The sequence below is a fragment of the Janthinobacterium aquaticum genome, from assembly GCF_009208565.1.
Classification (GTDB): domain Bacteria; phylum Pseudomonadota; class Gammaproteobacteria; order Burkholderiales; family Burkholderiaceae_D; genus Janthinobacterium.
This window is the reverse complement of sequence record NZ_WFLK01000002.1, coordinates 286,646-517,331: the sequence shown is the minus strand read 5'-3', so window position 1 is coordinate 517,331 and position 230,686 is coordinate 286,646. Positions and strand designations below refer to the sequence as shown.

At 60.9% G+C, this 230,686-nt stretch carries 195 protein-coding genes, 1 tRNA gene, 1 pseudogene and 2 riboswitches (1 of these 199 only partly in view); of the genes and pseudogenes, 92 read left to right on the top strand and 105 right to left on the bottom strand.

Annotated features, from left to right (window positions below):
- Window positions 1-151: 151 nt before the first annotated feature.
- The 5 genes from GCM43_RS05125 to GCM43_RS05105 are packed head-to-tail and all read right to left on the bottom strand — an operon-like array spanning window position 152 to window position 6,369.
- Window positions 152-2,134, bottom strand: a complete 1,983-nt coding sequence (locus GCM43_RS05125) for a beta-galactosidase (protein WP_152242426.1) — start codon at window positions 2,132-2,134, stop codon at window positions 152-154.
- A 28-nt stretch (window positions 2,135-2,162) separates the two neighbouring features.
- Window positions 2,163-3,014, bottom strand: coding sequence for a carbohydrate ABC transporter permease (locus GCM43_RS05120; RefSeq protein ID WP_152242425.1), 852 nt, complete (start codon window positions 3,012-3,014; stop codon window positions 2,163-2,165).
- A gap of 13 nt (window positions 3,015-3,027) precedes the next feature.
- Window positions 3,028-3,903: a carbohydrate ABC transporter permease gene (locus GCM43_RS05115; RefSeq protein ID WP_152242424.1), complete on the bottom strand. Its 876-nt coding sequence runs from the start codon at window positions 3,901-3,903 to the stop codon at window positions 3,028-3,030.
- Window positions 3,904-3,950: 47 nt separating this feature from the next.
- Window positions 3,951-5,195 carry an ABC transporter substrate-binding protein gene (locus GCM43_RS05110; RefSeq protein ID WP_413770925.1) on the bottom strand — a complete coding sequence of 415 codons (1,245 nt, stop codon included), beginning with the start codon at window positions 5,193-5,195 and terminating at the stop codon, window positions 3,951-3,953.
- Between the two features lie 25 nt (window positions 5,196-5,220).
- Complete coding sequence (locus GCM43_RS05105) at window positions 5,221-6,369, bottom strand: ABC transporter ATP-binding protein (RefSeq protein ID WP_152242537.1); 1,149 nt, start codon at window positions 6,367-6,369, stop codon at window positions 5,221-5,223.
- A gap of 183 nt (window positions 6,370-6,552) precedes the next feature.
- Here GCM43_RS05105 and GCM43_RS05100 point away from each other — a divergent pair, with 183 nt between their 5' ends.
- Window positions 6,553-7,650 (top strand): LacI family DNA-binding transcriptional regulator, encoded by a 1,098-nt coding sequence (locus GCM43_RS05100; RefSeq protein ID WP_319636935.1) that lies wholly within the window; start codon window positions 6,553-6,555, stop codon window positions 7,648-7,650.
- On the opposite strand, the gene GCM43_RS05095 is transcribed toward GCM43_RS05100, so the two are convergent.
- The 3 genes from GCM43_RS05095 to GCM43_RS05085 form a co-directional block, all read right to left on the bottom strand.
- Window positions 7,634-9,061 carry an alginate export family protein gene (locus GCM43_RS05095; RefSeq protein WP_152242423.1) on the bottom strand — a complete coding sequence of 476 codons (1,428 nt, stop codon included), beginning with the start codon at window positions 9,059-9,061 and terminating at the stop codon, window positions 7,634-7,636. The two genes, GCM43_RS05100 and GCM43_RS05095, sit on opposite strands and share 17 nt — an antisense overlap.
- Complete coding sequence (locus GCM43_RS05090; protein WP_413770926.1) at window positions 9,045-9,971, bottom strand: glyoxalase; 927 nt, start codon at window positions 9,969-9,971, stop codon at window positions 9,045-9,047. The genes GCM43_RS05095 and GCM43_RS05090 overlap by 17 nt, the downstream gene beginning before the upstream one ends.
- Window positions 9,972-10,157: 186 nt before the next feature.
- Entirely contained in the window at window positions 10,158-10,544 is a 387-nt protein-coding gene (locus tag GCM43_RS05085) for a VOC family protein (RefSeq protein WP_152242422.1), read from the bottom strand.
- A gap of 367 nt (window positions 10,545-10,911) precedes the next feature.
- Here GCM43_RS05085 and mntP point away from each other — a divergent pair, with 367 nt between their 5' ends.
- A complete protein-coding gene (mntP, locus tag GCM43_RS05080; RefSeq protein ID WP_152242421.1) occupies window positions 10,912-11,478 on the top strand; it encodes a manganese efflux pump MntP in 567 nt (188 codons plus the stop codon).
- Between the two features lie 72 nt (window positions 11,479-11,550).
- Here the strand turns inward: mntP and GCM43_RS05075 are convergent, their stop codons facing one another.
- Window positions 11,551-14,142 (bottom strand): bifunctional aconitate hydratase 2/2-methylisocitrate dehydratase, encoded by a 2,592-nt coding sequence (locus tag GCM43_RS05075; protein WP_152242420.1) that lies wholly within the window; start codon window positions 14,140-14,142, stop codon window positions 11,551-11,553.
- Between the two features lie 237 nt (window positions 14,143-14,379).
- On the opposite strand from GCM43_RS05075, the gene GCM43_RS05070 reads away from it, so the two are divergent.
- The gene (locus GCM43_RS05070; RefSeq protein WP_152242419.1) at window positions 14,380-15,249 is read left to right on the top strand and encodes a transposase; all 870 of its coding nucleotides are present in this window, start codon (window positions 14,380-14,382) and stop codon (window positions 15,247-15,249) included.
- A gap of 159 nt (window positions 15,250-15,408) precedes the next feature.
- Here the strand turns inward: GCM43_RS05070 and yddG are convergent, their stop codons facing one another.
- From yddG to GCM43_RS05035, 7 genes are all read right to left on the bottom strand, one after another.
- Window positions 15,409-16,314 carry an aromatic amino acid DMT transporter YddG gene (gene yddG, locus GCM43_RS05065; RefSeq protein WP_152242418.1) on the bottom strand — a complete coding sequence of 302 codons (906 nt, stop codon included), beginning with the start codon at window positions 16,312-16,314 and terminating at the stop codon, window positions 15,409-15,411.
- 11 nt (window positions 16,315-16,325) lie between these two features.
- Window positions 16,326-16,508: a hypothetical protein gene (locus GCM43_RS05060; protein ID WP_152242417.1), complete on the bottom strand. Its 183-nt coding sequence runs from the start codon at window positions 16,506-16,508 to the stop codon at window positions 16,326-16,328.
- A 156-nt stretch (window positions 16,509-16,664) separates the two neighbouring features.
- A complete protein-coding gene (locus GCM43_RS05055; protein ID WP_152242416.1) occupies window positions 16,665-19,832 on the bottom strand; it encodes a CusA/CzcA family heavy metal efflux RND transporter in 3,168 nt (1,055 codons plus the stop codon).
- A gap of 14 nt (window positions 19,833-19,846) precedes the next feature.
- On the bottom strand, window positions 19,847-21,085 hold the full coding sequence (locus tag GCM43_RS05050) for an efflux RND transporter periplasmic adaptor subunit (protein WP_152242415.1): 1,239 nt from the start codon (window positions 21,083-21,085) through the stop codon (window positions 19,847-19,849).
- Window positions 21,082-22,230 (bottom strand): TolC family protein, encoded by a 1,149-nt coding sequence (locus GCM43_RS05045; RefSeq protein ID WP_193315543.1) that lies wholly within the window; start codon window positions 22,228-22,230, stop codon window positions 21,082-21,084. The genes GCM43_RS05050 and GCM43_RS05045 overlap by 4 nt, the downstream gene beginning before the upstream one ends.
- A 279-nt stretch (window positions 22,231-22,509) precedes the next feature.
- Complete coding sequence (locus GCM43_RS05040) at window positions 22,510-23,040, bottom strand: hypothetical protein (RefSeq protein ID WP_152242413.1); 531 nt, start codon at window positions 23,038-23,040, stop codon at window positions 22,510-22,512.
- A gap of 5 nt (window positions 23,041-23,045) precedes the next feature.
- Window positions 23,046-25,091: a multicopper oxidase family protein gene (locus GCM43_RS05035; RefSeq protein ID WP_152242412.1), complete on the bottom strand. Its 2,046-nt coding sequence runs from the start codon at window positions 25,089-25,091 to the stop codon at window positions 23,046-23,048.
- Between the two features lie 277 nt (window positions 25,092-25,368).
- Here GCM43_RS05035 and GCM43_RS05030 point away from each other — a divergent pair, with 277 nt between their 5' ends.
- Together GCM43_RS05030 and GCM43_RS05025 are read left to right on the top strand one after the other, a co-directional pair.
- Window positions 25,369-30,531, top strand: a complete 5,163-nt coding sequence (locus GCM43_RS05030; RefSeq protein WP_152242411.1) for a RecQ family ATP-dependent DNA helicase — start codon at window positions 25,369-25,371, stop codon at window positions 30,529-30,531.
- A 482-nt stretch (window positions 30,532-31,013) separates the two neighbouring features.
- Complete coding sequence (locus GCM43_RS05025) at window positions 31,014-32,744, top strand: ABC transporter ATP-binding protein/permease (protein ID WP_152242410.1); 1,731 nt, start codon at window positions 31,014-31,016, stop codon at window positions 32,742-32,744.
- 387 nt (window positions 32,745-33,131) lie between these two features.
- Here the strand turns inward: GCM43_RS05025 and GCM43_RS05020 are convergent.
- Window positions 33,132-33,203 (bottom strand) — tRNA-Arg (locus tag GCM43_RS05020).
- 338 nt (window positions 33,204-33,541) lie between these two features.
- On the opposite strand from GCM43_RS05020, the gene GCM43_RS05015 reads away from it, so the two are divergent.
- Both GCM43_RS05015 and GCM43_RS25775 read left to right on the top strand, forming a co-directional pair.
- Window positions 33,542-33,973, top strand: a complete 432-nt coding sequence (locus tag GCM43_RS05015) for a helix-turn-helix domain-containing protein (protein ID WP_152242409.1) — start codon at window positions 33,542-33,544, stop codon at window positions 33,971-33,973.
- Window positions 33,974-34,458: 485 nt separating this feature from the next.
- A pseudogene (locus GCM43_RS25775) lies at window positions 34,459-34,614 on the top strand (IS110 family transposase); the annotation flags it as partial.
- A gap of 113 nt (window positions 34,615-34,727) precedes the next feature.
- On the opposite strand, the gene GCM43_RS25770 reads toward GCM43_RS25775, so the two are convergent.
- From GCM43_RS25770 to GCM43_RS04970, 10 genes are all read right to left on the bottom strand, one after another.
- Window positions 34,728-34,904, bottom strand: coding sequence for a hypothetical protein (locus GCM43_RS25770; protein WP_193315541.1), 177 nt, complete (start codon window positions 34,902-34,904; stop codon window positions 34,728-34,730).
- Between the two features lie 64 nt (window positions 34,905-34,968).
- On the bottom strand, window positions 34,969-35,409 hold the full coding sequence (locus GCM43_RS05010; protein ID WP_152242408.1) for a hypothetical protein: 441 nt from the start codon (window positions 35,407-35,409) through the stop codon (window positions 34,969-34,971).
- A 308-nt stretch (window positions 35,410-35,717) separates the two neighbouring features.
- Entirely contained in the window at window positions 35,718-36,299 is a 582-nt protein-coding gene (locus tag GCM43_RS26470; protein WP_152242407.1) for an RHS repeat-associated core domain-containing protein, read from the bottom strand.
- Between the two features lie 94 nt (window positions 36,300-36,393).
- Window positions 36,394-37,938 (bottom strand): IS66 family transposase, encoded by a 1,545-nt coding sequence (tnpC, locus tag GCM43_RS05000; protein ID WP_152242406.1) that lies wholly within the window; start codon window positions 37,936-37,938, stop codon window positions 36,394-36,396.
- A gap of 50 nt (window positions 37,939-37,988) precedes the next feature.
- Complete coding sequence (gene tnpB, locus GCM43_RS04995) at window positions 37,989-38,315, bottom strand: IS66 family insertion sequence element accessory protein TnpB (protein WP_152242405.1); 327 nt, start codon at window positions 38,313-38,315, stop codon at window positions 37,989-37,991.
- A gap of 115 nt (window positions 38,316-38,430) precedes the next feature.
- Complete coding sequence (locus GCM43_RS04990; RefSeq protein ID WP_264372637.1) at window positions 38,431-38,580, bottom strand: transposase; 150 nt, start codon at window positions 38,578-38,580, stop codon at window positions 38,431-38,433.
- A gap of 331 nt (window positions 38,581-38,911) precedes the next feature.
- Window positions 38,912-40,522: a glutamine-hydrolyzing GMP synthase gene (guaA, locus tag GCM43_RS04985; RefSeq protein ID WP_152242403.1), complete on the bottom strand. Its 1,611-nt coding sequence runs from the start codon at window positions 40,520-40,522 to the stop codon at window positions 38,912-38,914.
- Window positions 40,523-40,599: 77 nt separating this feature from the next.
- Window positions 40,600-42,060 carry an IMP dehydrogenase gene (gene guaB / locus GCM43_RS04980; RefSeq protein WP_152242402.1) on the bottom strand — a complete coding sequence of 487 codons (1,461 nt, stop codon included), beginning with the start codon at window positions 42,058-42,060 and terminating at the stop codon, window positions 40,600-40,602.
- A gap of 93 nt (window positions 42,061-42,153) precedes the next feature.
- Window positions 42,154-42,447 (bottom strand): RnfH family protein, encoded by a 294-nt coding sequence (locus tag GCM43_RS04975; protein ID WP_152242401.1) that lies wholly within the window; start codon window positions 42,445-42,447, stop codon window positions 42,154-42,156.
- Window positions 42,434-42,871, bottom strand: a complete 438-nt coding sequence (locus GCM43_RS04970; RefSeq protein ID WP_152242400.1) for a type II toxin-antitoxin system RatA family toxin — start codon at window positions 42,869-42,871, stop codon at window positions 42,434-42,436. The genes GCM43_RS04975 and GCM43_RS04970 overlap by 14 nt, the downstream gene beginning before the upstream one ends.
- A gap of 95 nt (window positions 42,872-42,966) precedes the next feature.
- On the opposite strand from GCM43_RS04970, the gene smpB reads away from it, so the two are divergent.
- Window positions 42,967-43,416, top strand: coding sequence for an SsrA-binding protein SmpB (gene smpB / locus GCM43_RS04965; protein ID WP_152242399.1), 450 nt, complete (start codon window positions 42,967-42,969; stop codon window positions 43,414-43,416).
- A 275-nt stretch (window positions 43,417-43,691) separates the two neighbouring features.
- Here the strand turns inward: smpB and GCM43_RS04960 are convergent, their stop codons facing one another.
- The 5 genes from GCM43_RS04960 to ppsA form a co-directional block, all read right to left on the bottom strand.
- Window positions 43,692-44,000: an H-NS histone family protein gene (locus GCM43_RS04960; RefSeq protein WP_152242398.1), complete on the bottom strand. Its 309-nt coding sequence runs from the start codon at window positions 43,998-44,000 to the stop codon at window positions 43,692-43,694.
- Window positions 44,001-44,590: 590 nt separating this feature from the next.
- Window positions 44,591-45,535, bottom strand: a complete 945-nt coding sequence (locus tag GCM43_RS04955) for an SPFH domain-containing protein (RefSeq protein ID WP_152242397.1) — start codon at window positions 45,533-45,535, stop codon at window positions 44,591-44,593.
- A gap of 13 nt (window positions 45,536-45,548) precedes the next feature.
- Complete coding sequence (locus tag GCM43_RS04950; RefSeq protein WP_152242396.1) at window positions 45,549-45,965, bottom strand: NfeD family protein; 417 nt, start codon at window positions 45,963-45,965, stop codon at window positions 45,549-45,551.
- A 174-nt stretch (window positions 45,966-46,139) separates the two neighbouring features.
- Window positions 46,140-46,670, bottom strand: coding sequence for a Dps family protein (locus tag GCM43_RS04945; protein ID WP_193315540.1), 531 nt, complete (start codon window positions 46,668-46,670; stop codon window positions 46,140-46,142).
- A 132-nt stretch (window positions 46,671-46,802) separates the two neighbouring features.
- Window positions 46,803-49,238 (bottom strand): phosphoenolpyruvate synthase, encoded by a 2,436-nt coding sequence (gene ppsA, locus GCM43_RS04940; RefSeq protein WP_152242395.1) that lies wholly within the window; start codon window positions 49,236-49,238, stop codon window positions 46,803-46,805.
- A 159-nt stretch (window positions 49,239-49,397) separates the two neighbouring features.
- Here ppsA and ppsR point away from each other — a divergent pair, with 159 nt between their 5' ends.
- Window positions 49,398-50,246 carry a posphoenolpyruvate synthetase regulatory kinase/phosphorylase PpsR gene (gene ppsR, locus GCM43_RS04935; protein ID WP_152242394.1) on the top strand — a complete coding sequence of 283 codons (849 nt, stop codon included), beginning with the start codon at window positions 49,398-49,400 and terminating at the stop codon, window positions 50,244-50,246.
- A gap of 176 nt (window positions 50,247-50,422) precedes the next feature.
- Here ppsR and GCM43_RS04930 read toward each other — a convergent pair whose 3' ends face one another.
- From GCM43_RS04930 to GCM43_RS04850, 17 genes are all read right to left on the bottom strand, one after another.
- The gene (locus tag GCM43_RS04930; RefSeq protein WP_152242393.1) at window positions 50,423-51,214 is read right to left on the bottom strand and encodes a TrmH family RNA methyltransferase; all 792 of its coding nucleotides are present in this window, start codon (window positions 51,212-51,214) and stop codon (window positions 50,423-50,425) included.
- Window positions 51,211-51,849 (bottom strand): ribonuclease HII, encoded by a 639-nt coding sequence (gene rnhB / locus GCM43_RS04925; RefSeq protein ID WP_152242392.1) that lies wholly within the window; start codon window positions 51,847-51,849, stop codon window positions 51,211-51,213. The genes GCM43_RS04930 and rnhB overlap by 4 nt, the downstream gene beginning before the upstream one ends.
- Window positions 51,850-51,864: 15 nt before the next feature.
- The gene (gene lpxB, locus GCM43_RS04920; protein WP_152242533.1) at window positions 51,865-52,995 is read right to left on the bottom strand and encodes a lipid-A-disaccharide synthase; all 1,131 of its coding nucleotides are present in this window, start codon (window positions 52,993-52,995) and stop codon (window positions 51,865-51,867) included.
- 34 nt (window positions 52,996-53,029) lie between these two features.
- Window positions 53,030-53,818, bottom strand: coding sequence for an acyl-ACP--UDP-N-acetylglucosamine O-acyltransferase (gene lpxA, locus GCM43_RS04915; RefSeq protein ID WP_152242391.1), 789 nt, complete (start codon window positions 53,816-53,818; stop codon window positions 53,030-53,032).
- A gap of 1 nt (window position 53,819) precedes the next feature.
- Window positions 53,820-54,302 (bottom strand): 3-hydroxyacyl-ACP dehydratase FabZ, encoded by a 483-nt coding sequence (gene fabZ, locus GCM43_RS04910; protein WP_152242390.1) that lies wholly within the window; start codon window positions 54,300-54,302, stop codon window positions 53,820-53,822.
- Window positions 54,299-55,351 (bottom strand): UDP-3-O-(3-hydroxymyristoyl)glucosamine N-acyltransferase, encoded by a 1,053-nt coding sequence (gene lpxD / locus GCM43_RS04905; RefSeq protein WP_152242389.1) that lies wholly within the window; start codon window positions 55,349-55,351, stop codon window positions 54,299-54,301. Before lpxD ends, fabZ begins: the two co-directional genes overlap by 4 nt.
- A 25-nt stretch (window positions 55,352-55,376) precedes the next feature.
- On the bottom strand, window positions 55,377-55,895 hold the full coding sequence (locus tag GCM43_RS04900) for an OmpH/Skp family outer membrane protein (protein ID WP_152242388.1): 519 nt from the start codon (window positions 55,893-55,895) through the stop codon (window positions 55,377-55,379).
- Between the two features lie 49 nt (window positions 55,896-55,944).
- A complete protein-coding gene (gene bamA, locus GCM43_RS04895; protein WP_152242387.1) occupies window positions 55,945-58,281 on the bottom strand; it encodes an outer membrane protein assembly factor BamA in 2,337 nt (778 codons plus the stop codon).
- A gap of 82 nt (window positions 58,282-58,363) precedes the next feature.
- The gene (gene rseP, locus GCM43_RS04890; RefSeq protein WP_152242386.1) at window positions 58,364-59,725 is read right to left on the bottom strand and encodes an RIP metalloprotease RseP; all 1,362 of its coding nucleotides are present in this window, start codon (window positions 59,723-59,725) and stop codon (window positions 58,364-58,366) included.
- Window positions 59,722-60,906 carry a 1-deoxy-D-xylulose-5-phosphate reductoisomerase gene (gene ispC, locus GCM43_RS04885; protein WP_152242385.1) on the bottom strand — a complete coding sequence of 395 codons (1,185 nt, stop codon included), beginning with the start codon at window positions 60,904-60,906 and terminating at the stop codon, window positions 59,722-59,724. The genes rseP and ispC overlap by 4 nt, the downstream gene beginning before the upstream one ends.
- A gap of 12 nt (window positions 60,907-60,918) precedes the next feature.
- A complete protein-coding gene (locus GCM43_RS04880) occupies window positions 60,919-61,752 on the bottom strand; it encodes a phosphatidate cytidylyltransferase (RefSeq protein WP_152242384.1) in 834 nt (277 codons plus the stop codon).
- Window positions 61,752-62,510, bottom strand: coding sequence for a polyprenyl diphosphate synthase (gene uppS, locus GCM43_RS04875; RefSeq protein WP_152242383.1), 759 nt, complete (start codon window positions 62,508-62,510; stop codon window positions 61,752-61,754). The genes GCM43_RS04880 and uppS overlap by 1 nt, the downstream gene beginning before the upstream one ends.
- A gap of 98 nt (window positions 62,511-62,608) precedes the next feature.
- Window positions 62,609-63,169, bottom strand: a complete 561-nt coding sequence (frr, locus tag GCM43_RS04870) for a ribosome recycling factor (protein ID WP_152242382.1) — start codon at window positions 63,167-63,169, stop codon at window positions 62,609-62,611.
- A gap of 222 nt (window positions 63,170-63,391) precedes the next feature.
- On the bottom strand, window positions 63,392-64,108 hold the full coding sequence (gene pyrH / locus GCM43_RS04865; protein ID WP_152242381.1) for a UMP kinase: 717 nt from the start codon (window positions 64,106-64,108) through the stop codon (window positions 63,392-63,394).
- Window positions 64,109-64,256: 148 nt separating this feature from the next.
- A complete protein-coding gene (tsf, locus tag GCM43_RS04860) occupies window positions 64,257-65,168 on the bottom strand; it encodes a translation elongation factor Ts (RefSeq protein WP_152242380.1) in 912 nt (303 codons plus the stop codon).
- A gap of 165 nt (window positions 65,169-65,333) precedes the next feature.
- Entirely contained in the window at window positions 65,334-66,086 is a 753-nt protein-coding gene (gene rpsB, locus GCM43_RS04855; protein WP_152242379.1) for a 30S ribosomal protein S2, read from the bottom strand.
- A 278-nt stretch (window positions 66,087-66,364) separates the two neighbouring features.
- Window positions 66,365-69,190: a TonB-dependent receptor domain-containing protein gene (locus tag GCM43_RS04850; RefSeq protein ID WP_226929331.1), complete on the bottom strand. Its 2,826-nt coding sequence runs from the start codon at window positions 69,188-69,190 to the stop codon at window positions 66,365-66,367.
- Window positions 69,191-69,851: 661 nt separating this feature from the next.
- Between GCM43_RS04850 and map the strand changes: the two genes are divergently transcribed.
- From map to GCM43_RS04830, 4 genes are all read left to right on the top strand, one after another.
- On the top strand, window positions 69,852-70,661 hold the full coding sequence (map, locus tag GCM43_RS04845) for a type I methionyl aminopeptidase (RefSeq protein WP_152242377.1): 810 nt from the start codon (window positions 69,852-69,854) through the stop codon (window positions 70,659-70,661).
- 41 nt (window positions 70,662-70,702) lie between these two features.
- Complete coding sequence (locus GCM43_RS04840; RefSeq protein WP_152242376.1) at window positions 70,703-73,270, top strand: [protein-PII] uridylyltransferase; 2,568 nt, start codon at window positions 70,703-70,705, stop codon at window positions 73,268-73,270.
- A gap of 42 nt (window positions 73,271-73,312) precedes the next feature.
- Window positions 73,313-74,062 carry a pseudouridine synthase gene (locus GCM43_RS04835; protein ID WP_152242375.1) on the top strand — a complete coding sequence of 250 codons (750 nt, stop codon included), beginning with the start codon at window positions 73,313-73,315 and terminating at the stop codon, window positions 74,060-74,062.
- 106 nt (window positions 74,063-74,168) lie between these two features.
- Window positions 74,169-74,933, top strand: coding sequence for a flagellar brake protein (locus GCM43_RS04830; protein ID WP_152242374.1), 765 nt, complete (start codon window positions 74,169-74,171; stop codon window positions 74,931-74,933).
- Window positions 74,934-75,143: 210 nt separating this feature from the next.
- Here the strand turns inward: GCM43_RS04830 and def are convergent, their stop codons facing one another.
- The 6 genes from def to GCM43_RS04800 all read right to left on the bottom strand — a co-directional run bounded on the left by def (window position 75,144) and on the right by GCM43_RS04800 (window position 84,458).
- Window positions 75,144-75,680 (bottom strand): peptide deformylase, encoded by a 537-nt coding sequence (gene def, locus GCM43_RS04825; RefSeq protein ID WP_152242373.1) that lies wholly within the window; start codon window positions 75,678-75,680, stop codon window positions 75,144-75,146.
- The gene (galU, locus tag GCM43_RS04820; RefSeq protein WP_152242372.1) at window positions 75,677-76,570 is read right to left on the bottom strand and encodes a UTP--glucose-1-phosphate uridylyltransferase GalU; all 894 of its coding nucleotides are present in this window, start codon (window positions 76,568-76,570) and stop codon (window positions 75,677-75,679) included. Before galU ends, def begins: the two co-directional genes overlap by 4 nt.
- A gap of 63 nt (window positions 76,571-76,633) precedes the next feature.
- Window positions 76,634-78,991 carry an NAD-dependent DNA ligase LigA gene (gene ligA, locus GCM43_RS04815; protein ID WP_152242371.1) on the bottom strand — a complete coding sequence of 786 codons (2,358 nt, stop codon included), beginning with the start codon at window positions 78,989-78,991 and terminating at the stop codon, window positions 76,634-76,636.
- A gap of 14 nt (window positions 78,992-79,005) precedes the next feature.
- On the bottom strand, window positions 79,006-80,160 hold the full coding sequence (locus tag GCM43_RS04810) for a cell division protein ZipA C-terminal FtsZ-binding domain-containing protein (RefSeq protein WP_152242370.1): 1,155 nt from the start codon (window positions 80,158-80,160) through the stop codon (window positions 79,006-79,008).
- On the bottom strand, window positions 80,157-83,684 hold the full coding sequence (gene smc, locus GCM43_RS04805) for a chromosome segregation protein SMC (RefSeq protein WP_152242369.1): 3,528 nt from the start codon (window positions 83,682-83,684) through the stop codon (window positions 80,157-80,159). Before smc ends, GCM43_RS04810 begins: the two co-directional genes overlap by 4 nt.
- Before the next feature lie 162 nt (window positions 83,685-83,846).
- Window positions 83,847-84,458, bottom strand: coding sequence for a phosphatase PAP2 family protein (locus GCM43_RS04800; RefSeq protein WP_152242368.1), 612 nt, complete (start codon window positions 84,456-84,458; stop codon window positions 83,847-83,849).
- A gap of 372 nt (window positions 84,459-84,830) precedes the next feature.
- Between GCM43_RS04800 and GCM43_RS04795 the strand changes: the two genes are divergently transcribed.
- Window positions 84,831-85,052: a hypothetical protein gene (locus tag GCM43_RS04795; RefSeq protein WP_152242367.1), complete on the top strand. Its 222-nt coding sequence runs from the start codon at window positions 84,831-84,833 to the stop codon at window positions 85,050-85,052.
- 93 nt (window positions 85,053-85,145) lie between these two features.
- Here the strand turns inward: GCM43_RS04795 and GCM43_RS04790 are convergent, their stop codons facing one another.
- On the bottom strand, window positions 85,146-85,706 hold the full coding sequence (locus tag GCM43_RS04790; protein WP_152242366.1) for an ATP-dependent Clp protease proteolytic subunit: 561 nt from the start codon (window positions 85,704-85,706) through the stop codon (window positions 85,146-85,148).
- Window positions 85,707-85,905: 199 nt separating this feature from the next.
- Window positions 85,906-85,992: riboswitch (glycine riboswitch) on the top strand.
- Between the two features lie 27 nt (window positions 85,993-86,019).
- Window positions 86,020-86,130: riboswitch (glycine riboswitch) on the top strand.
- An 86-nt stretch (window positions 86,131-86,216) separates the two neighbouring features.
- On the opposite strand from GCM43_RS04790, the gene gcvT reads away from it, so the two are divergent.
- From gcvT to gcvP, 3 genes are all read left to right on the top strand, one after another.
- Window positions 86,217-87,338 carry a glycine cleavage system aminomethyltransferase GcvT gene (gcvT, locus tag GCM43_RS04785; RefSeq protein ID WP_152242365.1) on the top strand — a complete coding sequence of 374 codons (1,122 nt, stop codon included), beginning with the start codon at window positions 86,217-86,219 and terminating at the stop codon, window positions 87,336-87,338.
- 46 nt (window positions 87,339-87,384) lie between these two features.
- Window positions 87,385-87,765 (top strand): glycine cleavage system protein GcvH, encoded by a 381-nt coding sequence (gene gcvH / locus GCM43_RS04780; RefSeq protein WP_152242364.1) that lies wholly within the window; start codon window positions 87,385-87,387, stop codon window positions 87,763-87,765.
- Between the two features lie 90 nt (window positions 87,766-87,855).
- The gene (gene gcvP, locus GCM43_RS04775) at window positions 87,856-90,753 is read left to right on the top strand and encodes an aminomethyl-transferring glycine dehydrogenase (protein ID WP_152242363.1); all 2,898 of its coding nucleotides are present in this window, start codon (window positions 87,856-87,858) and stop codon (window positions 90,751-90,753) included.
- Window positions 90,754-90,886: 133 nt separating this feature from the next.
- On the opposite strand, the gene GCM43_RS04770 is transcribed toward gcvP, so the two are convergent.
- The 3 genes from GCM43_RS04770 to GCM43_RS04765 form a co-directional block, all read right to left on the bottom strand.
- Complete coding sequence (locus tag GCM43_RS04770; RefSeq protein WP_152242362.1) at window positions 90,887-92,773, bottom strand: AI-2E family transporter; 1,887 nt, start codon at window positions 92,771-92,773, stop codon at window positions 90,887-90,889.
- Window positions 92,774-92,910: 137 nt separating this feature from the next.
- Complete coding sequence (locus GCM43_RS25765; RefSeq protein WP_193315539.1) at window positions 92,911-93,069, bottom strand: hypothetical protein; 159 nt, start codon at window positions 93,067-93,069, stop codon at window positions 92,911-92,913.
- Window positions 93,070-93,263: 194 nt separating this feature from the next.
- Entirely contained in the window at window positions 93,264-94,292 is a 1,029-nt protein-coding gene (locus GCM43_RS04765) for a LacI family DNA-binding transcriptional regulator (protein WP_152242361.1), read from the bottom strand.
- A gap of 98 nt (window positions 94,293-94,390) precedes the next feature.
- Between GCM43_RS04765 and GCM43_RS04760 the strand changes: the two genes are divergently transcribed.
- From GCM43_RS04760 to GCM43_RS04740, 5 genes are all read left to right on the top strand, one after another.
- A complete protein-coding gene (locus GCM43_RS04760) occupies window positions 94,391-95,587 on the top strand; it encodes a phytanoyl-CoA dioxygenase family protein (protein WP_226929321.1) in 1,197 nt (398 codons plus the stop codon).
- 13 nt (window positions 95,588-95,600) lie between these two features.
- A complete protein-coding gene (locus GCM43_RS04755; RefSeq protein ID WP_152242360.1) occupies window positions 95,601-96,731 on the top strand; it encodes a Gfo/Idh/MocA family protein in 1,131 nt (376 codons plus the stop codon).
- A 470-nt stretch (window positions 96,732-97,201) separates the two neighbouring features.
- Entirely contained in the window at window positions 97,202-99,892 is a 2,691-nt protein-coding gene (gene mgtA, locus GCM43_RS04750) for a magnesium-translocating P-type ATPase (protein ID WP_152242359.1), read from the top strand.
- A 30-nt stretch (window positions 99,893-99,922) separates the two neighbouring features.
- On the top strand, window positions 99,923-100,294 hold the full coding sequence (locus GCM43_RS04745; protein ID WP_226929320.1) for a hypothetical protein: 372 nt from the start codon (window positions 99,923-99,925) through the stop codon (window positions 100,292-100,294).
- The gene (locus GCM43_RS04740; protein WP_226929319.1) at window positions 100,294-100,809 is read left to right on the top strand and encodes a ribonuclease HI family protein; all 516 of its coding nucleotides are present in this window, start codon (window positions 100,294-100,296) and stop codon (window positions 100,807-100,809) included. The genes GCM43_RS04745 and GCM43_RS04740 overlap by 1 nt, the downstream gene beginning before the upstream one ends.
- Window positions 100,810-100,907: 98 nt before the next feature.
- Here the strand turns inward: GCM43_RS04740 and GCM43_RS04735 are convergent, their stop codons facing one another.
- The 4 genes from GCM43_RS04735 to GCM43_RS04720 form a co-directional block, all read right to left on the bottom strand.
- Entirely contained in the window at window positions 100,908-102,536 is a 1,629-nt protein-coding gene (locus GCM43_RS04735) for a methyl-accepting chemotaxis protein (RefSeq protein WP_152242357.1), read from the bottom strand.
- 50 nt (window positions 102,537-102,586) lie between these two features.
- Window positions 102,587-104,215, bottom strand: coding sequence for a methyl-accepting chemotaxis protein (locus GCM43_RS04730; RefSeq protein WP_152242356.1), 1,629 nt, complete (start codon window positions 104,213-104,215; stop codon window positions 102,587-102,589).
- A 169-nt stretch (window positions 104,216-104,384) separates the two neighbouring features.
- A complete protein-coding gene (locus GCM43_RS04725) occupies window positions 104,385-104,876 on the bottom strand; it encodes a chemotaxis protein CheW (RefSeq protein ID WP_152242355.1) in 492 nt (163 codons plus the stop codon).
- Window positions 104,877-105,205: 329 nt separating this feature from the next.
- Window positions 105,206-105,742: a hypothetical protein gene (locus GCM43_RS04720; RefSeq protein WP_152242354.1), complete on the bottom strand. Its 537-nt coding sequence runs from the start codon at window positions 105,740-105,742 to the stop codon at window positions 105,206-105,208.
- Window positions 105,743-105,924: 182 nt separating this feature from the next.
- Between GCM43_RS04720 and GCM43_RS04715 the strand changes: the two genes are divergently transcribed.
- The 3 genes from GCM43_RS04715 to GCM43_RS04705 all read left to right on the top strand — a co-directional run bounded on the left by GCM43_RS04715 (window position 105,925) and on the right by GCM43_RS04705 (window position 108,894).
- The gene (locus GCM43_RS04715; RefSeq protein ID WP_152242353.1) at window positions 105,925-106,626 is read left to right on the top strand and encodes an HD domain-containing protein; all 702 of its coding nucleotides are present in this window, start codon (window positions 105,925-105,927) and stop codon (window positions 106,624-106,626) included.
- Between the two features lie 101 nt (window positions 106,627-106,727).
- Window positions 106,728-108,002, top strand: coding sequence for a TCR/Tet family MFS transporter (locus GCM43_RS04710; protein ID WP_152242352.1), 1,275 nt, complete (start codon window positions 106,728-106,730; stop codon window positions 108,000-108,002).
- A 70-nt stretch (window positions 108,003-108,072) separates the two neighbouring features.
- Window positions 108,073-108,894: a substrate-binding periplasmic protein gene (locus GCM43_RS04705; protein ID WP_152242351.1), complete on the top strand. Its 822-nt coding sequence runs from the start codon at window positions 108,073-108,075 to the stop codon at window positions 108,892-108,894.
- A gap of 14 nt (window positions 108,895-108,908) precedes the next feature.
- Here GCM43_RS04705 and GCM43_RS04700 read toward each other — a convergent pair whose 3' ends face one another.
- Window positions 108,909-110,840: a CocE/NonD family hydrolase gene (locus GCM43_RS04700; protein ID WP_152242350.1), complete on the bottom strand. Its 1,932-nt coding sequence runs from the start codon at window positions 110,838-110,840 to the stop codon at window positions 108,909-108,911.
- Between the two features lie 293 nt (window positions 110,841-111,133).
- Between GCM43_RS04700 and trpS the strand changes: the two genes are divergently transcribed.
- From trpS to GCM43_RS04685, 3 genes are all read left to right on the top strand, one after another.
- Window positions 111,134-112,213 carry a tryptophan--tRNA ligase gene (gene trpS / locus GCM43_RS04695; protein WP_226929318.1) on the top strand — a complete coding sequence of 360 codons (1,080 nt, stop codon included), beginning with the start codon at window positions 111,134-111,136 and terminating at the stop codon, window positions 112,211-112,213.
- A gap of 160 nt (window positions 112,214-112,373) precedes the next feature.
- Window positions 112,374-113,969: a pyridoxal-dependent decarboxylase gene (locus GCM43_RS04690; protein WP_152242349.1), complete on the top strand. Its 1,596-nt coding sequence runs from the start codon at window positions 112,374-112,376 to the stop codon at window positions 113,967-113,969.
- Window positions 113,970-113,984: 15 nt separating this feature from the next.
- Entirely contained in the window at window positions 113,985-115,241 is a 1,257-nt protein-coding gene (locus GCM43_RS04685) for a voltage-gated chloride channel family protein (RefSeq protein ID WP_152242348.1), read from the top strand.
- Here the strand turns inward: GCM43_RS04685 and GCM43_RS04680 are convergent.
- Window positions 115,238-119,209 (bottom strand): NAD(P)-binding protein, encoded by a 3,972-nt coding sequence (locus GCM43_RS04680; protein WP_152242347.1) that lies wholly within the window; start codon window positions 119,207-119,209, stop codon window positions 115,238-115,240. The two genes, GCM43_RS04685 and GCM43_RS04680, sit on opposite strands and share 4 nt — an antisense overlap.
- Window positions 119,210-119,642: 433 nt before the next feature.
- Window positions 119,643-120,632, bottom strand: coding sequence for a chemotaxis protein CheB (locus tag GCM43_RS04675; protein WP_152242346.1), 990 nt, complete (start codon window positions 120,630-120,632; stop codon window positions 119,643-119,645).
- Between the two features lie 153 nt (window positions 120,633-120,785).
- On the opposite strand from GCM43_RS04675, the gene GCM43_RS04670 reads away from it, so the two are divergent.
- Window positions 120,786-121,130 carry a DUF1294 domain-containing protein gene (locus GCM43_RS04670; protein ID WP_152242345.1) on the top strand — a complete coding sequence of 115 codons (345 nt, stop codon included), beginning with the start codon at window positions 120,786-120,788 and terminating at the stop codon, window positions 121,128-121,130.
- 7 nt (window positions 121,131-121,137) lie between these two features.
- Here the strand turns inward: GCM43_RS04670 and GCM43_RS04665 are convergent, their stop codons facing one another.
- The 4 genes from GCM43_RS04665 to GCM43_RS04650 form a co-directional block, all read right to left on the bottom strand.
- Complete coding sequence (locus GCM43_RS04665) at window positions 121,138-121,884, bottom strand: coiled-coil domain-containing protein (protein ID WP_152242344.1); 747 nt, start codon at window positions 121,882-121,884, stop codon at window positions 121,138-121,140.
- Window positions 121,885-122,019: 135 nt separating this feature from the next.
- Window positions 122,020-122,637: an LON peptidase substrate-binding domain-containing protein gene (locus GCM43_RS04660; RefSeq protein WP_152242343.1), complete on the bottom strand. Its 618-nt coding sequence runs from the start codon at window positions 122,635-122,637 to the stop codon at window positions 122,020-122,022.
- Between the two features lie 52 nt (window positions 122,638-122,689).
- A complete protein-coding gene (locus GCM43_RS04655) occupies window positions 122,690-123,931 on the bottom strand; it encodes a DEAD/DEAH box helicase (RefSeq protein ID WP_152242342.1) in 1,242 nt (413 codons plus the stop codon).
- Between the two features lie 62 nt (window positions 123,932-123,993).
- Window positions 123,994-126,210, bottom strand: coding sequence for a TonB-dependent receptor plug domain-containing protein (locus GCM43_RS04650; RefSeq protein ID WP_226929317.1), 2,217 nt, complete (start codon window positions 126,208-126,210; stop codon window positions 123,994-123,996).
- A gap of 210 nt (window positions 126,211-126,420) precedes the next feature.
- Between GCM43_RS04650 and asd the strand changes: the two genes are divergently transcribed.
- Window positions 126,421-127,266, top strand: coding sequence for an archaetidylserine decarboxylase (asd, locus tag GCM43_RS04645; protein WP_152242341.1), 846 nt, complete (start codon window positions 126,421-126,423; stop codon window positions 127,264-127,266).
- 21 nt (window positions 127,267-127,287) lie between these two features.
- Here asd and GCM43_RS04640 read toward each other — a convergent pair whose 3' ends face one another.
- Window positions 127,288-128,193: a LysR family transcriptional regulator gene (locus GCM43_RS04640; protein ID WP_152242340.1), complete on the bottom strand. Its 906-nt coding sequence runs from the start codon at window positions 128,191-128,193 to the stop codon at window positions 127,288-127,290.
- A gap of 125 nt (window positions 128,194-128,318) precedes the next feature.
- Between GCM43_RS04640 and GCM43_RS04635 the strand changes: the two genes are divergently transcribed.
- Window positions 128,319-128,918, top strand: coding sequence for an FMN-dependent NADH-azoreductase (locus GCM43_RS04635; protein ID WP_152242339.1), 600 nt, complete (start codon window positions 128,319-128,321; stop codon window positions 128,916-128,918).
- A 30-nt stretch (window positions 128,919-128,948) separates the two neighbouring features.
- A complete protein-coding gene (locus GCM43_RS04630; protein ID WP_152242338.1) occupies window positions 128,949-129,836 on the top strand; it encodes a pirin family protein in 888 nt (295 codons plus the stop codon).
- Window positions 129,837-129,879: 43 nt separating this feature from the next.
- Here the strand turns inward: GCM43_RS04630 and GCM43_RS04625 are convergent, their stop codons facing one another.
- Entirely contained in the window at window positions 129,880-131,211 is a 1,332-nt protein-coding gene (locus tag GCM43_RS04625; protein WP_152242337.1) for a vWA domain-containing protein, read from the bottom strand.
- Between the two features lie 95 nt (window positions 131,212-131,306).
- Between GCM43_RS04625 and GCM43_RS04620 the strand changes: the two genes are divergently transcribed.
- Complete coding sequence (locus GCM43_RS04620) at window positions 131,307-132,266, top strand: cation diffusion facilitator family transporter (protein WP_152242336.1); 960 nt, start codon at window positions 131,307-131,309, stop codon at window positions 132,264-132,266.
- Window positions 132,267-132,332: 66 nt separating this feature from the next.
- Here the strand turns inward: GCM43_RS04620 and GCM43_RS04615 are convergent, their stop codons facing one another.
- Genes GCM43_RS04615 through GCM43_RS04605 form a run of 3 tightly spaced genes read right to left on the bottom strand, consistent with a single transcriptional unit; the run spans window position 132,333 to window position 135,883 of the window.
- Entirely contained in the window at window positions 132,333-134,588 is a 2,256-nt protein-coding gene (locus GCM43_RS04615) for a RelA/SpoT family protein (protein WP_152242335.1), read from the bottom strand.
- 8 nt (window positions 134,589-134,596) lie between these two features.
- The gene (locus GCM43_RS04610; RefSeq protein ID WP_152242334.1) at window positions 134,597-134,947 is read right to left on the bottom strand and encodes a RidA family protein; all 351 of its coding nucleotides are present in this window, start codon (window positions 134,945-134,947) and stop codon (window positions 134,597-134,599) included.
- A gap of 51 nt (window positions 134,948-134,998) precedes the next feature.
- The gene (locus tag GCM43_RS04605; protein WP_152242333.1) at window positions 134,999-135,883 is read right to left on the bottom strand and encodes an alpha/beta fold hydrolase; all 885 of its coding nucleotides are present in this window, start codon (window positions 135,881-135,883) and stop codon (window positions 134,999-135,001) included.
- A 265-nt stretch (window positions 135,884-136,148) separates the two neighbouring features.
- Here GCM43_RS04605 and GCM43_RS04600 point away from each other — a divergent pair, with 265 nt between their 5' ends.
- Both GCM43_RS04600 and GCM43_RS04595 read left to right on the top strand, forming a co-directional pair.
- Window positions 136,149-137,459, top strand: a complete 1,311-nt coding sequence (locus GCM43_RS04600; protein WP_226929316.1) for a dicarboxylate/amino acid:cation symporter — start codon at window positions 136,149-136,151, stop codon at window positions 137,457-137,459.
- A 208-nt stretch (window positions 137,460-137,667) separates the two neighbouring features.
- Window positions 137,668-138,081: a DoxX family protein gene (locus GCM43_RS04595; RefSeq protein WP_152242331.1), complete on the top strand. Its 414-nt coding sequence runs from the start codon at window positions 137,668-137,670 to the stop codon at window positions 138,079-138,081.
- A gap of 71 nt (window positions 138,082-138,152) precedes the next feature.
- On the opposite strand, the gene GCM43_RS04590 is transcribed toward GCM43_RS04595, so the two are convergent.
- Complete coding sequence (locus GCM43_RS04590; RefSeq protein WP_152242330.1) at window positions 138,153-138,803, bottom strand: CoA transferase subunit B; 651 nt, start codon at window positions 138,801-138,803, stop codon at window positions 138,153-138,155.
- 20 nt (window positions 138,804-138,823) lie between these two features.
- Window positions 138,824-139,525 carry a CoA transferase subunit A gene (locus GCM43_RS04585; protein WP_152242329.1) on the bottom strand — a complete coding sequence of 234 codons (702 nt, stop codon included), beginning with the start codon at window positions 139,523-139,525 and terminating at the stop codon, window positions 138,824-138,826.
- A 192-nt stretch (window positions 139,526-139,717) separates the two neighbouring features.
- On the opposite strand from GCM43_RS04585, the gene GCM43_RS04580 reads away from it, so the two are divergent.
- The gene (locus GCM43_RS04580) at window positions 139,718-140,278 is read left to right on the top strand and encodes a LuxR C-terminal-related transcriptional regulator (RefSeq protein WP_152242328.1); all 561 of its coding nucleotides are present in this window, start codon (window positions 139,718-139,720) and stop codon (window positions 140,276-140,278) included.
- On the opposite strand, the gene GCM43_RS04575 is transcribed toward GCM43_RS04580, so the two are convergent.
- Window positions 140,275-141,051: an SDR family oxidoreductase gene (locus GCM43_RS04575; protein WP_152242327.1), complete on the bottom strand. Its 777-nt coding sequence runs from the start codon at window positions 141,049-141,051 to the stop codon at window positions 140,275-140,277. The genes GCM43_RS04580 and GCM43_RS04575 overlap by 4 nt on opposite strands.
- A 272-nt stretch (window positions 141,052-141,323) precedes the next feature.
- Here GCM43_RS04575 and GCM43_RS04570 point away from each other — a divergent pair, with 272 nt between their 5' ends.
- From GCM43_RS04570 to GCM43_RS04500, 15 genes are all read left to right on the top strand, one after another.
- Window positions 141,324-143,000: an electron transfer flavoprotein-ubiquinone oxidoreductase gene (locus tag GCM43_RS04570; protein WP_193315537.1), complete on the top strand. Its 1,677-nt coding sequence runs from the start codon at window positions 141,324-141,326 to the stop codon at window positions 142,998-143,000.
- Between the two features lie 330 nt (window positions 143,001-143,330).
- Entirely contained in the window at window positions 143,331-145,808 is a 2,478-nt protein-coding gene (locus GCM43_RS04565) for a tetratricopeptide repeat protein (protein ID WP_193315536.1), read from the top strand.
- Between the two features lie 62 nt (window positions 145,809-145,870).
- Complete coding sequence (locus tag GCM43_RS04560; RefSeq protein WP_152242325.1) at window positions 145,871-147,481, top strand: hypothetical protein; 1,611 nt, start codon at window positions 145,871-145,873, stop codon at window positions 147,479-147,481.
- A gap of 166 nt (window positions 147,482-147,647) precedes the next feature.
- Complete coding sequence (locus tag GCM43_RS04555; protein ID WP_152242324.1) at window positions 147,648-148,820, top strand: DegT/DnrJ/EryC1/StrS family aminotransferase; 1,173 nt, start codon at window positions 147,648-147,650, stop codon at window positions 148,818-148,820.
- Complete coding sequence (locus GCM43_RS04550) at window positions 148,817-149,515, top strand: WbqC family protein (protein WP_152242323.1); 699 nt, start codon at window positions 148,817-148,819, stop codon at window positions 149,513-149,515. The genes GCM43_RS04555 and GCM43_RS04550 overlap by 4 nt, the downstream gene beginning before the upstream one ends.
- Window positions 149,516-149,574: 59 nt before the next feature.
- Window positions 149,575-150,708 (top strand): class I SAM-dependent methyltransferase, encoded by a 1,134-nt coding sequence (locus GCM43_RS04545; RefSeq protein ID WP_152242322.1) that lies wholly within the window; start codon window positions 149,575-149,577, stop codon window positions 150,706-150,708.
- Between the two features lie 33 nt (window positions 150,709-150,741).
- Window positions 150,742-151,593, top strand: coding sequence for an NAD-dependent epimerase/dehydratase family protein (locus GCM43_RS04540; RefSeq protein ID WP_193315535.1), 852 nt, complete (start codon window positions 150,742-150,744; stop codon window positions 151,591-151,593).
- Window positions 151,590-152,567, top strand: coding sequence for an ATP-grasp domain-containing protein (locus GCM43_RS04535; protein WP_152242320.1), 978 nt, complete (start codon window positions 151,590-151,592; stop codon window positions 152,565-152,567). Before GCM43_RS04540 ends, GCM43_RS04535 begins: the two co-directional genes overlap by 4 nt.
- Window positions 152,545-153,222 (top strand): metallophosphoesterase family protein, encoded by a 678-nt coding sequence (locus tag GCM43_RS04530; protein WP_152242319.1) that lies wholly within the window; start codon window positions 152,545-152,547, stop codon window positions 153,220-153,222. Before GCM43_RS04535 ends, GCM43_RS04530 begins: the two co-directional genes overlap by 23 nt.
- A 43-nt stretch (window positions 153,223-153,265) precedes the next feature.
- Complete coding sequence (locus tag GCM43_RS04525) at window positions 153,266-154,237, top strand: glycoside hydrolase family protein (RefSeq protein ID WP_152242318.1); 972 nt, start codon at window positions 153,266-153,268, stop codon at window positions 154,235-154,237.
- Window positions 154,234-155,241: a glycoside hydrolase family protein gene (locus GCM43_RS04520; RefSeq protein ID WP_152242317.1), complete on the top strand. Its 1,008-nt coding sequence runs from the start codon at window positions 154,234-154,236 to the stop codon at window positions 155,239-155,241. Before GCM43_RS04525 ends, GCM43_RS04520 begins: the two co-directional genes overlap by 4 nt.
- Window positions 155,238-156,020: a class I SAM-dependent methyltransferase gene (locus tag GCM43_RS04515; protein ID WP_152242316.1), complete on the top strand. Its 783-nt coding sequence runs from the start codon at window positions 155,238-155,240 to the stop codon at window positions 156,018-156,020. Before GCM43_RS04520 ends, GCM43_RS04515 begins: the two co-directional genes overlap by 4 nt.
- Before the next feature lie 345 nt (window positions 156,021-156,365).
- Window positions 156,366-159,167, top strand: a complete 2,802-nt coding sequence (locus GCM43_RS04510; protein ID WP_152242315.1) for a tetratricopeptide repeat protein — start codon at window positions 156,366-156,368, stop codon at window positions 159,165-159,167.
- A gap of 293 nt (window positions 159,168-159,460) precedes the next feature.
- Window positions 159,461-160,597, top strand: coding sequence for a flagellin N-terminal helical domain-containing protein (locus tag GCM43_RS04505; RefSeq protein WP_413770924.1), 1,137 nt, complete (start codon window positions 159,461-159,463; stop codon window positions 160,595-160,597).
- A gap of 98 nt (window positions 160,598-160,695) precedes the next feature.
- The gene (locus tag GCM43_RS04500) at window positions 160,696-161,784 is read left to right on the top strand and encodes a hypothetical protein (protein ID WP_152242313.1); all 1,089 of its coding nucleotides are present in this window, start codon (window positions 160,696-160,698) and stop codon (window positions 161,782-161,784) included.
- Between the two features lie 142 nt (window positions 161,785-161,926).
- Here the strand turns inward: GCM43_RS04500 and GCM43_RS04495 are convergent, their stop codons facing one another.
- From GCM43_RS04495 to GCM43_RS04465, 7 genes are read right to left on the bottom strand one after another with little or no spacing between them, the layout of a single operon-like run.
- On the bottom strand, window positions 161,927-164,014 hold the full coding sequence (locus tag GCM43_RS04495) for a flagellar biosynthesis protein FlhA (protein WP_152242312.1): 2,088 nt from the start codon (window positions 164,012-164,014) through the stop codon (window positions 161,927-161,929).
- The gene (locus tag GCM43_RS04490) at window positions 164,011-165,150 is read right to left on the bottom strand and encodes an EscU/YscU/HrcU family type III secretion system export apparatus switch protein (RefSeq protein ID WP_152242311.1); all 1,140 of its coding nucleotides are present in this window, start codon (window positions 165,148-165,150) and stop codon (window positions 164,011-164,013) included. Before GCM43_RS04490 ends, GCM43_RS04495 begins: the two co-directional genes overlap by 4 nt.
- A complete protein-coding gene (locus GCM43_RS04485) occupies window positions 165,140-165,940 on the bottom strand; it encodes a flagellar biosynthetic protein FliR (RefSeq protein ID WP_152242310.1) in 801 nt (266 codons plus the stop codon). The genes GCM43_RS04490 and GCM43_RS04485 overlap by 11 nt, the downstream gene beginning before the upstream one ends.
- Before the next feature lie 12 nt (window positions 165,941-165,952).
- Complete coding sequence (gene fliQ, locus GCM43_RS04480; protein WP_152242309.1) at window positions 165,953-166,225, bottom strand: flagellar biosynthesis protein FliQ; 273 nt, start codon at window positions 166,223-166,225, stop codon at window positions 165,953-165,955.
- On the bottom strand, window positions 166,225-166,995 hold the full coding sequence (gene fliP, locus GCM43_RS04475) for a flagellar type III secretion system pore protein FliP (RefSeq protein WP_152242308.1): 771 nt from the start codon (window positions 166,993-166,995) through the stop codon (window positions 166,225-166,227). The genes fliQ and fliP overlap by 1 nt, the downstream gene beginning before the upstream one ends.
- Window positions 166,992-167,366, bottom strand: a complete 375-nt coding sequence (locus GCM43_RS04470) for a FliM/FliN family flagellar motor switch protein (RefSeq protein WP_152242307.1) — start codon at window positions 167,364-167,366, stop codon at window positions 166,992-166,994. Before GCM43_RS04470 ends, fliP begins: the two co-directional genes overlap by 4 nt.
- A gap of 1 nt (window position 167,367) precedes the next feature.
- Window positions 167,368-168,213: a FliM/FliN family flagellar motor switch protein gene (locus GCM43_RS04465; protein ID WP_226929315.1), complete on the bottom strand. Its 846-nt coding sequence runs from the start codon at window positions 168,211-168,213 to the stop codon at window positions 167,368-167,370.
- Window positions 168,214-168,783: 570 nt separating this feature from the next.
- On the opposite strand from GCM43_RS04465, the gene GCM43_RS04460 reads away from it, so the two are divergent.
- From GCM43_RS04460 to GCM43_RS04380, 17 genes are all read left to right on the top strand, one after another.
- Window positions 168,784-169,122 (top strand): flagellar hook-basal body complex protein FliE, encoded by a 339-nt coding sequence (locus GCM43_RS04460; protein WP_152242305.1) that lies wholly within the window; start codon window positions 168,784-168,786, stop codon window positions 169,120-169,122.
- Window positions 169,123-169,190: 68 nt separating this feature from the next.
- Entirely contained in the window at window positions 169,191-170,927 is a 1,737-nt protein-coding gene (gene fliF / locus GCM43_RS04455; RefSeq protein WP_152242304.1) for a flagellar basal-body MS-ring/collar protein FliF, read from the top strand.
- Window positions 170,905-171,945: a flagellar motor switch protein FliG gene (locus tag GCM43_RS04450; protein ID WP_152242303.1), complete on the top strand. Its 1,041-nt coding sequence runs from the start codon at window positions 170,905-170,907 to the stop codon at window positions 171,943-171,945. The genes fliF and GCM43_RS04450 overlap by 23 nt, the downstream gene beginning before the upstream one ends.
- Window positions 171,942-172,631 (top strand): flagellar assembly protein FliH, encoded by a 690-nt coding sequence (gene fliH / locus GCM43_RS04445; protein WP_152242302.1) that lies wholly within the window; start codon window positions 171,942-171,944, stop codon window positions 172,629-172,631. Before GCM43_RS04450 ends, fliH begins: the two co-directional genes overlap by 4 nt.
- The gene (fliI, locus tag GCM43_RS04440) at window positions 172,628-173,938 is read left to right on the top strand and encodes a flagellar protein export ATPase FliI (RefSeq protein WP_152242301.1); all 1,311 of its coding nucleotides are present in this window, start codon (window positions 172,628-172,630) and stop codon (window positions 173,936-173,938) included. Before fliH ends, fliI begins: the two co-directional genes overlap by 4 nt.
- A gap of 5 nt (window positions 173,939-173,943) precedes the next feature.
- On the top strand, window positions 173,944-174,381 hold the full coding sequence (locus GCM43_RS04435) for a flagellar export protein FliJ (RefSeq protein ID WP_152242300.1): 438 nt from the start codon (window positions 173,944-173,946) through the stop codon (window positions 174,379-174,381).
- Window positions 174,382-174,467: 86 nt separating this feature from the next.
- On the top strand, window positions 174,468-175,886 hold the full coding sequence (fliD, locus tag GCM43_RS04430) for a flagellar filament capping protein FliD (RefSeq protein ID WP_152242299.1): 1,419 nt from the start codon (window positions 174,468-174,470) through the stop codon (window positions 175,884-175,886).
- Between the two features lie 71 nt (window positions 175,887-175,957).
- Window positions 175,958-176,344: a flagellar export chaperone FliS gene (fliS, locus tag GCM43_RS04425; RefSeq protein WP_152242298.1), complete on the top strand. Its 387-nt coding sequence runs from the start codon at window positions 175,958-175,960 to the stop codon at window positions 176,342-176,344.
- On the top strand, window positions 176,337-176,654 hold the full coding sequence (locus GCM43_RS04420) for a hypothetical protein (RefSeq protein WP_152242297.1): 318 nt from the start codon (window positions 176,337-176,339) through the stop codon (window positions 176,652-176,654). Before fliS ends, GCM43_RS04420 begins: the two co-directional genes overlap by 8 nt.
- Window positions 176,651-178,444 carry a flagellar hook-length control protein FliK gene (locus GCM43_RS04415; RefSeq protein ID WP_152242296.1) on the top strand — a complete coding sequence of 598 codons (1,794 nt, stop codon included), beginning with the start codon at window positions 176,651-176,653 and terminating at the stop codon, window positions 178,442-178,444. Before GCM43_RS04420 ends, GCM43_RS04415 begins: the two co-directional genes overlap by 4 nt.
- A complete protein-coding gene (locus GCM43_RS04410) occupies window positions 178,444-178,920 on the top strand; it encodes a flagellar basal body-associated FliL family protein (RefSeq protein WP_152242295.1) in 477 nt (158 codons plus the stop codon). The genes GCM43_RS04415 and GCM43_RS04410 overlap by 1 nt, the downstream gene beginning before the upstream one ends.
- Window positions 178,921-178,959: 39 nt before the next feature.
- The gene (locus tag GCM43_RS04405; RefSeq protein WP_152242294.1) at window positions 178,960-179,694 is read left to right on the top strand and encodes a FliA/WhiG family RNA polymerase sigma factor; all 735 of its coding nucleotides are present in this window, start codon (window positions 178,960-178,962) and stop codon (window positions 179,692-179,694) included.
- Between the two features lie 54 nt (window positions 179,695-179,748).
- Window positions 179,749-180,660, top strand: coding sequence for a flagellar motor stator protein MotA (gene motA / locus GCM43_RS04400; protein WP_152242293.1), 912 nt, complete (start codon window positions 179,749-179,751; stop codon window positions 180,658-180,660).
- The gene (locus GCM43_RS04395) at window positions 180,644-181,657 is read left to right on the top strand and encodes a flagellar motor protein MotB (RefSeq protein ID WP_152242292.1); all 1,014 of its coding nucleotides are present in this window, start codon (window positions 180,644-180,646) and stop codon (window positions 181,655-181,657) included. Before motA ends, GCM43_RS04395 begins: the two co-directional genes overlap by 17 nt.
- Window positions 181,658-181,673: 16 nt before the next feature.
- Window positions 181,674-181,976, top strand: a complete 303-nt coding sequence (locus tag GCM43_RS04390; protein ID WP_152242291.1) for a flagellar biosynthesis anti-sigma factor FlgM — start codon at window positions 181,674-181,676, stop codon at window positions 181,974-181,976.
- The gene (flgN, locus tag GCM43_RS04385; protein WP_152242290.1) at window positions 181,973-182,413 is read left to right on the top strand and encodes a flagellar export chaperone FlgN; all 441 of its coding nucleotides are present in this window, start codon (window positions 181,973-181,975) and stop codon (window positions 182,411-182,413) included. The genes GCM43_RS04390 and flgN overlap by 4 nt, the downstream gene beginning before the upstream one ends.
- The gene (locus GCM43_RS04380) at window positions 182,400-183,167 is read left to right on the top strand and encodes a glycoside hydrolase family 73 protein (protein ID WP_152242289.1); all 768 of its coding nucleotides are present in this window, start codon (window positions 182,400-182,402) and stop codon (window positions 183,165-183,167) included. The genes flgN and GCM43_RS04380 overlap by 14 nt, the downstream gene beginning before the upstream one ends.
- A 134-nt stretch (window positions 183,168-183,301) precedes the next feature.
- On the opposite strand, the gene flgA is transcribed toward GCM43_RS04380, so the two are convergent.
- Window positions 183,302-184,054, bottom strand: coding sequence for a flagellar basal body P-ring formation chaperone FlgA (gene flgA / locus GCM43_RS04375; RefSeq protein ID WP_193315534.1), 753 nt, complete (start codon window positions 184,052-184,054; stop codon window positions 183,302-183,304).
- A gap of 149 nt (window positions 184,055-184,203) precedes the next feature.
- Here flgA and flgB point away from each other — a divergent pair, with 149 nt between their 5' ends.
- From flgB to GCM43_RS04310, 13 genes are all read left to right on the top strand, one after another.
- Complete coding sequence (gene flgB / locus GCM43_RS04370) at window positions 184,204-184,566, top strand: flagellar basal body rod protein FlgB (protein WP_152242288.1); 363 nt, start codon at window positions 184,204-184,206, stop codon at window positions 184,564-184,566.
- Window positions 184,567-184,574: 8 nt separating this feature from the next.
- A complete protein-coding gene (flgC, locus tag GCM43_RS04365) occupies window positions 184,575-184,991 on the top strand; it encodes a flagellar basal body rod protein FlgC (RefSeq protein ID WP_152242287.1) in 417 nt (138 codons plus the stop codon).
- 3 nt (window positions 184,992-184,994) lie between these two features.
- The gene (locus GCM43_RS04360; RefSeq protein ID WP_152242286.1) at window positions 184,995-185,648 is read left to right on the top strand and encodes a flagellar hook capping FlgD N-terminal domain-containing protein; all 654 of its coding nucleotides are present in this window, start codon (window positions 184,995-184,997) and stop codon (window positions 185,646-185,648) included.
- A gap of 64 nt (window positions 185,649-185,712) precedes the next feature.
- Complete coding sequence (locus tag GCM43_RS04355; protein WP_152242285.1) at window positions 185,713-186,981, top strand: flagellar hook protein FlgE; 1,269 nt, start codon at window positions 185,713-185,715, stop codon at window positions 186,979-186,981.
- Between the two features lie 28 nt (window positions 186,982-187,009).
- The gene (flgF, locus tag GCM43_RS04350; RefSeq protein WP_152242284.1) at window positions 187,010-187,738 is read left to right on the top strand and encodes a flagellar basal-body rod protein FlgF; all 729 of its coding nucleotides are present in this window, start codon (window positions 187,010-187,012) and stop codon (window positions 187,736-187,738) included.
- 31 nt (window positions 187,739-187,769) lie between these two features.
- Window positions 187,770-188,558 carry a flagellar basal-body rod protein FlgG gene (flgG, locus tag GCM43_RS04345; RefSeq protein WP_193315533.1) on the top strand — a complete coding sequence of 263 codons (789 nt, stop codon included), beginning with the start codon at window positions 187,770-187,772 and terminating at the stop codon, window positions 188,556-188,558.
- Window positions 188,558-189,229 (top strand): flagellar basal body L-ring protein FlgH, encoded by a 672-nt coding sequence (gene flgH / locus GCM43_RS04340; RefSeq protein WP_152242283.1) that lies wholly within the window; start codon window positions 188,558-188,560, stop codon window positions 189,227-189,229. The genes flgG and flgH overlap by 1 nt, the downstream gene beginning before the upstream one ends.
- Before the next feature lie 9 nt (window positions 189,230-189,238).
- Window positions 189,239-190,351, top strand: coding sequence for a flagellar basal body P-ring protein FlgI (locus GCM43_RS04335; RefSeq protein WP_152242282.1), 1,113 nt, complete (start codon window positions 189,239-189,241; stop codon window positions 190,349-190,351).
- Between the two features lie 9 nt (window positions 190,352-190,360).
- Entirely contained in the window at window positions 190,361-190,747 is a 387-nt protein-coding gene (locus GCM43_RS04330) for a flagellar biosynthesis protein FlgJ (protein WP_152242281.1), read from the top strand.
- Between the two features lie 82 nt (window positions 190,748-190,829).
- Window positions 190,830-192,194 carry a flagellar hook-associated protein FlgK gene (flgK, locus tag GCM43_RS04325; protein ID WP_152242280.1) on the top strand — a complete coding sequence of 455 codons (1,365 nt, stop codon included), beginning with the start codon at window positions 190,830-190,832 and terminating at the stop codon, window positions 192,192-192,194.
- An 11-nt stretch (window positions 192,195-192,205) separates the two neighbouring features.
- A complete protein-coding gene (flgL, locus tag GCM43_RS04320; RefSeq protein WP_152242279.1) occupies window positions 192,206-193,123 on the top strand; it encodes a flagellar hook-associated protein FlgL in 918 nt (305 codons plus the stop codon).
- Window positions 193,124-193,128: 5 nt separating this feature from the next.
- The gene (locus GCM43_RS04315; protein ID WP_226929314.1) at window positions 193,129-194,157 is read left to right on the top strand and encodes a hypothetical protein; all 1,029 of its coding nucleotides are present in this window, start codon (window positions 193,129-193,131) and stop codon (window positions 194,155-194,157) included.
- 106 nt (window positions 194,158-194,263) lie between these two features.
- Window positions 194,264-195,385 carry a glycosyltransferase family 2 protein gene (locus GCM43_RS04310; RefSeq protein ID WP_152242278.1) on the top strand — a complete coding sequence of 374 codons (1,122 nt, stop codon included), beginning with the start codon at window positions 194,264-194,266 and terminating at the stop codon, window positions 195,383-195,385.
- 25 nt (window positions 195,386-195,410) lie between these two features.
- Here GCM43_RS04310 and GCM43_RS04305 read toward each other — a convergent pair whose 3' ends face one another.
- Window positions 195,411-195,869, bottom strand: coding sequence for a hypothetical protein (locus GCM43_RS04305; RefSeq protein WP_226929313.1), 459 nt, complete (start codon window positions 195,867-195,869; stop codon window positions 195,411-195,413).
- 183 nt (window positions 195,870-196,052) lie between these two features.
- On the opposite strand from GCM43_RS04305, the gene GCM43_RS04300 reads away from it, so the two are divergent.
- The gene (locus GCM43_RS04300; protein WP_152242277.1) at window positions 196,053-196,529 is read left to right on the top strand and encodes a PACE efflux transporter; all 477 of its coding nucleotides are present in this window, start codon (window positions 196,053-196,055) and stop codon (window positions 196,527-196,529) included.
- On the opposite strand, the gene GCM43_RS04295 is transcribed toward GCM43_RS04300, so the two are convergent.
- From GCM43_RS04295 to GCM43_RS04285, 3 genes are all read right to left on the bottom strand, one after another.
- The gene (locus tag GCM43_RS04295; protein WP_152242276.1) at window positions 196,502-197,389 is read right to left on the bottom strand and encodes a LysR family transcriptional regulator; all 888 of its coding nucleotides are present in this window, start codon (window positions 197,387-197,389) and stop codon (window positions 196,502-196,504) included. The two genes, GCM43_RS04300 and GCM43_RS04295, sit on opposite strands and share 28 nt — an antisense overlap.
- A 17-nt stretch (window positions 197,390-197,406) precedes the next feature.
- Window positions 197,407-198,177, bottom strand: coding sequence for a YcbK family protein (locus GCM43_RS04290; protein WP_226929312.1), 771 nt, complete (start codon window positions 198,175-198,177; stop codon window positions 197,407-197,409).
- An 87-nt stretch (window positions 198,178-198,264) separates the two neighbouring features.
- The gene (locus GCM43_RS04285; protein ID WP_152242275.1) at window positions 198,265-199,134 is read right to left on the bottom strand and encodes an EAL domain-containing protein; all 870 of its coding nucleotides are present in this window, start codon (window positions 199,132-199,134) and stop codon (window positions 198,265-198,267) included.
- 230 nt (window positions 199,135-199,364) lie between these two features.
- Here GCM43_RS04285 and GCM43_RS04280 point away from each other — a divergent pair, with 230 nt between their 5' ends.
- Window positions 199,365-200,174: a class II glutamine amidotransferase gene (locus GCM43_RS04280; RefSeq protein WP_152242274.1), complete on the top strand. Its 810-nt coding sequence runs from the start codon at window positions 199,365-199,367 to the stop codon at window positions 200,172-200,174.
- Between the two features lie 31 nt (window positions 200,175-200,205).
- Here GCM43_RS04280 and GCM43_RS04275 read toward each other — a convergent pair whose 3' ends face one another.
- Window positions 200,206-200,739 (bottom strand): GNAT family N-acetyltransferase, encoded by a 534-nt coding sequence (locus GCM43_RS04275; protein WP_152242273.1) that lies wholly within the window; start codon window positions 200,737-200,739, stop codon window positions 200,206-200,208.
- Between the two features lie 299 nt (window positions 200,740-201,038).
- Here GCM43_RS04275 and GCM43_RS04270 point away from each other — a divergent pair, with 299 nt between their 5' ends.
- The 4 genes from GCM43_RS04270 to GCM43_RS04255 all read left to right on the top strand — a co-directional run bounded on the left by GCM43_RS04270 (window position 201,039) and on the right by GCM43_RS04255 (window position 204,565).
- Window positions 201,039-202,070 (top strand): sulfate ABC transporter substrate-binding protein, encoded by a 1,032-nt coding sequence (locus tag GCM43_RS04270; protein ID WP_152242272.1) that lies wholly within the window; start codon window positions 201,039-201,041, stop codon window positions 202,068-202,070.
- A 154-nt stretch (window positions 202,071-202,224) separates the two neighbouring features.
- Window positions 202,225-202,443: a TOBE domain-containing protein gene (locus tag GCM43_RS04265; protein WP_065306463.1), complete on the top strand. Its 219-nt coding sequence runs from the start codon at window positions 202,225-202,227 to the stop codon at window positions 202,441-202,443.
- A 164-nt stretch (window positions 202,444-202,607) separates the two neighbouring features.
- The gene (locus GCM43_RS04260) at window positions 202,608-203,828 is read left to right on the top strand and encodes an AAA family ATPase (RefSeq protein ID WP_152242271.1); all 1,221 of its coding nucleotides are present in this window, start codon (window positions 202,608-202,610) and stop codon (window positions 203,826-203,828) included.
- The gene (locus tag GCM43_RS04255) at window positions 203,825-204,565 is read left to right on the top strand and encodes a hypothetical protein (RefSeq protein ID WP_152242270.1); all 741 of its coding nucleotides are present in this window, start codon (window positions 203,825-203,827) and stop codon (window positions 204,563-204,565) included. The genes GCM43_RS04260 and GCM43_RS04255 overlap by 4 nt, the downstream gene beginning before the upstream one ends.
- Here GCM43_RS04255 and GCM43_RS04250 read toward each other — a convergent pair.
- Window positions 204,562-205,311 carry a LytR/AlgR family response regulator transcription factor gene (locus GCM43_RS04250; protein WP_152242269.1) on the bottom strand — a complete coding sequence of 250 codons (750 nt, stop codon included), beginning with the start codon at window positions 205,309-205,311 and terminating at the stop codon, window positions 204,562-204,564. The genes GCM43_RS04255 and GCM43_RS04250 overlap by 4 nt on opposite strands.
- Complete coding sequence (locus tag GCM43_RS04245; RefSeq protein WP_152242268.1) at window positions 205,308-206,552, bottom strand: sensor histidine kinase; 1,245 nt, start codon at window positions 206,550-206,552, stop codon at window positions 205,308-205,310. Before GCM43_RS04245 ends, GCM43_RS04250 begins: the two co-directional genes overlap by 4 nt.
- Before the next feature lie 420 nt (window positions 206,553-206,972).
- Between GCM43_RS04245 and GCM43_RS04240 the strand changes: the two genes are divergently transcribed.
- Complete coding sequence (locus GCM43_RS04240) at window positions 206,973-207,875, top strand: serine hydrolase (protein ID WP_152242267.1); 903 nt, start codon at window positions 206,973-206,975, stop codon at window positions 207,873-207,875.
- Here the strand turns inward: GCM43_RS04240 and GCM43_RS04235 are convergent, their stop codons facing one another.
- Entirely contained in the window at window positions 207,876-208,814 is a 939-nt protein-coding gene (locus tag GCM43_RS04235) for a DMT family transporter (protein WP_152242266.1), read from the bottom strand. It abuts the gene before it with no gap.
- Between the two features lie 116 nt (window positions 208,815-208,930).
- On the opposite strand from GCM43_RS04235, the gene GCM43_RS04230 reads away from it, so the two are divergent.
- The gene (locus GCM43_RS04230) at window positions 208,931-209,833 is read left to right on the top strand and encodes a LysR family transcriptional regulator (protein WP_152242265.1); all 903 of its coding nucleotides are present in this window, start codon (window positions 208,931-208,933) and stop codon (window positions 209,831-209,833) included.
- 7 nt (window positions 209,834-209,840) lie between these two features.
- On the opposite strand, the gene recD is transcribed toward GCM43_RS04230, so the two are convergent.
- From recD to GCM43_RS04185, 9 genes are all read right to left on the bottom strand, one after another.
- Entirely contained in the window at window positions 209,841-211,820 is a 1,980-nt protein-coding gene (gene recD, locus GCM43_RS04225) for an exodeoxyribonuclease V subunit alpha (protein ID WP_152242264.1), read from the bottom strand.
- On the bottom strand, window positions 211,813-215,517 hold the full coding sequence (gene recB / locus GCM43_RS04220; protein WP_152242263.1) for an exodeoxyribonuclease V subunit beta: 3,705 nt from the start codon (window positions 215,515-215,517) through the stop codon (window positions 211,813-211,815). Before recB ends, recD begins: the two co-directional genes overlap by 8 nt.
- A complete protein-coding gene (recC, locus tag GCM43_RS04215) occupies window positions 215,514-218,942 on the bottom strand; it encodes an exodeoxyribonuclease V subunit gamma (protein ID WP_152242262.1) in 3,429 nt (1,142 codons plus the stop codon). The genes recB and recC overlap by 4 nt, the downstream gene beginning before the upstream one ends.
- Before the next feature lie 76 nt (window positions 218,943-219,018).
- The gene (locus tag GCM43_RS04210; protein ID WP_152242261.1) at window positions 219,019-222,027 is read right to left on the bottom strand and encodes a CHASE domain-containing protein; all 3,009 of its coding nucleotides are present in this window, start codon (window positions 222,025-222,027) and stop codon (window positions 219,019-219,021) included.
- Between the two features lie 145 nt (window positions 222,028-222,172).
- Complete coding sequence (gene cobA, locus GCM43_RS04205; RefSeq protein ID WP_152242260.1) at window positions 222,173-222,970, bottom strand: uroporphyrinogen-III C-methyltransferase; 798 nt, start codon at window positions 222,968-222,970, stop codon at window positions 222,173-222,175.
- Window positions 222,971-222,981: 11 nt separating this feature from the next.
- Window positions 222,982-224,139, bottom strand: a complete 1,158-nt coding sequence (locus GCM43_RS04200; protein ID WP_152242259.1) for a CmpA/NrtA family ABC transporter substrate-binding protein — start codon at window positions 224,137-224,139, stop codon at window positions 222,982-222,984.
- Window positions 224,140-224,272: 133 nt separating this feature from the next.
- A complete protein-coding gene (locus GCM43_RS04195) occupies window positions 224,273-224,929 on the bottom strand; it encodes an ANTAR domain-containing response regulator (RefSeq protein WP_193315532.1) in 657 nt (218 codons plus the stop codon).
- 125 nt (window positions 224,930-225,054) lie between these two features.
- Entirely contained in the window at window positions 225,055-225,516 is a 462-nt protein-coding gene (locus GCM43_RS04190; protein ID WP_152242258.1) for a GNAT family N-acetyltransferase, read from the bottom strand.
- 88 nt (window positions 225,517-225,604) lie between these two features.
- On the bottom strand, window positions 225,605-226,324 hold the full coding sequence (locus GCM43_RS04185; protein ID WP_264372636.1) for a LuxR family transcriptional regulator: 720 nt from the start codon (window positions 226,322-226,324) through the stop codon (window positions 225,605-225,607).
- 231 nt (window positions 226,325-226,555) lie between these two features.
- Between GCM43_RS04185 and GCM43_RS04180 the strand changes: the two genes are divergently transcribed.
- Entirely contained in the window at window positions 226,556-227,620 is a 1,065-nt protein-coding gene (locus tag GCM43_RS04180; protein ID WP_152242256.1) for an alpha/beta hydrolase, read from the top strand.
- 48 nt (window positions 227,621-227,668) lie between these two features.
- Here the strand turns inward: GCM43_RS04180 and GCM43_RS04175 are convergent, their stop codons facing one another.
- Window positions 227,669-228,571 carry a LysR family transcriptional regulator gene (locus GCM43_RS04175; protein ID WP_152242255.1) on the bottom strand — a complete coding sequence of 301 codons (903 nt, stop codon included), beginning with the start codon at window positions 228,569-228,571 and terminating at the stop codon, window positions 227,669-227,671.
- A gap of 168 nt (window positions 228,572-228,739) precedes the next feature.
- On the opposite strand from GCM43_RS04175, the gene GCM43_RS04170 reads away from it, so the two are divergent.
- Window positions 228,740-229,693, top strand: coding sequence for an aromatic alcohol reductase (locus tag GCM43_RS04170; RefSeq protein WP_152242521.1), 954 nt, complete (start codon window positions 228,740-228,742; stop codon window positions 229,691-229,693).
- Window positions 229,694-229,975: 282 nt separating this feature from the next.
- Window positions 229,976-230,605: a M23 family metallopeptidase gene (locus GCM43_RS04165; protein WP_152242254.1), complete on the top strand. Its 630-nt coding sequence runs from the start codon at window positions 229,976-229,978 to the stop codon at window positions 230,603-230,605.
- A gap of 19 nt (window positions 230,606-230,624) precedes the next feature.
- On the opposite strand, the gene GCM43_RS26065 is transcribed toward GCM43_RS04165, so the two are convergent.
- A protein-coding gene (locus GCM43_RS26065) for a DUF6434 domain-containing protein (RefSeq protein WP_152242253.1) crosses the window boundary here: on the bottom strand, window positions 230,625-230,686 show its end. 154 nt of this gene lie beyond the right edge of the window; the window shows 62 of its 216 coding nt (coding positions 155-216); its start codon lies off the right edge, out of view — the gene reads right to left on this strand; its stop codon occupies window positions 230,625-230,627.

Sequence of the window (230,686 nt, the reverse complement as noted above, 5' to 3'; positions counted from 1 at the left end):
AATGATCGCTAAAAATATCAGCAGGGTGGCCCCGTGACAAGCTGGACGGCGATACACGCGCAAGTAACCTTGCAAGTGAGCGCCCTGCCAGCCTGGCCACTATACCTGCTTTGGCGAAACGCATTATTTTCCCTGCAAGCCTGCCTGGCCATTACGCCAGCCGCAACACCTCCACGCCCATCGCCGGCAGCGCGATGGTCTGCGCGTACTGCCTGCCGTCAAGCGCGCTGGTGTACTGCTGCTGCGTCAGCGTCACCTGCTGCGCTTCCTTGTTGAGGTTGATGACAAACAGCAGCTTGCCGGCCGGGCCGCTGCGTACCGACAATTCCACTCCGGGCGGCAGGTCCGGCACATGGGCGATGCCCAGCTCGCGCACGATGCGCCCAAGCAGCATGGCGTAAGCCTCGTCTTCCAGCACCGTGCCCAGGTAGTAGGCCGTACCCTGGCCAAAACTGTTGCGCGTAACTGCTGCGCGGCCGGCAAAGTAGTCGCTGGCATAGCTGGCCACCACGCTGGCCGTGGTAGGCGTGAGCACATCGCACCACTGGTCGCACAGGTACTGGCCCGCCTGGCCGAAATCGAGCTGCTGCAGATCGCGCCCGACCGGGTCATATTCATCGACCTCGACGCCAGCCAGTTCCGCCAGCAGGCCCGGCAGGCGCGCCGGCTGGCAGACGTTGCGCATGTCTTTTACGCCGCTGCGGGTAGTCAGCAGCACGGTGCCGCCGGCCGCCACATACTGTTCCAGCTTGTCGGCCACATCCTGGTCGAGCAGGAACAGGTAAGGCGCCACCACCAGGCGATAGTGCTGGAAGTCGGCACGCCAGTTGATCACATCGGTACCGATGCCCTTCTCGACAAAGCCGCGGTGCAGCCGCTTGAAGTTGGCCAGGTAGTCGAAGCCATCCGACTGCGGCTGGATGCGCAGGGCGTTCAGTTGCTCGTGCGAGAACAGCAGCGCCACCTCGTTGTGCACGGTCGAGCCGTCGATCAGCGGCGCCAGGCGCTGCACTTCGGCGCTGAAGCCGCAGAACTCCTCGAAGCGGCGACCCGGTTCGCCATGGTGATCGAGCAGGCCGTGCCAGAACTGTTCGGCGCCGATGCGCGCCGAGCGCCAGCGGAAATGCACGATGGTGTCGGCGCCGCGGGCGATGCTTTGCCAGGCGCGCGCGCGGATCATGCCAGGCTGCGGCGTGCGCGACATCGCATGCCAGCAGCCTGGCGTGCCGCTCAATTGCTCCATCACCCAGAAATTGGCGCGCTTGACGCCGCGCGTCAGGTCCAGCGTCAGCGCGCCATGGTAGATATTGGCCTTGGCGTCGCTGTTCAGGTCGGTGCTTGGATAATAGTCGACCGAAACAAAATCCATGCTGTCGAACAGGTCATAGTAGTCATTGATGACCGGATAGCCCCACAGATTATGGGTAATGAACTGGTGCGGACAGTTGGCGCGGATCAGGCCAGCCTGGAAACGGTTGAAGTCCGCCGTCGAGTCCGAGCAGAAGCGCTGGAAGTCGAGCAGGAACGACGGATTCTGGTGCGGCGAGCCGCCCAGCGGCGTTTTCACCTGCGACCAGGCGCTGTATTCGCCGCTCCACACCACCGTGCCCCAGGCGGCGTTGAGCGTGGCCAGGTCGCCGTAGCGCTGCTTGAGCCAGGCGCGGAAGTCTTCGGTCGCGCCATCGCTATGGCTTTCGTGGCCGATCATTTCATTGTCGGTCTGCCAGCCGATCACATGCGGATTCTGGCCGAAATGGCGCGTCAACCTCTCGACGATCAGCTCGGTATAGCGCCGCAGCGACGGGCTGTTGTAGCAGCGGTGCAGGCGCACCCCCGGATACATCGGCTGGCGCTGGTGATTCAGGGGAAGCACGTCCGGGCACTTTTCCACCAGCCAGTTCGGTGGCGTGGCCGTCGGCGTGCCGATCACCACCTTGTGGCCGTAACGGGCCAGTGTCTCGATGGCCCGGTCCAGCCAGGCAAAATCGAACTGGCCTTCGGTCGGCTCCAGGCGCGACCAGGCGAATTCGGCCAGGCGCACGATGGTAATGCCGGCCGCCTGCATCTGCTGCGCATCCTGTTCCCAGATGGCCGGGTCCCAGTGTTCCGGATAGTAGTCAACACCAATTTTCATGATTTTCCTTGTCGTTGTAAAGGTGGCGTCAGCCTTTGGTGGCACCAAAGGTCAGGCCGGCCACGAAGTGTTTTTGCATGGCGAAAAAGATCAGTACCGATGGCAGCGCCGCCAGCAGGGAGCCGGCCGAGACCAGGTTCCAGGCCGTGGTCCACTGCCCTTTCAGTCCTGCCACGCCCACCGTCAGCGGTGCGGCGCTATCGCCCTGGGTCAGGCACAAGGCCCAGAAGTAGTCGTTCCAGACAAAGGTAAACACCAGCACCGCCAGCGCAGCGAGCGCCGGGCGAATCAGCGGCAGCACCACCTTGTAGAACAGCTGCCATTCGCTGGCGCCTTCGACCCGCGCCGCCTCGATCAGCTCGTAGGGGAGCTCCTTGATGAAGTTGCGCAGGAACAGCGTGCAAAAGCCGGTCTGGAACGACAGATGAAACAGGATCAGGCCGCTGACGCTGTTGAACAGCCCCAGCTGCAAGGTCAGTTCGCGCACCGGGATCATCAGGATCTGGATCGGCACGAAGTTGCCCGCCACAAACGTGGCCAGCACCAGCGCATTGCCGCGAAACGGATAGGTCGCCAGCGCAAAGCCGGCCATGGCCGACAGCACGATGGCGCCCAGCACCGAGGGTATCGTGATCAGGCAGCTGTTCCAGGCGTAATGGAGCATGGGCGAGTCCATCAGCACGGTGCGGTAGTTTTCCAGCGCGGCAAAGTCGCGCGGCCAGCCCCAGTAATTGCCCTGCACCAGTTCGGCCGACGAGCGCACCGACGTCAGCATCACCGCCAGCAAGGGCAGTAGCCACACCAGCAGCGCCAGCGGCAGCGAGCAGCGATAGATCCAGCGAAAGCCGGGGCGCCATTTTTCTACAGGCATTGGATACATGATTACTCCCCGATCATTTCTCTGAGCGCAACAGGCGCCGCAGTTGGTAAGCGATAAACACCAGCATGCACAGGAACAGCACGACGGCAATGGCGGCCGAATAGCCGAAACGGAAGTACTTGATGGCCTGGTCGTACATGAAGTAAGCCAGCACGGTCGAGCTGTCGAACGGGCCGCCGCCGGTCATCACGGCAATCAGGTCGAAGCTGCGCAAGGCCCCCACCACCGTCAGCGTGACGGCCATAAAGGACACCGAGTTCAGCTGCGGCAGGACAACATGGCGCAGCAACTGCCAGCCTTTGGCCCCTTCCAGGCGCCCTGCCTCGATGATTTCAGGATTGAGGCTGGTCAGTCCGGTCAGGAACAAAATCATGCAAAACGGAATCTGTGGCCACAGCGCGGCGGCAATAATGCCGAAGGTCGCCATGTTTTCATCACCGAGCACGGGAATGCCGTGCCCGACCATCAGCTTGAGCAGGCCGAAAGACGGATCGTAGAACCAGCTGAAGACCAGGCCGATCACCACGCCCGAGACCACAAAGGGCGCAAAGAACAGCGACTTGACGAGGCGAATACCACGCACGCTCTGGTTCAGGTACAGCGCAAAGAGCAGCCCCAGCGGCGGCGCCAGCATGAACAGGAACAGCCACAGCAGATTGTTTTTCAGCGCCGTGTAGAACGTCTCGGAGTCGAGCAGTTCGCGGTAGTTGGCCAGGCCGACAAAAGTTCTGGCGCCGACGCCGTCCCAGTCGTAAAAACTGAGCCAGATGCTGCTGAAGATCGGGTAGATGACGTACACGCCAAACATGGTGCATGCTGGCAGCAAAAACCACAGCGCAGCGCGCCGGCGCCGATGCGCGAGCGGATCGGAAATCGTATGGACAGACATATAAAGACTCAAGAAAGGCGCGCAAGCGCGCCGTTGCAAAGAACAGCTCAGGACTTGCGGTAGATGCGCTTGCGTGCCGCTTCCATGCGCGCCAGGATATCGTCGAGCTTGGCCGGGTCACTCATGAAGCGCTGCATGCCCTTCATGCCCTCGTCGGCCATTTCCTTGTTCATGTCGCGGTCATAGAACTGCGCAATGCCGCCAGGGCTGTTGGTCAGGATGGCCAGGCCGGCCTTGGCATACGGGTCCTCGGGGATGGCGGCCTGGTTGTTGGCCGGCAACGAGCCGAAGGTTTGCGCCAGGCGCGCATTGACTTCGGCGCTGCTGACAAAAGCCAGGAAACGGCGCGCATCCGGCTTGTTTTTTGCCCGTGCAGGAATATTGAGGCAGTCGGTCGAGCCGTCTTCGGCCAGCGCCACTTTCGGGTCGACCACCGGGAAACGGAAGTAGCCGGTCTGCGCACGCGCCGCTTCCGGCAGGCCGCCCGAGATGAAGGTTCCCATCAGCATCATGGCGGCCTTGCCCTGCGTCATCAAAGGCTGGGCTGAATCGAGGCTGTACGACAGCGGCGCTTCAATAAAGTACTTGTTGTCGATCAGCGTTTGCCAGGCCTGGTAGACCTTTTTCACGCGCGCATCGGTATAGGCGGCTTCGCCGTTCATCAGCTGCATATGGAAGGCGTGGCCGTTGATGCGCAGGTTCAGGTAGTCAAACCAGACTGCCAGGGTCCACGAATCGCGTCCGCCCACGGTGATGGGGGCAATGCCGGCGGCCTTGAGTTTCTTGCAGGCCTCGAGGAATTCTTCCCAGGTGGCCGGTTCACCCTTGATGCCGGCCTTGGCAAACAGATCCTTGCGGTAGAACATGCCCCACGAAAAATAGTCCGTAGGCAGCGAGTATTTCTTGCCGTTGAACGAAGACGCCTCGGCCAGCGCCGCATAGCTCTTGTCCCAGCCATTTTTCTGCCAGTCGGTCGACAGGTCTTCGAGCAGGCCGCGCTGCGCGTAGTAGCGGATACGCTCGCCTTCATGCCATTTGATGACGTCCGGCGCTTCGCTGGTCAGCCAGCCCGGCAGCTGCACCTTGTAGGCTTCCTCTTCGATAAAGGCAGCCTTGACCTTGACGTCGGGATTGGCTTTCTGGAAGGCGGCAATGGTGGTTTCCCAGAAGGCGCGCTGATTGGCGCCCTTGAAGGCGAGGTTGACGCTGATATCGCCGGCGTGCGCGATCCCGCTGAGCAGCAGTGCGGCAGTAACGGACAGCAGGCGCAACTTGGGCATGTTTTTGGTCATGAGGGTCTCCGTATTTGTGAGGTTTTTATTGTTGAATGGACTGCAGGTGGGGCAAGGCCATGCCGTCGGCGCCAAACAGATGGCAACTGGCGTCATCGACTTGCAATCGCACGCTGGCGCCGCGCTGCAAGGCGGTATCGCCTTGCAGCTTGGCCATCAGTGGCTGGCCGTCGCCGGTCGCCATGTGCAAATAGCTTTGTTCTCCCAGTCGCTCGGTCAGGCTGACCGAACGGCTCAGAACGTTCTCGGTACAGCTACCATCGACCAGCAGCAGATGCTCGGGCCGCACGCCCAGCGTGACCGGCTGGCCCGGCGAGAGCGCCGCGCCATCGATGCGTGCGCGCACCAGTTCGGGCGCACCATCGCTGCCTGCCAGCTGCACGACGACGCCAGCGGCGTCGCTCGATACCACCTGTGCCGCCAGGAAATTCATGCGCGGAGAGCCGATAAAGCCCGCCACGAACAGGCTGTTGGGGCGGTGATACAGCTCCAGCGGTGCGCCGACCTGGGCAATGCTGCCGGCAGCACCACCGTCGCGGTCGGCGCGCAGCAGCACGATCTTGTCGGCCAGCGTCATGGCCTCGATCTGGTCATGCGTGACATAAACGGTGCTCGACGCGGCAAAGCGCTGGTGCACCTGGGCGATCTCGACGCGGGTCTGGCCGCGCAAGGTGGCGTCCAGGTTCGACAGCGGTTCATCGAACAGGAACACGCCCGGCTCGCGCACGATGGCGCGGCCGATGGCCACGCGCTGGCGCTGGCCGCCGGACAGCGCGCGCGGCTTGCGCTCGAGCAGCGCTTCGAGCTGCAACGTTTTGGCGGCGCTCTGCACGCGGCGCGCAATCTCGTCTTTCGGCACCTTGGCCAAGCCCAGCCCAAAGCCGATATTTTCGGCCACCGTCATGTGCGGGAACAGCGCATAGCTCTGGAACACCATGGCCACGCCGCGCTCGGCCGGCGGCACCGCATTGACCACGCGCGCGCCGATGCGAATTTCGCCGCCGCTGGGGTCTTCCAGGCCCGCAATAATGCGCAGCAGGGTCGACTTGCCGCAGCCGGACGGGCCGAGAAAGACGCAGAATTCATGTTCGCCGATATCGAGGTCGACATCGCGCAGTACCGGCGCGTGACCGCCGTAAGATTTGGAAATGCCACGCAGGGTGATGGCTGCCATCATGTCTCCTTCTGATCAGGTTTGTTTTGATTTAACGTTAAATCAATTTGTGAAAAAAAATCGGCACTGGGCCGCACAAACTGTTGAACTTTTATTTTTGTACGTAAACCTTAACACCATGCGGTACTATTCGCAACAGATTTATGCAGCACCATTTTCAGAGAAATTTACGCAAAGGAAGCAATGCAGGGCAAGCAGAAAGACACCACAGCGAAACGGCGCGGCCAGATGCTGACCATCAAGGATGTGGCCGAACTGGCCGGTGTGACGCCGATGACGGTCTCGAACGTGCTGCGCGAACGCGGCCGCGTGGGCGAAGCGACCCGGCAGAAAGTGCTGCGGGCCGTCGAAGCGAGCGGCTACCGCCCCAACCTGACGGCGCGCGCGCTGGTCGAGCGGCGCGCGCCCACGCTGGCGCTGCTGCTGGGCTGCATTACCAACCCGTTTTATCCGCAATTTACGCTCAAGGCCACGCATGCGGCGCGGCGCCATGAGCGTCATCTGCTGGTGTGCAATACCGACTACGAAGGCGACGGCGGCATCGGTTTCCTGGCCGAAGTGGCCGGTTCGCTGTCCGACGGCATCCTGGTGGCCAATAACGGCGCGCTCAGTATCGAAGACCTGCAGACGGTGCAGCAAGGCGGCACGCCGGTGGTCATTTCTGTGTGGGAGTTTCCCGACGCGCCGCCGCCCGGCATCGCCTGCGTGACGTTCGATTCGACCGCTGCCGGACGCATCGCCACCGAGCATCTGACGGCGCTGGGCCACCAGCGTATCGGCGCGGTGGTCGCCAGCGAGAAAGGCGGCATCCACAACGGCCGCTACGATGGCTACCGCAGCGCCATGCGCGCCGCCCACCTGCGAGCGCTGCAGGCCGATGTGCGCTTTTGCAGCGACGACTACCAGAGTGGTTACGACGCCGCCACGGCCCTGCTGACGGCGCGCCCCGACCTGACAGCGCTGTTCGTGTCGAACGACCTGCCGGCGCTCGGCGTGCTCAATGCCGTCTGGGCGCTGGGACTGCGCGTGCCGGAAGACGTGTCGGTGGTCAGCATTACCGACATCGAACAGGCCAGCCAGTCGCGCCCTGCCCTGACCACGGTGTCCATCCCCACTACCGAGATGGCCGAACAGGGCGTTAACCTGCTGCTGCAACTGATCGAAGAGCGCGCCGGTGAGCAGGCAGGCGCCGCACCCGTGGTGCACACATCGGCGCCCACGCTGGTCACGCGCGCATCGACGGCGCCGCCGCGCCGGCAAGAACCTACCAGCCGAACTTGAGTTCCACGCCCAGGTAGTCGGCATTCCTGCCACCGGCCGTGCGCAGGCTGTCGCCGGCCTGGAAGTGTACCGCTTCGATCGCCGCCGCCAGGTTGGGGTTGATGCTCCAGTCGGTGCGCAGCTGGGCGTAGGCACCGGTCCAGCGGCTGCCCTGCCCGGCCGTGCGCGGCACGCCCATCATGTTTTGCGCATACACGGCGTCGGCGGTAGTCTGGCGCCACTGCAGTCCCAGCGAACCGGTCACGCTCACGCCCTTGACCGGCTTGATATTGAGCGACGGCTTCAGGTGAATCAGGTTGCTGTAGCCGGTCAGCCCGGCCAGCGAAAAGTAGTAGCCGTTGGCAAACAGCGGATTGAAGGTGCCCAGCTTGCCATCGCCCGCATGGCGGTCGCCGGAGGCCATGTCGAACTGCAGTCCCAGGCGCGGCGTCCAGGGTTTGGTGGCAAAGGTGTAGCCGACGATGGAGCCGAGCGCCCAGGCCGACGCATCCTTGCTGCCCACTTTCCCGTCCTGCAGCATGGCTTCGATATCGAAGTCGATGCTGCCGCTTTTTCCACTGTAGCGCAGGTCATAAACATCGCGCTCCTCGTTGCCAGTGGCGTCGAGAAAGCGTGCATCGTCGCGCCGGTAGCGCGACCAGTAGCCCGACACATCGCCTGGCCCCACGCCCAGGCGCTCCAGGCGCACGCCGCTAAAGGCCATATGCCGGCTCGAGGTGTCGTCAAAACTGCGTATGTCACGGTTCTGCACCGGCCGCGTGGCATAGCCGATCAGGCGCCACGGCCCGCTTTCCCAGTCGGCCCACACGCCGTCAAATGCCTGGCGCACATTCGGCCCGTCGCGCGCGGCCACAAAGCGCTGCAGATCGAACGCCATTTCCTGGCGCCCTACGCGCGCCTTGACGGCGCCGTCTGCCGTCGGCACGGCCACCGCCACGAACAGCTGCTCGATATCGAGCTTGTCACTGTCTGGCGGCGCCAAGGTGGCCTTGTCAAAGGCGCGCGCGTCGACCAGCTGGCCGAACACCTGGGTATATTGGCCCAGGCGCAGGTCGGCATGCAGGTTCAATCGCTGGATCACATAGCCGTCCGAGCGCGCGCTGCCGGCGCCAAACAGCGGCGTGGCAATATGCTCGTAGCGCTCGCGCAGCCCGCCGCCGAGCGACAGATAGGAGCCGCCATCGCCCAGGGCGATATATTTCAGGTCGTCAAACGGCTGGCGCGGCACGCACGGGTCGGCCAGTGCACTCCAGTTCTCATTCCAGCGGTTGAAATTGATGGCCGGACGCTGCACCGTGCAGGCTGGCGCCGCGCTGGCGGGCGCCTCTTGCGCGCCGGCAGTGCCAGGCTGAAGCGCCAGCAGCGCCAGCGCGCTGGCGCCCAATAGCGTGACTTTACAACGCCGCGCCATCGTGGACCTCGCTGATATAACCGCCCGGGAACTCGATCATGGCGCTGCTGTTGCCGGCGCTGGTCTTGTACGGCGGCGTGAGGATGGTGGCGCCGTTGTCCGTTGCTTTTTTCAGCGTGGCGGCCATGTCGTCGACCTGGTAGCCGGTCGTTTCGCGGCCATACGGGAACGTCAGCTTGCCGTCGGTGACAAACACGGTCATCTTGCCGAAGTTCGAGGTCAGGTGCACGCGGCGCACCGACTCACCGTTGCGGCCGATTTCACCGCCATCGACCTTGGCGTCCGACACCACGGTGGCGTGGGCAAACTGGGTAAATTGCTTGAGGAACTTGTCTGCCGATACGTGCGACACATACACACGGTTGTCCGGCACCGAATGGAGCGGCGCATACGATGGCGCCTTGGTATGCCAGTACAGCTGCATGTTGACGCCGCCGGCCCACTGCACCAGCACGTCCTTGCCGATCGGATCGTCAAACGGCTCGACCGTCACATCGGCGCCCGCCTCGACTGCCGCATTGCGCGCCTGATTGATATCGGTCACCAGGTAGCCGGTGCGTTCAGTCCCAAAACCGTAAGGGATCGGCGTCTGGAACGCAAATACCGACAGCATGCCGACGGGCGTCTGCACATACTGCGAAGCGGTCTTGCTGGGCGTGGGCGTAACGGTAAACACGGCGCGCGGCGAAGCCTGGCCACCGAACGTATTGACAAAGCTGGTCACAAAGGCATCGATCTTGTCGTTGCTGACATACACGTGGGTGGTGTCGTACTGCGGCGCCACGGCCACGTTGGCGGCGGCGCTGGCCAGCAGCGGCAGCGACAAGGCCAGTGCGACGGCGCACGATGCGAGGCGAAGTTGAAAGAAGGTACGTGCCATGCTGAGCTCCTGGAAGGTGGCGGCAAGCATGCCTGCGCGCCCGATATGAGAGTCGCCCGACGCATCGTTCAATCGCTCGGGCGTGCCACCATGGAGCATGACAGCTGGCGCCACGCCGCAGACACTGCCAGATGGCAGGGTGCGGGCCATGACGAAAGACCAGGCAAGCGCAATGTACCGGCACTCATACCGGCACTCAGCCAGCAGCCGCCCTGCTTATTGCCCTTCCGGCGGCTGCCACAATTCGACCTTGTTGCCTTCCGGGTCCAGCACCCAGCCGAACAGGCCATACTCGGTCGGGCCGCTCTCGCCGAGCACATTGCAGCCTTCGGCGCGCAGCGCAGCGAGCAAACCGGCCAGGTCGGGTACGCGGTAGTTGATCATGAACGGTGCGCTGCCGGGCGCGAAGTTCTCGTCGTCCTGGCCGGAGATGCTCCAGATGGTGCCGCCGCTAGACGGCTGGCCGTCCTGGCCAGTCCAGCTGAAAGCCGCCCCGCCCCAGGCCTGCACATCGATGCCCAGGTGCACCTGGTACCACGCGCGCAGGGCGGCCGGATCGCCGGCCTTGAAAAAGATACCGCCGATGCCAGTGACGCGCTGCATGCTGCCTCCTGTAAGGTGGGGTCAATAGGCACAGCATGCGCGCATTTGCCTCAGTTGGCCAGTCCTGCGTGCAGCTGCAGGTACTGCGCCAATCAGCCGAAGCCGCAACAACCATGGCTGCCACCGATCACTGAAGCTGCAGACAGTTTTTCCGGCCCGGTGCATCGCAACCAAGCCACCTTGCGCTATAATTATGGTCCCTCTGGGGAGTAGCCTGCTTCCATCTGGAAGTTTTCGTATCAACATACTCGGCAAAACAGCGCCGTGGTACGAACAGCCGCAAGGTTGGCGAGACCATAGGCACGCTGACGCGCCTGGTCGGGCCGCGACGGTGTGCCTTTGCGTCGCCCGACCTTGAAAGCACGGCATGAATGTCATCTCTACCCTAGCCTTATCCCTCGCCATGTCCACCGACGCCTTTGCTGCCGCTATCGGCAAGGGTGCTGCACTACAAAAACCACAATGGAAAGAAGCGCTGCGCACCGGCGTGATCTTTGGCGTGATTGAAACCATCACGCCGCTGATCGGCTGGTCGCTGGGCCGCGTCGCCGCACCGTACGTCACCGCATGGGACCACTGGATCGCCTTTACGCTGCTGCTGGCATTGGGCGCGCACATGATATTCAAGAGCTTTTCGGCGGACGAAGAAGAGCAGGAAAAACCCAGCAGCCACGCCTTTTTGACCCTGGCCCTGACCGGCCTGGCCACCAGCATCGACGCCATGGCCGTCGGCGCCAGCCTGGCCTTTATCGGCGCCGACATCCTGGTGACCGCACTGGCCATCGGCTGTTCGACCATGATCATGGTCACGCTGGGCGTGATGGTCGGCCGCGGCCTGGGCGCGATTGCCGGCAAGCGCGCCGAACTGGTCGGTGGCGTAGTGCTGATCGCCATCGGCTCGCTGATCCTGTACGAGCACCTGTCGGTCGGCTGAGCCTGAAACTGGCCATAAAAAAAACCGGCCAGTCGTTGCCGACTGGCCGGTTTTTTCGATGACGGCAGACTATCAGGCCGGCACTTGCACCGCGTCGGCCACGCTACGGAATTCTTCGATCTTGTCGAAGTTCATATAGCGGTAGATCTGGTCAGCATTGTCGGCGATCACGCCGATATGCGACATGTACTCTTCCTTGGTCGGAATACGACCCAGCGCCGAGCACACGGCGGCCAGTTCGGCCGAACCCAGATAGACGTTGGTCTCGATACCGAGGCGGTTCGGGAAGTTACGCGTCGAGGTCGACATCACGGTGGCGCCCTTGCGGATCTGCGCCTGGTTACCCATGCACAGCGAGCAGCCCGGCATTTCCATGCGCGCACCGGTGCGACCCAGGGTGCCGTAATGGCCTTCGGCCGTCAGCACTTGCGCGTCCATCTTGGTTGGCGGCGCGATCCACAGGCGTACCGGGATATCGGTCTTGTTTTCCAACACTTTCGAAGCCGCGCGGAAGTGACCGATATTGGTCATGCACGAACCGACAAACACATCGTCGATCTTGGCGCCAGCCACCTCGGCCAGGGTTTTGACGTCGTCCGGGTCGTTCGGGCAGGCCACGATAGGCTCGTGGATATCGGCCAGATCGATCTCGATCACGGCAGCGTATTCCGCGTCCGCGTCCGGCGACAGCAGGTCCGGCTTGGCCAGCCATGCTTCCATGGCCTTTATGCGGCGCTCCAGGGTGCGCTTGTCGAGGTAGTTATTGGCGATCATCCACTTCATCAGCGTGATGTTCGAAGTCATGTATTCGATGATCGGCTCTTTGTCCAGATGCACCGTGCAACCGGCAGCCGAACGCTCTGCCGACGCGTCCGAAAGCTCGAACGCCTGTTCCACTTTCAGCTGTGGCAGGCCTTCGATTTCCAGGATGCGGCCGGAGAAGATGTTCTTCTTGCCTTTCTTGTCGACCGTCAGCATGCCCTGGCGAATCGCGTACAGCGGAATCGCGTTGACCAGGTCGCGCAGCGTGACGCCAGGCTGCATTTCACCCTTGAAGCGCACCAGCACCGATTCCGGCATATCGAGCGGCATGACGCCGGTGGCGGCAGCAAAGGCCACCAGGCCCGAGCCGGCCGGGAACGAGATACCGATCGGGAAACGGGTGTGCGAGTCGCCACCGGTACCGACCGTGTCCGGCATCAAGAGACGGTTCAGCCACGAGTGGATCACGCCGTCGCCCGGACGCAGTGCCACGCCGCCACGGTTTTCAATAAAGGTCGGCAGTTCGCGGTGCATCTTGACGTCCACCACTTTCGGGTAGGCGGCGGTATGGCAGAACGACTGCATGACCAGGTCGGCCGAGAAGCCCAGGCAGGCCAGGTCTTTCAGTTCGTCGCGCGTCATCGGACCGGTGGTGTCTTGCGAACCCACGGTGGTCATTTTCGGCTCGCAGTAGGTGCCTGGGCGGATGCCCTTGCCTTCTGGCAGGCCACAGGCGCGGCCTACCATTTTTTGCGCCAGCGAGTAGCCACGGCCGGTGTCGACCGGCTCTTGCGGCAGGCGGAACAGGGTCGATGCAGCCAGGCCCAGCGATTCACGCGCCTTGGCGGTCAGGCCACGGCCGATAATCAGAGGAATACGGCCACCGGCGCGCACTTCGTCAAACAGCACCTCGGACTTGACCTTGAATTCGGCGATGACCTGGCCGTTTTTCAGAGCCTTGCCGTCGTAGGGACGCAGTTCGATCACGTCGCCCATGTCCATTTGCGTGACATCGAGTTCGATCGGCAGTGCGCCGGCGTCTTCCATGGTGTTGTAGAAGATCGGCGCGATCTTGGTGCCCAGGCAGACGCCGCCGAAACGCTTGTTCGGGATGAACGGAATATCTTCGCCGGTAAACCACAGCACCGAGTTAGTGGCCGATTTACGCGAGGAACCAGTACCGACCACGTCACCGACGTAGGCGACCAGGTTGCCCTTGGCTTTCAGCGCTTCGAGCTGCTTGAGCGGGCCGACCTTGCCCGGCTCTTCCGGGTTGATGCCCGGACGCGGGTTTTTCAGCATGGCCAGCGCGTGCAGCGGAATGTCCGGGCGCGTGGTGGCGTCAGGCGCCGGCGACAGATCATCGGTATTGGTTTCGCCCGAAACCTTGAACACGGTCAGGGTCAGGCTTTCCGGCACTTCAGGGCGCGAAGTGAACCATTCGGCATCGGCCCACGATTGCACCACTTCCTTGGCGCGCGCACTGCCCTTGTCGGCCAGTTCCTTGACGTCGTGGAAGTAGTCGAACATCAGCAGGGTTTTCTTCAGGCCTTCGGCTGCTACCGAGCCGACCACCTCGTCGTCGAGCAGGTCGATCATCGGCTTGATATTGAAGCCGCCCAGCATGGTGCCCAGCAGGCGGGTCGCCAGCTCGCGCGAAACCAGCGGCGACGTTTCGGTGCCCTTGGCAACGCTGGCCAGGAACGCACATTTGACCTTGGCCGCATCATCGACGCCGGCCGGCACGCGGTTGGTGATCAGGTCGACCAGGAACGCTTCTTCGCCAGCAGGCGGGTTCAACAGAAGTTCAACCAGTTCCGTGGTCTGGGCCGCCGACAGCGGCAGCGGAGGAATACCAAGGGCGGCACGTTCGGCGACGTGCTGGCGATAAGCAGCTAGCATGGAAAATACTCTCAGTCAGGGTTGTTTGCAGGGACCAGCGGCCATCCGGCCAGCCATCTTGGACGTTATTGTACCTCAACTTAGTCTTATATAAGACATATAACACAAGACAGCAACATTTTTTACCCCAAACTCGGGGTCAGTTCCGCCAATTCGACACGACCTCAGCCAAAACTTTACCTGACAACCTCAGCGAAATCTCAATACCCGGGCAAATCGTTCAGCTACTGTGGCAGCATGACACGACCATTGAGAATCGAGTTTCCAGGCGCGCTGTACCACGTTACAAGTCGCGGCGACCGGCGCTGCCCGATCTACCTTGACGACACCGACCGGCTTGCCTGGCAGACCGTGCTGGCGATGGTATGCGAACGTCACCACTTTGTCATCCATAGCTTTTGCCAGATGGACAACCACTATCATTTACTTCTCGAAACAGTCGAAGGCAATCTGTCGCAAGGCATGCGCCAGTTGAACGGCATCTACACTCAACGCTTCAACCAGCGGCACCAGCTTGTCGGCCATCTGCTGCAAGGGCGATTCAAGGCCATTCTGGTGCAAAAAGGCAGCTATCTGCTGGAACTGCACCGCTATATCACCTTGAATCCCGTCCGCGCCCAACTGGTAGCGCTGCCCGATGACTGGCGCTGGGGCAGCCATCACTTTCTGCTTGCCAATGCAAAGCCGCCGGACTGGCTGGCGTGCAACGAGGTCATGGGCCAGTTCGGGCGGAATCGCCTGGCAGCCATCGAGCATTATCGCGCATTTATTGGCGCCGGGATGGGCTTGAGCAGTCCGCTGACCAACACAGTGCACCAGATCCTCTTGGGAGACGAGGCCTTCGTAGCAACGCATCAGCAATCACAGCAATCGGCCAGCTGCAAATACGCCTCCCGTGCGCAGCGCAGAGCGGTGGCACTGGTGCTGGAGGACTATCAGCTGCGCTATCCCGACAGGGACGAGGCGATGGCGCGCGCCTATCTGTCGACCGCCTACAATACATCCCAAATCGCCGCGGCCTTCGGCGTATCGGGTCGGACGGTAAGCCGGGCAATCCAGAGCTTTGAGGCCAGGCAAAAGGCAGGCGGCAAGGTGGATAAAGGATGAGGTCGTGTCCAAATGGCGGAACTGACCCCGAGCTTCGAGCTTACGAGCTTACGCTCGATGGTGCCGACCTGACTGGTGCCGGCGGTCGCATGATAGATCTCCTGCAATGTTTCAAGTAGATCGTGACGCGCTGCGGCATCCTTCATGATGCCCGCACCGTCAATCGACCACGACAACGGCGCTTTTGGCGCGGGTGGCCAGCCAGCACAGAATCGCGCCGCCACAGACCATGGCGGCGCCCTGCCAGAAGGCCAGCGACAGCGACGCGCGCAGCAGCAGTGTCGACAGCGCGGCCGACAGCACGGGAATAAAGTAGGAGGCGCCGGCCAGGACGGTCACGTTGCCGTGCAAAATGCCCACATTCCAGGCCGCATAGCCAAAGCCCATGGCGCCGGCTGCCAGCAGCAGGTAGACGATGACTTCCAGGCTGAAGTGCATCGGGCCGTCGCCAATCAGCGCGTATTTGATCCACAGGCTGATCGAGACCAGGATAAAAAACAGCGTCACGCCGTTCTTGCCGTTGGCCAGGCGCGCCGTCACGGTACAGTAGCCGGCCCAGATCAGCGCGCCGGCAAAGGCCAGGCCATAGCAGAGCGGATTGTCGAGCACGTTATGGGCCAGGCTGGCCGCGCTGAAACCCTGTGCGCCGCCCAGCACCCAGCCGATGCCGACAATCGACAGCACGAAGCCGGGCACGATCAGCCAGTTGGTTTTCTGGCGGTTGAACACGATGGCCGAGACGATGGTCAGCGTCGGCCACAGATAATTGACCATGCTCACCTCGATCGCCTGCTGCGCCGTATTGGCGTAACCGATCGACAGCGCCAGGCACAGTTCATACGTCACGAACAGCAGGCTGCCCCACAGCAGATAACGGCGCGGAAACTCGCTGAGCTTGACGAAACCAACCGACAGCAGCAGGAACACCGACGCCACGCTATATATCATCGCAGCGCCGCCGGTGGCGCCCAGGTGTTCGCTGACGCTGCGCATCAGGCCGACAATCGCGCTCCACAGCACGATGGCGGTCAAGCCGATCATGGTGGCCTTGCTGGTGTTTTTCATGGTCTTTTCTTTTATTTGAAGCGGTAACCGGGCACGCTGCGCTCCAGATAGCTGGCCAGGCCGGCCCAGTCGGCCAGCGCCGCGCGCTCGCCCTGGTAGGCAAATACGCCCAGTGTGACTTCCTGCTGCTGCGCGGCAGCGACGCCGGAGCACAGCAGCAGCGCCAGCATCCGGTGCAAATGCCTTGTGATCATGGGGCCTGGCTTTCCTTGAAAATGCGTGACATGGGCGGGCGGCGCCATCATGCCACAAGCAGCCATGATTTTTGATCGCTTAAAGCAAGAGATCTTGATCCTTCGGTTCAATATGGATGATGGCGCCGGCCGGGCCGGGCCATCGACCAGATCACTTCAGTGAACCGGGTTAGCCCCTTCATCGTGATCGTGCTGCAGCACATCGTCATCGCGGTGCAACAGACGGTACAGCAACGGCAGCACCAGCAAGGTCAGCGCAGTGGATGAGAGGATGCCGCCGATCACCACGGTGGCCAGCGGGCGCTGTACTTCGGCGCCGGTGCCGGTGGCCAGCGCCATCGGCACGAACCCGAGCGAGGCCACCAGTGCGGTCATCAGCACCGGACGCAGGCGGGTCAGTGCACCGATCGTCACTGCCTGATCCAGTTGCATGCCTTCCTCACGCAGGCTGCGGATGTACGAGATCATCACCAGGCCGTTGAGCACCGCGACTCCGGACAGCGCGATAAAGCCGACCGCCGCTGAAATCGACATGGGGATACCGCGCAGGGACAGCGCAATAATGCCGCCAGTCAAAGCGAATGGAATGCCGGTAAACACCAGCAGGCCGTCTTTCACGTTGCGAAACATCACAAACAGCAGCGTAAAGACCAGCAACAGCGCCAGCGGCACCACGATCTGCAGGCGTTGGGTAGCCGACTGCAACTGCTCGAAGGTGCCGCCCCAGGTGGTCCAGTAGCCGGCCGGGATTGTCACGTTCGCGGCAATCGCCTGCTCGGCCTCAGGCACGAAGCTGCCGATATCGCGGCCGGCCACGTTGGCGCTGACGACGAGGCGCCGCTTGCCGTTCTCGCGGCTGATCTGGTTGGGGCCAGGCGCAAACTCCAGCGTTGCCACCTCGCTCAAGGGAATGAACGAGGTTGCCGCGCCAGCCGGTACCGGCAGGGAAATCGGCAGCCGGCGCAAGGCATCGAGATCGCTGCGCAGGCTTTCGGGCATGCGCACCAGAATACCAAAACGGCGGTCGCCTTCGAACATGATGCCCGCTTCGCGCCCGCCGGTGGCAATCGCCAGCGCTTCCTGGACATCGCCGATATTGAGGCCGTAGCGCGCCGTTTTCTCGCGGTCGATATTGACCGTCAGCATCGGCAAACCATCGGTCTGCTCGACCTTCACTTCAGTGGCACCCGGCACGCGCTGCAGTACCTGCGCGATCTGCTTGCCGGTGTCGGCCAGCACGTCCATGTCATCGCCATAGACTTTGACGGCAACATCGCTGCGCACGCCGGAGATCAGCTCATTGAAACGCAATTGGATCGGCTGCGAGAACTCATAGGCATTGCCCACATGCTTTTCGGCTTCGTCCTTGATGTCGGCAATTAACTGGTCGCGCGTTTTCTTCGGTTTGGGCCAGTCCGCTTCCGGCCTGAACATGATGTAGCCGTCGGAGATATTGGGCGGCATCGGATCGGAAGCAATTTCAGCGGTGCCGGTACGCGCAAATACGCGATCGATCTCGCGGAACCTGGCCTTCAGGCCCGCTTCGAGCTTCTTTTGCATTGCCACTGATTGCGTGAGGCTGGTGCCTGGAATGCGCAGTGCCTGCACTGCCACATCGCCTTCGTTCAGGTTGGGAATGAATTCGCTGCCCAGGCGCGTCGCGAGCAGGCCGCACAGCACGATCAAAACCACCGCGCTGGTCAACACCGGCGTGGCATTGCGCATGACCTTTTCCAGCAACGGCGCATAGGCATGCCTGGCCAGTACCATCAGGCGGCTTTCTTTTTCCGCCACGCGCTTGCCGATAAACAGCGCGACGGCTGCCGGAATAAAGGTGATCGACAGGATCATCGCGCCCAGCAAGGCGGCCACCACGGCAAACGCCATCGGGTGGAACATCTTGCCTTCCACGCCGCTCAAGGCAAAGATCGGCAGGTAGACCACCATAATGATCAACTGGCCGAACAGCAGCGGACGGCGCGCTTCCCTGGCCGCCGCAAACACTTCATCGTAGCGCTCGCGCAAGGTCAGCTGGCGTTTCAATTGCTCCTGTGCATGCGCCAGGCGCCGGACGCAGTTTTCAACGATTACCACCGCACCGTCGATAATAATGCCGAAATCGAGCGCACCAAGGCTCATCAGATTGGCGCTGACCTTGTACTGCACCATGCCGGTAAAGGTAAACAGCATCGCCAGGGGAATCACCATCGCGGTGATCATGGCGGCACGGATATTGCCGAGGAACAGGAACAGGATCACGATCACCAGCACCGCTCCTTCCAGCAGGTTCTTCTTGACGGTATTGATGGCTTTATCGACCAGCACAGTGCGGTCATATACCGGCACCGCATGCACGCCGGCCGGCAGCGTGCGGTTGACCTCCACCATTTTCCTGGCCACCGCCTGCGACACCACACGGCTGTTTTCACCGATCAGCATGAACACCGTGCCCAGCACCACTTCACGGCCATTCTCCGTGGCCGCGCCGGTGCGCAGTTCGCGGCCCACGCCGACCTCGGCAACGTCGCGCACGCGGATGGGCACGCCCTGCACGTTGTTGAGGATGGTATTGCGGATATCGTCCAGCGTGCTGACCTGTCCCGGTGCACGGATCAGGAACTGTTCGCCGCGGCGCTCGATATAGCCGGCGCCGACGTTATTGTTGTTGCGGTCGATTGCCGCCACCACATCCTTCAGCGACAAGCCGTAGGAACTGAGCTTCACCGGGTCTGGCGTAATGTGGTACTCCTTGGCATAACCGCCGATTGAATTGATCTCGGTCACACCGGGCACCTGGCGCAGTTGCGGCTTGATGATCCAGTCCTGGATCTCGCGCAGGTCGGTCGGGGTATAAGGGCTACCGTCGGGCTTTTTCGCCCCAGGTTCGCTTTCAACCGTCCACAGGTAGATTTCACCGAGGCCGGTCGAAATCGGCCCCATCATCGGCACCACGCCCTGCGGCAGACTGTCTTTGGCCTCCTCGATGCGCTGGTTGACCAGTTGGCGCGCGAAATAGATATCGGTGCCGTCCTTGAAAATCACCGTGACCTGCGACAGGCCATAGCGCGACAGCGAGCGTGTCTGCTCCAGGTTGGGCAGGCCCGCCATCACCGTTTCGATCGGAAACGTCACGCGCTGCTCGACTTCCAGTGGCGAATAGGCACTGGCACTGGTGTTGATCTGGACCTGGACGTTGGTAATATCAGGCACTGCGTCGATCGGCAGTTTCTGATAACTGTAAAGGCCCATGGCGGCCATCGCGATCACGGCCAGCATGATCAGCCATCGCTGGGCGATGGAAAATTTGATAATCCGTTCAAACATGTCTTGCTCCCTGGTCAGTGCTCATGGCTGGCGCTGCCCTTGCCCTGCTCGGCTTTGAGCACATAGCTGCCGGCAGCAGCGTATGGCGCGCCGGCCGCCAGGCCTTCGACAATCTCAACGAGCTTGCCGTCGCTGTCTCCGGTCTTGACCGGCTGTGCCTTGAAGCCCTTGTCCACCTGAATAAACACTACCGATTTGCCATCGATGGTCTGCACGGCGTCGGCCGCCACGGCGACCGGCACCTGCCGCTCGCCGCGCAGCACAGCGGCATTGACGAACAGGCCCGGACGCCATGCCAGATTCGGGTTGGCGATCGCCACACGCGCCTTGGCGGTGCGGGTCTGCTCGCCTAACAGATTGCCCACATAGCTGACCTTGCCCGTGGCAGTGGTGTCGTTGGCGGCCGAGGTAATCCGGACGGTTTCGCCCACCCGCACCTTTTCCAGATCCCTGGGCGTGACCACGATCTCGACCCAGACGCTCGACAGGTCCGACAGCAGGAAGACGTTGGCATCCTCCTTGACCGCTTCGCCCAGCGCGATATGCTTTTCCACGATCACGCCGTTAAACGGCGCACGCAGGACATACCGGCTCAGCGCACCATCGGCGCCGACGTCGGCCGCGCCGAGCGCAGACAATTTCGATTTCGCACTCTGGGCGGCGATTTCGGCCTCACGCAAGGCGATCTGCGCCTGCAGATAATCCTGCTCGGCCGAGATTTTGTCTTCCCACAATTTCTTCTCGCGCTGGAAGGTCACTTGCGCCAGTGCCAGCCGCTTCTGCGCAGCGAGCGAGGCGCTGCGCAGGTCGGCCAGCACCGGGCTGGAAATGACAGCCAGTACCTGGCCTTTCCTGACTGCCTGGCCCAGGTCGGCCGAGACCGAATCGGCCACGCCGGGCGTGCGGGGCACGATATGTGCGGTCAAGTCTTCGTTGAAGCGTACTTCGCCCGGCAGTTGCACCACGTTGCCCATGCTGGCCGGGGCGGCTTTTGCCACGCTGATGCCGGCGCTCTGCATCTGCTGCGCACTCAGGCCGATCACGCCGTCCTGGTCGACATGGTCCTCTGCCTTGGCGCCCTTCTCCTCAGCATGCCCGCCTTCTTTACCGCTTTCTTCGGCGTGCGGGGAGGGCACATTGGCGGGAGCACCGCTGTCTTTTTTCCAGACCACGATGACCGCGGCCAGCAGTGCGCCGATCAAAATAATCAGCCATGTGGCGTTGCGCGATTTTTTATCGATATTGAAATTCATTGTTCATTCCTGTCAGTGGGCAAGTTGCCGGCGGTATCATCTGGTGCAAGGTAGCGCTGCAGATCGGCCAGCGCGCGATAGCGGGCAGCCAGGGCGCCAAGGTACTGGGCGCGGCTCTGAAACAGCGTGCGCTGCGCATCGAGCACGTCGATAAAGCCGAACCTGCCCAGTTCAAAACCGGTTACGGCAGCGTCAAACGCGCTTTGCGCAGCTGGCAGGATGTCCTGGCGCATGCTGTCCATCTGCTCCTGTGCAAGCGAGGCGCGCTGATGCGCGTCGGCCAGTGCGTCACTCTCGCGCAGGAAAGCCACTTCGGCATCGCTTTTTGCCTTGTCAACGCTGCGTAGCGCCGTCAGCACCTCGCCCTGGTTGCGATTGAACAGCGGTAGCGGCATGGAGAGCCCCACCACGGTTTGTGTCACGTCGCTCACGCGATCCTTCTTTTGCCCCAGGCTGAGCGTCAGGTCGGGCATTCGCTCCGCTTTGGCCAGCTCCACTTGCGCCTGCTGGCGCGCGATCTGCCGGCGCGCCCTGGCCATCTGCGGCGAGGCCTCGAGACGCGCCTGCAGTTGCGACAACGCAGGAATGGCGGCCAGATCGAGATCCGGCGTGATGAGCTCACGTTGTAACGGCTCGGTGCTGCCCCAACATGCGGCCAGGCGACGCCTGGCCAGGGCAGCATCGGCCACAGCCTGCGACAGCTCGAGTCGCGCGCCCGCCTCGGCGACCCTGGAGCGGGTTTGCTCCAGCGGCGAAATCTTGCCGGCTGCCACACGGCGCCCGGCAGCATTGCTCGCCCTGGCGGACAGCTCCAGCGATTGCCTGGCGAGGGCGGCGTGCTCCTGGGCCGTCAGCGCGGCCAGGTAGGCCGCCGTCACCGATGCGCGCAGGTCCGCCCTGGCGACATGAACATCACCGAGCGCCAGGGCACGATCCTGCTCTGCCAGCCGGATGCGCGCGCCGCGCTTGCCGCCCAGTTCGAGCGCCTGGCTCAGTTGGTAAGTGTCGGTACGGCCACTGTTCGACGACATGCCCTCGCGCAGCAGCGACAGTTCAGGATTGGGCCGCAAGCCCGCCTGCAGGCGGGCGCCATCGCTGATCGCCAGGGAGAGTGTGACCGAACGCAATGCGGGATTAGCGGACATGGCCATCGAGATGGCCTGCTCCAGCGTAAGAACGGCGCCGCTCGCCTGAACTGCCGGCGGTGGCGCTGCCAGGGCAAACGATGGCGCTTGCTGCCCGTTTGCACGGCAGTGAGAGGGGCCAGCTGCGTCAACAAGACAGCCGCCCCCATGACTAAAAGTCTGGACTGCATGGATCACTCCGAAAATTGAAAACGAAGAAATCCGGCGGCCTGCAGCAGCCATCGCCTGTCTTCAGGCGTCAGCTACTCACAATCAGGAAAATGGACACAACCGCCGGCGTCAAGCGGCGGCGATCCACTGAGGGCGCTCGGGCGGAGCGCTGTAGGATGAGGAGAGATAGACTTCGGTGGAAACAGGCGCTACTTCGGCTACTTGCGGATGAGGCATGCCATCGAGGCTGTTGACCGACAGGGCGCCATGTGCGCAAGACCAGCAATGCGCGTGTGCGGTCGTCTTTTTGGCATCTGCGGGCTTGTCATCGGAAGCCGCAGTAATATTGTTTGCAGCATCGCTGTCGGCATGATGGCCAAAGTGCTGCGCTGCGATACCGGTCTCATGCATGCAATAGGCTGACACCGCGCTCCAGCTGAACTGCAGCGCGAGTAAGGTAATGAGCATAATAAGTGTGCGGCGGGCCATGGCGGCGAGTATAGCACGCTGCCCTGGTGAGGCAATACCGATAAAACATGGCGAAAGAGTCAACAGATCGTTACCTGGCATCGGCGTAATAACGTGCTTAACATGGGTAACATCGGCTGCTCCAGCGACAGGTTGGGAAAGGCGCAGGCGCGGCCAGCGCGCTTGCGCCAAAACGATCAGTGGCCGTGGCCGTGTCCGCCGGCGTCGCCGCCGCCCTTGCCGTCCGGGAGTACAACCTTGACGTTTTGCATCATGCCCTGGTCTTCATGCTCGAGAATATGGCAATGCAGCACGTATTCGCCGATATAGCGCTGATAACGCGTAGCAATCTCGATCTTGTGGTTCGGCATCACCAGCAAGGTGTCCTTCCAGGCGCCGATCAGGTCCTGGTATTGCTGATCGACCTTGCCGCCGTCGGTTCGCACAACGCTGATGACCTGAAACGGATTGACGTGGATATGGAAGGGATGGCTGCCCAACTTTGACGCCAGTTCCCACATCTGCTCGGTGCCCAGCACCAGCGTGCGGTCGATACGGTGCGGATCATAGAGATATTTTTCCTGCGGCGCTGCGTTGTCCAGCGGCTTGCTTTCCACCATGAATTTGAACTTGCCATCGATTTTGCCGATATTGAAGGTGGCATATTCCTTCGTCTTGTTGCGTAGAACTTCCTGCTCCGTCACGGTAAATGCCTTGTGCGGCACAAACTTGCTGAGCTTGAGGCCGTTGTCCAGATCGTTCAGGATGGTAGCCCTGACACTATTGGACAACTGCGTGCCGGGCAGGCGCTTGACGGCACTGCGCAGTTCGGCCAGCAGGAACTCGCGCGGCGACTCGCCCACCCTGGCGCGCACAGCCGCCCTGGCGTTGCTCTTGGCGGCGATCACACCGATCAGGCGCGTGTTGTTGATGTCATGCATCGTCGTCAGGTTATTGACATTGGTTTCGGCATACACGCAGTACGCGCCGGCCTTCGGCAGCGAAAACAGAATATCGCTGCGGTAGCCCGGCTGCAGATAGTTCAATGTCTTGGGAATGATACGGTCGTGCGTCAAGCCGTCGGCAGCCACTTCGAATTGCGTGACATCCTCGCCATTGCACATGTCCATCACGTCGGTATCCTGGTTCGCCACGCTGAGCGCCTTGAACAGCTTTTGCGGATCGTTGGCGCGCCGGATACGCATTACCACGGAGGCCTGGAAGCCCGTATCGATCAGGCGCCAGCGGTACAGGCGCTGCGTGGCCATGTTCAGCACCGGCTGCACCTTGCCGTTGACAGAGGTATACCGGCCCGACATCAGCCAGGCGTTCGGGTCCTCGACCTGATCGAAATCCTCGAGCACGCCCACCGCATCTTTTTCGCAATGCTTGGCCGATACCAGATTGTTGCTGGGGCAGTCATACGGTATCTGCTGCAGCAACATCACCTCGCCGGCGCTGCCATCGCTCGGCTGGAACTGCTTGAGCACGACGTCGAGGTCGCCATTTGCCGTATCGGTCGGGTAGCGCTCCCCTTCGACCACCAGTGCACCGGCCATGCCGCTGGCGACCTGCATGGCCGTTGCGCCATGCTGGTGCGGGTGATACCAGAACGTGCCAGCCGGATGGTCGATGGGAATATTGTATTCATACTCGAAATCGACGCCCGGCTTGATCGAAATGAGCACGTTGTCGCTATTGCCCGAGGGCGAAACCCACAGCCCATGCGAATGCAGATTGGTGTCATTGAAGCAGCCGCGCGGACGCGCCGCGTTGATATCGGTCGTTGCGCACTCTTCGGCCGACAACTGCGGCAACTGGTTATGCAACTTGAAGCGCACGGTCTGCCCCGGCGCCATCACCACGGTGGGCGCCATGAAGGTGGCCGCGTTTTCATCACGGCCATCGAGCGCCAGGCCACTCGTCTGCTGGTACGAGCGCAGGCGCACCTTGTCGTATTTGGCCGTGGTCGGGTTATAGATGGTGCCGTTGGCGTAGCGGATATATAAATCGTACGACTTCTCGTACTCATCGCGCTTGCTGGCCGCGCGCGTGGCGGGCCTGCTGCGCGCCTTCAGTTTCGGCGGCTCCTGCAACAGCCGCAGCTCGACGTTGGGGACGGCTTTCAGACTCAGGTCAAGATTCAGATTGACTGCATCTTCCGCAGCAAAGGCGGCCGCGCAGGCGAACGGCATGGTGGCCAGGCACAGCGACACATAGCCGCAGGAAAGGCGATAAGACATGACAACTCCTCGATTGGACTCGGCAATGGAAGCATGGCTGGGCCATGCATTTTTTTAATTATCAACATTGCTATTATCCACAATGACAAAGAGTCAATAGTCACACTAAATCACTTATCAGATATTTAAGGGGGCGCGGCAGGAGGCAATACAAGCTGCGTGAGAAGATCGCCAAAGCTGGATCGGTTATCAGGCACATATACTGCGGGCAAAACCACACTCATGTTACAATAAAGCAATATTACTTTTTCTGTGGTTCGCCTGGTCTTCATTGGAAATGCCCACCCTCGACTCCTTGCACGCACGTGCTCGGCGCATCGCCGCCGAGGGTCGAATTGTTTCCGTCGACGTCGAAGCCCATCCTGAAAAAGGCAATCAGATCTTTGCCGTAGGCGCCGTCCGATCAGACGGTACGAACACTTATGGCAGCACCTGTTCACCTGCCAAAGCAGTATCGGTAGCGATCTCGCTTAATGGTTTTACCCAGGATGGCCAGGTTCTGCTGGGCCACAACATCAAGCGCCACGATATACCGCTGATGCGCCAACAGTTGCCCCAACTGAAGTGCCTGAATTGGCCGGTGCTGGATACGCTGGAATTGTCCTCCCTGGCCTTCCCCAGCAATCCCTACCACCGACTGGTGAAGGGCTACAAACTGCTCTCCGACGAGCGCAACAACCCGACCAAAGACGCCCAGGTCGCGCTCAACGTATTTGAGGAGGCGGTAGAAGCTCTGCTGGAGACGAACGCACAGGAGCCTTGGTGGCTTGCTCTGCTGCACTTCCTGCTGCGCAGAGACGAAAGCATGAAGAGACTGTTGGCCAAGGTGCGCGAGGAAACTGTGCCCGCTGGCGAGTTGGTGGGACCGATTGTTGCCAACCGTTTTGCAAGTCGCTGCTGCGCCACCCGTCTGCAAGCGCTGGTTGCCGACATCGTGACGTCCTCCAATGGGCATGACGCCTGGTCGGTTGCGTTTGCCTTGGGCTGGATCCGCGTCGCGGGAGGAAACTCGGTTCTACCCCACTGGGTCTTCCACGAGCTGCCCGCTGTGAGGCAATTGATTGCAGAGCTACGAGAGATCGACTGCGCTCAGAGCACCTGCCGCTATTGCCGCCAAAACCACAATCCTGAAGCGCTGCTGTCCTCCTTTTTCGGCAAACCAAGCTTCCGGCCGCACCCGGCAGCTGCCGATGGTTCATCGCTTCAACGTGCGATCGTCAGTGCCGGGCTGGCACGCGAGAGTCTGTTGGCCGTGCTCCCCACAGGTGGCGGCAAATCCATTTGCTACCAACTCCCGGCTCTTGTCCACTATCGCCGCTCAGGACGGCTGACCGTCGTCATCTCGCCACTGCAATCGCTGATGCGCGACCAGGTGGACAATCTGATGAAAGCCGACATCCAGTGCGCGGCAACCGTCAACGGCATGCTCACCCCGCTGGAACGCCGCGATGTTCTGGAGCGCATACGCCTGGGCGACATCGGCATCGTGCTGGTCTCACCCGAGCAGTTCCGAAGCAAGACTTTCGTCGAGGCAATCCGCCTGCGGGAGATCGCGGCCTGGGTCTTCGACGAGGCCCACTGTCTTTCCAAATGGGGCCATGACTTCCGCACCGACTACCTGTACGTCTCGCGCTTCATCCGGGAACAGTTTCCCGGTCAGGCTCCGATCGCCTGCTTCACGGCCACAGCCAAACCGGATGTCATTGAGGATTTGTGTGAGCACTTCCAGGAAGGTCTGCAGGTCAAGCTGAAGACCTTCCTCGGCGGTCATGAGCGCTCCAACCTTTCCTATGCCGTCGTACCCACTACGGGTGGCGAAAAACCACAGCGTATCGTGGAACTACTGCGCGATGGCCTGCGGCAAGAAGATGCAGCTGTGGTCTTCTGCGCTACACGCAAAAGCGCTGAGACCATCGCGCAGATCGTGGCGCAACAAGGCGTTGCATGCGGCTGCTACCACGGCGGCCTGTCCGCCGATGTACGCAAGGAAACCCAGCGTCGTTTCCTCGACGGCGAACTGCAGGTGATCGCCGCCACCAATGCCTTTGGCATGGGCGTGGACAAACCCAACGTCCGGCTGGTGATCCATGCCGAAATTCCTGGCTCGCTGGAGAACTATCTCCAGGAAGCAGGAAGAGCGGGGCGTGATGGAAGCGAAGCCAAATGTGTCCTGCTGTTCGACCCGAAAGACGTGGAGACCCAGTTCCGCCTGTCGTCCACTTCACAACTGTCGCAGCGAGATTTCGTCGGGCTGCTGCGTGCCCTGCGCTTCCAGGCCAGGAAGCTGAACAAAGATGAGATCGTCATCTCGGCAAAAGAGCTGCTCGCTCAAAGCATTGGAACAGGCATCGAGATCGATGCCCCCGATGCATCCACCAAAGTCACCACCGCGCTGTCATGGCTGGAGCGCCATGGCTTCTTGAAGCGCAACGAGAACGCCACGAAAGTCTTCGCAGCGAGTCTTCGGGTAGCCTCACTGCAAGAAGCCAAAGAGCGTATCGACAAGGCAAATTTCACGGCCAGCGTGCAGCAAAAATTCCTTGCCGTCGCGACCGCCCTGTTCCGTTCAGACACTCCCGAGGGACTAAGCACCGACGAACTGATGCTCGACGCAGGCATCAGGCCGGAGGAATGCTTCCGCATCGTCCACCAGTTGACCAAGCTGGGCATCCTGGTCAATGACCTCGGACTGACGGTGCGCCTGATGCGAGGCGTCAGGGGTGCGTCAATTTCCCGCCTGGAGTATCTGAGCGCCATGGAAAAAGAACTTGTCGAGTTCATGGCGGAGAACGCGCCGGACGCTGATCAGAGCGACGCGCAACAACACCTCAATCTCCGGGCCGTTTGCACTGAACTGCGCAATCGTCTGCATCTCAACGATGAGAAGGGGCAACTCGACCCCACGCAGGTCCGCGCCTGCTTGCGATCCATGGCCGACGGATTCGGCTCCGGCAACGACAAGCGCAGCATGATCGAGCTGCAATCGCTGGGCGATGACACGCTGCGCGTGACCTTGCGGCGCCCCTGGTCCCAGATTCGCAGGATCTGCGAACTGCGCCGCCAGGTGGCCCAGGTCACGCTCACGCGCCTACTTGCAGAGGTCCCGGACGGCGTCAAAGGCGCATGCATGGTGGAATGCAAGGCCCAGGCACTGATTGATGCGCTGGACGACGACCTGTTCCTGAAGACCCAGCTGCGCGAACCCGACGTGGCGCTGGAAAATGCGCTGCTCTATCTTCATCAGACCCGGGTCCTCGAGCTCGATAAAGGCCGGTCGGTCTTCCGCTCTGCGATGACGATTCAGATGGAAGAAGACACATCGAGGCGATTCAACCAAGCCTCGTTCGCACCGTTGGAGGAGTTCTACAAGGAACGGACGCTGCAGACGCACGTCATGCACGAGTACGCAAAGCTGGGCATGGAAGATCTGGGCAAGGCGTCTGTCCTGGTCAAAGCGTACTTCACATTGCCCCACAAGCAATTCATCAAAGAATTCTTCCGCGGCCGCACGGATTTGCTGGAGCGAAAAACCACCGACGAGTCGTACCAGCGTATTGTTGATGACTTGCAGCACCCGGTGCAGCAGGCGCTTGTCACACAACCGCGTACGGGCAATCATTTGGTGCTGGCCGGCCCTGGTTCCGGCAAGACACGGGTAATCGTGCACCGCATTGCCTACCTGTTACGGGTACAGCGCGTGAGTCCCGGACGCATCATCGCCCTGGCCTACAACCGGGGGGCTGCCATCGAGCTGCGCCGCCGGCTGCTGACGCTGGCCGGAGACGATGCGCGCGGTGTGCTGGTCATGACCTACCATGCCATGGCGCTGCGCTTGACCGGAACCAGTCTGGCAGGTGCCGACCGCACATCCAGCAAGGTCGACTTCAAACAGATGCTCCAGGACGCCGTCGACCTGCTCGAAGGCAAGAGCTCGGCACTCATCGATGCGGACGAGGTCCGTGATCGCCTTCTGCAGGGCTACGAATACATCTTCGTTGACGAGTACCAGGACATTGACGAGCAACAATACGCCTTGGTCAGCGCCCTCGCCGGCCGGCGACGTTCGGAGTCCGATACCAAGCTGAGCATCATGGCCGTAGGCGATGATGACCAAAACATCTACTCCTTCAAAGGCGCGAACATCGAATTCATTCGACGTTTCCAGGCCGACTACGAGGGAGAACTCACCTACCTTGTCGAGAACTTCCGTTCAACCCAGAACATCATCTCTGCAGCCAACCATGTGATCCAGCGTGGCGTTGAGCGCATGAAAGTTGACCATCCGATTCGGATCAACGCCCAACGCAAGGATGCCCCGCGAGGCGGACACTGGGCTGCGCTCGACAAGGAAAGTCGCGGTGCGGTACGGTTGATCACCTGCCCTCCCGGCGCAAACCTCCAGGTCCAGCTGGTTTACGCGGAAATCGAGCGTATCCGACGCATCGATCCGACGGTCAGGCTGTCAGAAATCGCAGTGCTCTGCCGTACGCATGCGCCCCTGGAAAAGATGCGGGCCATCTGCGATATCGAAGGCTTGCCATGTGAGATCACCGGACCGGAGGCGGCCAAGGGACAGATCGCGCTGATGAGCACGCGCGAAGGCTGGGCCTTGTCCAATGCACTGAGGCGGCGGCAATTGCGTATGGTCCGCTTGGGCGCCCTTCGCAGATCGCTGGCTTATCTGCAGCGCGCACAACCCAGAAACACCGCGCTGCACGACCTCATGGATATCGTCGATGAGGTCGCTTCCATGCTCCAGGCTGATATTGTTCCTGCCGCTGAAGCATTGGAGCTGTTCTACGAAGCTGCGAGCGAGATGCGCCGGAATGGTCGTAACAGTGCCATCAAGCTTATGACTGCGCACGCCGCCAAGGGCCTGGAGTTCGACCATATCATCGTGATGGACTGCGCCGACTGGCGTTGGGACGAGGAAGATGAACAGCGACTCTTTTACGTGGCGATGACGCGCGCCCGGCTATCGTTAACCTTGATGCGCGCAGAAGGCGGGCGCAACCCCTATCTTGTGGATCTCGGTACCGTCGACGGCGTCCTCGACCAGTTGCCAGACGTGCGACCGCAGTATCGACCGGATCTCGAACGCCGCTACATCATGCTGGGACCCAGCAATATGGACATTGGATTTGCCGGACGCAAGGCACGATCCCAACCCATTCACAATGCCATCGCCGCCCTCAGCACCGGCGATGCCATTGAAATAAGAGGCCGTTTTTTTCATTCAGATTCCGGTGAGATCGTTGCGAAATTAGCTACAAAAATGGAAGAAAGCCACCTTCAACAAGGAACGGCTTCGGTAGTGGCCATCATGGTGCGAACGCGATCCCAGACGTCTTCAGAATATTTGACTTCCCTTCAGGTCGATCACTGGGAAGCACCACTCATCGAAGTTGTCGCCGAAGTAAACAAGAAACCATCCACCTGAGGAAGTGCTGGTCAATTGAGTTTTCTGACAAGGTTGGCGTGCCACATGATCAACGGCAAGCCGTTCAAGCATGTCATCGTGCTGCTGGCAGTCGAGGCGCCAAGAGTGGGCTTGCCAATTCTGCCTTGGTTTGTCGAACGGCATGCCCCAGATCTCGATCACTAGAGAATATCGCATTGCCATAACATAAACAAGCCGATGCTGCACCGCTTAGCCGCATCGTTGCGTTGGGAACGCTGATACCACCTGGGCACTGTGTCGCCGCGCACCGTGGTACTGTTGCTTTACAAACATTTCCACATTGACGCTATGATGCAGTGCAGCAGCCCATCATTCATGCACCCAGATCACTTTTTACAGGCGCATCTTATGGCATCCTTATTCCTTTTCAACTTGCTGCACGCACTGGCATGCCGCATCGAACTTGACCGTGGAGCGGCACGCCAACCGATGCCGTGCGGCACCTGTCAAACACGCCGATCATGAGAGACGCGACTGGTCCTGCCCCGATCCACGCAGCTGGCCGCCCTGGCCTGCTGCATCTATTCGCGCCTTACTGGTGCACGCGCCGGCGCTGGCGCGCCTGGCTGCTGGTGCTGCTGTGGCTGGCCATCACGCTCGGCTCCGCCTGGCTGTATGTTCGGGCCAATGAGCTGACCGGCGAGCTGACCGACGCACTACTGGCTCGCAATTGGGAGGTGCTGAAAAAAGTGGTCTGGATGACCATCGGCGTCGGTCTGCTGGTCGGCGCGCTCGGCGTGGTTCGCACCGCCATCATTGACCTGATCGACCTGGACTGGCGCACATGGCTGAGCAACCACTACCTGGAACAGTGGTTCAGCTCGCATGCCTATTACGACCTGGATCCCGATGGTGCGCTCTCGAATGCCGACCAGCATATCGCCGAAGACGTCAGACTGTTTGCCAACAGCAGCGTGGTCAACATTTCCAACATGATTAACGTGATGGTCAATATTGTGGCCTTCACGGCCGTCCTGTGGTCGCTGTCCGGCACCCTGACCATCCCCATCGGGGACGCGAGTTTGCACATCGCCGGCTATATGGTCTACGTCGCGCTGATCTACAATCTGGCGTATCTGCTGCTGGTCCATTGGGTCGGCAAGCACCTGATCGGGCTGGGCATGAAAAGGCAGACGGTGGAGGCCGACTACCGGTATGGTGCCATGCAGGTGCGAGAAAACGCCGTGCAGATCGCGTTTTATGGCGGCGCCGCCAACGAATTGCAGCGCTTGCGCCGCCGCTTCGCGAAAATCCGCGACAACGTCCTGACCACGGTGGTGCGCAACGCAAAGCTCGAGATGACCAGAACGGTCTACGGCCATCTGTTTGCCGTGCTGCCGACGCTGACCGCCCTGCCGCGCTATTTCGCCGGCGAAATTACCATGGGCGGCGTGACGCAGGCGGTCGGCGCCTTCGGCCAGCTCAGTGCATCGCTGGGGTACTTCCAGGAGTCGTACAAGAGCTTTGCGATGTGGCTGGCACTGGCAAACCGGCTGCGCGATTTTTCCTGGGCCATCAACAAGGCGCATGCCCGGCCAAACGGCTTTAGCGTGAAGCGCGCCAGCCAAAACGCCATCCACAGCAGCGTGCTTGCCCTGCGCACCCCGGAGGGCGACTTGCTGGCCGATGTGCCGCCACTGCAACTGGCGGCAGGCAGCCGGACACTGGTGCGCGGTCCGTCGGGTACCGGCAAGAGCACCCTGCTGCGTACGCTGGCCGGCTTGTGGCTGCATGGCGCTGGTACCGTGACGCTGCCGGCCAAGGCGCGCATCATGTTTTTGCCGCAGCGCAGCTACCTGCCAAGCGGCACCTTCAAGGCCGCCATGTGCTACCCGCTTATGCCCGACCAGTTCGACGACGCCACCTGCCGGCGCGTGCTTGAGGTCTGCGGCCTGGGAAGCCGGATCACGTCGCTCACTACCCGCGACAACTGGCAGCAACTGCTGTCCGGCGGCGAACAGCAGCGCGTTGCCTTCGCCAGGGTGCTGCTGCAACGCCCCGACTTCGTGTTCCTCGACGAAGCGACGAGCGCGCTCGACCCGGCCACCGAAGCCAGACTGTACCAGGCGTTGATTGAAGAACTGCCCGACAGCGCCATTATCAGCGTGGCGCACCGCACGGCCGTGGCCGACTACCACGACGACATTATCGAGCTGGTGCCTGGCACTGCGCCGGTAGCGCAACCTTCCTGACCTTTACAACACAAACAAGCCCGCGAGAAGCGGGCTGGGGATACTGTAATTCATGTCGCCATGAAAATACCATACTTGGAATTTTACAGGCACTCCATGCCTGAACTCCCTGTTGATGCGACACAATTGTAAGTGCCAGCCTTACCCCAAAAGCCAGTGTGATTTATCAGACCAGCCAAGGAACGGCCCGCCTCGCTCATGCGGTTGGAGGTTTTGAGGCGTTCCCTGCGCGCAGGCTTTAAGCCCATCAAATACAGCACGGAAGCGTAATTAGAATGGCGCCGGTTGCTTTTCAAAATACTGCTCCATCCAGTCCAACGTTGATGCCATCTCCGCTTCTGGCCGCATGGACAAATAAAACACCATTTGACGCGATGCTTCACTAGGGTTCGGGGGCTGGAATCGAACCAGCGCCATCTAGGTCCGGAGCCGAGAGTTCTCCCACTGAACTACCCCGAAGCAGTCTTGCGCAGATTACAGAGAAATAGCAGAACCAGCAACCTTAATACCTTGGCTTCGACAAGCTGTGACTATGCGAACTGCGGCAGAGCTCACTCAGACCACGCAGCGGATTCAGACGACGCGGTATTGACCAGTATTGGCCAGTTTAGAATTTGCCTGCTCAACCTTGGCTTCAACCAAAAAATCGTGCAAGATGATCGGCGCCCAACGTCAATCATCCCCAAGCATCAAAGCAGGCTTACCGAGAGTAAGGCGCACCGGCAGCTATTAGACGGATTCAAATGGGATTGCAAAATAGCGCATTGATCAACGTTATATATTGAAAGGCGATATGTATGTCCGGCAACACCCATGTTTCTGAGCGGCTTAAAAGCTGCCGCGAGGATCTTCGGCTCTCACAGGTCATGCTGGCCGAACTGGCGGGCATCAATCCCACGCAGCTGTATCGTTATGAATCAGGCAAAGCCAAGCTTCCCATGGAAGCGGCAAACAAGATTGCCGCCGCCCTCGGCGTCGGCACCGCCTGGCTTGTACACGGCACCCTGCCCATGGCCAGAGAGAGGCAAATCGTCCTGCCAGTGCCTGTCTTGGGAGGACTGATCGTGAATGGTCTGGAACTTTCCCCAACACTTGCCGACGCAGTGAAACGCCTGGCGACGAAAAATGGCAGCAGCGTCGACATAGCGCTGCTGGATCTTGTGCAACTAGGCCTCGACGCCATGCACACACCAACCCGGGCTTGCGCCGAATCTGGAAGCGAGAAATAAGCGGACCACTACCCTGTTGATGAAGATCCTCGCGGCAGCCAGGCTAACGCAATCCACCACGACAACAGGCGGCGCACGATGCAGGCGCCAGTGCAAGAATTTTCCGCGCGCCTATCAAACGCAGGCGTTAAAAAAGCGCCGTTGATCATTCTTTTGGAATAATCAACGGCGATGTGTTTTTACTTTAAAATCAATTAGCCAAAGCGAGCTCATCATTCCCACTCGATTATCAATGAGAACGGCAAGTGACTGATTTTTATTGGATTTTCTGTGCTATCAATCGTCAATACCATCGAAAATACCATCATTAAGACGCAGACTTTAGGGAATGAAATGGACGCCTCCTACCTGTGCCAGCGGCATACTCAATAACAAAGCACGTGTGAAGGGGTGAGCGGAAGGTGTGCCCTCACGGGCCAAGGGCGTAAAAATCGCCTAAAGTGAAAGTCTCAAGAACTTTCGAGGCTAACCGGAGGGTCCATATCATGAATGCTACTCGCAAAACCGTGGTCGGTGTCGATACGGCCAAAAGCGTATTCCAAGTGTATACCGTGGAGCAGGAGACTGGCGAAGTGATCAGTAGGCAGCTCAAGCGCGCCCAGTTTCTGGACTGGTTTGCCAATCGTGCATCCTGTCTGGTATGAATGGAGGCGTGCGGCGGCTCGCAGCACTGGGCACGCAGGGCTGAGGAACTTGGACACGGTTCGTCAGAGAGGTTAAACAGCTGCTGGATCAACAGGATCCGTACCATCACTTAGGTCGGGAACGGCGGACGGCCGCCGCGTTCCCGACCTAGCCGTGGTACCGCGGTATCGACCGCATCGGCCAGCGCCACGAAGTCGACATGCCGCTCCAGCACTTGCAGCGCATCGCCCAGCTTCGTCAGCTTGACTTCGCGCTCCTGAGCAGCGAAAAGGTTGGGTTTCATCATGGCAGAGTCGTCAAGGTTGGCGCGCTGCCATAATGTCACGGCCGGACCGGTTTTTCGAGGTCCCCTAATGAAGCGTAGGCTGGTCAAACTCTTTCTGAAATCCTTTGCTCGGAGTGTACCGAATTTCATACTGACCCTGCACATAAATTGTTATTAGCTCATCATCTTTTTCATATTGCTCCAAATTTTCATTCAGAACAAATGATTTTCCTGCGTCAAAAATTAGTTCCAAGCATTCTCCTTCATGCTTAACAATATTAATTAGACACCCCCCAACAAGTGAATGAAAATCCTGCTTGAATTTCCCGACCTCGTCGCCGGAAGATGCTAGTACTTTATTGTTTTTTTTCAATTTCCAATCACACATTAATGCACGAATATTTATATTCTGCCCATCCGACATCACAACCTTAATTAATACAAAGGTTCCAAAATATGGCGACACCTCCACCACCTTCAAAGGTAGAATTCTTAAAAAATTTTCCCATAAATCTGGAAGTGTCATAATTTTTACCATGTCCCATTTGCAATTTAACGAGCGATTTCATTAAGCTCTTGATTACCGTAATTCTGTCCGGATATCGCATGATGAAATACATCCCTTTGAGAGGATGTAAGCTTTGCACTATTTGCTGCGTCCCTCGCCTGCTTATTTTGTTTCTGATGATCGCTAAGCATGTTCTCGCTGCCCCCCATTTTTTGATTTTTCATCCGTCCCTTGCCACCACATGCATCCTCGTATCCATCCTGACGTCTAGATTCAATAATTGCTTTTGATACATTTACCAATGCACTCGCAGTACTATATGCACGCTAGGCCGTCCAACCTATTTCAGCACCTTCAATAATGTAAGGAACAGCTACAATACATATAGGACAAAGATCAAGTACATCAGTTTTAGAAAGCGGATTTCCACCGACGTATGCATAAGTATTCATCCCTCCCGTCAGCCCAATCGGATCACTCTGCACATACCGTCTCAGCGACGCATCATAATAGCGATGCCAGTTATACCACAGCCCCGACTCGAAGTCATGGTACTGCCCCGGGAAACCGATATTCAAGCCACCGATATTGTCGATAATGACGGTGCGGTCAAAAGCAGCTTTGTTGGCGCGCCAGACAATATTGGCCGCCGCATCGGTCAGCACTTCCGGGCGACCCACTTGGTCATTGTGGCTGGCGTAAAACTGCCCCGCCCGCGCGATACCCATCAACTGACCAGCCAGCCAGACATAGCTCGTGGTTTGATCGCCGATTTCCGCCAGCAGTTCACCACCAGGGCCGTAGATGTTGTGCGTGATAATGCCGCGACCATTTTTGTGCACGCGCTGGTTCAGGCCATTATTGCGGTAATCGCCATGATGGATATTGTCGATATAGAAGCCCGTCATGCGGTTGAACGGTAAGCGTTAAGCCAGCGCCGTCTTGAGTCCGGCAATGAATTAGCAGATGATGGCATCACACCGCTGGGAAGCGGCGTGTTGTTTAAGCCGAAGGGAGCTGCGCGGCGCAGTTCCAGGGCAGGAAGTCGTCGACTTGGTTGACCGGATGATCGGCGATATTGGCCAGCACATGGCGCAGCCACGCTTCGGGGTCAACACCGTTGAGCTTGGCCGTGCCGATCAGCGAGTAGACGGCGGCGGCACGCTCGCCACCGCTGTCGGCACCGGCAAACAGGTAATTGCGCCGGCCGATGGCAACGCCACGCAGGGCGCGCTCGGCGGCCGAGTTGTCGATCTCAATGATGCCGTCGTCGCAGTAACGCAGCAGCGCCGGCCACAGATTGAGCGCGTACTGAATCGCGGCCGCCGTGTCCGACTTGCGCGAGAGCTTTTCAAGCGTGGCGCGTAGCCAGTTGCCGAAGTCGTCGAGCAATGCTTGTGATCGTTGCTGGCGTACCTGCTGTCGTTCATGCGGCGGTTTGCCGCGTATCTCGGCCTCGATCACATACAGTTCGGCAATCCGGCGCAGGGCCTCGGTCGTGATGGCCGATGGCTTGGCTGCATGCAGATCGTGGAACTTGCGGCGCGCATGCGCCCAGCATGCCGCTTCCTCGATGGTCCCATCGACGTAAAGTGCATTGAAACCGGCATACGCATCGGCCTGCAGCACGCCTTTGAAGGTGACCAGGTGAGTTTGCGGATGGATGCCTTTGCGGTCCGGCGTGTAGGCAAACCAGACCGCTGCCGGGGTGGTGTCGCCGCAAGCGCTATCGTCGCGCACGTAGGTCCACAGCCGTGCTGTTTTCGTTTTGCCATTGCCCGGTGCCAAGACTGGAATGGGGGTGTCGTCGGCGTGCAGCTTGGTGCCAGCGAGCACATGGCGCCGGATCGCTTCCACCAGCGGGCGCAACAAGGCACTGGCGGCGCCGACCCAGTTTGCCAGCAGTGCTCGCTCCAGTTCAACGCCTTCGCGGGCATAGATCACCGACTGCCGGTACAGCGGGAGATGGTCGGCAAACTTGGCTACCAGCACATGTGCCAGCAAGCCCGGCCCGGCGATGCCACGTGCAATCGGTCGGCTTGGCGCAGGCGCTTGCACGATGGTGTCGCAGCACTTGCAGGCCAGTTTCGGACGCACATGACGGATCACGCGGAAGCTGCCTGGTATCCATTCGAGTTGCTCTGCAGCGTCCTCGCCCAAATGGTGCAGACCACCGCCGCAAGCGGGGCAAGCTTCGCCTGGTGGCGCATACATCTTTTCGTCTCGCGGCAAGTGGTCCGGCAACGGACGGCGCACCGATTTCTTGCGTGGCGCCTGGTCGGCCGCTGGCATCTCGCGCGCCGCTTCGCTCTCGTCAGCCTGCAGGTCTTCCAATTGCAACTCCAGTTGCTCAATCTGGTGGTCGAGCTTTTCCGACTTGCGGCCGAACTGCATGCGCCGCAATTTGGCAATCTGCAGCTTGAGATGCTCGATCTCGACGGCGCGCGTGTTGAGCTGCTCAGTCAAGCCGGCGACGACCTGCTGCTGCGCGAGCAGCAATGCCTTCAGTGCATCGATATCGTTGGGCAGGTCGGCGAGGTTGAGCATGGGCCGAGTTTACGCGAGGGCGCCGACGTTTATAAGGCCGATGATGGATGTCAGGTGCGCTCCGGTCGCCGCCAGTCAATGCCTTCGAGCAGCATCGACAGCTGTGCCTGAGATAGCGATACCGTGCCGCCGGTAGCCTGCGGCCAGACGAAGCGGCCGCGTTCAAGCCGCTTGGCCAGCAAACACAGCCCATCACCACTCCACCACAGCACTTTGATCATGTCGCCACGCCGCCCACAGAACACGAACACATGGCCGCTGAACGGGTCTTCGTCCAGGGCCGTTTGCACCCTGGCCGCCAGACCATTGAAACCAGAGCGCATGTCGGTCACACCGGCTGCGATCCAGATGCGTGTGCCCACCGGCAAGCCAATCACGGCCGCACGCTTTGCAAGACGAGTTGGAGCAGCGCGGCGTCAATGCTGGTATGCAGACGCACCACAGCATCGCCAATGATGATTTCAATCATGCTGCCAGACTCAACTGGAGGCGTTACTGGTGGCCGTTCATAATCGGCTTGACCAGTACGGGCAGCAGCGCGGACGTGGTCGGTTCAAACAAGCCGGCACGCAACTCGCGACGCCATTTGAACAGCATATTGGCGTTGATGCCGTTCTGCTGTGCAAGCTTCGACACCGAGATACCAGATGCGCAAGCCTCGACGGCGAGACGCCGTTTGAAGTCAGCAGGATAGTTTGGGCGGCCGGTACGATTGCCGACTTTTTATCTGTATCCAAAGTGATTCCCATCAAAAAAGTAGCGGGAACTACTTTGGAGCATGTGGACTTTTAAAGGTAGACGGCGCTGGGAAGACGCTTACAGATCATACCATTAAGGATGCCATGAAAAAATATTGCTTAACCGTGCTAATCGTTGCCAGACAATTCCAGATAAATTAACAAAAAAGCCCGTGAAATCACGGGCTTAGGTGTGTTTTACTGCCTATCAGTGCCAGCAGTTGCTAGACATAAAATCATTCCCACTCAATCGTCGCCGGCGGCTTGCCCGATATATCGTACACCACGCGATTAATCCCACGCACTTCATTAATGATGCGGTTCGAGACTTTGCCCAGCAGCGCGTGCGGCAGGTGGGCCCAGTGGGCGGTCATGAAGTCCTGGGTTTGCACTGCGCGCAAGGCCACTACCCATTCGTAGGTGCGGCCGTCGCCCATCACGCCGACCGATTTGACCGGCAGGAATACCGCAAAGGCCTGGCTGGTGCCGTCGTACCAGTTTTGCGGAGCCTGGTCCGGATCGAGGCTTTCGCCACCGACGAAGTCGAACTTGGCGTTGCGCAGTTCTTCGATGAAGATGGCATCGGCGCGGCGCAGCAGGTCGGCGTATTCCTTCTTGACTTCACCGAGGATGCGTACGCCCAGGCCCGGGCCCGGGAATGGGTGGCGGTACACCATGCTGTGCGGCAGGCCCAGGGCTACGCCGAGCTTGCGCACTTCGTCCTTGAACAGTTCGCGCAGCGGCTCGAGCAGCTGCAGCTTCATGGTCTCTGGCAGGCCGCCCACGTTGTGGTGGCTCTTGATGGTCTGGCCCTTCTTGCCCTTGCCGGCCGACTCGATCACGTCCGGGTAGATGGTGCCCTGCGCCAGCCACTTGGCGTTGGTCAGCTTGGCCGACTCGACCTGGAATACTTCGACAAACTCGCGGCCGATGATCTTGCGTTTCTGCTCGGGATCGGTGACGCCGGCCAGGTGGCCCATGAACTGCTCTTCAGCGTCGACGCGGATGACTTTCACGCCGAGGTTTTTGGCGAACATGTCCATTACCATCTTGCCTTCGTCCAGGCGCAACAGGCCGTGGTCGACAAAGACGCAGGTCAGCTGGTCGCCGATGGCGCGATGGATCAGCGCGGCAGCGACCGACGAATCGACGCCGCCCGACAGGCCCAGGATCACTTCATCGGTGCCCACTTGCGCGCGGATTTTTTCCACGGCTTCGGTAATGTAGTCAGGCATGTTCCAGTCCGACTTGCAACCGCAGATTTCATGCACGAAGCGGCCCAGCATGGCCTTGCCCTGCACCGTGTGCGTCACTTCCGGATGCCACTGCACGCCGTAGAACTGCTTCTCTTCATTGGCCATGGCGGCGATCGGGCACGATGGCGTGTCGCCCATCAGCACGAAGCCTGGCGGCATGTCGAGTACCTTGTCGCCATGGCTCATCCAGACCTTCTGCATGCCGTGACCTTCGTCGGTGACGAAGTCGGCAATGCCGTTTAGCAGCTTGGTGTGATTGCGCGCGCGCACTTCGGCATAGCCGAATTCACGCACCAGGCCGTTCTCGACCTTGCCGCCCAATTGGGCTGCCATGGTCTGCATGCCGTAGCAGATGCCCAGTACCGGTACGCCCAGCTCGAACACGGCCTGCGGCGCGCGTGGCGAGTCGCCTTCCAGTGTGGAATTGTGGCTGCCCGACAGGATCACGCCGGCCGCGCCATAGTTGCGCACGAATTCTTCGCTGACATCGTACGGGTAGACTTCGGAAAACACGCCGGAATCGCGCACGCGGCGGGCGATCAGCTGGGTGACTTGGGAACCGAAATCGAGAATAAGGATTTTTGAGTGCATGGTGGAGGCTTTATCTGAAGGCTGATGCAAAACCGGCGCCGGGGTCGTAACCCTTGCGCCGGTTCGTTTGTCGCTATTTACTCGGAACGGTAATTCGGCGCTTCTTTCGTGATCTGCACATCATGAACATGCGACTCGCGCATGCCAGCCGAGGTGATTTCCACGAATTCGGCTTTCTCGCGCAGCTCGTCGATGGTGGCGCAACCGCAGTAGCCCATCGACTGGCGCACGCCGCCCACCAGTTGGAACAGGATGGCCAGCACGCTGCCCTTGTAGGCCACGCGGCCTTCGATACCTTCCGGCACGAACTTGTCGGCCTTCATGGTGGCGTCCTGGAAGTAGCGGTCGGCCGAGCCGTCCGACATCGCGCCCAGCGAACCCATGCCGCGGTACGATTTGTAGCTGCGACCCTGGTACAGGATCACTTCGCCTGGTGCTTCTTCGGTACCGGCAAACATCGAACCCATCATCACGGTCGAGGCGCCAGCTGCCAGCGCTTTCGAGATATCGCCCGAGAAGCGGATACCGCCGTCGGCGATACATGGCACGCCCGTGCCTTCCAGCGCTTCAGCGACGTTCGAGATGGCGGTGATTTGCGGCACGCCGACACCGGCAACGATACGCGTGGTGCAGATCGAGCCAGGGCCGATGCCGACCTTGACCGCGTCAGCGCCGTATTCGACCAGCGCCTTGGCGGCAGCGGCAGTAGCGATATTGCCGCCGATAACTTCCACTTGCGGGTATTTGGTCTTGATCCACTTCACGCGGTCCAGGATGCCTTGCGAGTGGCCGTGGGCGGTGTCAACCACCAGCACGTCCACACCGGCAGCGACCAGCAGGTCGATGCGCTCTTCATCCTTGGCGCCGACGCCGACAGCGGCGCCGACCAGCAGCTTGCCCTGGCTGTCTTTCGAGGCAAACGGATGCGAGGTCGACTTCTGGATATCCTTGACGGTAATCAGGCCGCGCAGCTCGAACGCGTCGTTGACCACCAGCACGCGCTCGAGGCGGTGCTTGTTCATCAGGCGCTTGGCTTCGTCGCGGTCGGCGCCTTCGGTGACGTACACCAGCTTTTCACGCGGGGTCATCTTGGCGCGCGCTTCGGCGTCCAGTTCCTGTTCAAAGCGTAGGTCGCGGTTGGTGATAATGCCTACCACCGTCTTGCCTTCGACGACAGGGAAACCGCTGATGCCGTATTGTTCGGTCAGGGCGATCACGTCGCGGATTTTCATTTCCGGCGGAATGGTGATCGGGTCGCGCAGCACGCCGGCTTCAAAACGCTTGACGCGTGCCACTTCGCGCGCCTGGTCCTTCGGATTCAGATTCTTGTGAATGATACCGATACCGCCTTCCTGTGCCATCGCAATGGCTAGGCGCGCTTCAGTCACCGTGTCCATGGCTGCCGACAGCAGCGGAATGTTCAGGGTAATGTTACGCGTCAGTCGTGTTTTCAACGACGTGTCGGCAGGCAGGATGTTGGAGTAAGCTGGGACGAGCAGCACGTCATCGAATGTGAGTGCTTTTTGAAGTAGACGCATAGCATTTCCTATTGGCGCAAAAGCAGATTATACAGGACAAAGTGCAACTTGTCGTGACAGCCTGCAAATGCCCGCAGCTGCTTACAATGGCAGTTATGCCGCCTTGCCGCCTGCCCTGCGCCGCCGCGCGTCCTTGGGATCGGCCTGCAGCGGGCGGTACACTTCCACCCGGTCATACGCCCTCAGTACGGTATCGAGTTTTTTCTTCTTGCCGTAGATGCCCACCTGATTGACCGCCAGATCGATCGCTGCGTGGACTTGCAGCAGGCCGCTGGCGCGAATCGCCTGCTCAACCGTGGCGCCGGCAGGCAGCACCACGCTCTGCAGGAAGGCGCTGTCGGGCAGCGCGTGGCAGACCTGGACGGTGATGGCCTCAGGCTGCGCCATACACCGTCTCGGCACGCTTGCAGAAGGAATCGACCATGCTGTTGGCGATCATGCCGAAGACCGGCCCGATGATCTGCTCGAGCACGCGGCTGGAAAATTCGTAGCGCAGGTCGAGCTCGATCTTGCAGGCATCTTCGCGCAGGGCCTTGAAGGTCCATACGCCATCGAGGGTCTTGAAAGGACCGTCCACCAGCTTCATCTTGATGGAGCTGAACGGCTCGTTCTCGTTAGCGGTAGTAAAGCTCTGGCGCACGCCGTGATACTGGATGCCGACATTGGCCACCACCGTGTTGTCACCGCGTTCGCGGATTTCAACCGCGCCGCACCAGGGCAGGAATTTGGGATAATCTTCCACCGCTGCTACCAGCGCGAACATCTGTTCGGCGCTGTAGCCGAGAAAAACTGATTTATGTACTACTGCCATTGAAGAACCATTTGCTATGATGTTGGATACATTTGGATTTTATCGCGCTAGCGCGAGACAATAGTTTAACCGACCCGCGCACATTTACCATTCTCATGACCATAGCAGACAATAGAAAAGCATTCCACGACTACTTTATCGAGGATCGCTACGAAGCCGGCATCGTGCTCGAAGGCTGGGAAGTCAAGGCCATCCGCGACGCCCGCGTTCAGATCAAGGAAGCCTACGTGGTGGTCCGCGGCGACGAGCTGTTCCTGTTCGGCGCCCATATCAGCGCCCTGCCGACCGCCTCGACCCATATCCACCCTGAAGCCGTGCGCACGCGCAAGCTGCTGCTGCACCGCGCGGAAATGGACAAGCTGATCGGCAAGGTCGAACGTTCCGGCTACACGCTGGTGCCGCTCAACCTGCATTACAAGGGCGGTCGCGTGAAATGCGAAATTGGCCTGGCCAAGGGCAAGAAGCAGCACGACAAGCGCGCCGCCGAACGTGATCGCGATGGCGCACGCGAAGTGCAGGCCGCCATGAAAACGCACCGCCGTTAATATCACCTGCAACAACCCACCACCAGACCCGGCCATGTGCCGGGTTTTTTATCGCCGGCAAAATACGAAAATCCGGCCAGACATCGGCAGGAAAAAACAAAGCAAGAGGAATTTAAAAAACGCCGAAGACACAACAACAATAATTGTGCCGGCTTTCAGGCTGATGCGAACGCATCCATCACCCGATAAAGTTCCGGATGCTTGCACACTAGCTCAGAAATAACCGCATTTCTCGCAGGTCAAGCATCCGAATGAACGAAGTCACACGTTCAGAATTACACCTTCAGCAGTTCACGATCCTTGCCTGCATCGGTCCATTCCTTGACCCATTTAGGCTGACGGCCACGGCCAGTCCATTGTTGCGATGCATCGTCAGGATTGCGATAACGCACTGCCACCGTGCCGGTCTTGGCGCGAATACCGGTACCGACCAGGTCCTTGACCGAAACGCCAACGCTTTGCGCAATTGCCAGGATTTGCTCACGCGCCTTGGACAGATCGTCCTGCTCGCGCTTTTTCATTTGTTTCTTGATGTCGTCTTGCAGCGTGCGCAGTTCGGACAGTGACATACCGGACAGATCCATGATGTTTCCTTTTTTTGAGTTGAACAAGATCACCTAAAAGCGAATTCTATCCAATTGTAACGCTCTTGCGGTAATTTTTTTCATTTCTTAATGTATTTTTACAATATTTTTTACTATGGGACGCATGCCAGGTCGATCTGTCGCAAACATAAAACAAATCAGGATGCGCATCAACGCGGTGCTGGACAAAACGACGGCGTTATCCGGATCACCAATTATGACAGGCTAACCATCATGCCAATAATTTTGAACTATTTTTTGATTCATTGCAATTTTTAGTAATTAAAAATGGCAATTTCAAATTTGACAAAGGAATAGCACCAAAATCGTGCAAAAGAAAACTATTGCATGAATGAACAAATGGCCGATGCCAATCCAATCTCTTAACAACAGGGACTTTAACCTAAAATCATCATGGCGGGTGCACGTTTGAAACAGGCTGTCGTATTGAAGGGCGGACACCGCCATATTATCGCTGCGGGCATGTATTTCGCCACATCGCCAAACTGATCGGCGCCAATAAGGCAGCCGACCAAATAAAAACCGCCCGCAATTGCGGGCGGCACAGGCTTGCAGATAACAAGTGAGGCTTATGGCAAGGCTACTCCGCCTTTTGTCTTCTGCGTCTTCACCACTTGCATGGCAGTGGCAATCAAACTGCTCATGTCTCCGAGATTGGCTGGCACGATAATCGAGTTATTGGTTTTCGCCAATTGCCCGAATGCCGCCACATACTGCTCGGCCACTTTCAGGTTGACAGCATCCTCGCCGCCTGGCTCGCGGATGGCCGCGCCCACCTGGCGCAGCGCCTCGGCACTGGCTTGCGCAAGGGCCACAATGGCAGTGGCCTGACCTTCCGCCCGGTTGATCGAAGCCTGCTTTTCGCCTTCGGAGCGGGCAATGGCCGCTTCACGCTCGCCACTGGCAATATTGATCTGCTCCTGCTTGCGCCCTTCCGATGCCGCAATCAGCGCACGCTTTTCACGCTCGGCGGTAATTTGCGCCTGCATCGCGTGCAGGATTTCTTTCGGCGGCGTCAGATCCTTGATTTCATAGCGCAGCACCTTGACGCCCCAATTGGCGGCCGATTCGTCAATCGCATTGACGATGGCGGTATTGATATGGTCGCGTTCTTCAAATGTCTTGTCGAGTTCCATCTTGCCGATCACGGAGCGCAGCGTGGTCTGCGCCAATTGGGTAATGGCGGCAATATAATTGGACGAACCATATGAGGCGCGCATGGCGTCGGTAATCTGAAAATACAGAATACCGTCGACCTGCAGCTGCGTATTGTCGCGCGTAATACAGACCTGCGGCGGCACATCGAGCGGGATCTCCTTGAGCACATGCTTGTAGGCGATACGGTCGACAAACGGCACCACAATATTGAGACCCGGTCCCAATACAGCGTGAAACTTGCCGAGCCGCTCAACCACCCAGGCGTGCTGCTGCGGCACCACATTGACGGTCTTGAATACAAATACCAGCGCCAGCAATAACAGGATCAGCGATACGCTTCCAAAGCTTACTTCCATAATGACTCCCAGGTTATCCAACGATCAAACGACTGCCGCGCACCGCGCGGATAATATAATGGCCGGCTTGCGCGTCGCCGCCCGGCCCCAGCTCCACATCCCACAGCGCGCCGCGATACATCACGCGCGCCACGCCATCGACCCAATGCGCAACGGCCACGCTCTGGCCGATATCGAGATTGATATTCGGGTCCTGCGCCGCATCTCTGCGCGCCGCCTTGCCATAACGACTGCGCCGAAGCAGCAGGGTCGCAGCCACGCCGACAATGGCCGCCGTTAATGCCTGCCACTCGCCATTGGCGCCTGTCAGCGCCACCAGGCCACCGGCACTGATGCCGATGGCAATCATCAGCAGATAAAACGTACCGGTAAAGAGTTCCAGTATCAACAGCGCGCCAGCCGCCAGAAACCAGCCTACCCATTCAGCCATGATGCCCTCCTTTCGCTTGCTCCAAAAACAAAAACCCCGCAGCCAATATAGGCGACGGGGTTTTACAGATACAACATCCTGATATTATTTTTGCCAGACTCCTATAACACGCAGTCTAAAGCAATTGAACGCTGCGTCAATAGCAGTGCACCAGATCAGTACCAATCAGGCCAATTATTCCTCCAGCAGGCTGCGCAGCATCCATGCCGTCTTCTCGTGCAGATCGAGGCGCTGCGTGATCAGGTCGGCAGTCGGCTGGTCATTGGCCTTTTCCAGCAACGGGAACAGGCGGCGCGCCGTGCGTGCAGTCGCTTCCTGGGCAGCGACCAGATGGCGCACCATGTCCAGCGCCGGCGGCACGCCGTCGATTTCCTTGATCGAAGCGAGCTTGACGAACTGGTTGTAGGTGCCTGGCGCCGGGTAGCCTAGGGCGCGGATACGCTCGGCGATCAGGTCCAGCGCGCCCCATTGCTCGGTGTACTGCGTCATGAACATCAGGTGCAGGGTGTTGAACATCGGGCCTTTGACGTTCCAGTGGAAATTGTGCGTCATCAGGTACAGCGTGTAGCTGTCTGCGAGCAGGCCAGACAGCCCTTCGGCGATCTTGGCGCGATCCGCTTCGGAAATGCCGATATCGATGCGGGTGGCGCCACTTGGGGCCGCCTTGACAGCAACGCTTTTGCTTGTTGGTTTCTTGCTTGCCATATGAACTCCTGTCTATGTTGGTAAACTATTTTAGCCGATCCATCGCTGTTGCATCAGCACCAGCGCTCCGCAAGAAAAAAGCCCGCTGCCTACGATGTGGCAGCGGGCTTCTCATTTACATGCGGACGAAACTCAGGCCTTCAAGGCGGCCAGTTTTTGCCAGGTGTCGATCACCGAATCGGGATTGAGCGACATCGACTCGATGCCCTGCTCCATCAGCCAGACGGCGAAGTCCGGATGGTCCGATGGACCCTGGCCGCAGATGCCGATGTACTTGCCGCGCGCCAGGCAGGCCTTGATGGCCAGCGCCAGCAAGGCTTTCACGGCCGGATCGCGCTCGTCGAAGTCGGCAGCCAGCAGTTCCATGCCCGAATCGCGATCCAGGCCCAGGGTCAGCTGGGTCAGGTCGTTCGAACCGATCGAGAAACCGTCGAAATGATCGAGGAACTGGTCGGCCAGGATGGCGTTCGACGGCACTTCGCACATCATGATCACGCGCAGGTCGTTTTCACCGCGACGCAGGCCGTTCTTGGCCAGCAGGTCGATCACTTTCTCGGCCTGGCCCAGGGTACGCACGAACGGCACCATGATCTCGACGTTGGTCAGGCCCATGTCGTTGCGCACGCGTTTCATCGCTTCGCATTCCATGTTGAACGCCTCGGCAAAATCGGCAGACAGATAGCGCGCCGCGCCGCGGAAGCCCAGCATCGGGTTTTCCTCGTCCGGCTCGTAGCGCGAACCGCCGATCAGCTTTTTGTACTCGTTCGACTTGAAGTCGGACAGGCGCACGATGACCTTTTTCGGCCAGAAGGCGGCAGCGATGGTGGCAATGCCTTCGGCCAGCTTGTCGATGTAAAACGCTTTTGGCGATGCATGGCCACGCGCCACCGATTCAACCGCTTTTTTCAGGTCGGCGTCGATGTTCGGGTATTCCAGAATCGCTTTTGGATGCACGCCGATGTTGTTGTTGATGATGAATTCCAGGCGCGCCAGTCCGACACCGGCATTCGGCACCGACTGGAAGTCGAACGCCAGTTGCGGGTTGCCGACGTTGAGCATGATCTTGGTGTCGAGTTGCGGCAGTTCACCGCGCGACACTTCCGACACTTCTGTTTCCAGCAGGCCGTCGTAGATCTTGCCTTCATCGCCTTCCGAGCACACTACGGTGACAAAAGTGCCGTCTTTCAGGATATCGGTAGCGTCGCCGCAGCCGACCACTGCCGGTACGCCCAGCTCACGCGCGATAATCGCCGCGTGGCAGGTACGCCCGCCACGGTTGGTGACAATCGCCGAAGCGCGCTTCATGACCGGCTCCCAGTTCGGGTCGGTCATGTCGGCTACCAGCACGTCGCCCGGCTGTACGCGTTCCATGTCGGCCGGGTCGTGAATCACGCGCACCGGACCGGCGCCGATCTTCTGGCCGATCGCGCGACCGGAGGTCAGCACGGTGCCGGTGCTTTTCAGCTTGAAGCGTTCCTGCACGTCGGTCGCCTTTTGCTGCGATTTGACGGTTTCAGGACGCGCCTGCAGGATATAGAGCTTGCCGTCGCGGCCATCCTTGCCCCACTCGATGTCCATCGGACGGCCGTAGTGGTTCTCGATAATGACAGCGTATTTGGCCAGCTCCACCACTTCGGCGTCGTTGAGCGAATAACGGTTGCGCATTTCCACCGGCACGTCGACGGTCTTGACCGAGCGGCCAGCTTTCGCTTCGGTGGTAAATTCCATTTTCAGCAATTTGGAGCCGATATTGCGGCGGATCACAGGCGATTTGCCTTTTTCCAGCATCGGCTTGTGCACATAGAATTCGTCGGGATTGACCGCGCCCTGCACCACCGTCTCGCCCAGGCCATAGCTGGAAGTGACGAACACCACGTCCTTGAAGCCGGACTCGGTATCGATGGTAAACATCACGCCGGCAGCGCCCAGATCCGAGCGCACCATGCGCTGCACGCCGGCCGACAGGGCCACTTCAGCGTGCGTAAAGCCCTTGTGTACGCGGTAGGAGATGGCGCGGTCGTTGTACAAGGAAGCGAACACCTGCTTCATCGCATCGAGCACATTGTCGATGCCAACCACGTTCAGGAAGGTTTCCTGCTGACCGGCAAACGAGGCATCCGGCAAGTCTTCGGCGGTGGCTGACGAGCGCACGGCAAACGACACTTCGGTGGCCGAATCGGCCACCAGACGTGCGTAGAACTGGTCGATTTCAGCAGCCAGGCGCGGCTGGAACGGCGTATCGATAATCCACTGACGGATTTCGGCGCCGGCTTGCGCCAGGGCGCGCACGTCGTCGATATTCAAGCCTTCGAGACGCTGGGCGATACGGTCGGCCAGCGATGGGCCGCCATTATCGCTGTAGGAGAGGAAATCGCGGAAAGCCTGCGCCGTGGTGGCAAAGCCGCCCGGCACGCGCACGCCGGCTTCGGCCAGCTGGCTGATCATCTCGCCGAGCGAAGCGTTCTTGCCGCCGACCGATTCGACATCGGTCATGCGCAAGTTCTCGAACGCGGCGACGTACACCGCGTCCTGGTCTGGCTGCTGCTGTTGCAATACTGCGTTGGTCATAATGACACCCTTACTGATGATAGAAATCTTCGCGAGGCGCACCGACTGTGTTCTTGTTATTCTTGACGTCGTGCAGCACAATCATACCGTTGCAACTATTTTACCTTGTGCGGCGCAAAATGACGACGCACATTCTTGAGCTCAATTGAGCAGAAATCCATGACCTCCGAATCCCGTCCTCCCCTGCCGCCAGCCACGCGTACCGTCTTCTTTGTCTCGGACGGCACCGGCATCACCGCTGAAACCTTTGGCCATTCCGTGCTGTCGCAGTTCGAGATGCGCTTTCGCCAGGTGCGCCTGCCGTTTATCGACACGCTCGACAAGGCCTATGATGCAGCGCGCAAAATCAATGAGGCGTTTGCCGCCGACGGCCAGCGCCCGATCATCTTCTCGACCCTGGTCAAACTCGATCTGTCGGCCGTGATCCGCAAGTCCAGCGGCATGCACATGGACTTGTTCCAGTCGTTCGTGGCGCCGCTCGAGCAGGAACTGGGCGTGATGTCGACCCATACCATCGGCCGTTCGCACAATATCGTCGACAGCGAGGAATACAAGAACCGCATCGAGGCGATCAACTATTCGCTGGCGCATGACGACGGCCAGTCGCACAAGAACCTGTCTTCGGCTGACGTTATTCTGGTCGGTGTTTCACGCTCTGGCAAGACCCCGACCAGCCTTTATCTGGCCATGCAATACGGTATCAAGGCAGCCAATTATCCGCTGATTCCCGACGATTTCGAGCGCGAGAAACTGCCATCGGCCTTAATGGAATTTAAGAATAAAATTTTCGGATTAAGCATTACGCCCGAACGTTTGTCGGAAATACGCAACGAAAGAAGGGCCGGCAGCAAGTATGCCGCCATCGAGAACTGCCGCTACGAGGTCAACGAAGCGGAAAAAATGATGAAACGCGAAGGGATACGGTGGCTGTCGTCGACTACCAAGTCGATCGAGGAGATCTCGACCACGATTTTGCAGGAGATCAAGCCGAATCGCAGGGAGTATTGAGGCACGAAGAGCGTGGGTCGGATTAGCGCGTGGATCGGTTTAGCGCGTGGGTTGGATTAGCGCGTAGGTCGGATTAGCGCGCAGCGCGTAATCCGACAATACCGCGGACGCTAACAAGCTTCTCGTGCAAACGCCAACAATGTTGTCGGATTACGGCCCGAAGGGCCTAATCCGACCTACGCTCCAGGTTGCGATTGCCTCAGCTGCTCAAAAAAGCACACGGCGGCGCAAGCGGCCACATTGAGCGACTCAATCTGTCCCAGGTGCGGAATCACCACCTGGCGCGTGGTAATCGACAGCAAATCATCGGCCACGCCCTGCCCTTCGTGGCCAAACACCCAGGCCACCGGCACACTCAAGTCGACGTCATACAGCCGCTCCTTGGCATAGCCGCTGGTAGCGACCGTCATCACGTTCGAGGCCGACACCAGCGCCGCCAGGTCGACGTTTTCAACGATATCAAGCACAAAGTGCGCGCCCATGGCCGCGCGCAGCACTTTGGGCGACCAGCAGAAGGCCGTGCCGGCGCTGCAATAGACCTGGGTAATGCCGGCCGCCGCCGCGCTGCGCAGGATCGAGCCGACGTTGCCAGGATCCTGGAGGTTATCGAGCAGCACCGCTGATACCGATAGCGGCCCGGTGACGCTGCGCTCCGGCGTGGCGATCAAAAACATCAGGCCCACACCATGCTCGACCTGGCTGACGGCCTTGTAGAGCGCATCGGGCAAGGCCAGCACCTGGGCGCGCTGCGACTCGAGCTGGCCGATAATGTCCATCACTTCCGGGTTGTGCAGCGCGCCTTCGGCAACGATGCACTGCTCGGGCAGGCCGCGCAGCTGCAGGTAAGACTGGCACAGGTGCACGCCATCGAGCAGCGTGCGCCCGGCCTTGCGGCGCGCCTGGGTACTGCCGGCCAGCTTGACCAGGTCCTTGTATTGCGCGTTGTCGCGCGAGGTAATGGTCTTCATGCGGCCAGCTCCTGGCCGCCAAACAGCGCAATCACATTGCGCACCGGCGCAAACGAGCGGCGGTGCACCGGCGAGGCGCCATGCAGCTGCAAACGCTCGATGTGCAGTTTGGTGCCATAACCCTTGTGCTGGTCAAAGCAGTATTCGGGATACTGCGCATGCAGGCGCACCAGCGCCGCGTCGCGCGCCGTCTTGGCCAGGATGGAGGCGGCTGAAATGGCGTCGACCTTGTCATCGCCGCCGATAATCGCGGTGGCGCGTATCGTCATGACCGGGCAGCGATTGCCATCGATCAGGGCCAGCGTCGGCACGGTGGACAAGGCTTCGACGGCGCGGCGCATCGCCAGCATCGAGGCCTGCAGGATATTGAGGCGGTCGATCTCTTCTTCGGATGCTTCGGCAATGGCCCAGGCCAGCGCATGCGCACGAATCTGCGGCGCCAGCAGGTCGCGTTTGGCTTCGGACAGCTTTTTCGAGTCGCGCAGGCCGACAATCGGCCTGGCGGGATCGAGGATCACGGCGGCGGCAAAGACAGGGCCGGCCAGCGGACCGCGGCCGGCTTCATCGACGCCGCAGACAATGTCGTCGGGCGAGAATGGCAAGTCGTCAAACAGGCCGGGATAAATATTTTTCACGTTCAATCTTTTCAGTTACTTGTTGGCGGCGATGACCTGCATCACCGCATCGGCGCTGGCCTGCGCGCTGTTGCGCAGCAGGCTGTGGTGCATGTCGGTAAAGCGCTGCACCAGGCGCAGGCGGCCCGGCACGTCGCTCAGCTGCTGCCACATGGCGTCAGCCAGGGCTTCCGGCGTGGCGGCGTTTTGCAGCAGCTCGGGCACCAGGTAGTCGCGCGCCAGGATATTGGGCAGGCCGATCCACGGCTGATAACCCATGTGGCGCATGATTTCCCACGACGCGCGCATCATCTTGTAGGCGATCACCATCGGCTTCTTGTACAGCGCCACCTCCAGCGAGGCCGTGCCCGACGCCACCAGCACCGCATCGGCCGCGCAGATGGCGGTATGCGAGTCGCCGTCCGTCAGATTGACCTCGACATCCTGCAGGCCCGCTTCGGCCACCAGTTGCAGGAAATACTGGCGCTGCTTTTCACCGGCCATCGGCGCGACAAAGCGCAGCGAACGGTCGCGCGCCAGCAGCAGCTTGCAAGCACCCACAAAGGCCACCGCATTGTATTTAAGCTCGCTCATGCGGCTACCGGGCATCAGGCACACCACATTGGCGTCGTCAGGCAGGCCCAGCTTGGCGCGCGCGCCGGCTTCATCGGGCTGCAGCGGGATCATCTCGGCCAGCGGATGGCCGACATAGGTGACCGGCACGCCGGCCTTGCGGTAAATCTCTTCCTCGAACGGGAAGATCACCAGCATATGCGACACCGACTTGATGATTTTCTTGATGCGCCCGCCGCGCCAGGCCCAGATCTGCGGCCCGATGTAATGCACGGTGGGGATGCCAGCCGCTTTCAGCTGCTGTTCCAGCCCCAGGTTAAAGCCCGGATAGTCGGCGCCGATAAACACGGCCGGCCGTTCGCGCAGCAACTGGTCGCGCAGCGCATTCTGGATGCCCTTGATTTCACGGTAGCGCGGAATAATCTCGAACAGGCCGCGCACGGTCAGCTTGTCAAGCGGCCAGTCCGAAACAAAACCCTGGCGCGCCATATGTTCGCCGCCGATGCCGTGAAAACGTGCACCGGGCAGCTGCGGCGCCAAGCCCGACAGCAGTCGGCTGGCCAGCAGGTCGCCCGACACTTCGCCGGCCACCATGGCGACCGACAACGCCGCCGAGCCTTCTGCCCGGTCAGCGAACGATGCCACGCGAGGCCACGCCCAAAAATTCACGCATGGCGCGGATATGCTCGGCCACTTCCGGCGTCGCAGCCTGCTCTTCTTCAAACAGCGCCGCTTTCGACTCTTCCAGCGTCAGGCCTGCGCGGTAGATCAGCTTGTAGGCGGTGCGGATGCCGTTGATCTGCTCGCGCGTAAAGCCGCGCCGCTTCAGGCCCTCGATATTGACGCCGTGCGCCTGCGCCGGATTACCGTTCAACAGCACGAACGGCGGCACATCCTGCGTCAGGCTGGTGCTCATGCCGACAAAGGCGTGCGCGCCAATCTTGCAGAACTGGTGCACGTTGGCAAAGCCGCTCATGATCACCCAGTCGCCGATTTCCACATGGCCTGCCAGCTGCGCATTGTTGGAGAAAATCGTGTGATTGCCCACCAGGCAGTCGTGCGCCAGATGCACATAGGCTGAAATCCAGTTGTCGCTGCCCAGGCGCGTCACGCCGCCACCCTGCACCGTACCGGTATTGAAGGTGCAGAACTCGCGGATGGTGTTGCGGTCGCCGATTTCCAGGCGGGTCGCTTCGCCGGCCCATTTCTTGTCCTGCGGCTGCGCACCGATGGACGAGAACTGGAACAGCTCGTTGTGCTCACCGATGGTGGTATGGCCGTCGATCACCACGTGCGGGCCGACACGGGTACCGGCGCCGATGCGCACATGCGCCCCGATAATGCTGTAAGGGCCGACCTCGACCGAACTGTCGAGTTCAGCCTTTGGATCAACCAGCGCTGTCGCGTGGATAACCATCTTACTGCCCTGCTGGCTGGCTGGCGTCCGCCGAGCTGCGGATGGTGCACATCAGTTCGGCTTCCAGCGCCACCTTGCCGTCAACCGTGCCAACTGCCTTGTATTTCCAGATACCGCGCGAAACGCGCAGGATTTCCACGTCCATCTTCAGCTGGTCGCCCGGCTCGACCGGACGCTTGAAGCGCGCGTTGTCGATGCCGACGAAGTACACCACCGAATTTTCGTCCGGCTTGACGCCCATGGTCAAAAACGACAGCAAGGCCGCCGTCTGCGCCAGCGCCTCGATCATCAGCACGCCCGGCATCACCGGCTTGTGCGGGAAATGACCCTGGAAGAATTCTTCATTGACCGTCACGTTCTTGATGGCGGTAATCGACTTGTTCGCTTCCCAGGTCAGCACGCGGTCGACCAGCAGCAGCGGATAGCGGTGCGGCAGCAGCGATTTGATTTGCAGGATGTCGAGGGTCTTGTTTTCAGTAGTCATTTTTCGTCTTGCTTGGTCAGTGTTTTGATGGTTTTTTCCAGCATGCGGATTTTTTCACGCATGCCGGAGAGATTACGTACGATGGCGGCGCTCTTTTCCCAGTCGGCGTTTTTCGCCAGCGGGTAAAAGCCCGTATATTGGCCCGGTTCCAGGATCGAGCGCGACACCATGCTTGCCGATGATACGTGCACACGGTCGGCAATGGTCAGGTGGCCCAGCACCATGGCGGCGCCGCCAAAGGTGCAGTATTTGCCGATCACGGCGCTGCCGGCCACGCCCACGCAGCCGGCCATGGCCGTATTGGCGCCGATATGGCAGTTATGGCCGATCTGGATCTGATTGTCGAGCTTGACGCCGTCTTCAATGATGGTGTCAGCCAGCGCGCCGCGGTCAATGGTGGTATTGGCACCGATATCGACATCGTTGCCTATCACCACCCTGCCTGTTTGCGGGATCTTGATATACACCCCGCCTTCGTTGGCAAAGCCGAAGCCGTCGGTGCCGATCACCGCGCCCGAATGGATAATGCCGCGCTCGCCGATCACGCAGCGCGCATGGAAGGTGACGTTGGCCAGCAGTTGCGTGCCGGCGCCGATCACGGCGTCGCGGCCGATCACGCAGCCCGGGCCGATCACGCAATGCTCGCCAATCACCGCACCCGCGTCGATCACCGCGTTAGCGCCAACCGACGCACTGGCCGCGACCTGCGCAGACGGATCGACAAAGGCGCGCGGGTGAACGCCCGCCGGCGCCTTGATGTCCGTCAGGCTGGCAAAATACTGCGCCGCGCGCGCGAAATAGACATACGGATTGGGCGTGACGATGCGCGCGCCGGCGTAGTCTGTGATCAGCGCATCGTCGGCCGGCGTCAAAATCAGTGCGGCGGCGCCGCTGCTGGCGGCCTGCGCGCGAAACTTGCTGTTGCTTAAAAAGCTGATGTGCGAAGCACCGGCGTCCGTCAGCGGTGCGATGCCCGATACTTCCAGGTTTGCATCCCCCGCCAACTGGCCGCCGAAGCGTTCGACCAAATCACCGAGTCGAGTGCCCATCTTGTGTACCTTTACCTTGTTACGATTACTTGTCCAGCGCCTTCAATACCTTGTCGGTAATGTCGATGCGCGGGCTGGCCCACAGCGCCTCCTGCAGCACCACGTCATAGCCTTCGGTATGGGCCAGCTGCTGGATGATGCTGTTGGCTTTTTCAGCGATGGCGCTGCGTTCCTCGTTGCTGCGCTGGGTGACATCTTCGCGGAACTCGCGCTGGCGGCGCTGCAGCTCCTTGTCGAGCTCGAACAACTCGCGCTGACGCTTGGTGCGGTCGGCCTCGCTCAGCGTCGGCATGTCCTTTTCCAGCGCTTCGTTGGCCGCCTTGAAACGGGTGCCCAGTTCCTGCACAGCCTTTTCACGCGAACGGAATTCCTCGGCCAGCCTGGCACTGGCCTGCTTGGCCATTTTGGACTCGTTGTAAATGCGTTCGCTGCTGATCCAGGCGATTTTCGACTCCTGCGCCTGCGCGTGCACCGGCAACAGCGAACTCCAGCACAATGCAAGCGCGGCGAGAGACTTGGGCAGGTTAGCGGATGCGGTGTTCATGATACTCCATGGTCAAAAATAAAAGACTGTCGCGCCATCAGGCTGTCGCTCAGAAGCCGGTACCCATCTGGAACTGGAAACGCTCCAGACGGTCGGTCGGCTTGGCGTTCAACGGCTTGGCGTAGCTCAGTTTGAGCGGCCCCACCGGCGAAATCCAGCTGATGCCCAGACCAGCAGAATAGCGCAATTGCGAGATGCGCATCTTTTCGCCTTCCTGGTAAACCTGACCGCCGTCAAGGAAACCGAACCAGCGCAGGCTGCGGTCGTTGCCCGAACCAGGGAACGGCATCTGCAGTTCGGCATTGCCGATCAGGCGCGAGGCGCCGCCCAGCGCGTCGTTGGTCGACGGTTCCACCGCGCCCAGCGACGAGCTGAGGTAGCCGCGCACCGAACCGATGCCGCCGCCGTAGAAGTTCTTGAAGACCGGATAGACGTGGTTGCCGATACCGTGGCCGTAATCGAGCTCGCCCTTCAGTGCCAGCGTGACCTTGCTGAACAGCGGACGGAAATACTGGTGCTCGTAAATGGCGCGGAAGTATTTTTGGTCGCCGATCAGGTCAGCCTCGAGATTGACGCGCTGGTAACGACCGATCGACGGCGTCATGGCGCTGTCGCGGCTGTCGCGCTGCCAGGCGGCCGTCAGCGGAATCGAATTGGTGGTGGCCGAACCGATACCGCTCGATGGGCCGCCGTTGTCGATCACGTACTGGCGGAAGCGCAGCGGGCTGGTGCTGTCGGTTTCAATCTGCGAGCGTTCCACGCCGGCGCCGAAGAACACCGTATCGACTTCCGAGAACGGCACGCCAAAGCTCATGCGGCCACCGGTCTGCTTGATCTTGTAGCTGCCGATGTTCAGTGCAGGCGGTTCGGTCGTGCGCAGGTAGACTTCGAAGCTGCGCGAAATGCCGTCGTCCGTGAAGTACGGATTGGTCTGCGAGAACGCAATGGTGCGGCTGTAATGGCTGGTATTGAGTTCGATGCCGACCGTGTTGCCGCTACCGGCAAAGTTGGCCTGCGAAATCGAGGCCGACAGCGTGAATTTTTCCGATTGCGAGAACGCGCCGCCGATCAGGAAGTTACCGGTCGGCTTTTCCACCACCGTCATGTTGACATCGACCTGATCGGTCGTGCCCTGCGCTTCCGGGGTATCGATGGTCACGTCCTTGAAATAGCCAAGGCGGTCGACACGGTCGCGCGAGAGCTTGATCTTGTTGCTGTCGTACCAGGACGACTCGAACTGGCGGAACTCGCGGCGGATCACTTCGTCACGCGTGGTGGTGTTGCCAGCGATATTCATATGGCGCACATAGACGCGCTTGCCCGGATCGACAAAGAACGTAAACGACACTTCGTGCTTTTCACGGTTGATCTCGGGATTGGCGTTGACGTTGGCAAACGCGTAGCCAAAGGTGGCCAGGCGGTCCTGGATGCGCTTGTTGGTGGCCGTTAAGCGCGCGCCGGAATAGATATCGCCGTCATGCAGCAGGTTGAGCGCCTTGAGTTCTTCCTCGCGGCCGAACATTTCACCCTCGAACTTGGTGCCGGCAATCTTGTACTTCTCGCCTTCGGTAATATTGATGGTGAGGTAAATGTCTTTTTTATCCGGCGTGATCGACACCTGGGTCGAGTCGACCTGCATCTCGATATAGCCGCGGTCCAGGTAGAACGACTTGAGCGACTCGATATCGCCGGTCAGCTTGGTCTTGGAATACTGGTCGGCCTTGGTGTACCAGCTGAACCAGCCGCCGGTATTGAGCGCGATCTGCTCGCGCAGTTCCTTGTCCGAGAACGCCTTGTTGCCGACGATACTGATCTGCTTGATGCGCGCTACCTCGCCCTCGTCGACGGCAAACACCACGTTGACGCGATTGCGCTCGATCGGCGTGACGGTGGTGGTGATCTTCACGCCATACAGGCCATGCGACAGGTACTGGCGCTTCAGCTCCTGCTCGGCGCGGTCGACCGAGGCCTTGTCGAAAATCTTGGCTTCGCCCACGCCGATTTCTTTCAGCGCCTTGACCAGCACGTCTTTTTCAAACTCCTTGGTGCCGGTAAATTCAACAGCAGCAATGGCCGGGCGCTCTTCCACCAGCACCACCAGCACATCGCCATCGACTTCCAGGCGCACGTCCTTGAAAAAACCGGTGGCGTACAGCGCCTTGATGGCGGCCACACTCTTTTCGTCGGAGAACGTCTCGCCTACGCGCACTGGCAGGTAGCTGAACACGGTGCCCGCTTCAGTACGCTGGATCCCCTCGACCCGGATGTCTTTCACTGTAAACGGGGCCACGGCCAGCGCCTGGCCGGAACAGAAGGCCAGCACGGCTGCGCCGATCAGGCTGCGACGAAAGGAAGGCAAGGCAAAACGAACAGAATGTAATTTCATTGGGACTATTCAATGGCTAAATCATTGGACACATACACAAAAGATTGCTTGTGCGACTCATGCAATGGCTGGAACTGCGGCGTCAATTGAGCAATCTTGACACGTCATTAAAGACGGCAACCACCATCAGGGTCAGCAACAGACCGATCCCCAGGCGCTGGGCAATCTCGCCGACGCGCTCCGGCACAGGGCGTCCGGTCAAAACTTCCAGCGAATAATACAGCAAATGCCCGCCGTCCAGAACAGGAATGGGTAGCAAATTCATCACGCCGAGACTGATGCTGATAAAGGCGATAAAGCTCAGATAGCTGATCAGGCCAACGCGCGCGGTCTGCCCGGCGTAATCGGCGATGGTGATCGGCCCCGTCACATTCTTGAGCGAAACCTGGCCGGCAATCATCTTGCCCAGCATTTTCACGCTCATCACGCTGGTGTCCCAGACCTTGCCGGCGGCCTTGCCGACGGCCGCAAACGGGCCGGACGCCACAACGATCATATCTGGCGCCAAAGCAATTTCGGCCTTGATCTTACCAACTGTTACAGCTCCCTGGGCGCCCTTGCCTGCTTCGGCATCGGGGGTGACGGGAATCGTGATGTCCTGGCCATCGCGGCGCACCAGCACCTGCAGCGTCTTGCCCGGCGAGGCCATCAGCGTTTCAATCACGGCAATGCCGTCATGCATGGAATGCTCGTTGATGGCCACGATCAGGTCACCCGTGCGCAGGCCGTCGCGCTCGGCAGCGCCACCGGGCATGATCTTGCCCAGCACGGGCTTGGGCCGCGCCAGCGCCAGGCCCAGCTTGCCCATAATATCGCCTTCCAGATTGAGTTCGGAAAGACTGTGCGCGGAGAAATCGGCCTGCTGCAGGCCGCGCTCGGGGCGCTGCACGTCGATCTGCGCCGGCTGCTTGTCGAGCGCCGCCTGCATCAGCTCCCAGCGAAACTCATTCCAGCTGGCCACGGCGTGGCCGTTGACGGCTTCGACCTTGTCGCCACTGCGCAGGCCGGCCAGATACGCCGTGCTTTGCTCGGCCACCGGTCCCAGCCTGCTGGACGGCTCTTCGATACCGTGCATGAACAGCCCGGCATAGATCGCAATGGCCACGATGAAGTTGGCCAGCGGACCGGCCGCTACGATGGCAATCCGGCGCCAGACGCTCTGGCGCGTGAATTCACGTTTGAGTTCTTCTGCCGACAGCGCGCCGACGTCCTGGTCGCGGCTGTCGAGCATTTTCACGTAGCCGCCCAATGGCAGCGCGGAAATGGCCCACTCGGTCTGGTCGCGGCCGAAACGGCGCGACCAGACCACTTTGCCCATGCCGACCGAAAAGCGCAGCACCTTCACGCCGCACCAGCGCGCCACCAGGTAGTGGCCGAGTTCGTGCAGCGTGACGAGCGAGCCGAGCGCCACGATAAAGGCCAGCAGCGTAGTGATGAGCGTCATGCCGCCAGCCTGTCGCCGATATAGGCCTGCGCAGCAGCGCGCGCCAGGCGATCCTGTTCAAGCACCGCTTCGATGCTGCTGGCCGCGCCGTTGGCCACGCTGGCCAGCACATGCGCCACTACCTGTTCGATCTGGCGAAAGCCGATGCGCAGGTCGAGGAAGGCCTGCACCGCTACTTCATTGGCGGCATTGAGCAGCGCCGGTGCAGTGCCGCCGGCGCGCAGCGCATCGAACGCCAGCGCCAGGCAAGGGAAACGCGTGAAATCGGCGCGCTCGAACTGCAGGGTCGCCACTTGCGCCAGGTCGAGCTGGGCCACGCCCGAATCGATGCGTTGCGGCCAGGCCAGCGCGTTGGCAATCGGTGTGCGCATATCGGGGTTGCCCAGCTGGGCCAGCACCGAGCCGTCCACGTACGAGACCATCGAATGAATCACGCTTTGCGGATGAATCAGCACCTCGATCTGGTCGGCCGGCGCGCCGAACAGCCAGTGCGCTTCGATTACTTCCAGGCCCTTGTTCATCATGGTGGCCGAGTCGACCGAAATCTTGCGCCCCATCACCCACTTCGGATGCTTGCACGCTTCGTCAGGCGTCACGTTGCCCAGCGACTCGACCGCGCGCTTGAGAAACGGGCCGCCGGAGGCGGTCAGCACAATCTTTGCCACGCCGCTGGCGGCCGGCGTACGCGCGAAGTCATGCGGCAGGCACTGGAAAATCGCATTGTGTTCGCTGTCGATCGGCAGCAGCACGGCATGGTTTTCCTGCACCGCGTCCATGAACAGCTGGCCCGACATCACCAGCGCTTCCTTGTTGGCCAGCAGCACTTTCTTGCCGGCCCGCGCCGCAGCGAGCGTTGGCGCCAGGCCGGCCGCGCCGACGATGGCGGCCATCACGCCCGTTACCTGCGGTGCGCTGGCAATATCGCACAAGGCCTGCACGCCATAGCCCACTTCGATGGCAAGGCCGTGGCCGCGCAGCAAACGGGTCAATTCCTGCGCCGCCGCGGCCGTGCCAACCACGGCGCGCTGGGGCCGGAACTGCAGGCATTGCGCGGCCAGCTCGGCCACCTTGCTGTGTGCAGAAAGCGCATAGACGCTGTATTGCTCAGGATGACGGGCGAGCACGTCCAGCGTGGAGACGCCGATCGAGCCGGTCGCTCCAAGTATCGTAATGTATTGCATTAAAAATATTCCTTAAAGCCAGGCGCCGATCAGGGCGGCAAATGGCAGGACCGGAATCAGCGCGTCGATGCGGTCCAGTACGCCGCCGTGGCCAGGCAGCAGATTGCTGCTGTCCTTGATGCCGGCGCGGCGCTTGAGTTGGGATTCAAACAGGTCGCCGACAATGCTTGCCGCCACCAGCACCAGCAGCACCAGCAAGGTCATCGGCCAGCCGCGGCGCAGCTGCAGCTGCACGGCAAAGGTGTCTTGCAGCCATGGCGCAGCCGGTGCGGCGAAAATGGTGATGGCGGCAATGGCCAGCACGGCAATACCGCCGCCGATCGCGCCTTCCCACGACTTGCCCGGCGAAATGCTGGGCGCAAGCTTGCGCTTGCCGAAGGCCTTGCCGGAGAAATAGGCGCCGATATCGGCAATCCACACCAGCGCCATCACCGACAGCAGATACAAGGGGCTGTGCATGAACAGCGCAATAATGGCCACGAAGCAGCCGACGATAGTCACCGAATAAACCAGACTGAGCAAGGTATTGCCCAGGCCATCGAGCGGCGGCAAACCGGTGGCCAGCGACGGCACGAAACGGATCAGCCAGATCGCCACGCACAGGGCAAACCAGAAATTGAGTTGCGACAGGCCATTGCCGAAGAAGAAGGCATAGGCAAACGCGGCGGTCCAGGCGCCGGCGATCAGCAGCGACTGGCGATTTTTGAACAAACGAAAGCTTTCCCACACGGCAGCGCCGAAAAACAGCGTGACGATCACGGCAAAAGCAGGAAAATAGTTAAGATACAGAACCGGCAGCAAGACCGCCAGCAGGACCAGGGCGGTGATAATCCGTGTTTTCAGCATCAGTTTGTCTTCTCAGTTAATTGCGCGCTGGTACGGCCAAAGCGCCGTTCGCGCTGCTGGTAAGACGCGATCGCCGCGTCGAGGCTGTCGACATTGAAGTCGGGCCAATATGCATCGGTAAAATACAGCTCGGCATAAGCCAGCTGCCACAACAGGAAATTGGAAATGCGCTGCTCTCCGCCGGTGCGGATAAACAGGTCAGGCTCGGGCGCGTAGGCCATGGCCAGATGCGGCGCCAGATCTTCTTCGGTATAGCCATGAGCAGCAACATCAGGGTTGGCAGCGGTCATTTTGTTGACGGCCTGCATGATGTCCCAGCGGCCGCCGTAGTTGGCGCAAATGGTCACCGTCAGGCGCGAGTTGCCGGCGGTCTTGCGCTCGGCATTGGCGATCATCTCCTGCAACTGCGCATTGAAACGCGACAGGTCGCCCACGACCTTGAGGCGGATATCATTGGCGTGCATGCGCGCCACTTCACGCTCGAGCATGGCGACAAACAGGCGCATCAGCATCGATACTTCTTCTTCGGGACGGCGCCAGTTTTCAGAACTGAAGGCAAACAACGTCAGGTATTGCACGCCACGATCAAGACAAGCCTCGACGATTTTGCTGACGGCATCAGCGCCCTTGGCGTGGCCCGCCACGCGTGGCAGGAAGCGCTTGGTTGCCCAGCGTCCATTGCCATCCATAATAATGGCCACATGCTGCGGCACGCAGCCTACTTCAGGCACCGCCGTTGTCGAACTCGAATAGATCATGAAAACATTAATACCATATAAAAGGATTGCTATTATGCGCCAAATAGCACTGCCCGGGATAGACCAGCCGTCCCGGGCAGTGCTTGGGTCGCAAAAAACTAGACCGTCAGTACTTCTTTTTCCTTGTCGACGACCATTTTGTCGATGTCGGCAATAAACTTGTCGGTCAGTTTCTGCACTTCCTCGGACGAGCGACGCTCGTCATCTTCGGAGCAGGCTTTCTCTTTCACCAGTTTTTTCAGCGATTCGTTGGCGTCGCGGCGGATATTGCGCACGGCAATTTTCGCGTCTTCCGCTTCGCTCTTGACCAGCTTGACCATCTCCTTGCGGCGCTCTTCGGTCAATGCGGGGGTCGGCACGCGGATCATGTCGCCCTGGGCCGACGGATTCAAACCCAGGTCGGCGTCACGGATGGCCTTCTCGATGGTGGTCGCCATCTTCTTTTCAAATGGCTGTACGCCGATGGTACGTGCATCGACCAGTGTCACGTTGGCGACCTGGCTCAATGCCGTTGGCGAGCCATAATACTCAACCATCACGTGATCCAGGATACCCGTATGGGCGCGGCCGGTACGCACTTTGGCCAGATCGGCCTTGAGCGTTTCAAGCGACTTGACCATGCGTTCCTGGGCGTTTTTCTTTACATCAGCTAAGGACATGCTGCCCTCCTATTTTCCAGTGACGGCTACCAAAACCTGCTACGTGTCGGCTTTGACTAGCGTCGTTATTAATAATAAAGCTTGAAGTGGCGCCGTATTTTACACGCGCTGCCGGGAGTGTCGAAAACCGTTCAGGGCAAGGCGCAGCGCCGAAGACAGTACGCAGTGTACGGCGAGGCGCTGCAACGCAGCCATGGACGGTTTCTCGACACTCCGCAACTTTTACACGTGAACGAGCGTGCCTTCGTCTTCACCCATGATGACGCGCTTGAGCGCGCCGGGCTTGGTGATCGAGAACACCTTGATCGGCAGTTTCTGGTCGCGGCACAGCGCAAAGGCGGTGGCATCCATCACTTGCAGATGCTTGGAGATGGCATCATCAAACGAGATGGTGTGGAACAGCGTGGCGTTCGGATCTTTCTTCGGATCGGCCGTGTAGATGCCATCGACCTTGGTGGCCTTGAGCACGATCTCGGCGCTGATCTCGGAACCGCGCAATGCAGCGGCGGTATCGGTGGTAAAGAACGGGTTGCCGGTACCGGCAGCAAACACCACGACCTTGCCCTCTTCCAGGTACTGCAGTGCTTTCGGGCGCACGTAAGGCTCGACGACCTGCTCGATGCCGATCGCCGACATGACGCGCGCGGTAATGCCGACATGGCGCATGGCGTCGGCCAGGGCCAGCGCATTCATCACGGTGGCCAGCATGCCCATGTAGTCGGCAGTGGCGCGGTCCATGCCTTGCGCACCGGGCGCGACGCCACGGAAGATATTGCCGCCGCCAATCACGATTGCCAGTTCCACACCCAACTTTGCCACCTCGGCCACATCGGCAACCATGCGCTCGATGGTGGCGCGATTGATGCCGTAGGGATCATCACCCATCAGGGCTTCGCCGGACAACTTGAGGAGGACGCGCTTGTAGGCTGGTTTTGACATGAGCTGGGGCTCCATAAATGAGGTTATTCGAGTATGACATGGCGCAGTGTCAGGCAGCGCCGGATAGGTGCGCGCAACTGCCCATGTCGCCACCCGGCGTGCATCGACGCGGGCGGGCCAAAAAAACGGGCCTCTCGGCCCGCTTTACTTACGCTCCCTGGGAGGCAGCCATTTGTGCAGCAACTTCAGCTGCGAAGTCGTCTTGCTTCTTCTCAATGCCTTCGCCGACCACGTACATGGCGAAACCTTTGACGCTGGTGTTGGCAGCTTTCAGCATTTGCTCAACCGACAGCTTGTCGTTTTTCACGAAAGCCTGGTTCAGCAGCGATACTTCTTTCAGGAACTTCTGTACCGAACCTTCCAGGCGCTTGGCCAGGATTTCTGGCGATTGCGCTGGCTTGCCTTCGGCAGCAGCTTTGGCTGCATCTTCTTCCGCTTTCAGTTTTGCAACCGAACGCTCTTTTTCGATCAGCTCGGCCGGCACTTCGTCGGACGACAGCGATACCGGCTTCATCGCAGCGATGTGCATCGCCACGTCTTTGCCTACTTGCTCGTCGGCGCCGTCGAATTCGACGATCACGCCGATGCGCGAGCCGTGCAGGTACGATGCCAGCTTGGCGGTCGTTTCAAAACGCTGGAAGCGGCGGATAGTCATGTTTTCGCCGATTTTGCCGATCAGGGCAGCGCGCACTTCGTCCAGGGTCTTGCCGTCGATTGGCAGGGCCAGCAGGGCAGCCACGTCGGCCGGGTTGTGCTCAGCGACCAGGCGAGCGGCGTTATTGGCCAGCGCCAGGAAGTCGTCGTTTTTCGCAACGAAGTCGGTTTCCGAGTTCACTTCAACCAGTGCGCCCACGCCGTTGGCGATGTAGGTTGCCACCACGCCTTCGGCGGTGATGCGTGCCGATGCTTTCGATGCCTTGCCGCCCAGCTTGACGCGCAGGATCTCCTCCGCACGAGCCATGTCGCCTTCGGCTTCGGTCAGTGCTTTTTTGCATTCCATCATTGGTGCGTCGGTCTTGCCGCGCAGTTCGCCTACCATCGCTGCTGTAATCGCTGCCATGTGTTTCTCCTGATTCGGTGAGTCGACAGCTGCGGTTCGGGCTTGTGCCCCGCCAGCATGCCTGTCGAATTTTTGTTAAAAAAAAGGGGGAGCTGCTGCCACCCCTTTTTGAGTCCTTCTGCGTGCTACTGTGCTACAAACAGCTGCCTTTCGACAGCCTGGCCATTAAGCCTGTTCGTTAACTTCGACGAATTCGTCGCCAGCTGCTGCTTTAACCATTTCAACAACTTCGTTGCCAGCTGCTGCACGACCTTCGATGATTGCATCAGCAACACCGCGAGCGTACAGGGTGATGGCTTTCGAGGAGTCATCGTTACCTGGGATAACAAAGTTCACGCCTTCTGGCGAGTGGTTGGTATCGACCACGCCGATGACCGGGATGCCCAGTTTTGCAGCTTCGGTGATCGCACCTTTGTGGTAGCCAACGTCAACGACGAAGATTGCGTCAGGAACGCCGCCCATGTCCTTGATGCCGCCGATCGATTTTTGCAGCTTGATCATTTCACGCGAGAACATCAGCGCTTCTTTTTTCGACAGCTTTTCGATCGAACCATCTTCAACCATGGTTTCCATGTCTTTCAGACGCTTGATCGACGTTTTGATCGTCTTGAAGTTGGTCAGCATGCCGCCCAACCAGCGTTGATCAACGAAAGGCACGCCAGCGCGTTGTGCTTCAGCAGCGATGATTTCGCGAGCTTGACGCTTGGTACCAACCATCAGGATGGTGCCACGGTTTGCAGCCAGTTGACGCACGTGCTTCATTGCGTCCTGGTACATCGCCATGGTTTTTTCCAGGTTGATGATGTGGATCTTGTTGCGATGGCCGAAGATGAACGGTGCCATTTTTGGATTCCAAAAACGGGTTTGGTGACCAAAGTGGACACCGGCTTCCAGCATTTCGCGCATTGTTACGGACATTATTAACTCCAGGGTTGGGTCTGGAATCCGATCAGTCACCATACAGGCACCCTTGTCGACCGGATTCGCTTGTTTATATAAATAAATTTCAGCCCAGCTGCAGGCTGTTTTTAAACACTGCTCAAATGAGAATTCAAGCAACCCGGGATTTTACACTAGATTGACAACAACATCAAGCAGCAGCACATTTGCGGCACGCGCAGAAACAAAAAGCCCGCCAGGCGAACCTGGCGGGCCGTATTACGCTCTGACCTCCCCTCAGGGAGGAAGCAGATCAATTAAAACGATTGCGTGTAGCGAACGTAGATGAAACGGTCGATCGGCAGGTTAGGGTCAACTTTCGAGCCCGACGAGTCGCCGCTCAGCGTGATACGCGGAGCTTTGTCGAACAGGTTGTTGGCACCAACAGCGATCTTGCCTTTCCATGGGGTCGAGTAGCTTACGTTCAGATCGGTGTAGGTAACCGAACCGAGCTTGTTGTAAGCACCGTAGCCATCGGATTCGCCATCCGGATTCGAACATTGCAGTTCAGCGGTATAGCAATCATCCTTCACGCCGCTTGCATAGCGCAAGGTCACGGTCGAGGCCCAGTTGCCCAGGCTCCAGTCCAGCGACAGGTTCGATTTCAGACGGTTCACGCCGTAGTCGCCAGCGTACTCAGCCCAGTCAGCCGTTGCCGTGCTCTTCGAACGGTAGGTCTTCAGCCAGGTCGATTCCGAGCGAACGTTGAACTGACCGTAGGCCGTACGTGGCAGACGATAGTTCAGGCCGATGTCAACGCCTTCGGTTTCCAGTGCACCCAGGTTGGTGTTGCCACGAACCAGGTTGGTAATGGCACCGGTGCTGTCACGGGTGATCTTGTTGCAGAACTCTGCAACGCCTTGCAGGTAGCACTGGTTCAGAGTGTAAGCCGTCGATACTGCGGTGATGCGGTTGTTGACGGTGATATTGAACCAGTCCAGCGAAGCGGTCAGGCCAGGCACGAACGACGGGCTATATACCAGACCAACTGTCTTGGTTTTAGCCGTCTCCGGCGTCAGGCTGTCGTTACCGGCGCCCGAGCTGAATGGCACAGCGCTTTGCGACGAACCAATTACCGCGTTGCCAGCAGCATTTTTCTGACGGTAGCCAGCCGGTACCACGCGGGCGCAATTGCCGACGATGGTGGCGTTCTTCGAACCGTATTGGGTATCGCAGACGTCCAGATAGGTGTCGTAGGTCGACGAGCCGCCGCCGAACGTATCGTTCAACGATGGAGCACGGAAACCTTGAGCCCAGGTAGCGCGCGCCAGCAGATCGCTCACTGGCTTCCACATCACACTGACTTTGCTGTTGGTGGTGCTGCCAAAATTGCTGTAGTCGGAATAGCGGCTGGCCAGATCGAGCGACAGGTGCTTAGCGAATGGCACGTCTTTCAGCAGTGGAACACTTGCTTCCAGGTATGCTTCTTTAACGGTGTAACGGCCATAGGTTGAGTTGTACGACAGGTCGGTCGTCAGGCTGTTGGCCGTCATTTGATCCGGCACGTCGTAACCACGCACTTCGCGATGCTCAAGACCGGCTGCAAAGCCGACGTTACCTGCTGGCAGGCTGAACAATTCACCATTGATATCGGCGGTAGCGCTGTTGACAGTGCTGCCGTAGATGGCGTGGCTGTCGCTGCCGATAAACTTCAGCATTTCAGGAGTGCTTGCCGATGGGCCGCCCAGGATATTGAACGGTACGCACTCGCCCAGGGCGATCGGCGCAGCAGCGGTACCGCACTGCACGATGCCACTGGCATTGAGGAACGATGGACCAACTGCCTTCTTCAGGTTAACCAGGTTGATGTTACCGGTGCCGTTGGACTGGCCGGTGACCTGGCTGTGATTGTAGCCAGCAGACCAGCCCCATGGCAGGCCGCGCACGGTGAAATCGCCTTCAACCACAGCGTCAACGTGCAAAGTCTGGTTTCTGCTATCGGTAATACGCGGCATTTCCACCATGCGACGGTAGAAGTACATATCCTTGCCTGCGCCACCGGTGACCGAACTGCCGTATGGGTTGTAGTAGCTGTTCTTGTCCAGGTAGACCGGGAAACGCGCCTGGTTCTGGCTGTTCAGCGGATAGCCGGCATTCTGACGGGTCGAGCTACGCTCGGAGAACATTGCCGTGCTCTTGAAACGCAGATCCCATGGCAGTTGCAGCTCGCCTTTGGTAAAGATGGTCGTCAGCTCGGTCGGAGCCTGGAACATCATCTGCTGCGTCGAGTTATACAGGTCGTTGTCGTCTGCGACACCGTTCACCAAGTAATTATGGTAGTTGGCAGGATTGCGCGAATCGGCGCCGACGCCGTTCGGGCTTTGCCAGGTACCGGTGTGGTTCAGGTACTGATTGATGCCGGTAGGACCGCCATTGGCAAGCACGTCACGGATACGGCCCCATTCACCAACGCCCAGGCCAGCGGTCGGGTGATTGGCATTCGAGGTCGAGGTGATATCGCGCTTGTTGCTCCAGACCGTACCGGAAGTGGTGTGCGAGACACTGAACATCAGCGATGCCTTGTCGTCGCCGCCACCGTAGGAAATATCGTAATCGGAGTTCTTGCCATCGCCTTTTTCGTTAATGCCGCGATAGATGCTGACACTGCCGCCCTGCAGCGAACGCTTCAGGATGATGTTGACCACACCGGCGATTGCGTCGGAACCATAGATCGCCGAGGCGCCGTCCTTCAGAATCTCGATACGATCGATCATCGAAGTCGGAATGGTCGACATGTCGGTATAACCGGCAATGGTAGTCGTCCAGCGTTTGCCATTGACCAGAACCAGCAGGCGCTGTGCACCCAGGTTACGCATGTCGATGTACTGACCGCCTTGTTCGCGGTTCGACGTCAGCGTTGCACCTTTGCTGAATGCTGGAGGACCAGCCGAAGTGAGCTGATTCAGCACGTCACCTACAGTAACCAGGCCGCTAGCCTGAATTTGCTGCGATGTCATTTTCAGAATGGGCTGAGCGGTCTCGAGATCAACCTGGCGAATGCGCGAGCCGGTAACCTCAACACGTTGTGGCGCTTCAGCTGCAGCTTGAGTCTGAGCAAAAGCGGTCAGCGAATTCAAAGCCATTGCCACTGCTACGGCAATCTTGGTGCGTTGATGCATAAATTCTCCGATTTGAAAATACTACTACCTACTGATCTAGTCAGGCTCTTGTGAACACAAGAAATTATGTTCAATGTCTTTATCGACCAAATGCAACGGACATGTCCCTGTCTGTTAGTCGCTTTATGAGCGACACTGCATGATCGTTTTATGACATGGACGTCATCAAACCACTTTCCCAGCGGCACTGTCAATGAAGCAAGACTGTTAATTCAGCAGATAAACAACACTTTTTTGACGTAAAAAATATCTCATTTTGATATGCAAAAAAACGTCGTTACATTGGTGCGCCGCCGCATTTTCCCTAATCCGGTGCACTATTCTGAAAGTACGGCCTGGCATGCCACGCTTCGGTGCAGAGGCACGGAGCACTCAAATACTGGCTTAAGTGCTCATTCCGCCATGCTTTCAGCACTACTTGCAAAGCAGCAAAAACACCCATGCCGGTATCCTCGAGTTCAGCCCGCACCAATTCGATGCACCAGCCAAAGGCGCCGGCAATCTACCGGAAAGTCCCTCCGCGGCACATGTTTGGCTCGTTTATAATTTCGGCATATTTGCAGATTTTTTTCCTGAAAAACAGGTCTGCGCTTTTTTATCTTTTTTTGCAGATAGCGAAACACCCATGTCCACCATCCGTATCAATACCGCCGCCGACATCGAAGGCATGCGCGTCGCCGGCAAGCTCGGCGCCGAAGTGCTCGACTACATCACGCCGTTCGTCAAGGTAGGCGTGACCACCGGCGAACTCGATCGCCTGTGCCATGAATACATGGTCAACGTACAGGGCAGCATCCCTGCCCCGCTCAACTACTGCCCGCCCGGTTATACGCCGTACCCGAAAGCCATCTGCACCTCGGTCAACGATGTGATCTGCCACGGCATTCCTGGCGACAAGGTTCTGAAGAATGGCGACGCCGTCAATCTCGACATTACCGTGATCAAGGATGGCTACCATGGCGACAACAGCCGCATGTTCCTGGTCGGCACGCCGTCGATCCTGGCCAAGCGCCTGTCGGAAGTGACCTATGAATGCATGTGGCTGGGCATCGACCAGATCAAACCGGGCGCGCATCTGGGCGATATCGGCCACGCCATACAGCAGCATGCGGAAAAAGCCGGCTACAGCGTGGTGCGCGAATTTTGCGGTCACGGCATCGGCAAGGTGTTCCATGAAGAGCCGCAGGTCTTGCACTACGGCAAGCCCGGCACGCTTGAACGGCTTGAAGCAGGCATGATCTTCACGGTCGAGCCGATGATCAACGCCGGTCGGCGCGACATCCGCGAAATGAACGATGGCTGGACCATCAAGACCAAGGATCGCAGCCTGTCGGCGCAGTGGGAGCACACGGTGCTGGTGACAGAAACAGGCTATGAAATCCTGACCGTTTCGCCCGGCATGCCACCGCCGCCGGCATTCATCAAGACAGCCTGAACCGAATCCGCCCACCTGCCACCTGCCCTGACCATCGCGCCATGAACAAGCACGTTCGAGAACAACTCAAGCAGCAACTCAAAGCTGACCGCCAGCTTATCCTGGCCGCCTTTCAGGCGGACGGCAAGCCCGAAAAGCTGCTGCGCAGCTTGCGCCACAGCGTCGACGGGGTGCTGGCACAAGCCTGGGAAGAAGCGCAATTGCCAGACGACACTGCGCTGGTCGGGGTGGGCGGCTACGGGCGCGGTGAGCTGTTTCCCTATTCCGATATCGACCTGCTGATCCTGCTGGGCCAGGCGCCCGACGCCGCCACGCAGGAAAAACTCGAAGCGCTGGTGCAGCTGCTGTGGGACCTGGGGCTGGAAATCGGCCACAGCATCCGTACCGTCGACGAATGCATGAGCGAGTCGAAAGCCGATATCACGGTCCAGACCAGCTTGCTGGAGGCGCGCCTGGTCACCGGCGACCTGCCACTGTTCGAGCAGTTGCAGCAGCGCTATGCCGCCGCCATGGATCCGCAGGCATTTTTCCAGGCCAAGACCGCAGAGATGCGCCAGCGCCACGCCAAGTACGAGGACACGGCGTTCAGCCTGGAGCCCAACTGCAAGGAAAGCCCGGGCGGCCTGCGCGACCTGCAGGTGATCCTGTGGGTCGCCAAGGCGGCCGGCCTGGCCAACTCCTGGCGCACGCTGGCCACCGGCGGCCTGATCACGCTGACCGAGGCGCGCCAGTTGATGGAAAAAGAACGCGCCTTCAAGGATATCCGCGTGCGCCTGCATCTGCAGGCCGGCCGGCGCGAAGACCGACTGGTGTTCGATGTGCAGACAGCCATTGCGCAGTCGCTGGGACTGCAGGCCACCGGCAGCGGCCCGAACATGCGCCGCGCCAGCGAAATTTTGATGCAGCGCTATTACTGGGCTGCCAAGACGGTCACCCAGCTCAATACGATCTTGCTGCAAAATATCGAAGCACGGCTGTTCCCGCAGGACGACCAGCCGGTGCCCATCAATGCGCGCTTCAATGAGGTCAACAGCCTGATCGACATCAGTGGCGACGACACTTTCGAGCGCCACCCTTCGGCCATGCTGGAAATTTTCCTGCTGATGACGCAGCGCCCTGCCTTGAAAGGCATGACCTCGCGCGCCACGCGCGCGCTGTGGCATGCGCGCTTCAAGATCGATGCGCAATTTCGCCAGGATCCGGCCAACCGCGCGCTGTTCCTGCGCATCATGCAGGCACCGGTGGGCGTGATTCATGCGCTGCGGCGCATGAACGAAATGAGCATCCTGGGGCGCTACCTGCCCAATTTCCGCCGCATCGTCGGCCAGATGCAGCACGACCTGTTCCATGTGTACACGGTCGACCAGCATATCCTGATGGTAGTGCGCAATATGCGCCGCTTTACCATGAGCGAGCATGCCCACGAATATCCGTATTGCAGCCAGCTGATGGCCAATTTCTCGCAGCCCTGGCTGCTGTATGTAGCGGCGCTGTTCCACGATATCGCCAAGGGCCGCGGCGGCGACCATTCCAAGCTCGGCGTGGCCGACGCCACCCAGTTCTGCCAGGAACACGGCTTGTCGGCCGATGAAACCGAACTGGTGGCGTTTCTGGTCGAAAACCACCTGAGCATGTCGCAGGTGGCGCAGAAGCAGGACCTGTCGGACCCGGACGTGATCCAGGCCTTTGCCTCGATGGTGCGCGACGAGCGCCACCTGACGGCCCTGTACCTGCTGACGGTGGCCGATATCCGCGGCACCAGCCCGAAGGTGTGGAATGCCTGGAAGGGCAAGCTGCTCGAAGACCTGTACCGCGTGACCTTGCGCGTGCTCGGCGGCGAGCCGCACACGGCCGACCGCGAACTGAAAAACCGCCAGCAGGAAGCGCTGTCCACGCTGCGCCTGTACGGCCTGCCGGCAGACGCCCACAAGAAACTGTGGCAGCAGCTCGACATGGCTTATTTCCTGCGCCACGACGCGTCCGATATTGCCTGGCAGACCCGCTCGCTGTACAACAAACTCGACAGCGATGTGCCGGTGGTAAAATGCCGCCTCGCGCCGATCGGCGAAGGCCTGCAGGTGGCCGTCTGGGTGCGCGACCAGCCGGACCTGTTTGCCCGCATCTGCAGCTATTTCGACCGCAAGAACTTCAGCATCCTCGATGCGAAGATCCACACCACGAATCACGGCTATGCGCTCGACACGTTCCTGGTGACCGAACAGAGTTTTGCCAAGAGCTACCGCGACATCATCAGCCTGATCGAGCACGAACTGGGCGAGCTGCTGCTGTCGCAGGCGCCGCTGGCGCCGCCCAGCAAGGGCCGCCTGTCGCGCCTGTCGCGCAGCTTCCCGCTGCAGCCGACGGTCGATCTGCGACCCGATGAGCGGGGCCAGTACTACCTGCTGTCGGTGGCCGCCAACGACCGTACGGGGCTGCTGTATTCGATCGCCAATGTGCTGACCAAATACCGCGTCAACCTGCATACGGCCAAGATCATGACGCTGGGCGAGCGGGTGGAAGATGTGTTCCTGGTTGATGGCGCGGCGCTCAACAGCGCGCGCAACCAGATTTTGCTGGAAACAGATTTGCTCGATGCGCTCAAGGTGTAGGCCGCCAGCGTCGATAGCACTACTTTTAAACGATAGAACAACATGACCGAAGAATTATTACGCCTGTCCAAACGCATGTCCGAACTGGGACTGTGCTCACGCCGCGAAGCCGATGAATGGATCGCCCGCGGCTGGGTGCGGGTAGACGGCAAGGTGGTATCCGAACTGGGCAGCAAAGTCACGCCAAGCCAGCGCGTGACCGTCGAACGTCAGGCCGCGGCCGAGCAGTCCAAGCGCGTGACCGTGCTGATCAACAAACCGATGGGCTACGTCAGCGGCCAGGCCGAAGATGGCTACACGCCGGCGGTAGCGCTGATCAAGGCCGAGAACCGCTGGGCGGAAGACAAGAGCCCGGAGCAGTTCCATCCAACCCAGCTGCGCAGCCTGGTGGCCGCTGGCCGTCTCGATATCGACTCGGTGGGCCTGCTGGTGCTGACCCAGGACGGGCGGGTGGCCAAGCAGCTGATCGGCCAGGATACCGAGATCGACAAGGAATACCTGGTGCGCGTAACGTACACCAAGGGCGAGACCCTGCCCGACAGCGACTTGCGCAAGCTCAACTTCGGCCTGTGGCTCGATGGCAAGCCCTTGCTGCCGGCCAAAGTGCGCTGGCAGAATGAAGACCAACTGAGCTTTACCCTGCGCGAGGGCAAGAAACGCCAGATCCGCCGCATGTGCGAAGCGGTGGGACTGAAGGTGCTGGGACTGAAACGCGTGCGCATCGGCAAGGTAAAACTCGGTGACCTGCCGCCGGGCCAATGGCGCTATCTGGGTGCGGATGAACACTTTTGAGCTTCGCCCAAAACATAAGCAAACAATAACTATTGTGAATTAGTTAGTAAATATTGCTGTAAGCCTATACACTGTGTCCAACTTAGAAACCAAGAAATTTTCCGTCGTGACCGATCCCGTTCCCAATCCCCTGCGCAAAGGTGCGCCCAGCCTGGCCGATGCCGCCGAACCGATGGCGCCCGGCACCAAGCCGCACCATATGAGCGACCCGTGGGATATCGGCGAAACACTGTGCAGCCTGGCCGACAATGGCGATGCCGTCTCGATCTATTCCAATGGTGACGAACAGCCGATCATGGGGCGCGTGCTGTCGGTCGACGACGATCTGCCGCAATTCGTGCTTGAACTCAATGAAGGCCAGACCCTGCCAGACGGCAACGCCACCTTTGTGTCATGGGTGCACAGCGCCAAGCTGCAATTTACCATCAATGGCGAGTGGCAGCCTTTTCCGGACAAGCCTAACTTCTACCTGACCAATTTCCCCAGCCACTGCCTGGTGCTGGAGCGGCGCGAATCGACCCGCATGGAAACGCCGCTGGGCGTCTACTATATCGCCGCCTTCGTGCTTGAGGGACGGCCTTACGAACTGCAATTGTATGATTTCTCGGCCGGCGGCATCGGCATGCGCGCCCATCCGCGCGACACGGTCGGCCTGTACGTCGGCCGCAAGCTGTCGCGCGTACGCCTTGAACTGGGGCCGACCAAGGTCATGATCGCCGACCTGGAAATCCGCCTGTCACGCACCTTCCGCTCGTTTTTGCTGGGCGAACAGGTACAGATCGGCTGCCGCTTCCTCAACCTGAGCGACAGCATGCGCGAGGAGTTGATTGTGTTGCTTGATAATCTGGGTAGTGGGCGCAAGGTGCGCTAGCGCGCCGCGCACCCGTATCACCGCATCACCGTATCCACGTAGGTCGGATTAGGCCGCAGGCCGTAATCCGACAACACCTGCGGCACCAGCATGACGAGCCGCAGGCCGCAGGCAGTAATCCGACAAACACCTGCAGCGCCAACAATGTTGTCGGATTACGGCCCCTCCGGAGCCTAATCCGACCTACGCTCCCACCATCAAGCCGCGCTTTCAATCGTCGTCATTCGGATCGAGCTCAGGAAACATCACTTCGGTAAAGCCGAACTTGCTGAAGTCGACGATGCGCGAGGGATACAGGATGCCGAGCAGGTGATCGACTTCATGCTGCACCACGCGCGCATGAAAGCCATCGCAGTCGCGGCTGATCGGCTGGCCGAACTGGTCGACGCCTTCGTAATGCAGGCGGGTCCAGCGCGGCACGCTGCCGCGCAGGCCGGGTACCGACAGGCAGCCCTCATAGCCCTCTTCCTTCTGCTGCGACAAGGGCGTCAGCACCGGGTTGATCAATACGGTTTCAGGCACCTGCGGCGCATCGGGATAGCGTACGTTCTGTTTGAAGCCATAGATCACCAGCTGCAGGTTGACGCCGATCTGCGGCGCAGCCAGGCCGGCGCCGTTGACCGCGTGCATGGTGTCGAACATATCGGCCACCAGCGCATGCAGTTCGGGCGTGTCGAACTGGCGCACTGGCTCGGCGACGCGCAGCAGACGCGCATCGCCCATCTTCAGGATTTCCCTGACGGTCATGCAGGGTCGACCGTTGCGTACAACTGTTCCAGGTAGGCGCGGAACGCGGCGCCCGTTTCACGATGCTTGAGGCCCATGGCGGTGGTGGCCTTCAGGTAGCCGAGTTTGGAGCCGCAATCATAGCGCTGGCCCGTGTAGCGGTAAGCCAGCACGCGCTCTTCGCGCATCAGCGCGGCAATGCCGTCGGTCAGCTGAATTTCACCACCAGCGCCGGCGCCGATTTTCTCCAGATGATCGAAGATGCGGCTTGACAGCACATACCGTCCGACCACGGCCAAAGTCGACGGTGCTTCTTCCGGCATGGGCTTTTCAACGATGTCCGATACCAGTTCCAGGTCAGGCTGGTAATTGCGCGCAGAGACGATACCGTACTGTCGCGTGTCTGCGCGCGGCACATCCTGTACCGCCAGCAGCGAGCAGTTCTCATACTGGTAGACGTCGGCCATCTGCGCCAGCACCGGACGCACACCCTCGTCGGTATCCATGAAGTCATCGGCCAGCAGCACGGCAAACGGCTCGTCGCCGACCAGTGGACGGGCGCACAGCACGGCGTGGCCCAGGCCCAGTGGCGCCGACTGGCGGATATAAATGCAGTTGATATGCTTTGGAATCACGTTCTGCACCATCTCGAGCAGTTGGCGCTTGCCGGCCGCTTCCAGTTCTGATTCGAGTTCATAGGCCGTATCGAAATGATCTTCGATGGCGCGCTTGTTGCGCCCGGTAATAAAGATCATCTCCGTGATCCCTGCCGCAACCGCTTCTTCGACGGCATACTGGATCAGCGGCTTGTCTACCACCGGCAGCATCTCCTTGGGCTGCGCTTTGGTAGCAGGCAGGAAACGACTGCCCAGTCCAGCTACGGGAAACACGGCTTTTCTGATTTTTTTCATGGTGATTCTTCGCTATAAAAAGTTGAATGTCGAAATTAAATATCGATGATCACCGCGCCAGGGTCATGCTGGCGCCAGCAAGTCCAGCAAGGCTGCTTCGTCGAGCACGCTCACCCCGAGCTCTTGCGCCTTGGCCAGCTTGCTGCCCGCATCGGCGCCGGCAACCAGGAAAGTGGTCTTTTTCGAGACCGAGCCGCTGACTTTGCCGCCTGCCGCCTCGATCAGCGCCGCGGCCTGGTCGCGCCCCATCGTGGGCAAGGTACCGGTCAGCACGAAGGTCTGGCCTTCGAGCTTGCCGCCTGCGGCTGGCAATTGTGGTAATTGTGCCAGCAATTGCGCGCGCAGGGCGTCCAGTTTGCGCAGTTGTGTGAGGTTGCTCTCATTGGCCAGCCATGCCGACAGCGCCTCGCCCACGCCCGCCGGCAGTCCGGCATGGAAGCTGCCGCTGTCCTGCGCAAGGCTGGCCAGCGTGACGCCGCGCTCGGCCAGTTGCCGGCTGCGCGTTTCGGTCAGCTTGGGGATCGCCAGCGCGGCCAGCAGTTTGGCCACCTCGAGCTGTTCACGCAGATGCGCGCTGGGCGCATGCTCGCCCTGCGGCGACACGCCGGCGTCGAGCAGCGCCTGCAGCGCCTGCTGGTTTTTTTCCTCGGCAAAAAAGTCGGCAATCGACTCGGCCACCGTGCTGCCGATATCGGGCAGCACCCGCAGCAGCGCCGCCGGCGCCTGGCGCACGTAATCGAGGCTGCCCAGCCAGTCGGCCAGCGTTTTGGCGGTCGACTCACCGACATGGCGGATACCGAGCGCAAACAGGAAACGCGCCAGCGGCGGCTGCTTGCTGGCCTCGATACCGGCCAACAGGTTTTCTGCCCATTTGGTGGGGATCTTGCCTTGCAAGACGGTTTCCGGCGTCACCCCATCGCGCTCGTCGGCGCGCTGCTTCATTTCCAGCAGCTTGTCGAGCGTCAGCTGATACAGGTCGGCCAGCCCATGCACATAGTCGAGTTCCACCAGGGTGTCGATATAGCGTTCGCCCAGGCCGTCGATGTCCATCATGCGCCGGCCGGCAAAATGGCGCAGCGCTTCCTTGCGCTGGGCCGAGCAGAACAGGCCACCCGAACAGCGCGCCACCGCTTCGCCCTCTTCGCGCACCACGTGCGAGCCGCAGACTGGGCAACTGGACAGCATTTTGAATGGCGCCGGGGCCGGCTCTGGGCGCCTGTCCAGCACCACCGCCAGCACCTCGGGAATCACGTCGCCGGCGCGGCGCACGATCACCGTGTCGCCCACGCGAACGTCCTTGCGCAGCACTTCGTCCTCATTGTGCAAGGTGGCGTTGGTAACCGTCACGCCGCCCACCGACACCGGCGCCAGGCGCGCCACCGGCGTCATGGCGCCGGTGCGACCGACCTGGATATCGATGCCCTGCACCTGCGTCATTGCCTCTTCGGCCGGAAACTTGTGCGCCAGCGCAAAGCGCGGCGCGCGCGACACAAAACCCAGCTGTTGCTGGTCCTCGGTGGCGTTGACCTTGTAGACCACGCCGTCGATTTCGTACGGCAGATCCGGCCTGGCCGCGCCGATGCGCGCATAGTAGTCGAGCAAGCCCTGTGCGCCCTGCACCACGCGACGCTCGCTTGACACCGGAATGCCCAGCGCCTGGTACCAGTCCAGCAATGCCGAATGCGAGACGGGCATCGCGGCGCCTTCCAGCGCGCCGATGCCATAGGCGTAGAAGCGCAGCTTGCGCTGGCGCGTAATGCGCGAATCGAGCTGACGCAGGCTGCCTGCAGCCGCGTTGCGCGGATTGGCAAATTCCTTGTGCCCTGCCTCGCGCTGGCGTTGGTTCAGGCGCAGCAGATCGCCCTTGAACATCATCACCTCGCCGCGCACATCGATCAGCGTGGGCAGCGCCTGGCCGTCGATCGCATGCAAACGCAGCGGGATGGTGTCGATGGTGCGGATATTGGCGGTGACGTCTTCGCCGGTGGCGCCGTCGCCGCGCGTGGCGGCCTGCACGAATACGCCGTCGACGTAGCGCAGGTTGATCGCCAGGCCGTCGAACTTCACTTCGGCCGCATAGCTGACAAGCGCTTCATCGCCCAGCCCTTCGCGCACGCGGCGGTCGAACTGCACGATATCGTCGTCGGAAAACCCATTGTTCAGCGACAGCATCGGCACCGTATGGGTCACCTGCTCGAACTGCGGCAAGGGCGGCGCGCCCACGCGCAGGGTCGGCGAATCGGGCGCGCGGAGCGCCGGATGGGCCGCTTCGAGCGCCTGCAGTTCAAGGAACAATTTGTCGTATTCGGCGTCAGGGATGGTTGGGTTGTCCAGCACGTGATAAGCGTGCAGGTGTCGGTTCAGTTCTTCAGTCAGCGCCAGCACGCGTACGCCGGCCTGCTGTTCGTTCAAGTCGCTCATGCTGCCGTGATCCTTCAGCTGAACAGGCGCAGCGCGCGCGTGGAACCGGCAGCAATATCGGCCGCTTCCATTTCCTGGTAAAACTCCTGCACCTGGCCGGCGATCTCGCCCAGCGCCGCATCCGATAGCGGCTGGTCATAGTCGTCAACGATAGTGGCGTCCAGGCGCACCACCAGCGCTTTGGCGCAATCGACCATGGCGCCAAAGCCGTCGCGCGCCGGCGATACGCACGGCACATCGAGCAGCAGCGTCAGGCGCGCCGTGCTGTCTTCGGCCAGCGTGACATTGGTCGACAGCGAGTACAGATGGCCGCCCTGGCCGTCGGGCATCACGAAGCGGCCGTCGGGGCGTACGTCGAAGCCCTGCTTTTCCAGCGCCACCAGCAAGGTGGCAATCGGCCATGGCGCACCGTTGGACTGCAGATTGACGCCCAACTGGGCATCGTGGCCGGCGACAAAGCGGTGCAGATTGCGCGCTTCGGCCATCACTTCCATCATGTCGGGCACTTCGGGCTCGGCGCCAATTTCGTCGGCCACCACGCGCAAGCGCGTGACCAGCTCCGAGTATTCGAGTTCGTTCAGGGCCGTGCTGCGGCTGGCCAGCTGCACGCCGCCCTGCATTTTGGTGTAGACGCCGCCATGCTGGATCGGCTCCCAGTCGCCATTGACATGCAGGCCGATAAAATGCACGGGCTTGTTGCCGACCAGGCGCAGCGTCTGCAGCACCGGCAGGATCTTGTCGCCGCGTACCGGCGCTTCGAGTACCAAGGGCAGCAGGCAGTCGATCAGCGGATCGACCAGGCAGGTGGCCTGCTCGTTGGCCACCTCGGGTTCGCGCGCCGCAGCAGCAGGCGCCAGGGCCGGCTCGTGCTGCGCGCCGACTTCATCGGCAAACACGGCCGGCGCTGTCGGCGGCGCGCCGAAAGTCGGTTCGGCCTTGAGCACTGGCGCCGCGTCAAAGCGCGGCTCCTGGCGCAGCACTGGCTCGGCCGCCGGCGCTGACAGTGGCGCAGCAGCTTCGCCTTCGCGCATCAGCACATCGTCGTGGTCGGTGGAAAAAGCGCGCTCGACGCTTTTCTTGGCCTTGTACTCCTGCCATTTGTTGTAGGAAAACACGGCAACGATAAACACGCCGCCGGCGCCGAACAAGGTAATTTGAAGATCTGTCATGCTGCTTGTGCCTCAGTAGCGAAATTGGCGGCGGACTCCATGTCCACCGCCACGATGCGCGATACGCCCTGCTCCTGCATCGTCACACCGATCAATTGATTGGCCATTTCCATCGCAATCTTGTTATGCGAAATAAACAGGAACTGGGTTTGGTCGGACATGCGCTTGACCATGCGGCAGAAGCGTTCCGTGTTCGAATCGTCCAGCGGTGCATCGACTTCGTCGAGCAGGCAGAACGGCGCCGGATTGAGGCGGAACATGGAAAACACCAGTGCGGTCGCGGTCAGCGCTTTCTCTCCACCCGAGAGCAGGTGGATGGTTGCATTCTTTTTGCCAGGCGGTTGTGCCATGACTTGTACACCGGAATCGAGAATTTCGTCGCCCGTCATGCTCAGGCGCGCCTGGCCGCCGCCGAACAGGATCGGAAACAATTCGGAAAAGTGGCGGTTGACCTTGTCGAAGGTGTCTTGCAGCAGGTCGCGCGTTTCCTTGTCGATTTTATGGATCGCGTCTTCCAGCGTCTCGATCGCTTCGGTCAGGTCGGCATTCTGGGCGTCGAGGAAATTCTTGCGCTCGGACGCCTGCGCCAGCTCGTCGAGCGCAGCCAGGTTGACCGCGCCCAGTGCTGTAATGGCGTTGGTCAGGCGCGTCACTTCGCCTTGCAGGTAGGACGGGCGCATGTCCGGATGCAGCTTTTCAGCCAGCACCGCTTCGTCCGCACCAGCTTCCTGCAACTGCTGGGCAAACTGTTCCTGGTTCAGGCGCGCGGCCTGTTCCTTCAGTTGCATTTCCATGATCTTGTCGCGCTGCGGCTGCAGGCTGCGCTCGTTTTGCGTACGCGCATCTTCAAACATGCGCAGCTGCTGCGTGATCTGGTCGAGTTCATGGCGCGCATCGGCCAGCGCGCGCTCCTGCGTAGTGCGCCGCTCGAGCAGGTCCTGCAGGCCGTCGTTGGCAGCGCCGCTTTCCAGATTGGCCAGTTCCTGCTGGCCGGCCTGCAAGCTGGCCGTGACCTGCTGCGCCTGGGTGCTGGCGGTGGCGATATTGCGGCGCAATTCGTCGATACGGGCGCGCTGCGAGCGTTCGGCGTATTCGATGTCCTTGGCGGCGCGTTCGAGCTCGCGCAGCGCTTCGCGCGCCTCGGTCAACAGCTGTTCCTTGCGCAGGAACTCGGTCTGGCCATCCTCGTGCGCTTCCTGCAAATTGCCCAGTTCCATATCGAGCTGCTCGAATTTCTCTTCCGATTCAAGCTTGATCTGCAGTTGCTCGGCTTCCTGGGCGGCGATTTCGGCCAGGTCGGCGCCGATCTGCGTGCTGCGCTGGTTGAAGCGCGCTTCGACCTCCGACAGTTTCACCACATCGAGCTGCAGCGTATGCACCGATGCCGTGAGCTGCTGCACGCGCAAACGCAGGTCGGACAGCTGGCGCGTTGCATTGCTGACAGCCGCCTCGGCACGTACCGAACGGGCGCGCGCCTCTTCGGCCAGCAGTTGCTGGGCGCGCAGCTGTTTACCGATATTGTCGATTTCCTGCTGGCGCCCCAGCATCCCTTCCTGCTCCGAATCGGCGGCATGAAAGCGCACGCTGGTGGCGGTGATCACATGGCCGGCGCGCGTGACAAAATAGCCGCCCGGCGGCAGCTTGCCGCGCTCCATCAGTGCCTCGGCCGCGTCTTCCACCGCATACGCGTTATAGAGCCAGTCCTGCAGCAGGCCGCGCAGGCCGGGATCGTTCAGTTTCAGCAGGTTGATGAACGGCTTGAGACCAGCCACATCAGGCTGCGGCAATGGCGGCACGGTCGACGGCGCATACAAAGCCAGCTTGGCCGGCGGCGCATCGGCAAAAAACGCCTTGGCCCAGTCGATATTGGACAGTTGCAGCGCCGAGGTGCGCTCGCGCAGGACCGACTCCATCGCCGCTTCCCAGCCCGCTTCGATCTGCAGCTTTTGCCACAGGCGCGGCAAGCTGTCGAGCTCGTGCTTTTTCAGCCACGGCTGCACCTTGCCCTGCGTCTGCACGCGTTCCTGCAATTGCTTCAGGGCCGACAAGCGTGCTTCGAGCTGGGCATTGGTGGCCGTTTCTGCATTGACCTGCTTTTGCGCCTCGCTGCGTTCCTGCTCCAGCTTGGGCTGCTGCTCGAGCGCTTCTTCCAGGTAAAACCCCTGCTCTTCGAGTGCCTGCTGTTTTTCTTCCAGCTGCAGCTTGAGATTTTCAAGATGGCTGCTGTCTGGCAGGCTCAGGCTGTTTTTCTCCTGCTGCAACCGCTCGCGCCGGCTCAAGAGGCCAGAGAGGATATTGGAAGCGTTGCGCTGGTGCGCCGACTCCAGTTCCAGCTGCTGCTGCGCCTGCATGATTTTCGCGCGCGATTCGGTGCTTTTGTGCTGCGCGGCGCGCCAGGCGGCGTCAAGCTCGGGCAGCTGCTCGCCCTTCTGCTCGGCCATCATCTGCGACTGCTCGACCTTGGCAGCAAGCTCTTCGAGTGCGAATTCGGCTTCCTCGATCTGTTCCTGGTACTCGCTGCCCTGGGTGGTCCACTGGTCACGCTGCGCCGTCAAGGTGGCCAGCTGCGCTTGCAGGCGCGCGCGCGACTCGATCACGAACTTGATCTGCGCTTCCAGGCTGCCGATCTCGGCATTGGTCTGGTACAGATGGCCCTGCGCCGTATGCAAGCGGTCGCCGACGGCAAAGTGGGCCTGGCGCATCTGTTCGAGCGTCAGCTCCACATTGCGCAGCTTGGCGGTCTGCTCTTCCAGGTCAGTCTGGGCCTGCTCGACTTCGCGGAAATAACGGCTCTGCTCGTTTTGCGCCTCGTTTCTGCGCAGCAACCACAGCAGCTTCTGCTTTTCTTCCTGGTCGGCCTGCAATGCATGGAAACGGGTGGCCACGGCGGCCTGCGCTTCAAGCTTTTCCAGATTGGCATTGAGTTCGCGCAAAATATCTTCCACGCGCAGCAGGTTCTCGCGCGTGTCGTGCAGCCGGTTTTCAGTCTCGCGCCGACGCTCCTTGTACTTCGATACGCCGGCCGCTTCTTCCAGGAACACGCGCAATTCTTCCGGGCGCGATTCGATAATGCGCGCAATCATGCCCTGGCCGATAATGGCGTAGGCGCGCGGCCCGAGGCCAGTACCGAGGAAAATATCCTGGATATCGCGCCGGCGCACCGGCTGGCTGTTGATGTAATAGGTCGAGGTGCCGTCGCGCGTAAGCGTGCGCTTGACGGCGATCTCGGCATACTGGCCCCACTGGCCGGACGCCTTGCCGTCGTTGTTGTCGAACACCAGTTCGACCGAGGCGCGCCCGGCCGGCTTGCGGTGGGTCGAGCCATTGAAAATCACATCCTGCATCGACTCGCCGCGCAGCTCGGACGCTTTCGACTCGCCCAGCACCCAGCGCACGGCGTCGATGATGTTCGACTTGCCGCAGCCATTGGGTCCGACCACGCCGACCAGCTGGCCTGGCACCTGAAAATTGGTGGGATCGACGAAAGACTTAAATCCCGACAATTTGATGGAAGAGAGACGCACGTGTTTGAAAGTTCCTGCCTATGCTGGCGGTTGAATTGCGCAAGCGGGCAGCAGCGCCTTGTATCATGGCGGCGCAACAGTCAGCCTGCCTGCAAAAAAAGTGACTTATCATATCATTTGTCGCTGTAGCGCAGGCCAAAAAACCATATCGTGGTGCGCGGCCTATTTGCCCGGTGGCTGGCCAGCAGGCACTTGCGGGTTACGCTTCCAGTGCTCGCGTGAAAAAACTTCCGTGTGACCGGACAAGGCCAGCGCCAGTTTTTGCAGCCACAACTCGGTCGGCATGGGCTCGGCCTTAAAGCTCAGCAGCACCATCACGGCCAGGCTGGCCAGCACCAGCGTGCGGCTGATGGCAAAGTGCACGGTGCCGCGCGCGCTCCACATAAAACCGAACGCGGTTGCCAGTCCCAGCACGCAGCCGCTGACGGCCTCCGAAATGCTGTGCGCCTGCACCACCACGCGCGAAATGGCCACCAGGATGGCGAACGCCACGCCGAGCAGCACGCCGGCATGGCGCCACGGGCGCGGTGCGCGCTGCAGCACGACGTACGTGAGCACCGGAAAGACGGCGCCGGCGCGCATGGCGTGACCGCTAAAGCCGGTAAAGTCAAACGCACTGCTGCCCACACCCCAGCCGATAAAGGCCAGCTTCGAGAGCACGACCAGCATCAGGCCGCCGCCGTACCACAGGCTCCAGCTCAGGACCAGGCGCCACTGGCGCGACACCAGCAGCCACAAGGCAATCGCCACGCCAGCCGGACCCATCAGCGACATGTCAGCCGCAAAAGAAATACCATTCCACCAATTCATTGCTTGTTGCCTATCTGCTTGTTTCCCAACTAACGATTTCCACAGCAGGCTGCACTATGCCACGCCCGTGACAGTGGCAATGCCTGTCACTCCCGAGTTTTACATTCGATTACATTCTCAATCGATAATTATTGCATGAAATCAATGAATTACGGCAACTTGGCGCAGTCTGAGTCCTACAAATAGTCAGGTCGTGTTCCGATAGTTCAAATCAGGCTTGCCGCGCATCATTGCGCCATCGGATCTCAGCCATACCTTCAGCCATACCTTTCCTGGCAAGCTGGTTCCGGTAGCATTTTATTCTGGCAATTATCACATTCTCATAAAGGAACGATGATGAACTCGAATCAAAAAGGCGATCAAGGCAACAAACAGTCGGCCAGCGGCAGCAAATCCGGCAGCAGCAGCGGCAAGCAGGGCGGCACCCACGAGCAGCACGTGGAAGCAGGCCGCCAAAGCCACAAAAACGACGGCAACAAGCAGTCGGGCGCCGGCAGCAGCAAACAGTCAGGCTCCTCCGGCTCATCGAGCTCTTCGAGCAAAGGCAACAAGTCCTGATAGCAGCGATTATCAGTGAGCAGTATCAAGGCCAGGGGCCGGCGACAGCATGCTGTCGCCGGCCCCTGGCTTTTGAAGCAAGCTCAATGGGCATCAGATATTGGTCAGGCGCAAGCCCTGGGGAATCTCGAAATCGCGCACCGCCTCGACCAACCCCACTTCGAGCGCCTGGTCAGCCGTCAGGTGCAAGTCGGAATACGCATGCACCTGCCACTGCTGTTCGTTCAGTTCGACATGCTGGCGCAAGATGCGTTCGGTGCGCATGTCGTCGGCGCGCAGGCCCTCGACAATAATGCTCAGCGCATCGGGACGCGAACCCGGCGACGCGGTGGCGTGCGATTTATGCACCATAAAACGCGCCGTATCGCTGGCATAACGGTGCTTGCCCGCCAAAAACAGCGTAACGGCAATCGAGGCGACGGCGCCGGTGTTGTAGGTGACGATTTCGATGGGGAGTTTACTGAGAAAGTTGTACAGACAAATGCCATCACTGACATAGCCGCCGTTGGACTGGATCAGGATATGCGCGGTGGTCAGTTTGTCTTCGGTCATGTCGGCCACTGCGTCAAACACGCGCCGCACCATATCGCTGTTGACATCGCCCGATAGCGTGAAATAACCGTGTTGCCCGTGGGGCTCAATAAAATCTGTCATGGTCTTGGCCTTTTGTTCTTGGTTACTGCCCTGGTAAAGGTGGCCTTCACAATAGCAAATTTCACGGTGCAAGGTCGTACGCCTGCCGCACGCTGCCATAGCTTTGCACACAGGAAATATCAGGCCTTGCGCCCCATTGTGGTGCGTGCCGGAAAGCGTCTTTCAGATTGACATTACATCCCTGCTGACATATATTCCCACCACTTGATCGGGAGAGGGCAAACCAGCGTTGCCGCCGAAGGGGCACTACCCAAAAACTCTCAGGCAAAAGGACCGGTCAGGCGAATTGAAACCCTTGCACAGGCAGGGCTTTCAGCTCAACTCTGGAGAGCGGCCGCAGCACATAGCTGGCGGCCCACCGAAGGGGCGCACGCAGCTGCAAAGCTCGCGTAATCTCTCAGGTACCAAGGACAGGGGGGTGTAGTCACGATGGATCGCCGTTTTCGGCGCTCCTTACTGTGCGCGGCTTATCGCCGCATGCTCCCTTTTACCTTCGTCTTCGAGGAATCCATGACGCTCAACGCGACCCCACTCAACAACGCCCACCGTGCCGCCAGCGCCCGCATGGTCGATTTCGGCGGCTGGGACATGCCTGTCAACTACGGCTCGCAAATCGAAGAACACAACGCCGTGCGCAGCGACGCCGGCATGTTCGATGTGTCGCACATGTGCGTGGTCGATATCCGTGGCGCCAATGTGCGCGCTTTCCTGCGCGGCCTGCTGGCCAACAACGTCGACAAGCTGCAGGTACCGGGCAAGGCGCTGTACTCGTGCATGCTGAACGCGGAAGGCACCGTGATCGACGATCTGATCGTCTACTATTTTGACGAAAGCTGGTTCCGCCTGGTGGTCAACGCCGGCACCGCCACCAAGGATGTGGCCTGGATACAGCAGCAAAACGCCGCCACCAACAGCGGCCTTGAGATTACCGAACGGCGCGACGGCAACGAGCCGATGGCGCTGGTGGCCGTGCAAGGTCCGAATGCACGCGCCAAGGTATGGCAGGTACTGCCGCAGACGCAAGCGCCTTCCGAAGCGCTCAAGCCCTTTAACGCCGTGATCGTCAAGGACACGCCATTTGGCGAAACCATGCTGGCCCGTACCGGCTACACCGGCGAAGACGGCTTTGAAATCGGCGTAGCGGCAAGCCAGGTCGAAGCACTGTGGAACGCGCTGGCAGCGGCCGGCGTAAAACCGGCCGGCCTCGGCGCGCGCGACACGCTGCGCCTGGAAGCGGGCATGAATCTGTACGGCCAGGACATGGACGAAACCGTCAACCCGCTCGACGCCGGCCTGGCCTGGACCATCGACCTGGTCAGCGAGCGCGACTTCATCGGCAAGGCCGCATTGCAGGCCAAAGGCCAGAACGCGCAATTCGTCGGCCTGATCCTGCGTGAAAAAGGCGGCGTGCTGCGCGCCCACCAGAAAGTCATCGTGGCCGGCAGTGAAGCGTCTGGCGAAATTACCAGCGGCACCTTCAGCCCGACCATGCAGGAAGCGATCGCGCTGGCGCGCGTGCCGATGGGCGTCAATGTCGGCGACACCGTACACGTGGAAATCCGCGGCAAGCAACTGGCCGCCTCGGTGGTCAAGCTGCCGTTCGTGCGTAACGGTAAAATCCTCGCTGCATGATCAAGAACACCCCAACATCACCCTACACCATGACTGGAGCCTCACAATGAATATTCCTGCAGACCTGAAGTACACCGCCTCCCACGAATGGGTACGCCTTGAAGCGGACGGTACGCTGACCGTCGGCATTACCGAATACGCGCAGGATGCACTGGGCGATATCGTGTTTGTCGAACTGCCTGACGTGGGCGCCACCTTTGGCGCCAGCGACGACGCCGCCGTGGTGGAATCGGTCAAGGCTGCCAGCGACATCTACGCACCGGTTGCCGGTGAAGTCATCGCCGTCAACGACGACGTGGTTGCAGCACCGGAAAGCATCAACGCCGACGCCTACGCCAACTGGCTGTTCAAGATCAAGCCAGCAGACGTTTCGGCGCTCGACGGCCTGCTCGACGCTGCCGCCTACGGCGCCACCACCGGCGCGTAAAAGTTAGCAGCAATTGCATCACCGAGCGGGCCACGCTGCTGGCCCGCTTGCCACCGTCCTCCAGTTTTCCCGTCTTTTTTGGCCTATACCATGACCCGCACCAGCCTGACCCAACTCGAAGCACGCGATGCCTTTATCGCCCGCCATATCGGCCCTTCCCCTTCCGAACAGCAAGCCATGCTTGCCACCGTCGGCTATCAATCGCGCGCGGCATTGATCGATGCGCTGGTGCCTGCCAATATCCGCAACAAGGGCGCCCTGCCGCTGGGCGCCTATGCAGAAGCCATGCCGGAGCAGGAAGCGCTGTCGCGCCTGAAAGCCATCGCCGGCAAGAACCAGGTATTGAAATCGGTGATCGGCCAGGGCTATTACAACACCTTCACGCCTGGCGTGGTGTTGCGCAATATCTTTGAAAACCCGGCCTGGTACACCGCCTACACGCCTTACCAGCCGGAGATTTCGCAAGGCCGCCTGGAAGCGATCCTGAACTTCCAGCAGGTGATCACTGACCTCACCGGCATGGGCATCGCCAATGCGTCGATGCTCGACGAAGGCACGGCCGCCGCCGAAGCGATGACGCTGATCCAGCGCGTCGGCAAATCGAAATCGAACGTGCTGTATGTGGCCAGCGACGTGCTGCCGCAAACGCTGGAAGTGGTGCAGACGCGCGCCGAGCCGATCGGCATCGACGTGCGCGTGTTCGACGCCGACGAGATCGACTCGCTCGACAACTGCTTCGGCGTGCTGCTGCAATACCCGGGCGTCCATGGCGTGGTGCGCGACTACCGCGCCGGCGTGGAAAAACTGCATGCCAATGGCGCGATGGTGATCGTCGCGGCCGACCTGCTGGCGCTGACCATGCTCACGCCTCCGGGCGAATGGGGCGCCGACGTAGTGGTGGGCAACAGCCAGCGCTTTGGCGTACCGCTGGGCTTTGGTGGCCCGCACGCCGGCTACCTGTCCACGCGCGACGAATTCAAACGCAATATGTCCGGCCGCCTGGTCGGCGTGACGGTTGATGCGCAAGGCAACAAGGCTTACCGCCTGGCCCTGCAAACGCGCGAACAGCATATCCGCCGCGAAAAAGCCACCTCCAATATCTGTACCGCACAAGTGCTGCTGGCCGTGATGGCCTCGATGTACGCGGTCTACCACGGCCCTGCCGGCCTGCTGCAGATCGCCCAGCGCGTGCACCGCTTTACAGGCGTACTGGCAGCGAACCTGAAACTGCTGGGCTACGGCATTGCCAACGCCACCTATTTCGACACGCTGACGGTTGAAGTGGCCAATGCCGAAACGCTGCACGCGACCGCACTGGCGCACGGCGTCAACCTGCGCCGCATCGACGCCACCCATGTCGGCGTGTCGCTTGACGAAACCACCACGCGCGACGATATCGCCCTGCTGTGGAATGTGTTTGCGCAAGGCGTGGCCAATGCACCGGCCGCACCGGACCTGGACACCATCGACGCGGCCGTGGCCAGCGCGCTGCCAGAACAACTGGTACGCACCAGCAGCTACCTGACGCACCCGGTGTTCAACAGCTACCATTCGGAACACGAAATGCTGCGCTACCTGCGCAGCCTGGCCGACAAGGATCTGGCGCTGGACCGCACCATGATTCCGCTCGGCTCGTGCACCATGAAGCTGAACGCCACCTCGGAAATGATTCCGGTTACCTGGCCAGAATTTTCCAATATCCACCCGTTCGCACCGGACGCGCAGACCGTGGGCTATCGCGAAATGATCGCCCAGCTCGAAGAAATGCTGTGCGCTCTGACCGGCTACGCCGCCATCTCGCTGCAGCCGAACGCCGGCTCGCAAGGCGAATACGCAGGCCTGCTGGTGATCAAGGCCTACCACGAGTCGCGCGGTGAAGGCCACCGCAATATCTGCCTGATTCCATCGTCGGCGCACGGCACCAATCCGGCCTCGGCCAATATGGTCGGCATGCAGGTGGTGGTCACGCGCTGCGACGACAACGGCAACGTCGACCTGGCCGACCTGAAGGAAAAGGCCGAGAAACACAGCGCCAACCTGGCCTGCGTGATGGTGACCTACCCGTCAACCCACGGCGTGTTCGAAGAAGGCATCCAGGAACTGTGCGAGATCATCCATGCGCACGGCGGCCAGGTGTATATCGACGGCGCCAACATGAACGCACTGGTCGGCGTGGCCGCGCCAGGCAGTTTTGGTGGCGACGTGTCGCATTTAAATTTGCACAAGACCTTCTGCATTCCGCACGGCGGTGGTGGCCCGGGCGTCGGCCCGATCGGCGTCGGCGCGCACCTGGCCAAGTTCCTGCCAAACCAGCGTTCGACCGGCTACCAGCGCGATGTTGCCGGCATCGGTGCCGTCAGTGCTGCGCCGTTCGGCTCGGCCAGCATCCTGCCGATCTCGTGGATGTATATCGCCATGATGGGCGCAGAAGGCCTGACGGCAGCGACCGAAACGGCGATCCTGGCCGCCAACTACATCGCACGCCGCCTGGCCCCGCACTACCCGGTGCTGTATTCGGGCCACGACGGCCTGGTGGCGCACGAGTGCATTATCGACCTGCGTCCGCTGCAGGACGAGACGGGCATCAGCAACGAAGACGTGGCCAAGCGCCTGATGGACTTCGGCTTCCATGCGCCGACCATGAGCTTCCCGGTACCGGGCACGCTGATGATCGAGCCGACCGAAAGCGAATCGAAAGTGGAAATCGACCGCTTTGTCGACGCCATGATCGCCATCCGCGGCGAGATCGCCAAGGTCGCCAGCGGTGAATTCGACCGCCTGGACAACCCGCTGAAGCACGCGCCGCACACGGCGCAGGTGCTGATGTCGGACAGCTGGGAGCGCAAGTACAGCCGTGAAGTGGCGGCCTACCCGGTCGCCTCGCTGCGCGAGCGCAAATACTGGCCACCGGTCGGCCGCGCCGACAACGTCTACGGCGACCGCAACCTGTTCTGCGGCTGCGCGCCGATCAGCGCGTACGAAGAGTAAGACCCGCCTGTGCCCGCGCAAGCGGGTACGGCAGAAGATCGTAGGTCGGATTAGCCGCGAAGCGGCGTAATCCGACAACACCACGAGCGTCAACAATGTTGTCGGATTACGGCCCCTCTGGGCCTAATCCGACCTACGACCGCTTGGCCACGCCCGCCTTTTCCGGCGTCACCGGCGTCACAAAAGCGAGACACTCCTCGAACGACTGCAGCACGATATCAACCGACTGCGCTACCTCCGACTGCCTCGGCAAATTCATGTCGCTGTGATGGCGCACGGTCACCAGGGTGGCGTCGGGCAGATGCTCGCGCAATTCGCTCGACAGCACGCGCCATTCGTCAAACGAAGTCTGGTCCGGGTACATGATAAAGGCCGTGCCGACCAGGCTGCCCTTGTCGGTCACAGGTTCAGGCTGCGGCTGTCCCAGCACGATGCTGCGCACATCGCCGCAGACTTCGCGCAGCGCCAGCACCAGCAGTTCATTGCGAAATTCGTCGCGTTCATTGGCAAAGCCGGCGCACAGCACCACCGAGTGCAAAGGCACATCAAGCGAGCCCTGGAAAGCGCCCAGCCGCGCTTCGCGCGCGTGGCGCAGATGCGCACCGATATTGGCGTCGGCCAGCGACACCTTGCGCCGGCGCCACGTACCACGGCCGCCGTTGGAGGCCAGCGCCAGGGTATCGGCCAGTGTGATGACGCTGCCGCGGATACGATCCTGCTGGGCCTGGTCAATCAGCCCCAGCGCGCGGTCGGCGTTGGCCAGGCTCAGGCCCGGCAGCAGCACATGGTCGCAGTAGCGTGCAAAGCTGTGCCGGCGCAGGTAGGTACGGGCATGATCGATAATGGCGGTCGAACTGCCGGCCAGCACGCGGTGGTAGAAGCGCTCGGCCTCGCTGACGCTGGGCGTGTCGGCAAACAGGATGGTGACCGCTTCGAGCGCGCGGATATGGCGGCCCGCCACCACCAGGCACAAGGTCAGCGGCGTGGAAATGAGCAGGCCGGCCGGACCCCACAGGGTGCCCCAGAACAGCGCCGAGACGATCACCGCCAGCGGCGACAGGCCGGAACTATGGCCGTAGACCTTGGGCTCGACGATATTGGCCACCACCACTTCGAGCGCGGCAAACATGGCCATGCAGGACAGCGCCAGCGTCCAGCCAGGGTCGATGGCCGCGACAAACAGCGTGATGGCCACGCCGGCCGCCAGCGCACCGATATACGGCACAAAGCGCAGCAGGCCGCTCAGCGAGCCCCACAGCAAGGCATGCGGCACCTGCAGCAGCCAAAGCCCCAGCGAGACGGTCAGCGCAAAAATGATATTGACCAGGAACTGCGAGAAGAAAAACCGCGACACGCCTTCGGCCGCATGCGCCAGCGTGCGCATGGTGCGGCTGGCGTCACCCTGCCCTGCCAGGCGCACCACGCGCTCACGCAGCGACTCATGTTCGAGCAGGATAAAGACCAGCAGCACGAACACCAGACCGGCTTCACCCAGCGGACCGGAGACGACCGAGACAAAGCGCGCCACCGTATCGCGCGCGGCCGGCGCCGGGGTGCGAATTTCCACCGGTATGGCTTGCGTGGCATTGCGCGGCAAGCCGGTGGTGGCCGGCTGTGCGCCTGTACTGCCCTTGGTCAGCGGCGAGACGGCATTCAATTCTGCCGCCAGGCGGATAAACGGCCGCTCGGTCAGCTCCTGGATCTTGCCGATCTTGGCATGGATGGCCGCACGGTAATGCGGCAGCTCTTTGGTCACCGACACCAGCTGCAGCGCCAGCACGGCGCCCACCACCACCACGCTGGCGCCGGCCAGCAGCAGCGACAGTATGGTCGAGGTCAGGAAACCCAGGCCCCAGCGGTGAAAAACGCGGATCAGCGGAGAAATGACCAGGCTCAGTATCAGCGCCAGCACCAGCGGCTCCAACACCGGGCGGCCGAAATAGAGCAGGCCAAGCGCGCAGGTCAGTGTCACGGCGGAAGTGAGCGAGGGGCGCGCCAGCAGGGAGTCTTTTAATGCCATGTTCGATAATCCATCAGTCAGGAAATAATGCCGGACGAATGGTAGCAGGCGCCTGCGCTGCCGTGTGGACCGGGCGAGGTTAAAGCACGCAAAGAAGGTGAAAAAGGCAGGACGAACGCCTGCCTTGAGAAGAAAATTTACAGCGCCAGTATGGCGGCGCCCGGTACGGCCAGTATGCCCGCCACGACACCCAAACACACCACATCGCGCTTTTCACAGCGGGCGCGCCAGGCGCTCCAGGCGGCAAACGCCAGTGCCGCGGCAGTACCGATTAACAGGATACCGGTCGGGCTCATGCGCCCTCCCCTGCGATTCGTTGCATCTTGCTGGTCTTCATGGTCGTTCTCCTCGCTTTGAAAACATCTGAATCGTTTCAGACTAAATGATCTTGCCTATGGGTAAGCAACATAACTTACAATAAATCCGGCGGCCGAGGCTTAAGAACGGCTTTATTGACGCGTGCCGGTGCCGTGCGGGCAGGACGGTCGCACTACGCTTGCACTGGCACATTGAACGGCGTGACCACCACGATGGCAGAGCGCGCCGCAGGCCTGGACAGCGGCGCCAGCGCGCCCTGTGCGCGCAGCAGTTCCTGGCAGGCGCGGCGCATGTCGGTCGCCAGGTCATGGTGCAGCACCGCCTGCACCGCGCCAGAGTGCAGCAGCGCCAGGTTGTCGCTGTCGAGGTCATGGGCGATAAAAGCGTGGCAGGTGCGGCCCGCACTGGCAAAGGCCTGCACGATGGCGCCATTGCCGCCGCCAATCGAATACACGGCGCCGATATCGGCATGCCGGGCCAGCGCCTGGTGCACCAGCACGCCGGTGGCGCCGTCGATGCCGTGGCCCTCGCTCACTTCCACGATTTCCAGGTGCCGGCAGCGTTCGCGCAGCGCGCGCCGGAAACCCATCTCGCGCTCTTCTTCGCCATGAAAGCGGTTGCTGCTCAGGGTCACCAGCACTTGTTGCTTTTTGCGCGGCAGCCACTGGCCCAGCAGATAGGCGGCCGTCTCGCCGGCGGCGCGGTTGTCGATGCCGACATAGCTGCAGCGCCTGGAGGCCGGCAGATCGGTCACCAGCGTGACGACCGGGATGCCGGCCGCCACCAGGCGGTCGACCGCCGCGCTGACCGGCGCCACGTCCGGCGCCTTGAGCAACACGCCGTGACTGCCGTTCTTGCGGATGCGTTCGAGCAGCTGCACCAGTGCGTCCACCTCCAGCGTTTCATGCAGATGCAGCCGCGCGCGCAGCACAGCCGGCTGCAGCGACGGCAGTTCGGCCTCGAGCGCACTGCGCACCGCGTCGCTAAAGCGCTGCGGCGCCACCATGCACACGTCGAGCAGGAATTTGCGGCCGGCCAGGCCCACCTGCGTGCTCTGGCGCTGCAGTTCATCGAGTGCCTGCATCACGCGCCGCACGGTGGCCGCCTGCACGCCGCCGCGCTGCTTGATGACCCGGTCGACCGTGGCCAGGCTGACGCCGGCTTGCAGCGCAATCAGTTTCAGCGGAATCGGATGGGCCATCGCGCGCTTGCCTTGAGGTGTTTTTGAGGGTTTTTTGAAACAGCAATGCGGTTTCTGCTGCCTATACTGAGTGTACAGCACAATTAAACGGAGACCCGATGCCAGCCTACTCTACAGCGCAGGCCATGCGCGAGCAGCCATTCTGGCTGTCGCCCGAGCAATGCCATCTCGACGATTTTATCCACCTCACCAGCCGCACCACGCTGGCGGCCGACTACCCCTATGCCGCCAGCGTGCAGTCGAATGTGCCGGTGTACGACTGCGACGCCTTGCGCCACCTTGCAGAAGACAGCGCATCGCTGCGCGCACTGCAGGCCGAATGGGGCCGCGCGCTGCAGGACGGCCCCGGCGTGTTGGTACTGGCGCGCGCGGTGCCAGACCACGCCGTCATCGACGCCGTCAGCGCTGTTTTCCAAGACCTGATCGACGAACAGCATGCGAGCGGCGCGGCCAGTGGCGACCATTTTGCGCGCCCAGGCGCCAATGACCGCATCTGGAATGCGCAGCAAAAGCTCTGCCTGCGCGCGCCGCAACTGTTTGCCCGCTACTTTGCCAATCCGGCCCTGGCCTGGATCAGCACAGCGTGGCTGGGGCCTGGCTACCAGATGACGGCGCAGGTCAACGTGGTCAATCCCGGCGGCGCAGCGCAGTCGCCGCACCGCGACTATCACCTGGGCTTCCAGTCCGAAAGCGCCAGCAGCAGCTATCCGGCCCATGTGCACGCCATGTCGCCGATGCTCACATTGCAGGGTGCGGTCGCCCATTGCGACATGCCGCTTGAATCGGGGCCCACGCTGTACCTGCCCTATTCCCAGCTTTACCGGGCCGGCTACCTGGCCTACCATCAGGACCAGTTTCGCGACTACTTTGAACAGCACCATGTACAGCTGCCGCTGGCCAAGGGCGACGCCGTGTTCTTCAATCCTGCGCTGTTCCATGCGGCCGGCCATAACCGTTCAAGCTCGATCCGGCGCATGGCCAACCTGCTGCAGGTATCGTCGCCCTTCGGGCGCGCGATGGAGGCGCTGGACCGCCACAAGATGAGCTGCACGCTGTATCCGGCGCTGCTGGCATTGTGCGAACAGGGCCTGCTGTCGGCCAGCGACGCGCAGCATGCCATAGCCGCCTGCGCCGAGGGCTACGCCTTTCCCGGCAACCTGGACCGCGATCCGCCGATCGGCGGCATGGCACCGCCTACCCAGCAGCAGATCATGCAGCAGGCGCTTGACGAACGCTGGCCGGCAGCGCGCCTGGTCGATGCGCTCGACAGCAAAAACGCCCGACAACAACCATAAGAGAGACACGTATATGCACACACCACGCAAACAACTGCATGTCGGCCTGATCGGCGCCGGCTACATGGGCAAGGCGCACAGCATTGCGCTGCAATCGGTACGCAGCATTTTCAATACCAGCCTGGCGCCAGTGTGCGACATGCTTGCCACCAGCAGCGTGCAGGGTGCAGCGCAAGCGGCCGATGCACTGGGCTGGCGCCGTTCCAGCGGCGACTGGCGCAGCGTGGTGCTTGACCCAGAGATCGATGCCGTAATTATCGCCACCCCGCCCCATACGCACCGGGAGATGGTGCTGGCGGCGCTGGCGCACGGCAAGCATATCCTGTGCGAAAAGCCGCTGGGCGTCTCGGCCACCGAATCGCTGCAGCTGGCGCAGGCGGCCGAACAGGCCGGCCTGGCCAATATGGTGGGCTACAACTATATCCGCACCCCGGCCAGCCAGCTGGCGCGCCAGATTATCGAAGCGGGCGAGATCGGCGAGATCATCCATGTGGCGGCTGAGCATGTGGAAGACTATCTGCATGACCCAGCCAAGCCAGCCTCATGGCGCACGCGCGCAGCCACCGCCACGCGCGCCGGTGCGCTGGCCGATGTCGGCTCGCACGCGATCAACGCCGTGCTGCGCCTGGCCGGCCCGGTCGAGGCGCTGGTGGCCGATCTCAACGTGGTGCACGGCCAGCGCCGGGGGTCGCACGGCATGGAGGCGGTGGAAAACGACGACCAGGGCAATCTGCTGCTGCGCTTTGCCAATGGCGCGCGCGGCGCCCTGACCTTCAGCCGCGTGGCAGCCGGGCGCAAGATGGGCTATACCTACCGCATTACCGGCACCAAAGGCGCGATTGCCTTTGACCAGGAGGACCAGAATGCGCTGTGGCTGTACGACGCCGGCCGGCCGGCCGCACGGCAGGGTTTCCAGAAGCTGCTGATGAGCCCTGGCCACCCGGACTTCCTGCCCTTCAGCCAGGGTGCCGGCCACGGCACCGGCTACAACGACCAGATCGTGATCGAGGCGCGCGACTTTCTGCAGGCGATTGCCAGCGGCCAGCCGGTCTGGCCCACCTTTCGCGACGGCTACGAGGTCGATCGCGTGATTGCCACAGCGCTGGAATCGGCGCATGAAGGCCGCTGGATTACGCTTCGGTAATGTGTGCAGTTTTTACTTGACGTTGCCTTGATGCACTTTTATCATCCGTCCATTCTTAATTTTACGGAGTTTTCAGTGGGTACTTGTTCTAGTGACAGTAGTCGATCCTGGTTCGACGATTAATCCCGGCAAGCACGCGCAACTCCATGCCGCGCCTTGCCCAGCAAGGTGTGGCGCCCCTGATCTTCTTCCTGAAGATCAGACTCCCTCCCTCTGAAAAATTAATCGGCCACCTGGCCGGCTACTGACCCCGATGGCTGCCTGGCTTGATGCCGGCGCAGCGACAAGTCTCGCCTGACCTCCCTGCTTCCACAGGAGACGGTGATGATCTGGTATCAACAATTGACACGGCAAGCGCAAGAACTGCCACCCGCTATCGCCGGGCTGGCCCGCGCCGCCACAGGCTGCCGCATGCAGGCAGCTGGCAACACACAACACTGTTATCACCCCTACGCCTGAAAGGAAGAGCCATGAATCTCTTCACACGCCTGTTCGAATCGTTCCTGCGCAAACGCCATACCGCTGGCCATTTCCGCCGTCAGACCATGCCACTGGAAAACAGCACGGCGCGCGCCGTGCCGGACCACCTTGCGCAGCAGTTGCAGGCCGCCGCGCGCGAAGCGCTGCCCGCCGTGCTGGCGCGCCTGCACACGCGCACCGAAGGCCTGCATGACGACGAGGCTGACGCCATCCTGGCGCAGACCGGCCCGAACGAAGTCGAGCATGAAAAGCCGCTGGCCTGGTACCAGCACCTGTGGCTGTGCTATAAAAATCCGTTCAACCTGTTGCTGACGGTGCTGGCGGTGGTGTCCTACCTGACCGAAGACGTCAAGGCCACCATCGTGATCGGCAGCATGGTGGTGCTGTCGACGCTGCTTCGCTTCGTGCAGGAAGGCCGCTCCAACCGCGCCGCCGAACGCCTGAAAGCCATGGTCAGCAATACCGCCACGGTGCTGCGCGGCGGCCAGCAGCGCGAGCTGCCGATTCGCCAGCTGGTGCAGGGCGACATCATTGTGCTGTCGGCCGGCGACATGATCCCGGCCGACTGCCGGCTGCTGTCTGCCAAGGACCTGTTTGTCAGCCAGGCCGCCATGACGGGCGAGTCCTTGCCGGTGGAAAAAATGGCCGAACTGGCCGAGGACGATGGCGCCGGCAAGAATCCGATGGACCTGGCCAACCTGCTGTTCATGGGCACCAATGTGATCTCGGGCGCGGCCAGCGCACTGGTGCTGGCTACCGGCAACCGTACCTATTTCGGTGCGATTGCCACCCGCGTGACGGCCACCGAACGCACGCCGACCGCTTTCGAGGCCGGCGTCAACAGCGTCAGCTGGCTGCTGATCCGCTTTGCGCTGGTGATGGCGCCGCTGGTGTTCCTGATCAATGGCTGGACCAAGGGCGACTGGATGGAAGCGTTCCTGTTTGCGCTGTCGGTGGCGGTCGGCCTGACGCCGGAAATGCTGCCGATGATCGTCACCAGCACGCTGGCCAAGGGCGCCGTCAAGCTGTCGAAAAAGAAGGTGGTGGTCAAGCGCCTGGACGCGATCCAGAACTTCGGCGCGATGGACGTGCTGTGCACCGACAAGACCGGCACCCTGACGCAGGACAAGATCGTGCTCGAACGCCATACCGATGTCTTCGGCCAGCCGTCGACCGAAGTGCTGCAGTTTGCCTATCTGAACAGCCACTACCAGACCGGCCTGAAAAACCTGCTCGACCGCGCCGTGCTTGACCATGTCGAGCTGCAAACCGAGATGCAGCTGGTGCGCGACTATGTGAAAGTGGACGAGATTCCGTTCGATTTCGTGCGCCGCCGCATGTCGGTGGTGGTGGCAGAAAAAAATGACCACCATGAGCTGATCTGCAAGGGCGCGGTCGAAGAAATCCTGGCCGCCTGCAGCCACCTGCGCCAGGGCGACGTGGACGTGCCGCTCGACACCGCCCTGCTCGACCGCGTGCTGGCCACCACCCATGGCCTGAACGCCGAAGGCCTGCGCGTGGTGGCCGTGGCCGTCAAGGAAGTGCCGCCGCACAAAACCGTGTATGGCGTAGCCGATGAAACGGCGCTCACGCTGATCGGCTACGTGGCCTTTCTCGATCCGCCAAAAGAGTCGACGGCACCGGCGCTGCGCGCGCTGGCCGAGCACGGCGTCACCGTCAAGGTGCTGACCGGCGACAACCATCTGGTGACGGCCAAGATCTGCCGCGAAGTAGGCCTGCCGGTGCGCGGCGTGCTGCAAGGACCGCAGCTCGACGATATGGATGACGCCCAGGTGGCGGTAGCGGCCGAGCAGCATACGGTGTTCGCCAAGCTGAGCCCGCTGCACAAGGAGCGCCTGGTGCGCGCATTGCGCGGCAATGGCCATATCGTGGGCTTTATGGGCGACGGCATCAACGACGCGCCGGCGCTGCGCGCGGCCGACATCGGCATCTCGGTCGATTCGGCGGTCGATATCGCCAAGGAAGCGGCCGATATCATCCTGCTGGAAAAAAGTCTGATGGTGCTCGAAGAAGGCGTGCTCGAAGGGCGCCGTACCTTCAGCAACATGCTCAAGTACATCCGCATGACGGCCAGCTCGAACTTCGGCAATGTGTTCTCGGTGCTGATCGCCAGCGCCTTCCTGCCGTTTTTGCCGATGCTGCCGCTGCATCTGCTGGTGCAGAACCTGCTGTACGATGTGTCGCAGATCGCCATTCCGTTCGACAATGTCGACGCTGAACTGATCCAGCAACCGCTGTCGTGGAACCCGCGCGATATCGGCCGCTTCATGGTGTTTTTTGGGCCGCTGAGCTCGATCTTCGACGTCACCACTTTTGTGCTGATGTGGCATGTGTTCGGCGCCAACAGCCCGGCCCATCAGACGCTGTTCCAGTCGGGCTGGTTCGTCGTCGGCCTGCTGACGCAAACGCTGATCGTGCATCTGATCCGCACGCCCAAGCTGCCCTTTATCGACAGCATGGCTTCGGTGCCGCTGCTGGTGGCCACCACCGCCATCATGGCCGTCGGCGTATTCCTGCCGATGGGACCGCTGGCCAGCTACTTCAAGCTCGAAGCGCTGCCGCTGGCCTACTTCCCGTGGCTGCTGGCCATCCTGGTAGCCTATACGGCGCTGACCACGCTGATGAAACGCTACTATCTGCGCAAATTCGGCTGGCAGTAATGAGGACGCGCTGCGCGAGGGCGCTGGAGTATGATGCAGGTTTTTCTTCCTGCCAAGGCCAGCATGCACAGCGCCATTTCTTCCAAACGTCCCAGGGCCATCCTGATGTCGGCCCTGGTGTTTCCCGGCACCGGCCATCTGCTACTCGGACGCAAGCGGCGCGGTGCGCTGTTTGCGGTGCCGGCACTGATTGCCCTGCTGCTGATTATCCGCAATATTATCGAACGTACCGACGCCGTGATGGCGCAGATCAACAGCGGCGCCCTGCCGCTGGACGTGCAGCTGATTACCGAGAAAGTAGCCGCCATGTCGGCCAACGATGGCCCCGGCATGACGATTGCCGTGGGCGTACTGGTGGCATGCTGGATCGCTGCGCTGCTTGATCTGCTGTGGCTTAAATAGTGGCGTCGGAGAACACGCTACACAAGGCGCAGCTGCGGCGCGAACGCAAGGCGGCAGCCGAACAGGCGCCGCCACTGGCCTGGCACGGCTGGTTCGACGGCTCGGCCCATCCCAATCCTGGCAAGATGGGCATCGGCGCCCTGCTGCTGGGACCGAACGGCGAGCGCGTGGAAATCAGTCTGGCGGCCGGTTACGGCGACAGCAGCGAAGCCGAATATGCGGCGCTGGCAGCCTTGCTGCAGGCAGCGCTGCAGGTGCAGCCGGCGCAATTGCTGCTGCATGGCGACAGCCAGGTCGTGATCAACGATGTATTGGGCGTGACCAGGCGCCCGGCCAAGGGCCTGGAGACGCAGCGCGCCGCAGTCCACGCCCTGCTGGCGCAACTGCCCGGCGCCAGCCTGCACTGGGTGCCGCGCCACCGCAATGGCGAGGCGGATCGCCTGTCGCAGGCGGCGATTGCACTGGAGGGGCGAACGGGGCCCGATTCTCATGCTGCCGGCGACGGTGGGGCGTAGGTCGGATTAGGCCGCAGGCCGTAATCCGACAACATTGTTGACGTCAGTGGTGATGTCGGATTACGCGGGGCTTCGCCCCGCCAACAACATTGTTGACGTCAGCGGTGTTGTCGGATTACGCGGGGCTTCGCCCCGCTAATCCGACCTACGGATCCTGCAGGCGCGGCCGTACGCGCCGATCCATCAAGTTTGAACACACTGACCACCTGCTGCAAATGCTCGGCCTGGTTCTGCATCGACTCGGCCGCCGCAGCGGCTTCTTCCACCAGCGCGGCATTCTGCTGCGTGACGGCGTCCATCTGGCCAATGGCATGGTTGATTTCATCGATACCGGCGCTCTGTTCGCTGCTGGCGGCGGTAATTTCGGTAATGATGTCGCTGACGCGGTGCACGCTGGCGACGATATCGTCCATGGTCGAGCCGGCTTCGGCAACCAGTTTGCTGCCGGCACTGACCTGTTCGACCGAGGCGCCGATCAGCTCCTTGATTTCCTTTGCAGCCTGGCTCGAACGCTGCGCCAGGTTACGCACTTCCGACGCCACCACCGCAAAGCCGCGACCCTGCTCGCCGGCGCGCGCCGCTTCCACCGCTGCATTCAGGGCCAGGATATTGGTCTGGAAGGCAATGCCGTCGATCACGCCAATAATATCGACAATCTTGTTCGAGGAACTGTTGATCGACTCCATCGTGCCGACCACCTGCGCCACCACCGCGCCACCCTTGACGGCCACCTGCGCTGCCGTGGCGGCGAGTTGGTTGGCCTGGCGCGCATTGTCGGCGTTCTGGCGCACGGTGGAGGTCAGTTCTTCCATCGACGAGGCGGTTTCCTCGAGTGAGCCGGCCTGCTGCTCGGTACGGCTCGACAAATCCTGATTGCCGGCCGCAATCTGGGTCGACGAGGTGGCGATACTGTCGGTGCTGCTGCGCACTTCGCCGACAATGCGTTGCAGGCTGCCGTTCATATCGCTCAAGGCATGCAGCAGCTGCCCCGTTTCATCGTGCGCGTCGCTGTCGATCTTGGTGGTCAGGTCGCCATCGGCCACCCGGCGCGCCACTTCCACGGCCGTGCGCAGCGGATGGACGATGCTGATCGTCAGCAACCAGGCGCACACTGCGCCCAGCGCCAGCGCCAGCGCCGCCAGCGCCAGCAGCAGGTTGCGGCTGGTGCGCGCCACCGCATCGACTTCATGCGCATTGGCGTCGATGGCGGCGCGCTGGTGCTGCAGCAGTTCCTGCACCGTTTTCATGAATTTTCCTGAACCGGGCACGAATGTGCTCTCAAATACCTGGCGCGCTTCATCAAGCTGCCCCGCCTGCTTGAGCTTGTTGATCTGGTCGCGCGAGCTCAGGTAGACCTTGCGCAGATCGCTGATCTGGCGAAACAATTCCTTTTCCTCCGGCGTGGCCAGCAAGGCTTCGATCTTGCTTTGCAGTTCACTGGAGATGGCCGACGAAGCCTTGGCCTCTTGCGCAAAATACGGCCCCAGCGAGGGATCGCTGCTGAGTGCAACGGCGGTGGTGCGACGGATGCCGCTGTCGATCTTGCCGGACCAGTCCGAAATTAAGCGCTCCTTGGCCAGCGGCTGCTCCATCACGGCACGCGTATCGGCCGCCACCTGGTGCAAGCGCCAGACGCTGATGCCGGTAATCGCCATGGAAAACAACAGGATCATGGCAAAACCCAAACCGAGACGCACACCGATACTGATATTTCTTAATGCATTCATGAACTGGACCCAGGAGATAGAAGAATTGCAAAAAATAATAACAAAAACTATCAGGTGCGGTGTCCAAGTTGTCGCCTGACCCGACCGCCTGCCGCCGATTGTGGAAGCGGCGCCACAAAGTGCGGCGCGCCCCCTTCGAGACGGAACACGCTGACCACCTCGGCCAGGCGCTGCGCCTGATGCTGCATCGACTCGGCGGCGGCGGCGGCCTCTTCCACCAGCGCTGCGTTTTGCTGCGTGACGGCGTCCATCTGGCCGATGGCATGGTTGATTTCATCGATGCCGGCGCTCTGTTCGCTGCTCGCTGCCGTAATTTCTGTAATGATGTCGCTGACGCGCTGCACGCTGGCCACGATATCGTCCATGGTGGCGCCCGCTTCCGAGACCAGCTTGCTGCCGGTATTGACCTGCTCGACCGAAGCGCCGATCAGCTGCTTGATTTCTTTCGCAGCCTGGCTTGAACGCTGCGCCAGGTTGCGCACTTCGGTAGCCACCACGGCAAAGCCACGGCCCTGCTCACCGGCACGCGCCGCTTCCACAGCAGCGTTCAGGGCCAGGATGTTGGTCTGGAAGGCGATGCCATCGATGACGCCGATGATATCGACAATCTTGTTCGACGAACTATTGATTGCCTGCATGGTACCCACCACCTGCGCCACCACGGCGCCGCCCTTGACGGCCACTTGCGCAGCCGTTGCCGCCAGCTGATTGGCCTGGCGCGCGTTGTCGGCGTTCTGGCGCACGGTCGAGGTCAGTTCTTCCATCGACGAAGCGGTTTCTTCCAGCGAACCGGCCTGCTGCTCGGTGCGGCTCGACAAATCCTGGTTGCCGGCCGCAATCTGGCTCGACGAGGTGGCAATGCTGTCGGTCCCGCCGCGCACTTCGCCCACGATGGTCAGCAGGCTGCCGTTCATCTCTTTGAGTGCCTGCAGCAACTGGCCGGTTTCATCTTTCGCGTCGCTGTTGAACTGCGCAGTCAGGTCGCCAGCGGCCACGCGGCGCGCCACCGCGACAGCGGTGCGCAGCGGGCGCACGATGCCGGTCGTCAGCAGCCAGGCACAGACCACGCCAAAGGCCAGGGCCAGTGCGGCCAGCGCCAGCAGCAGGTTACGGCTGGTCACAGCCACGGCGTCGATCTGGCGCGCGGTCGCGTCGATGCTGGCGCGCTGGTGTTCAAGCAGTTCATAGACCATTTTCTGGTACTTCGCTGCGCCAGGCACAAAGGTCTTGTCAAACACTTCGTTGGCGGCCTCGGCCTGGCCTTCGCCCTTGAGCTTGTAGACCTGGTCGCGCGAGGACAGGTAAATCTTGCGCTGTTCCAGCAAGGCGGCAAACATGGCTTTTTCTTCGCTGCTGTCGATCAGCGCCTCGATTTTCTTTTGCAAGTCGGCCGAACTGGACGACGATACTTTCGATTCCTCGGCAAAATAGGCGCTCAGCGAAGTATCGCTGCTGCGGGCAATGGCAATGGTACGGCGCACGGCACTGTCGATGCGGCTATACCAGTCGGAAATATGACGTTCCTTGGCCAGCGGCTGCTCCATCATCACGCGCGTCGCGCTGGCCACCTCGTGCAAGCGCCAGACGCTGATGCCGGTAATCAACATCGAAAACAACAAAATAACGGCAAAACCCAGACCGAGCCGTACGCCGATACTGACATTTTTCAAACCTTGCATGGGAACTACCTCACTCTGCAGCAGCGATTAACATTGCCGATAAGCAAAACTGCCGCCAATTAAAAAACAGGCGTACGGTTCGGGTGAACCATACGCCTCGGGTGCGCAAGCGTGCGCCTGTTTGCAGGCAAGCACAATCGTCCAGGTCAAGCCTGACCGGGTCAGCTTGTCACGCAGCCAGTTTTTCAATCAGGCCCATGTCCGCGCTCGACATCAACTGGTCGATATTGACCAGGATCAGCATGCGCTCGTCAACGGTGCCCAGGCCAATCACATAGTCGGTATTGATCGAGCTGCCCATATCGGGCGCCGGCTTGATCTGTTCCGGCAGCAGGGTCGTTACGTCGGAGACACGGTCAACCACCATGCCCACCACGCGGTTGCCGATATTGAGGATGATCACTACGGTAAATTGGTCATAGCTTGGCGCGCCCAGATTGAACTTGATGCGCATGTCGACGATGGGCACGATAATGCCGCGCAGATTGACCACGCCTTTGACGAACTCGGGCGCGTTGGCAATGCGGGTTGGCGTTTCATAGCTGCGAATTTCGCTGACTTTTTGAATGTCGATGCCATACTCTTCGCGGCCCAGGGTAAAGGCCAGGTATTCGGCCGCATTGGCGATGGATGCGCCGGACTCGCTGGAAGTAATACTCATGTTGATCCTTTAGAAAAAACGTCGATACGCGGCGTCTTGTGGAAGCGTTGGAAAAGAGCGCATTAAAATTGCAGTGCGGCAATATTAATGCATGTAAATCCGAGCTGCACTAAAAATGTGCAATTGACGCATATTTTTTTCTTTATCAACAACATTCTGTGGCTATACCGATACCGCTATTGCCTGCCTTATGTGGTCTGATGGTCTGTATGAGAAATAGTGGAAGGGCCTGAACCGGGCAGCACTGACGGCCTGAGCCTGTCGTCGGGAGCACAGCATGGTTGGAGCTGCACCGGGACGAGTCCCACATTTGGCAGTGACAGAGCTATTTATTTCACGGCGGTATCGTCGATCACGTCATCAAAAAAGGCGTATTCAAAGCGGTACATGAATTCCATCGCACAAGGCGCGCCATGGCACACGCCCGGCTTGAACTTCTCCTTGCTCAGCAAGATCGCCCCGTAGTAGGCCATGCGCGCATTGGACGCAGAATAGACGCTGACGTCGCCAACATCGCCATTGGAGTCCACCGACAGGATCAATTTCATTTCACCGGTGCCGCCAATACGGCGGTGTACCTCTCGCAATTGTTTGATGCTGGGGCCTAGTCCATGGAGCGGAAATGGCGGTTCGTCATCTTCGGCCAGGTTGTTATAGACCGCGCGCAGCTTGCGCTGATATTCCGGACTCATCTCTTGATAGGTCTGATTGATCGGCAGCCAGCTATCACGCAGGACATCGCGTCGGATATGGGTTCCGGTAAAAGCCGTCTCTTCCTTGTAATTCAACTTCGGCGCATCAAGCGCCAGTGCTGGCCTGGCACCGGTCAGTAATAATGCTGCCATTGCTATTGCTACGATACGCATGCTTCCTCCGCAGTGATTAATGATTTGCCCAAAGCGCCAAACAACTTGCTCTGTTATATATTATTTCCAAAATACAATAAGAACAACGACAAGTCCATGTCAAATCAATTTCAATCCGGCACAATATGCCACCTCTTCACCCTATTCCCTAATCCCTATTCCCTATTATCAGGACAATGTGCATGACAAGTAGCAATTCATTAACGCTCTGGCAATCCCGCCTGCAGACCCTGGCCGCCGCTGCGCTGGGCGACGACAGTGCCCACGATCTCAGCCATCTGCAGCGCGTCTGGCGCAATGCCGCCATTCTGCTCGACCATCACCGGGAAGCGGACACGCTGGTGGTGATGGCCGCCTGCTACCTGCACGACCTGGTCAACCTGCCCAAGAACCATCCCGAGCGACACCTGGCGTCGCGCCAGGCGGCTGCGCTGGCGACGCAGCAACTGGTTGCACTTGATTTTCCACAAGAAAAACTGGCTGCGGTGGCGCACGCCATCGAAACGCACAGTTTTTCGGCCAACCTGACGCCCACCACCATCGAAGCGCAGATCGTGCAGGACGCCGACCGCATCGACGCGCTCGGCGCCGTAGGCCTGGCGCGGCTGTTTTATATCTCGGCGCGAATGGGCAGTGCGCTGGCGCACGGCAGCGATCCGCTGGGACAGAGCCGCGCGCTCGACGACAAGGCCTACGCGCTTGACCACATTGCCGTCAAGCTGGCCCAATTGCCGGGCAAGATGCAGACGCCGGCTGGCCGCGCGCTGGCCCAACAGCGGCTGGCACTGATCACCGATTTTCGCGCAGCGTTTGCCGAAGAATGGGGCACGGACAATGATAGTCAGCCTGGCAGCGGCCACCATAGCCAGCCGCTGTCAGGCTGACTATAATGCAATATTGAGCCAGCGGCGGCCCAGGCCGGCGCAGCCAACAACCGGTATCCTGGTCGGCCATTGTCTGGTCAGGATGCGCGCTGAAAGCCTGCATGCCAGATCCTATTGCACCAACGCCCAGTGACACGCCAGCCAAGCCGAACGCCTCGGCCGGCAATCTCAACTTCATCCTCGTGTGCGTCTTTATCGACATGCTCGGCATCGGCCTGGTGGTGCCGGTGCTGCCGATCCTGCTCGGCGACTTTGTCAACGGCAAGGACCAGCAGGCCATGTGGTACGGCATCCTGGCCGCCGTATTCGGTTTGCTGCAGTTTATCTTTATGCCCATGCTGGGGGCGATCAGCGACCGCGTCGGGCGTCGCCCGGTGATGCTCTATTCGATGGGCGGCATGTGCATCAACTTCCTGGCCACGGGCTGGGCGCCGAACCTGGCCTGCCTGTTTATCGGCCGCATTATCGGCGGCATTTCCTCGGCCAGCATGTCGGTCGCCTCCGCTTACGCTTCGGACATTTCCACGCCCGACAACCGCGCAAAGAGCTTTGGCAAGATCGGCGCGGCCTTCGGCCTGGGCTTTATTTGCGGCCCGATGCTGGGCGGCCTCCTGGGTGACGTCAACCTGCACCTGCCGTTTTTTGTCGCGGCCGGCCTGTCAGCGGCCAATTTCATCTATGGCTATCTGTTCGTGCCGGAGTCGCTGCCGCCCGGTCCGCGCCCGCCCTTCACGCTGGCGCGCATCAACCCGCTGGCAGCGCTGCTCAAACTGATGCGCCGGGTCGATATCCGCGGCCTGGTGCTGGCCTTTGGCCTGATGACGTTTGCGCAGATGATGCTCAACAGCACCTGGGTGCTCTATACGCATTTCCGTTTCGACTGGACGCCGCGCCAGAACGGCATTGCGCTGTTTTGCGTCGGCCTGTGCGCCGCCGTCGTGCAGGCCGGCTTGCTAGGGCTGCTGATCAAGCGCCTGGGCGACGTGCGGCTGTCGCTGCTGGGCATGGCCTCGGGCGCCATCACTTATCTGCTGTACGGCCTGGCAACCGAAGGCTGGATGATGTACGCGCTGATCCTGTGCAACCTGCTGGCGTTTGCCGCCGGCCCGGCCCTGCAGGGCATTATCTCGAAGGCCTCGGATGCGGCCGAACAGGGCGAACTGATGGGTTCCTTGCAATCGATCAGCAGTCTTGGCATTATTATCATGCCGCTGCTGGGCAGCGTAATCCTCGGTGAAGTAAGCCACCTGCCGGCGCGCGACTGGCGCGTCGGCAGCACGTTTTATGTCTGCGCCCTGATGCAGACGCTGGGCATGCTGGTGGCCTGGCGCTACTTCCGGACACGCGTACGGAGCAAAGTTGCAATGGGGAAATAAATCGGCGAGAATGGCAAATACAATGCCAGGCGCAACCCGCCAGGCAAACGATGGCAAGCAAGGATGGGGAATGACTGACTTTTACTGCCGCGCCTGGCGCCGGACCACGGCCGTGCTGGCGCTGCTCCTGCCTACCCTGGCATGGGGCGACTGTTCGCGCGATATCGTGGTGCCCGTCGCGCCTATCGGTGCGAGCGTGGTGATCAATGGCAACAGCATAACCGGCGTGTATCCTGACGTGCTGCGTACGCTGGGCGCCAAAATGGGCTGCAATTTCATTTTCACGCCGGTGCCGCGCGCCCGGCTCGAAGCGTTGTTCGAGGCCGGCAAGGCCGATATCCTGATTCCCGCCACCAGCACGCCCCGACGCGACCAGCACGGCCTGTTTATCCCGCTGCTGGGCAACCGCCCCTTGCTGATCACGCTGGCCGGCACGCGCGCGCCGATCAGCAATATGCAGGAACTGATCGAGCGGCGCGAGCTGCGCGTGGCGCTGGTGCGCGGCTATGACTATGGCACGCCGTACCAGTTAATGGCCAGGGAGCTGAGCAGCCAGGGCCGGCTGTTCTACGAAGTCGATGCACTGTCCGTGGCGCGCCTGATGCAAAGCGGCTTTATCGACGCCACCATCATGGGCCCGACCATCCTGGCCGGCGTGGCGCAGAACGATGCGCGCGTGCATGGCCTGGCCGACAAGCTGCGCCTGGAAGCCTTGCCCGAACTGCCATGGGGCCAGAGCGGCGCCTATCTGTCGCGCAAGTCGCTCAACACCGACGACCAGACGCTGCTGCGCGACTTGCTGGAAAAGGCCGCCCGCTCGGGCGCCGTGCTGGAGAGCTTCCAGCGCCACCACCGGCCCGAGCTGGTGGCGGCCAGCATACGGCCGCGCTAAGACAGCCTGCCTTCCTACTCCTTGGGCACGATCGGCAGCTCGATGGCCGTCGCTGCGCCTTGCGCGTGGTACACGCGCTGGGTCGCCTTTTGATAATCCTGTGGTTGAGCCAGGAAAATATTCGGCACAAAGGTCTGCGGATTGCGGTCGTACAGCGGGAACCAGCTGGACTGGATCTGCACGGCAATGCGGTGTCCCGGTAAAAACACATGGTTGGCGTTGGGCAGCGCAAAGCGGTAGCGTTCGATGCTGCCTGAGGCAATTGCGGTCGGATGCTCGAGGCTGTTGCGATAACGGCCGCGGAAGATATCCATCGCCACGCCCAACTGGTAGCCGCCCATGGCCGGCTGCGACGGCACTTCATCGGGATACACATCGATCAGCTTGACCACCCAGTCGGCATCGCTGCCGCTGGTGGCGGCAAACAGGTTGACCATCGGCGCGCCGGCGATCCGCACCGCCTCTTTGAGCGGCGCCGAAACATAGCTGAGCACGTCGGTGCGGTCGGCGTAGCCGCGCTGGTCGCTGACCAGCCAGGGCTTCCATACATCGCCATCGTTGAGGCGCACCGGACGCGGCACGAACGGCACCGGCTTGGCCGGATCGGCCACGTATTCATCATAGGCGCCGGCAGTGTCCTGGGCGCCGGCCGGGGCGGCAAAGGCCAGCTGATAGCCGTCCTGCAGATAGACCGGCGTCAACGGCGTGTCGCACGTTTCGCAGGCCAGCGGCCAGCGCTGCAGGCGCTGCCACTGGTTGGTGCCGCTCTGGTAGGACAGCACCGGCGGCGTGGCGGCCTCGGGCGCACCATCTTTCAGATACTGGTTGAGGAAGGGCTGCATGACTTTTGCACGGAACTGGCGCGCCGTATCGCCGTCAAACTTGAGCGCACCCAGACTGGAGCCTTCATAGTTGACGCCGCTATGGCGCCACGGGCCGATAGCCAGATAGTTGAGCTTGTTGCCCTTGTCCCGGCCCTCCATGGCGCTGTAGGTGGCGTAAGGACCGTAAATATCCTCCTGATCCCACTGCCCCACCACATGCATGGTGGGTACCGTCAATGGCCGCTTGGCGAGGATCTTGTCGAGCGCCTGTTCCTGCCAGTAGCTGTCGTAGGCCGGGTGCGCAAACAGTTTTTTGGTATAGGTGAGCTGGTCGATACCGAATTTTCTGGCAAAATCGCCGGCCGAGCCGATGCGCAGGTAGGCATCGTAATCGTCCCAGGCGCCCAGCGCCGGCGACTGGCCGGCGCCGCGCACACTGGTCTGGCCGGCGATATAACCAAGGCTGGGCATGCGGAAGGCGCCGTTATGGAACCAGTCGTCGCCGCGCCAGCCGTCAACCATGGCACTCATGGGCACGGCCACTTTCAGCGCCGGGTGCGGATCGACCAGCGCCATCAACACCGTATGACCTTCGTAGGACGAGCCCAGCATGCCGACCTTGCCGTTGCTCTCGGGGATATTTTTTGACAGCCAGTCAATGGTGTCCCAGGCATCGGTCACGTTGTCGACTTTGGTGTGATTGAGCGGGCCGCGTACCGGGCGCGTCATCACATAGTCGCCTTCGGAGCCGTATTTGCCGCGCACATCCTGGAAAACGCGGATATAGCCGTTTTCCACCAGCGTATCGTCGCCTTGCGGCAGCATGGCCAGCATGCTGGGGCTGGCGGCGCGCTGGGCGCGGCGGGCAGCGTTGTACGGCGTGCGGGTCAGCATGATCGGTGCGCGCTGCGCCCCTTTCGGCACCACGATCACGGTATAGAGCTTGACGCCGTCGCGCATCGGGATCATCACCACGCGCTTGACGTAGTCGTTCAGGTCCGGCATCTCCAGCTTGGCGCCGATGTCGGGTGTCATCGGTGCAATCTGCGCCAGCGCAGGGGAACAGAGCAGCGCAGCAGCAAGCGCCAGGCAGCCAGGGCGCAAAGGTCGGGCAAACATCATGGGGTCTCCGGGACAGAACAATTATCAGTCGGCAATAGTACCCGGAAAGCAAGAGCAGCAGTGCAGTGCCCTTGCTGGCAGTCTGTCTTTGACTTGACAGACCGCTGACAAACTGCAACCATACCGCCATGAATTTTATTCCGTCACAACGCGCTTGCATGCATTGGTGGTCCCGCTCACTTTCGCGCGGCCACTGCACAGTGATATAAACATGATCAAACGCCGCCTCGATCGGTGGCGTAACAGGCAAAACCTGGATCATCCCCGATGAAGGCGGCTCGAAAGGAAACTTGATGAGCTTGCCGAACACTCCCGATACCGACACCGTTAACACCGATGCACCTGCCGCGCCGCTGTCGGCTGCCGCCATCGCCTCGCAATCGGTGATCCTGACCGGCGACCGCCCGACCGGCCCGCTGCACCTGGGCCATTACGTGGGCAGCCTGCGCAACCGCGTGGCCTACCAGCACGACTACAAGCAGTTCATTATGCTGGCCGACGCCCAGGCGCTGACCGACAATATGGACGATATCGACAAGGTTCACCGCAACGTGGTGGAAGTGGCGCTCGATTACCTGGCCGTCGGCATCGACCCGGCCAAGACCACCGTCTTTATCCAGTCGCAGATACCCGAACTGGCCGAACTGACGTTTTACTACCTGAACATCGTGACCGTGGCGCGCCTTGAGCGCAACCCGACCGTCAAGGAAGAAATCCGCCTGCGCGGCTTCGAGCGCGATATTCCGGCCGGCTTCCTGACCTACCCGGCCAGCCAGGCTGCCGACATTACCGCCTTCAAGGCCGGCGTGGTGCCGGTCGGCGAAGACCAGATCCCGATGATCGAGCAGACCAACGAGATCGTGCGCCGCTTCAACCGCATGTACAACCGCGAAGTGCTGATGGAATGCAAAGCCCTGGTGCCGGAAATCGGCCGCCTGCCCGGCATCGACGGCAAGGCCAAGATGAGTAAATCGCTGGGCAACACCATCAACCTGGGCGCCACGCCCGACGAGATCACCGCTGCCGTCAAAAAAGTTTATACCGACCCGCTGCACCTGCGCGTGGCCGACCCTGGCCACCTGGAAGGCAATGTGGCCTTTATCTACCTGGACGCCTTCGACCAGGACAAGGCGGCGCTCGAAGAGATGAAGGCCCACTACGTTCGCGGCGGCCTGGGCGACAGCATCGTCAAGAAACGCCTGGAAGTGGTGCTGCAGGATATGCTGGCGCCGATCCGCGCGCGCCGCGAAGAGTTTGCCAAGGACAAGGGCCAGGTGATCCAGATGCTGCGCGAAGGCACGCTGCGCGCGCGCGAAGTGGCAGCGCGCACGGCCGATGAAGTCAAGTCGGCGCTGGGCTTGAACTACTTTTAACTGATGTAGGTCGGATTAGCCGCGTAGCGGCGTAATCCGACAATATTACCGGCGACCGCGGCTGATCTTGTTGGATTACGCCGTTCCGGCTAATCCAACCTACGAGATATGCGCTAAGTCGGATCCAAGATTTTCTGCAGCACTGAACAAGAATTCCCCTATGACCGACACCCCACTCGAGCTGCTGCTGCAGCAGCACTTCTCCATCGCTGCCCTGCAGCAGTCGCCGGCTGCCCTGCAGCAGGCGCTGCGCATGCTCGGCAGCTGGCTGTCGGCCGAGCATGCACCGTATCCGCATGTGCCGTATGCCGAACTGATCGAAGAGCTGACGGCCACCAGCGCGCCCGACACCGGCATGCCGGTGATGCAATTCCTCGAGCATCTGCAGCACACCGTGCTGGCCAATACGGCCCAGCTCAATCATCCGCAATATATCGGCCATATGACCCAGGCCCTGCCCTGGATCAGCGTGCTGGCCGAAGCGTTTACGGCAGCGCTGAACCAGAACCAGGTCAAGATCGAAACGGCCTATGTCTCGACCCTGATAGAAAAGCAGCTGCTGGGCTGGCTGCACCGCCAGGTCTACCGCCACCCCGAAGAAGTCTATGTGCAGTCTATGTCGGCCACCAGCGGCGCGCTGGGCAATATGGTCAACGGCGGCACCATGGGCAATCTCACCGCGCTGGCGGTGGCGCTGGAAAAGCAGTTGCCCGGCACGCGCAAGCGCGGCCTGTTTGCGACAATGCAGGAGTCCGGCTACAGCGGCCTGGCCGTGATCGGTTCGGCGCGCAGCCACTACTCGATCAAGAAAGCGCTGGCCAGCCTGGGCCTGGGTGAAAACGCCTTGCATCTGGTGCCGGTCGATGGCGACAACCGTATCGACCTGGCAGCGCTGGAGGTGACGATAGCCGACCTCAAGGCGCGCCATATCAAAATCGTGGCGCTGGTCGGCATTGCCGGCGCCACCGAAACGGGCGCCATCGATCCGCTGGCGCAGCTGGCCGCCATTGCCGCGCGCGAACAAATCTGGTTCCATGTCGACGCGGCCTGGGGCGGCGCGCTGCTGGTGGCCGAACAGTACCGACACTTGTATGCAGGCATCGAACTGGCCGACTCGGTGGTGATCGACGGGCACAAGCTGCTATGGGTGCCGATGGCGCAAAGCATGGTGCTGATGCGCGACAGCGCCAGCCTCAACCTGCTCAAGCACAACGCCAATTACATTCTGCGCGACAATTCAGGCGACCTGGGCCAGACTTCGCTGGAAGGCTCGCGCCGCTTCGACGCACTCAAGCTGTGGACGTCGTTCAAGGTGCTGGGCCTGGACGGCTACGGCACACTGCTGCAGCAGGCCGCCACCCTCAGCGCGCAGTTCCAGGCGCTGCTGGCCGACCAGCAGGACTTTGAGCTGGTCACCCGTTCCGATACCTTTATCCTCACTTACCGCTATGCGCCCGCCCGCATGCGCGCGCGCATGGCCGAACTGCTGGCCGAGGGCAACACGGTACTGGCCACGCAGCTCAATGCGCAACTCAATACCCTCAACGCCAAGCTGCAGAACCGCCAGAAAGCCGAAGGGCGCAGCTTTGTCTCGCGCACCGTGCTCGAGTCGACACCTTACCCCGGCCCGACCAATGTGCTGCGGGTGGTGATGAGCAACGTGCAGACCCGTCCTCATCACTTGCGCGCCATCCTGGCCGAGCAGCGCGCCATCGGCCAGACGCTGCTGGCCGAACTGGCCTTGCCACCGATCTAGCATCGCACGCTGCCCATGCTCAACACCCTCGCCGACCTGCGCCAGCTTTTATTCACCTTGCTCAAGTGGCTGCTGATCGCAGCGCTGGTGGCGGCCATGGCCGGCACGGCTTCGGCCTTTTTCCTGTTTGCCCTCGACTGGGCCGCCAGTACGCGCAGTACGCATGCCTGGCTGATCTGGTTGCTGCCGCTGGCTGGCCTTGCGGTCGGCTGGCTGTACTGGCGCTTTGGCCGTGAAGTCGACGGCGGTGTCGGCGTGCTGATCACGCAAACGCGCACACCGACAAAAATCGTGCCGCTGCGCATGGCGCCGCTGGTACTGGCCGGCACCATCGTCTCGCACCTGTTCGGCGCCTCGGTCGGCCGCGAAGGCACGGCCGTGCAGATGGCCGGCGCAATGGCCGACCAGCTCACCGGCCTGTTCAGGCTTGATGAAGATGAGCGGCGCATCGTGATCATGGCCGGTATCAGCGCCGGCTTTGCCTCGATTTTCGGCACGCCGCTGGCCGGCGCCATCTTCGGGCTGGAAGTGCTGGCCATCGGCCGCATGCGCTACAACGCCATCGTGCCGTGCCTGCTGGCCGCCGTACTGGCCGACCAGGTCGGCCTGCTGTGGGGCGCGCATCATACCCATTATGCAGCGCCGCTGGTACCCACGGTCACGGCTTGGAGCCTGGGCGCCATGGTGATCGCCGGCGTGCTGTTCGGCCTGACCGCCAGGGTGTTTGCGCAAGCCACCCATGCACTCGCTGCGCTGATGAAGCGGCTGCTGGTCTGGCCGCCGCTGCGCCCGCTGGCCGGCGGCCTGGTGGTGGCAACGGCGGTCTGGCTGCTGGGCACCGAGCGCTATATCGGCCTGGGCATTCCCACCATCGTCGACTCGCTGCTGCAGCCGCTGCCGGCGCACGATTTCCTGGCCAAGATGGCGTTTACCATCGTCTCGCTGGGCAGCGGCTTCAAGGGCGGCGAGGTCACGCCGCTGTTCTTTATCGGCTCGACTCTGGGCAATGCGCTGGCGCCGGTGCTGCACCAGCCGTTCGCCCTGCTGGCCGCAGTCGGCTTCGTGGCCGTATTTGCCGGCGCAGCCAATACGCCAATCGCCTCGACGCTGATGGCCATCGAACTGTTCGGCGCAGAAATCGGCATCTACGCCGCCATCGGCTGCTTTGTTGCCTACCAGTTCTCCGGCCAGGACGGCATCTACCGCGCACAAGTCGTGGCCCAGCCAAAGAACCCGCCAGCGCCGGCGGCGCAGGCAACAGGCCAGCCCTAGGATTTGGCCGCCTGCCGGCTGCCGCCAGCAGCAGAACGCACCTTGTCCATCGCCTTGCGCCCGGCCAGGAAAGCATGGTCGGAGTTGTAGTATTCCCACTCGCTGTAGCGCCCGGCCAGCACGATATCGTGCTGTTCGAGCCAGTGGCGTATCAGCGCCACATTGGCGGCGCGCGCGTGGTCATACACTACATAGGCATACGGCATGTCGACCTGGTTGGCCACCAGCACCTTGTCGTCGGCGCGCAGGAAACCGACCCTGATGCAGTCTTCCACGCAGCGCCGGATCAGCTCCTGCCCATCGCAGGGCAAGGGCTTGTACGGCGAATACGAGATTTCGCAGGTAAAACCAAAGCCGCCCGGCGCATTGCATTCAGGACTGGCGTTGCCCTGCACAAAGATGCGGTGAAAGATGCTGTCTTCCGGGTAATAAATCCAGTGCTTGTCGGTGACATGCTCGCGCGCCACGCCGATATTGACGCAGCGGATCGACACGTGGCGCAAGGCGCGCGCCGCCGCCTTGACCGCCTCTGGTGCCTGCGCACCGATCAGCCGGATCAACTCCGGCAGCGGCATGGTGCTGATCAAGTGCTCATAGCGGTAGCGGCGCCCGTCGGCCAGCGCCAGCATATGCTCAAGCGGCAGCACCTGCGCCACCTCGGCATTGAGCTCAAGCTTGCCGCGGATATGCGGCAAAAAGCCGTTCATCAGCGCCTGGAAGCCGCCACGGCGCGGATAGCCAAAGCGCGCATTGGGCCCCATCGGCCGCGCTACCGGCTGCAGCGCACCATCGATGATTTCACCGAGGTCAGGCAGCGGCACCCGTCCGCCCAGCCATGACGTTTCCATCTCTGCCAGCGGCACGGTCCACAGCTTCTTGTTGTAGGGAATGGCAAAGTGGCGCGCGATACCACTACCCCATACGCGGTAGATAAAGTCCTCAAAGCTTTGCGTGGCCGGCGCGGCGGAAGCGGCCGCGTCAGGTTCAGCAGAAGCGGCCCTGGCCTCGCCAGCCTGTTTGACCGACCCCGTTATGGCCGCACCATCGGCGCAGCAGTCGTCGAGAAGCTTTTGCCCCGGCGGCTGCACCTTGCACACAACTGGCGCACTGGATGGCGCCGCACTGGCGCCATGGCGCGCCTCGATGGCGCCCAGGATGCATTCCTTGATCACCTCGGGCGGCAAGCCATACAGTGCCCCTTGGAACGGATAGCGCGTATGCACGCCCTTGCTGTAGACCCAGGCTTCGCGCATCTGCCAGTGCTGGTTCTCGCCGAGCAGGATGTCATACAGCTTGAGCACATAGGGGTCATTGGAAAACATGATGTGGCCGGCGTAATCGAAGGTAAAACCACCGTCCTGCAGCGACCGGCACCAGCCGCCCACGCTGCCATGGCGCTCAAACATCACCGTATTGGCGTCGCCATGATAGGCGGCCGACAAGCCGGTGGGACCGCCGCCGATAATCACGCAGTCCACCGCCTGGCTGGCGCCGGTCGCACGCAGCGCATTGACCTTGCCGGTTTCGCTCTGCGGCACCGGTGCGCTTGCCGCGCTGTCGCTGGCCTGGTTGTCGCTGGTCTGGTTGTTGCTGGCCTCGCTGGCCGCGCCGGCAGTGGCGCCCTGGTGCAAGGCCTGTTCCAGCAAGCCGTGCATCTGCGTGGCGGTGGCGTCCCACGAAGTACCGGCGACGATCTCGCGCATGCGCCCGGCCATGGTGGCAGTTTGTTGCGGCGTCTGCGCCAGTGCCGCTTCACAGCTGGCAATAAAACCGGCATGGTCGCGGCCGATGGCCACGATATCGCCGTAAGGCACGGCCACGTCGTGGATCGCCGTGCTGACGATGGGCAGCTCGGCCGCCATGTATTCAAGCACCTTGGTCGGGCTGATATAGCGCGTCGCTTCGTTCAGTGCAAACGGCATCAGGCACACATCCCAGCCAGCCAGGAACTGCGGCAGCGCCTGGTATGGCTGCTGGCCCAGGTAATGGATATTGTGGCGCTGCGGCAGCGTGGCTGCATCGATCTTGACCACCGGCCCGACCAGCACGATCTGCCACTCGGGGTGGGCGTCGGCCAGTGCGGCGATCAGATCGGCATCGAACCGCTCGTCGATCACGCCATAGTAGCCAAGGCGTGGCCGGGCAAGCTGGTCCTGCATGGGATGGGCGTTGCTGCGGTCAAGCGCCTGTTCAAAATGAATCGCGTCGACGCTGCTGGCAAAGCAATGCACATGGGCATGGCGGGTGCGCTTGGCCTCGTACAGGCTCGGTCCGCCGGTAAACACCAGGCTGGCCAGGTTGAGCAGCGCCGACTCGCGTTGCAGCAACTGGCGCGGTGACGAGCGGAAGGCCGACAGTTCGTCCATGCAGTCGTAGACCACCAGCGCCGGCTCAAAGCAGGCCAGCAACGGCAAGGCCATCGGCGTATAGAACCAGACGATGGGCGCCGAACGCTCCGGCAGCAAGCCATCGAGCAGCGACTGCAGCACGGGAATCTGTTCGTCATGAAAGCCGGGCGCATGCACCGGCGTGTGCGGCCGGATGACGGTCACGTTCGGCGCCGGCGTACTGGACTGCAGCCGTGCCTGGCCAGGGTCGTACACCGGCTCTTCAATGAAAATCACCTGGTAATGCTGGGCCAGACGCGTCAGTAATTGCTGCGGGCGCTGATAGACGAAATCCCAGCGCAGATGACTAAAGACAATAAGGTTGTGCATGACGGTCTCCCTGGAGTTGCCCTGTGGGTCGAGATTGACACACAGTTGTTCGTTTGCCTGATGGGCCGATTGCTTGCGCGCGCGTTCGCACAGATTGGCAGTGAGCTGTTGCGCTTGCGTGATCGCCTGCGCATAGGGCAAAACCAGCTGGCGTTGCAGTGGGTCGGGCGCCTCGTGCGCCAGATCCCACAAGCCGCTGCGGTGCCACTGCTGTGGCTGGTCCCAGGCGGGCCGGTCGATGGCCGGATACAGGCAGATGCCCAGGCAATCAACGCCCTGCCCGGTCGCCAGCGCCGCCTCGGCGGCGATCTCGCGTATCCAGGCGCCGCGCCCGCTGCCGACATGGCTGGTTTCGGCGATCAGTATCGGCCGCCCGTAGCGCTGGTGGACTTCGACCAGCAGCTGGTGTAGCGGCAGGCGGCGCGTGTCGGCCAGGTGCCACCACAGGCGCATATTGCTGCCGCATTCCCATTGGTTGTCGTGGTAATAGTTGGCGCCGATCAGATCGAGATAGCGCGGTGCGCCGCCCAGTTCCGGTTCAAGGCGCCCGCACAGCATGTCCCAGGCGTCGTACTGCGCTGCCCGCCAGCTTGCTGCCTGCGCCTGCCATTCGGGCATGGCCTCGGGCGCGACGATATGGATCAGCGGGTCGCACTGCAGCAGGCGCGCGCCGGGCGTGACCTGCCAGATGGCGTCGCTGCCGGCAATACTGGCACGCACCAGCTGGCGCTTGGCTTCGCTGCCGGCGCGCTCATCGTGCATATTGTTGCAACGGAACATATGCACCGACAGGCCCCAGCTGGTAAATGACAGTTCATTGATCGGCGAATAGACCGGCGCGGCGCCGCCATAAGGCGCCAGGTACTCGGCGCAGGCGCGGCAAAAGCGTGCAAAGCGCGACACAAACTGCGGCCCATAGACATCGATGTCGGCTGGCCAGCCATAGTGGCAGAACGTCCAGCAGATCTGCAGGCCGAACTCCTGCGCCGCTTGCAGTCGCTCATCGAGAAAGCGCAGGTCAACTACGCCGTCCTGCTCGGCCAGGCGCCAGCCGATCGATTCACGCACCGTGCAGATGCCGAACTGCTGCAGCAAGGCGTAATCGGCGCGGCCACGCTGCTGGTGGCCGTTGGACTGGTTCATGTCCTGCGGCACGCCGCCATGATTGACGTGGTCAGCGCCTTCATAACCGGCCTGCCAGTAACTGGCAAATGGCGAAGGCTGATCTAGCCTGGTCGGCGGTGCGTTCATATGCCCGCCCCGCTGGTTGCCTGGGCGTTCCAGCGCGACCTGAAACTGCTCAACGGGAGCGGTGCCAGCTGCAAGCGCACGTGGTTAAACCAGCACATGATGCCCCCTTGTTGACTGCCTTACTGGAATAGCAAGAAAGTAAACAAATTTTAACAATGTTTGGTAACGGTTGCGCTGGCTATTCCGCGCAGAAATATGTGGTGGGAGAGGGACTACAGGGCTTCAAGCCGATTGCTTACTTTCCACTAAAGCCTTGCTGTATGCGGCCTGCAAACCATGATAGCGATGCAGCCAGTTCACGCGATCAAGCGTGCCACGGCTAGCCAGAGTCAGTTGCATGATAATAAAATGTATGGCAAAAATCTTTGCCTGGCTCAGTGATATCAAGCAATATTTTACATTCTCGTGGAATGCTGTCAGTGGCAATCATTGGTCAGGCGGCGGCCTTGAGCAGCACGCTGCGTAGCAGTTCAGCCTGCTCGTGCGCCTGCGCTGCCTTGGCCGCATAATCGATGGCGGTACCGGCATGGCGCCAGGTCGTGGCCTTGGCGGCCAGACTTTCGTACAGGCGCTGTTTTTCCTGCAGCGCACGCACGGCCGCCCAGATGGCGTCCTCGGCCTTTTCATGTTGCAGTTCGGCCAGGATGGTGGAGGTAAAGCTGTGTCCGGTATGGCAGCGAAAACGCCTGGGCTGCTGTGCGTGCAACTCCCACAGGGCGCCATGGCATTCCGGACAGGTAAAGGTCGACGGCGTGGCAATTTTCTGCAGCTCTTCCATATCGCCGCCTCCCCTGGCAAAACGATTTTCCACCACCGTCACCTCGGGTATCGCAGACGTAATGGCAGCCGACTGACGCCCGATCACCAGCGCCAGCAAGGCCGGGCCGATCTGCGCTACCGGCAGGCACTGGTCAACCTGGACATTGAGCAAGGCGCTTTGCGGCATCGACGGCGCCACCGCTTCGGACGGCTGCTGCACGATGGCCGTGCCGCCGCAGGCTTTGATGGCGGCAAGACCGGCGGTACCATCGTCGAGAAAGCCGGTCAGCACGACCCCGATCACATTGGCGCCAGCGGCAGCGGCTGCCGTACGAAACAGTGGATCGATGGCCGGGCGCGTATGGTTTTCCTTGGGGCCGCGCGTCAGCTCGATCACGCTTTGCCCGTCCAGCGAAGTGACCAGCATATGCTGGTCCGGTGGCGCGATCAGGATGCGGCCCGCAAGTAGCGGTTCGCCGTCGCGTGCATAGCGTACCGGCAAGGCCGAAGTTTTCGCCAGCAGTTCAGGCAGCACGCTGTCGCGCGCGCCGATATGGGTGACCACCAGCACCGCCGCCGGAAAGTCAGGCGGCAGGCTGGAAAAAATGACAGACAGGGCTTCCACGCCGCCCGCCGATGCGCCGATAACGATCAGAGGTTTCACTGGGAGCCTTCCCGCGTGATGAGTAGAGCCTTATTGTGCGACACCGCAGCCGCTGGCGCGGTGCGCCGCTTAACACAGAGGCATGATGGACAAGGTAGGCAGCAGGCGCGCCACGCCGTACAATGCAGCACCGCCACTCACGCCGCCCGCCGCATGCCCTACGCCATTATTGCCTTGTTCGTGTTGTGCCACGCGCTAGCGAGCGTGCTGTGGCAGGTTCCGCTGCTGGTCGCTGCCGCCTACGGCGTAATGAGCATCACCGCCTTTGCCTTCTATGCCATCGACAAGCGCGCCGCCCGCAACCGGGCCTGGCGCACGCCGGAAAAAAATCTACTCTTGATGGGGCTGCTATGCGGCTGGCCGGGCGCGCTGCTGGCGCAGCAGCTGCTGCGCCACAAGACCAGCAAGCAATCGTTCCAGACGGCGTTCTGGCTGACGGTGGGCCTGAACCTGGCAGGCTGGGGATGGCTGTGCGGGCAATACGCACAGCGGGTTTAACTCGATATCATCCGACCGGCGTCTTGAAAATCGGATCGACAATAAACTGCTGCGCCTTGATGCGCAGCGTACGTTCTTCGTCGAGTTCGGCGCGTGTTTCGCCGAGTTCTTCGCGCTCCGCTTCGAGCTCGAGTCGCACGGTGGCCAGCTCGGTTTCCACGCGCGTCAGGCCTTCCAGCTTGAGCTGGGCGGCGATCAGTTCGGTGCGCGCCTGCTCGGCTGCTTCTTCCAGGCGTGGAATGCCTTCGAGCTTGAATTGCGCCTTGGCCAGGTCCATGCGGGCCTGCTCGGCCGCCTCTTCCAGGCGTGGCAAGCCTTCCAGGCGCAGCTGCGCCTTGGCCAGGTCGGTACGGGCCTGGTTGGCCACCTGGCGCTCACGCTCGAGTTCGGCGCGCAGGGTCTCGATCTCACCGGCCTGCAGGTCCAGCTGTTCCTGCTGGCGCTCGTTCTCCGTAGCCAGGTCCATCAATTCTTGTTGATTGTCGTTCATTTCCGCTTCATGCAAGCTGGTACTGGCCTGCAGTTCCTGTCCCACGAAATCGAGTATGGCCTGGCGCAGCACCGGCGACAGTTCCGCCGCTGCAGCAAGCTGGCGCTGGGTGCCGGCCTTGCGGCGCTGCAGGAGTTTACTGATGGTGCCCAGGCAGGCAGTATTGCCCAGCTTGTCGCGCAGCGCGCGTACCGTCAGCGCCTGGCCTTCCGCTACCAGGCTGTCCATCGCTGCATTGATCTGTTCCGCGCTTGCTTTTGCCATCTGGTTTTCTCTTGAGTATGCTGGCGCTATTGCCAGGGTGATTATCTTAACGAAGCGGCGTCATAGCGTAAAGTATTTCTCAACAGAAATTGCAATTGCACAACGACATCTTGACGTAAACAAAAGATTGTACAGTCAGTTATCGAGTAGTCCGTTGTCGGCCAGCACGTCCTGCACCAGTTCCAGGCGCAGCACGGCGTTATCCTGGCTCAGCAGCAACTGCTTTTGCAACGGCGTCAGCGACAGCAGTTCGCACCAGCGATTGGCCACCCAGCCGCTCTCGTCCAGGCGATAAGGCGGCTGCAACGGCATCTGGTCCAGCGGAATTTTTTCTTCCTGCAAGGTGCGGATCAGCGCGCCCAGCGCGTCGGCCACATTCTGCTGTTCGGCCGGTATCGGCACCGGCAGGTCGGGCGCCAGCATATCGATTTCGGCCATCCACAGGCCATGTTTCAGCTGTTCGCTCGACAGCACGCGAAAGCGCTGCGTGCCCATGCACTTAATCTGCAGCAGGCCCGACAGCGGCGCCGCCCAGTCCATCACGCGCGCCAGCGTGCCGACCGGCGCCAGCGTCTCCTGCTGCCCGGGCTTGCGCACTTCCGCGCCGGCCAGCAATTGCACCACGCCAAACGGCTGCTCGCCGGTGATGCAGTTGCGTATCATGTCCAGATAGCGCACCTCGAAGATCTGCAGCGGCAGATAGCCATCGGGATACAGTACCGTATTGAGCGGGAACAAGGGTATCGAGGTCATGCACGCATCATGGCATACCTGCGGGATACGTGCAGCGCTGTTCCGTGTCGCCTTAACGGTAGAAGCGCCGCTTGCTGGCGCGCTCGGCCGCCTTGGGCGTCATGACCTTGACCGGCTTTTTCTCGACCACGCCGCCAGCCTTGGTTGCCGGCACGCGGTGTTCGGCCTCGAAGCCCGGTTCTTCGCTGCGCTTGATGCTCTGGCGCGTCAGCGCTTCAATCGCCGACAGCAGTTCAACTTCATCGGCGCAGACCAGCGACAGCGCGGTGCCGGAACTGCCCGCGCGGCCGGTGCGGCCGATGCGGTGGATATAGTCTTCGGCCACCGTGGGCAGGTCGAAATTGACCACCAGCGGCAGTTGCTCGATATCGAGCCCGCGCGCGGCCACATCGGTGGCGACCAGCACCTGCACCTCGGCTGCCTTGAAACGCGCCAGGGCGCGCAAGCGGTTCGGCTGGGTCTTGTCGCCATGGATCGAGTCGGCGCGCACGCCATGCTCGAGCAAGGTCTTGACCAGCTGCTCGACGCCCTTGCGCGTTTTCACGAACGTCAGCACCTGGCCCCAGCGCTGCTTTTTCATCAGGTGCAGGAATAGTTCCGGCTTGGCTTTTTTATCGCAGGTAATGAGCGACTGCTTGACGGCCTTGGCAGTGGTATTGCGCGGGCTCACTTCGACCGAGACCGGGTCTTTCAGCATGGTCTTGGCCATGGCGCGGATGGCGTCGGAAAAGGTGGCCGAAAACAGCAACGTCTGGCGCTGCTTTGGCAGCGCCATCAGCAGCAGGTCGAGTTGGCGCTCGAAACCAAGATCGAGCATGCGGTCGGCCTCGTCGAGCACCAGCGTCTGCAGTTGTTCAAATTTGACCGCGCCCTGCGTCTGCAGGTCGAGCAGGCGGCCGGGCGTGGCCACCAGCACGTCGAGACCCTTGCGCAGTTTGGCGATCTGCGGCTCGATCGGCACGCCGCCGTAGGCGACAAAACTGCGCAGCGGCAAATTGCCGCCATAGCTGCGAAAACTGCCATAGACCTGCTCGGCCAGCTCACGCGTGGGCACCAGCACCAGCACGCGCACGCAGTGCGGCGCCACCTGCGGCCCCTCCATCGTCAGACGCTGCAGCAGCGGCACGGCAAAGCCGGCCGTCTTGCCGGTACCGGTCTGGGCCGCCGCCATCAGGTCGCGCTTGTCCAGCACGGCGGGAATCGCCTTGGCCTGCACCGGCGTCGGCTTGTCGTAGCCGAGTTCGTCAAGTTTGCGGACCAGCGGATCGATCAGGCCGAGGGAGGAAAACGTCATGGCTATACCTTGCAGCTAAATAAATGCTGCGATTATAGGCCAGCAGACGGCAACCCTGCCCTTTAAAACTTCATTTCCAGCGTGGCGCGTCCCTGCGGCGTGCTTGGTGAAATGCTGTTGCGCCGTATCGTACCGCTGGCATCGCTGTAGATGCTGTCGCTCTGGAAATCCTGCGCCAGCAGATTGCTGGCAGCCAGCCGCAGCTGGATTTTCGGATTGAACTTCCACAAGGCATACAGGTCCAGATCGCGCCGCGGCGAAGTATAGCTGCTTTGCAGTTCGGTCACGCGCACCGGGCCGCCGTTGCGGAAATTGAAGCTGCCGCCGGTGGTCAGCACGCCGTCCGGCGTCTTGTAATCGATGCCCAGGTTGCCGCTGAACGGCGTTTGCTGGTCGAGCCGGTTGTTGGGCCCAGGCACGCGCTCGACCTGCGACCAGTTGCGGCTCAGGCTGGCGCGCAGGTCAATCGCCGGCACCGGCGCGGCCAATACCGCACGCAGCGGGAACTTCGCTTCCAGCTCCAGCGTCTGCGTATTGGCACGGCCGTCGTTGACGGGCGTGGAAACCCAGCGCTCGTTGATCAGCAGCAGGCCCTGGCGCGTATAGCCGTCGATGCGGCGCGCCGAGGCGCGGGCACTGAGCAAGGCGCCTTCGGCCCAGTAGTGCTCATACGACATGTCCAGACCCAGCGCCAGCTCAGGGCGCAGGTTCGGATTGCCTTCGCGGTCAGGGTCGGTCTGGCTGTTGTTGGTCGAGGTATTGCGGCGTGGAATCAGGCTCGACGTGGGCTGCGCCTTGTAGGTGCGCGTCAGCGCCAGGCGCACCTGGTCGCCCTTGGTGTCGGGCAGCTTCCACAGCGTCTGCAGCAGCGGGCTCCACACGCTGGTGCGCTGGCGCACGCTATCGTAGCTGTTGCCCTCGCTGCGCGTCTCGATACCTTCCCAGCGCACGCCGCCATACATCGACCAGCGCGGTGTAATCTCCCAGTCGTCCTGGCCGTACAGCGCCAGGCGGCGAATGGCCGCATCAAAACCTTCATCGCTGTTGACCGGTGCACCGGCCAGCGGCAACGCCGTTTCGCGCTGCAAGCGGCTTTCCTCGCGTTTGGTGTAGCCGGTGTCCCAGCCCATCGACAGCGCGTGGCCGGGCACCAGCGGTGTGCTGTATTTACCGATCGAATTGACGCCATTCTCGGTGGACTTGACATTGATCAGCCGATCCAGCGCCAGCCCGGCGCCCTCGACCGTGCCGCGCTGGCGGCTGTCCGAGGTATTGCGTCCGGTCGAGGCACCGAGCTTGAGCTCCAGTTTTGCGCCGCCTGCCAGCTTGTGCACCCAAGTCACATCGCCGCGCCCGATGGCGTTATGGTTGCTGGACTGAATCGCTTCGATATCGTAAGCGGGACGCGCGCCCAGTTCGGTCTCGATGCGGTTGGCGCTGCGGTGCTCGCCGCGCCCGACGTTGACAAAAAATTGCGCCGTCACCGTGTCACCACCGGCCAGCACCCAGTTCAGGCGCGGCGCCAGGTTGATACCTTCCGGGCGGCCGTCGCCGGTGCCCATGCTGCGCCGCTGCAGTACCTGGCGGCCATCGGGCGCATACGCCAGTTCCTGCGCCGGATTGTCATAGTGGTAGTCGAAACGATACAGCGAGCCGCTGAGCGAATAGGAGAACTTGCCATCGCGGTCGGACAACTGCAGGTTGACGGTCGGCGAAAAACTGTCCTTGCTGCGCTGCACGCCCAGCTTGACTTCGCGCTGCGCGGTCTTGACCGCCTTTTTCAGCACCACATTGATGGTGCCGGCAATCGACTGGGTGCTGTACTCGGCGCTGGCCGCATGCAGGATTTCAATGCGTTCGATCAGCTCGGGCGCCAGGGTATCGAGCGAAAAGCCGGCCGGCGCGCGTTCACCGTTGAGCAGGATCTGCGTATAGCCGCTGCCCAGGCCGCGCATGCGAATCTCGCCGCCCGAACGCCCGGCCGCGCCGCTGACGGTAATGCCGGGCAGGCGCTTCAGCACATCGGTAACATTGGTGTCGCCGTACTTTTGAATCTCTTCGCTGGTCACCACCATCTTGCTGGCCGTATCGTCGCGGCGCGGATCGTAGCCGCTGCCCTTCACTTCCACTTTCTGCACAGGGCCAGCATCGGACTGCGCTGGCGGCTCGGCAGTGGCCTGTTTTTCCTGCGCTTGGACATTCCACGCAAACAGGACAGCGGCGCTACAGACGGCAAGACGAAAGGACGGCAAAAAGGACGGCAAACTGCGTGGCATCATGGGAGAGCTTAAAAAGTTGGCTGAGAAGAATGGCTAAAAAAGATGGCTAAAAAGCCAAGGCAGCGATTGTGCGCGAAATTTGCCCTAAAGACACATGTTTCTGAAAATAAATTCTGACCGCAGGTTCTCTGCCTGCCCCGCCTGGCGTATCATGCGGCGCCGCTTCGCCGCTATAATGTATTTTCAATCTTCATTCAAAGGCCCCCTATCGTGTCTGACCGTCTAGCCGTCCTGCCCCAATATCTGCTGCCCAAGGGAGCGCTGACCAACTTTGCCGGCCGCGTGGCCGGCGCCAAGGGCGGCGCCATGACCACGCGGCTGATCCGCTGGTTTGTCGGCCGCTACAACGTCAACATGGACGAGGCGCTGGACCCGGATATCAGCCACTACACGAGCTTTAACGAGTTTTTCACGCGCGCGCTGCGCCCCGGCGTGCGCCCGATTGCCCAGGCTGACTATGTATGCCCGGTCGATGGGCGTATCAGCCAGTTTGGCGTCATCGACAAGGATCAGATCTTCCAGGCCAAGGGCCATCAATTCAGCACCACCGCCCTGGTCGGCGGCGATGCGGCGCTGGCGGCGCAGTTCGAGCACGGCAGCTTTGCCAATCTGTACCTGAGCCCGCGCGACTATCACCGCATCCATATGCCGTGCGACGGTCGCCTGACGCGCATGATTTATGTGCCGGGCGAGCTGTTCTCGGTCAATCCGACTACCGCACGCGGCATCCCCGGCCTGTTCGCGCGCAATGAACGCGTGGTGTGCGTGTTCGACACCGCCAACGGTCCGTTTGTGATGACACTGGTGGGTGCGACCATCGTGGGCAGCATGGCCACCGTCTGGCACGGCGTGGTCAATCCGCCGCGCTCGGGCCAGGTGCGCGACTGGAGCTACGCCAACGACAATGTGGTGCTGAAAAAAGGCGAAGAGCTGGGCCGCTTCCTGCTCGGCTCAACCGTGGTCATGCTGTTCCCGAAAGACACGCTGCAATTCAACCAGGCCTGGCAGCCGGCCGGCCCGGTGCAACTGGGCGAAGTGATGGGCAACCTGTCCTGATCTGCCCAGGCGGCGGCTGGCCTACACGGGCCGGTCGCCCTGATACAGTTCGTCCATCAGATCGAGAAACGCCCGGGTCTTGGCCGGCATCAGCCGGCGGCCGGGAAACACCGCCCACGCATCCACCAACGGGAAACCCCATTCAGGCAACACGCGCACCAGCTCCCCTGTCTGCAGATGGGCGGTGGCAAAGCGGTCGGTGCTGGCGGCGATGCCCACGCCGGTGCACGCCATGCGTATCAGCAGCTCGGGTGAATTGGCCAGCAGGCGCACCGGCAGCTCGCGCTGCCAGGTCGTTTTGCCGCGCACCAGGGTCCAGCTGACCAGGCCATGCACGGCGCGCGGCAAGCTCAGCAGATCGTGACCGAACAGATCATCCGGATGCTCGGGCAGGCCATGCACGGCCGTGTATTGCGGCGAGGCATACAGCGCCAGCGTGCTGAAGGCCACGCGGCGCGCCGCCAGGCTGGCATCGTCGGGCAGATTGCCCATGCGGATGGCCAGATCGAAATTTTCTTCAAGTAAGTCCACACGCCGCGCCGACAGATCGAGTTCGAGCGAAATAGCGGGATAACGGCGAACGAACTCGGCCAGTACCTGGCGCATCAACAGGTCGGCAAAGTCGGCCGGCATGGAAATGCGCAGCAGGCCGCTGGGCCCGGCCTGGCGGTGCTGCGCCAGCGCGCCGGCCGCTTCCACCTCCTCCACCACACGGCGCGCATGGCCAAGCAGGCTGGCGCCGAACTCGGTCAGCGCCAGCTTGCGCGTCGTGCGCTGCAGCAGACGCTCGCCCAACTTTGCCTCCAGCTGGCCCACACGGCGCGACACGGTCGACTTGGGCAGGCCGATACGGTCGGCCGCGCGTGAAAAGCTGCCGCTTTCTACCACGCGGGCAAACAGCAATAAATCACCAGGATCAATGTCCATTCATTGAGCTTTCTCGATTGTTCCATTTTTGAGCTAATGTTATCCATTTTAACGTCTTCCGCTGTGGTTTTGGGATTGCTATAGTTCATCCATCGCAACACACTACCCAACACGGAGAACACATTATGAACATCCTGCAAATCAATTCCAGCGCCCGCAGCACCGGTTCCGCCTCGACCCGCCTGGCTGACGCCTTGTCCGCCCGCGTATTGGCTGCCAATCCTGGCGCCACCCTGGTACGCCGCGACCTCGCTGCCCAGCCGCATCCGGTACTCGATGAAGCGACGCTGCAAGCACTGTTTACGCCAGCCGACCAGCGCAGCGCCGAGCAGGCCGCCCGCGTGGCGCTGGACGACGCGCTGATCGCCCAGGTACAGGCAGCTGACGTGATCGTGGTTGGCGCGCCGATGTACAACTTCGGTATCACCGTGCAACTGAAAAGCTGGTTTGACGCGATTGCCCGCGCCAACGTGACCTTCAAGTACACCGAAAACGGCCCGGTTGGCCTGCTCTCTGGCAAGAAAGTCTACGTGGGCCTGTCGCGTGGCGGCATGCACCGCAACGGCCCGACCGACAGTCAGGTGCCGTTCCTGAACACCATGTTCGGCTTCCTGGGCTTGAGCGATGTGCAGTATGTGTATTCGGAAGGCATGGGCATGGGCCCCGACGCCGTGGCCAAGGCGCAGGCGCAGGCCGACGCAGAAATCAACGCCGTACTGGTGTAACCGTTTTTTGTCGAGCACAAGGAGAACAATATGAACGAGACCAATAGCGTCAGCAACACCGTGGCCAGCCCACGCCAGGTCGAGCGCGTCATCGCTGGCCAGGCCGTGATGGACGGCGCGGGCGTGAAGATCAACCGGGTACTGACGCAGCAGCTGCAGCGCCGTCTCGATCCTTTCCTGATGCTCGACAATTTTGCCAGCGACCAGCCCAACGACTATATCGCCGGCTTTCCCGAGCATCCGCACCGCGGCTTCGAAACCGTGTCGTACATGATCACCGGGCGCATGCGCCATCGCGACAGCGCCGGCCACGAAGGCCTGCTCGCCTCGGGCGGCGTGCAGTGGATGACCGCCGGCAGTGGCGTGATCCACTCGGAAATGCCGGAGCAGGAAGAAGGCGTGATGGAAGGCTTCCAGCTGTGGCTGAACCTGCCGGCCAGCGACAAGCTGCGCAAGCCCTGGTACCGCGACTTTGCCAGCGAGGAGATTCCCCGCTACACCACCGAAGCCGGCGTCAAGGTCCAGGTGATTGCCGGCAGCAGCCATGGTGTTACGGGCGCCGTCGAGCGTGACCGGACCGAGCCGCTGTATCTCGATATCGAACTGCCGCCAGGCACCAGCTTCGAGCAACCTTTGCCGCCCGGCCATAACGCCTTCTTGTACACGTTTCGCGGCGAAGTGCAACTGGGCGACAAAACGGTACCGGCGCTGCGCATGGCCATTTTTGCCAATACCGCCGGCAGCGACGGCGTGCGTATCAGCGCACCGGAGGGCGGGCGCGTGATCCTGGTGGCCGGCCAGCCGCTCAACGAGCCGATCGCCCAGTACGGCCCGTTCGTGATGAATACCCAGGCCGAGGTGTTCCAGGCAGTGCAGGACTTCCGCGAAGGCAAGTTCGGTGAAGCGCTTGTGCAATAGTCATGCAGTAGTCATGTAAGCAGCAACGGCAGCGGCGCGATGTTTATGCGCCGCTGCCGATCATGCCTCTGCTGCGCGCCTGTTTCAGCCAGCCAGGAAACTCCTGCATCATGCGGTCGTACAGCTGCGCTTCAGTGATTTCGCGCAGGTCGTTCAGCGCAAAGAAGTTGGCATTGTCGATATGGCGGCCAGCCAGGTCGTCAAGCCGCTCCAGCGCACCGTAGCTCGAACCGCCGATGCCGATAAACTGCCAGAAGATCGGCAGCGTGCTCGACCAGCGGATCAGCAATTCGATTTCATCGTTGTGCGACACGCCGCCATCGGAGATAAACAGCACCAGCACCGGCGTTTTCATGTCGACCGGCGGGGCAAAAGTGTCCGGCAGCTCTTTTTTCGATGAGAATAGCCCCGTCTTTTTGCTCACGATCTTCGGTACTGCGAGGCCTGTGAAATGGCTGATCACCTGCCGGATCACTGCCGGTTCATTGTTGTAGCCGGCATTGAGCTCATCCATCCACTTCTTCCAGCCACCGGCCTCGCGCTTGACGTAATCGTGCACGTTGTCAAACGTCACATTGCCCAGTTGCTTGCTCTTTTGCGCAAAAGCCCAGGTTTCCAGCTCTTCATCGTCATCGAAATGCACGCCCAGCGGAAAGACGCGGTTCACTGCCTCCTGCACCCGGCCACTCGTGTACTGGCCATGCATGGAGCCGGACGCATCGATCACGAACGCCGCCCTGGCGCGCACCTGATCGAGCCGGTGCTTGGCCAGCGAGACACCGGCCAGTTTTGCCAGCGAGACCAGTTGCGGCGCTTTCTGCTCGAAGCGTTTTTCCAGCGATATTTTTTCCGGCGCGGCGGTAGCAGCGGACGCCACTTCGCCACCAAAATGCACCAGCAAGGCGTCCAGGCCGCCGTTGAAACCCTGGCCATTCAGGCCCAGGCGCCAGTCGCCGTCCTTGCGGTAGAGCTCGGCAATCATAATGACCTTCTCGCCGCTGAAGTCGGCGCCTGTCAGGCTGAACACATGTTCGCCCACGCGCAGTGTCAGCGACTGCAACTGCTGCATGCTCTGCTTGTGCGTTGGATCGATGGCGGCGGCAAACACCAGTTTGCTGACCTGCACCGGCAGACGCGCCAGGCTGAGCGCGAAATGACTGGCCGGCACATCGTCCACCAGACGGATTTCGCCATCGGGCGAGGCGCGCTGGTTGTAAAACACCATATAGGCGTCATCGAACAGCTTGTCGTGGGCATCGAGGCCAAAGCAGCTGATATCGATATGAAACGGCGCCTGCACGGTGCAATGCACGGCAAGTTCACTGGCAGTGGCACTGCTGTCGAGCCTGAGCTTTTGTCCTTTTTTCAGCGACATGGTTTTTCCTTATCTGAAGGTGGCCGGTGCTGGCGTAGCGACGACATTGTTACTTTTCATCTACACTTATGCCAACACGATTCGAGATCACTTCCATGCACGACCATCGCAACGAGCCTGACCAACATTTGCACGCCCACCTCAAAGGCGACGCACACCATACCCATTCCTTCGAGGGCCGCAGCCGGCATGTGCTGGCCTGGGCGCTGGGACTGACGCTGTCGTTTGCCGGCGTCGAGGTGGCCGCCGGCTTCTGGTCCAATTCACTGGCCTTGATTTCCGACGCTGGCCATATGGTGACCGACGCGGCCGCGCTGGGCCTGGCGCTGCTGGCGCAGCTGATTGCGCGCCGCCCACCCTCGCCGCGCCATTCGTTCGGCTTTGGCCGCGCCGAGGCGCTGGCGGCTTTCGTCAATGCGCTGGCGATGCTGTGCGTGGTCGGCTGGATCAGCTACGAAGCGGTGCTGCGCTTTCATTCGCCGCAGGCGGTGCAAGGCGGCATGGTGTTCGTGGTGGCCTTTATCGGTCTGGCGATCAACCTGGTGGTGGCCTGGGTGTTATCAAAAGACAAGGACAGCGTCAATACGCGCGCCGCGCTGGTGCATGTGATGGGCGACCTGCTCGGCTCGGTAGCGGCCATCGTCGCCGGCGCCGTCATCTATCTCACCGGCTGGATGCAGATTGACCCGCTGCTGTCGGTGCTGGTCTCGCTGCTGATCCTGAAATCGACCTTTGGCGTACTCAAGGATTCCTACCACTTCCTGATGGAAGGCGTGCCGCACCAGATCGACTACCTGAAGGTGGGTGCAGACCTGGAACAGGTCGACGGCGTGCTGTCGGTGCATGACCTGCATGTATGGGATATGTCGCCGGGCCAGCCGGCACTGATCGGCCACGTGGAAATCGTGGAACTCGAACATTGGCCGCGCGTGCTGCGCAGCATCAAGGTCATGCTGCTGGAACAACACGGCATCGATCATATTACGCTGCAGCCAGAAACGGGGGCGATGGCGGGCTTGCATGCTGGCTCGGCCGGGAGCAGGCAGGTCGGGTAGGTCGGATTACGCGCTGCGCGCTAATCCGACCTACGCCGACCGACGCCACAATACGCACTCCTGCGATCAGCTGCGCCGCGCTTCGAGCACGCCGCTGACATCCTTGATCACATTCAAGGCTTTCAACAGCTGCGCGGTGGAGCTGATCTCGGCCGTAAAAGTCATGCGCGCCTGGCCCTTGGCGCTTTGGGTGTTGACGCCGATCACATTGATTTTTTCACGCGAAAAAATCTCGGAAATATCGCGCAGCAGGCCTTGGCGGTCGCCGGCAAGGATAAAGATATCGACTGGATAGACGGTATCTTGCCCGCCGGTGCTGCCCCACTCGGTAAAAATCACGCGCTCGGGCGCCTTGGCGCGCATTTCCTCGAAGTTCTTGCAGGTGGCGCGGTGGATCGAGACGCCCTTGCCGCGCGTCACAAAGCCGACGATGCTGTCCGGCGGGGCCGGCTTGCAGCATTTGGCCAGCACCGTCATCAGCCCTTCCGTGCCAACCACCAGCACGCCCGACTTGGCGCCCTGCTCGACGCTCGACGCACGGCTCTTGCCGACCAGCACCGCGTCTTCCGGTTCAACCACTTCGCCCGTGTCGTGCAGCGCCTGCTCGACATGGCGCAGGCTGAATTCATCCTTGCCGACCGACAGGAACAGTTCATCAACCTTGGAAAAGCCGAGCTTTTGCGCTAGCGACTCGAGGTTGACGGCCGTCTTGCCTTCGCGCTGCAAGGACTTTTCCACCAGCGCACGGCCGTGGCCCAGCGTTTCCTGCATGTCGATCGCATGGAACCAGGCGCGGATTTTCGAGCGTGTGCGGGTGCTGACGGCATAGCCGGCGCCGAGCCAGTCGCGCGAAGGCCCGGCCGTACCCGGCGCGCCCTTGGCGGTAATGATCTCGCAGGTCTGGCCGTTTTTCAGCAAGGTGTTCAGGGGCACCATCACGCCATCGACCTTGGCGCCGCGGCAGCGGTGGCCGACATCGGTATGCAGATGGTAGGCAAAGTCGACCGGCGTGGCACCGACCGGCAACTCGAGCACGCGCGCCTGCGGCGTCATCACGAAAATGCGGTCGTCGAGCGTGGCGGACTTGAGTTTTTCCACCCATTCGCGCTGGATTTCCTCCTGGCCCACCACGGCGTCGGCCACCTCAGTCTTCCAGGCCAGCAGCTGGCGCAGCCAGGCGATCTTTTCATCGTACTTCTGGCCGGCAAAGTTCGAACCGCCCTCTTCCTTGTAGCGCCAGTGCGCAGCCACGCCGTACTCGGCAAAGCTGTGCATTTCATTGGTGCGGATTTGCACTTCCAGCGGCCGGCCGTCTTCGGCCGTGACCACCGTGTGCAGCGACTGGTAGCCATTGGGCTTGGGGCGCGAGATATAGTCGTCAAATTCCTTCGGAATCGGCGTCCAGATATTGTGCACCACGCCCAGCACCGTATAGCAGGTCTTCACATCGGCAACGATCACGCGAAAGGCACGCACATCGTACAGCGCCGTGAAGTCCAGTTCCTTGCCGCGCATCTTGTTCCAGATGCTGTAAATATGCTTGGGACGGCCGAATACTTCGGCCTGGATGCCCGCTGCGGCCAGCTCCGTTTGCAGGCGCAAAATGGCCGACGACACAAAGCCTTCGCGCATCATGCGCTTTTCTTCGAGCATCTTGGCAATGCGCTTGTAGGCGTCGGGCTCGATAAAGCGGAACGACAGGTCTTCGAGCTCCCATTTCAGCTGCCAGATGCCGAGCCGGTTAGCCAGCGGCGCGTACAGATCCAGCGTTTCGCGCCCGTAGTCGCGCGTCATGTCGTTGAACAATTTGAGTTCGGCAAAATGGCGCAAACTCGTCACGCAAGAGGCCAGGCGCACCAGCACCACGCGCATGTCGGAGGCCATCGCCAGCAGCATCTTGCGCAGCGTTTCCACCTGCGCCACGGCCTGCTGGGCAGCGTTCTTGCCGCGCCCGCCGGCCCCACCCGCGTGCGAGGTCTGGGTCAGCGCACGCAAGCGTATCAGCTGACGCACGCCGGTGGCCAGGTCGCACACCTGCTTGCCGAAACGCGGCTCGATATCGGCTGCGGTATCGGGTTCAAGCAGGGTCAGTTCGAACATCAGTCCGGCAATCCGGGTTTCTGCATCGCTGCGCAGGAACGCCAGGGTGGCTGCCACCCCGATGGCAAAATCGAGGGCGCGCTGATCGGCAAAGGTCTGCTTCTCGCCGTAGGCTTCGGTGGCGTAAGCGAGCGCATCGAGCACGCGCGCGCTGTCAGCCGCATTCAAGCCCTCTACCAGTTGTTCCGAAATTGCACTATTCGGCGCCGAGATGGAAACCATGGAATACCTTAACGCTCTGCAGCAACAATAACAATTTCAACCAGGCAGGCCGGATTGGCCAGCTTGGACTCGACCGTGGCGCGCGGCGGCGTGTGGCCGGCTGGCACCCAGTCATCCCACACTTCATTCATGCCGGCAAAATCCTTCATGTCGGCAATATATATCTGGCACGACAGGATGCAGGTCTTGTCGCTGCCGGCTTCCGCCAGCAGGCGGTCAACATGGCCCAGCACTTCGCGCGTCTGGCCAACGATGCCCTGGGTAGTGTCTTCGGCGATCTGGCCGGCCAGGTAAATGGTGCCGTTATGAATGGCTACTTCGGAGAGGCGCTTGCCTACATGCAGTCGTTTGATTTCCATCGTGTCTATCTCTTTCATTTGTTTCAAAATCGGGGTGACGCAAAAAACGGATCAGGAACGGCCCAGCAAAAATTGCCGTGCAATCGCGATCTGGTCATCATGCACAAAGGTCGGCGCATGGCCGACGCCGGCAATTTCCACCAGCTGTGCTTTCGGGCCGCGCCCCTGCATAACTTGCGCTGTCTGTGCCGACAGCAGGTCCGATTCGGCCCCGCGCACCAGCAGCGTGGGGCAGCGCACGGCGTCGTACGCTGCCCACAGCATGGCTTCGTCCAGCGCGGCAGACTCGGGCGTGGCGGCGCGAAACGGCAGCGCCAGGCCCATGTCGTAGTGGCGGCGCCAGGTGCCGTCCTCGGCCTGGCGCAGCACGTCGGTTGCCAGCTTGTGCCATTCGGCGTCGGTATGCGGCCCGAAGCTGCGCGACACATCGCGCACGAACTGCGCGCCCTGCTCGAAAGTCTCGAAGCGCAGATCCTGGCCGATATAGTCGCCGATGCGCTGCAGCGCCTCGGGCGCCAGCGTCGGGCCGATATCGTTCAGTACCAGTTTGCTGACCGGGCTGTGCGGCAAGGACGCCAGGCCCAGGCCGATCAGGCCACCCATCGAGGTGCCGAACCAGTCGACGGTCTGGCGTTCGCCATTGGCCAGCACGCGCGCCAGCAGCGTCACCATGTCGCTCACATATTGCGGCACGCGGTAAAACTCGGGATTGGCCAGCCACCCCGAACGGCCGCGCCCCACCACATCGGGGCAGACCACGCGGTAGTCGCTGGCCATGGCGCGTGCCAGGGTGTCAAAATCGTCGGCAACGCGCGTGACGCCATGCACGCACACCAGCACATTCGGATTGTCGGGCGCACCCCATTCCTTGTAGGACATCTGGTGCAGCCCGGCAGGCGAAATGCACTGGACGGTGTGGATACGTGCTTCGATCATGCGGCAACCTTTCTGTTAACGGTAATCAAGGGCGCCTGCAGCGCCATGAAACCAGGTCTGCGCGCCCGGCATGGACAGAGTGTAGCGCAGCACGGGCAATGCTCCAAGCGCACGGCAGCTTTGCTGCGATGCAGCATACCTTGCATGCCGCCGTCATTGCGCCATACCCGATATTCAAAATGTGCATATCTGCGGTTTTCCACAATTGAGCGGCAAGCTGTAAGCAGCGATGATCGCACCATCAACCCGCAAGAGGAGACTCGTCGTGAATGCCGTTAAAAAACCGTTTTATAAAATCCTGTATGTACAGGTGATCTTCGCCATCGTGGTCGGCGTGCTGCTGGGCGTGTTCTACCCAAGCAACGCAGTCGACATGAAGCCGCTGGGCGATGGCTTTATCAAACTGATCAAGATGATTATCGCCCCGGTGATCTTCTGTACCGTGGTGTCCGGCATTGCCGGCATGCAAGACGTGAAAAAAATCGGCCGCGTCGGCGGCAAGGCGCTGATCTACTTTGAAGTCGTGTCGACCTTTGCGCTGGCGATCGGCTTGTTGGTGGCCAATATCCTGAAACCAGGCGCCGGCTTCAACGCCGATCCGGCCCACCTGGACGTCAAGTCGATCGAGCAATATACGCATGCACAAGGCTTGACCACCACCGACTTCCTGATGAACATCATCCCGAAGACCTTCGTTGATGCGTTTGCCAAGGGCGACATTCTGCAAGTGCTGCTGATCGCTGTGCTGTTCGGCTTCTCGCTGTCGCTGCTGGGCGAGCGCGGCCGTCCTGTCACCAAGCTGATCGACGAACTGTCGCACGCCATCTTCGGCATGGTCAACATCATCATGAAGGTCGCTCCGATCGGCGCGTTTGGCGCGATGGCGTTCACCATCGGCAAATACGGCCTGGCTTCGCTGATCCCGCTGGCTAAACTGATGGGTTCGTTCTACCTGACCTGCTTCCTGTTCGTGTTCGTGGTGCTGGGCCTGATCGCCCGTTACACCGGCTTCTCGATCGTCCGTTTCCTGGCCTATATCAAGGAAGAACTGCTGATCGTGCTCGGTACCAGCTCGTCGGAATCGGCCTTGCCAGCGCTGATGAAGAAACTGGAACACCTGGGCTGCTCCAAGCCAGTGGTGGGCCTGGTGGTACCGACCGGTTACTCGTTCAACCTGGACGGCACCAATATCTACATGACCATGGCGGCACTGTTTGTTGCGCAAGCCACCAATACCGACCTGACCATCTGGCAGGAACTAACCATCCTGGGCGTGGCGATGCTGACCTCGAAAGGCGCATCGGGCATTACCGGCGCCGGCTTCATTACCCTGGCGGCAACGCTGGCCGTGGTGCCGACCATTCCGGTGGCCGGCATGGCGCTGATCCTCGGTATCGACCGCTTCATGAGCGAATGCCGTGCGCTGACTAACTTTGTCGGCAATGGCGTGGCCACCATCGTGGTGTCGAAATGGGAAAAAGAGCTGGATATGGTGAAACTGCACAGCGAGCTGGCCAATCCGACCAGCCCGGTTGATGACCACCACGCCGTACCAGCAGTCAATATAGTCAAATAAACCTGGCGTTGATGTGAAAAGAAAGCCCCGCAGAGCAATCTGCGGGGCTTTTTTCATGCGCGCAGCTTTTGCACCATCATCTACTGGCAGTAAATGAAGTATGGCATTTTCACCTGATGATCAAGCCAGGAAAAAGCTTTACAGTGTCAGCACACGAATGAGCCAGCTCATCCATAATGAACTACCACTTGACGACAAGGAGCGCCACATGTCCAGCTTTCCCTCCCCTGCTTTTCTTGCTACCTGGAACCCGCGCCTGCTTGGCGTACTGCGCATTGTGCTCGGTTTCCTGTTTATCCAGCACGGCACTGCCAAGCTGTTCGGCGTGCCGCATGTAGCCATGTTCGACGGCCTGCAACTGCTGTCGCTGATGGGCGCGGCCGGCGTGCTGGAACTGGTCGGCGGCGCGCTGCTGCTGGTGGGCCTGTTTACCCGCCCTGTGGCGTTTATCCTGTCGGGCCAGATGGCCTTTGCCTACTTCATGATGCATGCGCCGCAGGGCTTTTTCCCGGTGCTGAACGGCGGCGAACTGGCGGTGCTGTATTGCTTTGCTTTCCTGTACTACGCCGTGGCCGGCGCCGGCGCTTACAGCCTCGACAGCCTGCGCAGCAAAGCCCCATAAGCAAGCGGACTGGACGAAAAAAAACGCTGCAGGCTTCAAACCTGCAGCGTTTTTTAATTCAGCAATACCGCTCAGACTGCCGATACATCGAGCTGCGCACTGGTCGCGGCCAGCACTTGCTCCTTGGTCACGCCAGGGGCCAGCTCAGTGAGCTTCAGGCCCGATGGCGTGACTTCGATCACGCCCAGGTCGGTAATGATCAGGTCGACCACGCCCACGCCGGTCAGCGGCAGGTCGCACTCTTTGAGCAGCTTGTGCGAGATGCTGCCGTCCTTGGCGGTAGCGACGTGCTCCATCAGCACCACCACGCGCTTGACGCCGGCCACCAGGTCCATCGCGCCGCCCATGCCCTTGACCATCTTGCCTGGGATCATCCAGTTGGCCAGGTCGCCCTTGGCCGACACCTGCATCGCGCCCAGGATGGCCAGGTTGATCTTGCCGCCACGGATCATGCCGAACGAATCGGCCGAGCTGAAGTAGGCAGCGCCCGGCAGCGCCGTCACGGTCTGCTTGCCGGCGTTGATCAGGTCGGCATCGACTTCTTCGTCCGTCGGGAAAGGTCCGATGCCCAGCAGGCCGTTTTCCGACTGCAGGAACACCTCGATATTGTCCGGCACGTAGTTCGCTACCAGGGTCGGCAGGCCGATGCCCAAGTTCACATAAAAACCATCCTGCAATTCTTTTGCCGCGCGCGCGGCCATTTCATCACGTGTCCAAGCCATGTTCTTCTCCGTCTCTGTTTTTATTCGGCACTGCGCACGGTGCGCTGCTCGATGCGTTTTTCCGGCGTGGCGTTGACCACGATGCGGTGCACGAAAATGCCTGGCGTATGCACCTGGTCCGGATCGATCTCGCCGATCTCAACCAGTTTTTCCACTTCGACGATGGTGACCTTGCCGGCCATGGCCACGTTGGGGTTGAAGTTGCGCGCGGTCTTGCGGAAAATCAAGTTACCGGCGCGGTCGGCCATATACGCTTTGACCAGCGACACATCGGCCACCAGGCTGCGCTCCATCACATACTGTTCGCCGTCGAATTCGCGGATTTCCTTGCCGTCGGCCACGATGGTGCCCACGCCGGTCTTGGTAAAGAAAGCCGGAATGCCAGCGCCGCCGGCGCGCAGCTTCTCGGCCAGCGTGCCTTGCGGCGTAAATTCCAGTTCCAGTTCGCCGGCCAGGTACTGGCGCGCGAATTCCTTGTTTTCGCCCACATAGGAGGCAATCATCTTCTTGATCTGGCGGGTGGTGAGCAGTTGGCCCAGGCCAAAGCCGTCCACGCCGGCATTGTTGGAAATAGCGGTCAGGCCCGTTACGCCAGAATCGCGCAGCGCGCCGATCAGCGCTTCCGGGATGCCGCACAGGCCGAAGCCGCCGACGGCGATGGTCTGGCCATCTTGTACGATACCGGCCAGTGCCGAGGCTGCATCAGGATAAACTTTATTCATGGGTGTCCCTCTGGTTGTGTCTCTGTTGGTGCCGTTCTTTTTGCTATATTTCTATAAAGCACTATGGCAAAACGTTGCAGGCGTCCGTGACGCCGGCAGCAAGTGAGCATAAAATACGCCCGTCGAAAGTACAATACCGTAGAACTACCGGCGCCTTGCCGCGAGACTATCCGTGAGAGTGATGCACAACGCATGAATGCCGCAACCGACATCGACTACGAAAGCATCTTCCTGTACGCGCCGGTCGGCATGTGCATGTCGGAAAACCGCGTGATCCGCAGCTGCAATGAAGCGCTGGCCAAGATGTTCGGTTATGCCCGCAGCGAGCTCGACGGTCAGTCGTTTGAAATGCTCTATCCCACGCACGATGAATTCCTGCGCACGGGCGAGCGCATTATCCCCATCATGAACGCGCGCGGCCGCTATTCGGACGAGCGCATCATGCGCCGCAGTAACGCCGAGCTGTTCTGGTGCCACGTGACCGGCCACGCCATGCAAGCGACACAGGCACTGGGCGCCGGCATCTGGACGTTCGAAGATGTCAGTGAAAAGCGCCCGGTGACGGCCGAGCTGACGCCGCGTGAGCGTGAAATCGCCGCGCTGCTGGTCGAAGGCAAGACGAGCAAGCTGATCGCGCGCCAGATTGACCTGAGCCCGCGCACGGTGGAAATGCACCGCGCCAAGCTGATGCGCAAGTTTTCGGCAGCCACTTCGTCGGAGCTGGTGCACAAGCTGGTGGGTTTGCAGCTTTAAAACGTGCTCATGCCGCCATCGGCCGAAATAATGGCGCCGTTGATAAAGTGCGAATCCTCGCCTGCCAGCAACAGCAGCAGGCCATCGAGGTCTTCCGGTTTGCCCGGGCGCTTGTTGGGCAGCATCTGCATCAGTTTTTTGCCCTGCTCGCTGGCAAAATAATCCTCGTTGATCTCGGTCGAAATATAGCCGGGGCAAATCGCGTTGGTATTGATGCCATATTTGCCCCATTCGACGGCCATGGCGCGCGTCATGTGCACCATGCCCGCCTTGCTCATGCAATAAACGCCAATCTGCGGCAGCACCTGCAGGCCAGCCATCGAGGCGATATTGATAATGCGGTGCTGCTTTTTCGGATCACCCTTGGCGCGCGCGATCATGCGCTTGGCCGTTTGCTGGGCCACAAAGAACGAACCGCGCAAATTGGTATCCATTACAAAGGAATAATCTTCGGGCGTGACATCGACCAGGCGCTGGGTGGTCGATACGCCCGAATTGTTGACCAGGATATCGATCGGCCCGGCTTCCGTTTCCGCATGGGCGATGGCCGATTTAATGCTGGCAAAGTCGGTCACATCGAGCGACACCACATGCGCCGCGCCGCCATCGGCCTCGATCTCGGCGCGCAGCTCTTTCAGGCGCTCGATACGGCGCGAGGCCAGCACCACCTGCGCGCCCGCCTGCGCCAGCACCTTGGCAAAGCGCGCACCGAGTCCGCTCGACGCGCCGGTGATCAGGGCGATCTTGCCCTCGAAATTGACTTCTATGCCCACGAGCTGCTCCTGTTCTGTTTGAAATAACACCTGCATCTTGCATGAACCCAGCCCTTGATTGCCAGCGATTGGCAAAAAATCCATGGCAAGCTGAGGAAAAGTTAGCGCAATGATGTCACAAAACAGCGGGAATTCGATTGCGGCGCGTGGCAATGTCCCGCAAAATGGCGCCAAAGTTGCAATCTGCGTCAAAAACAAGCACACTCGTGCTTAAATTTTCCAACGATTCCATCCCATCTGATTTTGTGACGATACAACGAGACCAATAAAACATGACACAGCCTAATAATTTAGTTGAGCAGTACGGCCCGCGCGAAGCCATGGAGTATGACGTGGTGATCGTTGGCGGCGGCCCTGCCGGCTTGGCGGCGGCCATCCGTCTGAAACAGCTGGCCGCTGAAAAAAACCAGGAAGTATCGGTCTGCGTGCTGGAAAAAGGCGGCGAACTGGGCGCCCATATCCTGTCGGGCGCCATCATGGACCCGAAAGCTTTGAGCGAACTGATTCCGAACTGGAAAGAGCTGGGCGCGCCGCTCAATACGCCGGTGACCGAAGACCGCATCCTGTTCCTGACTGAAACCAAAGCCTATCAAACGCCCGGCTTTGCGGTGCCGGCCTGCTTTGAAAACCACGGCAACTACATCGTCTCGCTCGGCAACGTGGTGCGCTGGATGGGCCAGCAGGCGGAAAACCTGGGCGTGGAAATCTTCCCCGGCTTTCCCGCTGCCGAAATCCTGTACACCGACGACGGCGCCGTCAGGGGTGTCGCAACCGGCAATATGGGCGTCAAGCGCGATGGCGAGCCAGGCCCGGACTTCCAGCTCGGCATGGAACTGCACGCCAAGTACACCCTGTTTGCCGAAGGCGCGCGCGGCCACCTGGGCAAGCAGCTGATGGCCAAATACGACCTGAACGCCGGCAAGGATCCGCAGTCCTACGGCATCGGCATCAAGGAACTGTGGGAAATCGATCCGTCCAAGCACCAGCCTGGCCTGGTGATTCACTCGACCGGCTGGCCGCTCGACACCAAGACCTATGGCGGCTCATTCCTGTACCACATGGAAAACAACCAGGTGATGGTCGGCTATGTAATCGGACTGGCCTATGAAAACCCGTACCTGTCGCCGTACGAAGAATTCCAGCGCTACAAAACCCATCCGGAAATTCGCACCTTCCTCGAAGGCGGCAAGCGTATCTCGTATGGCGCCCGCGCAATCGCTGCCGGTGGTCTGCAATGCCTGCCCAAGCTGGTGTTTGCCGGTGGCGCGCTGGTCGGCTGCGATGCCGGCTTTTTGAACATGAGCCGCATCAAGGGCAGCCACGCCGCCATCAAGAGCGGCATGCTGGCGGCCGACGCCGCCTTTGACGCATTGGGCGAACAGCGCCAGCACGACGAGCTGGCCAGCTACCCTGTGGCCTTTGAAAAATCCTGGCTGCATGAAGAACTGCATATCGCACGCAACGTCAAGCCATGGCTGTCGAAGGGCCTGTACCTGGGCAGCCTGATGACCGGCATCGACCAGCTTATTTTCCGCGGCAAGGCCCCCTGGACGCTGCGCCACTCGCACGGCGACCATGAATGCCTGAAGCCGGCCGCACAATGCACGCCGATCGTCTATCCGAGGCCGGACGGCAAGCTGACGTTCGACAAGATGTCGTCGGTGTTTATTTCCAACACCAACCACGCGGAAGACCAGCCGATCCACCTGACGCTGAAAAACCCGAATGTCCCGGTCGATGTCAACCTGGCCACCTATGCCGGCCCGGAAGCGCGCTACTGCCCGGCCGGCGTCTACGAATTCGTGAAAAACGACGACGGCGCCGAACGCCTGCAGATCAATGCGCAGAACTGCGTGCATTGCAAGACCTGCGACATCAAGGACCCGACCCAGAATATCGTCTGGGTCACGCCGGAAGGCGGCGGCGGGCCGAATTATCCGAATATGTAGCCTTTTCGTACAAGGCAGCATGCAGTAACAGAGCGTGGCCACCTGGCGGTGGCCACGCTTTTTTTACGTCAGCTTCCTCAATAAGAATTTCTCTAATGCACTTCCAGCCGTTACAATTCAAGCTGGCACCCACTCTGACTTTTCATCATGCACGCCACCGATCAAGCAGCATCGCCCTCAGGCGACGCGCAGCAGCCTACCCAGCAGGAAATCGATCATATCGTGCAGCTGCATGAGAACGGCGAGCATGCGCAAATGGAATCGGCCAGCCAGGCTTTAGTAGCGCTGTATCCGCAATCGGCCGTGGCCTGGAGCGTGCTGGGCATGGCTTTGCAAATCGCCGGCAAGGACGCCGTACCCGCCCTGCAAGAAGCGGCGGCGCTGGCACCAAGCGACGCCGAAGCGCAAGTGCGCCTCGGTTGCGCCCAGATGGACAACGGACAGCCTGAACAAGCCATGGCCTGCTTTATGCGCGCGCTGGAACTGGCACCTGCCTACGCCGAAGCGCTGTCGCGACTGGGCGACGCGCTGCAGGCGCAAGGGCACCTGAAAGAAGCGGCAGAATGCTACCGTGGCGCACTGGAAATCGATCCGTCGCTGCTGATGGCATTGGCAGGAAAAGGCGATATGCAGCAGGCGCAGGGCCAGTACCAGGCCGCGCAAGCGAGCTATCAGCAGGCGCTGGCGCTGGCGCCTGATGCAGCCGAACTGCACTGCAAGCTGGGCGATGTACATGTGGCGCTCAACCGTCCAGAGCCGGCCATGCGCAGCTATGCGGCGGCACTGCAAAGTGAGCCCGGCAATGCCATGGCCCATGGCGGCATGGGCAACGTATTGTTCAGGCTTGATCGCAACGCCGAAGCCGTACTCAGTTATCGCAAGGCAACGGCTCAACCCAACGCTATCGCCGCGCACTTTCATGGCCTGGGACGCAGCCTGCACGCCACCGGCGAAACCGCCGAGGCAGAAAACGCCTACCGGCAAGCGATCGCCATGGATTCAACCGTTGCCGCACCCATGCTGCACTATGCCGACCTGCTGCGCGAAACTCGCCGCCAGGGGCAGGCTATTGCTATTTATCAAGCAGCGCTGCTGCTCGAACCGAAAAATATCGAGGCCCTCAACAATATGGGCATTGCGCAGGAAGACGATGGCCAGTTCGAGCAGGCGCTGGCGTCGTTCCGTAAGGTGCTGGAGCTGGCGCCTGACAATCCGGTCACCCACAACAACATCGCGGCTATCCTCAATACCATGGGGCAATCGAAGGCAGCACTGGACAGTTGCCGGCTTGCCGTAAAGCTGGGACCCAAATCGGCATCCGCGCATGTCAACCTCGGTGTCTGCCTGACGCAAATGGGTCGCCTTGACGAAGCCGTCAAGGCGTTTGAAAAAGCTGTCCGGTTCGAGCCGCAAAACCGTCGGGCGCATGTCAATCTCAGTTCGACGCTGGCGCAGCTCGGACGTATCGACCAGGCTATCTCGAGCTCGCGTGCTGCAATCAAGATCAATCCAGACTGGGAAGAATTGCATAGCAACCTGCTGTTCTACCTCACGCACAGCCAGGACGTGGACGCCAAGGCGCTGTTTGCCGAACACATGCGCTATGCTGCGCACTTCGAGACGCCGCATCTCGCCAACTGGCCTGCGCATAGTAATACGCGCGAGCCGGAGCGGCGTCTGCGCATCGGTTTCGTTTCTGCCGACCTCTACAAGCATGCGGTGGCCAATTTCATCACACCGGTGCTCGAGCACCTTGCACAATCGCCGCGCCTGGAAATCTTTGCTTATGCCAACAGTTTTCATGATGATGTCGTCAGCCGTCACTTGCATGGACTCGTCAGCGTCTGGCGTCAGGTTGAAAAGCTGACTCATGCAGAGCTGACACAACTGATCACCAGCGACGCCATCGACATCCTGATCGACCTGTCGGGCCATACGGGTTTTAACCGGCTACCGGTGTTTGCGCGCAAGCCTGCGCCGCTGCAGGTCAGCTGGATCGGGTATCCGGGAACGACTGGTTTGCAGGCAATGGATTATTTTCTGGCAGACCGCTATTACTCGCCGCCCGGCGTGTTTGACAGCCAGTTCAGCGAAAAACTGGTGCGCCTGCCTGCCAGTGCTGTGTTCCTCCCTTCGCCTGATGCACCGAATGTCAACCCGGCGCCCGCCATAAGCAATGGCTACATCACTTTCGGCAGTTTTAACCGTGCCAGTAAATTGAGTCTCGATGTCATAGAACGCTGGTCGGCATTGCTGCGCGCCGTACCAGATGCAAAGATGGTTTTAGGTGGCATGCCTAACCATCAGACCAGCGATAGGTTCCGGGCATGGTTCAAGCGGGAAGGTATCGCCGCGAACCGCCTCACCTTCTTTACTTTTACCAATAGCCAAGATTATCTGGCCTTACATCACCTCGTCGATGTCTGCCTCGATACTTTCCCCTACAACGGTGGCACGACAACATTGCACGCATTGTGGATGGGTGTGCCGACCTTGACCATGATGGGGCCGACGCTGCCCGGGCGAGTAGGTGCGGCTATTTGCCACCACGTAGGACTCGCTGAATTTATTGCCGATGATAAAGAGGATTTTATTACCAAAGGGAAACAGATTGCTGGCGATATCGTCGCCATCGCCGATTTGCGTACTGAACTGCGCGACAGGTTGAAACATTCTGCCGCTTGCCAACCTGCGGTCATTGCCGCCGGCCTGGAAAGCGCCATGCGTGTCATCTGGCGCAACTGGTGTGCAGGGTACCCCGCAAAGGCATTTAATGTGGCAAAGCCGGGAAATATCGGCTGCGAATGATATTGACTCAGTGACCGTGGCCTGACTGCTCAATCCGCCCTGCCATTTTTCCGGAGCCCGAGATGCCGAATCAATTACACTGTCTATGCTGGCAAACATGTGCCTTGCTTGAGCCGTCGCCAGATCAGACCGCCCGCGCACTTCTGGAAGTGCTTGAGCGGATTGCTGTACACGGTGCAACCAGCGCTATTGCTGCTGACATTGCCACAGCACTGCGCGACCGGATGCAGACAGATCTGGCAATGCGCTGGGTGGAGGTGGCACTCGCTATCGAAACCGATCACATTCAGGCATTGACCGTTAAGGCTTCCATTGAAAGCAACCGCGGCGATGAAATGACGGCAATAGCAACATATCACCAGATACTCAACATCGCGCCAATGCAACTGCAGGGATACCACGAATTGTGCCGGCTGCTGAAAAGCCAGCGAAATTGGAATGGCGCTTTGGCAGTAATCGATGCTGCGCTCGCTATTTTTCCTGATATTGCCGCCCTGTGTGCCGAAAAAAGTGATTTGCTCTGCAGGCTACACCGCCAGGAAGACGCCTTGCTTTTTCTTCGCACGTTGCCGCCAACGGTACGTGATAGCTCATGTCTGAAGAGCGCCTGGGTCCACGCGCTCAATGCAGCCGGCCAATTTGAGAGGGCCATCGGCATTCTTCGTGCGGGCGCACATCGTGCCGTCGCCTCAGAAGAGCTGGATATACCTACTATAAATCAGTGGCTCACTGAGCTTATTTCGTCTGGCAACAGTAAAAAACAATTGCACAACGATCTGGCCTTTTTTGCCAAATTCTGGCGTCTTGATCGCCGGTATCAAGGACTGCTCGCCTGCTACGCCATGCTACAGGCATGGCTGGATGGCAACGTCGATACCGTGATGGAAATCGCAGGCCAACATACCGATTTTGAGTCATTACCAGATATCGATGCAGACCGTGCCATGCGGGTCTTCTACCGCTACGTGCTTCAATTGGCTCAAACAAGCACTCCTTGTGCATCCTTGCCAGTTCCACTTGTAACGCTCAATGTAATTGGCGAGTCACATTGCCTGTCGCCTGCAAACAGCGTGTTTGACTGGCACGGGCAACTCGTCCAGGCTCGTGCCAGGTTTGTCATGGGAGTGCAAATGCATCACCTTGCAAAGCTTGGCGAAAACGCCTACAAACAACGCCTTCTCAGTCACCTGAACGACATCGACAATGGCCCCTTGCTACTGACGATAGGTGAGATCGATTGCCGTCCAGTGGAAGGCATGTGGAAGGCGGCGGTACGCACCAATACAGCATTGAACGACCTGATGGATCTGACCGTGAGCGGCTACTTTTCCTTTCTGGATAAGGTATTACCAGGGCGCAAATTTTCTTCGATTACCATTCAGGGCATTCCCGCCCCCGGTTATGACTTGACGGATCGCCGTAATCCGGGCGACAAACAGGGTTTTATCACCATGATTCGCCGCGCAAATTCCTTGCTGAAAGCCGGAGCACGCAGCCGTCAATGGCATTTCCTTGACATCCACGCGGCAACGACGAAGCGCGACGGCCTGGGTAACGGTTTGTGGCACCTGGATCGCTATCACCTGTCGCCGGCTTTTTATCAGCACGCGATGAAGTCCATGACCGTTAATACGACAGCTGAAGCACGGCGGCAAGTTCCTGATGAAATGTAATCGCACAGGAAAAAGAAAAATTCCTCAAGGAAACTCAGTGAGGTCTGTCGCCAGCGGTTACAATCGCTATCGGCACGCGCCGCACATTGAATCGGAGTCACACTGTTTCACTGGGCAAATGTCAGTGCAGTGAGCATCAGGAAATAATACTTCAATAGGTACAACCATGTCGGCACCGACGCCACCGGCCAAACCGGCCAATGCGCTATATGTAACTCAGCCACTGCTTCCACCCTTGGAAGACTTTATTCCTTATCTGGAAAAGATATGGGAAAACAAGATCCTGACTAATACCGGCCCATTCCACCATGAACTGGAACAGGCCTTATGTGACTATCTTGGCGTCAAGCATATTTGCCTGTTTACTAATGGCACTCTGGCGCTCATTACCGCATTGCAGGCATTGCGCATTACGGGCGAAGTCATTACTACCCCCTACTCCTTTGTCGCAACCGCCCACTCCCTGGTATGGAACGGTATCCGCCCGGTGTTTGTGGATATCGATCCGCTCACCTTCAACCTCGATACCGACAAGATCGAGGCGGCCATAACGCCTCAGACCACCGCCATCATGCCGGTACATTGTTACGGGCTGCCATGCGATGTGGACGGCATTGAGCGTATTGCCGACAACTACGGCCTTAAAATCATTTACGATGCAGCCCATGCGTTTGGGGTTCAGCACAATGGCGCCAGCGTCCTCAATCATGGCGATCTTTCCGTGTTGAGCTTTCACGCAACCAAGGTCTTCAATACGTTTGAGGGCGGCGCCATCGTTTGTCCCGATGCAAAAACAAAGCAACGCATCGATCATCTGAAAAATTTCGGCATCGTCAGCGAAACGTCCGTTGTTGCGCCTGGTATCAATGGGAAAATGAGCGAGATAAACGCGGCATTCGGTCTTTTGCAATTGAAGGGCATAGATCAGGCATTGCAGCGCCGGCAAATGGTAGACGCCTATTACCGGCAAAAACTATCGGGCCTTAAAGGCATCCAATGCCATGCGCAGTCGGCCGGCAAGACTAATCACGCCTACTTTCCCATCCTGGTCAAACCGGACTTCCCGATTAGTCGCGATCAGTTGTTCCAGTATCTGCGTGAGAATAATATCTTCGCCCGGCGCTACTTCTATCCCCTGATCAGCGACTTCCCCATGTACCGTGGACTGGCCTCATCGGCGCCTGCGAACTTGCCTGTGGCACGCCAGATTGCCGACCAGGTCATCTGCCTGCCGCAGTATCCTGCACTGACGTTCGAACAGGTCGACATGATTACCGACCTGATCGCCAGCGTGGCCTGCCATGGGACACCATCGGCAGACAGGACAGCTGGGACATGAAAATTGCCATCATGCAGCCATATTTTTTTCCCTACATTGGCTATTTCCAGTTAATCGCCGCGGTCGATCTGTTTGTCCTGTATGACAACATCCAGTACACAAAAAAAGGATGGATCAATCGCAATCGTATCTTACTCAATGGTAACGATGCCTTTATTTCATTGCCCTTGCAAAAAGACAGCGACACCCTAGATGTGCGCGAACGAGAATTTGCCGCTGATTTCAAGCCGAACAAATTGCTGGCGCAACTGGACGGTGCGTATCGCAAGGCCCCCTACTTCAAACTCACCATGCCACTGCTTGAGGCTGCACTGTCGCATGACACCAGCAATTTGTTCACATTCCTGCATTACAGCCTGAAAGAGACCTGCGCCCATCTTGGCCTCTCTACGCCGATACAAATATCGTCGGCGATCGATATCGATCACACGCTCAAAGGCCAGCACAAGGTGCTTGCCATCTGCCAGGCAGTCGGAGCACGGACTTATATCAATGCGATAGGAGGCCAGTCGCTGTATTCGAAAGCAGACTTCCTGCACAAGAATATCGAACTGCGCTTCATCCGTTCGAAAGAGCTGACTTACGAGCAATTTGAAGCGCCTTTCGTACCTTGGCTATCGCTGATCGATGTCCTTATGTTCAATCCGATAGCGCAGGTGCGTTCAGCCATCAGAAACAATTATGAACTGCTGTAAGCCATCATAATGATCATACGGCTCGATTTTGATGACCAGCTTCCTATTCTGAACCTATTATGCAAAAAATAGATAGCCTTGCCAAAGGCAAAATTTTGGTTTTTCCAGGCGGCATGCCAAAATCGCTGGAGTTTCTACAGCAATGCCAGGCAGATGGCAAGCCTGTGTTGGGGGCGTCGTCGCTGGCGCACGATCCCACACGCCAACAATACGCTGCGTGGGCGTATCTGCCTTACGTGACCGATGCCAGCTTCGATGCCGCTTTGCAGGCATTGATCGACGATCAAAGCGTCACAGGAATTTACACGCCCAATCCTGTGATCTGGGATCATCTGCACCGCACCCTGCAGACACTGGCTCCCGGCGTGGCGCTGCTCAATGCCTCACCAGCGGACGCCGAACTGACTCTCTACCGGAGAGCGCAGTCGCAGGTCGCCACATGGTTAGAACAGCCATTGGCAATTGGTGCGGCTAAACCGGCCCGGTCATCTGCCAGCAGTCTGCAGCTGGCGGCGCTGTTTCGACACGCCGAACTCATTCCTGGCATGTGCGACCGTGAAAAAATGTTTGCGCTGTGTGAAATCGCGCGTCATGCTGTCGATGGCGACATTGTCGAAATCGGCAGTTGGTGGGGCAAATCTGCTTTTTTGCTGGCATGGCTGGCGCGTTGCCATCAGATTGGAAAACTTTTATGCGTTGACCCCTGGTCGAACGCTCACCTGGTACAGAACGACGCAACCGGCCTGGTTGATCAGGTATCGGCACAATTCGATGCAAGCGAAGCCTTGACGGTCTTCGAAATGAATTTATTGCCTTACAGCCATGACCATGTCAATTATCTGCGCCTGCCGTCGGAATCGGGGGCCCGGCACTATCGGCAGCAGCGCGAGGTACATACCGACGCATTTGGCACAACCTGCTACCAGGGCAGCATCGCGATATTGCATATCGACGGCAACCACACCTATGCTGCAGCCAGCGCGGACCTGGCCTGCTGGTCAGGCCTGGTCCACGCAGGTGGCTGGATCATTGTCGATGACTATATCTGGCCGTATGGTAATGGGCCGCAACGCGCCGGCGACGAGTTCATCGGACGCTACCGCGACCGCATTGCAACGGCGTTTGTCATGGGCAGTGCACTGTTCATGCAATTGTCGCATCGACTCGACGAAGTCCATGTCGTACAGGGTTGATTTTCTATCAACGTCAGCACGGAGATTATGTCGATGCGCATATTGATCGTTGGCGGCAATTCCACACTGGCGCATGCACTTGTGCCCGTGCTGTCGCAGTTCGCCGAAGTAATGACGGCAGGACGCAGCGGCTGCGACGTTCGGCTCGACCTGAATGGCGAGATCGATGCAGGTGCGATACCGCGCGGTATCGACGTGCTCATCAATACGGCAGCCAGCTTCGGAACTGGCGATGCGGCAAGGTCCATGTATCAGATCGAGCAGACCAACGTCCTTGGCCCGCTCAGGCTATGCCAGCTATGCACTACCTTATCGATCAGCCACATGGTGCAAATATCGAGCATTTACGCACATCTGACGGCACAGTCGCCGTTCTACACGCCCTACTCCCTGTCGAAGCGCCATGCGGAAGAGCTGATCGGGCTTTACAGCGAACAGACAGGACTGGCGCTGACCGTCATCCGGCCATCGCAGTTTTATGGCACCGGCCCGGCCTGCCGCAAGCATCAGCCATTCCTGTACACGATCATCGACAAGGTAGCCAATAACGAAAACGTGACGATCTACGGCAGCAACGATGCACGCCGTAACTTTATTCATCTCGACGACGTGGCCGAACTGACCGCCGCGGCCATTCGACTGAAAATTACCGGCAGCCATGACTGCGCCCAGTTGCAGCCAGTGCGCTTTTCCGACATCATCGCGGCGGCCGCCAAGGCGTTCGGCAGCAGGAGCCAGATGGTTTTTATGCCGCAGCAGCCTGATATTGCCGACAATATCTGCCCGGCTGACGATACACTGTTTCGCCTGCTGAGGCAGTATCCGCGCATCTCCTTGGAATTGGGTATGGCAAAAGAGGCAGCTTACAGAAAGTCCATGCAATGAAGAAAATTCTGGTTTCCGGAGCCAGTGGCATCGTAGGCTATGGCATCCTGCGCTCACTGCGCAAGGCCGACCCGACACTGCACCTAATTGGCAGTTCCATGTATACCGACTCGGTCGCACCCGCATTTTGCGACATATTCAAACTCGCCCCCGCTACCAGCACGTCCGGCTATCTCAACTGGCTGTGTGCAACCATCAGCAGGCACCAGATCGATCTGATTATCCCAGGCATCGAAATCGATCTGCACAGCTGGTCGGCCAGTCTTGCGCTGATTGAACGACATGGTGCGCGCGTGGTTATGAACCGGCCGGAACTGGTCGCACTATGCCAGGACAAATGGGCCTTCTATACATCGCTGATGGCGGCCGGCATGCCGTGCATCATCGACAGCAGCCTCGACAATTCTTATGAAGCGCTCGTGGCCGCTTACGGCCTGCCTTTCCTGCTCAAGCCACGCCGCGGTTTCGGCTCCAAGGGGATCGTCAGGGTGGACAGTGCCGCAACGTTCGAGCGCCATCGACATGATATCGGTCTTCGCCTGATGGCGCAGCCGATCGTGGGTAACGATGACAACGAATTTACAACATCAGCTTTCTGCGACGGCAACGGCGGCTACCATGCCAGCATCACCTTGCGCAGGAAGTTGTCGAAAGACGGATTTACCGACAAGGCGGAGGTCGTCGATGCAGCTCAGTTCCGTGAAACATTGGAAAGGCTATGTCAGCATTATCTGCCCATTGGTCCGACCAATTTCCAGTTCAGGACCTGCGCCGACGGCGTCAAACTGCTGGAAATTAACCCCCGTATCTCGTCGTCGACCTCGATACGCACTGCATTCGGCTACAACGAAAGTGCCATGGCAGTCGATTTCTATCTGTCAGGCAAAATTCCAACGCCGCCTGCAATACGACGCGGCCATGCGGTGCGCTATATAGAGGAGCATATTTTTTATGACGACCGCGTTCATTTCTGACATTCATGGCAACTTTGAAGCATTGAAGGCGGTAATGGCGGAAATAGATCGCCTCGGCGTGACCGACATCTGCTGCGCGGGCGATGTGGTTGGCTATTACAGCCAGGTCAATGAGTGTTGCGACCTGTTACGCGAGCGCGCCATCGCCTGCGTCATGGGCAACCATGACTGGTATATGGCTGGCGGTGGTTTTTGCACGCGTTCACGCAGCGTCAATGATTGCCTGGCCTACCAACGCAAGGTTATCAGCGCGGACAATCTCGCCTGGCTCAAGACCTTGCCCGTACAGTTACAGGCAGGCGAAGTGCGCATAGTGCATGGAGGCTGGGGAGACCCCATCGATGAATATCTGAAGCCCAGCGCGGAATATTTCGACCAGGTCGAGGGCAAGGCGTTTGTCTCGGGCCATACGCATGTGCAAAGACTGGAAATCTACGGTGACAAGAGCTACTGCAATCCTGGCTCGGTAGGGCAGCCGAGAGATGGCGATCCACGCGCCGCTTTCGCGCTATATGCCGATGGCCGTTTCACTCTGCACCGTGTGCCATATGACATGCAGCCGGTGTTCGACCTGATGGAGGCAGCAGGATTTAACGACTATTATTATGGCGGCCTGAAAACAGGTTCAAGAGTGCTCAGGCGCCTGCACGACTGATTCGTCATGAAGTTGATGACGAAATTTGGCAAAGGACAAAGAAATGTTTGAATGGGAAAAATTGGGGAAGCTGTTCGACCCCAAGGATCTGGAACATGGCAGCTGGATGCACGATTTTGCCCAGTCGCCAACGGTGCTGGTTGACGATGATCGGATACGCGTCTACTTCTGCTCCAGGCCAGCGCCGGTGGACGGCCAATATCTGAGCTACATGTCATATATAGACCTGGATCGCAACAACCTGCTGCAAATAACCCATATCTGCCAGGCTCCGCCTCTCGCGCTGGGCGACTATGGCACGTTCGACGAATTCGGCATCAATCCGCTGACGGTCATCCGTCATGGCGAACAGGTACGAGTGTATTACGGCGGCTGGACCCGTTGCGAATCGGTACGCTTCAATGCCGCCATCGGTATCGCTGTCAGCGCCGATAACGGCGATACATTTCAGCGCATGGGCGCCGGGCCGGTACTCGGCTACAGTCACGACGAACCGTTCCTCCAAGGCAGCCCGCGAGTGCGCAAATATGGCCAGCAATGGCAAATGTGGTATGTGGCTGGAAAAGAATGGCGTGAGACTGACGGCCTGCCCGAACCGATTTACAAAATTCGCATGGCCACCTCGGATAACGGCATCGACTGGATCAAACATGGCCTAGACCTGATCGAGGATAAATTGGGATCCCATGAATGCCAGGCCTGCCCTGACGTCATTTTCCGCGATGGTAAATATCATATGTTTTTCTCCTATCGCGATATCCACGACTACAAAAGCCGCCAGGGCGGCTATCGCATAGGCTACGCCAGCTCGGTCGATATGCTGCACTGGAAGCGTGATGATGAAATGGCTGGCATGCACGTTTCTTCCACGGGCTGGGATTCGGAAATGGTCAATTATCCACATGTATTTGAAGTAGACGGCACTACCTACATGATTTATCAAGGAAATGAAATGGGCCGCGCGGGAATGGGCCTGGCCAGACTACGCGCACCGCAAGACTGGAGTGCACTATGAAATGGAAAAAACTGGGCAAGCTGTTCGATCCCGCCGATCATGTCTTGCCTTTGGAATGTACAGACTTTGCACAGTCGCCGCAAACGCTGCTGCTGCATGACCGCCTGCGCATTTATTTTTCTACCCGAAAGCGTGACCATACTGGCAAATACCTGAGCCATGTAGCGTTTGTCGATATCGCATTGGATCTGCACACGATCATCGGCGTATCCACCGATACCGTGATTGCGCTTGGTGGCCTCGGCTGCTTCGACGAGCATGGCATCTTTCCGGTCAATATGGTGCAAGACGGCAATCGTGTGCTGGCCTACACCACCGGCTGGAACCGCAAGGTATCAGTGTCGGTTGACGCCAGCATCGGATTGGCGATCAGCCAAGACAATGGCCTGACGTTCGAGAAATATGGCACCGGACCGGTCATGTCGGCCTCCCTGCATGAGCCCTTTCTGGTGGCCGACGCCTATGTCGTGATACATGACGGGACATACCACATGTGGTATATATTTGGCACCGCGTGGAAAAAATTCCATCCTGACGAAGCGCCCGATCGCGTCTACAAAATTGCCCACGCCACTTCAAGTGACGGCATACACTGGCAACGCGATGGCAAGCCGATCATCGCAGATCGCCTGAATCAGGATGAGTGCCAGGCACTGCCCACCATTTTTGAGCGTCATGGCCGCTATCACATGTATTTCTGCTATCGACAAGCCTACGGTTTCAGAACCGACAGCAACAGCGCCTATCGCATTGGCTACGCTTGGTCCGATGACATGATTGCCTGGCACCGCGACGACAGTCTTGCAGGGATTGACATAGCAGCAGAAGGTTGGGATTCACAGATGCAATGCTACCCGCATACGTTTGAACTCGGTGGCGCGATCTACATGCTATACAACGGCAATGAGTTCGGCCGCAGCGGATTTGGCCTGGCTCGGCTTTGTGAACAAGAGCAAGATGTGCACGCCCCTTCGCCTGCTGCCCATACAAGGATACCCTCATGAATATTCAAAGAAACTACAATCGGGAACTCGACGATTCCACCAACGAGGCGAACGAAAAGTACTCGTACGGTTTCGACATCGATGTCATGCACCCATACATGATACGCTCGTTCGAACCTTTTTTCCGTCCAGGCAGCCTGCTTGAACTAGGTAGTTACAAAGGCGACTTCACGCAGCGCTTCCTGCCGTATTTCAGCGACATCACCTGTGTAGAGGCATCCGACGAGGCTTTAACGGAGGCACAACGCCGCTTTGACGCTCAGGTGCAACTGATTCACTCTACGTTTGAAAACGTCACCTTGCCTAAGCGCTATGACAATATCATACTGACTCATGTCCTCGAACATCTGGACGATCCGGATGCAGTTCTTCAACGCATCAATCGCGAATGGCTGGCCGAAGGGGGACGTCTGTTCCTGGTCTGCCCCAATGCCCATGCTCCATCGCGCCAGATTGCCGTCAAAATGGGCCTTATCACCCACAATGCTGCGGTTACGCCGGCTGAGGCCGAGCATGGCCACCGCCGAACCTACGCGCTCGACACGCTGGAACGCGATGCAATACAGGCCGGGCTGAAGGTCATTCATCGATCAGGCATATTTTTCAAGGCACTGGCCAACTTTCAATGGGACCAGTTGCTGAAGACCGAGATTATCTCCAAGGCTTATCTTGATGGCTGCTACCAATTGGGCCAACAGTACCCGGATTTATGCTCGAGCATCTTTTTACTGTGTGAACCTGCTGCGCATCAATCCATCTCGGCAGAGCTGGCTGGGTAACGGACAGTGGGCAAACCGGCAACATGGGTCGCCGTTATCGTTCCTGGCTAAAAGGTCCGACCAGGAATAGCCCCAGCGCGCCTCATTAAGCCCCGCGACTTGACTTCACTCGGTATCAACCGTTTTTTTCCTTCAGCACAGTCATTTATGTATCTGAAGCCTGCCTTAGCCATTTCATCGCGCCAATGGCACTAAGCTGTACTAGTCAACAACCGCACAGGCGACGCTGATCATTCCACGCGCCTGCCCGGCGATGAATCCCTTAATGAAAACAATGACTTTCTTATCTTACCATCCGTCATAATCACTGCGTTCTTTTCGCAGTTAAACTAAGTTCGATACGCAATGCACACATCTATTCAAACAGCACCGACGACGTCAGGCATACACCAGGTTGACGAGATCATATCGGCGGCGCTTGCCGACTATCGCAAAATGCAGGCAACCTTGCCCAGAGACGCGCAGGTTCACTATACCATCGGCTACACCTTGTGTCTGAGTGATAAAACGGACGATGCTGAAGCAGCATTTCGGCTGGCAATCGAGCTCAAGCCCGACCATTTCCATGCATTGAAAGATTATGCAGCGCTGCTGCTCGATCGCGGGCAATATGATGAGGCGGCTACCCACTACCGCGCTGCCTCATTGTTGGTCAGGGATGACGCCACAATTGCCTGCAATCTTGGTGCAGCGCTGCAGGCGGCAGGCGAGCTCGAGCAAGCTTTGGCTGCCTATCAACGGATGTTGGAACTGCTGCCCGACAGCGCCATCGCCCACAACAATATCGGATCGATCCTGCAAAATCAGGGTCACATCGAGCTGGCGCAACAGAGCTTTGTGCGCGCGCTTGCAATCGAACCGAATTTCGCCGATGCCTTGTCCAACATGGGCGTGTGCTTGCTGGGCCTGGGCAGACTGGACGAATCGCTGGACTATACCAGGCGCGCCATCGAACACAATCCTGCCCATCTGCAGGCGCGTACCAACATTACCTCGGTTCTTTTCAAGCTCGGCCGCAATGAAGAGGTCATAGAGCAATGTCGCCTGGCTCTGCAGGTCAACCCGGACTGGAAGCACATCTACAGCAATCTGCTGTTTTCACTGGCTCACAGCGAGCAGATTGCGCCTGAGGCTGTGTTTTCGGAACATCTTCGCTATGCGGAGCAATTTGAACAACCGCAACGTGCCATCTGGCGACAACATGACAATGTTCGCGATTCCCAGCGCCGCCTGCGCATAGGATTCGTCTCGGCCGATCTGTACAATCATGTCGTTGCCAGTTTTATCACACCGATATTCGAGCATCTGCGCCATGCCCCAGGTCTGGAACTGAGGGTATATGCCAACAGCCTGCATGATGATGCATCAAGCAGGCAGCTAAAAAAAATGGTCCCCAGCTGGCAGCAAGTGGAGAGACTGACCGATGAAGAATTCAACAAGCTGATCATCAGTGACAGCATCGATATCCTGATTGATCTGTCAGGACATACCGGAGGCAACCGATTGTCAGCCTTGGCCGGCAAGCCCGCCCCTTTGCAGGTGAGCTGGATCGGTTACCCCATGACGACCGGCCTGCAGGCGATGGATTACTACCTCAGCGACCGCTACTTCTCGCCACCGGGCATGTTTGATGCGCAATTTACCGAAAAGTTGGTGCGTCTTCCTGCCAGTGCCCCGTTCCTGCCACCCGCCGAGGCGCCCGACATCAATCCGGCACCAGCGCTGGCAAACGGCTACATCACCTTTGGGAGTTTTAACCGACCAAGCAAAATCAGCCGGAAGGTGATCGCCAGATGGGCAAAATTACTGCGTATCTTACCTGATGCACGGATGGTGATGGCAGGCATGACCGAAGACGGCATTACTGAAACCTTGCGCAACTGGTTTGCCGATGACGGTATTGCCGGAGACCGCCTCGACTTCCATCGTCATACGCATACTACCGCTTACCTCAAATTGCATGAACAGGTTGACATCTGTCTGGACACTTCTCCTTATACCGGCGGAACAACCACCTTATATGCATTATGGATGGGCGTTCCTACCCTGACCATGACTACGCCGACCCTGCCCGGCAGGGTCGGCGCGACGATCATGCTACAAGCCGGGTTGGCAGAATTCGTCGCCATTGATGAAGATGATTTCATTGAAAAAGGTATAGCGCTTGCAGGCAATTCAGAGCACCTCAACTCTATACGCAGGCAGGCACGCGCGCGCATCAGTAACAGCGCTATGGGGCAACCAGCGCTGATCGCCGCCGGCCTCGATCACGCACTGCGCAATATGTGGCAACGCTGGTGCGTCGGCCTGCCGCCAATTTCCTTTGATTCAAATCCTGAGCAAAGCGTCTTGGTCGGACGTGCCCGCAGCCACAAGGCATTGCATGAGGTGAAGGTCGATGTCGCCTTGCCGCTGGCGCTGGAACATCATCAGGCCGGGCGCCTCGAAGAAGCGGAGACGCTGTATCTGGCAATCCTTCACGTACAACCTGACCACGCCATCGCCAACCACAATATGGGCTTGCTCGCAGGGCAACTGGGCTACCACGATGCGGCGTTGCCATATCTGCGCAAAGCCCTTCAATGCAGTGGCGACGAGAGCTACTTTCATTATTCGTATGCAAACGGCCTGTTGCAAGCAGGTCAGCTACAACAGGCGCTGGAAGTGATCTCCGCCGCAGTCGCACAGGACCATGACGACCCACAGACACAGTCCTTGCAACACCGCGTGCGCCAGGCAATAGCTGACCAAGGTAGTACGCCCAGCCCGGCAGAAGAAGAACAGATCATCGCCCTGTTCGAGGCAGGCCAGCATGCAGAGCTGGAAACAGCCGCGCAAGCCTTGGTAAGACGTTATCCGGTTTCAGGATTTGCATGGAGCGTATTGGGCACCGCCTTGCAAATTCAAGGCAAAGATGCCTTGCAAACCCTTTTACAGGCGGTCCGGCTGGCTCCCGGAGACCCTCAGGCGATCAGCAACCTGGGCAATGAATGGCAATCACTAGGCAAGTTCGAGGAGGCCATTAGCTGCTATGAGCACGCGCTGGAACTTGAGCCGGAATTTTCCGCCGCGCATGAAAATCTTGCGCTGGCGCGGCACGCCATTGACCTCGCGGCCCAAGCTACCGCAGATACCCGGCACGGATAGGAGTAGACATCTGGAACAGCGTCGCGCAGGACGCATCCCGACTTTGTGTCACAGGATGCGCTTCACCGCTCCCCCTGTTTTTCGTTGTCAGGGCCAAAAACATTGCGTTAAACATACCATACTCGACAATCGATATCACGAAGAAATTTATTTTAAAAAATTTCTCTTAAGAATTTAATTTGTCCGTAGCAACGGTCGTCTTGTACATATGAGAGCGCAAAAATGCTGCTCCGTACCGCAACCAAACAACTGGAGTAACTTTCATGCTGAGCCTTCACACTAACGCAGCGGCCTTGTCTGCACAAAATTCGATCTCGAAAACCCAACAGTCGCTGTCGACTTCGATGACGCGCCTGTCCACCGGCTACCGTATCAACACGGCAATGGACGACGCTGCCGGCCTGCAAATTGCAACCCGCCTGAAAGCTCAAACCAGCGGTATGGCGATGGCCATGCGCAACACCCAAAACGCCACTTCGATGATCCAGACCGCCGACGGCGCGCTGAACGAAACCGTCAACATCCTGGTTCGCATGAAAGACCTGGCGACGCAAGCTGCCGACGGTTCGTCGACCGTTGACGATCAAAAAGCCATGCAAGCTGAATTCGACACGCTGACCAACGAACTGAGCAACGTTCTGGGCAATACCTCGTTCGCTGGCGCCAAGCTGATGTCCAAAGCTGCCACAACCGCCGAAAAGCAAGCTGCACTGAACAAAGCTACTGCTGATGGCCTGATCGTCACCACCGGAACAACAGGTACTGCCGACTTGGCAGCCACGGCCGGTACGCAGCTGGCAGCAGCAATTGCTGCAAACGCCACCGGTGGCGCCAATGCAACTACCGCCGCTGCAGTCGTTACCGCAACGGACACCAAGCTGAACGCCGATAAAGCCGATAAAGTGGCCAAGGCCACTGCAGCCGCCTCCCTGGCATACAGCAATGCTGCTGCCGCCAGCAATGCCGCTAATGACGGCAAATTCTCGGCTAATCTGCAATTCCAGATCGGCGCTTCGACCAGCGAAACGATGAGCTTTGACCTGTCGGCGCAACTGACCTCGATGCAAGGTGCCATCAAGACAGCCACCGCCAACTTCAACACCTTCGGCGCTGCTGCCAGCACGGCAGGCACGGAACTGACCTCGGCAGCAACGTCGTCGGCCGCTATCGACAAGCTGCAGGCAGCGATCGACGCCGTCGGCACCTCGCGCTCGGCATTGGGCGCCGCTGGTAACCGTCTGGATAAAGTCTACAGCAATCTGTCGAACGTCAGCACCAACACCGCCGGCGCTGCTGGCCGTATCATGGACACCGACTTCGCGACCGAAAGCTCGAACATGACCGCTTCGCAAATGCTGCTGCAAGCTGGTACCGCCATGCTGAAACAAAGCAACAGCATGTCGTCGATGGTTATGTCCCTGCTGCAATAATAGCAATCGCGCACTGACCTGGTTCAGGTCGGTTCGACCAAAGCCAACTGCGCAAGCAGTTGGCTTTTTTTTATCTCTTCCATGCAGGAACCGCAGCAATGGCAATAGACCGGGTATCGGCAGGTACACCCCTGCCCCTGATTACGCAGCGCCTCGACGTCAGCCCGGCCACGCCGATGACGCCGGGCGTGGTGATGCCGCTGGTGCAGATCGGCCCGTACATGGCGCCCTCGCCCGACGCCGGCACGCTGCCGGCGCAGCTGCAGCAGGCGCAGGACAGCCTGGCCGGTCTGGTCAAGCCCAATACGGACGGCGCAGGGGCCGGCGCGATGGCGCGCGACAGCAGCGCCATGCAGGTCAACCAACTTTTCTTCACGCGCCAGCTGGTATGGCAGCCGCCCGATGCGGCGCAGCTGGCCGCTTCGTGGCGCGTGATGGTGCGCACCTATGGCGAACAGGTCGCCTCCTTGCAGGAGCATGCGCGCGGCCAGCATATGCCGGGCAATCTGTTTATGGCCGAGCAGCAAAGCGCCGGCGTGCGCCTGCCCTTGCCGCCCGACAGCGAAGCGTGGCGCTTTGCCGTTTATGGCTGGGCCGGCCAGCGGCTGCTGCTGCGCGTGCTGCCTGGCGGCGAGGAAGAAGAAGAGACGCCGCGCCGGCGCCAGGGCAAGGTGGCTTTGCGGGTTGAACTGGTGATCGACGGCCTTGGTCGCGTCATTATCCAGATGGAACCGTCCGGCGACGGCGTGCTGCTGGAACTGGCGGCCGACGAGGCAGCGGCATTGGTGATGCTGCGCCGCATGCTGCCGCAGATCGCCGAAGCGGTGCAGCAAGCGGGCCTGCGCCTGGTGCGCTGCCGCCTGAACCGCGTGCTGCATGCGCAGCGCCTCTATAGCGGCTTTGCCATGCAGAACGCCGCCAACAGCCTGGGCCTGCCGCTGTTCCACGCCATGGCGCAAGTGGCGCTGCTGCTGACACGGCCGCCGGCCGAAGCGGCGCATGACCCTTCCGAGCCAGCCGCAGCGCCGGCTGCCGAGCCGGAAGAAGAACCGATCGTGGTATCGAAGGAAGTGCCGGCACCCAGGGATTACGACTGGGGCGACGGCGAAGATGAGGTGGGCGGCGACGTCTTGCTGCTGGAAGCGCCAGTTGATGACTTGCTGCCGCCGATTGATGAGGTCGATTAGTTATAACAGTATTTCACGTAGGTCGGATTAGGCACCGCAGGGCCGTAATCCGACAACATTGTTGGCGCCCCAGGTGTTGTCGGATTACGCGCTTGCGCGCTAATCCGACCTACCATGCCTCCAGCGGGGCTGCGCCCGCAAATCAACCCACAGTCCCGATAATACTCACTTCCCGGTTCTCGGGAATCTCGTTATACGACAGCACATGCAGGCCCGGCGCGAACAGGCGCGCGTAGCGTGCCAGCAGCGGACGAATCTGCGGCAGCACCAGCAGCAATGGCGGCGTGGCCTGCTGCTTCATCTGTTCGCGCGCGACCGGCATATTGACCTGCAGTTGTGACAGCAGGTGCGGGTCGATCGGGTAGTTGTCGAGCGCGACCTTGCCGGCCTGGCGCGCCTGGTTGAGCGAACCGAGCAGCATGTTTTCCAGGTCGCCGCCCAGGTTGAACGCCTGCATTTCCATCTTCTGGCCGAACAGGCCGCCAACGATCTGGCGCCGCAGCGTGCAGCGCACCTCGGCTGCCAGCAGGATCGGGTCCTTGGTGGTCTCGGCGTTATCGAGCAAGGTGGTGGCGATCGGCACGATGTCTTTCAACGACACGTTTTCCGCCAGCAGCACGCGGAACACGCGCAGCAACTGGGTTGGCGTGAGTGCCTTGTCGAGCGCACCAGCCAGCTTGGGCGAGAGCGCGGTCAAGCGCTCCATCATGTGCGACACGTCTTCATGGCGGAACAATTCGGGCAGGTACTCGCGCACCATCTTCGACAGATGGGTGGCAATCACACTGGGCGCCTCGATCACCTGGTAGCCCATGCCCAGCGCATGGGCCTTGTCCTGCGGCTCGATCCAGGTCACGGCCATGCCGTAGGCCGGCTCGATGCCGGGGATGCCGTCGAGCTGGCCATAGACGTTGGGCGATGGAATGGCCATCAGGCGGTCGGCCTGCACTTCGGCCTGCGCCACCACCGTGCCCGACAACATGATGGTGTATTGCGACGGCTTCAGGGCCAGGTCGTCGCGCACGCCGATGGCCGGCAACAGCAGGCCCATCGCCTCCGACAGGCTCTGGCGCACGCCCTTGACGCGCTTGTTGAGCGGCTCGCCCTGAGTCTTGTCGACCATGCCCACCAGCTTGTAGCCGAGCATCACCATCAGCGGATTGACCACCGGCAGCTGCTGCCACTCCAGTTCGGTCGGCCGCTCCTCGCGCAAGGCCGCCTCGATGGCTGCCATGTTGGAGTTATCGGGTTTCTTGATCTGCTTGGTCAGGCGCCAGGCCACATACGCCAGCACCAGCGCAAAGGTCATGAACATCAGCCATGGCATGCCGGGAATCAGGGCCAGCGCCACCATCATGCCGGCTGCGCTGAAGAGCACCGTTGGCGAGGTCAGCACCTGGCCAGCCACCTGCTGCTCGAAGTCGCCGGAGTCGCTGATACGGGTGACCAGAATGGCGGCGGCGGCCGACAGCAGCAGCGCCGGAATCTGCGCCACCAGGCCGTCACCAATGGTCAGCAGTGCATACTGGCGGAAAGCGTCGCCGAACGACAGGTCGTGCATCAGCGAGCCGATGGCCACGCCACCGACCATATTGATGATCAAAATCAATATACTGGCCACCGCATCGCCACGCACGAATTTCGAAGCACCGTCCATGGCGCCGTAGAAGTCGGCTTCGGCCGCCACGTCCTTGCGGCGCGCCTGGGCTTTTTCCTGGTTGATCAGGCCGGCATTGAGGTCGGCGTCGATCGCCATCTGCTTGCCCGGCAAGGCGTCCAGCGTAAAGCGCGCCGAGACTTCCGAAATACGTTCGGCGCCCTTGGTCACCACCGCAAAGTTAATGATCATCAGGATCACGAATACCACGATACCGACCACGAAGTTGCCGCCGATAACCACGTTACCAAACGCCTCGATCACCTTACCGGCCGCATCGGCCCCGGTATGGCCGTGCAGCAGCACCACCCGCGTCGAAGCGACGTTAAGCGTGAGCCGCAGCATGGTGGTGGCCAGGATCACCGTCGGGAATACCGAGAAGTCGAGCGGCCGCTTGGCCGACACGCTGACCAGAATCACGATCAGGGCCAGCACGATATTGAACGTAAACAGAATATCGAGCAGCACCGGCGGCAGTGGCAGGATAATCATCGCCAGTATCACCAGCAGGAACATCGGCGTGGCGAACTTGTGACGGCGCATTTCAGCAATCAGCCGGTTCAGGAAATTCATGACGGTACAACCTCGCTCATAGAAGATGGCACGACCACCTCGGTCGGTAATGATGGCTGGGCAGCGCGCTGCCCAGAACGGAATGCTTTCAGCTGCAAGATGTAATTGAGCACCTGCGAGACGGCCTGGTACAGCTGCACCGGAATCTGCTGCTGCACCTGGCTGGTGTTATAGATGGCGCGCGCCAGCGGCGGCAGCTCCAGCGTTTCAACCTGAAATTCTTTTGCGACCTGGCGGATATACAGCGCCATTTCATCGACCCCCTTGGCCACCACGAAAGGCGCCTCAGCGCGGTCCTGGTCATACTTCAAGGCCACGGCATAATGCTCAGGGTTGACGATCACCACATCGGCGTCGGGCACGGTCTTGCGCACGCTGCGCCGGCCCAGCTGCTGCTGCAGCTGGCGGATGCGCTGGCGCACTTCGGGACGCCCTTCGCTGCTCTTGTGTTCTTCCTTGACTTCCTGCTTGCTCATGCGCTGGTTGCGCGCAAAGAAAAATGCCTGCGCCGGCACGTCGATAATCGCAAACAGGATAAACACTGAAATGAGCGCCATCAGGCCGTCGAGCATCAGCGCCGAACCGTCCAGCATCGCTTGCTGCAATGGTCGGTGCTGCAAATCGACATATTGGCTGAGGCTGGAGCGGCTGACATGCACCAGCACCATGCCCAGCACCACCGCCTTGGCAATCGACAGGCCGAATTCAAAACCATGCTTGGGGCTGACCAGCCGGCCCAGGTTCTTGGCCGGACTCAGGCGCTCCATTTTGGGCATCAGATTTTTCGCGCTGATCACCCAGCCGCCTGGCAGGAGCGAACCGAGCACCACGAACAGCGGCACGCAAAACAGCGGCAGCACCATCTTGATCAGCAGGCCGACCGAAGTGACAAAGGCCATCGACATGGCGTTTTCCAGTGCGCCGGTGCTATCCAATGGCATGAACGAGAGCGCAAACAGCTCGCGGAACGACTCCAGGTAGCTGGGCACAAGAAACACAAACAGTTTCAGGCTGATCAGGATGCCCAGCGCGGTCGACAGGTCGCGCGAGCGCACCACCTGACCTTCCTTGCGCGACTTTTTCAGTTTCTGCGCACTGGCCTTTTCGGTTTTGTCGCCGCTCGAATTATCCGCCATGGGCCATCCGCATCTGTTGTTCGATCATGCCCAGCACGCGGTTGGTCATGGCCACGTAGTGCTCGGGAATAAAGCGCACGATCTGCGCCAGCATCAGCAGGCCGAACATGGTAATCATGGAAAACCCCAGCGAAAACAGGTTCAGCGACGGCGCCACGCGGTTGAGAAAGCCAAAGCCCAGCTGCACCACCATGGTGGAAAACGCAATCGGCAGGGCCAGCAACATGGCGGCGGCAAAAATCCAGGCCACATTGAAGGCCACCGTCTGCAGCAGCAGCGGTCCATAGCCCTGTCCTACCGGCCAGGCCTTGAAACTGGCGCCGATCACGCCGCTCAGCACCAGGTGGCCGTCGACGGCAAAAAACACGATCATGCACATGATGGTCAACAGGCCCGATACCACGTCCGACGAGGTGCCGTTGAGTGGATCGTTCATCACCGCCATGGAAAAACCGATCTGGCTCGACACCAGGAAACCAAGCACCGACATCACCGACATGGCAAAGTGAAACGCCAGCCCCAGCACGAAGCCGATCACCGCCTGCTCAAGCGTGGCCACCACCGCGTACAGCGAAAACGGATCGATGCGGGTCAGCTCCTGCGCCGCACCGCTGGCATGCATCACTGGCAGCATCACAATGGCCAGCACCAGCGACAGCAGGATGCGTACCGTGACCGGCACGGCGCCGTCGCCGACTACGGGTGCGGCGCTCAGCATGGCCAGGATGCGGCAGAACGGCCACCAGATGGTAAGCAGGAAAGGCAGTATCTGAGGGACAAATTGTTCCATGGCGGCGCGAAGCTAGCCGACCAGGGTGGCGGCGCGCTGGAAGATCGACACGCAGTAGTCCATCAGGTAACCGGCCATCCAGCGCCCGGCGATAATCAGGGCCAACAACGTCACCAGCAGGCGCGGCAGAAAGCTCAGCGTCTGCTCGTTGATCTGCGTGGCAGCCTGGAACAGCGCCACGATCAGGCCCATCAAGAGGCCCGGCACAACCATCACCACCACCAGCAGCATCACCACATGCAGCGCTTCGGAGACCAGGTCAACGGCAACGTCAGGGGTCAGCATCAATACGCCTGTATGCTGGTAACAAGGGTGTTGACGGTCAGCGTCCAGCCATCGACCAGCACGAACAGCAGCAGCTTGAACGGCAGGGAAATCACCAGCGGCGAGAGCATCATCATGCCCATGGCCATCAGCACCGACGCCACCACCAGGTCGATGATCAGGAACGGAATAAACAGCATGCAGCCGATCTGGAATGCCGTTTTCAGTTCGGACAGCACAAAGGCGGCCAGTTTGACGGTAAAGCTGTGATCCTGCGGCCGCGCCGTGACCGGCTCACCGGCCAGGTGAGCCACCTGTGCCAGCGCCGCCTTGCTGGTCTGGGCCAGCATGAAGCGCGAAATCGGCACCTCGGCGCGCTTCAAAGCTTCCTGCATGCCGATCTGGTCGCGGTCATACGGCACGAAGGCTTCCTTCCAGACCTGGTCGCCGATCGGACGCATCACCAGCAAGGTGAGAATCAGCGCAATGCCGGTTACGATGCGGTTGGGCAGGCCCTGCTGCAGGCCCAGCGCCTGGCGCAGCAGCGACAGCACGATCACGAAACGGGTAAAGCTGGTCATCATCATGACCATCACCGGCAGCAGGCCGAGCAAGGTCATGACGACCAGGATCTGCATCTTTACCGACAGATCGGTCTTGGCGCCGGGCACGATGCCCGACAGCAAATCCTGCGCACCTGCACTGGTGCAGCACAGCAGCAGCGCAGGCGCCGCCAGCGCGGCGACCAGCAGGCTGGAACGCCGCGTCATACCGGGGCCAGCCAGCTTCATGCTGTCATCATGTCGAGATTGAGGCCGTCGAGGTCGATCACCTTGAGACCATAGTTTTCACCGGCCACCACCACTTCGGCGCGGCCGATCGGCGTGCCATTGACCTTGATCACCAGCGGCTCGCCAGCGAGCATATCGAGTTCGATCACGCTTTCCGGGCCGATGGCCATCAGTTCTTCCAGCGAAATGCGGGCCGAGCCCACTTCCAGCGTCAGCGTGACGGGAATCTTGCGCATCATCTGCGGAATATCGCGCCGCGCGCGCGTCGGCGATACCTCACTGACACCATTGACTTCGCTCTGCTCGATGATCATCTCATCGCCCAGGTCTTCCAGCAGGGTTTCGCTCTGATTGCTATCGTTCATATTCATATTATTCAACATCTTCAAATGAGGTTAGACAGAGCTTGCCTTTGTGTTCGGATACGGCGGCCGTAAACAGGCGCGAATCGTCGAGCATGACGTCGGTACGGCTCAGGCTGACAGGAATCACGTCGCCCACGCGCAGGTCGAACAGCGCACCGAGCTGAACCTGCTTGCTGACCAGCCGACCTTCAAGCGTCACCTGCAGGCGCGACGCCAGCGGACGCACGCTGCGCAGCGCCTTCTTGGCCTGGGCGCGTTCGGGCAGCAGGCCGCGCAGCACATCGGCCATCAACTGCTTGTCGAGCGAGAACCAGATTTGCCCGCTCTGCCCGCTTTCCACGTCGCTGACCGCGACCGTGGCGATCCAGCTGCCGCGCACCGGGCGCACGCCCGACTGCGCCGTCAGTTCGGCAGTCGTGTCGATCTGGCTCGATTTGCCCTGCGTTTGCAAATTTTTGTCGATGCGCGCATACAGCGTGGCCACCAGCTGTTGTCCCAAGACCACAGCCAGGCGCTCTTCGGTGGCCGTCACGCGCACAGTGGCCGGATCCGGCAAGGCCGTCTTCGCACCAGGACTTCCATAGCGATAGTTAAGCACGCTCAGCAGCACCTGGCGCTCCAGCGAAAAACCGGCCTGACCGGCCGGTACGCTAAAGCTGAGCCAGCGATTGACGCTGTCTTCGTTGTCCACGCGCGACAGGTTGACCGAGTCAACCTGGAAAGTGCCCCAGTAGCGCCTGCTCATCGGCTGGCGCAGCGCGGCCGCCAGATCGTCGCGCAACTGGGCGGCAAAAACGTGCAGCAAGTGTACAGGACGTCCCAGCAAACAGGAATCGAGGACTTGATGAGGCAAAGTTTGATCTGTCTTGGTGGTTATCATGTGAGTCATGTCGTATTGCATTGGCAGAACAAATTATACGGATCGCCTGAAATTAAATACAGCATCATCTTGCCTTACAACTGACTTGGAAGTTGAAACCTTGCAAACGATTGCGCAACTGGCACGATATTGGCCCGGCGCGGTGCTGAACGATACAGTAAAACCCCAAATATTGCCATGAAACAATATGACTGCCGATGGCTTGAGGCATTCCGTCCTTTACTTTATAGTTGCTGCGAGGTAAGCTTACAGCGACAAAATTTCGCTTTGCAGTGTGCCATGGTCTTTGCCGGATTCAAGTTTTATGGCAATTTGATTTCCTTCTAATTGTCTGCCTCAGAAACTTTTATCGGTCAGTTATTCATTATTGTGGCCTTGCAAATAATATTGCAATCGATAGCGTGAGTTTGCTTGTAGTGGTTCTCGCATTGTGTGGCGCGGCAATTAATAAAACTGATGGGTTCGATTAACGAACCAGGCGACATGGCAACACCAGTAATTTCTTGATTGATACAGCTTCGCATATTGAATATAGAGGGCAAGATGAGCAACGAATTCGCAGGCATGATCAAAGCTGATCTGGCTGCATTACAAAACGATGCGCGCGCCCTGGGCGCCAGTATTGCACCGGCCGCCCATTTCGGCGGCGACACCCCTGCCACTTATTCCTTCGCGCAAAGCATGAAGGACGCCATCGGCAATATCAATCAGGGCGATCAGATGGCGGCGCAAAAAATGAGCGACGTCGACAGCGGCAAGAGCGATGACCTGGTCGGCGCCATGCTGGCCAGCCAGGAAGCGAGCCTGTCTTTCTCCATGCTGATGCAAGTACGCAACAAAGTCATGGGCGCCGTCGATGAACTGATCAAGCTGCCGCTCTGATTTTTCCGCTGTAATACATTCGTCAACACCCAGCCTCCAAGCGAAAGTTATTCCACGTGATTACCCCCATGAAGTCCGCATTTGCGCGCTGGCGCACAAGTGCCCAACCCGCCATTCCGCCTGCCTTGCTGAAAAACCTGGTGCCCCTGCTGGTGCTGGCCATCGGCGTGACGGCGCTGGTGATGATGTTTGTCTGGCGCGACCAGGCCAACTACAAGCCGGTGTTTGGGGCGCGCGAAAAAGTGGCAGTGGCGGACATGATGGCCACGCTCGACGCCGAACATATTGCCTACCGCGTCCATCCCGATACCGGCCAGGTGATGGTGCCAGACGCCATGCTGGGCAAGGTGCGCATGCTGCTGGCGTCGAAAGGCGTGACGGCGCAGTTGCCGGCCGGACTCGAACTGATGGACAAGAACGATCCGCTGGGCGTGTCGCAGTTCGTGCAGGATGTGCGCTTTCGCCGCGGCCTGGAAGGCGAGCTGGCGCAAAGCATCATGTCGCTCGACGCCATCGCCTCGGCGCGCGTGCACCTGTCGATAGCCAAGTCGACCTCGTTTGTGTCGAGCGACGGCGACAAGTCGTCCGCCTCGATCGTGGTGGCGCTGAAACCGGGCCGCACGCTGGCGCCCGAGCAGATCGCCGCCGTGATCAACATGGTGTCCGGCAGCGTGGCCAGCCTCGCGCCCACGCGCGTGAGCCTGGTCGACCAGGCTGGCAACCTGCTGTCGGCCCATATCGACCTGGCCGACGGTTTCGACGCAACCTCGGCCGGCAATGAAGGCGCAAAGCGCATCCAGGATGACATCCGCCGCAACGTGATGGGTCTGCTCGGCCCGGTCATCGGCGAGGACAACTTCAAGCTCAGCGTCACGGCCGCCGTCAACAACGACCGCGTCGAAGAAACCCTGGAAAAATACGGCGAAGCGCCGAAAGTGACCAGCGAAGCGATGCGCGAGGAAATGGACCGCAACCGCACCGTGGCCGGCATACCGGGCAGCCTGTCGAACCGCCCGCCGGCCGCTGCCGTGCCGGGCCAGCCTGAGGCGCCGGCAGACGGCGCAGCCAAACCCGATGACGGTACCGCGCGCAAGAACGCCACCACGCGCCAGTACGCGTATGACCGCAGCATCACCCAGATCAAGCGCAGCCGCGGCAGCCTGGAAAAACTCAGCGTGGCCGTGGTGCTCAACAGCGCCGCCGCGCCCGACGCCAAGACCGGCTGGACGCCGGCCGAAATGGCCAATATCGAAAAAATGCTGCGCACCGGCCTTGGCATCAATGCGCAGCGCGGCGACAACCTGAGCCTGACCGCCCTGCCCTTCCCGGCCAAGCCGCCGGTGGCGCAGTGGTGGGAGGAGCGCGACACGGTGGTCGATTTCAGCAGCTGGCTGCTGTATGCACTGGGCGCCATCCTCGGCTATTTCCTGATATTGCGTCCGCTGCTGCGCCTGCTGACCTCGCGCCTGGCGCCGCCCGAACTCAAGCAGATCGACCCGGCCATCGCCTTGCCTGGCAGCGGCGTGGCCGCTACTGGCGCGACGGCCGGCAGTGCTGCCGGCGACGCCGCCGCGGGCACCCCGGCGCTCGGCCTCAACGGCCTGCCGGCGCTGGAAGGCTCGCCGCTGACCGGCGGCTCGATGCCGGTGGTGCCGCTGCTGGAAAACTATGATTTGCCGCCGCCCGGTTCGGCCGTCGACGTGATGGTCGACCACCTGAAAGTGCTGGCTGAAAAAGAACCCGAGCGTGTCGCCGAAGTCGTCAAACAATGGATGCAGAAAAATGGCCGAACTCAACAACAATAATTTCTCCGATGACGAGCAAGAGGAAGGCGTCAGCCTGACGCCGGTGGAACAGGCGGCCATCGTGCTGCTGAGCATAGGCGAGGAACAGGCGGCCGCCGTGCTGCGCTGCCTGTCGCGCGAAGAGCTGCTGGAAGTGACGCAGGTGATGTCACGCATGAGCGGTATCAAGGTCGAGGCCGTCAAGACGGCGATGCAGACCTTCTTTGACGACTACCGCCAGCAAAGCGGCGTGCACGGCGCCTCGCGCAGCTACCTCAAGCGCTCGCTGGACATGGCGCTGGGCAGCGATATCGCCAACAGCGTGCTCAACAACATTTACGGCGACGCCATCCGTCCCAAAATGGCCCGCCTGCAATGGGCCTCGCCGAAATGGCTGGCCGAATACATCGTCAACGAGCACGTGCAGATGCAGGCCGTGTTCCTGGCCTTTTTGCCGCCTGCGCTGGCCGGCCAGATTCTCGAAGCGCTGCCGGACGAAGGACGCGACCTGGTACTGCTGAACCTGGCGCGCCTCGATGAGATCGACCGCGACCTGCTGGTCGAACTCGATGAGCTGGTCGAACGCTGCCTGGGCACGCTCGACACGCAAAGCACCAGCGTCGAAGGCATCCGCCAGGCCGCCGAAATTCTCAACCGTATGCCGGGCAACCGCGCCGCGCTGGTCGAATTGCTGCGCGCGCACGATCCGGAAGTGGTGTCGGAAATCGAACTGAGCATGTACGACTTCCTGATCCTGGCCACGCAAAGCGACGCCACCCTCACCCGCATCCTCGAAGACGTGCCGATGGAACAGTGGGCGATTGCGCTCAAGGGCGCCGAACCGGCGATCCGCGACGCGGTACTCAAAACCATGCCGCGCCGCCAGGCACAGGCATTCGAGGACATGATGCGCCGCTCCGGCCCGGTGCCGATGAGCCGTATCGAGCAAACGCGCCAGGAAATCATGGCCACCGTCAAGGGACTGGCCGACGCCGGCGAAATCGAAGTCCAGCTGTTTGCCGAGGCGGTGGTCGAATGAAGCCTTTTCGCACCTACCGTTTTCCGCCGCTGTCGCAATTCATTGCGGCCGGCCAGCGCGCCAACACCGAGGATACCGATGGCCAGTGGCAGGCCTCGGTGTCGCAGGGCTTCGAACAGGGCCAGCGCGACGGCTATGAAGTGGGCCTGGTGCAAGGCCAGCAGGACGGCTACGACGCCGGCCGCAACGACGGCGTGGTGCAGGGTCGCGAAGAAGGCCGCAATGAAACGCTGGTCTCGCTGGACCGCCTGGCCCGTCCGGTCGACGCGATTTTGCGCGACCTGAAGAAAGTGCGCGCCGACTACCGCGCCGCCCAGCGCAAGGAAGTGGTGGACCTGGTGGCCAAGGTGGCGCGCCAGGTGATCCGCGCCGAACTGGCGCTGCAGCCGGTGCAACTGCTGTCGCTGGTCGATGAAACGCTGGCCTCGATGCCGCCCACGCGCGAAGAGATCGACGTCTACCTCAACCCGGAAGAATTGAAACGCATCAGCGAACTCGACCCCAAGCGCGCCAAGCGCTGGAACCTGATTGCCGACGCGCGCCTCGATCCGGGCGAGTGCCGCATCAAGGCCGGCGACAACGAAGTCGACGCCGGCTGCCACCAGCGCCTGGCCGCCTGCATGGACCAGGTCAGCAACCACCTGGCGCTGGCCGCCGAACACGCTGACCAGGGCGCGCCTGCATGATAGCCGACACGCTGCGCAGTTTCGAAATTGGCGACATTCCGCTGGCCACGCCGACCGGGCGCCTGGTGGGTGCGTCCGGCCTGCTGCTTGAAAGCGCGGGCTGCCAGTTGCATACCGGGCAACGATGCCAGATCGAAACTGTCAGCGGTGAATGGCTCGATGCGCAAGTGGTTGGCTTTCGTGAAAAAGTCTCTTATCTGATGCCGTTCAAGAAAGCCGCCGGTCTGACCACCGGCGCGCGCGTGCTGCCGCTGCCCGACAAGGCCAGTTTGCAGATCGGCGCCTCGTGGCTGGGCCGCATGGTCAACGGTCTGGGCGAGCCGATCGACGATATGGGCCGCCTCGGTGGCGAGCATATTCTCGATGTGTCGCCACCAAAAATCAATCCGCTGAAAAAACAGCCGGTGGTCGAACCGCTGGACGTCGGCGTGCGGGCGATCAACAGCATGCTGACGCTGGGCAAAGGCCAGCGCGTGGGCCTGATGGCCGGCTCCGGCGTCGGCAAGAGCGTGCTGCTGGGCTTAATTACGCGTCAGACCGTGGCCGATGTGGTGGTGGTCGGCCTGATCGGCGAGCGCGGGCGCGAAGTGCGCGAGTTCGTGGAAAAATCCTTGGGCGAGGAAGGCCTGAAAAAAGCCGTGCTGGTGATTGCGCCGGCCGATGAGTCGCCGCTGATGCGCATTATGGCCACGGAGTTGTGCCACTCGATCGCCGCGCATTTCCGCGACCAGGGCAAGCATGTGCTGCTGCTGGTCGATTCGCTGACGCGCTATGCGATGGCGCTGCGCGAAGTGGCGCTGGCGCTGGGCGAGCCGCCAGCCACGCGCGGCTACCCGCCGTCGGTGTTTTCCAACCTGCCGCAACTGGTGGAAAGCGCCGGCAACGGCGCCCACCAGGACGGCAGCATGAGCGCCATCTATACCGTACTGGCCGAAGGCGACGACCAGCAGGATCCGGTGGTCGATACCGCGCGCGCAATTCTCGACGGCCATATCGTGCTCACGCGCGAACTGGCCGAACGCGGCCACTACCCCGCCATCGACGTGGCCGCCTCGATCAGCCGCTGCATGGCGCAGGTGATCGAGCCGGGCCACATGCAGGCGGCGCGCGCGCTCAAGGCGGCCATGGCGCGCCATGCGCGCGTGCGCGACCTGATCCCGCTGGGCGCCTATGTGCCGGGCGCCGACCCGATTACCGATCGCGCAGTGCAACTGCATCCGCAAATCGAAGCGTTCCTGTGCCAGGGCACCAAGGAAGAAGCACCGATGGCGCCCTGCATTACCCAACTTGAACAGATCATGGGCTGACCACGATGAGCAACGTACATACCATCCGCAACCTGACCACCCTGGTGGGCCTGCGCAGCACCGAAGTGGAACGATTGCAAACGGAGATGGCGGAAAAGACCGCCGTGCGCGAGCGCTACCAGAAAAACCTGGAGCGCCTGACCGGCCTGACCACCAGCAGCGGCGCCAGCGGCGCGCTGCATCTGGCGCTGTCGGTCAATTGCGGCAATTTCAAGCAGGCGGTGATGCAGATTGCCGACCAGCATCGCACCGACCTGTACCTGCATGAAGCCAATATGGCCATCTCGCAGCAGGCGCTCAACGCCGCCTGGGCCAGGCGCGAAGTGCTGGACCAGGTACTGACACAAAAACAAAAGACCGTTGCAACTGAACAACAGCGCATGGACGCCAAGCGTCAAGATGAACTGGCCACGCAATTCTGGTTCCGTGGACAGGTAAAATAATGTTTTACAGAAATAACTTCAGAAAAGTCGATATCTGGTCGCCTTGTCATTGTGTATATCCTGCACACCAATTCTAGGAGTCTGACATGGCCATATCCACCAACGCTTCGAATACCTACGACCCGACTGCATCAGCCCAGGCGCTGACCGACAAGTACACGGCCGACCTGCAGGCGCGCATTACGGCGCAGACCAAGGCGGCCACTGCGACATCGGCTGGACTGTCGAGCATGAAGCTCGCCTTGAACAGCTTTACCTCAAGCATGTTCTCGCTGACCAGCGGCAAGAGTCTGCTGACGCAGGCGGCGACGCTCAGCAATACTGCTGTAGGTAGCGCTACTGCCACCAACACGGCAGTAGCTGGTACATATTCGATGTTCGTAGAAAAGGTTGCTACCAATAATCAGATATCGGTTGGTGGACTCGGCAGCACGGCAGCGCCCGCCTCTGGTGAGGGCACGCTGAAAATCAAGCTTGGCGCCAATAGCGACTTTACGGTCGACCTGAGCAAGGCCGACACTGACGGCGACAACAGCACGCTGTCAGCCAAGGAAATCGCGGCCGCCATCAATGCCGAGCCCAATAACAACGCCCGCGTGACGGCGTCGGTGATCACCATCGGCGGCGTGGCGCAGCTGGTACTGACTTCGACCGTCAGCGGCAAGGAAGGCGAATTGTCGCTCGACAGTAGCGCGATGGCCGATGGCGATCTGAAAAATGCGCTGGCAGCCACGCCGAAACAGCTCGTTGCTGCACAAAATGCTGTCATCTGGATCGGTGGCAAGCCGGACGATCCGAGCGACACCAGCAACCGCGTCGAACAATCGTCTAATACCTTCAGCAATATTGACGGCGTGAAGATGACCTTTACCAAAGCACAGAGTGCTGGCGATGCGCCGATCACGATGACGGTCGGCATCGATACCTCGGCTACCACTACCAATGCACAGAGTTTTGTTACCGCCTATAACAAGCTCAAGGCAGCCCTGGACGGCCTGACCGATCCGGGCGATCCAGCCTCGGGCAAGGCAGCCGGCACTTTCTCCACCGACAGCGGCGTACGCGTGCTGCGCGACCAGATGGTACGTGCCCTGCGTGAAACTGCCAGTGGCGCGCTGGCGACTTTCGGCATTACCGCACAGCGCGACGGCACGTTGGCACTTGACAGCACCAAACTGGCCGCAGCCATCAAGATCAATCCGACAGGACTGGACAAGGCAATCGGTAATAACTCGGCAAGCGCACCGAGCGGCATCGCGGGCGCGCTTGACAAGTTTATCGAAAGCTGGACCAGCAGCACCGGCCAATTGAGCCAGCGCGAAGCATCGGTTGCCAAGCAGCAAAAGTCGCTGGAAGAGCGCCAGACCAAGTTTGAAGCCGATTATGTCGTCATGTACAACCGCTACAAGGCGCAATTTACGGACTTGCAAGTGATGCAGGCACGCATGGCGCAAACGACCAGCATGTTCGACGCGCTGTTCGGCGACGATTCAAGTAAAAAATAGAGGCGCCAGTGTACCCCTGCCGGGGCGGCGCGCCAGCCAGTTGCAGCAAGCTTTTACAGTGAGAGAGAATCATGGATTACGATGCATACAGCAATTACCACGCCGTCAACCTGGATGCGCAGACGTCGCGCGCCACGCCAGTCGAACTGGTTCTGCTGCTCACCGATGGCCTGCTGGAAGAACTGGCGCGCGCGCGCGGTCATATCGTTGGCAAACGCTATGAACAGAAAGCCGTCAGCCTGGACAAGTGCACCGAAATTATCAATGGCTTGTCGAGCTCGCTGGACTTCGAGCAGGGTGGCGAAGTTGTTGCCAATCTGGGCCGTCTGTATGAGTACTGCACCGGCCGCCTCTACCTGGCTGGCATCAAGCTCGATCCGACCCTGATCGATGAAGTCACTGCCCTGCTGACCACGATCAAGCAAGGCTGGCTCGGCGTTCAGGCGAAAAATGGATAAAACATCTGTATTATTGCAATTAGGCAAGGAAATACAGCAAGCCGCCGTCAAGCAGGACTGGGCGGCGCTGTCATTGCTGGACCGTCAGCTGGCGCACCAGTTGACGGCATTGGCGGCACAAGGCGCAATCAGCGCCCATGAACAACAGGCTTTGTCGGCCGTGCGCAAGATCCATGCGCAGGCGGTGGTTCTGGTATCGAATGAGAAACAACGGCTCGGCTATGAGCTGGGGCAAGCGCATTCGAACCAGGAAGGCTGGGTCGCTTACGCGTTGGAAAGCGATATGTATCAGGATCGGAATCAAGCATGAATACCAGTTTTAACCTTATCAATACAGTCGGCACGCAGAGCCTGCTCGACATGAGCATGCCAGGCGTCGCCGCAGCAGCACCAGCCGTGGCCACGACGGCAGTCGTGCCGCCTCAGGCAGTACAATTGCCCGGCGCAAGCGCGCCAGCATTGCCGCTGTTCGCGCAAAGCATGGATGCCGCTGTCAATAATGCGCCCGTCGAACAGGCCGAACTGCCTGGCGACCAGGCAGCCAAGCCCGTTGAGGCGGCACCGCAGCCTGCCGATGAGAATGTCACGCAAGCGAGCCAGCAGGCTGGCGTGCTGCCAGCCATGGCCAGCCCGTTGCTGACGCCGTCGGTCGCGCCGCTGCCTGGTGCACCGTTGGCCGCAGGCGAGGTGGTCGATGGTACCGCGCCGGTCAAGACCCGAGCCAGCGAGACCGTCGTCGCTGCCGCACCCATTACCGACACGGCTGCCACACCACCGGCTGCGACCGGCGCCATTGCGCCAGAGCGCGCACCGGCCCGCGCTCCGGCTGCGCACGCCAGCCCACCACCACTGGTGATGACGGCCAGCTTGCTGTCCAGCACGTTTACTTTCAGGAACTTCGGACAGGCCGGCGCCAGCGCGCCTGCCGCCGATACGCGTCCGGCACTCGCCGCCGCTGCCCCGCAGCCTCAGGCCATGGCGCCGCAAACCATCTCATCGCAGGCGGCGCAGCCGACGCCGCAGCGTGAGCCGCTGGTAACACAGCCGACGACAACGCGCGAACCGCTGGCCGCAGCGCTCTTGACACCGCAAGTCGCTGCATTGCCAGCGGCTGCATCATCAGCCGCTGTATCGCCAGCCGCGCCGCGTCCTGACAGCGCCCTCCCGCCCGCTGACGATACGCCGGCAGACATTGACGATGCGTCGCCAGCGCCTGCCGCACCATCGGCGCTGGCGCAACAGATGGCTGTCGCGTCCACGCTTGCCGCGCCACTGGTGGCAACGATCATGCCGGCCGTTAAATTTTCCAATTCACCCGCCCCTGCTGCCATCGGCAACGTTGACCGGGCCTTGCCGCGCACCCAGGCGACTGGCCCAGCCAGCCCGGCCATCGCTGCCATCACTACCGCCGGCGTGACAGACGCGCCGCCGGTGCTGCGCGCAGCCGAAGCCGGCACCGTGCTGCCGCTTGACAGCGCACGCGCTGTTGGCGCCAGGGCTGCGCAAAGCGCGCCAGCCGCCAGTTTTGTGCTGCCGGGCGACAACGAACGCAGTACGCCAGCCGCGCCAGCGGCAACAGTCAACGCCGCCAGCGGCCTGGGCGCCCTGATGGGTGCCGGCACGGCATCAACTGCAACGCAGTCCGGCGACACGATCAAGCTTAACGGGCCAGCACAGCAATGGCAGGAACCGCTGCGCGAGGCGCTGGGCGAACGCCTGCAGACGCAGATCGGGCGCAACAGCGAACATGCGGTGATCCGCCTCGATCCACCGATGCTGGGCCGGATCGAGATTTCGATCCGCCACCAGGCCGGTGCGCTGCAGGTCAATCTGAGCGCCTCGAACAGCGAAGTGCTGCGCCAGCTGCAAGGCATCGGCGAGAACATGCGCAGCGACCTGGCCCAGCGCCAGTACACCGAGGTGGCCGTCAATATCAACGCCACCCCACGCAGTGCGGCGGCGCAGGCCTTTGCCGAACACGATGGCCGCGGCCAGCGACAACCGGGACGCCAGCAAGATGACGCCGAACCTGGTCGCGCCCTGTCCGATGGTGCGCCAGCGGGCGCCACCTTTGCCATGCATGAGCGGGAATACAACTGATGAATACAAAAGTAAAAATAATTGGCGGTTTTGTGCTGGTGGCCGTGCTGGCCGCCGGCGCCGCTGGCGGCGCGATGTGGTATCTGGCCAAGCCGGCGCCAGGCCACGCCGAGGGCGCCGAAGCGAAAGCCCCGCCGCCACCGGCCACCGGCAAGAAGGCGCGCAAGTTCCTCACGCTCGACAAGATCATCGTGATGCTGCGCCGCGACTCGGGCGAAGCCGATACTCACTACCTGTCGGCCGACCTGGTCATTTCCACCACCGAAGAGAAGGAAAAGCTGACCAAGGATCATTTGCCGCTGATGCGCTCGATCGCCGTCAGCACCCTGTCGGGCCTGACCACCGCCAAAGCCCAGAGCATGACGGTGGAACAGGTGGCGCAGGAGATCAACAAGGCTTTCGACGTCAGCTATGAACGTGAGCAGATGGAAAAACCTTTCTCCGAAGCCATGGTCGGCAAGCTGATCATTGAATAAGACGATGCCGACAGGCCAGCCGAACTGATGGGAAATACCATGGCCCATGCTGAGCATTACCAGCAATCCTATGGCGCCAGTGAATATGCGGCAGCCGAGACGGCAACGCTCAGCGTAGCCGATGAGCAGCGGCACCTGATCGCCTATGCGCCGCTGGTCAAGCGCATCGTGCGCCAGCTCAATTCGCAGGTGGCCGGCGCCATCGACCGCGAAGACATGGAACAGATCGGCTTGATGGGGCTGCTGGAGGCCTTGCGCCGCTACGGCGTGCCGGACCAGACCTTCGGCAGCTATGCCAGCCTGCGCATCCGCGGCGCCATCCTCGACGAATTGCGCCGGCAGGACTGGCGCCCGCGCGCGGTGCGCCAGGAAAGCCACCGCCTGCGCGACAACGTGCGCGCGCTGACGCGCAAGCTGGGCCGCGAGCCGCTGGAAGCGGAGATCATGGCGGCCCTGCAACTGACGCCGGAAGCCTACCAGGAGTACCAGCTGGCCGAGAACGCCGAGCTGATCGCCAGCTTCGATGAAGTGCTGCAGGAAAGCCTGGGCCAGTCCGACAGCGCGCCCGGCCCCGAAGAGCAATTGATGGTGCGGCGCAGCCTGGAGCAGGCTTTGCGATCGCTCGATGAGCGCGAACAGCGCGTGGTGCAGATGTATTACGAATTCGAACTCAGCTACAAGGAGATCGCCGCGGTGCTGGATCTGAGCGACGCGCGCGTATGCCAGTTGAACAAGATGGCGTTGGGAAAAATGAAAGCCATGCTGCAGGACTGAAGCAGGCCACTCCACATATTTGATGCAGCAAAACAACGCAGAAAGGCAGTTGACATGGTAATTATCGGTATCTTAATCGTGATGGGATGTGTGTTCGGAGGTTTTGCCCTGATGGGCGGTACCGCCCATGCGATCTGGCAACCGGTCGAGCTGATCATCATTATCGGCGCCGCCGTCGGCGCGCTGGTGTTGGGCAACCCGAAACATGTGCTGTCAGAAATGCTGCATCAGATGCGCAAAATCGTTACGCACAAGAAGCAGGGTTCGGAATTCCAGCGCCAGTTGCTGCTGCTGATGTACGAACTACTGCAAACGGCCGCCGGCGGCCTGAAAGCGCTCGACGCCCACGTCGAGGCGCCCAAGGAAAGTCCGTTGTTCCAGCGCTACCCGCTGGTGCTGGAAGAGCCCAAGCTGCTGGCTTTTATTGTCGACAATTTCCGCTTGATGGCGATGGGCAAGATCAACGCGCATGAACTCGAAGGCGTGCTCGAACAGGAACTCGAAGCGATTCATGACGAGTTACTGCAGCCGTCCAAATCCCTGCACAAGATCGCCGAAGCCATGCCCGGCTTCGGCATTCTGGCCGCCGTGCTTGGCATCGTGATGGCCATGAACTCGGTGGCCGACGGTGCCGACGCGGCTGAAATTTCGGAAAAAGTGGGTGCGGCCATGGTCGGTACCTTTATCGGCATTTTCTTTTGTTACGGCGTGCTCGATCCGATGTGCAACATGATGAAGCAGCTGGTTGGCGAGGAAGGCTCGACCATGGAATGCGTGAAGGTGGTGCTGGTCACCCACGTGGCGGGCAAACCGCCGCTGCTGGCGATCGACGCGGGCCGACGCCTGGTGCAACTCAATATCAAGCCAAGTTTTGCCCAGCTGGAAAGCTGGATCACGGCGCTCGAAGGCGGCGGTGAGGAAGAGCAGAACCAGGGCCGTGGAGGACGCCGTGCTAAAGCCGCATGAGAAACATGAACAGGCCATTATCAAGCGTGCCGGACGCAAGCACGACGATGATGGCCATGGTGGCGCCTGGAAAGTGGCCTTTGCCGACTTCTGCCTGGCCCTGCTGTCGCTGTTCCTGGTGTTGTGGCTGATGGCTGCGCGTGAACAGCAGGCGATGAAGGAAATCATGCTCGACGCCATGGCCGGCAGCCGCCAGGGCGAAGGCCAGGGCGTGATGCCGGAACAGAAAGGCGGCCCGCGCGGCAGCCTGATCGACCGTTTCCCGATGCCAAAGAATGGCATGGGCGATACGCGTACCGAAGGCAACAAGTCGCAGGATGGCAAGGCCAGCACGGCCGACGCTGACGCCAAGCCGCAACCGAAGGTCAACTATCAGTCGCCGGAAGACCTGATGGCGCTGTCGCGCGCACTCGACAAGCTCAGCGACGAAGCCGGGCTGAAAAGCAATCTCCAGTCGGTGGTGACCCCGTATGGCTTGCGCGTCATGCTGCACGATACCGACAAGCAAGGCATGTTTGTACGCGGCAGCGCCGTGCCGACCGACCGCTTCCGCAAGCTGCTGCGCGAAATGGGACCGGTATTTGCCCAGATGGAAAACCAGATGCTGATCGTCGGCCACACCGATTCGATACAATACGCCAATACCGGTTATGAAGGCTATTCCAACTGGACGCTGTCGGCCAACCGCGCCATGTCGGCGCGCGCGCAGTTGCTTGCCGGCAGCATGAACCCGGAAAGCGTGCTGCAGGTAGTCGGCATGGCCGACCGCGCACCGCTGGACACGAAAAATGCCACGGCCGGCATCAATCGCCGCATCGAGCTGTTAATATTGACGCGTGGCCAGGCCGATACCATCTCGGCCATGTTTGGCATGACCGGTGCGCAGCAACATGGCAGCGAAGTCGAAGTCGGCGCGCCGGATGCAGAAACGCTGCAGCGCCTGCGTGACAAGCTGGGTTTGCCAGCGAAGAAAGAACAGGCCGGCCATGCAAATTAAAGGCAAGGGACAACGCATGAAAATTTCCTCTGGCGCCGCCGGTGCGGCCGGCGCTACCGTGCGCAGTGACGCCGTTGCGCCAACAGAAGCGCTCGCGGCGCATGGCGCGGCGGGCGCCGTCAATGGCGGCTCGGCGGCTGGCGGCGAACTGCAGTCGGCCGTGTTGCAGCCGGCCATGGCGGCGCTGCGCGCCATGCCCGATGAAATCGATCACGAGCGCGTGGCGCAACTGCGCGATATGCTGGCCAGGGGCGAACTGCCGTTCGACCCATCGAAGATCGCCGGCCTGATCCAGCGCTTTCACGGCAACGACGCATGAACGCGCCACGCAAAGGCATCACGCGCCTGCAAGCCGTGGAGCGGGTACTGCAGGGCATCGCCGAAGACGGCGCCGCTTATGTCGAGTTGCAGGCTTTGCTGGAAGAACAATTCCAGGCCGTGCTGCGCCACCAGACGGCGCAGCTCAAGGTGCTGGCCGACCAGGTGGTTGCCGCAGTCGCCGTCATCGAGGCGCGCCGGCGCCAGCGCGTCACGCTGGTAACCGCCCTGCTCGGCCCGAGCCCCGATATGCAACAGTTTTTTGCGCTGTTGCCAGAGACCACGCGCGCAACAGCGCTGGCCAACTGGGCTGCGCTTGAAGCGATGGTGGCCGAATGCAAACGCCGCAATATCCGTAACGGCACCTTGCTGACCGAACAATTTACCACCATGCAGCGCGTACTGAACGGCGAGGAAGATACTTATGCGCCAGCCTGATTTTTTTGCCAGCACCGCCAGCAACATGCGTGCCCTGGCTGCCACCAGCGCAACGGGTGCCACCGCGCCGGTACAAAGCAATATGCAAGCCACGCAGGCAACGGCCTCGACCGGCGGCTTTGGCAGCGTGTTCCAGCAAGTGCAGGGCGAAGTGGCGCGCTTTATCGAGCAAGGCGGCGGCGCCAGCGTGCCGGACCTGACGCCACAGGGACGCGCCTACCTGGACAAGACTTCGCCAGGCAACGTGCTGGGCGCCATCAGCCAGGGCGGCGAGATTGGGGAAGTCCAGCAACAGTTCCTCTCGTCCATCAAGCCGTGGACCGAAGAAGCCGGTGCGCGCCTGGGCGTGGCGCCTGAAATCATCGCAGCCCATGCCGCGCTCGAGTCGGGCTGGGGCCAGCGTCCGCTGCGCCAGGGCGGCGGTGCCGACACCAACAACCTGTTCGGCATCAAGGCCGGCGGCAAATGGCAGGGCGAGGTAGCCGACGCCCTGACCACCGAATACGCCGATGGCAGCGGCTCGCCGCTGAAAAAGACCGAGCGTTTCCGCAGCTATCCCGACCAGGCCAGCGCGTTTCGCGATTATGCCCAAATACTGATCGACAACCCGCGCTACCGCGCCGCGCTGCACACCGGCAGCGACGCCCACGCATTTGCACAGGGCCTGGCGCGCGGCGGCTACGCCACCGACCCCAACTACGCAAGCAAGCTGGGCCAGTTGGCCAGCCGGCTGCAGCGCACCGCCAAAGACTGAGCCAAATAGCGCGTAGGTCGGATTAGCCTGGCGCAGCCAGGCGTAATCCGACAACACCTTTGACGCCAACCATGTTGTCGGATTACGACCTTGCAGGCCTAATCCGACCTGCGCGGCATTACCCATCATCCCGGTTATTTCCCACCAATATCAGCCGGCTCAACCAGGCCAGTTTCCAGCACGCGCGCCCGGATAATGGTGCCGCTGCTGGCATTGCGCACCCTTATCACCTCCCCTGCCGCGCCCGCATCCATGGCTTCGCCGGCCATGCTGACCTGAATCTGTTCCCGGTGCGCCACAATGTTGACCGCGCTGCCGCTCTTGACCAGCACCGGCGAAGCGAGTTGACCTTCACGCAACACCTCGCCCGCACGCAGGCTGCGCCGGCTCGACTGTGCCACCACCGCCGGTATCGAGGAAACACTGTCGCTGATCAGCGTCACATCGCGCCGCGCCAGCGTTATGTCGCCAGCTTGCAACGGCGTATTGGCGGTCACCGGCGCCGTGGTCACTACCACCTTGGCAGTCACCACGGCGCGCGCCAGCATCTCGTAGCGCCAGCCGCCGGGCACCGGGCAGCTGGCCACGAAGCGCATGCGCTGCAGTGAGCGGCTATCCTGCGCCTCGATTGCCACCGGCTTGGCGCACGGCGGAATGACGCGTGAGTTTTTGACAACAGTGATCTCGAATAAGGGCTCCAGCAGCCCTGCGGAGGCCGCCTGTTGCGCCAAGTGCTCACGTGCCAGTTGTTCGACCTGTAAAAAGATATTGTCGGCTGGCAATTCGGCCCGACCTGCACTACTATAGAGGCTGGTCAGCAAAAAAAGGCCGGGGAGCAGTGCGCTAGGTCTCCGGAAGCTGGCTGTAAAACTGTTGAAATAATTCATTGCTAACCTCATTGCTAACCTTTTTCAAAGATACTGAAGCGGCATGACCTTAACATGCGTCAAGATGAAGCGGCAGGGATTTTTCTGCTGACACAGTATTTTCTGCCTGAACTGCCGTAGCACGATCGAATTCAATACAAAGGATGACCATGGGGATCAATTTCAAGGACGCACTCGGTGTGCACGCCGATACGCTGGCGCTGCGCGCCGACCGCACGCGCGTGCTGGCAGCCAACATTGCCAACGAAAATACGCCGGGCTTCCAGGCCATGGATATGGATTTCGGCAGCGCCTTGCAGCAACTGCAGAACAATGAGGCCGGCATGCTGTCGACTGACGACGATGCGACGGCCCTGTACCGCGTCCCCTACCACCCCAGCCGTGACGGCAATACTGTCGAAATCGGCGTGGAGCAGGCGGCATTCTCGCAGAACGCCACCGACTTCCAGACCAGCCTGACCTTCATCAACATGAAGCTGCGCGGGCTCAACAAAGCCATTACCGGACAATAAGGACCAGCATGAGCTTCCAGGATATTTCCAAGATTGCCGGCTCGGCCATGGCAGCGCAGACCGTGCGCTTGAATACCATCGCCAGCAACCTGGCCAATGCCGAGTCAGTCGCTGGCTCCGAGGGCGAAACCTACCGCGCGCGCAAGCCGGTGTTCGGCACCGTGATGGACGGCGCTGGCGCCACCGGCGCCGGTGGTCGGGTACAGGTGCTTGACGTGGTGGAAAGCGACGAGCCGCTGCGCAAGGTGTATGAGCCGGGCCACCCGATGGCCGACGCCGACGGCATGGTGTACTACCCGAACGTCAACCAGGTGGCAGAGATGACCGACATGATGTCGGCCTCGCGCGCCTTCGAGACCAATGTCGAAGTGTTGGGCCGCATCAAGTCGATGCAGCAGTCGCTCCTCAAATTAGGTGAAGCATAAGCCATGGAAACATCCCTCTTTACAAACAATACCAGCAGCAATGGCAGCACCAGCAATACCGTTGCCTCGCAAAACAATGCCACCCAGGACATGTTTACCAAGCTGCTGGTGGCCCAGATCCGCAACCAGGACCCGCTCTCGCCAACCGATCCCAGCCAGTTCGTCAATCAACTGACGCAGCAGGCACAGACCGAGGCGATGCAGAACCTGTCCACGCTGACCAGCGCCAACGCCAGCGTGCTGCAAAGCATGCAGGTACTGGCGCTGGGCGCCCAGGTAGGCTCGGAAGTGATGGTCAACACCAGCAGCGTGCAACTCGACAGCAGCAAGGTCAATGGCACCATGGCGCTGTCCTCGAACAGCAGCAAGACCACCCTGACCTTAAAGGGCAGCAACGACAAGGAATACACGATCGAGCTGGGCGCCAAGTCGGCCGGCACCGTGCCTTTTAGCATCGATCCGCAAGCGCTGGGCCTGCCGGCAGACACCTACACCATGTCGGTCAGCACCAGCAGCAATGAAAAACCGTCGATCGACATCGCCGGCAAGCTGTCGAGCGTGCGCCTGTCGGCCAGCGGCAGCATGATCCTCAACGTCGCCAACCTCGGTGAAGTCAGCCCTGGTGCGATTACCGGATTCAACGGCAAAACTTCCTGATGTGCCTGTAACGCCCATTGCTTTTCAACCCGATTAAACCCGTCCTTCACTAAAGGAATGCACCATGAGTTTCGATATCGCACTGTCCGGCATCCAGGCCATCAACCAGCAGCTGACCGCCTCCAGTAATAATATCGCCAATGCCGGTACCTACGGTTTCCGCAGCAGCCGCGCCAACTTCTCGTCGATGTACGCAGGCTCGCGCGCCACCGGCGTGGAAATCGGCTCGACCACGCAAAGCATGAGCGTCAACGGCGGCGTGCTCAACACCGGCCGTTCGCTCGACGCGGCCATCGATGGCCGCGGCTACTTCGTCAGCCGCGATGCACAGAACACCCTGACCTACAGCCGCGTGGGTATTTTCAGCGCCAGCAACAGCGGCTACCTGGTCGATTCGAACGGCAAGATGGTGCAAGGCTACGCCGCCGCCGTGGCCGGCAGCAATACCCTGGGCGCCATGGGCGACATGAAGATTCCAACCGGCCAGATTCCGGCCAAGGCCACCAGCAACCTGACCTACGTGGCCAATATGTCGTCGGAATGGACGCCGAAACCGGCCACCAGCGTCTTTAACAAGGACGATCTGTCGACCTACAACAGCGCCAAGGTGTCGGTGGTGTATGACTCGCTGGGCGCCAAGCACACGCTGAACCAGTATTTTGTCAAGAACGACAACAGCACCATGTCCGTGCACTACACGCTCGACGACAAAGTTACCACCACGCCAGCGAGCGTGGTGCTGAAGTTCGGCACCGATGGCCAACTGGCCACCGTCAACGGCAACCCACCCAACAATATACCAACCGCACCAGCCGTCAAGGGCCCGGACTGGAAGCCGGTGTTTGACGGCATCGACATGGCCGACCCGATCGCCAATTCGGGCGCTGCAGCGCTGGCTTTCAAGCTCGACTACACCGAAACGACGCAGTACGCCGGCGAAGCCACCACCTCGACCAACAAGTCCGACGGCTATGCTTCGGGCACCTATACCGGCGTGGAACTGGCCGAAGACGGCTCGATCGTGGCCAAATACACCAACGGCGAAAAGCAGAATGTGGGCACCATCGCACTGGCCAACTTTGCCGACGAAGGCGCGCTGACGGCCGTCAACGACACCAGCTGGACCGCCTCGACCACTTCCGGCGCACCGCTGTACGAGCGTCCGGGCGTGGGCATGGCCGGCAAGCTGGCGGTGGCGTCGCTGGAACAGTCGAACGTCGACATCACCACCGAACTGGTCGGCCTGATGACGTCGCAGCGCAACTACCAGGCCAACTCGAAGGTCCTGTCGACCGAGAACGCCATGCTGCAGTCGCTGATGCAGGCACTGTAAGCACCGATACTTCTAAGGGTAAAGCACGATGGATGCACTGATTTATACCGCCATGAGCGGGGCCGACCGTGCCCTGCGGGCACAACAGGTACACGCCAACAACCTGGCCAATATCGAAACAGGCGGCTTTCGTGCGAACCTGGAAGTATCGACGGCGCAGCAGGCGGAAAAAGGTTACGGCTACGACGACCGCCATATGGCGCAGACGCAGTCGAGCGCCATCACTACCCGCAGCGGCGCCATCAAGGAAACCGGGCGCGACCTCGATGTGGCGATCACCGGCAACGGCTTTCTCACGGTGCAATGGCAAAACGGCGAGGCCTACACGCGCGCCGGCGCCATGGATCTCGATGAAACCGGCGCCCTGACCCTGAACGGTCGTCCGGTACTGGGCGAAGGCGGGCCGATCAACATTCCCGAGCACACCAGCCTGTCGATCGGTACCGACGGCACCATTTCAATCCAGGTGCCAGGCACGGCGCAGATGCAGACGGTGGACAAGCTCAAGCTGGTCAACGCCGAAACGGCCGAGCTGACCAAGAATGAAGCGGGCCTGATCGTGGCGCGCAATGGCGAGGATCTGCAGGCCGATCCGACCATCCGCGTGCGCGACCGCCACCTCGAAGGCAGCAACGTCTCGGCAGTCGAGGAAATGGTGGCCACCATGAGCCTGAACCGCAGTTTCGAGCTGCAGATGAAAGTATTCAAGGCCAGCGATTCGATGACCGAATCGGGCAACCGACTGCTCGGCGCGTAAGCCGGCTAGATGAAATAATCAGGAGCAAGATATGAATCCAGCAATGTGGATCAGCAAGACCGGCGTGCAGGCGCAAGACGCCAAGCTGCAAGCCATCGCCAACAACCTGGCCAACGTCAATACGGTCGGCTTCAAGCGCGATCGCGTGGTGTTCGAGGATCTGTTCTACCAGGTTGAACAGCAGCCGGGCACCCAGCGTGCCGACAATACCCTGACGCCATCGGGCGTGCAGCTCGGTAACGGCACGCATATGGTCGGCACGCAAAAGGTGTTTACCACCGGCAGCCTGCAAACGACCAGCCGCGAATTCGACGTGGCCATTACCGGCAACGGCTTCCTTCAGGTGCTGCGCCCGAACGGCGAAGCCGCTTACACGCGCGCCGGCCAGCTGGGCATCAATGAAAACGGCGTGCTGGTCAATGCCCAGGGCTTGCCGCTGGTGCCGCAGATCACCGTGCCGAACAACGCCTCGGGCGTGACCATCGGCGAAAACGGCATGGTCACGGCCACCGTGCCGGGCAACGTGGCCGGCACCCAGCTGGGCCAGCTGACACTGTCGAGCTTTGTCAATCCGACCGGCCTGCTGGCACTCGGTGAAAACCTGTTCCAGGAAACGGCTTCGAGCGGCGCGCCGACCGAAGGCAATCCGGGCACCGGCGCCCTGGGCAAGCTCAAGCAATTCGCGCTGGAAGGCTCGAACGTGCAGGTGGTCGAAGAGATGGTCGACATGATCGCAGCCCAGCGCACCTATGAAATGAACACCAAGGTGCTGTCGGCCGCCGATAATATGCTGCAGTACCTGGCGCAAGCGGCACGCTGATGCGCGCGATCAGCAACGCTCTGGGGATGGTCGCGGTACTGGCGATGGCCGGCTGCGCCAGCAAGCCACCAGCGCCGGTGGCCCCGACATTTTCCGAAGAGCCGCTGGTGGCGCCGCGCGGCAGCAGCCGCACCGGCGTGGCCGGCGGCGTCTTCCGCGCCGATGGCGGCATGTCGCTCACGTCCGACAGCCGCGCCTTTCGCGTCGGCGACGTGGTCACGGTAGCGCTGCAGGAAACCACCCAGGCCAGCAAGAAAGCCGGCACCTCCTTCAACAAGGGTTCGTCGGTGGGCGTGCAGGCGGCCAATATCCTCGGCAAGACCTTTCCCAAGACCGGTATCGACCTGTCGGCCGACCGCAACTTCGCCGGCGACTCGACCAGCACCCAGCAAAATGCACTGTCCGGCGCCATTACCGTGATCGTGCAGGAAGTGCTGCCGAACGGTTTGCTGCGGGTACAGGGAGAAAAAACCCTGACGCTGAACCAGGGCGAAGAATTCGTGCGCCTGCGCGGCTACCTGCGCGCCGCCGATATCGATTCGAACAACCAGGTCTCGTCGCTGCGCATCGCCAACGCGCGCATCGCCTATTCCGGCCAGGGCACCCTGGCCGAAGCTAATACTCCAGGCTGGCTGACACGCTTTTTCGTCGGTCCATGGATGCCGTTCTAAGGTGACATCATGAAATTACGTTCCGCCCTGCCCGCGTGCGCCCTGCTGGCCGCCTTGTGCGCCCTGGCCCTGCCGGCCACGGCCGCGCAAGTGCTGCGCAACCTGGTCAGCATCGAAGGCGTGCGGGAAAATCCGCTGGTCGGCTATGGCCTGGTGGTCGGCCTGAACGGCAGCGGCGACACCACCCAGGTCAAGTTTTCCAGCCAGTCGGTGGTCAATATGCTCAAGCAGTTCGGCGTCAAGCTGCCTGACGGCGCCGAAGCGAAAAGCAAGAACGTCGCCACAGTGATGGTCAGCGCCATATTTCCACCCGGCTATCGCCGTGGTCAGCCCATTGATGTGACAGTGTCCTCGCTGGGCGACGCCAAGAGCCTGCGCGGCGGCACCCTGCTGCTGACCGAATTGCGCGCCGCCGACAGTGAAGTCTATGCGCTGGCGCAGGGCAATGTGGTGGTGGGCGGCCTGAACGCCACTGGCAAGAGCGGCTCGTCCGTCACGGTCAATACCCCAACGTCGGGCCGCATTCCCAATGGCGGCAATATCGAGCGTGAAATCCTCAGCGATTTTTCCAGCAAGCCGACCGTGACGCTCAATTTGCGCCGTCCGCATTTCGAAACGGCCATCAACATTGTCGAGGCCGTCAACCGTCGCTTCGGCGCGGTAGCCACCACCAGCGACGCCACCAGCGTGGAAGTACTGGCGCCGGAAAACCCGACCCAGCGCGTAGCCTTCATGGCCAAGCTGGAAGCGCTCAGCGTCGATGTCGGCGCCGACACGCCCAAGGTGGTGTTCAATTCGCGCACCGGCACGGTGGTGATCGCCGAAGGCCTGCGCGTGAAAGCGGCAGCGGTCACGCATGGCGCGCTCAAGGTGGTCATTTCGGAAAGTTCGGCCGTCAGCCAGCCGGCACCGCTGGGCCGTGGCCAGACCACTGTCACGCCGCAGTCAAAAGTCTCGGTCGACCAGGGCAACGGCAATATGTTCCTGTGGCCTGCCGGCGCCAAGCTGCAGGCGATTGTCGACGTCGTCAACAGCCTGGGTGCTTCGCCCGACGACATCATGGCGATCCTGCAGGCACTCGACCAGGCCGGCGCCATCGAAGGCGAACTGGTGGTCATCTAAAGGACGCGCATGCAGATCAACGACAGCAGCAGCGCCCTGCCCTCGGCGCTCGATGACAAATCGCCTGAAGCTGCCGCCCCGGCCGACCCGCGCTACGCGGCCAAGGCCACCGAGGCGGCCGTCAAGTTCGAAGCGTTTTTCATTTCGCACATGCTGCGCCAGATGCGTTCGGGTACGCGCGAAATGGCGGGCGACGACAGCGTCTACAAGGACCCGGTCAATGCCGACATGCTGGAACTGGCCGACAACCTGGTCGCCGACAAGATGGCCGGCCAGCGCGCCTTCGGCATTGCCGATGCAATTGTGCGCCAGTTATTGCCCGCTGCAATGCCGGCGGCAAAGAAAATCGATCTCAAATCGGACAATCTTGCACCAGGACTTAATAAATCAATATAAAGCGTCGCCTTTAAATTCCTGAGTGCAATGAAATTGGCGTGCCTGCAAGGCATGCCTCCCCTTTACCACGAAAGAGTGACGCATGAGCATCATCAGCAATGCCTTGTCAGGCAGCATCGCTGCGCAAGCTGCCCTGGGCGCAGCGAGCCAGAATATCGCCAACCTGCAAACGCCGGGTTATACCCGCCAGGGTGTATTGCTGACCTCACTCGGCGCAGGCGCCGGTGTGCGCTCGGCCGGCAATGGCGTTGAAGTCGGCGCGCTGATGCGTTTCTCGGATGCCTATAAAAGCCAGCAGATGTGGCGCACGGCGTCGGATCAGGGGTTCCGCTCGCAGGCCCAGCCTTACCTGACCCAGCTCGAACGCGTGATGGGCGATGAAAAATCGAGCATCAGCAACGGCATCGACGGTTTCTTTACGGCGTTGAACGCCGCTGCCGTCGATCCGACCTCGACCCCGCTGCGCCAGCAGATCATTACCTCGGCCGACGCCATGGCCCAGCACTTCAACAGCATCAACAATGTGATGCGCAACCAGGTGCTGTCGGTGCATCAGCAGCGCGCCGCGATGATGCCGCAAGCCAATACTGCGCTGCAAAACATCGCTTCGCTCAACGAACGCATTTCCACCGCCAACGCGGCCGGCACCAATGTGTCGGCGCTGATCGACGCGCGCGACCAGCAGATCGACGGCCTGGCCGCGCAAATGGCCATCGAAGTCAATACCCAACCCGATGGCGCGATCAATATCTCGCTCAAGAGCGGCCAGCCGCTGGTGATCGGCTCGATGGCCGGCAACATGACCAGCACCCAGAGTGCTTCCGGCGCGCAGGTGATGAAGCTGCAGTTTGCCAATTCGACATTTACGCTCGACAACGTGGCCGTTGGCGGCCAGATCGGCGGGCTCGGCGAATTCGAAAACAATACCCTGCAGCCGCTGCAGAACTCGCTGCAAGACCTGGCCAAGGGCCTGACCGACAAGCTCAATGCCCAGCTGGCGGCCGGCCAGACCATGGCCGGCACCGCCGGCAAGCCGCTGTTCGTCTATGCCGACGGCAATGTGTCGATCAGCAAGGACTTCGTTGCTGCCGACCTGGCACTGGCCAAGGCCGGCGGCGCCGCCGGCGACAGCACCAATCTGCAAATGCTGATCGACATCAAGAACCAGCCGATCACCGTCGACTGGGTAGGTTCGGTGCTGATCAGCGACGCCGACACGCAGCTCGTTGGCAAGCTCGGTATTGCCAGCCAGCAGAACCAGGCATTGCTGGCCACCGCCGATACCGTGCGCACACAGGCGATCAATGACTGGAAGTCCACCAGCGCCGTCAACAAGGACGAAGAAGCGATGAATCTGGTGGAATTTCAGAATATGTACCAGGCCAACATGAAGGTCATCTCAGTGGCCAACGCCCTGTTTGAAGCCACTTTGGCAATGATGAATTAAGGAAGCAGATCATGCGTGTCGCCAGCAGCCAGTATCAAACCCTGATCAATGTATCGATCCAGCAGAACCAGGAGCGGATCAATTACCTGACCCAGCAGATGTCGTCGGGTCTGCGCATCCAGCTGCCATCGGACGATCCGATCGGCAATGTGCGCATTTCGCGCCTGACGCGCGAGCAGGCGATGGTCACGCAGTACAAGGACAATATTTCCACCGTCAAGACGCGCTTGCTGAAGAACGAGAACTATCTGTCGAGCATGGTGACCGACATGGGCCAGGCGCGTGACCTGCTGGTGTGGGCCGCCGACGGCAGCAATGCGCCAAGCGACCTCAAGGCCATGACCGAATCGCTGCGCGCCATGCGCGACAGCGTGGTGTTTACCGCCAACCTGAAAGACCAGGAAGGCCGCTACATGTTTTCCGGCACGGCGACCGACAAGGCGCCGATCGGTGTCAGCGCCGATCCGACCGTCCCGGCCGGTTCGCGCTACAGTTATGACGGCAATACTGAAGAGCAACTGGTGGTGGTCGGCAACGGCATTAATCAGGCCGCCAACGTCGACGTCAAGCAGCTCGAAGTGTGGCTCAACAAGATCGATGTGCTGATCGACAAGCTCAGCGAACCTGGCCTGGACCCGGCCGCGCCTGGCGTACGCACTCTTGTGACCGATGCGCTCGACGGCACCGATGCCGGCATGGAACTGTTGTCGGGCAAGATTGCCATCTTCGGCGGCGCGCAGAACATCCTGAGCACGCTCGACAACAACCTCGACAATGTATCGCTGTCGAACAACACCGCCCTGCTGGCCCTGAAATCGACCGACATGGGCGCGGCGGCAATCGAACTGACCGGCTACCAGACCGCGCTGGAAGCGACCTACAAGGCGTTTGGCAAGGTTGGCTCCATGTCCCTGTTTGATATTCTCTGATCGCCATGCAGATTTCCCAGCTTCCCAATTCTTCGGGTATCGCCACCAAGGGCACTGATTCTACCCGCGTAGGCGACAGCGTCGACCGTGGCGGCGCACGCGCCGACGGCGCTGCCGGCTCGGGCGCTGCTGCGCCGCTCAAGCGCGGCCTGAGCAACTGGGATCATCAGCTGCAGGGGGAAATTTCGAATGCGCAGCAGACACTCGACTACCTGGAACGCAGCAGCAGCCAGCTGCAGGCGCTGAAAAGCGAACTGGCCGCCAAGCTGGCCGCACGCATGGGCCGCGACGGGCAGGTGGAAGCGCGCGTGCGCCAGTTCAGCAATACCTGGCGCCAGCGCGCCAGCGCCTCGGGCGGCACGCTTGATGCACAGCTCAGCTACAGCAGCCCGAAAACCGCGCAGCAAAGCTTTACCATCCGCGGCCTGACCATGGCCAGCCTGCAGGAAGGCCCGCAGGAAGTGCTGGCCTTTTCCGTCGGTGGCGCCAGCCAGTCGCTGCGTTCGGTCAACATCGAACCGGGCCTGAGCGAAGAAGAGATCATTGCCCGTTTCGACCGCGCACTGCTGGCGTCGAACATCCGCGTGCGCAAGGGTGACCAGGGGCAGATCGTTTTCAGCACGCCGGAAGCCTCGTGGGCCGGCGTACGCGACAGCCTGTCGGTGCGCGGCGGCGGCATTCGCTTCCCGACCGGGCAGATGAACCGCGTCAAGACCGATGTCGAACCGCCGGCCATTGCGCCGGAAGAATGGGACACGGGCGACCTCGAAGCGCTGCGCGCCACCTTGCATGAAGTGGTGCAGGCGCTGGCGCACGTGCAGCAGGCGCGCGACTCGGTCAGCCTGGCGCTGGCCCAGGCCACCACCCGCGTCGACAGCGCGCAGCCGGCACCAGTGCCGGCCGGCATCGACACGCTGGCGCAGCGCTTCAATGAAACGGCCACCACACCAGGCTATGAATCGCTGCTGGCCATCAGTTCGGCGCTGGTGGGCATCAGCCGCGAGCGCGTGATCGCACTGCTGGGATTGCGCTAGAAGGCGCTGCTGTTCACAGGCAGTGCTGGTCAATGCGTTAAAAATACTATTTCACAAGTGCAAGCAGATCGGTCAAGATAGCGTTTTACTTTATTACAAGTGCTTTATGACCGAGAATGTTTCACTTAGCATCATCGTTCCCGCCTATAACGTCCAGGACTATATAGGGGCAACATTCGCTTCCATTACCGAGCAGATGCGTGCCACGCACGAGCTCATTTTCGTTGACGATGGATCGACCGATGGTACGCTTGCTGCATTGCAAACGCTCAAGCAGAACCGCAGCGATCTGAACATCACTTTATTCGAACAGCGCAACCAAGGTGTTGCTGCAGCGCGCAACCAGGGCCTGGCACTAGCACGCGGCGAATATATTGTTTTCGTCGACAGTGACGACCTGCTGCTGCCCGGTTCGCTCGACGCGCTTGATCGAGTCATCGTCGAGGCGCATCCTGATGTCATTGCATGCGATCTGCAGTTCTGGCACCCGCAGCGCGAATCAAAAAACAAGCGCATTACCAGCGGTTTCATGCCGGACGTGCTGACCACCAGCAAAGATGAGATACGCAACAGGTATTTTGACGAATGCCATATGTTCGTCTGGTCCAAGATTTTCCGCCGCGACATTTATCTGCAGCACACCATGCCTGTTTTCCCGCCAGGACGCGTGTATGAAGACGTCACGGCCATGCCTCAGTTACTTGATAGCTGCAACAATCTTTACTATCTACCACATTGCCTGATCAATTATCGCCAGCGTGATGGCAGCATCAGCAAGACCGGCAATCTACGGACTTTTCTTGAACTGTCTACCGCCCTGCTGCCCGCACGCCGATATTTTTCCGAGCAGGGCTTGAACGATACCGGCAAGATGCACTTTGACATCGCCATGTGCCATATCTATATCGGCATCGTCAAGGATACCTACCAGCTTCCGCTGCGACAGGGCTACCGTTTTCGCAAAGAAATTCAAACTACGCTGCTGAACGCCTTGTTCCATCCATGGCAAGAAGTAGTGGCAGTCATGGCCCGGGCAGGAATGCCAGCGCCCATTCGCGACATCATGGCTGCTCAGGAGCGGGCGGCATTTCGCAGGAAGCAAGCCAGGCAGCTCACGCAGGTTTTGGGCGGCAGCATCAGCTTTGGCATCAGGCAGACCATCAGCAGAACCGTGCGCACCTGGCGAACCAGGCTGCGCCGTGGCTCTGGAGCGACAGCCGCTGCCTGAGCGGCACCGCGCTAGGGCCGGCCGCTCAACGCATCTGTGTGCGCCGGCGCAGGCCGAAATCATGGCCGACCACCAGCAGCGTGCTGGCCACCAGGCTGCTCATGCCGAAGATCAACTGGATCAGCTTATCATCAGGCAAAATCCACAAGGACGAGGCCGGCGTTTCGCAGCCGGTTGCCGCGCTGATCAACGGCGCTACCCAGGCGGCATCGGCGGTGACGTCGAGTATCACCGCGCCGTCGGCGCTGGTCTGCATATAGATTTCGCCGCCCTCGGCCAGCGTGAAGCAGATGCCGACGCCGGCCTCGCTGGCGCTGATATTGTCCTGCATGCTGCGGTTGTGTTCGTCTATCCAGACCTCCACGTCATACGGCGTGGCCAGGTGCTCCCACGGCCGCGGCCGGAAGCGCGGTTTGGCCGGCGCCTGGTCGGCCGTGTCAGGTAGATCGTTGTTGCCATTCGTGCTCTCTGCTGCGCCTTGCATGTGCTTGCCCTCTTGCCTGTCCGTGTGAGGCGAACCGACAGGTCCGCCAAAGCGTCATTATCGCCGCTACGCGTGCTGTTCGGTATGCATCAAAGCAATCGATCAAAAAAACTGATGGCTATCAACTTCAATCATCAGTCTTGTTGACCTAAAATCGTGTCCACTTTATTTTACGGGCACCTTATGCAAGGCATCAAACGCAGAATCGTCTATATCACCGCCTTTGAAATCATCGGCATGGCCATTTCCACCGCCTGGCTGACGCTGCTGTCGGGCGAGTCGCCCACCAGCACCGGGCCGCTGGCCCTCATGATTACCAGCATTGCCGTGACCTGGAATCTGCTCTACAACATGGCATTCGAATATTGGGAGGTGCGCCAGGTGTCGCGCACGCGCACCGTGTGGCGCCGCATCGTGCATGCGATCGGCTTTCAGATCACGTTAGTGGTGTATCTGATCCCGCTGATCGCTTGGTGGCTCGCTATCAGCCTGTGGCAGGCGTTCGTGCTCGACTTTGCGCTGATGCTGATCATTCCCTGCTACAGCTTTATCTTCAACTACATCTTCGACCGCCTGTTCGACGTGCCGCTGTCAGCGCAGCAGCCGAAGGCGCAACCACAGGCGCAGCCCGGTCAGGGCGCACCGGCAGCGAGCAACTGAAGAAAGGCGCGACCGGCCACGCCCAACGGCCGGTCCTGCATCCACACCAGGTGTATCGGCAGCGGCAGGCCGTTGCCGGTATTTTTGAAAGCCACCCGGCGCACGCGGCCGGTGGCCAGCGTCGCGGCAATCGCCGACTGCGCAAAATTGCCCCAGCCCAGGCCCGCCTCGACCATCGCCAGCGCCATCGGCAGGCTGTCGGTGCGCCAGTGCGACAGGCCCACCAGCGGGCGCGCGTCGGCCAGTTCCAGCTCGCGGCTGGCCACCACGATCTGGCGCAGGTTGACCAGTTCTTCGATATACATCGGGGCATGCGTGGACTGGGCCGGCGGATGCAGGGCAGAAACGATCGCCACCAGGGCGTCACTGCCGACCAGCTGGAACTGCTCGCGGTGATTGATGCGCCCGCCGCCGAACACCATGCAGGCGCTGATGCGACCGCTTGCCAGCAACTGGCGCAGATCGTCCTGCGGCGCGCTCAGCACTTCGATATCAAGCAAGGGATAGCGCTGCGACAGCGCCGCTACCGCGCGCACAAACGGCGCCGGATCGAGCTCGGTCGCGAGCCCCAGTGAAATGCGGCTCTCCAGGCCCTGCGCCAGCTCTTGCACATGCAGGTGCAGCTGCTGCAGCTGCCCGGCCACCAGGCGCGCATGTGGCAGCAGCGCCAGCGCCGCCGGGGTCGGCACGGCCTCGCGTGCGCCGCGGTCGAACAGCACGATGCCCAGTTCGGCTTCCAGGTTGGCCATGGCCATGCTGATGGCCGACGGCGCGCGCCGCAGGGCGCGCGCTGCGCTGGCAAACGAGCCGCCGTCAACCACCGCCAGGAACAGTTCGATATGTTGGCTTGCCAGCTTCATCGCGCGGGCCGGAAGAATCAGCCCTTCCAGGTACGCTGCAGGCCGGTGTCGGCATGGATCCAGCCGCCGCGCGGACCGGCGCGGTAGTAAAAGCCCACGCCGCCCTGCTTGAAGCTGCGCACCAGCGTGCCCAACACTTCGGAATTGAGGTTGGCCACGCGGATATCGGCAGCGCGGCCGGACATGTGCAGCGACTGGCGCGCCGCCGGCACGCCCGCTTCGCGCAGCTTGCTGTTCGATTCCGGCGTGCGGTAGCCCGACAGGATTTCCAGCGGCTGCACGATGCCGTAGCGGGCCACGAAGGCCTGCGTGCCCCATAGCGTTTCAAGCAGCTTGGGATCGATCGGGGCAGTTTTCTTGCCGTTGACGTCGCGCAGCAGATGGCACAGTTCCTGGTAGGCCGAATCGATGACTTCGCCATCTTTCCAGTACAGCAGCTTGCCCTTCTCGTTGCTGGCCGGGCGTATCACTTCGAGCGTGCGCGGCATGACCCAGAAATCAAGGTCGAGGATTTGCGCGTCGAAAATATCGGGTGGTGGTTCCAGTTCGGTGATCGGTGCGGCGCGCGGACCACCGGCGTTGGCGCCCGGCGTGCGGTTAATGCTTGCCACCTGGCTTGCGGTCTTCGGCGCCGGCGGCACCGCCTTGGCGGGTGGACGCGGCGCGGCGCCGGCCGACGCCATGGGGGGTGTGGCGCTGCGCGTGGCGCAGCCGATAAGCGGCGCCGATACCAGGCCCAAAGCCGCCAGGTTCATGCCGTGCTGGAGAAAGTTTCTGCGCGATGCCATAGTCAGTCCAATATCTCGATGCGGATACTATAGCCGATTGTGCTGTGAAGAAAAACCCTGCACGCAATCGTGCCAGCCAAATTTTGCTCAGGCTGCTGCTGGAAACACCAAATTCTTGCCATCCTGTCCATGCCGGACCTGCGCCAGCGCACTGTGCGGCTGGCCAAGCAAATGACCCTGCGCCACCACCGGCAAGCCAGTTACGCGCGCAATGCGCTGCAAGGCCTGCAGCGCTGCGGGCGTATCGAGGCGCTTGAAGATCACGCGGATATCGTCCGCATGGCAACGTATCAGGAAACCGGCCAGCGCCGCCTCGTCGCCGAGATTGCCGGCATCGAACTTGATGCTGTGCGGGCGCAGGCGTTCGAGCACACTGTCCGCTTCGGTAACATTGCTGACATTGAGCGCCAGCCGAAAACCGTTGCGGCGGTAATTGTCGGCCACATAGTTGAGCAGCCAGCCCTGGTTGGCCGTCACCGTGGGCAACTGCAGCACGATGCGCGCCAAAGGCAGGCCCAGCGCCTCGAGTATGCGCTGGAAGGCATGGCCGTGGTTGCTGCTGACCGCACTGAGCAGCCGGTCATGCACGTTCAGGTAGAGGTCGGCCTGGCCCGCCTCGCTCTGCCGGAAGAAATTAATGGCATGCAACATGCGGCACAGCCGGTCCAGTTCCACCGACTCGTCGTCGCTGGCCGCATGGTCGAGCAATCGCCACAGCGACAGCCCCTGGTCGGCGCTCGATACGCTGCGTGCCAGGCCTTCATAAGCGATGACGCGGTGGCCGCCATCGGCATCGTCAGGTTCGCCCAGCTCAAGCAGGGGCTGGAAAGCGCTGGTCATGGTGCAGTTGAAAAAACGGCCCAATGCCCGCCCCTCGTCATCGAGCCAGACGCTGGTGCCGGCCTGAGTCTGATGCGACAGGCGGGCCAGGTAATTGTTCAGGATGGGAAATGGCATGCTTGCTCCTTGCTGTGCTGCACCGCCATCGTTTTGCGACAGCGGCGCCAAAGCATGCAGATTACGGCACTGCCTGTTGCGACAGAAGGAATGCTTTCGCCATTCATTATGCGGGAAACAAATATGGACGGGCGCCAGCCGTATGCATATGCATATGAGCAAACAATCGTTTCATGCGCTGGCCGCAGCCGTTACTGTGACAGCGTATCGTAATGAGCAGAAAGATTCACATGTGCCAGTTACTCGCCATGAATAGCAGCAAGCCTGCCGCCCTTGACTTCTCCTTTGCCGGCTTTACCCGGCGCGGCGGCGACACAGACGAACATCGCGACGGCTGGGGCATCGCCTTGCACGGCAGCGACGGCTGCACCCTGCTGACCGATCACCTGGCCGCCATCGATTCGCCGCTGGCCGCGCAGTTGCAGCGCAATCCGGTCAAGGCCAGAAATGCCGTGGCGCATATCCGCAAGGCCACCCAAGGCCGTATTGCCCCGGAAAACACGCATCCGTTTGCACGCACACTGTGGGGCCGCACCTGGTCATTTGCCCACAACGGCGACCTGAAGACCTGGCGCGCCCCCTCCGGTGGCACCTATCAGGCCAGCGGCGACACCGACAGCGAACAGGCTTTCTGCCACCTGTTCAATACCCTGCAGGCGTGCTTTCCCGGTGGCGAACCATCACATGCCGTGTTGCGCACGGCCATTGAAGAAGTGGCGCGCGACATCGCCGCGCACGGCACCTTCAACTTTATCCTGTCCGATGGCGAACGGCTGTTTGCCCACTGCTCGACCCACCTGCACTATGTGATCCGCGAATACCCGTTTTCGGTGGCGCAGCTGATCGATTGCGAACGCAGCATCGATTTTCGCCAGCACAACCACCTCGATGACCGCATGGCCGTCATCGCCACCCACCCGCTGACGCAAAATGAAGCGTGGCAGGCGTTTGCGCCGGGAGAACTGAAGGTGTTTGCCGGCGGCGCCGTACTGGCCGAAGCTGCGCCACAGCGCGCCGTGTATATCCAGATCAGCTATTAAACTGCAATTGTGATGTGAAGCCCGGGCGAGCTCAAGCCGAACTGTTGCAGTTACAGAAACGCTTGCGCCTGGCCGTGCCGCTGACGGTACAGTCGGGATCGAGCTGTTTCCAGCAAAACACCGTTTCCACGCCATACGGCGAACGTACATTGCCCGCTTCGTCATAGCCGAGCCTTGCAAAAAAGGCCTGCGCGCTGGCCGTACTGTGCAATTGCAGCGCCTTGATGCCCCATTCGCGCGCCTGCACTTCGAGTTTTTCCACCAGCGCCTTGCCGGCGCCGCGCCGCTGCGCTTCAGGCAGCAGATAGCACAGGGCCAGCTTGCCGGCGCGCGTCAACAGCGCCACGCCAACGACGGCGTCCGCATCGACGGCCACCAGCGCAAAGTTGGTGGGCGAGGCGAACCAGCACGCCACCATCTCGGGGGTTTTGTTGCCCAGCCAGGCTTCCAGGATGGCCGGATCGTTCCGGTGGTCCAGGCTGCAACATTCGACGATAGACCGTCGTAACACATTGCAGGCCTCGAACGCATCGCCCGATGTTGCAATCCGAATTTCAAGACTCATGTACGCTCACAAATTATTCCAGTTGCCGATGCAGCGGCGCAAACCGTGTATCGAACGGCCCGACTATACACCAAGCGACGCGATCAGGTTTTTCGTGGCGCTGTTTACGCCCTGCAGCCCCTTGCAGCCTAAGCGGTGCAGCGCGTCTTGCCCACGAATGTTTTTAAAAATCGATATCTGTTTCCTGTCGCGCGGCAGCCGCCCGTGGCATTGCTATCTAAGCATATTACGAAATAGTCGTTCCCAATGCGGCGTGAATTTTAGACTATACGGTTCTATTCTCACAACACGAGTTGACCATGCCCACACACCCCGCCGTTCCGAGTCGTACCCGCCGCTGGCTGATCGCCAGCACCCTGGCCCTGGGCTTTGCTGCCGGCATGCCGATCGCCGCCAGCGCTGCCGAGCCGGTGGTGCTGCTGAACGTGTCGTACGACGTGATGCGCGAACTGTTCAAGGACGTCAACCCTGCCTTTATTGCCGACTGGAAGAGCAAGACCGGCGAGACCATTACCATCAAGCAGTCGCATGGCGGTTCGAGCAAACAGGCGCGTTCGGTGGCCGACGGGCTGGAAGCGTCGGTGGTCACGATGAACCAGGCCAACGATATCGACCTGCTGGCCGACCGCGGCCTGGTCGCTGCCGACTGGGCCAAGAAGTTTCCCAACAACTCGGCGCCGTTCTACTCGACCATGGTCTACCTGGTGCGTAAAGGCAATCCCAAACAGATCAAGGACTGGGACGACCTGGCCAAGCCCGGCATCAAAGTCATCGTGCCGAACCCGAAAACTTCGGGCAATGGCCGCTACACCTATCTGGCGGCGTGGGGCTATGCACTGAAAAAAGGCGGCAGCGAAGCCCAGGCGCGCGACCTGGTCACGCGCCTGTTCAAGAACGTGCCGGTGCTCGACGGCGGCGGCCGCGGCGCCACCACCACCTTCACCCAGCGTGAAATCGGCGATGTGCTGGTGACGTTTGAAAACGAAGTGCAACTGGTGCGCAAGGAGTTCGGCGACAACTTTGAAGTCGTCTACCCGAGCATTTCCATCCTGGCCGAATCGCCAGTGGCCGTGGTCGATAAGGTCGTCGACCGCCGCGGCATCCGCAAGGAAGCCACGGCCTACCTGCAATACCTGTATTCGGAGCCGGGCCAGGAACTGGCCGCCCAGCATTTCCTGCGCCCACGCTCGGCAACCGTAGCGAAAAAATACGCCGCCAGCTTCAAGCCGATCAAGCTGTTTACGCTCGACGAAGTATTTGGCGGCTGGCAGCAGGCGCAAAAGAAGCACTTTGACGACGGCGGCGAGTTCGACAAGATTTATCAAAAGTAAGCCACTTGTCTTTATATGAAAAATCGCCTGACAGCAATGTCCAGGCGATTTTTTGCATATGGGTATGCAGATCGATTCGTTTGCAAATGCCGCCTCAGGCCTTAATCTGTCCCTGTCGCGCCTGTCGGCGCATCTCCCAGCAAAAGGACGGACCATGGCTATCACCGAAATCAATGTACGCAACCAGTTTCGTGGCAAGATCAAGGAAATCATCGAAGGCTCGGTGGTCTCCGAAGTCGACGTGGAAACCCCGCACGGCATCGTCACCTCCGTCATCACCACGCGCTCGATCAAGGACCTGGACCTGAAAGTGGGCAGCGAAGTGATCGCGCTGGTCAAGTCGACGGAAGTGTCGATTGCCAAGATTCAGTAAGTTCCCCTCCCCGCACGGCCCTTTCCGAGGGCCGGCTACGCCACCCTGTGACCTCAATTATCTTGCCGTGCCTGCTACCCGTATCGATAGCGATGTGGGATGATGGCAATAGCTGAAATTCATCACCGTATGGATTTTTCGAACTATTAAATAGGCAATAAAAAATGATCAAATACCTAGGAGTATCTAATTTTAAATCATTAGTGGAATTTAAAATCCATCTCCCAAAGTTCACGGTCTTAATCGGATTGAACGGCGCGGGAAAAACCACTATTCTTCAAGCTTTTGATTTTGCCTCACAGTTAATGAGCGGAAAAATTGACGAATGGCTAATATCAAGAAACTGGGACAAAGCAGATATAGCATCGAAATTAGTCTCCTCAAGCAATATTTCTTTTACTAGCGCAATTCAACTTGAAAATAGAAAAGAAATCGTTGTTTGGTCAAGCTCATTAAATCGAAAAGAGCTTTCTTGCTTAACAGAGATCGCATCATTACTTGAAGATATAAAAGATGGAGAAGCCGAGGAAATCTTCCTGCTAAAAGACAGGCAATATCGGATGAAAAATGAAGATCCGATACCTGTTGTATTTAATTATCAAGGCTCTCTCTTATCTCAGCTACGAGATACAGAGCTGGGACTTGAATTAAAGAGCCTGCGCGACATGCTCCGCAATATTCGCTCACTAGAATTGCTATCTCCTCATCTGATGCGTCAGCGTACACGCGACAACGCTGAAAGCATTGGCATCGGTGGCGAAAAGCTGTCCGCTTATCTTCATTCAATCAAAGGAGGCGACAAACAGCATTTACTGGAATTGCTGCGCAATTTTTATCCATATGTGAGTGATTTCAAATCTTCACCAACTAAGGGTGGCTGGAAACGTCTATCTATTATTGAAAATTTTGACAGCAAACAAGTGGAGACCGAGGTACGTCATATTAATGACGGCTTGCTGCGTGTGCTCGCGATGCTGGCACAAACCATCGGCGAAGATGCAATGTTGCTGTTCGATGAAGTGGAAAACGGCGTAAATCCAGAAATAGTTGAAAAGCTGGTAGATTTGCTAGTTAATGCAAAACAGCAGATTCTTGTAACGACACATAACCCCATGATTCTGAATTATCTTGCTGACGACGTAGCGCGCAAGGCCGTACAGTTTGTCTACAAGACGCCTGAAGGCTACACGCGTGTACGGCCTTTTTTCTCGTTGCCTGGAATTGGCGAAAAACTCGAACTAATGGGGCCGGGTGAAGCATTCGTCGATACCAATCTGGTGGCACTGACAGCTGTGTGTGTTGAACTCGACAAGCAAGACAAAGCAAACAATGAGGTCGGAGAGAAGTCCAAAAAAATTCCTACGTCGAAGAGAGCTGCCGCATGATACTGATCTTGAGCGGCGAGGGGCCCAGCGATCTCGGCTGCTGCACCAATGCACAGGGGCATTGCAGTGGCGACGATTTTCAGCCGGGGCCGCTCGCAGTATTACTGGATCAGCTGATCACCCCTGCGCTCGGTTATGCACTATCCGATCACGCCGACGGAATCCAATTTATCAGTAAGGCTCGCCTTATTGACTTGGCTACCGAGCGCAAGAAAGACCGGCGCAGCATGATTTTGCCGGGCAAGAAGCATGATATGGAGACAGGCTACTTCCATGCAAATGCCTTGATACTGGGACATGCGAGCCTAGCGATAGAGAAAGACTCAGGCGACAAGGCGCTGACGGTATTGTTTCGCGACCACGACAAAATGCGTGCTGACTCGTCGGCGCTATGGGGCCAAAAATGGAAATCCATGCTCGACGGTTTTCACCGCGCCCAGTTCCCCCGTGGCGTGCCGATACTGCCCAATCCCAAATCGGAAGCCTGGCTGCTGTGTGCGGCAAAGAAACCCGCGTTCCAGCATTGCGTAAAGTGTGAAGAGGTGCCTGGCAACGATGATGCGCCAAACTCAGCCAAGGCACAGCTGGCACGTGCGCTCGGTGGCGAGAAAAGCGCGCCTGAACTGGCCGAGTGGATGCGTGGCGTAGACTTTAATGCAGCCGCAGCTTCAGACATGCCCAGCTTTGCCGCCTTCCATCATCGTTTGCAACAGGTGCTGGGCGAACTGCTGCATTAATCCCGGAACAAATGCGTAAAAGTGCGGCTGACCGGCAACTTCTCCGCGCAGCCACGCACCAGCACCTGCATGCGCTCGGCGTCGATGCGTTCGGCCGCTTCGATGGCTTTCACGTTGACCATGGTGCCGCGATGGATTTGCCAGAATTGCTGTGGATCGAGGCCGCCCAGCAGGTCCTTGAGCGGGGTGCGCACCAGCGCTTCGAAGCCGGCCAGCACCACGCGCGTGTATTTGGTGTCGGCCTGGAAAAACAGCACATCGTCGATATCGATCAGGCGGATCTGTTTGCCGACGCTGGCCTTGATCCATTTCATTTTTTCGCGCGGCGCCGCTGGCAAGGCGGCGCGCAGCGACTGCAGCAGATCGGCCATGTCGGCCGGCTGCGCGCCGAGCTTGTCGCGCAGCCGGCCGACGGCGCGCTCCATGCGTTCGGCCTGCACCGGTTTGAGCAGGTAGTCGACCGCCCCGGCATCGAACGCGTCGACCGCATACTGGTCGTACGCGGTAACAAACACGATATGGGCACGCTTGCCGATGCGCTCAGCCACTTCCAGGCCCGACAGGCCGGGCATGCGGATATCGAGAAACACCGCCTGCGGCTCATGCTCAAGAAAGCCGTCCCAGGCGTCGTTGCCGTTTTCGGCCACCAGCACCACCTGCGCTTCGGGCCAGTGCGCGGCCAGCAGCGACAACAAACGCTCGCGCATCAGCGGTTCATCTTCGGCAATCAACACGGTCGGGGTCATGTGGCACTCTTTTCTGAAGTTATCGGGGATGGTGCGGGCAGGACGATATCGGCAATCACGCCGCCCTCCTCGCTTTCGCCGTCGCGCAGCAGCAGGCTGCCGCTGCCGGCAAGCTGCAGGCGGCGGCGTACATTGTCCAGCCCGAGCCCGCCGCCGGTGCTCGCCTGCCCGGGCGCAGCCAGGCCGACACCGGTGTCCAATACGCGCAAGCGCAGCTGTGCATCGACCACGCTGGCCGATACGCATACCTCACCGCCACGCAGCGACGGCTCGATACCGTGCTTGATGGCGTTTTCGGCCAGCGTCAGCAGGATCATGCTTGGCACCATCACCTGCGACAACTCCGGCGGCAATTCTATGCGGTAGCGCAGGCGGCTGCCCATGCGCGCCTGCATCACGCGCAGATAAGCGCCGACCATTTCGAATTCGCTGCCCAGCGCCACCTGTTCGCTGCGCATCTCGGCCAGGCTGGCGCGCAGAAAGGCGATCAGATCGGCCGTCAGCGCTGCCGCCTTTGGCGCGCCCTGCTCGGCCAGCTGCTGCACCGCGCCCAGCGTATTGAACAGGAAATGCGGCTCGATCTGGGCGCGCAGCAGGCGCAGCTGCGACTCGCTCAATTCACGCGCCAGGCGCTCGCGCTCGGCTTCCTGCTGCAGCCTTTGCAGCAAGGCTTCATGCTGGCGGTTGCGCCAGAAAGCCACGATGCCGACGGGCAGCATGTAAAACAGGCCGGCCACCAGCAAGGCAATGCCGCCGATACGCGCCATGCGTTCGATCGACAGCTGGCCGCCGTTAAAAAATGAGGCCAGCAATATCCCGGTCAGCGCACCCACGCAGCAAGGCAGCAAGATCAAGGCTGCAGTCCTGAACTTGTTAAGTACCAGTTTGCGATAGTTGAACCAGACGCCGACAACACCCCAAGCCAGGCCGAAGCCAGCACAATTGCTGAGCATCAAGGCTGAAAACCAGCTGAATTTGGTGGGCAGCATCAGGTGCACCAGCACACCGATCACACTGAACACCAGCAGCATTTTCAAGGCCGCCATATACAGGCGCTTGCCGGTGTAGCGAACCGAAAAATCATGCAGCTGCTCGCGCTCGATCGGCGTCAGCCTGGCCAGTCGCCGGGCAATGTGCCGGCGCACCCGCCCCTTCACGTGTTCTGCCTGCTCCGGCTGCACCAGCACCAGCAACTGCTCGGCTTCGAGCCCGTCATACCATGCTTTAAATCGTTTCCACATGCTGCGTTCTCCTTGTGCTTGAAGTATGCAGGCAGTCTACGGCGAGGCTCGCGCGCCGCCCATGGCCAGGCGACAAAGCACGAGATGGCAGGCACCAGTGACGAAGCAGCAGCATCAGTTCGATCAATATTGCGGAAATCATACGAAGTTTCCGTATCGAAATCAATCACTTGCAGCCGACGGCTCAACAATTTTCAGTCAGGCAATAATTCAGGCCGCGCAGTGCTTATTTTTCAGCGATGAGGCCGAAATGGGGTGACTGCAGCCCGTGCAGCATAGACATGCGCGTCTTGTTGATGGTATCGTCTATGCTTGGCATATTGCCTTGGAGACACATGTCGCATCTGTCGACATCTTCCGTGTTCTCGCGCGCTGCGTGCCCTGTTGACGCCCCAAAACTGCTTTTCCACATACTGTCCCATGCTCAAAAAAATGTTCGCCGCGGTACTGATGACGCTGTCCACAGCCGCCATCGCCGTGCCGTTCGGCTCCCAGTCCATCCTGGTAGTCGAAGACGGCACGGGCAAAGTCCTGCTTGAAAAAAACGCCAACGTGGTGGTGCCGATCGCCTCGCTGACCAAACTGATGACCGCCATGGTGGTGCTCGACTCGAAAGCCAACATGAAGGAGGAGATCAGCATCGACCAGGACGATGTCGACACCCTCAAGCACAGCGCCTCGCGCGTGCCGGTGGGCGCCACCCTGTCGCGCCACGATGTGCTGCAGCTGGCGCTGATGTCGTCCGATAACCGCGCCGCCGCTTCGCTGGCGCGCACCTATCCGGGCGGCCCGACCGCCTTTGCGGTGGCCGTCAACGCCAAGATCAAGGCGCTGGGCATGCACCAGACGGTGATCGAGGAGCCGACCGGCCTGTCGCCGAACAACCAGTCGACCGCCGCCGACCTGGTCAAGATGGCCGTTGCCGCTTCGCGCTATCCGGAAATCAGCCGCATCACCACCGACTCGAAAGACGTGATCCAGATCAAGGGCCGCGATGTGGAATACCACAACACCAACCGCCTGGTCGGCGCCAAGGGCTGGGATATCGGCCTGTCGAAAACCGGCTTTACCAACGAAGCGGGCCGCTGCCTGATCATGCGCATCAAGTCGGCCGGCAAGTTCGCCACCATGATTCTGCTCAACGCGCGCGCCAACTCGGTGCGCGCCATGGATGCGGTCAATATCCGCCGCCTGCTGGCAGCCGAAAACGGCATCGAGGAACCACGGGTGGCGCGCACTGCAGCGACCGTCAAGGCCACCGCCAAGGCCAAGCGCCACAAGAAGGCGCCGGTCAAGGCGTCCAAGCGCCGCCGCGCAAACTAATCACTTTGATTGCCGGTTGGTCATCACCACGCCGGCAATCGTCACTGCCCCACCGACCAGCATCGACGCCAGCACCGGTTCGCCCAGCAGCGCTGCCGCCAGTGCAATACCAAATACCGGCACCAGGTTGTTGAACACCGACGTGCGCGACGGCCCCAGTGCTTTCACCCCTTCGTAGTACCAGACAAAGCCGATCACGGTGCCAAACACGCCCAGGTAGCCGATGGCCGCCCACACCTGCCAGCCATAACTGCGCCACGGCACGCTGGAAAACTCGAACGCGGCGCCCACCAGCAGAAAGCCCAGGCCCCACATGGCGGCATAGGTGGTGGCGGCAATCGGCGACAGGCCACGCAGCGCCATGCGGCCGATCAGCGTGTAGGCGGCCCAGCTGGAAATGCCGCAAAACATGAACAGTTCGCCCGCACCGACGCCGCCGCCATGGAGCAGGCCGGCCAGGTCGCCATGCGTAATGACGATGGCCGTGCCGCAGAACGCCAGCATGATGCCCAGCCACTTGAACCAGCCCAGGCGCTCGCGAAACAGCAGCGCCGAGGCCAGCGCCGTGACGATCGGGTTGAGCGCCACGAACAGCGCGGTGCGCCCGGCCGGCATGCGCGACAGCGCTGCAAGAAAGCACAGGTTGTACAAAAAGATGCCGGTCAACCCCAGCGCGGCAGTGGTGCCAAGCTGGCGGCGCGACAGGCGCGGCAGGCCGCCTTCAAACTTCCAGGCCAGCAGTACCAGCAGCACCACTGCCACGGCGAAGCGTCCGCTGGCGGCCGTCATCGGCGGCATCTGCTGGGCCAGCACGCGACCGGCAATAAAGGTGCCGCCCCAGAACAGGGCCACGAACAGCAGTTTGATATAGACCAGCGGAACCGGCGGGACCGAAGTGTCGGAGACGGTGGCGGGAGGAACAACAGTCGATGAGCGCATAGGAAGTATGGGTAAGCCATCCGGTCAAAGCCGCTTGCGCGGCGGGAGGTAAGCTTATATATTAATACTAATAGCAACTCATGAAATAATGAGCATTTACTCATACAGGCTCCGCCATGACTTTTACCCAACTGGAAATCTTTACGCTGGTGGCCGAGCTGCGCGGCTTTTCCGCTGCCGCCACCCGGCTCGGCATCAGCCAGTCGGCCGTCTCGCATGCGCTCAAGGCGCTGGAAAAGGAGATGGGGGTGGACCTGATCGTGCGCCACCAGGCCTCGGCCGACCTGACCGAAGTGGGCCGGCAATTGCTGCTGCGCGCACGCGAAATCCTCGGCCTGTCCGAAGCGATGCGCCAGGAAGCGGCCGATGTGCTGGGCCAGCGCCAGGGCACGCTGCGCATCGGCTCGTTTGGCGCCACCTCGTCCCTGAATCTGCTGCCGGTCATTACCGCGCAGTTCACCCGCCGCTATCCGGGCATCGAACTGCGCATCGACGAAGGTGCCGATCATGAAGTGCTGCAGTGGCTGCGCGAGCGGCGCGTCGATGTGGGATTCCTGGTGCTGCCCGACGAGCGCTTCGATACGGTGCCGCTGGTGGAAGACCAGATGATGGCGCTGCTGCCGCGCAGCCATGCGCTGGCCGGCCAGGCAGCCGTCACGCTGGCGCAGCTGTGCATGGACCCGTTCATCATGTCCGAGGCCGGCTGCGCCCACCTGATCGAGCCGCTGTTTGCCAATGCCCGCCTGACGCCGCATGTGCCCTACCATATCAGCCAGATGATCACCATCTTCGATATGGTCAGCCGCGGCACGGGCGTATCGATCGTGGCGCAGATGGCGCTGCCGCAGCGCCTGGCCGACCAGTACCCGCAACTGGTGGCGCTACCGCTGGATCCGCCCGTCAGCCGCAAGGTCGGCCTGGCGGTGCGCGACCGGCGCCAGAATACGCCGGCCACCAACGCCTTTATCGCACTGGCGCGCGAATTGGCACCCGCATTGGCGCCCGCTCTGGCACCTTGAGCACCGCTCAGGAACCAATCAGCGCGCGCAGGCCGCTGGCGCGCTGGGTGCGGCGCAAGATGGCGTCGGACAGCACCGCCTGGGTCGGCGAGACCAGCGTAAAGAAGTCGCGCGCGCGTGTGATGCCGGTGTAGACCAGTTCGCGCGCCAGCATGGCGCCGCCCTCCTGCGGCAGCACCAGCACCGTATGGCGAAATTCGGACCCCTGCGACTTGTGCACCGTCATGGCAAACGCCGTTTCCACATGGCGCAGGCGCGTGGCCAGCACGCTGCGCACGCTGTCGCCTTCCATGAAGTACACGCGCAGGGAACCGGCGCGGGCCGGGTCGCGCAAGGTCAGGCCGATATCGCCATTGAACACGCCGGTGCCATAGTCGTTACGCGTGACCATCACCGGGCGCCCGACATACCATTCGCTGCGCCGTATCAGCCGCTCTTTTTCCAGCAGCAGCTCGATGGCAGTATTGAGGCCCGCCACGCCCCACTCGCCTTCGCGCACCGCGCACAGGATGCGAAACGCCTCGAAGCGCTGCAGCACGGCGCGCACCCAATCGTCATGCGCCGCCTCGCCCGGCCCGGCTTGCACCAGTTCCAGGTAGGGACGATAGCCGCCCGGCGCCTGCTCGCGCCCGTGCAGCGCCAGGCCCAGCACGTCCTGCTGCCGCGCCGGCACCAGCCAGGCCACCTTGCCGCCGCTGTCGCCTTGCAGGCACTGCTGCGCCGCGCGCGGCATGCCGGCATTGACGGCGTGCGCCAGCTCGCCGATCGGGCCGCTGAAGCGGTGGCTGTGGCGCAGCATCACCGTCTGCTGCGCCAGCGCGCCGGCGCGGCCGGCAAACGCCGCATCGATTGCCACACCGCTGGCAGCTTCTGCGTAGGCGATGGTAGCGGGCGTGTAGCCGCCGGTCTGCGCATCGTGGCACAGGTCGCCCAGCACCGCGCCCGCCTCCACCGACGCCAGCTGGTCCTTGTCGCCCAACAGGATCAGCATCGCCGTGGGCGGCAAGGCGGCCAGCACCGAGGCCATCATTTCCAGATGCACCATCGAGGCCTCGTCGACGATCAGCACGTCGACCTCGATCAGATTGCCGGCATGGTGCTGGAACGCGCGCGTATCGGGGCGCGCGCCGAGCAGGCTGTGGAGCGTGCGCGCCGGCCCCATGGCGGCGGCCAGCGCAGCGACCGGCAGCGTCTGGCCCGCCTGCGCCACCTTGCCGGCCAGGCGTTCGAGCGCCTGGCGGATCGATTGGGTCAGGCGCGCCGCCGCCTTGCCGGTCGGCGCGGCCAGCGCGATACGCAGCTGTTCGGGCTGTTCGCTCATGGCAAACAGCAGCGTCAGCAAGCTGGCCACGGTGTAGGTCTTGCCGGTGCCGGGGCCGCCCGTAATGATGCTGACCTTGCCGCGCAGCGCTATGGCGCAGGCGACCTTCTGCCAGTCGGTGCCGCCATCTGGTGCCGGCTGGTCGAACAGGATATCGAGCCACTGCCGCGCCTTTTGCAGCGGCGGTGCGCCAAGCGCACCGGCGCGTTCGCCGATCTGCCGACCCACCAGCGTTTCATCACGCCAGTAGCGACGCAGATACAGCCGCTCGCCATCGAGCACCAGCGGCTCATTTGCATCTTCGCCGCTGCGGCCGTACACCTGCTGCGCGCGCGCCAGCAGTACATGCCAGCTGTCCAGGTCTGGCGGCAGCGGGCCGGCGTGGGCCAGCACCCCGTGCCACAATTCTTCGGGCCAGCCCAGCAGTTGCGAAGGCGCATCGGCCAGTTCGGACAACAGCAGGCAGCTGTGGCCGCGCCCTTCCAGTTCCGACAGCGCCATGCTGGCCACGCCCAGCGCGCAGACATCGGCGGCATTGGCTGTGTTGGCGACAGGCGCCAGCGTGGCGACAAAGCGCGCAAACGCCGCCGACAGCCGGCGCAAATGGCCGGCCGACGCCAGGCTGTCAAAATGGTCGAACAGCATCTCGGGGACGGCGTCAGGCATCGTGTGGTTCCGTTTGTTCCAGCAATTGATCAAGGCCGTCGAGCAGCGCCAGTTGCGGCGCCAGCCAGTAGCAGCCGTGCGTATCGGGGTTGGCAATACCGCGCAGGAACAGGAACACCGCCCCGCCCAGGTGCTGCTGCGGATCGTAGGCCGCGCCCAGACGGCTGCGCAGCAGCCGGTGCAGCGCCAGCATGTAAATGGCGCCCTGCACGTCGTAGCGGTGCTGCGCCATGCCGGCAGCCAGCGCCGGCGTGGCGTAGGCGTCGTCGTCCGGTCCCAGCAGATTGGACTTGTAGTCGAGCACCCAGTAGCGGCCGTCGCGCTCGATCACCAGGTCGGCGTAGCCTTTCAACATGCCATGGAGCTGGCGACGCGGCAGCGCCGGGCGTGGTGCGCCATCGAGCAGCAGCTGCGTGCACAGCGCGTCGAGCGCGGTGCTGTCGAGGTGCTCGCTGGGGAACCAGAACTCCATTTCAGGCAGCATCTCGTCCAGTTCCGACAGCGACGCCTGCAGGTGCGGCAGCGGCGTTTGCGCAACCGTCCGCAGCCAGGTAATGGCCTCGGACTGCCAGTTGCCCCAGCCGGCGCGCTCGCAGCGGCGCGCCAGGTCGGCCTCGAACTGCGCCTGGTCGACGCGCGCAAAACCTTCGCGCCCCATCCATTCGAGCTGCTCGTGCAGGAAGTTACCGGGCAACGAGCCGCGTGGAAAGCGGTGCCATGGCTGGCCGGCATCGGGCTGCAGCGGGCGCGCAACGCTGGCTGCAGCCGGTGCGCCGGCGTCGTCTTCGAGCAGCGTTTCTTCCAGCGGGCGCTGTGGCACATGCGCCGGCGCCTGGCCCAGCTGGCGCGTCAGCGAGGTAAAGCTGCCCACCGTCCAGTCGCGCTCGAAGCGGCCGGCAAAGCGCGGCGCTTCGCGCAGGCCGGCTCGCTGTTCGTGCCGGCGCAGCAGCGTGGGCGCGCCCGGCTGTGCCAGTTCGGTCACCACCATGGCGTTGCAACCCTGGCCCACCTCCAGCCAGCGCTGCTGCAATTGTTCGGACGGCAGCGGCTCGCCGCCGGTCAGCAGATAGCCGAGCGCCGATTCATGCAGCGTGTTGCCGCCGCCCTTGCTACTCTTGGCACCGGGCAGCGCCGCCACGCCCAGCCACAGGAAATGGCGCGCGCGCGTCAGCGCCACATACAACAGGCGCAGGTCTTCCTCGATCCGTGCCTGCTCGAGCGCAGCCATCGCTTCCTGCGACAGCGCCAGGTCGAGCCTGCGCTCGCCGTCGGCGTCGACATATTCGGCAAAGCTGCGATTGCGCTTGTCGGCCTTGCGCGCCGTCACCGCAAACGGCAGATACACCAGCGGGTATTCGAGCCCCTTGGACTTGTGCACGGTAATGACTTTGACCAGCTCGGCGTCGCTTTCCAGGCGCAGCACGCGCTCGTCTCCGCTCTCGCCGTCGCCGGCGATCTGTTCGGCCAGCCAGCGTATCAGCGCCTGTTCGCCATCGAGCTGGCGGCTGGCCGACTGCAGCAGTTCGGCCAGATGCAGCAAATTGGTCAGGCGCCGCTCGCCACCGCTCTGCGCCAGCAGCATCGACGGCAGCTGCAGCTCGTGGATAAAGCGGCGCAGCATGGCCAGCACGCCCTGGCGCTGCCACACCAGATGCAGCGCTTTCAACTGCTCGACGCGGCGCTCCCATTCCAGTTCGTCCTGCGACAGCCGTGCCAGCTCGGCGAGCGGCATGGCGATGGTGGCGGTGGCAAAGGCCGCGCGCGCCAGTGCGCCGTCGAGCGGATTGGCCAGCGCCGCCAGCCAGCGCAGCACGTCGGCCGCTTCTTCGCTGTCGATCACCGAATCCTTGTCCGACAAATACACGCTGGCCACGCGCCGGCGCGCCAGCGCGCGCCGCACGGCGGCCGCCTCCTTGCGATCGCGCACCAGCACGGCGATATCGGCCGGCTGCAGCCGCGTGTACCCATCGGGGCCGTCGAAGCCTGCCTGTGGATCGGCCAGCATGGCCACGATATGCTCGGCGCAGTGCTGCGCAAAATAATCGCGGTAGGCGTCGCTTTTGAGCGCCGGGTCGCTGGCGCAGGCCGCCAGCAGGGCCGGCATCGGCGCGCCGCCGGCCACCAGCTGCTCGCGGCGACCTTGCGCGGCAACGGCCTCGAACGGCAGCGGATTGTCGCCATTGCGACGAAAGCGGAAAGCGCCCAGCGGCACTTGCTCGCGCTCGCCGTGCAGGAACAATCGGTTGACTGCGTCCACCAGCGCCGCGCTGGAACGGAAGTTCGTACCCAGCTGGTAGTGGCGGCCGGCCGTGGCGCGCCGCGCATCGAGATAGCTGCGGATGTCGGCGCCGCGAAAGCCGTAGATCGACTGCTTCGGGTCGCCGATCAGAAACAGGCCCAGGCGCGCATCGTTGTCTTCGATGCGGTACAGCGCATCGAAGATGCGGTACTGGCCCGGCGCCGTATCCTGGAATTCATCGACCATCGCCAGCGGATACTGGCTGATAATGCGCTGGCGCAGCGCGGCGCCATTCTCGCCGTCGAGCGCCTCGCGCAGGCGCGCCAGCAGGTCGGCAAAGCCGAACTGGCGCGCCTGGCGCTTGAGCTGGTCCATGCGGCGCGCAATCGAGGCGGCCGCATGCAGGCGCAGGTTGTGTTCGAGCGGCGTGATGGCCGCCAGCGCCTGGCCCAGCGCTTCGGTCTGATTGAAGCAGTCCGGCACCTGGGCGCTGAAGTTCTTGGCAAACGCGTCTTCGATGCCGTGCGGGGTCAATCGCGTCCAAGCCGTTGCAGTCATCGAGGGCGACAACATATCCGGGTCCTGCGCCCAGGCGCGCAGGCCGTCGAGCCATTTGCCGACATTGTCCGGCTTCATCTTGACGCCATTAAAGCACTTGGCGTTCAATTCGCGCTGGCCGTTAATCCAAGACGCCATCTGGCCCACCCGCTCGACCCAGCCCGCCTTGAGCGCGGCCAGCTGCGTGCGCAATGCCTGCTGCCGGCCTTCGATCAGCTCGCGCAGCGGCGCGTGGCTGGCCAGGGCGTCCACTGCCGGCTGGCGCGCCAGTTCGCGCACCTCTTTTTTCAGCGCCTGCACATCACCCCAGCAGGCCAGCAGCGCCTGCAAGGGCTGCTCGGGCAGCGGATAGACCTGCTGGCGCCAGTAGTCGTGCGCGGCGTCCTCGAACAGCGCCTGTTCGTCGCTGACCAGTTCTTCGTCAAACAGGCTGCCGCTGTCGAACGCATGCTCGCGCAGCATGCGCTGGCACCAGGCGTCGATGGTAAAGATCGCCGCTTCGTCCATGGTCTCGGCGGCCAGCATCAGACGATAGGCGGCTTTCTGGCGTTCGCTGTCGTCCGGATAGGAGGCCAGCAAGGCGTCCAGGTAAGCGTCGGGCTTGCCGGGATCGGCCTGGCCGCGGAAATAGGCGGCCGCTTCGATCAGGCGTTCGCGCACCCGGTTCGACAGTTCGCGCGTGGCGGCGCGGGTAAAGGTCATCACCAGGATATCGGCCGGCAGCAGCGGACGTGCAAAACGCGTGCCGTCCTGGCCTTCATCGGCAGGCTCGCCGTGGCCCAGCACCAGGCGCACGTACAGCGCGGCGATGGTCCAGGTCTTGCCGGTGCCGGCCGAAGCCTCGATCAGGCGCGAGCCGTGCAGCGGGAATGTCAGGGGGTTGAGCAGATGGCTGTTCATGCGGTTTCTCCGGCATCGTCAAGGGTGCCGATCGGGTCCAAAGTAATCTGCTCGCGCAGCCAGGTGGCCAGCGGCCCGTAGAGCTCGCGCGTGCAGTCCTGCCATGCTTCGTCGGCGGCCAGCAGCGCAAACTCGGGCCACAGGCGCGCCAGGCACAGCTCTTCGGCGCATTCGCCAGCGCGGTTGTAGTCGCCGTCGTAGACAGCGCGCGGATCGCCGTCGGCAAGCAGCGCCAGGCCGGTCTTGCAGGCGGTGGGCAGCGGATGGTTCATGCCCTCGCGCCACAGCGCCAGCAAGGTGGCCAGCGCGTCATTGGCCGCCTGCTGCTCGAGCGGCGCCATGCACACGATGGCGTCGCGCGCCACCAGGTAGCCGGTAACGGGAAAGCCGATCGCGGCGGCGGCCAGCTGGCGCAGCCACATCAGCATCAGCTTGTCGCCACGCGCCTGGCCCTGTGCATCGAGCACTTTCGATGAGATCTGCATCAGCCACGCCGTTTCCTGGCCGTTGCTGCACAATTTGTCGAGCCAGTCTTCGATGCGCACCTCGCCAAAGGCCAGCTTGATGGCGCGCTTGTCGGCCGGTTGCCCATAAAACGCGCGCAGCGACAGCCAGGCGCTGCGCACCGGCGCCAGCGATTCGACCAGCTGCGCCTGCACCTGTTCGCCGATCAGGCCGATCGGCAGCACGCCTTCGCGCGCCAGCCGCGCAGCGCGCTGCGCCAGGCTGGTGCGCACCTGGTCAAGTTCCTCGAGCGCGCCGCCGTCGTCGAGCATGGTGTCTTCCAGCAGATAGCGTTCGAGCGCATTCAAGCCAAACGGCTCCTCGTCGTCGCCGAGCAGGGTGGCGTCGGCAAACTGCACGCTCAGGCGCTGGCGGAAAAAGTAGCGCACCGGCTGGCGCAGGAAGCTGGCCAGCTCACTCAGTTTCAGGCGCCGGTCGGGGTCGAGCTCATACGCTTCGAGCGCCGGCAGCGGCGTGCCCTGATTCTGCGCATCGCTGTCGGCATGCGCCACGCGCCATTCGCCGGCGTAGGTCAGCAAGCCGCCGTCTTCGAAATAGCGGCGGCTGAATGGCTGCAGCGCGTGTTCGGTAGTCAGGCTGGACAGATGCCGGTCGAGCGACCAGCCGGCCGCCAGATAGTCGCGCAACTGCGCCACCAGCACCGACGGCGGCTGCTCGGCGTTGTCGCGCACATTGCGGCCGACCCAGCTGACATAAAGCTTGTCGCGCGCGGCCAGCAGCGCTTCAAGCATCAGGTAACGGTCATCATCGCGGCGCGAGCGGTCGCCGGGGCGCGCCATGCCCGGCAGCGCCAGCAGGTCGAAGTCGGCGCGTGCGGCGCGGCGCGGAAAGTCGCCATCGTTCATGCCCAGCAGGCACACCACGCGAAACGGCACGGCGCGCATCGGCATCAGGGTGCAAAAAGTCACGCCGCCGGACACGAACTGGTGGTTCAGGGTCGGCTCGTCAAGTGCACCCAGCCAGGCCACGCGCAGCACATCAAGCGGCACGGCCTCGACAAAGCCGGCATGCTCGCACGTTTCCAGCCAGCCCTGCAAAGCGTCTTCCAGCTGCGCCAGCGTCAGGCGGTCGCCCTCGTCGCCGGCGTCGAAAAACGCCGCCAGCAGCGCGCGCGCCTGCACACCCCACTCCTCGGGCGTACGCGACTGGGCCAGCAGCGCGCGCCAGTGCAGCAGCGCTTCGACCAGCTGCGCCAGCGACCCGGCCAGCGCGGCGTCCAGCCCCCCCACTTCGGCGTACGGCTCGATGCCGTTGAAGCTGGCGTCGCTGCCGCTGGCGTAGCCGAGCAGCATGCGCCGCACGCCGAAGATCCACGCATTCTGTTCGCCGGCCGCACCGAGACCGAGACCGCTGCGGTGCTGCTGGTCCAGCCCCCAGCGCACGCCGGCGCCCTCGATCCAGGCGCCCAGCGTGGCCAGGTCGTCGCTGTGCAGGCCGAAGCGCGCCGCCAGCGCCGGCACGTCGAGCAGGTCGCGCACTTCGCTCTGGCGGCAGCGCTGCTGCGGCAGCTGCAGCAGCCACTCGAGCGCGACGAGCAGCGGATTGACGCTGCGGTCCTTGACGTCGCCGATCTCGAATGGAATATAGCGCGCATCGCGCGGCTGGTGCTGGCCGAACACGGCATGGATGGCGGCCGTAAAGGTGTCGATATCGGGCACCATCACCACCACATCGCGCGGACGCAGGCCGCTGCGTACACTGTCAGCAAACAGCGCCAGCAACTGGTCATGCAGCACTTCGACTTCGCGCTGCACACTGTGCGCCACATGGAACTCGATCGAGCGATCCAGCGCATCGGGCGCAATCTTGGCATGCTCGGCCAGTGGACGCAGTTCGCGGATCGCCACCTGCACCTGCTGCAGCAAGGTCACGCCCTCTTCGTCGCCAAACAGGTCGAGGCGCAGGCTGTCGTCGCGCCCTTCGGCGGCCGCATGCTCGTCGAATTCATCGAGCATGCGGATAAAGTCGCGCCCCTGCCGGCCCCAGCCGGCCAGCAGCGGATGGCTGTGCGCATGCAGTTCTTCGAGCGGCACTTGCGCCAGGTCCTGGCCGTCGCGCAGCTGCTGGCGTTTGTTGACCGCGCGCAGCAGGTCGCGCCCTTCGATAATGTCGCCCCAGTAGTACTGGCACGGATTCGGCACGGCCAGCACCACCTGCGTGTGGCGCGCAAGCGCAGCGAGCGCCTGCAAGGTCTGGTACGGCAGGGCCGAAACGCCGAACAGCACCACGCGCCGCGCCAGCCTGGCCGCTGGCGCCTCGCCGGCAGCAATCGCCGCCAGGAAGGCGTCGTGGATATCGGCGCGGCCAGTATCGCGCTCATGTTCTGGCACATCGTCCACCACCGCGCGCCACAGTGCGCCCTGCCAGCGCTGTTCCTCGGGCAGGGGCAGCGTCTCGCTGCGCGCCGTGCGCAGCTGATCGCGCCCGGCGCGCCAGTCGGCCAGCCAGTCGGCGCGATAGACCTGATACTGGTCGAACAGGTCGGCCAGGCGTTCGGCCAGCTGCAGCCGGCGCTCCGGGTCGCCATCGGCCAGGAAATAGCGCAGCGGCGCAAACACCTCCTGGTTCAGCAAGGAGGGCAGCAAACGCATCAGGCGCCAGGTCAGCGGCCCCTTGTCGAACGGCGACACGCGCGGCACGCTGGCCGCGCCCAGCATCGCGCGGTAGCTCTGCCACAGTTGGCGCGCCGGCAGCGCGATGCGGGTAGCGGCGCACACTTTCATTTCTTCAGCCAGGGCGATTTTCAGCCACTCGGCCACGCCGTTGGACTGCACCAGGAAGATATCGGTTTCCAGCGGCGACAGCGGATGATTGCGCAGCCACTGGAATACGGCGGCGCGCAGGTGCTCGAGCTGGTTGCCGTGCAGGATGATAAGGCCGGGCGTAATGGTCGATTGCATGCGGTTCCGATCGGTTGCCGCGCCACCGGCCGGCAAGGCCGGCAGCGCAAAACCGTATTATCGCCGCAGCTGGGCGTCAAGGTGTGTCGCTGACGGCAAAATCGAGCGAAATTTGCTCGGCTACCTGCGCCAGCGCCGGGCCTGCCGCCGAGACCAGCGCGCGCGCCTTAATCAGGTCGCCATCGCGGCGCAAGCCTTCGATGGCCGTGCACAGCGCGGCAAAGGCGTTGGCGCCCACCGCCAACGCCGACGATTTGCTGCGGTGGCCAAGATCGGCCAGGCGCCCCAGGTCTTCCAGCGCCAGCGCCTGCTCCATTTCGGCCAGGCCGGCGCGGGCGGTATCGAGGAACAGCTGCGCATACTTGCGCATCTTGAGCGGATCGTTGCTGAAGGTGGTGGCCAGCGACTGCAGGTCGAGCACCGCCATATTGCGCCCGGCGCCGCCCGGCACGGCGCCAGTTGCCGGCGCCGCAGCCTGGCTCTGCCCCGCCAGCCCGCGCAGGCGGAACCATTTGGCCAGCAGGTGCATCAGCAGATTGGGCGCGATCGGCTTGGTGACGAATTCGTCCATGCCCGCCGCCAGACAGCGTGCGCGGTCTTCGCTGCCGGCGTTGGCCGTCATGGCGATCACCAGAAGGCCCGCCAGGGCCGGATCGGCGCGGATGCGGCGGGTCGCCTCGAAGCCGTCCATTTCCGGCATCTGCACGTCCATCAGCACGCAGTCGTAGCGGTGCTGGCGCACCAGTTCGAGTGCCTCGTGGCCGTTGCCGGCCACGTGCACCACCGCACCGGCGTCTTCGAGCAATTCGCAGCCGACCTGCTGGCTGAACAGATTGTCTTCCACCAGCAGGATCTTCGCGCCGCGTATCGCTTCAATCATCTGCGGCGCCTCGCCGCTGCTGTCCTGCGGTGCGCCCAGGTAAGGCTGCAGCCGGGCGGTAAACCAGAAGGTGCTGCCCAGTCCCGGCTGGCTTTCCACGCCCACCGTGCCTTGCATCAGTTCGGCCAGTTGCTTGCTGATCACCAGCCCCAGGCCGGTGCCGCCATATTTTCGCGTGGTCGACGGATCGGCCTGGTGGAAAGAGCGGAACAGCTGCGCCACTTCCTGTGGACTCATGCCGATGCCGCGGTCCTGCACCTCGAAGCGCAAGGTGGCCCGGGCCTCGCGCGCGTCGACCTGGCGCACCCGCACGAAGATGCTGTCGTGCTCGGAAAACTTGATGGCGTTGCTGGTCAGGTTGAGCAATATCTGCTCGAGACGCAGCGGGTCGCCGCACCAGCGCTGCGCCATGCCGGGCGCGATGTCGAACTGCAGCGTGAGGCCGCGCGCCGCAGCGGCCTCGCCCAGCTGGCTCGATACATTGGCCAGCAGGGTATCGAGCCGGAAGTCGCGCACTTCGAGCTCCAGCTTGCCGGCTTCGATCTTGGAAAAATCGAGGATATGGTTGATCAGACCGAGCAGATGCTGGCCCGAATGATAGATTTTTTGCAGATAGTCGCGCTGGCGCGCATCGGCCACCGACTTGAGCGCCAGGTGCGCCATGCCGATAATGCTGTTCATCGGCGTGCGGATTTCATGGCTCATGTTCGACAGGAAGTCGCTCTTGGCGCGGTTGGCGGCGTCGGCCTGCTCTTTCAGACGATGCAGTTCGCTGACATCGGTGGACAAGCCGATCATGCCGGTGACCGGGCCAGGCAGGCCCAGCGGCACCTTGACGCTCCACAGGTGGTGCACGCGCCCGTCGGCATCGACATGGCGCTCCTCGCCCACGTATTTGGTGCCGTCTTCATACACCCGCTGTTCGATCCCATCGATGACAGCCGCCGAACTGGCAGACATCAACTCGCTGGCGTGCTTGCCGACAATCTGGCTGGCCGGTTGCTCAAGGATGCGCAGCACGCTCGCGTTGACATACACGAAGCGCCGGTCAGCATCTTTCATGTAGACATACGCGTCAACGCTATCGAGCACGGTATCGAGCAGCGCGCGCTGCACGATGGCGTTGCGGCGCGAACGGTACAGCGTCAGCAGATACCCATAAGCGAGCAGCGTGCCAAACACCCCCACCGCCAGCGCCAGGCCGGGCAGAAAACGGTCAAAAGGGCTGTACAACTCGCTCTTGGCAACGCGGAAATGCGCCTTCCAGATGCTGCCGTGATAGTCGATCGGCAGCACCTGGTCAAAATAGCGGCTGTCGCTACCGGGCAAGGGTGGGCCTGACTTCGACTCGGCGCCATCGCTGAACAGCAGCCAGTCGCCCGCTTGTATGCTCAGCGCGTTGCCGGTATCGGCTGGCGTCGCAGCGCCATACAGGGTCAGGTGTACCGGCTCAAGTGCACTGCCTTCCAGCGCGCTGCGCACCAGTCGCGCCACGCCAAAACCGATGCCGACCGAGCCGATATAGGCGGCGCGGCGCTGCGCCACGGTATCGCGCGGCATGCCGTTGCGGTACACGGGCAGGCGCATGCCCAGCGCCAGGAACTGCGGCGGCCCCTTGATCATGATGGGTTTGCCCGAAGCGCTGATCTGGCCGCTGTCGCGCGCCTGCGCCAGCGCCTCGGCCACCGCCTCGGTGGCGCCGATATCGACGCCATGGCGCTCGGCCATCAGCGTATCGGGCTCCAGGTAGTCGAGCACCGTGTATTGGCTGCGCTCACCCTTGGGACGAATGGTGAAGTCGGGATAGCCGCCCGGATGCAAACTATCGTCGCCGCGCACGCCTGCGATGTAAGCCTCGCGCCCGGCGGCGCTCACATGCACGGCGTAGTTCATCGATTCGATGGCGGGAAACTGGCGCGCAGTATCGAGGCCGCCGACATAGTCGTGAAACTGCTTGCGCGTGAGCCCGTTGCTGCTGCGAAACAGCGCTTCGAGGCCGCGCAGCAGGTCGGAATAGCTTTTCACGCGCGCCACCAGCGACTGCTGCGCACCGTAGGTCAGGTTTTCAAAGCGCTGGCGCGCATCGTCGTCGATGGTGCGCAAGGCGCCCACATACAGACTGGCGCCTATGATCATCGCCAGCAGCAGGCCGCCGGCCCATAGCCGAAAATTCGATGCCGTCCAGCGCGTGCTCAGCGTATGCATACTCGATCGCTTCCAAACCGGGTCTGTAAAAACGGGCCGCTGCCCGCCTGACAACAGAATACTATCAAAGCCCGGTTACCAAGCACACCCGATGCGAAAAAAGCCACACTGCTGCCGGACACGTTACCCGGCGGCGCCTGTATCTCTACCCGCCAGCCTGCTCCAGCAGCGCCGGCGCTGCCTCGCTGTCCTGTCCTGCCGACCAGGCATCGGCGCAGCGCACCACCTCGCCGACCACGATAATGCTGGGACTGGCCAGGCCGCTGGCAGCAAGCGCCGCCGGCAATTCCTGCAGCGTGGTCAGCAACTGGCGCTGCGCGGCGCGGCTGGCCGACTGCACCACCGCCACCGGCGTGTGCGGCGCCATGCCGCCAGCCAGCAGCCCCGCCTGGATTGACGCTACCCTCGCCACGCCCATATAGATGACCAGTGTCAGCCGGCTTTGCGCCAGCGCGGCCCAGTTCGGCTCGGACGCCGCGTCCTTGCCATGGCCGGTGACAAACACGGCGCCCTGGCTCCAGTGACGGTGCGTGAGCGGCACGCCGATGGCCGTGGGCGCCGCCAGGCCGCTGCTAATGCCGGGAATCACCTCGACTTCTATGCCATGGCTGCGCAGCATGGCGCGCTCCTCGCCGCCGCGCCCGAACAGATACGGGTCTCCCCCTTTCAGGCGCACCACCTGCTTGCCGGCCTGCGCTTCGGCCAGCATCAGGCGCTCGATAAAGGCCTGCGGGGTTGAGGCACAGCCGCCGCGCTTGCCCACCTCGATCACGCGCACATCCGGCGCCGCATGCACCAACACCTCGGGATTGACCAGGTCGTCGATCAGCAGCACATCGGCCGCGGCTATCGCCTTGACGGCCTTGAGCGTCAGCAGTTCCGGGTCGCCGGGGCCGGCGCCGACCAGCGTAACGCAGCCGGCATGCAGACATTGTTGGTTCATGGGTGCTCCCTTTAAAATAAATGACCGATGCCAAATGCAGCGGCATACGCTTCCGGATCGCTGCCGTCCCAGCGCACGCCATCGCACAGTACCGAGGCGCGCATGGCGCCTGCCGGCAGCGGCGTGCCCGTGATTTCGGCCGCCTGGCGATACAGGTCGATGCGGTTGACCTGGCGCGCCATGCCCAGGTAATCGGGTTCGTCACGCAGCAGGCCCCACCGTCGATGCTGACTGGTAAACCACATGCCGTCCGACAAATACGGGAAATTGACGGCGCCGTCGCCATAAAAGCGCAGCCGCCCGCCATCGTTCCAGGTCTTGCCCAGGCCGTCCTGGTAGTGGCCCAGCAGGCGCGGCGCCAGCAGTTCCGGCTGGGTGTTGAGGAACTCGGGAGCGGCCAGCGTGGCGGCCATCTGCAGACGGTTCACTTCGCTGGCGTCGATCCAGCGCCCCGCTTCAAGCACGGCGGCAATCAGGGCGCGGCAGGTATTGGGATGCTGCTGGGCAAAGGCGGCGCTGGTACCGAGCACCTTGCCCGGGTGATCGGGCCAGACCGCGCTGCTGGAGGCCAGCGTGACGCCCACGCCATCGACGATGGCCTTGTAGCCCCACGGCTCGCCGGCGCAATAGCCATCGAGCTGCCCGGTGCGCAGCGCCGCCACCATCTGCGACGGCGGCACCGTCATCACGCGCACGTCGCGCAGCGGATCGATGCCCTGCGCCGCCAGCCAGTATTGCAGCAGCATCGCATGGTTGCCGGTCGGGAAAGTATGCGCCAGCGTCGGCAGGTGCCTGGAGGCGCGCACCTGGCGCGCCAGCGACGCACCGTCGATGACGCCGGCGCGGCCCAGTTCGCCCGAAACGGTTATCGCCTGCCCGTTCTGGTTCAGGTTCATCAGCACCGCCATGTCGCGCCGCTGGCCGCCGATGCCAGCCTGCACGCCATAGACCAGCCCGTACAGCACATGGGCGGCGTCGAGTTCGCCGCTGGCCAGCTTGTCGCGCACGCCAGCCCACGACATCTCGCGGCTCAGCTCGATCTTGATGCCATGACGCTCGTCGAAGCCCAGTTTCGAGGCCATCACCAGCGAGGCGCAATCGGTCAGCGGCAGGTAGCCGATACGTACTGTCTGTTTTTCCGGCACCAACTTGCGCGTTACCTCAGTCATGCTGCTTTTCCTCAATCGCAAACTTCGTCTTGTAGTGTGTCCAGCAAGGAGCGTGCCATCCTGCATCCCGCACTGTGCCGCGACAACGCGGCCACCCTGCACCCGTTTGGTGCCCCGCACCAAATTGGACAGATTATCCTCCCAGCAAGTCCTCCACGTCGATAATGCGCTGGGCTATCTCGGCCAGCCTGAGCTTTTTGTTCATGGCCATGCTGCGCAGGCGCTGGTAAGCCTGGTCTTCGCTCAAGCCATGGTGCGTCATCAGGAGGCCCTTGGCGCGCTCGATCACCTTGCGCTCGGCCAGCTTGTGGCGCGTGTCATCGAGTTCGGCGCGCAGCTTGGCCTCCTGGCGAAAACGCGCCAGCGCCACATTGAGCACTGGTGCAATGCGCTCGGCATGCAGCCCGGCCACGATATAGGCCGACACGCCGGCCGCCATCGCCGCATCGATGCTGTCGGTGGCACCATCTTCGGTAAACAGCACGATGGGCCGGCGCTCGTCGCGCGTGGCAATCACGATATGCTCGAGCACATCGCGTGCATCGGACTCGGCATCGACGATGATCATGTCGGGCTGCAACTGGGCAATGCGCTCAGGCAGGTACAGGTCGGCCGGCAAGGAAGCGATGATATCGTAGCCCGATTCAAGCAGGCCGATGCGCAAGGCATTGCCGCGCTGCGCTTGCAGCTGCAGCGACGCGTCATGTTCGTCGCCAGGGTGTATCAGGGTATTGACCACCACAATGCGCAGCTTGCGCAGCGGGGAGGACAATGTCGGTCTGGGCGTCATGGGTGGTGTGGCCTGTATGCAAACAATGTCTGCCTTATCAGCAAGAAGCGTACCAATGCATATCGGCCTGGCAAGTACCCGTTATCTCACGCCCTCGATACCAGAGCGCAAGTGATCCCAGTGGTTCAGGCCGGGCTTGCACACGGTCGAAGATAATAGTGATCGAATTCTCCAGCCTCGATCAGCCCGAACCCGTGCCGCAGGTAAAAACGGTTTGAATCGCTGCCGCGCAGGGCGCCCACCCGCACCGGCAGGTCCGCCGCTGCCGCTTCCTCGATAACTCGGGCGAGCACGGCGGCGCCGATACGCTTGCCCTGATGAGCGGGATGAATATAAAGGTGGTCGAGCAGCATGACGTCCGGCTGCGGCTTGACGACAACAAAGCCGACGCGTTTGCCTTCGCTGTCGATATGGCGCGTGTGCTGCGGCACATAGCCGGACAAGAACCGGTCTCTGGCGCGTACGGGATCGAAGCGCCCTATGCGCTGAAGGCTGTCGCGCATGGCCTCGATACGCAGTGCGACGAGCGCCTCGGCATCGCCAAGCTGGGCCGGTGTCAGCACCACTGTCGGAGTCTGGAATGGCATACCGGGAATTACCTTTATCTTTCAATAGTGAAAGCATGAGCCGCACATCTTACAACGCATGCAAGCAACACTCCCGGCTCAGGCCAGGCTATATCAGCCGCAGCATTGCGGCCTTGAGCACGCCTGCCGTTTTATTGCCAGCGCCTAGCCTGCGCAAGGCATTGTCGATATGAAAAACCACCGTACGTTCGGCAATACCAAGTATATCGGCTGTTTCGCCAGCTGTCTTGCCATCGCCGGCCCAGCGCAGCACGTCTATTTCACGTACCGTCAGCTTGACCTCGGCTGCACTGCCAGGCCTGGACGCCAGCACCCCAGCCAGTGTTTCGTGAACCGCCTGGGCGAGCCAGGCCACTTGCGGCGTCTTGTCGCCCAATTCGGCCGGCGAGATGGCATCGTGCGAGCGCGATAGTGTCAGCAGGCTGGCAATGCCCTTGATGTCATGCATCGGTTGCGCCCAGCCGACGCGCAGGCCATGAGCATGGGCGTCCTCCCACAACTGACCAGCTTGGGCGAATACCTGATCCGACCATAAGACTGGTCTGGTGGAGAGCACCGCATGGGCCACTGTCGGATCGACGCTCAGATAGCGTGCAGTCTCATAGCGTTCGCGCCATGCCGGCGCATAGTTGCTCAGCATGACTGTTTTCGGATTGGACAGCGGCAGTGGCAGGCGCATCCCGATCGCACCGAACTCGAAGCCGAGCTGATTTGCTGCCTGTGCCATGACGGACATCAGTTCGGCCTCCGTGCAAACCTGCACCAGGCGCTCTTGCCAAGTTTGTTGCCACAGATAATGTGGATGCATCAAGGTGCCGCTTCCTCTTGCCTACCGATACTGCGCTACTGTCAGAAATACCAGCTTACCTGCAGCTGATCGCCCTGCTATGCTGGAATTTCTAAAAACAAACCGTCACAGCTGGTTTATATTTTCTCATGATTCAACGCCTCCGGGCTCAGTGCTGACTACGTCATGAGGCTCATGACGCGATCAACCTGACGGACCAATCGATAACCTTACCACCACATCAGGACTCTTATGCTGCCCCGCCATCTGATTGCTCCCTTCACTGCCTTGCTGCTCGGCCTGGCACACTGTGCATCGTACGGTGCAACTGACGTACCGCGCTTGTCACCAGGGGCAGCCTGCAAGGCAGGCGCCCCGGTTGACGAAAAAGGTTACGCTAGCATAGGCGGCGTTGAACAGTGGATACGCATCAAGGGCAGCAACTGCGCCAACCCGATTGTGGTGCTGGTGCACGGTGGCCCTGGAAACCCGACCACGCCATTTGCCGACAAATTTTATCAATCGTGGGAAAAAGACTTCACGATTGTCCAGTGGGACCAGCGCGGCGCCGGCATGACCTATGCCCGTAATCGGTTGACAGATGAGGTGCCCTTGCTGGTCGAGCAGTTGCGCGATGATGGCATCGAGGTCGCGCACTACGCGGCGAAGCGCTTCGGCAAACAGCGCGTGATACTGCTGGGTGGCTCGTGGAGCTCAGTGCTCGGCGTACACATGGTCAAGACCGAACCGGCACTGTTTTGCGGCTATGTCAGCACGTCGCAAGTGGTCGGTCCGCTGCCGACCCAGGCCAGCATTGACGCCACGCTGGCCCTGGCGCGCGCTGCAGGAGACCAGGAAGCTGTCGCCAGAATCGCATCATTGGGTGCGCTGCCGTGGACCAACCCGCGCTATGCCGGGATGTTTCGCCGCGTGATACGCAAATACGAAGGCCAGCGCATCGAGCCTGTACCCAAGGCATGGACCGGTTCTTCGCCGGAATATACGACACCGCAGTACGAAGCCGATTACGAAGCCGGCGAGGATTACTCCTGGCTGCAATTCGTCGGGCTCAACGGTGATGGCATTGCCTCGAAAATCGATCTCTACAAGCTTGGGCCGAAATTCGACGTGCCGATCTACATGGTGCAGGGAGAGCAGGATTTGCTGACCATGCCTGAGCCGAGCAAACGCTATTTCGACTTTATCGAAGCGCCGCACAAGGAGTTCATGCTGGTGCCGCGCACGGGCCACGATCCGAATCCGCCGATGGTGGCAACCCAGTTGTCGTTGCTGAAAAAAATCGGCGACTGCCAGTGACAGCCAAGCGGCCAGGCACTTCGGTGGCGTCATACACCACAAACGATGTCACTGTTGTCCGGCCTTGCCAAACAACCCGATGGTCCAGTCGGTAAATGCCCGCATCGCCGGAGAGAGAAAACGCTGATGCGGGTAGAGCAGCGAAACCGGCACGGGCGCCGGCCGTTTGTCGGCCAGCACCTCGACCAGTTGCCCGGCTTGCAACTGATCAGCCACCACCGTCTCGGCCAGTTGCACCAGGCCGTGTCCGTCAAGCGCCAGCCTGATATACAAGCCCGTCTCGTTGACCGCAGCCGTACCGGGAACCGGCACCGTGACGCTGGCCCCCTCTTCGATGAAGTGCAATTCGCTGCCGCGCCGGGTCTTGCTGGAAAAATAATGCACTGCCCGGTGATGCTGCAAGTCGTCGAGTACCTTGGGAACGCCCATTTCGGCCAGGTAGGATGGCGCCGCGCAGGTCATCCATCGCAACTCGCCCAAGCGGCGCGCGACCAGCGTCGAATCATGCAGGCTGCCGGTACGGATAACGCAATCGACGCCCTCCTGTATCAAATCGACCTGGCGGTCATTGACGCCGATCATCAGATAGATATCGGGATAGCGCTGCTGGAACTGCGCCAGTTGCGGCAGGATCACCGCATGGGCCAGGCTGCCCGGCATATCCACGCGCAGCCGTCCTTGCGGATGCTCGGCAGAACTGTGCAAACTGGCCTCGGTGTCGTCAATCAGGTCGAGTATGTCGCGGCAGCGCGACAGATAACGCTCGCCTTCCGGCGTCAGGCTGAGGTTTCTGGTGGAGCGGTTCAGCAGGCGTGTCTGCAAATGTTTTTCCAGTCGTTTGATGATGCCGGTGACCGATGAGGCTGGCATGCCCAGGCTCTCTGCTGCGCGCACAAAACTGCGGCTGTCGACCACGCGTAGAAATACCTGCATTGCCTGTACGCGATCCATGATCTGTCCTGTCAGCGATAGAGAAAACGGCACTATACCCCAACATTATTCGAATTTTCTGCATGATGAAACCCGCCGCGCCTGCTTTTTCTGTGCTGCCTGGCCAGTTACAGTCAGACCTCATACTGACAGGAGCCATAAACAATGTCCGATCTATCAAACCATGTAATGAACCAGGCAAATCCCGACGCCGTATCGCGCAACATTCTCGTACTCGGCGCGGGAGAACTGGGCCTTCCGGTGCTGCGCAATCTGGCGCGCCGTGCACGCGATGTGGACGGCGCAAAAATCAGCGTGCTGCTGCGCGCCAGCGCCATCGAATCCGGTGAACCGGGCAAGCAGCGCGATGTCACCGAAATCCGCCAGCTCGGCATCGACATCGTCATCGGCGATCTGGTGAAAAGCACCATCGATGAACTGGCCATCGTCTTTGCGCAATACGACACCGTTATCGGCTGCGCCGGTTACGCGGCAGGCATCGACACGCCCATGAAGCTGGCGCGCGCCGCCTTGCAGGCGCGCATCCCGCGCTACTTCCCGTGGCAGTTCGGCGTCGATTTTGACGTCATCGGCCGCGGCAGTCCGCAAGACATCTTCGACGCCCAACTCGATGTGCGCGAGTTGCTGCGCGCTCAGGATCAGACAGAGTGGGTCATTATCTCGACCGGCATGTTCATGAGCTACCTGTTCGAGCCGGAATTTGGCGTGGTTGACCTGCAAAACGACGCCGTCCACGCGCTGGGCAGCCTCGACACCGCCGTGACGCTGACAACGCCCGATGATATCGGCATGCTGACGGCCGAAATCGTGTTCGCCAAGCCGCGTATCGTCAACGAGATCGTGTTTCTGGCCGGCGACACCGTCACTTACGGCGAAGTGGCCGACAAGCTGCAAGCCGCGCTTGGCCGCCCCTTCAGCCGTTCGGCATGGAGCGAGCAATACCTGCTCGACGAACTGGCGCGCGAGCCGGGCAACATGATGCGCAAGTATCGTGCGGCATTTGCTCAAGGGCGCGGTGTAGCATGGGACAAGCACGACACCTTCAATCAGCGCCACAAGCTGCCCGTAACCGACGTGGCGTCGTGGATCAAGGCCAACCTCGCTTCAAACGGCCACGATTGAAAAGGAGATAGCATCTCCATCGAAACTCCATCGTACGTCCACGCAGTCTGCGGGAAGCGACGGTATTGTTTGAGATTGCCTGCCAGTTTCTGGCAGGCGCAAAGAAATATGCTCATTCATGTCGTTGTCACTAGTCGTGTCAGCGACGTTAATAAGATGCTTGGCAAGAAAGTGAAACGACAACTACAGCCTGCTTCGCTATGATAGTTTGCTGTCGGGAGTATAGTTTGTGCTATTACCAAGGTTATTTCATTTCAACGATCATCACCAAGCTGAAAACAAGTGAAACTGTCCCCTCTGCTCTTGCTGTCGCTGGTTTTTGGCATCGCGCTTTTTGCTATTTTTTCCCCAGAAAGCTCTGATCCCGAACGTCGTTCCTATCCATGCAGTCAGCCAGCCACCGATTGGCAAAAGTCACCGTATGTTCTGCCTTACCGCGACCATTTCGCCTATGTCGTTAACCAGGCCAATTGCTCAGGCAACGGGCATAGCAACTTCTGGAATCATGGCTACGATTTCGTGATGCCGGTCGGAACACCAGTCACTGCCGCACGCAAGGGTACGGTGCTCACTGCAAGCGACGGCTGCGCCGACGGCAATCGACAATGCACCAACCTCGTCACAGTGCAGCATGAAGATGGGACTGTCGGCTTGTATTCGCACCTCACCCGTGGTGGCGTAAAAGTTCATGTTGGCCAACAAGTCGCGGCGGGAGATTGGATTGGTCTTTCGGGCAACACTGGCAATACCGGAGGTCTGCCACACTTGCACTTCTCAGTGCATCCTTGCGGCGCACTACCTGGTCTTGGACTAAGCGGCACCTGCCCATCGATCCCGGTCAATTTCAAGAATGCCGGACCAAACCCGAATGGTCTGAAGCCCTTGAAAGCGTATCTACCGGCCCCCTTCTGACCGGCGCTATATCGCCGAATCAAGCGCTTCCGGCGCGGTGTCGAGTCCATTCATCCGCCACGTCACCCATACTTTTGGGAA

Excerpts from the sequence above, each read along its gene's own strand:
- GCM43_RS04560 (WP_152242325.1), top strand. The coding sequence starts at position 145,871 with ATGCCGAATCAATTACACTGTCTATGCTGGCAAACATGTGCCTTGCTT.
- GCM43_RS04970 (WP_152242400.1), bottom strand. The coding sequence starts at position 42,871 with ATGGCAGTAGTACATAAATCAGTTTTTCTCGGCTACAGCGCCGAACAG.
- GCM43_RS04640 (WP_152242340.1), bottom strand. The coding sequence starts at position 128,193 with ATGGACATTGATCCTGGTGATTTATTGCTGTTTGCCCGCGTGGTAGAA.
- GCM43_RS04800 (WP_152242368.1), bottom strand. The coding sequence starts at position 84,458 with ATGTCGCTGATGGGTCCGGCTGGCGTGGCGATTGCCTTGTGGCTGCTG.
- GCM43_RS04335 (WP_152242282.1), top strand. The coding sequence starts at position 189,239 with ATGAAATTACGTTCCGCCCTGCCCGCGTGCGCCCTGCTGGCCGCCTTG.
- GCM43_RS05075 (WP_152242420.1), bottom strand. The coding sequence starts at position 14,142 with ATGCTAGCTGCTTATCGCCAGCACGTCGCCGAACGTGCCGCCCTTGGT.
- GCM43_RS04700 (WP_152242350.1), bottom strand. The coding sequence starts at position 110,840 with ATGATGTTTGCCCGACCTTTGCGCCCTGGCTGCCTGGCGCTTGCTGCT.
- GCM43_RS04450 (WP_152242303.1), top strand. The coding sequence starts at position 170,905 with ATGGCCGAACTCAACAACAATAATTTCTCCGATGACGAGCAAGAGGAA.
- bamA (WP_152242387.1), bottom strand. The coding sequence starts at position 58,281 with ATGAAATTACATTCTGTTCGTTTTGCCTTGCCTTCCTTTCGTCGCAGC.
- GCM43_RS04760 (WP_226929321.1), top strand. The coding sequence starts at position 94,391 with ATGCCAGCCTACTCTACAGCGCAGGCCATGCGCGAGCAGCCATTCTGG.
- GCM43_RS04390 (WP_152242291.1), top strand. The coding sequence starts at position 181,674 with ATGAAAATTTCCTCTGGCGCCGCCGGTGCGGCCGGCGCTACCGTGCGC.
- GCM43_RS25770 (WP_193315541.1), bottom strand. The coding sequence starts at position 34,904 with ATGATGAAACCCAACCTTTTCGCTGCTCAGGAGCGCGAAGTCAAGCTG.
- mntP (WP_152242421.1), top strand. The coding sequence starts at position 10,912 with ATGAATGTCATCTCTACCCTAGCCTTATCCCTCGCCATGTCCACCGAC.
- GCM43_RS04880 (WP_152242384.1), bottom strand. The coding sequence starts at position 61,752 with ATGCTGAAAACACGGATTATCACCGCCCTGGTCCTGCTGGCGGTCTTG.
- GCM43_RS04605 (WP_152242333.1), bottom strand. The coding sequence starts at position 135,883 with ATGATCGAAGCACGTATCCACACCGTCCAGTGCATTTCGCCTGCCGGG.
- tnpC (WP_152242406.1), bottom strand. The coding sequence starts at position 37,938 with ATGCTCAACCTCGCCGACCTGCCCAACGATATCGATGCACTGAAGGCA.
- GCM43_RS04190 (WP_152242258.1), bottom strand. The coding sequence starts at position 225,516 with ATGCCATTCCAGACTCCGACAGTGGTGCTGACACCGGCCCAGCTTGGC.
- GCM43_RS04170 (WP_152242521.1), top strand. The coding sequence starts at position 228,740 with ATGAACCAGGCAAATCCCGACGCCGTATCGCGCAACATTCTCGTACTC.
- yddG (WP_152242418.1), bottom strand. The coding sequence starts at position 16,314 with ATGAAAAACACCAGCAAGGCCACCATGATCGGCTTGACCGCCATCGTG.
- GCM43_RS04235 (WP_152242266.1), bottom strand. The coding sequence starts at position 208,814 with ATGCGCTCATCGACTGTTGTTCCTCCCGCCACCGTCTCCGACACTTCG.
- smpB (WP_152242399.1), top strand. The coding sequence starts at position 42,967 with ATGACCATAGCAGACAATAGAAAAGCATTCCACGACTACTTTATCGAG.
- lpxA (WP_152242391.1), bottom strand. The coding sequence starts at position 53,818 with ATGGTTATCCACGCGACAGCGCTGGTTGATCCAAAGGCTGAACTCGAC.
- GCM43_RS04620 (WP_152242336.1), top strand. The coding sequence starts at position 131,307 with ATGCACGACCATCGCAACGAGCCTGACCAACATTTGCACGCCCACCTC.
- GCM43_RS04685 (WP_152242348.1), top strand. The coding sequence starts at position 113,985 with ATGCTCAACACCCTCGCCGACCTGCGCCAGCTTTTATTCACCTTGCTC.
- GCM43_RS05015 (WP_152242409.1), top strand. The coding sequence starts at position 33,542 with ATGTCCGGCAACACCCATGTTTCTGAGCGGCTTAAAAGCTGCCGCGAG.
- GCM43_RS05010 (WP_152242408.1), bottom strand. The coding sequence starts at position 35,409 with ATGACACTTCCAGATTTATGGGAAAATTTTTTAAGAATTCTACCTTTG.
- GCM43_RS04810 (WP_152242370.1), bottom strand. The coding sequence starts at position 80,160 with ATGACAGATCTTCAAATTACCTTGTTCGGCGCCGGCGGCGTGTTTATC.
- GCM43_RS04530 (WP_152242319.1), top strand. The coding sequence starts at position 152,545 with ATGACGACCGCGTTCATTTCTGACATTCATGGCAACTTTGAAGCATTG.
- GCM43_RS04180 (WP_152242256.1), top strand. The coding sequence starts at position 226,556 with ATGCTGCCCCGCCATCTGATTGCTCCCTTCACTGCCTTGCTGCTCGGC.
- GCM43_RS04415 (WP_152242296.1), top strand. The coding sequence starts at position 176,651 with ATGAATACCAGTTTTAACCTTATCAATACAGTCGGCACGCAGAGCCTG.
- GCM43_RS04725 (WP_152242355.1), bottom strand. The coding sequence starts at position 104,876 with ATGAGTATTACTTCCAGCGAGTCCGGCGCATCCATCGCCAATGCGGCC.
- GCM43_RS04735 (WP_152242357.1), bottom strand. The coding sequence starts at position 102,536 with ATGAATGCATTAAGAAATATCAGTATCGGTGTGCGTCTCGGTTTGGGT.
- recC (WP_152242262.1), bottom strand. The coding sequence starts at position 218,942 with ATGCAATCGACCATTACGCCCGGCCTTATCATCCTGCACGGCAACCAG.
- GCM43_RS05125 (WP_152242426.1), bottom strand. The coding sequence starts at position 2,134 with ATGAAAATTGGTGTTGACTACTATCCGGAACACTGGGACCCGGCCATC.
- GCM43_RS05070 (WP_152242419.1), top strand. The coding sequence starts at position 14,380 with ATGACACGACCATTGAGAATCGAGTTTCCAGGCGCGCTGTACCACGTT.
- GCM43_RS04665 (WP_152242344.1), bottom strand. The coding sequence starts at position 121,884 with ATGGCAAAAGCAAGCGCGGAACAGATCAATGCAGCGATGGACAGCCTG.
- GCM43_RS04545 (WP_152242322.1), top strand. The coding sequence starts at position 149,575 with ATGCAAAAAATAGATAGCCTTGCCAAAGGCAAAATTTTGGTTTTTCCA.
- rpsB (WP_152242379.1), bottom strand. The coding sequence starts at position 66,086 with ATGTCCGTAACAATGCGCGAAATGCTGGAAGCCGGTGTCCACTTTGGT.
- GCM43_RS04595 (WP_152242331.1), top strand. The coding sequence starts at position 137,668 with ATGTCCAGCTTTCCCTCCCCTGCTTTTCTTGCTACCTGGAACCCGCGC.
- motA (WP_152242293.1), top strand. The coding sequence starts at position 179,749 with ATGGTAATTATCGGTATCTTAATCGTGATGGGATGTGTGTTCGGAGGT.
- GCM43_RS04835 (WP_152242375.1), top strand. The coding sequence starts at position 73,313 with ATGACCGAAGAATTATTACGCCTGTCCAAACGCATGTCCGAACTGGGA.
- fliQ (WP_152242309.1), bottom strand. The coding sequence starts at position 166,225 with ATGCTGACCCCTGACGTTGCCGTTGACCTGGTCTCCGAAGCGCTGCAT.
- GCM43_RS04310 (WP_152242278.1), top strand. The coding sequence starts at position 194,264 with ATGACCGAGAATGTTTCACTTAGCATCATCGTTCCCGCCTATAACGTC.
- GCM43_RS25765 (WP_193315539.1), bottom strand. The coding sequence starts at position 93,069 with ATGAGCCCGACCGGTATCCTGTTAATCGGTACTGCCGCGGCACTGGCG.
- fliF (WP_152242304.1), top strand. The coding sequence starts at position 169,191 with ATGAAGTCCGCATTTGCGCGCTGGCGCACAAGTGCCCAACCCGCCATT.
- recB (WP_152242263.1), bottom strand. The coding sequence starts at position 215,517 with ATGAACAGCCATCTGCTCAACCCCCTGACATTCCCGCTGCACGGCTCG.
- GCM43_RS04420 (WP_152242297.1), top strand. The coding sequence starts at position 176,337 with ATGGATAAAACATCTGTATTATTGCAATTAGGCAAGGAAATACAGCAA.
- gcvP (WP_152242363.1), top strand. The coding sequence starts at position 87,856 with ATGACCCGCACCAGCCTGACCCAACTCGAAGCACGCGATGCCTTTATC.
- GCM43_RS04535 (WP_152242320.1), top strand. The coding sequence starts at position 151,590 with ATGAAGAAAATTCTGGTTTCCGGAGCCAGTGGCATCGTAGGCTATGGC.
- GCM43_RS04245 (WP_152242268.1), bottom strand. The coding sequence starts at position 206,552 with ATGTGGAAACGATTTAAAGCATGGTATGACGGGCTCGAAGCCGAGCAG.
- GCM43_RS04570 (WP_193315537.1), top strand. The coding sequence starts at position 141,324 with ATGACACAGCCTAATAATTTAGTTGAGCAGTACGGCCCGCGCGAAGCC.
- GCM43_RS04490 (WP_152242311.1), bottom strand. The coding sequence starts at position 165,150 with ATGGCGGATAATTCGAGCGGCGACAAAACCGAAAAGGCCAGTGCGCAG.
- trpS (WP_226929318.1), top strand. The coding sequence starts at position 111,134 with ATGAGCTTGCCGAACACTCCCGATACCGACACCGTTAACACCGATGCA.
- GCM43_RS04525 (WP_152242318.1), top strand. The coding sequence starts at position 153,266 with ATGTTTGAATGGGAAAAATTGGGGAAGCTGTTCGACCCCAAGGATCTG.
- GCM43_RS04610 (WP_152242334.1), bottom strand. The coding sequence starts at position 134,947 with ATGGAAATCAAACGACTGCATGTAGGCAAGCGCCTCTCCGAAGTAGCC.
- GCM43_RS04410 (WP_152242295.1), top strand. The coding sequence starts at position 178,444 with ATGAATACAAAAGTAAAAATAATTGGCGGTTTTGTGCTGGTGGCCGTG.
- GCM43_RS04435 (WP_152242300.1), top strand. The coding sequence starts at position 173,944 with ATGAGCAACGTACATACCATCCGCAACCTGACCACCCTGGTGGGCCTG.
- def (WP_152242373.1), bottom strand. The coding sequence starts at position 75,680 with ATGACCGTCAGGGAAATCCTGAAGATGGGCGATGCGCGTCTGCTGCGC.
- flgA (WP_193315534.1), bottom strand. The coding sequence starts at position 184,054 with ATGAATTATTTCAACAGTTTTACAGCCAGCTTCCGGAGACCTAGCGCA.
- GCM43_RS04635 (WP_152242339.1), top strand. The coding sequence starts at position 128,319 with ATGAACATCCTGCAAATCAATTCCAGCGCCCGCAGCACCGGTTCCGCC.
- recD (WP_152242264.1), bottom strand. The coding sequence starts at position 211,820 with ATGCCTGACGCCGTCCCCGAGATGCTGTTCGACCATTTTGACAGCCTG.
- guaB (WP_152242402.1), bottom strand. The coding sequence starts at position 42,060 with ATGCGTCTACTTCAAAAAGCACTCACATTCGATGACGTGCTGCTCGTC.
- uppS (WP_152242383.1), bottom strand. The coding sequence starts at position 62,510 with ATGATCTATTCGAGTTCGACAACGGCGGTGCCTGAAGTAGGCTGCGTG.
- flgG (WP_193315533.1), top strand. The coding sequence starts at position 187,770 with ATGAATCCAGCAATGTGGATCAGCAAGACCGGCGTGCAGGCGCAAGAC.
- GCM43_RS05045 (WP_193315543.1), bottom strand. The coding sequence starts at position 22,230 with ATGTCCGCTAATCCCGCATTGCGTTCGGTCACACTCTCCCTGGCGATC.
- ppsA (WP_152242395.1), bottom strand. The coding sequence starts at position 49,238 with ATGACCAACGCAGTATTGCAACAGCAGCAGCCAGACCAGGACGCGGTG.
- GCM43_RS04900 (WP_152242388.1), bottom strand. The coding sequence starts at position 55,895 with ATGAACACCGCATCCGCTAACCTGCCCAAGTCTCTCGCCGCGCTTGCA.
- GCM43_RS04715 (WP_152242353.1), top strand. The coding sequence starts at position 105,925 with ATGACAAGTAGCAATTCATTAACGCTCTGGCAATCCCGCCTGCAGACC.
- GCM43_RS05110 (WP_413770925.1), bottom strand. The coding sequence starts at position 5,195 with ATGACCAAAAACATGCCCAAGTTGCGCCTGCTGTCCGTTACTGCCGCA.
- GCM43_RS04185 (WP_264372636.1), bottom strand. The coding sequence starts at position 226,324 with ATGCATCCACATTATCTGTGGCAACAAACTTGGCAAGAGCGCCTGGTG.
- GCM43_RS04840 (WP_152242376.1), top strand. The coding sequence starts at position 70,703 with ATGAACAAGCACGTTCGAGAACAACTCAAGCAGCAACTCAAAGCTGAC.
- gcvH (WP_152242364.1), top strand. The coding sequence starts at position 87,385 with ATGAATATTCCTGCAGACCTGAAGTACACCGCCTCCCACGAATGGGTA.
- fliI (WP_152242301.1), top strand. The coding sequence starts at position 172,628 with ATGATAGCCGACACGCTGCGCAGTTTCGAAATTGGCGACATTCCGCTG.
- GCM43_RS05095 (WP_152242423.1), bottom strand. The coding sequence starts at position 9,061 with ATGGCGCGGCGTTGTAAAGTCACGCTATTGGGCGCCAGCGCGCTGGCG.
- GCM43_RS04690 (WP_152242349.1), top strand. The coding sequence starts at position 112,374 with ATGACCGACACCCCACTCGAGCTGCTGCTGCAGCAGCACTTCTCCATC.
- GCM43_RS04380 (WP_152242289.1), top strand. The coding sequence starts at position 182,400 with ATGCGCCAGCCTGATTTTTTTGCCAGCACCGCCAGCAACATGCGTGCC.
- flgL (WP_152242279.1), top strand. The coding sequence starts at position 192,206 with ATGCGTGTCGCCAGCAGCCAGTATCAAACCCTGATCAATGTATCGATC.
- flgK (WP_152242280.1), top strand. The coding sequence starts at position 190,830 with ATGAGCATCATCAGCAATGCCTTGTCAGGCAGCATCGCTGCGCAAGCT.
- rseP (WP_152242386.1), bottom strand. The coding sequence starts at position 59,725 with ATGACGCTCATCACTACGCTGCTGGCCTTTATCGTGGCGCTCGGCTCG.
- GCM43_RS04300 (WP_152242277.1), top strand. The coding sequence starts at position 196,053 with ATGCAAGGCATCAAACGCAGAATCGTCTATATCACCGCCTTTGAAATC.
- GCM43_RS04765 (WP_152242361.1), bottom strand. The coding sequence starts at position 94,292 with ATGGCCCATCCGATTCCGCTGAAACTGATTGCGCTGCAAGCCGGCGTC.
- GCM43_RS26470 (WP_152242407.1), bottom strand. The coding sequence starts at position 36,299 with ATGACGGGCTTCTATATCGACAATATCCATCATGGCGATTACCGCAAT.
- GCM43_RS04200 (WP_152242259.1), bottom strand. The coding sequence starts at position 224,139 with ATGACTGAGGTAACGCGCAAGTTGGTGCCGGAAAAACAGACAGTACGT.
- flgC (WP_152242287.1), top strand. The coding sequence starts at position 184,575 with ATGAGCTTCCAGGATATTTCCAAGATTGCCGGCTCGGCCATGGCAGCG.
- tsf (WP_152242380.1), bottom strand. The coding sequence starts at position 65,168 with ATGGCAGCGATTACAGCAGCGATGGTAGGCGAACTGCGCGGCAAGACC.
- GCM43_RS05100 (WP_319636935.1), top strand. The coding sequence starts at position 6,553 with ATGCAGGGCAAGCAGAAAGACACCACAGCGAAACGGCGCGGCCAGATG.
- GCM43_RS04240 (WP_152242267.1), top strand. The coding sequence starts at position 206,973 with ATGCTCAAAAAAATGTTCGCCGCGGTACTGATGACGCTGTCCACAGCC.
- GCM43_RS04355 (WP_152242285.1), top strand. The coding sequence starts at position 185,713 with ATGAGTTTCGATATCGCACTGTCCGGCATCCAGGCCATCAACCAGCAG.
- ppsR (WP_152242394.1), top strand. The coding sequence starts at position 49,398 with ATGACCTCCGAATCCCGTCCTCCCCTGCCGCCAGCCACGCGTACCGTC.
- frr (WP_152242382.1), bottom strand. The coding sequence starts at position 63,169 with ATGTCCTTAGCTGATGTAAAGAAAAACGCCCAGGAACGCATGGTCAAG.
- GCM43_RS04710 (WP_152242352.1), top strand. The coding sequence starts at position 106,728 with ATGCCAGATCCTATTGCACCAACGCCCAGTGACACGCCAGCCAAGCCG.
- GCM43_RS04360 (WP_152242286.1), top strand. The coding sequence starts at position 184,995 with ATGGAAACATCCCTCTTTACAAACAATACCAGCAGCAATGGCAGCACC.
- GCM43_RS05055 (WP_152242416.1), bottom strand. The coding sequence starts at position 19,832 with ATGTTTGAACGGATTATCAAATTTTCCATCGCCCAGCGATGGCTGATC.
- GCM43_RS04670 (WP_152242345.1), top strand. The coding sequence starts at position 120,786 with ATGCCCTACGCCATTATTGCCTTGTTCGTGTTGTGCCACGCGCTAGCG.
- GCM43_RS04650 (WP_226929317.1), bottom strand. The coding sequence starts at position 126,210 with ATGATGCCACGCAGTTTGCCGTCCTTTTTGCCGTCCTTTCGTCTTGCC.
- GCM43_RS04630 (WP_152242338.1), top strand. The coding sequence starts at position 128,949 with ATGAACGAGACCAATAGCGTCAGCAACACCGTGGCCAGCCCACGCCAG.
- GCM43_RS04230 (WP_152242265.1), top strand. The coding sequence starts at position 208,931 with ATGACTTTTACCCAACTGGAAATCTTTACGCTGGTGGCCGAGCTGCGC.
- GCM43_RS04485 (WP_152242310.1), bottom strand. The coding sequence starts at position 165,940 with ATGGAACAATTTGTCCCTCAGATACTGCCTTTCCTGCTTACCATCTGG.
- galU (WP_152242372.1), bottom strand. The coding sequence starts at position 76,570 with ATGAAAAAAATCAGAAAAGCCGTGTTTCCCGTAGCTGGACTGGGCAGT.
- GCM43_RS04210 (WP_152242261.1), bottom strand. The coding sequence starts at position 222,027 with ATGCATACGCTGAGCACGCGCTGGACGGCATCGAATTTTCGGCTATGG.
- GCM43_RS04280 (WP_152242274.1), top strand. The coding sequence starts at position 199,365 with ATGTGCCAGTTACTCGCCATGAATAGCAGCAAGCCTGCCGCCCTTGAC.
- lpxB (WP_152242533.1), bottom strand. The coding sequence starts at position 52,995 with ATGGTGGCCGGCGAAGTGTCGGGCGACCTGCTGGCCAGCCGACTGCTG.
- GCM43_RS05115 (WP_152242424.1), bottom strand. The coding sequence starts at position 3,903 with ATGTCTGTCCATACGATTTCCGATCCGCTCGCGCATCGGCGCCGGCGC.
- GCM43_RS04175 (WP_152242255.1), bottom strand. The coding sequence starts at position 228,571 with ATGGATCGCGTACAGGCAATGCAGGTATTTCTACGCGTGGTCGACAGC.
- GCM43_RS04285 (WP_152242275.1), bottom strand. The coding sequence starts at position 199,134 with ATGCCATTTCCCATCCTGAACAATTACCTGGCCCGCCTGTCGCATCAG.
- GCM43_RS04305 (WP_226929313.1), bottom strand. The coding sequence starts at position 195,869 with ATGCAAGGCGCAGCAGAGAGCACGAATGGCAACAACGATCTACCTGAC.
- GCM43_RS04275 (WP_152242273.1), bottom strand. The coding sequence starts at position 200,739 with ATGAGTCTTGAAATTCGGATTGCAACATCGGGCGATGCGTTCGAGGCC.
- flgH (WP_152242283.1), top strand. The coding sequence starts at position 188,558 with ATGCGCGCGATCAGCAACGCTCTGGGGATGGTCGCGGTACTGGCGATG.
- GCM43_RS04500 (WP_152242313.1), top strand. The coding sequence starts at position 160,696 with ATGGCAATAGACCGGGTATCGGCAGGTACACCCCTGCCCCTGATTACG.
- GCM43_RS05120 (WP_152242425.1), bottom strand. The coding sequence starts at position 3,014 with ATGTATCCAATGCCTGTAGAAAAATGGCGCCCCGGCTTTCGCTGGATC.
- GCM43_RS04580 (WP_152242328.1), top strand. The coding sequence starts at position 139,718 with ATGAATGCCGCAACCGACATCGACTACGAAAGCATCTTCCTGTACGCG.
- GCM43_RS04945 (WP_193315540.1), bottom strand. The coding sequence starts at position 46,670 with ATGGCAAGCAAGAAACCAACAAGCAAAAGCGTTGCTGTCAAGGCGGCC.
- GCM43_RS04495 (WP_152242312.1), bottom strand. The coding sequence starts at position 164,014 with ATGAATTTCCTGAACCGGCTGATTGCTGAAATGCGCCGTCACAAGTTC.
- GCM43_RS04470 (WP_152242307.1), bottom strand. The coding sequence starts at position 167,366 with ATGAATATGAACGATAGCAATCAGAGCGAAACCCTGCTGGAAGACCTG.
- GCM43_RS04550 (WP_152242323.1), top strand. The coding sequence starts at position 148,817 with ATGAAAATTGCCATCATGCAGCCATATTTTTTTCCCTACATTGGCTAT.
- GCM43_RS05025 (WP_152242410.1), top strand. The coding sequence starts at position 31,014 with ATGAGAGACGCGACTGGTCCTGCCCCGATCCACGCAGCTGGCCGCCCT.
- fliH (WP_152242302.1), top strand. The coding sequence starts at position 171,942 with ATGAAGCCTTTTCGCACCTACCGTTTTCCGCCGCTGTCGCAATTCATT.
- GCM43_RS05085 (WP_152242422.1), bottom strand. The coding sequence starts at position 10,544 with ATGCAGCGCGTCACTGGCATCGGCGGTATCTTTTTCAAGGCCGGCGAT.
- GCM43_RS04460 (WP_152242305.1), top strand. The coding sequence starts at position 168,784 with ATGAGCAACGAATTCGCAGGCATGATCAAAGCTGATCTGGCTGCATTA.
- fliD (WP_152242299.1), top strand. The coding sequence starts at position 174,468 with ATGGCCATATCCACCAACGCTTCGAATACCTACGACCCGACTGCATCA.
- map (WP_152242377.1), top strand. The coding sequence starts at position 69,852 with ATGTCCACCATCCGTATCAATACCGCCGCCGACATCGAAGGCATGCGC.
- GCM43_RS04795 (WP_152242367.1), top strand. The coding sequence starts at position 84,831 with ATGAACTCGAATCAAAAAGGCGATCAAGGCAACAAACAGTCGGCCAGC.
- cobA (WP_152242260.1), bottom strand. The coding sequence starts at position 222,970 with ATGAACCAACAATGTCTGCATGCCGGCTGCGTTACGCTGGTCGGCGCC.
- GCM43_RS04315 (WP_226929314.1), top strand. The coding sequence starts at position 193,129 with ATGCAGATTTCCCAGCTTCCCAATTCTTCGGGTATCGCCACCAAGGGC.
- GCM43_RS04515 (WP_152242316.1), top strand. The coding sequence starts at position 155,238 with ATGAATATTCAAAGAAACTACAATCGGGAACTCGACGATTCCACCAAC.
- GCM43_RS05105 (WP_152242537.1), bottom strand. The coding sequence starts at position 6,369 with ATGGCAGCCATCACCCTGCGTGGCATTTCCAAATCTTACGGCGGTCAC.
- GCM43_RS04290 (WP_226929312.1), bottom strand. The coding sequence starts at position 198,177 with ATGGCATCGCGCAGAAACTTTCTCCAGCACGGCATGAACCTGGCGGCT.
- GCM43_RS04510 (WP_152242315.1), top strand. The coding sequence starts at position 156,366 with ATGCACACATCTATTCAAACAGCACCGACGACGTCAGGCATACACCAG.
- GCM43_RS04540 (WP_193315535.1), top strand. The coding sequence starts at position 150,742 with ATGCGCATATTGATCGTTGGCGGCAATTCCACACTGGCGCATGCACTT.
- GCM43_RS05060 (WP_152242417.1), bottom strand. The coding sequence starts at position 16,508 with ATGATCACAAGGCATTTGCACCGGATGCTGGCGCTGCTGCTGTGCTCC.
- GCM43_RS04950 (WP_152242396.1), bottom strand. The coding sequence starts at position 45,965 with ATGGCTGAATGGGTAGGCTGGTTTCTGGCGGCTGGCGCGCTGTTGATA.
- GCM43_RS04250 (WP_152242269.1), bottom strand. The coding sequence starts at position 205,311 with ATGACCCCGACCGTGTTGATTGCCGAAGATGAACCGCTGATGCGCGAG.
- GCM43_RS04730 (WP_152242356.1), bottom strand. The coding sequence starts at position 104,215 with ATGCAAGGTTTGAAAAATGTCAGTATCGGCGTACGGCTCGGTCTGGGT.
- GCM43_RS04745 (WP_226929320.1), top strand. The coding sequence starts at position 99,923 with ATGATGCAGGTTTTTCTTCCTGCCAAGGCCAGCATGCACAGCGCCATT.
- fliS (WP_152242298.1), top strand. The coding sequence starts at position 175,958 with ATGGATTACGATGCATACAGCAATTACCACGCCGTCAACCTGGATGCG.
- GCM43_RS05090 (WP_413770926.1), bottom strand. The coding sequence starts at position 9,971 with ATGCTTGCCGCCACCTTCCAGGAGCTCAGCATGGCACGTACCTTCTTT.
- mgtA (WP_152242359.1), top strand. The coding sequence starts at position 97,202 with ATGAATCTCTTCACACGCCTGTTCGAATCGTTCCTGCGCAAACGCCAT.
- GCM43_RS04655 (WP_152242342.1), bottom strand. The coding sequence starts at position 123,931 with ATGACGTTTTCCTCCCTCGGCCTGATCGATCCGCTGGTCCGCAAACTT.
- flgB (WP_152242288.1), top strand. The coding sequence starts at position 184,204 with ATGGGGATCAATTTCAAGGACGCACTCGGTGTGCACGCCGATACGCTG.
- GCM43_RS04615 (WP_152242335.1), bottom strand. The coding sequence starts at position 134,588 with ATGGTTTCCATCTCGGCGCCGAATAGTGCAATTTCGGAACAACTGGTA.
- GCM43_RS04930 (WP_152242393.1), bottom strand. The coding sequence starts at position 51,214 with ATGAAGACCATTACCTCGCGCGACAACGCGCAATACAAGGACCTGGTC.
- GCM43_RS04625 (WP_152242337.1), bottom strand. The coding sequence starts at position 131,211 with ATGTCGCTGAAAAAAGGACAAAAGCTCAGGCTCGACAGCAGTGCCACT.
- GCM43_RS04585 (WP_152242329.1), bottom strand. The coding sequence starts at position 139,525 with ATGAATAAAGTTTATCCTGATGCAGCCTCGGCACTGGCCGGTATCGTA.
- flgF (WP_152242284.1), top strand. The coding sequence starts at position 187,010 with ATGGATGCACTGATTTATACCGCCATGAGCGGGGCCGACCGTGCCCTG.
- ligA (WP_152242371.1), bottom strand. The coding sequence starts at position 78,991 with ATGAGCGACTTGAACGAACAGCAGGCCGGCGTACGCGTGCTGGCGCTG.
- GCM43_RS04405 (WP_152242294.1), top strand. The coding sequence starts at position 178,960 with ATGGCCCATGCTGAGCATTACCAGCAATCCTATGGCGCCAGTGAATAT.
- GCM43_RS04255 (WP_152242270.1), top strand. The coding sequence starts at position 203,825 with ATGATACTGATCTTGAGCGGCGAGGGGCCCAGCGATCTCGGCTGCTGC.
- GCM43_RS04960 (WP_152242398.1), bottom strand. The coding sequence starts at position 44,000 with ATGGATCTGTCCGGTATGTCACTGTCCGAACTGCGCACGCTGCAAGAC.
- GCM43_RS04260 (WP_152242271.1), top strand. The coding sequence starts at position 202,608 with ATGATCAAATACCTAGGAGTATCTAATTTTAAATCATTAGTGGAATTT.
- GCM43_RS05030 (WP_152242411.1), top strand. The coding sequence starts at position 25,369 with ATGCCCACCCTCGACTCCTTGCACGCACGTGCTCGGCGCATCGCCGCC.
- GCM43_RS04330 (WP_152242281.1), top strand. The coding sequence starts at position 190,361 with ATGCAGATCAACGACAGCAGCAGCGCCCTGCCCTCGGCGCTCGATGAC.
- GCM43_RS04955 (WP_152242397.1), bottom strand. The coding sequence starts at position 45,535 with ATGGAAGTAAGCTTTGGAAGCGTATCGCTGATCCTGTTATTGCTGGCG.
- GCM43_RS04790 (WP_152242366.1), bottom strand. The coding sequence starts at position 85,706 with ATGACAGATTTTATTGAGCCCCACGGGCAACACGGTTATTTCACGCTA.
- fabZ (WP_152242390.1), bottom strand. The coding sequence starts at position 54,302 with ATGACTACTGAAAACAAGACCCTCGACATCCTGCAAATCAAATCGCTG.
- GCM43_RS04195 (WP_193315532.1), bottom strand. The coding sequence starts at position 224,929 with ATGACGCCCAGACCGACATTGTCCTCCCCGCTGCGCAAGCTGCGCATT.
- GCM43_RS05035 (WP_152242412.1), bottom strand. The coding sequence starts at position 25,091 with ATGTCTTATCGCCTTTCCTGCGGCTATGTGTCGCTGTGCCTGGCCACC.
- gcvT (WP_152242365.1), top strand. The coding sequence starts at position 86,217 with ATGACGCTCAACGCGACCCCACTCAACAACGCCCACCGTGCCGCCAGC.
- GCM43_RS04265 (WP_065306463.1), top strand. The coding sequence starts at position 202,225 with ATGGCTATCACCGAAATCAATGTACGCAACCAGTTTCGTGGCAAGATC.
- ispC (WP_152242385.1), bottom strand. The coding sequence starts at position 60,906 with ATGCAATACATTACGATACTTGGAGCGACCGGCTCGATCGGCGTCTCC.
- GCM43_RS04590 (WP_152242330.1), bottom strand. The coding sequence starts at position 138,803 with ATGGCTTGGACACGTGATGAAATGGCCGCGCGCGCGGCAAAAGAATTG.
- flgN (WP_152242290.1), top strand. The coding sequence starts at position 181,973 with ATGAACGCGCCACGCAAAGGCATCACGCGCCTGCAAGCCGTGGAGCGG.
- GCM43_RS04770 (WP_152242362.1), bottom strand. The coding sequence starts at position 92,773 with ATGGCATTAAAAGACTCCCTGCTGGCGCGCCCCTCGCTCACTTCCGCC.
- GCM43_RS05050 (WP_152242415.1), bottom strand. The coding sequence starts at position 21,085 with ATGAATTTCAATATCGATAAAAAATCGCGCAACGCCACATGGCTGATT.
- fliP (WP_152242308.1), bottom strand. The coding sequence starts at position 166,995 with ATGAAGCTGGCTGGCCCCGGTATGACGCGGCGTTCCAGCCTGCTGGTC.
- GCM43_RS04270 (WP_152242272.1), top strand. The coding sequence starts at position 201,039 with ATGCCCACACACCCCGCCGTTCCGAGTCGTACCCGCCGCTGGCTGATC.
- lpxD (WP_152242389.1), bottom strand. The coding sequence starts at position 55,351 with ATGGGCACTCGACTCGGTGATTTGGTCGAACGCTTCGGCGGCCAGTTG.
- GCM43_RS04680 (WP_152242347.1), bottom strand. The coding sequence starts at position 119,209 with ATGAACGCACCGCCGACCAGGCTAGATCAGCCTTCGCCATTTGCCAGT.
- pyrH (WP_152242381.1), bottom strand. The coding sequence starts at position 64,108 with ATGTCAAAACCAGCCTACAAGCGCGTCCTCCTCAAGTTGTCCGGCGAA.
- GCM43_RS04520 (WP_152242317.1), top strand. The coding sequence starts at position 154,234 with ATGAAATGGAAAAAACTGGGCAAGCTGTTCGATCCCGCCGATCATGTC.
- GCM43_RS04705 (WP_152242351.1), top strand. The coding sequence starts at position 108,073 with ATGACTGACTTTTACTGCCGCGCCTGGCGCCGGACCACGGCCGTGCTG.
- GCM43_RS04555 (WP_152242324.1), top strand. The coding sequence starts at position 147,648 with ATGTCGGCACCGACGCCACCGGCCAAACCGGCCAATGCGCTATATGTA.
- guaA (WP_152242403.1), bottom strand. The coding sequence starts at position 40,522 with ATGCACTCAAAAATCCTTATTCTCGATTTCGGTTCCCAAGTCACCCAG.
- GCM43_RS04660 (WP_152242343.1), bottom strand. The coding sequence starts at position 122,637 with ATGACCTCGATACCCTTGTTCCCGCTCAATACGGTACTGTATCCCGAT.
- GCM43_RS04850 (WP_226929331.1), bottom strand. The coding sequence starts at position 69,190 with ATGGCTTTGAATTCGCTGACCGCTTTTGCTCAGACTCAAGCTGCAGCT.
- GCM43_RS04720 (WP_152242354.1), bottom strand. The coding sequence starts at position 105,742 with ATGCGTATCGTAGCAATAGCAATGGCAGCATTATTACTGACCGGTGCC.
- GCM43_RS04295 (WP_152242276.1), bottom strand. The coding sequence starts at position 197,389 with ATGAAGCTGGCAAGCCAACATATCGAACTGTTCCTGGCGGTGGTTGAC.
- GCM43_RS04755 (WP_152242360.1), top strand. The coding sequence starts at position 95,601 with ATGCACACACCACGCAAACAACTGCATGTCGGCCTGATCGGCGCCGGC.
- GCM43_RS04975 (WP_152242401.1), bottom strand. The coding sequence starts at position 42,447 with ATGGCGCAGCCTGAGGCCATCACCGTCCAGGTCTGCCACGCGCTGCCC.